The organism is Streptomyces chromofuscus (assembly GCF_015160875.1).
GTDB classification, from domain to species: Bacteria; Actinomycetota; Actinomycetes; order Streptomycetales; family Streptomycetaceae; genus Streptomyces; species Streptomyces chromofuscus.
In genome coordinates this window covers 7,114,961-7,341,434 of the sequence record NZ_CP063374.1, presented here as the reverse complement: position 1 = coordinate 7,341,434, position 226,474 = coordinate 7,114,961, and the positions used below count along the sequence as shown (strand labels likewise).

Sequence of the window (226,474 nt, the reverse complement as noted above, 5' to 3'; positions counted from 1 at the left end):
CGACGAAGCCGAACGACAGCAGCAGCACGACGATCAGCAGGGCGCCGACGACCGTGTCCCAGCGGACGGCGCGCGTCAAGGACTCAGGCATGGCGTGCGTTCCTCTTCTTCAGGGCGGACGCCACGCGCAGGGCGACCACACGGTCCACGGCGATGGCGAGGATGAGCAGGATGCCGTTGATCGCAAGCACCCACACCGAGCTGACGCCCAGGGCGGGCAGCACGCTGTTGATGGAGGTCAGCAGCAGCGCGCCGAGCGCGGCGCCGTAGACGCTGCCGGAGCCGCCGGTGAAGACCACGCCGCCGACGACGACGGCGCTGACGACGGTGAGTTCGTAGCCGTTGCCGGTGCCGGAGTCGACGTTGCCGAACCGGGCCAGGTACATCGCGCCGGCGAGTCCGGCGAGCGCCCCGCAGAAGGTGTACGCCGTCAGGATCCGCTTCCTGACCTGGATGCCGGCGAGCCGGGCGGCCTCGGGGTTGGAGCCGAGGGCGTACAGCTCACGGCCACTGCGGAAGTGCTTGAGGTAGTACGCCGTGGCCACCAGGACCGCGAGGGCGATCAGCGCGAGGTAGGGCACCGCAGAGATGCCGCCGGAGCCGAAGTCGACGAATCCGCCGGGCAGGTCGGCGGCGGTGATCTGGCGGGAGCCGACCCAGATGGAGTCGATGCCCCGGATGATGTACAGCGTGCCCAGGGTGACGACCAGCGCGGGCACCTGGCCGAGGCTGACCAGCAGCCCGTTGAGCAGGCCGAAGCCGACGCCCATCAGCACGGCCAGCAGCACGGCCACCACGGAGTCGCCGCCGCCCTGGAGGTAGGTGCCGGCGGCGAACGCGCTGATGCCGAGGGTGGAGCCGACGGACAGGTCGACGTTGCGGGTGATGACGACGAGGGACTGGCCGGTGGCGACCAGGACCAGGATCGTCGCGTTCAGCAGCAGGTCCTTGACGCCCTGTTCGGACAGGAACTCGCTGTTGCCGGCCCGGGTGACGGCGATCATCACCAGGAACACGACGAGGATGGCGAGTTCGCGCATCTTGAAGACCCGGTCCACCAGGCGGGTGCCGCTGGACTTGGGCACCTCGGCGACGGGGGTCGGCTGCGGGGTGGTCACCGTCATGCGGCGGCCCTCCCGGTGGCTGCGGCCATCACGGTTTCCTCGGTGGCGTCGGAGCGGGGGATCTCGGCGGTGAGCCGGCCCTCGTGCATCACCAGCACGCGGTCGGCCATGCCGAGGATCTCGGGCAGGTCGGAGGAGATCATCAGTACGGCCACGCCGTCGGCGGCGAGCTGGGACAACAGCCGGTGCACCTCCGCCTTGGTGCCGACGTCGATGCCGCGGGTCGGCTCGTCGACGATGAGCACCTTCGGCCGCGTCGCGAGCCACTTGGCGAGGACGACCTTCTGCTGGTTGCCGCCGGACAGGGTGGAGACGGCGTCGGCGATCCGGGCGTACTTGACCTGGAGTCTGACGGCCCAGTCGAGGGAGCGGCTGCGTTCGGCGCCGCGGTCCATCAGCCCGGCCCGGACGGTCGTACGCAGTCCGGTCAGGCCGATGTTGCGCTCGATGGACATGTCCATCACCAGGCCCTGGGCGCGCCGGTCCTCGGGAACCAGGGCGAGCCCGGCGGCCATGGCGGTGGAGGGGGCGCCGTTGATCAGTTTCCGCCCGTCCAGCTCGACCTCGCCGGCGTCCCACCGGTCGACGCCGAAGACGGCCCGCGCCACCTCCGTGCGCCCGGCGCCGACGAGGCCCGCGAGGCCGACGATCTCGCCGCTCCGCACCTCGAAGGAGATGTCGGTGAAGACGCCCTCGCGGGTCAGCCGGCGCACGCTCAGGGCGACCTCGCCGGGACGGACGTCCTGCTTCGGGTACAACGCGTCGAGGTCGCGGCCGACCATCCGGCGGACCAGGTCGTCCTCGGTCATGCCGTCGAGGAGTTCGGAGGCGATCCAGGCGCCGTCGCGCAGGGTCGTGACCCGGCGGCAGATCTGGAAGATCTCCTCCAGGCGGTGCGAGATGAACAGGACGGCGGCGCCCTGCTCCTGGAGCGCGCGCACGACACCGAAGAGGCGGGCCACCTCGCTGCCGGTGAGCGCGGCCGTGGGCTCGTCCATGATCAGGACCCGGGCGTCGAAGGAGAGGGCCTTGGCGATCTCGACGATCTGCTGGTCGGCGATGGACAGGCCGCGGGCCGGGCGGTCGGGGTCGAGCTCGACGCCCAGGCGCCGCATCAGCGCCAGCGTCGCGGCGTGGACCGCCTTGTGGTCGATGCGGCCGAGGGCGCGCCGGGGCTGCCGGCCCATGAAGATGTTCTCGGCGATCGACAGGTCGGGGAAGAGCGTGGGCTCCTGGTAGATCACGGCGATGCCGGCGTCACGGGCGTCGCCGGGACCGTGGAAGACGACGGGCTCACCGTCGAGCAGCACCTGGCCGGTGTCCGGCCGGTGCACTCCGGCGAGCGTCTTGATGAGGGTCGACTTGCCCGCGCCGTTCTCGCCGGCGAGAGCGTGCACCTCTCCCGGGAACAGCTCCAGGGACACGTCCCGCAGGGCGCGTACCGCGCCGAAGGACTTGGAGATGCCCTTGAGCGCCACTACCGGGGCCGGCCCCGTGTCGGACGGGTGGGTCATGAGGGGCTCCTCGACGACGCGGCAAGGGCGGTGAGGCGGCCCGCACTGCGTCGTGAAAGGTTTCAACTGGATTGCCGGGACGTTAGGCGGGTCAGCGTTGTCACGTCAATGGGTCCGCGTCGAAAAGTTATCGGTAGGGGAAGGTCACGGCGGGGTCACACAGAGCGGGCACGGCGAGAGCGCTTGACACCCCTGGCGACGACTCATAGCTTGCCGTTCTGAATCGTTTCACGCAGCAGTTGTTCACGCGGTCGTTGCCGACAGCGTTCTTCCGATCCCTGCCCGAGGAGCCCCCAGTGACCGATCCCGCCGCGGTGAAGGCCGCGCTCAAGACCCAGGCAGTAGAGACGCCGTCGTGGGCGTACGGAAACTCGGGCACCCGGTTCAAGGTCTTCGCCCAGCAGGGCGTGCCCCGCGACCCGCGCGAGAAGCTGGACGACGCGGCGAAGGTGCACGAGTTCACCGGCGCGGCCCCGACGGTCGCCCTGCACATCCCGTGGGACAAGGTCGACGACTACGCCGCGCTGGCCGAGCACGCCGAGGAGCGCGGGCTGAAGCTGGGCGCGATCAACTCCAACACCTTCCAGGACGACGACTACAAGCTCGGCAGCATCTGCCATCCGGACGCGGCGGTGCGGCGCAAGGCGGTCGACCATCTGCTGGAGTGCGTCGACATCATGGACGCGACCGGGTCGCGGGATCTGAAGCTGTGGTTCGCGGACGGGACGAACTATCCCGGGCAGGACGACGTGCGCGCGCGGCAGGACCGGCTGGCGGAGGGGCTGGCCGAGGTGTACGAGCGGCTCGGGGACGGGCAGCGGATGCTGCTGGAGTACAAGTTCTTCGAGCCGGCCTTCTACACGACGGACGTGCCGGACTGGGGGACGGCGTACGCGCACTGCCTGAAGCTCGGGCCGAAGGCGCGGGTCGTCGTCGACACGGGGCACCACGCGCCGGGGACCAACATCGAGTTCATCGTGGCCACGCTGCTGCGGGAGGGCAAGCTCGGCGGCTTCGACTTCAACTCGCGGTTCTACGCCGACGACGACCTCATGGTGGGGGCGGCGGATCCGTTCCAGCTGTTCCGGATCATGTACGAGGTGGTGCGCGGGGGCGGGTTCGGCGTGGAGTCCGACGTCGCGTTCATGCTCGACCAGTGCCACAACATCGAGGCGAAGATCCCGGCGATCATCCGGTCCGTGATGAACGTCCAGGAGGCCACGGCGAAGGCGCTGCTCGTTGATCGGGAGGCGTTGGCCGAGGCTCAGCGGAGCGGGGACGTGCTGGGGGCCAACGCCGTGCTGATGGACGCGTACAACACGGATGTGCGGCCGTTGCTGCGCGAGGTGCGGGAGGACATGGGGCTGGACCCCGAGCCCCTTGCCGCCTACGCGCGGTCGGGGTGGGCCGAGAAGATCGCCGCTGAGCGAGTCGGTGGGCAGCAGGCCGGGTGGGGCGCGTAGGCGTCTGCCGGGTTTCTGTCCTCTGCGGGGCGCGGACCCGTGTGGCTGGTCGCGCAGTTCCCGCGCCCCTGAAGAAGCACCCCTCTTTCGTCTTTTGAAAGGATCGGACATCCATGTCAGCCCATCCCGAAGCCGCCGCTCTCCTCGCTCGTTCTCATCGGCTCGGCTCCGACCCCCGTAACACCAACTACGCCGGCGGCAACGCGTCCGCGAAGGGCAGCGACGTCGATCCCGTCACCGGTGGGGACGTCGAGCTGATGTGGGTCAAGGGGTCCGGAGGGGACCTCGGGACGCTCACCGAAGCGGGACTCGCCGTGCTGCGGCTGGACCGGCTGCGGGCGCTCAAGGACGTGTACCCCGGCGTCGAACGCGAGGACGAGATGGTCGCCGCGTTCGACTACTGCCTGCACGGCAAGGGCGGGGCGGCGCCGTCCATCGACACCGCCATGCACGGGCTCGTCGACGCCGCCCACGTGGACCATCTGCACCCGGACTCGGGCATCGCCCTGGCCTGCGCGGCGGACGGGGAGAAACTGACCGCCGAGTGCTTCGGGGACAACGTCGTGTGGGTGCCGTGGCGGCGGCCCGGTTTCCAGCTCGGCCTGGACATCGCCGCCGTCAAGGCGGCCAACCCGCAGGCCGTCGGCGTGATCCTGGGCGGCCACGGCATCACCGCCTGGGGCGACACCGCCGAGGAGTGCGAGCGCAACTCGCTGCACATCATCCGCACCGCGGAGAGGTTCCTCGCCGAGCGAGGCCGGCCGGAGCCCTTCGGTGCGGTCGTCGAGGGCTACGAGGCGCTGCCCGAGGCGGAGCGGCGGGAGCGGGCGGCGGCGCTGGCGCCGTACGTCCGTGCCGTCGCCTCCCAGGACAGGCCGCAGGTGGGGCACTTCACCGACACCGACGTCGTGCTCGACTTCCTCGCCCGTGCCGAGCACCCCCGGCTCGCCGCGCTCGGCACCTCCTGCCCCGACCACTTCCTGCGCACCAAGGTCCGGCCGCTGGTCCTCGACCTGCCGCCGACGGCCCCGCCGGCCGAGGTGATCGCGAGGCTGAAGGAGCTGCACGCGGCGTACCGCGAGGAGTACGCCGCCTACTACGAGCGGCACGCCCTGCCCGACTCCCCCGCGATGCGCGGCGCCGACCCCGCCATTGTGCTGGTGCCGGGCGTGGGCATGTTCAGCTTCGGCAAGGACAAGCAGACGGCCCGCGTCGCCGGCGAGTTCTACGTCAACGCCATCAACGTGATGCGTGGCGCCGAGGCCGTGTCGACGTACGCGCCGATCGAGGAGTCGGAGAAGTTCCGCATCGAGTACTGGGCGCTGGAGGAGGCCAAGCTGCGGCGGATGCCGAAGCCCAGGGCGCTCGCCACGCGGGTGGCGCTGGTGACCGGCGCGGGCAGCGGGATCGGCAGGGCGATCGCGCAGCGGCTGGTGGCCGAGGGCGCCTGCGTCGTGGTGGCGGACCTGGACGCGGAGAACGCCGGCAAGGTCGCCGAGGAGCTGGGCGGTCCCGACAAGGCCGTCGCCGTCACGGTCGACGTCACCTCCGAGGAGCAGATCGCCGAGGCGTTCAAGGCCGCGGCGCTCGCCTTCGGCGGCGTGGACCTGGTGGTCAACAACGCCGGGATCTCCATCTCCAAGCCGCTGCTGGACACGTCCGCCCGGGACTGGGACCTCCAGCACGACATCATGGCGCGCGGGTCCTTCCTCGTGTCGCGGGAGGCGGCGCGGGTGATGATCGCCCAGGGGCTGGGCGGTGACATCGTCTACATCGCGTCCAAGAACGCCGTCTTCGCCGGGCCGAACAACGTCGCCTACTCCGCCACCAAGGCCGACCAGGCTCACCAGGTGCGGCTGCTGGCGGCCGAGCTGGGCGAGCACGGCATCCGGGTCAACGGGGTCAACCCGGACGGGGTGGTGCGCGGATCGGGGATCTTCGCGGGCGGCTGGGGCGCCCAGCGGGCGGCCGTGTACGGGGTGCCGGAGGAGAAGCTCGGGGAGTTCTACGCCCAGCGGACGATCCTCAAGCGCGAGGTGCTGCCGGAGCACGTGGCCAATGCCGTGTTCGCGCTGACCGGCGGGGAACTGACGCACACCACCGGCCTGCACGTCCCGGTCGACGCCGGCGTGGCCGCCGCGTTCCTGCGATGAGCGGCGCCGTGACGTCGTACGCCGCGGTCGACCTCGGCGCGTCCAGCGGGCGGGTCATGGTCGGCCGCGTCGGGCGGCACGAGCTGGAGCTGACCGAGGCGCACCGCTTCCCCAACCGGCCGGTGCGGGTGCCGGAGGGCCTGCGCTGGGACGTGCTCGGGCTGTACGCCGGAGTCCTCGACGGGCTGCGGGCGGCGGGCCGGGTCGACTCCGTCGGCATCGACAGCTGGGCCGTGGACTACGGGCTGCTGGACGCCGACGGGGCGCTGCTCGCCAACCCGGTGCACTACCGGGACGGCCGCACCGAGGGCGTCGCCGAGGCGGTGTGGGCGAGCGTGCCCGCCGCCGAGCTGTACGCGGCGACCGGATTGCAGTACGCCCCCTTCAACACGCTGTACCAGCTGGTCGCCGCCCGTTCCGCCGGTCAGCTCGCGCACGCCGAGCGTCTGCTGCTGATCCCCGACCTGCTGTCGTACTGGCTCACCGGGGAGCAGGGCACCGAGCTCACCAACGCCTCGACGACCCAGCTGGTCGATCCCCGGACGCGGGACTGGTCCCACGACGTGGCGGCGCGGCTCGGCGTGGACCTGAGCCTGTTCGCGCCGCTGCGCCGGCCGGGCGACCCGGCGGGCACGCTGTGCCCCGAGGTGCTGCGGGAGACGGGGCTGGACGGTCCCGTTCCGGTCACGGCCGTCGCCTCGCACGACACGGCGTCCGCGGTGGCGGCCGTGCCGGCGTCCGGGGAGCGCTTCGCGTACATCTGCACCGGCACCTGGTCGCTGGCCGGGCTGGAACTGGACGCGCCGGTGCTGACGGAGGAGAGCCGGGCCGCCAACTTCACCAACGAGCTGGGGCTGGACGGCACGGTCCGCTACTTGCGCAACATCATGGGGCTGTGGCTGCTCCAGGAGTGCGTACGGGCCTGGCGGGAGCCGGACCTCGGGGAGCTGCTGCGGGCGGCGGCCGAGGTTCCGGCGCTGCGGTCGGTGGTGGACGCGGGCGACCCGTTGTTCCTGGCGCCGGGCCGGATGCCGGAGCGGATCGCCGAGGCGTGCCGTGCCTCGGGGCAGCCGGTGCCCCAGTCGCCGGCCGAGGTCACCCGCTGCATCCTCGACTCCCTCGCCCTCGCCCACCGGCGGGCCGTCGAGGACGCCCAGCGGCTGGCCGGGCACGCCGTGGACGTCGTCCACGTCGTGGGCGGCGGGGTCCGCAACGCGCTGCTGTGCCAGCTGACCGCCGACGCCTGCGGGCTGCCGGTGGTCGCCGGCCCGGCGGAGGCCGCGGCCTTCGGGAACGTGCTGGTGCAGGCCAGGGCCCACGGACTCGTCGGCGACCGGGCGGACATGCGACGGCTGCTCGCCGGCACCCAGCCCCTCACCCGCTACGCACCGCGCGGTGACACGGGCCCCTGGCGGGCGGCCCAGGCCCGCCTCGCCTGAGCGTGAGCGGGGCCTGTCCCGGTCGGCAGCACCGCACTACCCTGCACTCATCGGATGATCAACCCCAAGGAGCCGCGATGCGTGTCGCCCTGTTCCTGACCTGCGTCAACGACACGCTCTATCCGGACACCGGGCGCGCCGTGGTGAAACTGCTGACCAGGCTGGGCGTCGAGGTCGACTTCCCGATGGCCCAGACCTGCTGCGGGCAGGCTCACTACAACACCGGCTACCGGCGTGAGGCGGAGCCGCTGGCCCGGCACTTCTCGGATGTCTTCGGGGAGTACGAGGCCATCGTCACGCCGTCCGGGTCGTGCGGGGCGATGGTGCGGGAGCTGTATCCGCGGATGGCCGCGCGGGCGCGGGCCGAAGGGCGCGGCAGCACGCTGGCCACCGCGCTGGCGCCGGTGGTGCCGAAGACGTACGAACTCACCGAGTTCCTGGTCGACGTGCTGGGGGTGACGGACGTGGGCGCGTACTACCCGCACCGGGTGACCTACCACCCCACCTGCCACGGGCTGCGCGGGCTGGGCCTCGGTGACCGTCCGCGCAGGCTGCTGCAGGCGGTGAAGGGGCTGGAGCTGGTCGAGTTGCCGGGTGCGGACGAGTGCTGCGGGTTCGGGGGCACGTTCGCGCTGAAGAACGCGGACGTCTCCGCGGCGATGGGGGCCGACAAGGTGCGCAACGCCGAGTCGACCGGCGCGGAGGTGCTGTGCGCGGCGGACAACTCCTGTCTGATGCACATCGGCGGCACCATGGCCCGGCTGCGCACGGGAATGCGGCCGGTGCACATCGCGGAGATCCTGGCCGTCACGGAGGAGGAGCCGACGCTGTGAGCGGAACGTTCGTCGGAATGCCGGCCTTCCCGGCCGCCGCGCACGAGGCGGTGCGCGACCAGACCCTGCGGGGCAACCTGCGGCACGCCACGCACACCATCCGCGCCAAGCGGGAGAAGGCGGTCGCCGAGGTCGCGGACTGGGCGCAGCTGCGGGAGGCGGGGCGGCGGATCAAGGACCACACGCTGCGTCATCTCGACCGCTACCTGGAGCAGGTGGAGGAGGCGGTGACGGCCGCTGGCGGCACCGTCCACTGGGCCGTCGACGCCGACGAGGCCAACCGGATCGTCACCGACCTGGTCAAGGCGACCGGCGAGTCGGAGGTCGTCAAGGTCAAGTCGATGGCCACGCAGGAGATCGGGCTCAACGAGGCGTTGGAGGCGGAGGGGATCCGGGCGTACGAGACGGATCTCGCCGAGCTGATCGTGCAGTTGGGCAAGGACCGGCCCTCGCACATCCTGGTCCCCGCGATCCACCGCAACCGCGGTGAGATCCGCGACATCTTCGCCCGCGAGATGCGCGAGTGGGGCCGCCCGGCCCCCGACGGCCTCACGGACACGCCCGCCGAACTGGCCGAGGCCGCCCGGCTGCACCTGCGGGAGAAGTTCCTGCGCGCGAAGGTCGGTGTCTCCGGCGCCAACTTCATGGTCGCCGAGACGGGCACGCTGGTGGTCGTGGAGTCCGAGGGCAACGGGCGCATGTGCCTGACCCTCCCCGAGACGCTGATCTCGGTCGTCGGCATCGAGAAGATCGTGCCGACGTGGCGGGACCTGGAGGTGTTCCTGCAGACCCTCCCCCGCTCCTCGACGGCCGAGCGCATGAACCCGTACACGAGCACGTGGACCGGCACCACGGACGGGGACGGCCCGCGCACCTTCCACCTGGTGCTGCTCGACAACGGCCGCACCGACACGCTCGCCGACGAGGTCGGCCGGCAGGCCCTGCGCTGTATCCGCTGCTCGGCCTGTCTCAACGTGTGCCCGGTGTACGAGCGGGCGGGCGGGCACGCGTACGGCTCGGTGTACCCGGGGCCGATCGGCGCGATCCTCAGCCCTCAGCTGAGGGGCACGGCGAGCGAGATCGACGCCTCGCTGCCGTACGCGTCCTCGCTGTGCGGGGCCTGCTACGAGGTGTGCCCGGTGGCCATCGACATCCCCGAGGTGCTGGTGCATCTGCGGGAGCGGGTCGTCGAGGGCGGCCCGGTGACGCGGGCCGGCAACAAGGTGGTGCTGAAGCCGGCGAAGGGGCACGCGGCCGAGCGGGCGGCGATGCGGGCGGCCCGCTGGGCGTTCGCCCACCCCGGCGCGCTGCGCACCGGGCAGCGGCTCGCCTCGCGCACCCGGCGCTTCCACCCGCGCACACTGCCGGGTCCCGGCAGGGCGTGGAGCGGCAGCCGGGATCTGCCGCCGGTGCCCGCCGAACCCTTCCGGGACTGGTGGCAGCGCACGCACGGAGGAAAGGACGGCGCGAAGTGAGCAGCAGGGAACGGATCCTGGGCCGGGTGCGGCGCGCCCTCGCGGACGTGCCGCGGGACGACACGCCGTACGAAGAGGCGGTCGCCCGGGACTATCTGCGCGAGCACGGGCAGCGGAGCGTCGAGGAGACGGTGGAACTGCTCGCCGAGAATCTGGCGGACTACCGGGCGATCGTGCACCGCTGCACGCCGGACGCGCTGCCGTCGTTGATCGCCGGGCTGCTCGCGGACCGTGGCGCGCGGTCGCTGCTCGTGCCGGCCGGTCTGGACGAGCGGTGGCCGGCGGCGACGGAGGTGCCGCGTGTGCAGGACCGGGCGGACAGCACGGCGCACGAACTCGACCGCGTCGACAGTGTGCTGACGGCCTGCGCGGTGGCGATCGCCGAGACCGGCACCATCGTGCTGGACGGCGGCCCCGACCAGGGCCGCCGCCGGATCACGCTGGTGCCGGACCACCACATCTGTGTCGTGCGGGTTCCCGACCAGGTCGTCTCCTCCGTCCCGCAGGCCCTCGAACGCCTCGACCCGGCCCGTCCGCTGACGTGGATCTCCGGTCCGTCGGCGACCAGCGACATCGAGCTCGACCGGGTCGAGGGGGTGCACGGCCCGCGCACCCTGGAGGTGGTGCTGGTGGACTCTCGGGCGAGCGCCGAGGTCAGCTCGTCACGACCGGAGGGCAGCCGGTAGGAGCGGTGCCGTCCGCGGGGTCCGGGAACGGTCGGAGAGCGGCTGCCGGCCGGCGCCCTTAGCGTGAGGGCATGATCCGGTTCGAGCAGGTCACCAAGCGGTATCCGGACGGTACGACCGCTGTGGACGAGCTGTCCTTCGAGGTGTCCGAGGGCGAGCTCGTCACGCTCGTGGGGCCGTCGGGCTGCGGCAAGACGACGACCATGATGATGGTCAACCGGCTCATCGAACCGACCTCGGGCCGGATCCTGGTGGACGGCGAGGACATCGCGACGGTCGATCCGGTCCGGCTGCGGCGGCGCATCGGGTACGTGATCCAGCAGGTCGGCCTCTTCCCGCACCGCACGATCCTCGACAACACCGCGACCGTGCCGTCGCTGGTCGGCTGGAAACGGGCCAGGGCCCGGGCGCGGGCGGCGGAGTTGCTCGACCTGGTGGGGCTGGACCCGAGGACGTACGGGCCGCGCTACCCGCATCAGCTGTCGGGCGGTCAGCGGCAGCGGGTCGGGGTGGCGCGGGCGCTGGCCGCCGATCCGCCGGTGCTGCTGATGGACGAGCCGTTCGGGGCGGTCGACCCGGTGGTGCGCGAGCAGCTGCAGGACGAGTTCCTGCGCATGCAGGCCGCGGTGCGCAAGACGGTGCTGATGGTCACGCACGACATCGAGGAGGCGGTACGGCTCGGTGACCGGATCGCCGTGTACGGGCAGGGGCGGATCGAGCAGTTCGACACGCCCGGAGCGGTACTGGGCACCCCCGCGTCGCCGTACGTCGCCGAGTTCGTCGGCGCCGACCGGGGGCTGAAGCGGCTGTCGGTGACGGCGATCGAGCCCGGCGACCTGGAGCAGCCGCCGATCGCCCGCCTCGACGAGCCGTCGGTCCGGGCGGCGCGGCGGCTGCGGTCCGAGGGTGCCCGGTGGGCGGTCGTGCTCGACACGCACGGCGACCTGCACGGCTGGGTCGGCATCGACGAACTCGGCACAAGCGGCTCCGTCGGGGACCTCGCCCACCGGATGAACGCCTGGGTCCCGCTGGGCGCCCCTTTGAAGCAGGCCTTCGGCGTGATGCTGCAGCACGACGCGGGCTGGGTCGCGGTCCTGGAGGGTGCCCGCTTCCTGGGCGTCCTGACGCCCGCCAAACTCCACGAGGCCCTGCGCCGCTCGGTGGACGCGGACGCCCAGGGCGTGTCGCGCCGGCAGGTCGTCTTCGACTCGGTGGCGGACGCCTAGCGGGGACGGGATGCGCCGGGCCCTGTTCCGGGATGCGTCGGGCTCGCGGATACGTCGGACCCGGTGGCGGCCGGGTGGTGGCTGCGTCGGCCCGGTGGCGAACGCCCGGGGCCCGGTGGCGGCCCGCCCGTGCCTCACTTCAGCAGGCCCTTGTCCTCCAGGTACGTTCGGGCCACGTCCGTCGCCAGGCGGCGCCAGCTGTCCACCTGCTGGTTCATGGCGGCCAGGTCGGCCGTGGTGAGGACGGTGTTGAGCCGGTCCAGGGCCTTGGTGACGCCGGGGGCGCCGGCGCGGGCGCGGTTGACGACGGGGACGACGTAGTCGGCGTTCTGCAGGTGCCGGTCGTCGGTGAGGAGGACCAGGCCGAACTCGCCGAGGGTGGCGTCGGTCGTGGTGGTGAGGACCATCTGGTCCTGACCGCTCTGCACCGCCCGTTTGGCCTGGGTGGTGCCGACGCCCTTGGGGTCGACGGCGGTGATGTCGATGCCGTAGACCCTGCGCAGGCCGGGGGCGCAGTAAGGGCGTTGCACGCATTCGTCGCCGGCCGCCAGCCGGACCTTCAGCCCGGACCTGCCGAGGTCGCTCAGCGTTCTGAGGCCGTGCCGGCGCGCGTACGACGCGCTCACGGCGAAGGCGTTCTGGTCGACCGCCCGGCCGGGGGGCAGGACGGTCAGGCCGCGGGGCGTGGCCAGCCGGCGCAGCGCCTTCATCGTGGCGTCGAGGTCGGGCGAGCCGACCGGCGGGGCGTCGGGGCCGTTGGTCCTGGCGTTGAGCCAGTCGGCGAAGGTGGCCGCGTACTCGGGAACGACGTCGATCTGGCCGGACTCCAGGGCCGGTTCGTACAGTTCGCGGTTGGCGACGGTGATGAGAGACGTCCGGTGGCCGGCCTGCTCCAGCAGCAGGGCGTACATCTGGGCGAGCAGGTCGCTCTCGGTGAACCCGGCGGAGCCGACGGTCAGCCGGCGGCTGTCGCCGGGCGGCGCGGTGACCTCGCCCCGGCTCTCCAGGGAGGGGCCGGTGGAGCAGGCGGCCACCAGGAGCAGCGACGCACCGGCCGACGGCGCACGGCGTCTCATGGCGTGCCCCTGGCCCACGGCGGCGCCAGGCGTTCGGCCACCTCGAAGAGGCCCTCGACGATCAGTGCGAACACGGCGACGAGCACGGCGCCCGCCACCACCTGGGGCGTACTGGCGAGGTTGAAGCCGGCCGTGATGATCCGCCCCAGGCCTCCCCCGCCCGCGAGGGCGGCGATGGTGGCGGTCGCGACGAGCTGGACGGCGGCGATCCGCATCCCGTTCAGGATCATCGGGGAGGAAAGGGGCAGCTCCACGTGAAACATCACCTGGCGTCCCGTCATCCCCATGCCGCGGGCGGCCTGCACCGTGTCGCGGTCGACCTCGCGCATGCCGACGTAGGCGTTCGTCAGCAGGGGAGGTACGGCGAACAGCACCAGGGCGACGACCGTGGGACCCTTGCCCCACGCGCCGATCGGCGTGAGCAGCAGCAGGACCAGGACCGCGAACGTGGGGACGGCGCGGCCGACGTTGGAGAGGTTGACCGCGAGCGCACCGCCCCTGCCCAGGTGGCCGAGCACCACCGCGACGGGCAGGGCGATCAGGCAGCTGACGGCCAGGCAGACCACGGTGAGCACGAGGTGCTGCAGCAGCCGCCGCCAGACGCCGTCGGGGCCGGACCAGTGCGCCGGGTCGGTGAGCCACTCCCAGGTTCCGGTGAGCGTGGTCATGCACGGGCCCTCGTCCAGGGGGTGATCAGCCGCTGGACGCCCAGCAGGAGCAGGTCGGCCGCCACCGCGACGACCACGCAGAGCACCGACGCCGTGAGCACCTGTGCCTTGAAGTAGGTGTTCATGCCCGCGTAGATCAGGTTGCCGAGCCCGCCGAAGCCGACGATCGCGCCGACCGTCACCAGCGACACCGCGGAGACCGTGGCGAGGCGCAGCCCGGCCATCGCGGCCGGCAGGGCGAGCGGCAGTTCCACGGTGAGCAGGAGACGGACCGGTCCGTAGCCCATGCCGCGGGCGGCCTGCCGGGTCTCCTCGGGGACGGCGCGCAGACCGGCGAGGATGTTGCGCACCAGCAGGGTCAGCGAGTACAGCACGAGCCCGGCGATCACGAGCGTCGCCGACAGCCCGTACAGGGGCAGCAGCAGCGAGAACATCGCCAGGGACGGGATGGTGTAGAGGATCGTCGTCGCGGCGAGGACGGGACCGGCCGCCCAGCCCCAGCGGCGGGCCAGCACCGCCAACGGCACGGCGAGCGCGAGGGCGATGAGCACCGAGACGGACGTCAGGCGCAGGTGCTGGCCCACGGCGTCGAGCAGGATCTCGCGGCGGGTGCTCAGATAGTCGCCGCAGATCCACTCGTTGCGCGCGAGGCAGTCGTCCGGGGGCGCGGTCACGCCTCCATTGCATCGGGCGGGCCGATCGGTCGGCTCGTTGTGGTGGCCCGTCCGGGGTGTCGCCGAGTACAACCCCGCGATACGGGTCCTGCGCCCCGTGTGCTCGGCGCCCACCGTCCGTAGCGTCGTGGGCGAGGCACAGGGCGTGCCCCGGGGAGGGCGACGACGATGCTTCGCACGGGCTCACGACCCACGCACGACCGGGGACCCGCCGCCGAGGCCCTGCGGCTGGTCGAGGTGACCAAGCCCTGTGGCAGTGGCGACAGCGCGGTGACCGCGCTGGACGGTGTGACGCTCACCCTGGGGCCGGCACCTTCACGGCCGTGATGGGCGTAGGCGCGGGCCTGGTCGGCCAGGCGGCGCCGCCCCCGGCCCCCTGCCGAGGGCGGCGCCTGCACCGGGCGGACCTGTCGGGCTCGGGCACGTCCCAGCGCGTGGCGATCGCCCGCGCGCTGGTGACCGAACCCCGGGTGATCTTCGCGGACGAGCCGACCGGCACCCTCGACTCACGCAGCGCCCGGGACGTGCTGCGGCTGCTGCGGGACGCGGTGCGGGTACACGGGCGGACGGTGGTGAGGGTGCCGCACGACCCGGTCGCCGCCTCGTACGCCGACTCGGTGCTGTCCTGGCCGACGGCCGGCTCGCGGGACGGCTGGACGCGCCGACGCCGGACGCGGAGGCCGAACGGCTGGCGCATCCGGGCGACGACGTCGCGGCAAGGATGTGAACGAGACGGTCTTCCTGGCGACGGGGTCGGTCCGGCACCGTCCCGGGCGGCTCCTGGCGACGCTGCCGGCCGCGTTCCTCGGCGCGGCGATCATCATGCGTTCAGCTCGCTGTACGACACGGCCGCGCCGTCCGGCGTGGACTCGGGGAGCGCCGGGACGCGGAAGCACCCCGGACGGCACAGGAGCACGTGAACGCGGGCGGTCGCTTAGGCGGTCGCCCGCTCGCCGTTCCTCCCCGGTTTTGCTACGTCACGCCGCTCGCGTCGAGCAGCGCCCCCGCCGTCGCCGTCGCCAAACCGTCGTCCAGCGCCTCCACCCGCGCCCCGGACCGGGCGCTCGCCCCGTCGAAGACCAGCATCAGCTGCCGGGCGAGCAGTTCCGGATCCCGCGCGCCGCCCAGCTCGGCCTGGGTACGGAAGGCGGTCTTGAGCCGCTCCTTGGCGGCCCGGGCGACCACGCTCGCCGGGTGCTCGGGGTTCTTGAGCTCGACCAGCGCGGCAAGGTAGGGGCAGCCCCAGTAGTCGGCGTCCCCGGAAGCCTTCTCCAGCCGTTCGAAGACGTGCAGGATCCGCTCCCGCGGCGTTCCGGCGTGCGGGGATCCGAGCGCGAGCTGGGCCTCGTACGCCGGGATCCGACGCTCCAGGCTCGCGGCGAGCACCTCGTCCTTGCTGTCGAAGAGCTGGTACATCGACCGCTTCGACACCCCGGCGCTCCGGCACAGCGCCTCCACGCCGATGGAGACGCCGTCGCGGTAGAAGAGCCGGGCCGCGGCGTCGAGCAGCCGGTCGCGGGGGGACGCCTTGCCGGTCGCCCCGTCGGTCGCCCTGTCAGTCGTGGCCATACCGCGAGGTTACCGCGCCGCGACCGCAGCGGAAACCGATCGGTATACGGGCCTGACACAGCGGCCGCGAGAGGGTGGCAGAGTCGCTGAACAAGCGCTTAGATAGGAGCCGCCGTCCCCATTCGCCGCCACCGCCGGAGGCCCGGTTGTTCACTTCCGTCGACGATGTCTCCGCACGCCTGGCCGAGACCGGCTACCTGGCATCACCCGCGGTCGCCACGACCGTCTTCCTCGCCGACCGCCTCGGCAAGCCGCTCCTCGTGGAGGGGCCCGCCGGTGTCGGCAAGACGGAGCTCGCCAAGGCCGTCGCCCGGGTCGCCGGGGCGCGGCTGGTGCGGCTGCAGTGCTACGAGGGCGTCGACGAGTCCCGGGCCCTGTACGAGTGGAACCACGCCAAGCAGCTGCTGCGCATCAGCGCGGGCCGCGACGAGACGTGGGACGAGGCGCGCACCGACATCTTCAGCGAGGAGTTCCTGCTGGCGCGCCCGCTGCTGACCGCCATCCGCGGCGACGACCCCAAGGTGCTGTTGATCGACGAGACGGACAAGGCCGACGTCGAGGTCGAGGGACTGCTGCTGGAGGTGCTCAGCGACTTCCAGGTCACCGTTCCCGAGCTGGGCACGGTCAGCGCGACACGCCGCCCCTTCGTGGTGCTGACCTCCAACGCGACCCGCGAACTGTCCGAGGCGCTGCGCCGCCGCTGCCTGTTCCTGCACATCGGCTTCCCCGAGGAGGAGCTGGAACGGCGGATCGTCCGGCTGAAGGTGCCCGGGATCGACGCGGCGCTGACCGAGTCCGTGGTCCGGGTGGTCGGTGCGCTGCGCGCGATGGACCTGCGGAAGGCGCCGTCCGTCGCCGAGACCGTCGACTGGGCCCGCACCCTGCTCGCGCTCGGCGCCGACACCCTCGACGAGAAGGTCGTCCGCGACACCTTGGGCGTGCTCCTGAAGCACCAGGACGACGTGCTGAAGGCGGCGGCCAAGCTGGACCTGGACGCCGGATGACCGCCGACGTCGCCGCCCGGCTGACGGACTTCGTGGCCGCGCTGCGCGCGCACGGCGTCCGCGTCGGCACCGGCGAGACCGTGGACGCGGCGCGCGCGGTGGAGGTGCTCGGCCTCGCCGACCGCGAGCTGCTGCGCGAGGGCCTCGCCGGCACGCTGCTGCACTCCACGGGCCAGCGGCAGGTGTTCGACCCGGTCTTCGACCTGTACTTCCCGCGCGCGGTGGGCGGGCCGGAGGGCGGGGCGGCGGACCGGGACGACCTGCGCGACCGGCTCGCGGCGGCGCTCACGGACAACGACAGCGCGCTGCTGGGCCGGCTGGCGATCGAGGCCGTCGACGGCTTCGGCGGATACGGCGGCTCCCCGGCGTCCGACGGCTGGTCGGCGTACCAGACGCTGGACCGGATCCGCCCGCAGACGCTGCTCGCCCGGGTCCGCGCCGAACTGCGGGCCCGGCCGGGGGAAACGGGGTTCGCGGACCGGCTGCTGGACGACGAGATCCGGCGGCGCGTCGAGGTCTTCCGCGCGCTGGTGGCGGCGGAGGCGCGGCGCCGGGTGGCCGAGCGGCGCGACCGGGACGAGATCGCGCGGCGGGCGGTGGCGCCCACCGCCGACCGGGTCGACTTCCTGTACGCCGGTAAGGACCGGCTGGCGGAGCTGCGCCGGGCGGTGCGGCCGCTGGCCCGCAAGCTCGCCACCCGGCTGGCCGCCCGGCGGCGCCGTGCCGCCCGGGGCAGCATCGACCTGCGGCGCACGCTGCGCGGCTCGCTGTCGACGGGCGGTGTGCCCATGCGGCCGGTGCTGCGCAGGCGGCGTCCGGCCCGGCCCGAACTCGTGTTGCTGTGCGATGTGTCGGGCTCGGTGTCCGGCTTCTCGGACTTCACGATGCTGCTGGTGCAGGCGCTGCACGACCAGTTCAGCAAGCTGCGCGTGTTCGCGTTCGTCAACCGGATCGACGAGGTGACCGGCCTGCTGACGCACGGCGCCGCCGACCCCGACGGCCTCGGCGCGCGCATCCGCGCCGAGGCGACGCTCACGGGCTGGCACGGCAGCAGCGACTACGGCATGGCGCTGGGCGAGTTCGCCGAGCGGTACGGCGACGCCGTCGGCCCCCGCACCACGGTGTTCGTGCTCGGCGACGCCCGGACGAACATGGGCGACCCGAACCTGGCGGCCGTACGGCAGATCGCCCGGCGGGCCCGCCGCGTCTACTGGCTGAACCCCGAGCCACGCCGCCAGTGGGGCACCGGCGACTCCGCCGCGCCCGCCTACGCCGAGCTGGTCGAGATGCATGAGTGCCGCAACGCCCGGCAGCTCAGCGGGCTGATCGCCCGCCTGCTGCCGGTGTGATCGGACGGGGGCCGAGCCCGGGGCGGGGCTCAGCCGGTGGCGGGCCCGGGGCTGAGCACAGCCGCCGGGACGAGCCGGGGGGGGACGGCCCGGGCGCCGGGGGCACGTCGGGGTGGCGGCTCGGGCGCCGAGGTGGCTCGGGGCCAGAGCGTTCGAACCGGGCGGCGGCTCAGGCGGCGAGCTGCGGGTACAGCGCCGCGAGGTCGGCCGACAGGCCCGCCTTGACCCGCCGTGAGATGTCGTCGGCCAGCACCTCGAACGCGCCGGACTCGATGCCGTCCAGGGCCTGGCCGGCGACGCTCTCGGGCGTGGACTTCGGCGCGTCGACCCCGGCGGCCATGTCCGTGTCGACGTATCCCACGTGCAGACCGGTGACCTCGATGCCGCGCGGCCTGAGGTCCAGGCGCAGGGAGTTGGTCTGCGACCAGAACGCCGCCTTGGAGGCGCTGTACGAGCCCGCGAGGCCGATCCACGACAGCACCGAGTGCACGTTGAGGATGTGACCGCCACCGTTGCGTTCGATGATCGGGACGAAGGCGCGGGTCACGAGGAGCGGGCCGTAGAAGTTCGTCTCGAACTCGCGGCGCACGTCCTCGACGGGCGAGTCGAGGAAGTTCGCCTGGACCGCGGCACCCGCGTTGTTGATCAGGATCGTGACGTCCTGCGCCTCGGCCGCGGCGGCCCGGACGGATGCGGGATCGCCGACCTCCAGGGCGAGGGGCACGGCGTCGGGGTGCGTGACGGTGCGCGGGTCGCGGGCGGTGGCGTACACCTTCTTCGCGCCGCGCTCGTACAGGGCCGTCACCAGCGCCTTGCCGATGCCGCGGCTGCCGCCGGTGACGAGGGCGACGGAGCCTTCGAGGGTGGTCATGGGGTTGTCCTCACTGTCTCGGAGCCACAGAGGCGACCAGGACGGGAAACCGATCGGTTTCCATCCCGACACGAGAACAGTAAACCGATCGGTTTCTCGGGGCAAGGCCGGGTTCCTCCCGGAGGCGACCCGGAGGTGATTCGGGGTTCGCCCTGATGTGCCGCTCGCCGGTCGTTCCCTACGCTCGCTGCAACAGAGGGGGGTCTCATGAAGGCAGTGGTTCAGGACCGGTACGGCGGCTGGGACACGCTGGAGTTCCGCGAGGTCGACCAGCCGGTGCCCGCGGCCGGCGAGGTGCTGGTGCGGGTGCGGGCCGCCTCCGTCAACGCCTACGACTGGCACTACATGCACGGCGATCCGAAGATCGCGCGGGCCGCCTTCGGGCTGCGCAGGCCGAAGGCGGCCATACGGGGCCGGGACTTCGCGGGCGTGGTGGAGGCGGCCGGCGCCTCGGTGCGGGGTCTCGCGCCCGGCGACGAGGTCTACGGCGAGGCCGACGGGGCGTTCGCGGAGTTCGTCCGCGTCGCGGACAGCGCGGTCGACCGGAAACCGGCCCGCCTCACCTTCGAGCAGGCCGCGGCGATGCCGCTCGCCGCGAACACCGCGCTCATCGGCCTGCGCGACGTCGCCCGGGTGCGGCCGGGCCGGACCGTTCTGGTGAACGGCGCGTCGGGCGGGGTGGGCACCTTCGCCGTGCAGATCGCCAAGGCGTACGGCGCCGAGGTCACCGGCGTGTGCAGCACCCGGAACGTGGAACTGGTCCGCTCGCTCGGCGCGGACCACGTCGTCGACTACACGCGGGAGGACTTCACCCGCGCCGGGCGGCGGTACGAGGTCGTGCTGGACCTGGTGGGCAACCGGTCCCTGAGCGACTTCCGGCGCGCTCTCACCCCGGACGGGACGCTCGTCCTGTCCGGCGGGGGGTTCTACGAGGGCGGCAGCCTCCTCGGCCCGATGGGACTCTTCTTCAAACGGCGCCTGGTGGCGCCGTTCGTCGGCCAGCGGCTGGTCGAACTCCCCGCGAAGCAGAGCAAGGAGAACCTCACGGCACTGCGGGACCTCGTCGAGTCCGGGAAGCTCACCCCGGTCGTCGAACGGACGTATCCGCTGAGCGAGGCGGCCGAGGCCATCCGGCACCTGGAGGTCGAGCACGCGCGGGCGAAGATCGTCGTGACCGTGTGACGTGCGGGCACGCCCGCCGGGCGTGCCCGCACTGCCGTCCTCCCCCTCGACTCGGTCAGCCCTCCGAGGACTTGGCGTACTCCTTGGCCATGGTGCCCGCGAAGTCGTAGATCAGGACCTGCTCGTCGCCGACGACCCAGGCGTCGTGTCCGGGGGCGCAGACGAAGACGTCGCCGGGGCCGACCTCCTGCTCGGCGCCGTCGTCCATCCGGATCCGCATCCGGCCCTGGACGACGTAGCCGTTGTGGTGGATCTGGCAGGTGTCGGTGCCCGCGATCGGGGCGACGGACTCCGACCAGCGCCAGCCCGGCTCGAAGGTGGCCACCGCGAAGTCGAGTCCCGAGAGATGGACGGCCTCCAGGTGGCCGCGCGGGAAGTCGCGCCGCTCGTCCGGCTTGTCGAGCGTCTTCACCTCTAGCATGACCGCTCTCCTTTCCGGCCGGGTCGTCGGTCTCCGTCGCCCGCTCCGGGGGTTCCTGAGCGGCGCCGGCGGAGGCCGAGCCCTCCGTCTCATCGTCCGCCCGTCCGGCCCCGGCCCGCCACCCCGCGCTCAGTCGCCGCCCGCGCACAGCCGGGCGAAGCGTTCGGCGTCGACGTTGCCGCCGGAGACGATCACGCCGATCCGACGCGGGAGGCGCTCCACGCGGCCGGCGAGCAGGGCGGCCAACGGCGTCGCGCCGCTGGGCTCGACGACGGTCTTCAGCCGCTCGAACGCGAAGCGCATCGCGGCCCGGATCTCGTCGTCACCGACCAGCGCGACGCCGTCGACGAGCCGCCGGTTGACCGAGAAGGTCAGCTCGCCGGGTGTGGTCAGCGCCTGCCCGTCGGCGATCGTGCGGGGCACCGGGACGCTGACGCGGTGGCCCGCCTCCAGCGACCGCCTGGTGTCGTCACCGGCCTCCGGCTCGACACCGATCACCCGGATGCCGGGGTGCAGCGCCTTGGCCACGGTGGCGCTCCCGGCGATCAGCCCGCCACCGCCGACCGGGACGATCAGCGCGTCCAACTCCCCCGCCTCTTCCAGGAGTTCCAGTGCCGCGGTGCCCTGACCCGCGATCACATGGGGGTGCTCGTAGGGCGGGACGACCGTGAGGCCCCGCTCGGCGGCCAGGGCCTCGGCGATGGCGACCCGGTCGCCGGTGTAGCGGTCGTACGTCACGATCTCGGCGCCGTAGGAGGCGGTGGCGTCCCGCTTGGCGGCGGGGGCGTCCTCGGGCATGACGATCACGGCGGTGGTGCCCAGTTCCCGGGCGGCGAGGGCTACGGCCTGGGCGTGGTTGCCGGAGGAGTACGCGGCGATGCCCCGGGCCAGTTGCTCGGGCGCCAGCCGGGAGGCGGCGTTGTAGGCGCCGCGGAACTTGAAGGCGCCGACGCGCTGGAAGTTCTCGCACTTGAGGTGGACCTCGGCGCCGACCAGGGCGTCCAGGGTCCGTGAGCGCAGGACGGGGGTGCGGTGGGCGACGCCCGTCAGCCGCGCGGCGGCGTCCCGGACGTCGTCGAGGGTGACGGGCGGGGTGGTGGTCGTCACTGGCGGGCTCCTTCGGACGTCGGGGCGGGGGTCGTCACGGACGGACTTGCCGGAGGTGGTCCCTCGGACGTCGGAGCCGTGGTCGTCACGGGCGTGGGCCTTTGCGAGGCCGCCGCGGTGGTGGCGCTCTCGGGTGGGGGTTCGGGTGACGGCCCGGCGGCGGCTCCCCCGGCCGTCGGCCCGGCGCCCGACTCGCCGCCGCTCCTCGCCTGCGCAAGGTAGTTGTAGGCCGAGGCACGGGAGATGCCGAGGCGGGCGGCGACCTGCTCGACGGCGCGGCGCACGGCGAACACGCCGTGCTCGTCGAGGCTGCGGAAGAGGGCGAGGCGCTCCGCGCGGTCGAGCCCGGCCCAGCTCTGGTGCTGCCGCAGTCGGTGGGCGTCCACGATGGCGTCGACCACCGAGTCGATGTCGTTGCCGAAGGTGGTCACCGGCGCCCGCACCGCGTCAACGGGCCCGGCCCCCACACCGGCGAGCGCGCCGAGCAGGGCCTGGGCCTGCTGGACGGCCCCGGCGTCCAGGTTGACGCACAGAGCGCCGAACACCGCCCCCGTGGCGTCGCGCAGCACCATCGTGGACGACTTGACCAGCCGGCCGTTCCCCGTCCGGGTGAGGTAGTTCAGCTCGTCGCCGGCCTCGTCACCGCGGGCGAGGACGCGCATCCCGATCTCGCTCATCGCACCGCCCACGGCCCGCCCGGTCACCGAACCGGCGACGGCGACCACGGACTTCTCCGGCCGCCGGTAGTCGTGCAGGACCACCTCGCACACCGGCCCGAAGGTCGCGGCGATGCCGTCCACGACCGGCGTGAGCGCGGCGATGATCGCGTCCCGCTGCGCCTCCAGGTCCCGCTCCGCCACCCGACACCCTCCTGGACCTTCATTCCTGGACTCTTCATCCAAGCACTGGACGCACAGTCTAAGCCCGCCGCCGGGCGGACACCAGAGGCGCCCGCCGGGCGCACACGCATGGACACCCACCCGCCCCTGAACCTTTCGGGACTGTCGTCCCCCGGTCGGGGGTGCAGGCGAGGACGCACGGTGCCGGCCGGCACCCGGATCGCCCGGGTGGCGGGGGCGATCCACGAGCCAACCAGTCACGCGAGGACGACGACGTGCGACGAGCAGCGAGTCGGCACGCCCGACCCGGCACGGGGCCGCCGCGGGCAGGTCCGGCAGCCGGGCGGGCCGCGGTGTCACTGGGCCGCGGTCTCAACAGGCCGCCGTCTCACCGCTGGTAGAGGGCCACCAGCGTGCCGTCGGCGACTTCCCGTTGCTCGACCGTCTCGTGCACCTGCCGGGCGTTCGGCGCGTCGGGCAGCACGCACGGTTGGGACAGGGCGTAGAGCCGGAAGACATAGTGGTGCGCCTCGTCCCCCGGCGGGGGATGCGGCCCGCCCCAGCCCCGTTCGCCGTAGCCGTTGACGAGTTCGGTGCCGCCGGGCGGGACCTGCCCTGCCTCGACCCCGTGGCTGTGGGGATCGATGCCGACCACGATCCAGTGCGCGAAGGTGCCCGACGGGGCGTCGGGGTCCTCGCACAGCAGCACCAGCTCGGTCGTGTCGTCCGGTACGCCGCTCCACTCCAGCGGGGGCGACACGTTCTCCCCCTCGTACGCATAGTGGCGCGCGATGAAGGAATGGTCGTTGAATGCGCTACTTCTGATGTCGATGCCAGCCATGTGGTCCGAGTAACCGCACCGGGGCCAGAACTCACGTGAACCCCGAGGACCAGCTCACCGTGAGCGTCCCGTCGGGTTCCGGACGCACCCGCACGCCCGCGCTGATCCGGCCGAGCAGGGTGCACAGCCACATTCGGTCCCGCGCGGGGGCGTGCTCCAGCCGCATCCGCCGCGCTCGCAGCGGCACCATGCGCAGGCCGGCCAGCCGCCCGGTGTCCGCGTCCAGCGTCGCGAGGTAGGCGATCCGGAGGTCGTCGCGGTACTCCTCGTAGCCGGGGATGCCCTCGTAGTCGTCGACGAAGTCGCCGCAGCCGTGCAGGATCAGCCGGTTCCGGTGGACCTCCACCGGGCGGGGGTGGTGCGAGGAGTGGCCGTGGACGAGGTCGACGCCGCCGTCCACCAGGGCGTGCGCGAAGCGGACCTGGTCGCGGGGGACGAGGTAGCCCCAGTTCGAGCCCCAGTGCACGGAGACGACGGCGAGGTCACCGGCCCGCTTGACGCGTCGCACGCGCTGGACGACGGCCTCGGCCGTGCCGGTCGTGAGGCCCGCTGCGTAGGCGACTCCGGGCCGGCCGTCCTCGGTGGCCGCCCAGTCGGGCGGGATGCCGCTGGAGCGTGTGCCGAGGGCGAACACCAGCACGCGCCCGCCGTTTGCGAGCGGGGTCATGGCGGGGGCGTACGCCTCGGCGCTGTTCCGTCCCGCGCCCGCCGTCCGCAGGCCCGCGCCGGCGAGCGCGTCCAGGGTCTCGAGCAGTCCGGGACGGCCGAAGTCCAGGACGTGGTTGTTGGCCAGGACGCAGACGTCGGGGCGGGCCACCGACAGCGCGGGCAGGTTGGCCGGGTGCATCCGGTAGTGCACCTGCTTGCCGGGGGCGAACGCGCCGCAGCGGGTGACCGCCGTCTCCAGGTTCACGATCCGCGCGTCCGGCGCGGCCTCGTCCAGCACCCGCAGCGCCTCGCCCCACGGCCACGAGGGGTCGACCGGTGCCGGGACGGGGCCGCTGACCGCCTCTGCCAGCGCCACGTAGTCGCGGGCGTCCGCGATGTACCCCTCCCGCAGTGCCGGGTCGCTGGGGTGCGCGAGGACCTGGTCGACGCCGCGCCCGAGCATCACGTCCCCGCAGAGGAACAGCGTCACGACATCGCCGTCCATGTACCCACCCTAGGCCGCACCGGGCCCGTGCCGGAGCGGCAGGCGGATCGGTCGACCGTCGCCGGGAGGGCGTCGCGGGGGCGGCCGGTCGCCGGGGTCAGCGGGTGGGCACGAGGTCGCCGGTGAGAGGGAAACGCCGTGCGCCGTACATGTCCGTCGGTTTCCTTCCGCCGATTGCGTCCCGGCGGTCTCACCGAAACCACCGGGGCCAACGACGGAGTCGACGATCCGCACGGGCCGTGTGGCGGTGATTCGTCGGCGAATGGGTTGATCGGGTTCTCCGACGGGATGCCCGGTGCAACGGCGTCGACGAGCACAGGCGGGACGTTCGGCTTCGGCCCCGGAAGCCGGTCTTCCTGCGTCGCCCCGGCGCGCCCGGCTAGGTTGTGGCGCATGAGCAACCTTGACCGCGCGCCCGTACCGAGCGTGTGCGGCGGACGCGGATTCGTCGTGGCCGAACCCGTCCGCGAGCTGCTGAGCCCTCGACACGTACGGCTCGGCGAGTCGACCGAGGTGCGCAGGCTGCTGCCGAACCTCGGTCGGCGCATGATCGGCGCGTGGGCCTTCGTCGATCACTACGGTCCCGACGACATCGCCGACGAGCCCGGCATGCAGGTGCCCCCGCATCCGCACATGGGGCTGCAGACGGTCAGTTGGCTGCACGAGGGCGAGGTGCTGCACCGCGACTCGACCGGCAGCCTGCAGAGCATCGGGCCGAGGGAACTCGGCCTGATGACGTCGGGCCGGGGGATCAGCCACTCGGAAGAGAGCCCCCGCTCCCACGCCCGGTTCCTGCACGGCGCCCAACTGTGGGTCGCGCTCCCGGACGCCCACCGCCACACCGAGCCCGCGTTCGAGCACCACGCCCGGCTGCCCACGCTCACGGCGCCGGGTCTCACCGCGACCGTGATGCTCGGCGACCTCGACGGCGCGACGTCGCCCGGCACGGCGTACACGCCGATCGTGGGCGCCGATCTCGCGCTGGCGCGCGGCGCGGCCGTACGGCTGCCGCTCGTACCGGACTTCGAGTACGGGGTGTTGTCGATGTCCGGCGAGGTGCACGTCGACGGCGTGCCCGTGCTGCCGGGATCGTTGCTCTATCTCGGCTGCGGCCGCGACGAACTGCCGATGCGCGCCGAGTCGGACGCCGGCGTCATGCTGCTCGGCGGCGAGCCGTTCGCGGAGGAACTGGTCATGTGGTGGAACTTCGTCGGGCGCACCCAGGCGGAGATCGAGCAGGCCCTCGCCGACTGGGCGTCGGGCGGCCGGTTCGGTGAGGTGAAGGGGTACGAGGGCGCCCCGCTCGCCGCCCCCGAGCTGCCGGCGACGCCCCTGAAGCCACGGGGCCGCGTCCGGTAGCTCACCGGCACGTCGTGTCCATGTTCGTGGAATGTTCAACCACTCGCTTCGGTTGGAGTCCGCGAAGGAGGTCACCAGTGGACACGACGTACTACGACCACGGAACAGCGGCCGAGCGGTGGGACCGGGCGCGGATGTTCTTCGACGCCAAGGAGTACGCCGCCGCGGCGAGCGTCCTGGGCGGGCTGGTCGAGGAGGTGCCGGAGCAGACCGGACCGCGGCTGCTGCTGGCGCGCGCCTACTACCACTCGGCCCAACTGCGGCGCGCCGAGGCCGAGTTGCGGGTCATCGTGGAGCGGGACCCGGTCGAGCACTACGCCCGGCTGATGCTCGGCCGCACGCTCCAGCGCCAGGGTCGGCAGGACGAGGCGGAGCCGCATCTGCGGATCGCCTCCGCGCTCGCGGGTGACTTCGACGAGCGGAGCTGACGAGCGCGTCCCCGCGACGCGCGGTTGCGGCCCGGCCTCCCCCGGAGGCCGGGCCGGTCCTCACCCGGCGGCGGTTCCCGCCCGGGCCGCCGCCCCGTCGGCGGTCTCTCCCCCGTTGCCGGACGCCCGCCGTCCCCGGCGACGGGCGATCTCGCCCAGGATCACGTCCACGACGACGAACGCGGCCAGCGGTATCCCGAGCAGCGGCACGAAGTAGCCGACGACGGCGACCGCAACCATCAGCGGGACCAGGATCTGCGGCGGCACCTGCGCCCAGCCGCCGCGCGGTATCGGCCGGCCGAAGGCGGAGCCGCGCCCGCGCTGCCACCACATGCGGTAGCCGAGCACGATCAGCACGATCAGGGACAGCGCGAGCAGCATCAGGGCGATCTGGTTCACGAGCCCGAACAGGACGCCGCTGTGCAGGTCGATGCCCCAGCGGGTCAGCTTCGCGAGCAGCGGATGGTCGGCGAACCGCAGTACGTCCGTCACCTCGCCGGTCGCCGGGTCGACGGCGACCGAGTCCTGCTTCTCGGGCCAGCTGCGCTGCACCTGCTTCACCACGTAGGCCGATTCCGCGTCGGCCGGCGGGACGATCTCCACCGGGTCGCCCAGTCCCTCGGCCCGGGCCGCGGCCAGCACCTTGTCGAGGCCGACGCCGTGTTCACCGGTGCCGCCGGAACCCTCGGCGGCGCCGTGGCCCCCGTGGTCGCCGCCCGCCGTCGCCGAGACCGAGGGCGTGGAGTGGCCGAGCGAGGTGCGCAGTTCGTCGATGTTCGCGCCGGCATGGGCCGACCAGGTCAGGCCGGTCGCCGACAGGAAGAGGAAGCCGATCGCGGCCCAGACGCCGATCGTGCCGTGCAGGCCGAGGGTGCGGCGCCGCCCGCTGGTGCCGCGCACCCTGCGCAGGGCGCGGCGGCGGGTGAACCACAGCACCAGGCCCCCGAGAGCGATCAACCACAGCCAGCTCGCGGCGAGTTCGCTGTAGAGGCGGCCGGTGTCGCCGAGGTGCAGATCGCGGTGGAACTCGTCGATCCAGGTGCGCAGCGGCAGCGCCCCGGTGGCGCCGTACTGCTCCAGGGCCCCGCGCACCTCCCCGGTGTAGGGATCGACGAACACGGCGAGCGTGTGGCCCTCGTCGACGCCGGGCACGCCGGACAGCATCACGCGCGTGGTCGCGTCGTCGTCCGGCGACGGCCGTACGGCCGAAACCGTGCCCTGGGGGTGGGCCGCGCGGGCGGCGGCCACCTGCTCGGACATCGCGAGCTCGGTGGCGCCGACCTCGGGGACGGTCATCTCGTCCGCGTACACGACCTTCTCCACCTGGAACGAGGCGGCGTACAGCAGGCCGGTGGTCGCGGCGACGAGGAGGAAGGGGGCGACGAGCAGTCCGGCGTAGAAGTGCAGGCGCAGCACGAGCGGACGCAGGGGCGCCCAGCTGCCGACTCCCGGCGGCGGAGCGGTCGGTTGGGGGGCCTCTTCCGTGCTGGTCGAGGAAACGGTGGTCATCGGCGGCTCTCCAAAGAAGCGGGGGGCGGTCTTCGGCCGTAGTGGTGCAGTAGTCGGCGCCCAAGTGCCCCACGTTCCCACCGAGTTCAGTGACCTGCGTCACAAGAATGGGGGTCATGGCATGCTGGCCCCATGTCTGCTGCCCATGACCGTGTACCGCTCGCCGAGCGCGTCGAGCGACTCCTCGCCACCGACGGTCCGTTGAGCGTCGTCGCCGCCGGAGACCCGGTCCTGCGGCAGGCCGCCGAGCCGTTCGACGGCCAGCTGGAGCCCGCTCTGCTGGCCCGGTTCGTGGACGCCCTGCGCGTCACCATGCACGCGGCGCCGGGTGTCGGTCTGGCGGCGCCCCAGGTCGGCGTACCGCTGCGGATCGCGGTGATCGAGGACCCGGCGCCGGTGCCGGAAGAGGTGCGGCTGGCCCGCGGGCGGGAGCCGCTGCCGTTCCGGGTGCTGGTGAATCCCTCCTACGAGCCGGTCGGCGCCGCGCGGGCCGCCTTCTTCGAGGGCTGTCTGAGCGTGCCGGGCTGGCAGGCGGTGGTGGCACGGCCCACACGGGTGCGGCTGACCGGCTGGGACGAGGCCGGCCGCGCCGTGGACGAGGTGTTCTCCGGGTGGCCCGCCCGCATCGTGCAGCACGAGACGGACCACCTGGACGGCGTGCTCTACGTCGACCGCGCCGAACTGCGCTCCCTGTCCGCGAACCGGACGGTGGCGGAGCGCTGGGCGCAGCCGACGCCGGAGGCGGCCGCGCGCGAGCTGGGCTTCGAACTGCCGCGGTGAGCGCTGCCGGTCAGTTGTCCCGGTAGCTCTCCAGCAGCCGCAGCCACACCTCGCTGATCGTCGGATACGACGGCACGGCATGCCACAGCCTGCTCACCGGGACCTCCCCGGCGACGGCGATGCTCGCCGAGTGGATCATCTCGCCCACGCCCGGGCCCACGAGCGTCACCCCGCGCAGGATCTCGCGCTCCACGTCGACGACCATCCGCGCACGCCCTCGGTAGCCGTCGGCGTACAGGCCCGCGCCGGCGACCGAGGACAGGTCGACGTCGACGGCGCGGACGCGGTGGCCGGCCTCCTCGGCCTCCGCCAGGGAGAGCCCGACGGCCGCCGCCTCCGGGTCGGTGAAGACGACCTGCGGCACGGCCGCGTGGTCGGCGGTGGCGGCGTGCGCGCCCCACGGTCCCGACTCGAGGTCGGTCACGCCGGAGGCGCGCGCGGCGATGGCGGCGCCCGCGATCCGGGCCTGGTACTTGCCCTGGTGCGTGAGCAGGGCGCGGTGGTTGACGTCGCCGACCGCGTACAGCCAGTCGGTGCCGTCGACGCGGAGGCTGTCGTCGACGGACAGCCAGGAACCCGGTGCGAGGCCGACGCTGTCGAGCCCGATGTCGTCGGTGCGCGGGGCGCGGCCGGTGGCGAAGAGGATCTCGTCGGCCTCGATGCGGTCGCCCCTGTCGGTGACGGCGACGACCGTGCCGTCCTGCCGGGTCACCGACTCGACCGAGGTGCCCGTGCGGATGTCCGCGCCGGCCTCCGTGAGCGCCTCGGCGACCAGCTCGCCGACGAAGGGCTCCATGCGGTTCAGCAGGCCCTTGCCCCGCACCAGGACGGTGACCCGGGAGCCGAGGGCCTGCCAGACGGTGGCCATCTCGGTGGCGACGACACCACCGCCCACCACGATCAGCCGGCCGGGCGCTTCCTGCGCGCTGGTGGCCTCCCGGCTGGTCCAGGGCCGCACGCCGGCGAGCCCGGGCAGGTCGGGCAGCTGGGCGCGGCTGCCGGTGCACACGGCGACGGCGTGCCGTGCCGTGAGGGTGCGCCGCTCGCCGTCGGGGTCGGTCACGACGACCGTGCGGGGCCCGGCGAGGCGGCCGTGGCCGCGGTGAAGATCGGCGCCGATGCCCTTCAGCCACTGAACCTGGCCGTCGTCCTTCCAGTGGGAGGTGTACTCGTCGCGGTGGGCGAGCACCGCGGGTACGTCGAGGTCGCCCTGCACCGACTGGCGCAGGCCCGGCACCCGGCGCGCGTCCGCGCGGGCGATGACCGGGCGCAGCAGGGCCTTGCTGGGCATGCACGCCCAGTACGAGCATTCGCCGCCGACCAGTTCGCTCTCCACGACCGCGGTGGACAGGCCGGCCGCTCGGGTGCGGTCGGCCACGTTCTCCCCCACGGGTCCGGCGCCGAGCACCACGACGTCGTAGGCGATGGATTCCTTTTCCGTCATGGGGGTCAGTCTGGTGGGTGGGTTGGGCCGTGGCCACATGGGTACGCGCGCCGTTGCATGATCCGCCACGTGCGGAATACCCGACGGTCCGCCCGTGTTGGTGCCGACGGTTTCGCCCCCACACCAGGAAGTAGGGATCACGCCATGAGCCAGACCGTGGAGCTCACCAAGGACAACTTCGACCAGACGGTCACGGACAACGACTTCGTCCTGATCGACTTCTGGGCGTCCTGGTGCGGGCCGTGCCGTCAGTTCGCCCCGGTGTACGAGAAGGCGGCGGAGGAGAACCCGGACCTCGTGTTCGGCAAGGTGGACACCGAGGCGCAGCCGGAGCTGGCCGCCGCGTTCGGCATCCAGTCGATTCCCACGCTGATGATCGTGCGCGACCGGGTCGCCGTGTTCGCTCAGCCGGGCGCCCTGCCCGAGGCCGCGCTGGCCGACGTCATCGGCCAGGCACGCAAGCTCGACATGGACGAGGTCCGCAAATCGGTCGCCGACCAGCAGGCGCAGCAGGGCGACGCCCAGTAGGAGCCCGTGGTCCGCGGGGGCGGACCCGGGCAGTCGGTCAGAAGGGGTACGTCGCCACGTCCGCGCGTACCGTCGTCCAGCGCACTTCGGTGAACGCCTCCAGGTTGGCCTCGCCGCCGAAGCGGACGCCGGTGCCGGACGCGGCGACCCCGCCGAAGGGCGCCACGGCCTCGTCGTTCACGGTCTGGTCGTTGATGTGGACGATGCCGGTCGGGATGCGCTCGGCCAGTTCCAGTCCGCGCGCGGCGTCGCGGGTGACGGTGCCGAGGGACAGGCCGTACGGGGTGTGCGCGGCGGACTCGGCCGCCTCCTCGACGCTTGTGAAGGACCGTACGGGCGCGACCGGGCCGAACACCTCCTCCGCGTAGGCGGGGGTGTGGTCGTCGACGTCGGCGAGGACCCGGCGGCCTCGTAGCACTCCTGGGCGGCGACGTGCAGCTCGAAGTCCGCCTTGCCGGGGACCGAGCCGGACTCACGGACGAGCCATGTGCGCAGTTCGCCGGAGTGCGCGGTGAACAGGTCACCGGCCCGCCGCAGCACCCCGGCCCGCACGACGTGCGCGACCCTCGCCCACGCGCGCTGGGCGACGACGGCGGCCTCGGCCGCGGGGGCGACGTCGGCGGCGGTCGCGAGACGGGCGTGGCCGAGCGTGTCCCCCGTCGCGGGCTCGGTGACGGCGTACCCCCCTCCCGTCACGGGGCGGGACTGCCAGTTCCTGGGGTCGGGCAACGGCATGGTGGCCCTCCGTTCGCTCACCGGCGCGGGCTCCTCGAAGGCGTCGCCCGTCCCCCAGGTTCCAAGCACCGCGTCGAGTATGCGCCGCGCGACCGGGGCTCAGCTGGAGTCGCGGTGCACCACGGCGGCGCCCAGCACCTCGTGCCGCTCGGGCGCGGCGCCCGGGTCGCGCACGGCGCGGTCGACCAGTTCCGCCAGTTCCCGGCCGGACGGCAGCTCGATGTGGACGGTGCTGAGGCGGGGCCGCAGCAGCCGGCCCAGCATCAGGTCGTCGGCTCCGATCAGCGCCGTGTCCTCGGGGACGCGGACGCCCTCGTCCTGGAGGGCGCGCATCAGCAGCATGGCGTACTCGTCGTTGTAGGCGTAGACCGCGTCGAGGCCGAGCGCACGCCAGCGGGCGGCGAGGCGGGCGGCGGACTCCTCCTCGTAGGCGAGGGGCAGCTCGGTGACGGCCGCGTCCGTGCCGCGCAGGGCCTGTCGCACGCCGTCCAGGCGGGGCGCGGAGTAGACCTCCAGGCCGGGCTCGGCGGGGACGACGACGCCGATCCGGCGCCGGCCCCGGTCGTACAGATGACGGCCCGCCACGCGGCCGACGGTCGAATGGTCCATGAGCAGGGCGTGCGCACCCGCGACGACCGCCGGGCCGATGGTGACCACGGCCCGCGCGCCGGAGCGCTTGAGCACCCCCACGCCCTGCGGGCCGAGACCCTGGCCGGGCACCAGCACGGCCACCGGCCGCAGCTCGGCCCAGGCGCGGGCGGCCTCGTCGCCGTGCAGGCCGAGGGTGCCGTACTGCACGACCGTGTAGTCGAGGCGGCTCAGGGCCCACTGGAGTTCGTTGAGGAACCGGCTGTAGAGGGGGCCGACCGGGATGGCCGGGGAGGGCATCAGGACCATTCGGCTGTGCCCGGCGCGCAGACTGCGGGCGGCGGCGTGCGGGACGTAGCCGAGCTCCTTCGCGGCCTCGTGGACCCGGCGGCGCGTGGGCTCGCTGATCCGGACGGCGCTGGTGTTGTTCAGGACGTACGAGACGGTCGCGCGTGAGACGCCTGCCAGCCGGGCCACGTCGGCGCTCGTGGGCACGGAGCGCTGGGCCGGCGGCGCGGACGCGGACTTGTTCGGTATCTGCACCATGACGTACCGCATCTTGGCAGAGGCGGTGCCCCGTGGCTCCGGCGGGGGAAGGTGCTCCTCCGTTCAACGAACGGGGGTGCCCACCTCGACCACTTCGCCGCCACGCCCGACGACCGGGCCGCCCGCCCCTCAGCAGGGCGGATCGATGCGGGGCGGCTCGACGCAGGGCTGCCCGGCGCCCGGCGGTGCGACGGCGTGGGGCGGCTCGACGCAGGGCTGCCCGGCGCTCGGCGGTGCGACGGCGTGGGGCGGCTCGATCAGGACACCGGCGGTGGCGGTGGGAGTTCCGGTCCGTGTCACCCGCGCCACCAGGTCGCTCCACCCGGCCTCCAGCCGCTCCAGCGGCATCCCGCAGTGCTTGGTGAGGTGGTGGACCGTGGCGGGGTCGAGGTAGCCCAGCAGCGTCTGGGCCAGCAGCTCGCAGTCCGCCTCCGAGACGGCCTGCCGCAGCAGCAGCACCACATGCCGGTGCAGCAGCAGCCGGGACGGCGCGGTGTACCGGCGGTCCGGGCTCGGTTCGGCGGCCAGCTGGAGGTCCAGCTGCTCCACCGACCGCCGCAGCGACGCGGAACCGAACGCACGCAGCCGCTCCGCGGGCGGCGCGCCGGGCCCGAGCGGCGGCGGCCCGGCGAGGAACGCGGCCTGGAACTTCTTCTCGGAGTGGTCCAGCAGCGCAGTCAGCAGGCCGACCCGGTCCCCGAAGCGGCGGAAGACCGTGCCCTTGCCCACCGACGCGGCGGCGGCCACCGCCTCCATCGTCAACGCCGCCGCGCCGTGCTCCGCGACCAGCCGTCCCGCGGCCTCCAGCAGCCGGGCGCGGTTGCGCGCGGCGTCCGCGCGCAGGCACTGCTCCTCGACCGACGGGCCGAGTTCGAGCAACTCAGGTGCCCCGGTGGGCTCGCGGGGCTCCGGTAGGGGCGGCAGGGAGGCGGACATGAAGACAGCGTAAAGCACGGGGAACAAACTGGACCGCGGTCCGGTTAGGGTGCTACAACACTAAACGGACCTCGGTCCGGATCCTCATTCGTGTTCGCATCCCACCTGGAGCTCCCATGTCCGTACGCATCCTCGCGCTCGTCGGCAGCCTCCGCGCCGGTTCGCACAACCGTCAGCTCGCCGAGGCCGCCGTCAAGCTCGCCCCCGAGGGCGTCGACGTCCAGATGTACGAGGGCCTGGCCGAGATCCCGTTCTACAACGAGGACGTCGACGTCGAGGGCACCGTCCCGGCCGCCGCCGTCCGGCTGCGCGAGGCCGCCGCCTCCGCCGACGCCGTGCTGCTGTTCACTCCGGAGTACAACGGCACCATCCCGGCCGTGCTGAAGAACGCCATCGACTGGCTGTCCCGTCCGTACGGCGCCGCCGCGCTCGGCGGCAAGCCGGCCGCCGTGGTCGGTACCGCCTTCGGCCAGTACGGCGGCGTCTGGGCGCAGGACGAGGCCCGCAAGGCGCTGGGCATCGCCGGCGCCAAGGTGCTGGAGGACGTCAAGCTCTCCATCCCGAGCTCCGTCACCCGCTTCGCCGAGACCCACCCGTCCGACGACGCCGAGGTCGTCGCGCAGCTCACCGAGGTCGTGGCGAGCGTGCACGGGCAGGCGGGCGGGCAGGCCGCCTGACCGCACCGCCAGGACCCGGCCGGCTCCGACCCGTACTGAGCGGGGGTCGGAGCCGACCGCGTTCGGGGCCCCTGCCCGGGCCCGTGATGCCCCGACCGCGCCTGAGCTCGTCGTGGGACACCCGGCCGCCCTCGTCGACCTCCGCCTCACGAGGCGCCGCGGGAGGAGGCGCCGCCGTAGCAGCAGTGCACGGTGTTGCCGGCCGCGAAGTACAGCTCGCCGGACTCGCTCTTCAGGCCGTGGCACGACAAGTCCAGCAGGGGTGTGTCGCCGGGGCTCCGGTCGGAGAAGAAGTCGTCAATACCCACGGAGACGACGTGCGCACGCTCGTTGCGCACGACCTCGACGTCGAAGCCGCCGATCTCGGCCAGTGCCGCGACAGGCAACGTTCACCCCGTCGCGACGCCCGGCACGCCCTCTCGCCGCACCGGACGCCGCTCCTTGCCGGGCACACGCTGCCTGCCGCGGCACTACCTCCCCACCGTCGAATGGCGGCGCAGGAACGCGTCGAACGCCTCGGCCACCTGCTCGTCCGTCGCCTGGGAGAGCTCCAGCACGTCGTCGTCCAGCGTCAGGCGCAGCGAGGGGCGCCTGCCGTGGCACCGGCCCCACCAGTCGCGGACGACGTTCAGCACCTGGCCCAGCCCCGTGGGGTCCCCGCCCAGGCTCACCAGCAGGGCGCCGATCAGGGCGACCTCGCCCGCCCGTGCGCCGGGCGGCACCGGTGGACCGGGGACCGTCGTCACGTCGTCCACGTCGAGCTGGAGCAGTTCGTCGCGCAGATATCCGGTGAGCTTCGCGACGTGCTCGGCGTCCGCCCCCTCCTCGGACAGGACGATCTGCAACTGCGTGTCCACCGCAAGCCCCTCCGTTCGTGCTCGTCGGGGCGGCACGGAGTCAGTGGCGGTGAGGAACGTCAGCGGCTCCGCGTCATGCATCCGGTACGACCAGTCTCTGCCGTCCGCGATACGGAGGCAAACCAGCGCGCCCGCACAGTAATTGACGGTTCAACCGGGCCGGGTTTGCGCACCCTCCCCGACGGAACGCACGCCGCGGTAGCCCCCGTGGACCGCCGGGGTTCCGACGACGGGCACGTACGGCTGATGCACGTGCCGGAGGGCAGCCCGGCGGCGGACGCGCCGGCCGAGGCGCAGGAGGCCCAGGTTGGCGGTCCTCCCGCCCGACAGCTCGGCGGCCCTGCAGGCGTTCGAGCACCAGATCGCCCCGGGCAGCCGTACCGCGTCCACCCGGTAGCCGCCTCCGGCGGCACCCTTTCCACCCCGACCGCGTCCGCGCGGCCGGTGCGGTCCCCGCTGTCCACGGCTGCGGCGCGGTGCTGTCCGCGGGCGGGGCAGTCCATGGCGGCGGCCGGACGGAATCCGGCCGGCCGCTCCGCGACGCACGCGCCGCACGACGGCACGCCAGGGGCGACTTCGCGCCAACTCGGCGCCCGGCGACGGACCGCAAACGGCAACTCCCTTTCCTCGCCTCTTACTTCACACCTTGACTGAAGTGGTCCGTACCTTTACTTTCACCGGGCGTCCCTCCCCCCGCCCGTGGACTCGTCCGTTCGCAAGGTGAACGTGGCCCCGAGGCCCGCCCCCCACGAAAGGCCACCCTTACGTGCTCACCTTCTTGCGCCCCGCGCTCACGCGCCGCCGCAGAACCACCGCGGCCGCGCTGGTCACCGTGGCCACCGCCGCCCTGCTCACCGCCGCACCCGCTCCCGCGGGCGCCGCCGCGGACGCCGCCGCGGCGCTGCCCACCGGCTTCGCCACCGTCATGAACGCCGCGAGTGGCAGGTGCCTGGACGCCAGGGCGGCCGCCACCGCCAACGGCACCGTCGTGCAGCAGTACGCGTGCAACGGCACGACCGCCCAGCACTGGAGCTTCACCGACACCGGCGACGGCTACGTCCGCGTCAACAACCGCAACAACACCGCCCAGGTCGTGGACGTCAAGGACGTCTCCACCGCCGACGGCGCGGCCGTGCAGCTGTGGACCTACGGCGGCGGGAACAACCAGCAGTGGCTGCCGGTCGACGAGGGCGGCGGCGCCTACCGCTTCGTCAACCGCCACAGCGGCAAGTGCCTCGACATCCCCGGCGCCGCGACCGCGGACAGCGTGCAGTTCGTGCAGTACACCTGCAACGGCACCGCGGCCCAGCGCTTCCAGGTGGTGCCGGTGACCCCGTCGACGGCGAACCCGGACCTCGGCCCGAACGTCGCCGTCTTCGACCCGTCCATGTCGTCCTCGACGATCCAGTCCCGGCTGAACAGCATCTTCCAGCAGCAGGAGACCAACCAGTTCGGCTCCCAGCGCCACGCGGTGCTCTTCAAGCCGGGCTCCTACGACGCGGACGTCAACGTCGGCTTCTACACCCAGGTCGCGGGTCTCGGCCTGACCCCGGACGCGGTCACGATCAACGGGGCCGTGCACGCCGAGGCCGACTGGTTCCAGGGCAACGCGACCCAGAACTTCTGGCGCGGCGCCGAGAACCTCTCGGTCAACCCGACGGGCGGCACGGACCGTTGGGCGGTCTCACAGGCGGCGTCGTACCGCCGGATGCATCTGCGCGGCAACCTCGTCCTGCACGACAACGGCTGGTCCAGCGGCGGCCTCTTCGCCGACACCAAGATCGACGGACAGGTCGACTCAGGCAGCCAGCAGCAGTGGCTGACCCGCAACTCACAGCTCGGCAGCTGGACCGGCTCCAACTGGAACATGGTGTTCGTCGGCAGCCAGGGTGTGCCGGGCACCAGCTTCCCCAACCCGCCGTACACCACGGTCGCGCAGAGCCCGGTCAGCCGGGAGAAGCCCTTCCTGTACGTCGACGGCGACGGCGCCTACCGGGTGTTCGTGCCGTCCCTGCGGACCAACTCCACCGGCACCGCCTGGGCCGACGGATCCCCCTCCGGCACCTCGCTGTCGCTGGACACCTTCCACGTCGTGAAGCCGGGCGCGACCGCCGCCCAGCTCAACGCCGCGCTCGCCGCCGGCAAGAACCTCCTGGTCACCCCGGGCGTCTACCACCTGGACCAGACCCTGCAGGTGAACCGCGCCGAGACCGTCGTCCTCGGCCTGGGCCTGGCCACGTTCGTCCCGGACAACGGCATCACCGCGATGAAGGTCGCCGACGTCGACGGCGTGAAGGTCGCGGGCGTCCTCTTCGACGCGGGCACCGCCAACTCGCCCACGCTGATGGAGGTCGGGCCGCCCAACTCGTCCGCCCCGCACGCCGCCAATCCGACCTCCCTGCACGACGTGTACTTCCGCGTCGGTGGCGCGGCCGTCGGCAAGGCGACGACCAGCCTGGTCATCAACAGCGACAACGTCATCGGCGACCACATGTGGATCTGGCGCGGCGACCACGGCACCGGCATCGGCTGGAACAGCAACACCGGGGACACCGGCCTGATCGTCAACGGCGACAACGTCACCGCCTACGGCCTGTTCGTCGAGCACTACCAGAAGTACCAGACCATCTGGAACGGCAACGGCGGCCGGACGTACTTCTACCAGAACGAGATGCCCTACGACCCGCCCAACCAGGCCGCCTGGATGAACGGCTCCACCCAGGGCTACGCCGCCTACAAGGTCGCCGACCACGTCACCAGCCACCAGGCCTACGGCCTGGGCAGCTACTGCTACTTCAACGTCAACCCGAGCGTGGCCGCCGAACGGGCCATCGAGGCGCCCGTCAACCCCAATGTGCGCTTCACCAGCATGGTGACGGTCTCGCTCGGCGGCACGGGCACCATCCGGCACGTCGTCAACAACACCGGAGGTCCGTCCAACTCCGCCACCAACGTGGCCAACCTGACGAACTACCCGTAACGCGTCCGCACTCCCGAAGACGCGAAACCCTTCCCCGGTCGTCCCCCCTCCCGGCCTCGCCGCGGCTGGCGGGGCGGCCGGCCACTCCCCCACACCCCGAGGAGCGTCCTTCAGCATGCCCATCTCCCATGACAGACGGCCCGGCGCCCGACGGAACGTCACCGGCCGGCTCTCGGTCCTCGCCGTTCTCTGCGCGGTCGTCACCGCGCTGTTCACCGCGACCCCCGCCCAGGCGGCCACCGGCACGATCACCGGGCTCGCCGGGAAGTGCGTCGACGTGGCGGGCGCCAACAGCGCCAACGGCACCGCCGTACAGCTCTACGACTGCAACGGAACCAACGCCCAGATCTGGTCCAACCCCGGTGACGGCACCCTGCGGGCGCTCGGCAAGTGCCTGGACGTCGTCGACCGCAGCACCGCGGACGGCGCGGCGGTCCAGCTGTGGGACTGCTCCGGCGGCGCCAACCAGCAGTGGGTGGTCACGGCGGCGCGGGACATCGTCAACCCGGCCGCGAACAAGTGCCTGGACGTCCGGGACAACAACAGCGCCAACGGCACCCGGCTGCAGATCTGGACCTGCACCGGCGGTGCGAACCAGAAGTGGAACGCACCCGCGAGCGGCGGCACCGCCCCGTCCGGGTTCGTGGTCTCCGAGGCCCAGTTCAACCAGATGTTCCCGAACCGGAACTCCTTCTACACCTACAGCGGCCTCGTGGCGGCGCTGAGCGCCTACCCCGGCTTCGCCACCACCGGCAGCGACACTGTCAAGAAGCAGGAGGCCGCGGCCTTCCTCGCCAACGTCAACCACGAGACCGGCGGTCTCGTCCACGTCGTCGAGCAGAACACCGCCAACTACCCCAACTACTGCGACTGGGGCCAGTGGTACGGCTGCCCGGCCGGACAGGCCGCCTACTACGGGCGCGGGCCCATCCAGCTCAGCTGGAACTTCAACTACAAGGCCGCCGGCGACGCCCTCGGCCTGGACCTGCTGAACAACCCCTGGCTGGTGCAGAACAACGCGTCCGTGGCCTGGCGCACCGGCCTGTGGTACTGGAACACGCAGACCGGCCCCGGCACCATGACCCCGCACAACGCCATGGTGAACCAGGCCGGTTTCGGCCAGACGATCCGCAGCATCAACGGCGCCCTGGAGTGCGACGGCAGGAACCCGGCCCAGGTGCAGAGCCGCGTGGACGCCTACACCCGCTTCACCTCGATCCTCGGTGTCTCGCCGGGCGGCAACCTCTACTGCTGAAGACCGACCGCGACGCGGGCCTCGCCCCGTGCGCCTGACCCGACGGACGACCGGCACCCCCGCCGCGCGGGTGCCGGTCGTCCGTGTCACCGCATCGCGCACGAGGGAACGAGGTCCGCGGGGACAGCTGTGGGCCCATGCGGCCGGGTGGTGACGGGCGAACAGCGACACCGGGGCAACAGGCTTTCCCTCCCAGCCCGTTCCCCGGAAGCCGTCCTGAGGTTACCGTTCGGTAGACCACGTGCTCCGGAGGTGTCCCGCATGACGCTCGCCCCTTTTGCCGGCCTGACGGAGACCGCCCGTGCGCTCGCCGACGGCGAGGTGACCTCACGCGCCCTCGTCGAGGCGTCCCTGGCCCGGATCGACGCGACGCAGGGCACGCTGAACGCCTTCCGGATCGTCCGTGCCGAGGCGGCGCTCGCCGAGGCCGAGGCCGCCGACCGGGAACTGGCCGCGGGATCGCGCCGCCCGCTGCTCGGTGTGCCGGTCGCCGTCAAGGACGACATGGACGTGGCCGGCGAGCCGACCGCGTTCGGCTGCCCGGGGACGTTCGCCCCGGCCACCGAGGACTGTGAGGCGGTACGGCGGCTGCGCGCGTCCGGCGCGGTGATCGTCGGCAAGACCAACACCTGTGAACTCGGGCAGTGGCCGTTCACCGAGGGGCCCGCGTTCGGCGCGACCCGCAACCCGTGGAACACCGCGCACACGCCCGGCGGTTCGTCCGGTGGCTCGGCGGCGGCGGTCGCGGCGGGCCTGGTGCCGGCCGCACTCGGCTCGGACGGCGCCGGTTCGGTGCGCATTCCCGCGTCCTGGACCCACCTGATCGGCATCAAGCCGCAGCGCGGGCGGATCTCGACCTGGCCGCGCGGCGAGTCGTTCCACGGCATCACGGTCAACGGCACGCTGGCCCGTACGGTCGCGGACGCGGCCCTGCTGCTGGACGCCGCCTGCGGCAACCACGACCTGGACCCGCACCGCCCGCCCGCGCTCGACGTGTCCGAGGCGGTGGGCCGCGAGCCCGGGCGGCTGCGCATCGCCGTCGCGCTGAAGCCGCCGTTCACCGCGCTGCCCGCCCGGCCGCACCCGGAGATCCGCGCCCGGGTCCTCGAACTCGCCGAGCGGCTGGCCGCGTCGGGCCACTGGGTGGAGGAGGCCGACCCGCCCTACGGCCGGATCGGGCTGACCTTCGTCCCGCGCGCCACGGCCGGTGTCGCCGAGTGGGTCCGCGAGGCGCCCGACCCAGCCCTGCTCGACCCGCGCACCCGGGACGCCGCGCGGCTGGGCCGGCTGCTCGGCGGGGCGCCACTGCGGGCGGCTCGGCGCGCGGAGGTGGCCCTGCACCGCCGAATCGGCGCCTTCTTCACGTCCTTCGACGTGATCCTCGCGCCCACCACGGCCGCTCCCCCGCCCCGGATCGGCGCCATGCTGCGGCTCGGCGGGCTGGCCACCGACCGCGCGATGATCGCCGCCTGCCCCTACGCCTGGCCGTGGAACGTGCTGGGCTGGCCCGGCGTGAACGTCCCGGCCGGCTTCGTCAGCGGCGGTCTGCCGGTCGGCGCGCAGCTCCTGGGGCCCGCCCACAGCGAACCGCTGCTCGTCTCGCTCGCCGCCCAACTGGAGGCGGACCTGCGCTGGCACGAGCTGCGCCCGCCGGAAATGGTCGTCTCCGAGTCGCCCGCGGCATGAGGGCGATCGCCCGCGCGACTGACGTGTGCCTGCCCCACCCGTTCACGTCGGGCCTCGCAAAGGCCGTTGATGTCGGCGTCCGGGCCGCCCGTGAGCCTTCGTTGCGCGACTTTCGCACCGCCCGTCGACCGTGAGCCTGCGGACCGCCCGCCGACGCGACCTGCGGCCCCTCGCCGAAGTAGGCCTCCGGACCGCCCGTTACCGTGACCCCCGTGACTGCCTTCACGGACGAGAACGTCCCCGGCCGCTTCGGCCCCACCGCGACCACCGAGGCCGACCCGCGCGAGGTCGGCCGGGTGCGCACCGAGTACTCGCCCGCGCACGACGGCGACCCGGACCCCGGCGAGATCGTGTGGACGTGGGTGCCCTTCGAGGAGAATGACGGGCGCGGCAAGGACCGCCCGGTGCTGGTGGTGGCGCGGGAGGCGGCGGGCACCCTCCTCGCCGTGCAGCTGTCCAGCAGGAGGCACGACGGCGACCGGGAGTGGGTACCGATCGGCCACGGGCCGTGGGACCGGTCGGGGCGGGACTCGTGGGTGGACGTCGACCGGGTGCTGCGGTTGCACGAGCAGGGCATGCGGCGGGAGGCGTGCGCCCTGGACCGGATGCGCTTCAACCTGGTGCGGCACCGGCTCCGCGAGCGCTACGGCTGGAACTGACGCTCGGGGAACGCCCGTACGAACGCCTCCCGGGTCACCGCCCCGGGCGTACGGTCCAGCACGCCGAACACCACGTGCTCGAACCTCCCCGCGAACCGTCCGCCCGGCTCCAGCAGCCCCCGGAAGGCGCCCGCGACCTGCGCCGGATCGTTTCGGAACACCCCGCAGCCCCAGGCACCCAGCACCAGCCGGCGGTAGCCGTGCCGGGCCGCGGTCTCCAGGACGCGTTCGGCGCGTACGGCGAGCGCGTGCGGCAGTTCGGCCGCCCGCTCCGGCGCCGAGCGGCGCACCACCCCGGCGTTGGGCGCGGCGGCCGTCAGAAAGCTCGCGGAGTAGGGCTCGTCCAGCAGGCGGCCGCGGTCGTCGCGGAAGACGGGCACGGCGGGTGAGTGGATGACACGGTCCGTGTAGAACGGGTCGCGGTGGGCGCGGTGATGGTCGTAGAACTCCGGGGCCCGCAGCAGGCACGAGTACAGCGCGGAGGCGCGGCACAGGGCCTCCTCCTGGGCCTGGGCGCCGTTGAGGAAGCCGCCGCCGGGATTGCGGGCGGAGGCGAAGTTCAGCACGGCCGCCTCGCCGATCCGGCGGGCTGCCTCCAGACTGCTCTCGCCGGTGACCTCCACAACGGTGTCCACCGGGGCCGCGGGCGCCACCGGCACCGGCACCGGCTCGGGGCCGTGCATGCGGGTCCCGTCCCGCGCTGCCGCCACCGCCGCGGCGATCGACACCGTGCGCCCGTCGGACGCCCGGTACGCGCCCGTCGCCACGATCTGCTCGGTCTCCCGCGCGATGCCGCGCAGACGCGCGCTCATGGCGCCACCCCCGTGGGCGCCACGACCGCGCGTCCCGCGATCTCCCCCGTCGTGCTCATGAACGCATCGTGAGCGATGCTGGTCCTGCGGTGCAACGGAGTTTCCCGGGCCACCGAGCAACGGGCATCCGGTCCGACAATTCCGGATGCGTACCCTTGTGCGACGCCGCGCGAGAGGCTTGGGTGGGACGGGTGTGCCGGTCCGACTTGCCCTTCACCGGACCGGCGGCATGGTGGAATCTCAGGAGGATCCCGACATGTCTGACTCAGTCAGCGGCTGTACGGAGCCCCGTACAGCCGTCACCGAACCCGAAGTGGAGGCCCTGGTGCGGGGCATCTGCTTCAAGACCGGACCACCTCGCACCGTCGGTGTCGAAGTGGAATGGCTCGTACAAGAGCTGCGCGACCCGCAGCTGACCGTGACACCCGAACGACTCGAAGCGGCCTACGCCGCACTGCGCACCGCCCCCGTGAGGTCGGCGCTGACCGTCGAACCCGGCGGCCAGCTGGAGCTGAGCTCCCCGCCCGCCGCCTCGCTGATGGAGTGCGTGGACACCGTCTCCGCCGACCTGGACGCCGTCCGCGCGGTACTGCGCGAGCTCGGTCTCGGCCTCCTCGGCATCGGCCACGACCCGTGGCACGCCCCCCGCCGGTTCCTGCGGGCGCCGCGCTACGAGGCGATGGAGACGTTCCTCGACCGCACCGGCCCGGCCGGCCGGGCCATGATGTGCACCTCGGCGTCGGTCCAGGTGTGCCTGGACGCCGGATACGAGGAGCCCGGCCCCCTCGGCCATGTGCGGCGCTGGTGGCTGGCGCACCAGCTGGGCGCGGTCCTGCTGGCCGCGTTCGCCAACTCGCCGCTGGCCGGCCGCCGGCCCACCGGCTGGCTGTCCACCCGGCAGCTGCGCTGGGTGCAGATCGGCGCCGGCCGGGCGGGCGCGCCCGTCCTGGACGCCGACCCGCGGGGCGCGTGGGCCCGGCACGTGCTGGACGCCCCGGTGATGTGCGTACGGCAGGACGGCGGCCCATGGCACGTGCCGCGCGGGCTGACGTTCCGGGACTGGACCAGATCGGGGGCGCCCAGGCCACCGAGCCGGGACGACCTCGACTACCACATCACCACGCTGTTCCCGCCGGTCCGGCCGCGCGGCCATCTGGAGCTGCGCATGATCGACGCGCAGCCCGGCGAGGACGGGTGGATCGTGCCGCTCGCCGTGACGACCGCCCTGTTCGACGACCCGGAGGCCGCGGAGAGCGCGTACCGCACGGTCAAGCGCCTGGCCGAGCGGGCCGGACCGCTGCCCGCGCCGCACAACCGGCTGTGGCTGGACGCGGCCCGGTACGGACTCGCCGACCCGGAGTTGCACGAGGTGGCCGTCGAGTGTTTCGCGACGGCGCTGCGGGCCCTGCCCCGGCTCGGCGCGTCCACCAGGGTCACGGACGCCGTCGCCGCGTACCGGGACCGCTATGTCGTCCGGGGCCGTTGCCCCGCCGACGACCTGCTCGACAGGCTGCGCGGCACGGGCCGCCGCCCCCATTGGAAGGACCTGCGCACATGACCGACCCCGCCATCGACACGGAGACGCCCGGCGAGACCGTCGGTGAGAGTTCCGGCGAGTTCGACGCCGAGGCGTTCCGCGAGCGGGCTCTGACCTCGCTCGTCACCGCGCGGGACCGCACCACACTGCTGACCAGCTGCGTCGAGGGACCCGACCTGACCGCCCAGCACTCACCGCTGATGTCCCCGCTGGTGTGGGACCTGGCGCACATCGGCAACCAGGAGGAGCTCTGGCTGCTGCGCGCGGTCGCGGGCCAGGAGGCGATACGGCCCGAGATCGACAACCTGTACGACGCCTTCGAGCACCCGCGCGCGGAACGGCCCTCGCTGCCGCTGCTGCCGCCCGACGAGGCCCGCCGCTACGCGGCCGAGGTGCGCGGCCGGGCACTGGACGTGCTGGCCGGCACCGCGTTCCACGGGACACGGCTGACGGAGGCGGGATTCGCCTTCGGGATGATCGCGCAGCACGAGCAGCAGCACGACGAGACCATGCTGATCACCCATCAGCTCCGCAAGGGGCCGCAGGCGCTGCACGCCCCCGACCCGGAGCCGGTGCCGCTGTTCACCGGACCGGCCGAGGTCCTGGTCCCCGGCGGCCCGTTCACCATGGGCACTTCCACCGAGCCGTGGGCGCTGGACAACGAACGGCCCGCGCACCGGCGTGAGGTGGCGCCGTTCTGGATCGACACCACGCCGGTGACGAACGCGGCCTACCAGGCGTTCATCGAGGACGGCGGCTACGACGACCCGCGCTGGTGGACGGCGGACGGCTGGGCGCACATCCGCCGCTCCGCCATCAGGGCGCCGCTGTTCTGGCGCCGCGACGGCGGGCAGTGGCTGCGGCGCCGGTTCGGCGTCACCGAGGTGGTGCCGCCCGACGAGCCGGTGCTGCACGTGTGCTGGTACGAGGCCGACGCGTACGCCCGCTGGGCCGGGCGCCGGCTGCCCACGGAGGCCGAGTGGGAGAAGGCCGCGCGGCACGACCCGGCGACCGGCCGCTCGACCCGCTACCCGTGGGGCGACGCCGACCCGGCGCCCGAGCACGCCAACCTCGGCCAGCGGCACCTGCGCCCGGCACCTGCCGGCAGCTACCCCGAGGGTGAGTCGCCGCTGGGCGTCCGGCAGTTGATCGGTGATGTGTGGGAGTGGACGGCCAGCGACTTCCTGCCGTACCCGGGCTTCCGGGCGTTCCCGTACAAGGAGTATTCGGAGGTGTTCTTCGGGCCCGAGCACAAGGTCCTGCGCGGTGGCTCGTTCGCCGTGGACCAGGTGGCCTGCCGGGGCACCTTCCGCAACTGGGACTATCCGATCCGGCGGCAGATCTTCTCCGGCTTCCGCACCGCCCGGTCGGGGGACGCCTGATGTGTCGTCACCTGGCGTACACCGGGCCGGAGGAGGCCCTCGGCAGGCTGCTGGTGGAGCCTCCGTTCGGTCTGTACCGGCAGTCGTGGGCACCCCGCCGCCAGCGCTACGGAACCGTCAACGCCGACGGCTTCGGGGTGGGCTGGTACGCGCAGGGCGACCCCCGGCCCGCCCGCTACCGGCGGGCCGGGCCCATCTGGGCTGACCTGTCCTTCGCCGACCTGGCCCGGGTCGTGCGCACCCGGACGCTGCTCGCCGCCGTGCGGGACGCGACGCTGGCGGGCGCCGACGCGGAGGCCGCGGCGGCGCCGTTCGCCGCGGGGTCCTGGCTGTTCAGCCACAACGGCGCCGTCACCGGCTGGCCGCACTCGCTCGCGGAGCTCGCCCACGGCCTGCCCCCGGTGGACCTGCTGTCACTGGAGGCCCGCAACGACTCCGCCGTCGTGTGGGCGCTCGTCCTCGCCCGGCTGCGCGCCGGGGACGACCTGGGCCGGGCGCTGGCCGAGACGGTCCCCGAGGTCGCCGCGGCGGCCCCGGGCTCCCGGCTGAACCTGCTGCTCACCGACGGCGAGTCGATCGCCGCGACCGCCTGGGGCGACAGCCTGTGGTACCTCGCCCGGCCGGGCGGCGGCACGGTCGTTGCCTCGGAACCGTACGACGACGACCCACGCTGGCACGAGGTGCCCGACCGCACCCTGCTGGCGGCGAGCGGCACCGACGTGCAGCTCACCCCGCTCAAGGAGCCGAGCGACGCCTCGGCGGCCCCACCCTCCAAGGAGCCCCGCACGTGAGTCCGTTCCTTCCCACCCGCACCCTGACCGAGGACCTCACGACCGACGCGGTGACGGCCGGGGTGCCCGTCGCCGCCGACGCCGCGCCCCCGACCGGCGGAGCACGATCCCGGCACCGCGCCGATGTGGCGTCGACTGAAAAGAGGCACGCATGACCGAGACCCGCGCCTACGCCTACACCGACGTCCTCGAAGCCGAGCACTACGCCAAGGCCCTGCGCGCCGACATCCGCGACGGGCTGACCGGCGTCCCGAAGTCGACGGCGCCCACGTGGTTCTACGACGCCCGGGGCAGCGAGCTCTTCGAGGAGATCACCCAGCTCCCGGAGTACCCCCTGTGGCGGGCGGAGCTGGGGCTGCTCCAGCTGCACGCCCGGGACGTCGCCGGGCGGACCGGGGCCCGCAGCCTCGTCGAGCTCGGGTCCGGGAGTTCGACGAAGTCCAAGCTGATCATCGAGGCGCTGGACCCGGCCGGTCTGCACTACGTCGCCGTCGACGTCAGCGCGGACGCCCTCCACGAGGCCGGCGCCCAACTCGTCCGGGACTATCCGGGGATCCGTCTGCACGCCCTGCGTGCCGACTTCACGGCTCCGCTGGTCCTGCCGGCGCTGCCCGAGGACGGCCCACGGCTCATCGCCTTCCTCGGCAGCACGCTGGGCAACTTCCGGCGGTCGGCCCGTGGCCCCTTCCTGCGGGGGCTGCGAGACATCATGCGCCCCGAGGACTTCCTGCTGATCGGCGCCGACCTGGTCAAGACCGAGCAGGAGATGACCGCTGCCTACGACGACGCCCAGGGCGTGACGGCCGAGTTCAACAAGAACCTGCTGCACGTGTTGAACCGCGAACTGGACGCCGACTTCGACCCCGACGCCTTCGACCACGTGTCGGTGTGGAACAGCTCCGAAAGCCACATCGAGATGAGGCTGCGCAGTCGGTTCGAGCAACTCGTGAAAATCCGGGAACTCGATCTGGCCGTGCGTTTCGGTGACGCGGAGGAATGGATCACCGAACGCAGCGCGAAGTTCACCACGGACGGGCTGCGGGAGGAACTGACCGACGCGGGGCTGCGCACGCAGCAGCTCTGGGCCGACTCCGACGCCGGTTTCGCGCTCGTGCTCGCCACCGCGCGCTGAACGAGCGGGTGCCCGGCTCCCCGGTGAGATCCAGGTCGCTGCTCTGCCGCTCGGGCGGCAGAGCAGCGACTCGGCAAGGGAGCCGGCAGCGGGGTCGTGCGGTGGCCCGGTGTCCGCGGCGGGTGTCGGCGGTCTCCTCGGGCGCCGTCGGCCGTTCAGCCGAGGGGGACCGCCAGCGCCTCGGTGATCCGCCGGGAGGCGCGGCGGGCCTCCGCCGCCGGGTCGGCGCCGGTGAGCACCCTGGTCATGTACTCCTTGATCGGGTTGTCCGCCTCGACGGCCGCCCACTCGGGCGTGCTCGGGGTCGCCCGCCCCTGCGCGGCCCCGGCCGCCATGGCGGCGACCCCCTCCTCGTCCGCGACGGCCCCGGCGAGGGTCGTCTTGTTGGGCACGTAGTCCATGGTCCGGGCCAGTTCGGTGTTCCACTTGGCGCCGGTGAGTTCCTCGACGACGGCGACGGCGCCGTCGCGCTGGTCGGTGTTCTGGGGGATAACGAGGTCGGAGCCGCCGGTGAAGACCGCGCCGGGCTTGTCGGCGGACTTGCCGGGAACGGGGAAGAAGCCGAGTTCGCCCTCGAGGGCGGGGTTCTGCCGGACGATCGCCCGGGCCTGGCCCGGTACGGCCACGATCTGCGCGACCTTGCCCTCGGCGAACACCCCGGCCTGCGGCGGGTGTTCCTCGTCGGCGTCGACCGGGCCCTCGCCGAGCGCCTGGAGCCGGCGGTAGAAGTCCATGCCGCGCAGGGCCGCGAGGGTGTCCAGGGTGCCGGTCCAGACGCCGCCGTCCTCCCGGGCGAGGTCGCCGCCCTCGTCCCAGATGAACCCGGAGAGCGTGTACCAGTCCTGCCCGGCCAGGTAGATGCCCTGGTTGCCATCGGAGTCGAGCGTCTCGGTGGCCGCGAGCCATTCGTCGCGGGTCCTCGGCGGACGGGTGATCCCGGCCCGCTCGAACAGGTCCTTGCGGTAGATGACGACGCGGTTCGCCGCGTACCACGGGATGCCGTACTGCGTGGACCGCTGCCGGCCCGGTTCGGCGAGGCCGGGCAGCCAGTCGCGCAGGCCCCAGTCCCGCAGCGACTCCAGCGTCAGGTCGAGCAGGCCGCCGCCGTCGACGTACTGCGGGACCTGGGTGTTGCCGACCTCGACGACGTCGGGCCCGTCGGGGGTGTCGGCCTCCAGCGCGGCCTGCACCTTCTCGCCGATGCCGGTCCACTGCTGGATGCGGATGTCGAGGTCGAGATCGTCGTGCGTGCGCTCGAACTCCTCGGTGAACCGCTCCAGGAACTCCGCCGAGGCGCTGTCCTTCATCAACCACACGGTGACCGTGCGCCGTTCGGTCCCGTTCGACGGTACGAGCGCGCACCCGACGAGGAGGGAGGCCGACACGCAGGCGAGGGCGGGGAGACGAAGCTTCACGGCGGTCCTGTTCTGTCTGGCGGACAGGGGGAAAGGGCCCGACGTGGGGGGAACGAGCCGCGGCTCGTACGGGTGTCTGGATTTTGGTATGGACCAATGCGGAGGTCAAGCGGTTCCGGAAAGGCGGCCGACGCCTCGCGCTCCCCCGCTGCTTGGGGCACGGTGGAGTGACGCGCGACACACGCGACGCCGCCGTCAGCGCGCGGAGAGGAGTACCCGCATGACGAACCACACCTACCGGGTCACGGACATCGTCGGCAGCTCGCCCGACGGTGCGGACCAGGCCATCCGCAACGGCATCAGCCGCGCCTCGCAGACGCTGCGCAACCTCGACTGGTTCGAGGTGACGGAGGTGCGGGGCCGGCTGGACAACGGGCAGATCGCGCAATGGCAGGTCTGCATGAAGGTCGGCTTCCGTCTCGACGACGCCGAGTGACCCGACCCGTCAGGTCCGCCCCTCGCGCTCCTGCGCCACCTTGAGTTCGGCGGAGGGGGTCGCCCAGCGCGCCCGCACGACGGTGAAACCGGCCCGCTCCGCGTCCTCGCAGACCAGTTCGTCGTCGTCCACGAGCACCCGGATCGCACGGGTCCGCGCGAGCCGGCGCAGGATCTCCAGCTTGGTGTGCCGGGCGGGCCTGCGGTCGGCGTCGCGCCGCATGTGGACCCGCCCCTCGGGCAGTCCCTGGGCGGCGAGCCAGTCGAGCGTGTCCTGCCGGCACCGCTCGGGCCGCCCGGTGAGATACACGATCTCGCACTCCCCGGCGCTCTCCCGCACCAGCGCGATGCCCTCGGCGAGCGGCGGGTCCGCGGGAGCGGCGGCGAAGAAGCCGTCCCAGTCACGTGGCTTGCGTTCCAGGAAGTGCTGCCGGTGGGCCGTGTCGGCGAGGGTGTTGTCGAGGTCGAACACGGCCACCGGGCGTTCGTCACGAACTGTCACACGCCCACCCTAGTGGCGCGGCATGCCCGCCGCCGCCAGCCGTTCCGCGCCGTCGGGGGCGGTCAGCACGGCCCGCCGTTCCTCGGCCGGCAGCGCCGTCAGCGCGCGGTGCGCGGTCAGGACGCGCTGGGAGGCGGGCGGAACGGCACGGTCCGGGTGGTGACGCCGGTCCAGGGCGTACCGGAACAGCTCCCCCTGCCACGGCTTGGCGGGGTCCGGCGCCGCGTGCACCAGGTGGAGCACGTCCCCGAAGCGGAAGCGCTTGGACGCGGTGTCGTACTTCAGCAGCGCCCTGCCGTCGTAGAGCCGCCGTCGGCGTCGGCGACAACCCCGCTTGACCGGCTTCGGAAGGGCGCGGCCGTGGTGCGAGGTCCAGTACGCGAGCAGCTCGCGGGGCTCGTCCGGCCGCTGGAGCACCGCGTCGACGACCTGCCGTGAGTGGCCGGACAGGCCGGCCGCGAGCCGGGCGTGCGCGAACTCGGCTGCGCCGACCAGGGACGCCGTCCGTGTCCGGGCCGCCCCGCGCAGCCAGCCGAGCAGGCCGGCGGTCCACTCGGGGTCCTCGACGGCCGACTGCCGGACCAGGGCGCGGAATCGGGAGTCCCGCAGGCCGGCCGGCTCGTGGAAGGTCTCCTGGCCGACCATGGTGACGACCGCCGGCAGGAACAGCTCGCTGCGCGCGTCCCGCACGAAGGCCGCGCCGCCCTGGTGGGCGGTGGTGCTCTCACCGGTGGTGGTGACGGGCGCGGACGGGGCGGGTACGGAACCAAGCGAGCTGGTAGGGGAGTCGAAGCGGGAGATGAGCACCTCTCAGTGCACGGCGACGGTGAGAAGTCCGGGGTGCCCGAGATCCAGGAGGCGACGCGCTGCCCCCACGGGGCGACAGGCCCTCGCGTGGGCCTGCATGGAGTCGAACCACGAAGAACGCGTGACCGGCGCACCGGGCACACCGGCCCTCGCGCCTCCCGAGGTCTGTTTCGGCGACGGGGTGCTCGTGTCGAGGAAGTACCCGTAGCCGGCGCACCGGGAGGTGCGAGGTCGTGGCCTCACCGTAGATCGGCGCGGCGCGAGCGTGCCAGCGAATTGATAGCGGCCGGCGCGGTCGGTGCGGCGGGAATGCCCGGCGGCCCGAGGCGTTGACTCCTGTGTGACCTCCGTGATCGCCTCGACCCCCTTCTCCGTGCTCGACCGCTCCCGCACCCGCGAGGGGCACACCGCCCCGGAGGCGCTGCGTGACACCGTCGGGCTGGCGCGGGAGCTGGAGGCGCTCGGATACCACCGCTTCTGGGTGTCGGAGCACCACGGCGTCCCCGGCGTCGCCGGTTCCGCGCCGACCGTGCTGGCCGCCGCCGTGGCCGGCGCGACCCGGACGATCCGGGTGGGCACCGGCGGGGTGATGCTGCCCAATCACCAACCGCTGGTGGTCGCGGAGCAGTTCGGCGTGCTGGAGTCCCTCTTCCCGGGCCGGGTCGACATGGGGCTCGGCCGGTCGGTGGGCTTCACCGACGGTGTGCGCAAGGCGCTGGGCCGGGAAAAGGACGACGCCGAGGACTTCGCCGCCCAGCTGGAGGAGCTGCTGGGGTGGTTCCGCGGCACCTCGCCGACACGGGTCCACGCCCGTCCCGCGGAGGGCCTGGCGGTGCCGCCGTTCGTGCTCGCCATGGGCGAGGGCGCCGCGATCGCGGCGCGCGGGGGCCTGCCGATGGTCATCGGCGACCTGCGCGACCGGGACAGGATGCGGCGCGGCATCGACCTCTACCGCACCCGCTTCCGCCCGTCCGCGTGGGCGCGGGAGCCGTACGTCGTCATCTCCGGGACCGTCGCCGTGGCCGCCACCCCCGAGGAGGCCCGGCGGCTGCTGATCCCCGAGGCCTGGTCGATGGCGTACTCCCGCACGCACGGCACCTTCCCGCCGCTGCCGCCCGCCGGGCGCGTGGAGCGGCTGAGCATGACGGACAAGGAACGCGGCTTCTACGAGTCCGGCCTGACCGGCCACATCGCGGGCACCGAGGAGCAGGTCGCGCACGAACTGGAGACGGTACTGAAGGAGACGGGCGCCGACGAGGTGCTCGTCACGACCAGCACGTACGACCGCGAGGCGCTGCTGGACTCCTACCGGCGGCTCGCCGGGATCGTCCACGCGTAGCCCGGCCCCGGGGTTCCGGCCGGACCTCCGCCGCCCCGTCGACGGCGTCCACCCGCGCCCCGCGCCCGTCACCGGGTGCCACCTGGTCCGCTCGCATAGAATCGCGGGGTTTGTCCCCTAGCCAGAGCCGAAGGCCGGAGTCCGTCCCCATGCCGGACGGCGCCCTGTCTGACCCGTGCACTTCCGACCGGCGGGGAACGGGCGCCCGGCCACCGGTGAACCTCCGGCAGGAAGCAGACGCCCGGCCGCCGGTGAACCTCCGGCAGGAAGCAGGCCCCCGGCCACTGGTGAGCGGCCGGCAGGGAGCAGGCCCCCGGCCACTGGTGAGCGGCCGGCAGGGAGCAGGCCCCCGGCCACTGGTGAGCGGCCGGCAGGGAGCAGGCGCCCGGCCGCCGGTGAACATCCGGCGACCGAAAAGGCCTGGAACGACCGGGCCCGGGATGCCTCGCCCGGGCCCTGTCGTCCGGATCGGGTCGGCGCGGCGGGCCGGGGCGCGCGACCTCGGCCCGCGCGCCTGCGGCCCGCGGCGGGCAGGTCGTCGGGCTCCGGGGCCCCGGGGCCGGGCCGCCGGCGCCGGGCGGCGCGGACCCACCGGGGTGTCGTCGGTGGGCGACGCCTACGACGCCGGCACGTGGGTCCAGCCCGGCTGCGCGGTCACGGCCGGCTGGGCGGCGCGGGCCAGGGACCGACGGTCGGGGACCGTACCCGGCATGATCGGCTCCCGCACCTGAACCTCGGCGACCAGACCGCGCGCCGTCGCCACCCGCCACAGGGAGGTGAGCAGGGAGTCCTCGCCGACGAAGGCCGGGGCCGTGCTGGCGTGGCCGTCCGCGAGGCGGTAGTGGATGTGGACCGGCTGGACGGGGACCCCGGCGTCCAGCGCGGCCTGGAACACGGCCCGGCGGAAGGTGCCCTGGGCGCGTCCGCACCAGGTGCTGCCCTCGGGGAAGACGCCGACGGCGGCCCCCGAGCGCAGCAGGTCGGCGATGTGCGCGACCGTGGTCGGCAGGGCGCGCAGACGGTCCCGTTCGATGAACACGACGCCGGCGCTCGCGGCCAGCGGACCGGCGACGGGCCACTGCCGTATCTCCGTCTTGGCGATCATCCGGGCCGGGCGGACCGACGCGAGCAGCGGGATGTCCAGCCAGGAGATGTGGTTGGCGACCAGGAGCAGGCCACCGGTGGGCGCGGCCGAGCCGGTGATACGGACCCGGACGCCCGCGGCCCACGCGATCGTCCGGGCCCACCGGCGCACCCATCGGGCGGGGACGCGCCGGCCGAGCGGCAGCAGCGTGATCCCGCCCAGCAGCAGCACCAGCACCGCGGTGAGCCGCAGCACGGCCGGCAACGTGGCCGCGCCCCGTCCCGCGGGCTCCACGCACGCCCTGGGGGTGCAGGGCGCGCTGGGCAGCCAGACGCTCATCAGGCCGGGACGAGCGAAAGGAAGTGCTTCAGATAGCGCTGGTTGACCCGGCGCATCGACAGCAGCACGTACAGGTCGGCGACGCCGAAGTCGGCGTCGTGCGCGGGCTCGCCGCACACCCAGGCGCCCAGGCGGACGTATCCGCGCAGCAGCGGCGGGAGGTCGGTGCGCCCGGAGGGGCGGGCCACGCCGTCCGCGGACCACGGCAGCAGCGGCCGTACGCGGTACTCCTCGGGGGCGAGGTTCTTGGCCTGCACCCGGTCCCAGGTGGCCGCGGCGACGGCGCCGCCGTCGGCGAGCGGGACGGAGCAGCAGCCGGCCAGCCACTCGTGGCCGCGGTCGACCATGTACCGCGCTATCCCCGCCCAGATCAGGCCGATCACGGTGCCGTCGCGGTGGTCCGGGTGGACGCAGGAGCGGCCGACCTCGACGAGGCCGGGGCGGATCGGGTCGAGGCGGGACAGGTCGAACTCGCCCTCGGAGTACAGCCGGCCTGCCACGGCGGCGCGCTCGGGCGGCAGCAGCCGGTAGGTGCCGACGACCTCGCCGGTGAGCGTGTCACGGACCAGCAGGTGGTCGCAGTACGCGTCGAAGGGGTCGATGTCGAGCCCCGGCTCGGGGGTGGTCAGCATCGCGCCCATCTCGCCGGCGAAGACGTCGTGCCGCAGCTTCTGCGCCGCTCGCACGTCGTCCTCGTCGCGGGCGAGGGTGACGGTGTAGCGGGTGGGTGCCGCTGGCTGCGGAGGACGGTCGAGGGTGGAAACGCCGGTCATGGCACACTCCTGGTCACGGGCCGGTTCGACGACGGCAGCGGGCGGGCCGGGTCGTTCGGCCTGCCGCCACAGTTCTTCCTATGCCGGTTGGCGTGTGCGTGACCTGTGGCCGGAGCGGGGATGTGCGGATGTTGAATGCCCGGGGTGGTCCGGAAAGCGAGACGGGACCGGGGATGAGCACCACTCCCGGTCCCGCCCGTCCGCACCCTTACGGCGAACGTCTCTCCTGCCTGGGCGGCATCACTTCCCGGCCGCCTTGCGGGTGGCGCGCAGCCACTCCTTGTTCATGCCGGTGATGGACATCAGCGGGATGCCCTTGGGGCAGGCGGTGGCGCACTCCCCGGTGAGGGTGCAGCCGCCGAAGCCCTCCTCGTCCATCTGCGCCACCATGTTCAGCACGCGCGTCTCGCGCTCCGGCGCGCCCTGCGGCAGCACGTTCAGGTGGTTGATCTTGGCGGAGGTGAACAGCATCGCCGCGCCGTTCGGGCAGGCGGCCACGCAGGCGCCGCAGCCGATGCACTCGGCGTGCTCGAAGGCGAAGTCGGCGTCCGGCTTCGGCACCGGTGTGGCGTGCGCCTCGGGCGCCGAGCCGGTCGGGGCGGTGATGTAGCCGCCGGCCTGGATGATCCGGTCGAACGCGGACCGGTCGACGACCAGGTCCTTGATCACCGGGAAGGCGGCGGCCCGCCACGGCTCGATGTCGATCGTGTCGCCGTCCTGGAAGGACCGCATGTGCAGCTGGCAGGTGGTGGTGCGCTCGGGGCCGTGCGCGTCGCCGTTGATCACGAGCGAGCAGGCGCCGCAGATGCCCTCGCGGCAGTCGTGGTCGAAGGCGACCGGGTCCTCGCCCTTGAGGATGAGCTCCTCGTTGAGCGTGTCGAGCATCTCCAGGAACGACATGTCGGGTGAGATGCCGTCCACCTCGTACGTGGACATGGTGCCGTCGGCGTCGGCGTTCTTCTGCCGCCAGACGCGCAGGGTGAGCTTCATGCGTAGCTCCGCTGGGTGGGGTGGACGTACTCGAAGACCAGGTCTTCCTTGTGCAGGACGGGCGCCTCGCCGGTGCCGGTGAACTCCCAGGCGGCGGCGTACGAGAACTCGTCGTCCTTGCGGGCGGCCTCGCCGTCCGGGGTCTGCGACTCCTCACGGAAGTGGCCGCCGCAGGACTCGGAGCGGTGCAGCGCGTCGAGGCACATCAGCTCGGCGAGCTCCAGGTAGTCGACGATGCGGTTGGCCTTCTCCAGCGACTGGTTGAACTCCTCGCCGGTGCCCGGGACCTTGATCCGCCGCCAGAACTCCTCACGGATCTGCGGGATCCGCTCCAGGGCCTTGCGCAGCCCGGAGTCGGTGCGGGCCATGCCGCAGAACTCCCACATCAGCTCGCCGACCTCGCGGTGGAAGGAGTCGGGCGTGCGGTCGCCGTCGACGGCGAGGAGCAGGTTGATCCGGTCCTCGGTCTCGGCCAGCACCTCCTGGACGGCCGGGTGCTCGTCGGTGACCGGGCCCTGGTGCGGGTGGCGCGCCAGGTAGTCGTTGATGGTCGCCGGGAGCACGAAGTAGCCGTCCGCGAGGCCCTGCATCAGGGCGGAGGCGCCGAGACGGTTCGCGCCGTGGTCGGAGAAGTTGGCCTCGCCGATCGCGAACAGGCCCGGGATGGTCGTCTGCAGGTCGTAGTCGACCCACAGGCCGCCCATCGTGTAGTGCACGGCGGGGTAGATCCGCATCGGCACCTGGTACGGATCCTCGTCGGTGATCCGCTGGTACATGTCGAACAGGTTGCCGTACTTCGCCTCGACGGCCTTGCGGCCCATCCGCTTGATCGCGTCCGCGAAGTCCAGGTAGACGCCCTGCCCGCCGGGACCGACGCCGCGGCCCTCGTCGCACACGTTCTTCGCGGCGCGGGAGGCGATGTCGCGGGGGACGAGGTTGCCGAAGGACGGGTAGATCCGCTCCAGGTAGTAGTCGCGCTCGTCCTCGGGGATCTGGTGCGCGGGCCGCTGGTCGCCCCGGGCCTTCGGCACCCAGATACGGCCGTCGTTGCGCAGCGACTCACTCATGAGGGTCAGCTTCGACTGGTGGTCGCCGGTGCGCGGGATGCAGGTGGGGTGGATCTGGGTGAAGCAGGGGTTGGCGAAGTACGCGCCGCGCCGGTGCGCCCGCCAGATCGCGGTGGCGTTGGAGTTCATCGCGTTGGTCGACAGGTAGAAGACGTTGCCGTAGCCGCCGGAGGCGAGGACGACCGCGTCCGCGAAGTACGTGTCGATCTTCCCGGTGATCAGGTCCCGGGCCACGATGCCGCGCGCCCGCCCGTCGACCACGATCAGGTCGAGCATCTCGGTGCGGGGGTGCATCTCGACGTTGCCCGCGGCGATCTGCCGGCTGAGGGCCTGGTAGGCGCCGAGCAGCAGCTGCTGGCCCGTCTGGCCACGGGCGTAGAACGTCCGCGACACCTGCACACCGCCGAAGGAGCGGGTGTCGAGCAGACCGCCGTACTCCCGCGCGAACGGCACGCCCTGCGCCACGCACTGGTCGATGATCTCGACGGAGATCTGCGCGAGCCGGTGCACGTTGGACTCGCGGGCCCGGAAGTCGCCGCCCTTGACGGTGTCGTAGAACAGCCGGTGGATCGAGTCTCCGTCGTTGCGGTAGTTCTTCGCCGCGTTGATGCCGCCCTGCGCGGCGATGGAGTGGGCCCGGCGCGGGGAGTCCTGGTAGCAGAACTGGACGACGTGGTAGCCCTGTTCGGCGAGCGTGGCACCCGCGGAGCCGCCCGCGAGGCCGGTGCCGACCACGATCACGGTGTGCTTGCGCCGGTTGGCGGGGTTGACGAGCTTCGCCTCGAAGCGGCGCTTGTCCCAGCGCTCGTTGATCGGCCCGGTGGGGGCCTTGGTGTCGACGACCGGCTCGCCGGTCGCGTACTCGGTGTAGGTCATCTCAGCTCACCACTCCGGTCATGACGCCCACGGGTACGGCGAGGAAACCGGCCGTGAGCAGCAACGCGAGGACATTGGCCGTGATCTTCAGGGCGCGGTCGCGGGTGCGGCTGCCGACGCCGAGGGTCTGGGCGGCGCTCCAGAAGCCGTGCCGGACGTGCAGGCCGACGGCGAGCACCGCGACGATGTAGATCACGTTGCCGTACCAGGTCGAGAAGGTGTCGATGATGTTCTGGTACGGGTGCAGGTGCTCGTAGCCGCCGGGGTGCACGGTGCCGGTGGTCAGGTCGAGGATGTGCCAGACGATGAACAGGCCGAGGATGATCCCGCCCCAGCGCATGGTGCGCGTCGCGTAGGAGGCGCGCGGCTTCTTGTGCACGTACTTGCTGGGGCGCGCCTTGATGTCGCGGCGGCTCAGCTGGTAGGCGGAGACGGCGTGGGCGACGACCGCGACGACGAGGACGATCCGGACCAGCCACAGGGCCCACTCGTAATGCAGGAACGGCTCACCGAGCGTGCGCAGCCAGTGGGCGTAGTGGTTGATTTCGTCGGGGCCGAAGAAGATCTTGAGGTTGCCGATCATGTGGACGACCAGGTACAGCAGCATGATCAAGCCGCTGACCGCCATCACGGTCTTCTTGCCGACGGAGCTGTCCCACATCGTGCGCGCCATGGACGGCCGTCGGTCCGTCCGCGTTGCCAGAGCCATGTCCGGCACCGTATGCGGAGGCGAACTCATCAGTCCAAGACATGGTCCGGCTTGATTCCATAGGGCAGGCCTATGCTGGCTGCATGCAGTTCCAGCAGCTCCAGTACTTCGTGGCGGTGGCCGAGACCCGCCACTTCACCCGGGCCGCCGATCTCGTGCACGTCGCCCAGCCGTCGCTCTCGCAGCAGATCAAGGCGCTGGAGCGGGAGCTGGGGGCCGATCTGTTCCTGCGGGCGCGCGGGAACATCACCCTCACCGACGCGGGCGAGGCGCTGCTGCCGCTGGCCCGCCGCATCCTGGCCGACGCGGACACCGCGCGGTACGAGGTGCAGGAGCTGGTGCAGCTGCGGCGGGGCCGGGTGCGGCTGGGGGCCACGCCGAGCCTGTGCACGGGTCTGCTGCCGGACGTGCTGCGCGCCTTCCACGACCGCTATCCGGGGATCCGGCTGCTGATCGAGGAGGGCGGCTCGCACGACCTCGTACGGCTTCTCGCGCGCGGCGCGCTCGATCTCGCCCTCGTCGTCCTGCCGCTGCCGACGCCGTCGCCGGCGCTGACGACGGTGGAGCTGCTGCGAGAGGACCTGGTGCTGGTGTCGTCCCCGGAGGCGCCGCGGCCGGGCGAGGGGCGGCGGACCGTGCGGATCGCGGACCTGGAGGGCGAGCGGCTGGTGATGTTCCGGCACGGGTACGACCTGCGGGAGCTGACCGTCGCCGCGTGTCGCGCCGAGGGCTTCGAGCCGGACTTCGCGGTGGAGGGGGGCGAGATGGACGCCGTGCTGGGGTTCGCGCGGGCGGGCCTGGGGGTCGCCGTCGTTCCGCGCATGGTGGCGGCGCGGTCCGGGCGGGGCCTGCGGGTCACTCCGCTGGCCCCGCCCGGACTGCATCGCACGATCGCGCTGGCCCACCGCAGCGACGTGGCTCCGCCTCGGGCCGCTCGGGAGTTGCAGCGGATGCTTCTCGAGCGGTGAGGGCCGGTAGCGCCGTTGTGCTGCGGCGCCGCGCGGGAGTGCGGGTCGCCTGTGGCTGGTCGCGCAGTTCCCCGCGCCCCTGAGGGCGTCGCGGCTCAGGGCGTTGCGTCGGCCATTGCCAGGTCGTGGAGGCGCTCCGGGGGGCCCGGGCGGGCGTAGTACCAGCCCTGGGCCGTGTCGCAGCCGAGTATGCGGAGCTGTTCGGCCTGGGCGCGCAGTTCCCCGCGCCCCTGAGGGCGTCGCGGCTCAGGGCGTTGCGTCGGCCATTGCCAGGTCGTGGAGGCGCTCCGGGGGGCCCGGGCGGGCGTAGTACCAGCCCTGGGCCGTGTCGCAGCCGAGTACGCGGAGCTGTTCGGCCTGGGCGCCCGTTTCCACGCCCTCGACCGTGACCGCGAGGTCGAGGCTGTGGGCCAGGGAGACGATGCCTTCGACGATCTTCAGGTCGACGGGGTCGGCCGGGAACTGCTGCATGCTCTGGGTGAAGGAGCGGTCCAGCTTGAGGATGCTCACCGGCAGGCGGCGGAGGTTGGCCAGGTTGGAGTAGCCGGTGCCGAAGTCGTCCAGGGCGATGTCGACGCCCATCTCGGCCAGCCGGCGCAGCGGCTTGAGCAGGTCGTCGTCGGCGCCGATCAGCGCGGACTCGGTGACCTCCAGGCAGAGGGCGTCGGGCGCGACGCCCTCCGCCTCCAGGATGTCGACCGTGTCCTGGACCAGGCCGGGATGGGTGAGCTGGCAGGGGGAGAGGTTGACGTTGATGCGCAGCGGCGCGGAGGCCGCACCGGCGTGGCGCTCCCGCCAGTGGCGGGCCTGGCGCACCGACTGCTCCAGGACCCAGCGGCCCAGCGGAACGATCAGCCCGGTGTGCTCGGCCAGCGGGATGAAGCGGTCGGGCCCGAGGACGCCGTGCTGCGGGTGCAGCCAGCGCACCAGTGCCTCGGCGCCGCGGACGCTGCCGTCGCCGAGGTGGACCAGGGGCTGGTACTCGATGAAGAACTCGCCCCGCTCCAGCGCCGTCGGCAGCGCCGTGGTCAGGCCGTTGCGGGTGATGGCGCGGGCGTCGGCCTCGGCGTCGGCCACTTCGAAGCGGTTCCCGCCGGCCGACTTGGCCCGGTACATCGTGATGTCGGCGCTGCGCAGCACCTCCGCCGCGCTGCGCTCCCCCGCCGCGCCCTCGACGACGCCGATGCTGCCGCGCACGGTCAGCTCCCGGCCGTCCACGCAGATCGGGGCGACCAGCGCGTTCATGATCCGGACGGCGAGTTCGTCGACCTCGCGCTGGGTGTCGGGGCCGGTGGTGAGCGCCACGAACTCGTCGCCGCCGAGGCGGGCGACCATCTCGCCGGGCGCGGTGGCGCAGGCCTGGAGCCGGTCGGCGACCTCGACGAGCAGCCGGTCGCCCGCCGCGTGACCGAGGCTGTCGTTGATCGTCTTGAAGCCGTCGAGGTCGAGGTAGCACAGGCCGAAGCGCTGGCCCTCGCCCGCGCCGAGGGCCTTCTCCAGGCGTTCGAAGAAGAGGGTGCGGTTGGGCAGTCCGGTGAGGGCGTCGTGGGTCGCCTCGTAGCGCAGCCGGAGGTTGAGCAGCCGCCGTTCGGTGGTGTCCTCCATCAGCGCGAGCTGGTACTGCGGTCTGCCGTCGGGGTCGCGCAGCAGGGAGACGGTGAGGTTGGTCCACAGGACCGTTCCGTCGGGCCGGTAGAAGGCCTTCTCCACGTGGTAGTGCTCGCGTTCGCCGCGCACCAGTTCCTCGTAGAGCCGCCAGACCTGGGGGGCGTCCTCGGCGTGCGTCCAGTCGCGGACGTTGCGGCCGCGCACGTTGTTCTCGGAGCCGCCGAACATGCGCATCAGCGCGCCGTTGACCTCCAGGACGTTGCCCTCGAGGTCGGCGATGCCGATGCCTATGGCCGCGCCCTCGAACACCGCGCGGAAGCGGGCCTCGCTGGCATGCAGCGCCTGCGCCACGACGCCCTGGGCCCGCAGCGCGGCCTGTGCGATGGACTCCTGCTCGGCCAGGGTCCGCTCGCGCAGCGCCTGGGCGAACCCGGCGGCCATGGCGTGCTGCAGCCGTGCCGAGCGAGCCCTCAGGTCCTCCTGGGGGCCGTCGTCACCGCAGTAGAGCACCAGGTAGGCCTCGACGCAGTCCAGGGCCCGGCTGAGCGCCTCGGGGTCGGTGCAGTGCGCGTCGATCAGGGCGGCGCCGACCGCACGGCCCTCGACCGCGTCGAAGGTCCGTGCGCGCAGTGCCGCGCTCAGTCTGCGGGCCACCGGCAGCAGCAGCTCCTCGAACTCCGCTCTGGTCAGCGACGTCGAGGTGGCCGGGTAGACCGCCCGGCTCCAGATCGTCGCGAACCGCCGCAGTCTGTCCTCCGGCCCGTCCGGCTCCGCGCTCACGCCGTACGCCCCACGCCCGCGAAACCGGAGAAGGCATACGGATCCTCGTCCTCCGGCGCGGTGTCCGGCCGCCAGACAGGCATCGGCACAAGTCCCGGTTCCACCATGTCGTACCCCTCGAAGAACCGCGCGATCTCCTCGCGCGAGCGCATGATCAGCGGGTTGCGGAGGTCCTTGTATACGTCGACCGCGCCACCCGCCCGCTCGGGTGGCACCGGGATTCCCTCGTACGAGGCATGCGTGAGAACCAGCATGCTGCCGGGCGCGAGTGCGTCGCTCAGTTGCGCCACCGCGCCGTACGGGTCGTCCGCGTCCTCCACGAAGTGCAGTATGGCAACGAGCAGCAGCGCCACCGGCCGCTTCAGGTCGATCAGTTGCTGCACCCGCGGGCTGGACAGGATGTCCTGGGGCTTGCGCAGGTCGGCGGCGACCACACCCGCGTGCTCGTTGCCTTCGAGAACGGCCTCACTGTGCGCGACCGCGACCGGGTCGTGGTCGACGTAGACCACTCGTGCGCCGGGGCTGGCCGTTTGGGCCACCTCGTGGACGTTGCCGTACGTCGGGATGCCCGAGCCGACGTCCAGGAACTGCGTGATGCCCTCACCGGCCGCGTAGCGCACCGCGCGGCGCATGAAGGCCCGGTTCGCCTGCATGATCTTCGGCAGGCCCGGCATGAACTCCATGGCCCTGCGGGCCGCCTCCCGGTCGACCTCGAAGTTGTGCGAACCGCCCAGGTAGTAGTCGTAGATCCGCGCGACACTCGGCACCGAGATGTCGATGCTCCGTGGAGCCCAGGCGGGACGCTCCATCTATCTCTCCAGGCGGCGTAGGCGATCCGGTGTTCGAGCAGAGGCTACTGATCGCCCGCCAACGGAGCGACCCGAAACGGAAATTGACCATCCGTTCCCGGTCACTGCCTGCGGCACGTGCCGCGATGATCTCTCGGTGCATGCTGACGAATCCCATTGCGGCACGGCGAAGGCGGTCCGCTTCCCGCGTGGTTGCGCGGGAAGCGGACCGCCGGGTCGTGCGCCGGGGTGCGAACCAGGGGGGAGGTCCTGTCTTGCGTTACTGCGCGGGCGCGCCGACCGGCTTGCCGTCGGAACGTATGGCGAACCATGTGCCGCCCACGCCCTGACCGTTGGTGTCACCGGGCTCCTTGTCACCGGCGAAGGTGTAGATCGGGATGCAGTCGATGGTCTGCTGCTCGATGCCGTCGGGGCGGTCGAAGACGACGTAACCCCGGTTGGGGGTGGAGCCCTGAAGGTCGATGCCCTTGGTGTCCTTCGCGTCGACCGGTGCGACGACGGGCCACTTGTCCAGGCACGCGCCGGTGCACGCGGTCTTCATCGGCCACTGGGAGTCCTTCGTGAACCGGTAGACGGTGTGGCCGTTCTTGTCGACGACGATCTCGCCGAGTTCCGGGTCGTCACGGGTGGACAGTCCGGGCAGGTCCTTCAGCGCGGCCTTCTTGCCGTCGGGTGCCAGCGCGTACCAAGTCCCGCCCACTCCCTGGCCCTTGGTGTCGCCGGGGTTGACGTCCTTCGCATAGCGGTACGCCGGCCAGCCCCCGATGGTCAGCTGCTTGGTGCCGTCGGGGCGGGTGACCTCGCCGAGCAGCGACTCGTCGATGCCCTCGCCCGCGGCGGCGTCGTCGGCGGGGACCGGGGGCCAGGCGGTCGCGCAGTCGCCCTCGCAGTTCGTCTTGGGCGGTTCGGCGGTGTCCTGGTCGAACCGGTAGAGGGTACGCCCGCCGCCGTCGGTCACCACCTTCCCGAGCTCCGCGTTGGAGGCGACCGACAGCGTGCCCGCGGGGGCGGCCTGCGCCCCGGCGTTCTGCTCGCCGGCCGCGGCACCGGCGCCGGTGCCGGTGCCGGTGCCGGCGTTGGTGCCGAGCCCGGTGCCTCCGTAGCCGCCGGCCGGAGCCGTGGCGCCCACGTTCTGGCTGGCCGACTGGCTGCCGCTTTCCTGACCGCACGCCGTCGTCAGCGCCAGCACGGCCGCGGCGCTCGCCACGAGCGAGGCGCTCCGCCAGGAGGTCTTCATTGTCAACTCCCCATATTCGCAAGGGTATTGCAGCGCCCTGCTGCGCCGCCGCACGACCATGGGTACGCACGCGGACGCCGGTTGTGTTCAACCGGACCGGGGATTTCTTTCCGGGAACCGTGGCGGGGGCCGCGGCGCGCACCTGTGACCCGGGGGTACGTGGTCCGCGCCCGCGACCGGAGCCCGGGACTCCCGCCGGCCGTCGCTCGCATGCACGTCCGGGTGGGCGGGCGCCCGACCCGCCGACGATCAAACCCCGTGGCGCCCCTTTCCCCCGTTCGGGGCAATCCCCCGGCACGCGGGCGTGTGGCCGCCCGGGAAGCCTCATGATCTCCGTCGTGCATGGTTCCGAACCGACCCAATCGCCCGCCCGCGCACCGATGTTGGTCCTGGTCGCACTGACCGCGGCGCTCGTCGGCGCCCCGGCCGGGGTGGCGGTGGCCGACGCCTGCGCCTACGCGTCGACCGGGCCGGGCGGCACGGAGGCGGTGGCGATCGCGGGGAACCGGACGTGGCCCTCCCCCGAGCTCTCGGGGCAGGGGGGAGTCCTTCCCCTGACGTGCCCGAGCCCCACTCCCCCACCCAGTCCGACACCGACACCGCCTCCGAAACCGACCCCGCCCCCACCTCCGCCACCGCCCCCTCCCCCGAAGCCCACGCCCTCACCCCCGCCGAAACCCACGCCCACCCAGCGGCCCGAGCCACCGCCCAGGCCCGAGCCACCGCCCAGGCCCGCACCCCCGCGGCCGGCCCCCGCACCCCCGCGGCCGGCCCCCGCACCCCCGCCGGCACCGGCTCCCCCGCCGGCACCGACGCCGACCCCGTCCCCGTCCCCGTCCCCGTCGGCCGAGCCGACCCCCCGCCCGACCGTGACGCCGGTGAGCTACCCGCGCTACCGCACCCCGCCGCGCAACCGGCAGTCGCGGAGCGGCCAGTCGCCGGTCACCTACGTCCTGCTCATCACCGTGCCCGCGCTGCTCGCCGTCGCCGCGCTGCGTCCGCGCTGATCCCTGGAGGCATCCGTTGCCGGAATGGCTTGTTCTCACCCTCGCGATGCTGGCCGCCTGCGCCCTGGTGGTCCTCATCACCCTGCTACGGCACCGTGCGGCGTCCGAGGACGAGGATCCCTCCGAGACGCCGGACGTCATCGAGTACATGACGATGTGGATCGGCGTGGTGTACGCCATCGTGCTCGGTCTGGCCATCGCCGGCGTCTGGGAGGCGCGCAGCGTCGCCCAGGACCACGTGCGGGCGGAGGCCCAGGCGCTGCACGAGATCACGGAACGCGTCCGCGTCTATCCGCCCGAGGTACGTGACCACATTCGGGAGGATGTCAACACCTATGTCGGACACGTCGTCACCACCGAGTGGAAGGCGATGACCGACCAGGGCAAGGTCACCGAGCGCGGCACCGAGCTGCTGGACCAGGTGCGCGCGACCGTCACCGACTACGAGCCGAGGAGCGACTTCGAGGCCCAGGCCTACCAGCCGCTCGTCGACCAGGTGGCCGAGGCGGACCGGGCGCGCCACGCGCGGGCGGACTCGACCGGGCCGACCATGCCCGGCGTGGTGTGGTTCGGGCTGATCGCCGGAGCCGTGATCACCGTCGGGATGATCCTCGCCCTGCAGATCCGGCGCACCCCGCGCGAGCTGCTCCTCGCCGTGCTGTTCTCCGCGCTGATCGCCTTCCTGCTCTTCTTGATCTGGGACTTCGACTCGCCCTACAGCCGCGGGGTCGCGGCCTCGTACGAGCCGTTCCTGGATCTCTTCCCGAACGCCAGGGGCTGACGCGCCTGCCCGGGAGGCGTCGGGGCCCGCGTCCGCTCACCGCGGGCCGCCGGGGACGTGCGGCACGCCGCCGCCGTCCCCCGGCGACAGCAACGCCGTCCCCCGGGCGGCCCACGCGGTTGCCCCGTTCGCACGACTGCGATCGCGCTTCGGCGCGCCGCTTCCTAGCGTTTCGGTCATCGAGGTGCATTCACGGCACGAGCGGCACGAAGGTCCGCAGTTGCTCCTCGGGAGCGGAGGATCCACATGCGCGCCATATGCGTCGCCGCGGCAGCGCTGCTGAGCTTCGTCGCCGTCGCGCTGACCGCTTCCGCCGCCCGGCCCCGCGAGATCCCCGGCCGCGGCCTACGCGGCCGTGCCGAACCCCTCAGGACGTCGGCGGACGAGCGGGTGCCCCCGCGTCGGCCGCGGCTCGGGCTCGGCGTCCCGATCGACCCCGCCGGTGACGCGACGGGTGCGCCACCGGCGCAGCGTGCGGCGGTCGCGGGCGCTGCGCACGCTCATGACGACGGCAGCCCACCGCACATGACGTCGGCCCCGGAACCTCCTGGGCTCCGGGGCGAACGCCCGTACGTGCGATCGGCTCTCCAGGCGCGGGGCGGCGCGTCAGGCGTGCTTCTCGGAGCGGTGGCGCAGCCAGAACACGCCGCCGCCGATGACGGCCGCGGCCACCAGACCGCCGCCGATGGCCATGTCGGTCGGCGTCGCCCCGGTGGAACTGCTGCCGCCGAGGCCGCCCCGGACACCGCCGATGACGGTGAAGGCGTTCGGACGGGTCAGCCGTCGGCCCGAGCAGTACACGCTGATGTCGTAGGTGCCGGGGCGGGCGTCGCTGTCGATCGTCGCCTGGCCCCGCGCGATCGGGTCGGTGCCGTTGATCGGTGACAGCGTGGCCGTGGAGAAGGCCTCGGAGCTCATGGTGCCGCCCCTCGGGCAGCCGTTCACGGTGACCGTCATCTGGCCCCCGCGGGCGATGACGCCGGGCAGGGCGACGATGTTGCTCGCGGTGTTCCCCGCGACGGCCGCCGGGGCCGCGGCCCCGAGTACGGCGGCTGCCGCGGCGCAGACCGCCAGGGCACGAGAGTTGCGCATGTCATCCTCCGCGGAAGACGCCCCGGGGCCAGTCCCCGGTCGATCGGCGAGAAAGCGTCTCCCGGCAAAACCCTCAGTTGCCATGCACCGACTCGCATGTCGGCGATGGTCCGTACCGGTGAGTCGACACACCGGAAGACCACCGCACCATCGGATATCGCCGCAGGTCACGGACCGTCAGAAAATATCTCCGCGCGGCAACTCGGATGGCGCACCCCGCCGGGGCCGGGACCACCCGTTCGTATCTCTCCCGTCGCCGGTTTCCCGCTGGGGTCTTAGCGTTCTCCCGTGCGCTGAATGACGTGGCGACGGCCGCGTCGAGAGGGGATGACACCATGCCTTTTCCCGAACTGGAGGAAGAGGAGGAGCCGCGGCGGAAGCGTGCCCCATGGGGCGTGATAGCGCTTGTTCTGCTGACCGGACTCGCACTCATCCGCAACGGCTCCGGAGAGTTCGACGTGGGTCCGCCGCAGCCCGCGTCGGCGGCGGCCGCGGACACCCGCGACACCACGGGCACGCCCGCGAACACCCCGCCGGCGCTGCCGTACTCCGTGCCCGGCTGGATTCGGATTCCCGCGATCCAGGTCGACGCGCCCATGACGTCGGTCGGTCTGGACGCCGAGGGCTGGGTGGACGCTCCGCCCCCGGAAGACCCCAATCTGGCGGGCTGGTTCACCGGTGCCGTGTCACCCGGCGAGAAGGGCACCGCCGTGGTCGTCGGTCATGTCGACAACCTTCGGGGTCCCGCCGTGTTCTACGGCCTCGGTGCGCTGAAACGCGGAAACCGGGTGGAGGTCGTTCGGCAGGACAGGAAGACGGCCGTGTTCGAGATCTACGGCGTCGAGGTGTTCGCGAAGAACGATTTCCCCGGAGACCGTGTCTACGGTTCCAAGGGCGTCCCGGAATTGCGGGTCATCACCTGCGGCGGTGGTTTCTCCGCGCAGAACGGCTACGACGGGAACGTCGTCGTCTTCGCCCGCCTGGTCGAGGTGCGCTGAGCGCGCCCCGACCGGGCGGGCGGCCGCCGTTCACACCTGGTACCGGCGCGGCACGGTGATGTGGTAGCCGGCGTCCAGCAGGTGGGGCAGATAGTCGCGCAGCGCCCACACGCTCTGCGAGCGGTCGCCCCCGGCGTCGTGCGCGAGGACCACGACGCCGGGGCCGGCGCCGCCCTCCACCCGGTCGACGATGGTGCGGGTGCCGGGCTCGGTCCAGTCGAGGGTGTCGACGGTCCAGGCGAGGGGTTCCATGCCGAGTTCGGCGCCGAGCTGGAAGGCGGCGCGGTTCCAGGCGCCGTAGGGGGCGCGGAACCACAGCGGGCGTTCGCCGTACGCCTTCTCGACGATCTCGCTGGTGCGTTCCATCTCGGCTCGGATGCGTCCGCGGGTCAGGCCGGTGAGGAGGGGGTGGGACCAGGTGTGGTTGCCGACGACGTGTCCGTCGTCGGCCATCTCGGCGAGCAGGTCCGGATGCTCGGCGGCCATCTCGCCGCACACGAAGAACATCGCGCGCACGTCGTACTGGCGCAGGGTGCTCAGGATGTCGGGGGTGTAGCGCGGGTCGGGGCCGTCGTCGAAGGTGAGCACCATGGTGCGGCCGATGCCGGTCATGCGCAGCAGGGGTTCGCGGCGGACCGGGGTGCCGGCGGAGTCGACCGGCGGGCCGTATCCGGCCAGGGGCTGCAGGCGGTAGGCGGAGGGCTTGAGCGGGCGGCGCGCCGGGGGGCCGGGGGCGGGGGCGGCGGACGGTCCGGCCTCGCCGCCCGTCCCCCGCGTCAGCAGACCGGCGGCGCCGGCCCCACCCAGGACCCCGACTCCGGCGATCAACGCCCGTCGACGGGTGAGCAACTGATCCTTCTTCATGACTCATCAGTCGCCCCACCCACCCCCGACCCACCACAGCGCCACCGGCGCGGCGGCAGGAAAGCACCCGGGCGGCCGACGCCCACGGCGACCTGAGCGGCGGCCCAGCGGGCCCGGTCTCCCACGGACGGGTCCTCACCCCGGCCGTTGCGGGACGATCGCACCGACCCCACAGGCCGCCCGGCCCTGGACGCCCGGGCCCGCGGCCCGGCCGACCCCGGGGAGCCGGCCCGAGGGCTCCCGACCGGCGGGCGGAGGTGTGCCTTCCGATAGCCTCGGGACGTGACGGAACAGCACTCGCACCAGTTCGAGCGCGGCACGGACGGGCCGAAGGTCATCGTGGTGGGCGTGGACGGCTCCGACTCCTCGCTGCGCGCCGCGGCCTACGCCACCGGCCTGGCCCGGCGGCAGCGCGCACTGCTGGCACTCGTGTACGTGCAGCCCGTGCTGGCGGCGGGCGCGGCCTTCGGGGCACCCGTCGCGGCGACCACCGACGAGATCGCCGAGGATCTGGTGGCGCAGATCCGGGACGCGACCGAACGCGTCAAGGGGATGTTCGACGTGCGGTGGGAGTTCCACACCTTCCGCGGCGACCCCTACAGCGGGCTGGTGAAGGCGGCGGACGAGCTCAAGGCCGACGCCGTGGTGGTGGGCGCCTCCGAGCAGGCCGGCCACCGGATCGTCGGCTCGGTGGCGATCCGGCTGGTGAAAGCGGGACGCTGGCCGGTGACAGTCGTGCCGTAGCGGTGCGTGGCGTCTTTGCTCGGGTGCCTGACTGAGTCATCATGATCCGCCGTCAGCCGTTTGGCGATCGCGAAGAGGTGAGGCGCATGGCCCCGCTCCGCATGGGCGAGGGAGTTCTCCGCCGCAAACCCATCGAGCACATCGAAGAGACGGAAGTCGTCGAGGGGCCCCGGCTCGAGCGGTCGCTGGGGCTGTGGCAGCTGACCGCGATCGGTGTCGGCGGCATCATCGGCGCGGGCATCTTCACCCTCGCCGGCGCCGTGGCCAACGGCACGGCCGGGCCTGCGGTCCTCGTGTCCTTCCTCATCGCCGGCGTGGCGAGCGCGGCGGCGGCGCTGTCGTACGCCGAGTTCGCGGGGCTCATCCCGAAGGCGGGTTCCGCCTACACGTACGGCTACGCGGTCCTCGGCGAGCTGGTGGGCTGGTTCATCGGCTGGGACCTGCTGCTGGAGTACACGGCGATCGTGGCGGTGGTCGCGATCGGCATCTCCGGCTACTTCAACTTCCTGATCAATCAGTTGGGCGCCGACCTGCCGAGCTGGATGCTGGGCGCGCCCGGCACCGGTCCGGGGCACCAGGTCGACCTCTTCGCGGCGGTGCTGTGCCTGTTCATCGCCTACCTGCTGAACCTCGGCATCAAGAACGCGGCCCGCTTCGAGATGGTGGTGGTCGTGCTGAAGGTGCTGGTGGTGCTGCTGGTCATCGGCGTCGGCGTGTTCTACATCGACACGGCGAACTACAACCCGTTCTTCCCGTACGGTCTCGGCGGGGCGTTCACCGGTGCGGCCACCGTCTTCTTCGCGGTCTTCGGCTACGACGCCATGTCCACGGCGGCCGAGGAGTCGAAGGACGCGCAGCGGCACATGCCGAAGGCGATCATCTACTCGCTGGCGATCTCGATGGTGCTGTACGTGGCGGCGTGCCTGGTGCTGACGGGCATGCAGAAGTACACGGAGATCGACCCGGAGAGCGGCTTCTCCACGGCGTTCGAGTCGGTGGGACTCGATCGCCTGGCGAACGTGATCGCGGTGGGCGCGATCATCGGCATCCTCACGGTGATGTTCACGTTCCTGCTGGGCGTCACCCGTGTGTGGTTCTCGATGTCCCGGGACGGGTTGCTGCCGAAGTGGTTCGCGAAGACGCACCCGACCCGCCACGTGCCGACGCGGGTGACATGGATCGCGGGGGTGGCGTCGGCCGTCATCGCCGGGTTCCTGCCGATCGGCGAGGCGGCCGAGCTGACCAACATCGGGATTCTGCTGGCGTTCGTGGTGGTGTGCATCGCGGTGATCGTGCTGCGCTACCGGCAGCCCGATCTGCCGCGTAGCTTCCGCACGCCGTGGATGCCGTTCGTGCCGGCGGTGGGTGTCCTCTTCTCGGTCTGGCTGATCACGTTCCTGCAGTGGCAGACCTGGGCCCGCTTCGCCGTGTGGTTCGCGCTGGGCCTGGTGATCTACTTCGCCTACTCGTACCGGCACTCGAAGCTGGCCGGCGCGTAGGGCGTGATCAGAACGGCGGGCCCGGAAGGCCGCGGAGGAAGTCCAGCAGGGTCTTGGTGAAGACTTCCGGCTTCTCCAGGTGGGGGTAGTGGCCGGTGCCGTCGACGGTGACCGAGCGGCCGTCCGTGACGGTGCCGGCCGGCCGCTCGGCCGCGGCGAGCAGGTCGGCGGGTTCCAGGCCGCCGTCCCGCTCTACCGGCGCGTCCAGCGCAAGGTGGAGCAGGGGGAGGCCGTCGAGGGGCTGTCGGTCGGCGTGCGCGCCGTACTGGACCTGCTGCACAAGCACGGGCCGATGACCGTCCCGCAGATGGGCCGCGCGCAGGCCATCAGCCGGCAGTTCGTGCAGCGGATGGTCAACGACGCCGCGGCGCGCGGCCTGGTGGAGAGCATCCCCAATCCGGCGCACCAGCGGTCGTCGCTGATCCGGCTCACGGCCCAGGGCCGCGCGGCGATCACCGCCGTCGTCGCCCGCGAGCACACCGTGCTGCGCGAGGTCGGGGGCGAGTTGACGGACGCCGACGTGCGCGCCTGTGTACGGGTGCTGGGCGAAATGCTGAAGCTGTTCGACCACGTCGACGTCAACTGACCACCGGGCTACTCCCCCATCACCAGCCCGTCCTGTCCCGCGCCCCGGCTGAGGACGACCCGCTGGATGCGGTCGCGCACGCCGACCATGTCGGCGCCGCTGGCCAGGGCCGAGTTGAGGTTGACCACCCGTCCCGCGTCGATGTCGAACACCTGCGGGATGAACTCGGCCTTCGTCACCTCCCAGCGGCCGCCGGGGCGGGTGGGTGGCGCGAAGGTGAAACGGGCGACGGTGGACTGGTTGGCGCGCGGGTCGGGAGCGCGCCGGGACTTGGCCGGCTCGCCGGCGACCTGGTCGCCCATGCCGTAGACCACCCAGGTGCCGTTGACCTTCTCGTACGCCTGCGGGACGTGGGCGTGAGTACCGAGGACGAGGTCGATGTCGGCGCGGCCGCCGGTGGTGGCGGCGGTGAGGGTCCGGGCCAGGGACAGCTGCCGCTCGTCCGGCTCGTCCTGCCACTCCGTGCCCCAGTGCAGGGAGACGACCACCACGTCCGCGCCGGCCTGCCGGGCGGCCCGGGCGTCGGCGACGATCCGGGCCTCGTCGATCAGGTTGACGGCCCAGTACTGCTCGGCGGGAAGCGGGCGCCCCCTGGTGCCGAAGGCGTAGGCGACGTGGGCGACCTTCGCCGTGCCCGCCGGCAGGAAGGTGACCGTGCGCCCCTCCTGCTCGGTGCGCGCGGTCCCGGCGTGCCGGACACCGACCTGGTCGAGAGTGTCCATGGTGCGGCGGATGCCCGCGACGCCGTCGTCGAGGCTGTGGTCGGAGGCGGTGGCGCAGCCGTCGTAACCGGTGTCGGCGAGGCCCTGGGCGATCTCCGGCGGGGACTTGAGGACGGGAGGGCCCGAGTAGTGGCCGTTCTCGCCGAACACCGTCTCCAGGTGACACAGGGCCACATCGGCGCGGGAGACGAGGGGTTGCACGGCGGCCAGCATGGGCCGGAAGTCGTGGCCCACGCCGCCGGCGTCGAAGCGGGCCTGCTCGATGGCGGACGTGTGCGGCAGGACGCCGCCGGAGGCGACGAGGGTGAAGGCGCGGGCTCCGACGCTCGCGGAGGCCGGCGGGCCGGCCGTGCGCGCGACGGGCTCCTCGTCGCGGGCCTGGCAGGCGGCGGCCGCCGCGAGCAGAACGGTCAGGGCCAGGGCCACCTGTCGTCTGCGTGCGATGCGTACGATCATCAGCTCACCCCAGTACGGTCGTATATCCACACAAATAGGTACGAAGTTGAACACGACCGCAAACAGCCTCAGGGGCCCCTTTAACCCGTCCGCGTCGCCCGAGCGGGCGAGGCGGACCGTTCGTCGCACCGTTCGCCGACGCGTTCGACCGTCCGTCGCACCGCCGTGCGCGGTCCCTGTCCCGAAACCGCCCCCTGCGATGCCATACGGCCATGACGGCCGGAACCACCATCACGGGCGGGACGACCGCCGAGCACGAACTCGCCGCGCTCCAGCGGGAGCACGGCCGACCGCTCTTCGCCCTGCTGCTCAGGCTCTGCGACGGCGACCGGCAGCGCGCCGAGGACCTGGTCCAGGAGACCCTCGTACGCGCCTGGCAGCATCCCGAGGCGCTGCGCGCCGACGCCTTCGAGTCCGTACGGCCCTGGCTGCTGACCGTGGCCCGGCGGCTCGCGATCGACGCCCGGCGGGCCCGGCAGGCCCGCCCGCCCGAGGTCGGCGACGCGGTCCTGGAGAACGCCCGGGTGTGCGCCGATCACGCCGAGCGGTCGGCCGCCACCGTCGACGTGCGCGAGGCTGTGAAGACACTCACGCCGGAACATCGTGAAGTCCTGGTGCTGGTGTACTTCCAGGGGGCGAGTGTGGCGGAAGCCGCTCAGGCCCTCGGCATTCCGCCCGGTACCGTGAAGTCCCGGGCGTTCTACGCGCTGCGCGCCCTGCGTCGGGTGCTTCCTGGATACGCGGCCGACCTGCGGTGAAACCGACAGCAGAGTCAAACCTCCGTAAAGCGCCTTGCTGAAGACCCCGGTTGAGTAATCGGCTGTCCTCATCCGTGTTCCGGACGGGGAGCCGGGGTCGGGCGACGCGTACCACCGGAGGAAGGCAGGAAGGGATGCAGCACAGAGGTCAACAGAGTACGGGCGGCACAGGGGGCGGTGAACTCACCGTTCCCATGGCCTGGTTGTACGCCGAGTACATCGCCGACGAACTGCTGCGGACCGGCGACCTGATGCCGCCGACGTCCTTCGAGTTCCGCGCCGGGCGGGACGCCCTGGCACTGACGATCTTCCTGTCCGACACCGACGGCGAGCTCTCGGGCATCCGGGTCGTCTCCCAGCTGGAGACCTGGCTGTCGCTGACGGCCTACGACCAGCCCTGGCAGGACTGGGTGCGCGACCGGATGGCGCAGGTGGCCACCGAGGCGGTGGAGGCCGGCGGGCCCGCGCCGGACCTGGAGCTGGCGGAGGCGGCCTGGCGCTGGCTGGAGGAGACCGAGCTGCTCGCGCCCGACCTGAACGCCGTGCCGGGCGGCGGCGCGCCGGTGGGCGAGGACGACGGACCGAAGGTGTGGACTCCGGCGTGGCAGCTGGGGCTGCCGCTGGGGCACCTGGCCATCCACCTCTTCTGACCGGTCCCGCGGGGTCGCGCCAGGCCTGCTCCGGGCGTCCGGCGGGCCCTTCCGGGATTCGTCGGGAATCCGACCAATCCCCGGGGCCGGCCGCTCCGAACCCCTTGGTTGCGATTCTGCGGCGGGCTTGAGTGATTCCGCTGCCGTGTGCGTACAGGTGGGAGCAACGAGTAACCCCACCCGCACCCAACGGCACGAGGATTCGGCATGAGGTCCCTGGAGAGGCATCGCGACGTCGGCGCGTACGCGCTCGGCGTGCTGGAGGAGGCGGACGCCTTCCGTTTCGAGGACCACCTCATGGAGTGCCCTCAGTGCTCCTTGCAGGTCACCGAGTTCGGCCCCACGGCACGGCAGTTGCTGCTCTACCGACGGGCCACCCCGCGCGCGGTGCATCCCCTGGCGGGGCCCGGGCCGCGACTGCTGGACCGGCTGCTCGGCGAGGTCGCGGCGCGGCGTCGGGCGGGACGCCGGCTGCGGCTGCTCGCCGTGGCCGCCGCGGTGGTGTGCGCCGTGGCGGGGCCCGTGATCGCGATGGTGGCCGAGGGCGGGGAGCGGGCGGTGCGCGTCTCGGCCACGGACGAGCGCTCGGGCGTGTGGGCCCAGGTCACCAGCGAGGACGCGCCCTGGGGCAGCAAGCTGGTGCTGGAGGTGAAGGACGCCGCCGGACCCCGGGCCTGCCGACTGGTCGCGATCGGCGGGGACGGCTCGGAGGAGACGGCAACCAACTGGACCGTCCCCCGGCACGACGCCCGCTCCAACACCATGCGGGGCGCCACCGCCCTGCACCCCGACCAGATCGACCGCTACGAGGTACGGACGACGGCCGGCGAACGCCTGGTGACGCTGGACGCCCACTGACACCTGCCGGGGAAGTGTTGCGGGACACGGGCCCCGCTGACGCCGGCCGGCGAACGGCACGCGACGCCGGCCCGGGAGCGGCTCCCGACGCCGCGCCTCAGCAGCGTCCACCGGCCTCCGCCATCTGCAGCGTCTCGTCGCGGATGCGGGCGCACGTCTGGGTGAGCAGGCGGGAGACGTGCATCTGGGAGATGCCCATGCGCTCGGCGATCCGGCGCTGGGTCCAGTCCTCGAAGAACCGCAGGTAGAGGATGGCGCGCTCGCGCTGCGGCAGCCGCCGTACCGCGTCCTTGACGCTCTCGCGGTCGACGACGAGCTGGAACCCGTCGTCGGGTTCCCCCATGAGGTCGGCCAGGCTCGGCCCGTCGGCGTCGGCATCGCCGCCGGTGTCGCCGTTCGCCGCGTCCAGGGACAAGGCGCTGTAGCTCTCCAGGGCCGCCATGCCTTCGCGCACCTGCTCCTCGTCCAGGCCGGTGCGGTGGGCCAGCTGGGTGACAGTGGGCCGAGGGCTGCCCGGGACGTTGGCCAGGTCGACGTAGGCGGCCCGCACCGTGTTGCGCAGTTCCTGGACCCGGCGGGGCACCCGCACGTCCCACATCCGGTCGCGGAAGTGGCGGCGCAGCTCACCCCTGATCGTGGGTATCGCGAACGGCTCGAAGGGGCCCCTCGCCGGATCGAACCGGCGGATCGCCTTGAGCAGTCCGAGCGCGGCGACCTGCCGCAGGTCGTCGGTGCTCTCCCCCCGGTCCCGGTAGCGCCAGGCGATCCGGTGGGCCATCGGCAGCCATGCCCGAAGCACCTCCTCCTGCACCCGCTCCTTCTCCAGGCCGTCGGGCAGGACGGCCAGCCGGCGGAAGGCGACCGCGGTGTCGGGGGCGTCGCGTGCCGGGCGGGCGACGGTCTCGGCCGGGGCTGTGGTGACGGCAGTCGTCATCGTGTGGTCCTCGAAGCCTTTCGGTCCGGTGTGGCGTTCGTTTCCTACCGACCCTCTCTGCCCGGGACCCCCTTGTCCGTATTCGGGACTTTGGTCCCCTATCGGGCGGGACCTTGGTGAGTCGGACCCTCACGGGCGCGGCGGCGGCCGCCGGGCCAGCCTCGCCGTCGGCCCGCCCCCGTCGGCGGGCAGGCGCCGGGCGCCCTCACCGAGACCGCCCTGCACGCAGCAGTCCTCGACGCCATGGGCCACGACCTGGCGTCGGGACTGACCACGGCCGTGTCGCCGGCCGCCTGCCGCAACGCGCGGCGCACCGGCGCCGATCTGCCGCGCTCACCCAGCTGGACCTGGCCAGCGGGGTGTGCTGCGCCGGAGCGACTGCGGGCACCCGGCACCCCTGCTGATCCGGGACCAGCGGCTGCTCGTCGACGCGATGGGCGGGAGGCCGATCCGCCGATGGGGATACCGTCGATGCCGGCCGGGCGGTCCCGTCAGGTCCACGAGATCGCGCTGAAGCCCGGCGACCGGGTGCTGCTGTACACCGACGGCGACACCGAGGGCGGACCCGGAACGGCGACCTCTTCGGCCCGGAGCAGTTCGCCGACTACGTCATCCGGGCGACCGCCGCCGGTGAACCGGCACCGGAGACGCTGCGCCAGCTGATCCACTCGATGCTCGACGCCCAGCCCGGCCGACTCCGGGACGACGCGACGATCGTGCGGGGCGAGTGGGGCCGCCGGCCCGCTGACCGGTCACTTCAGCAGCCGGGACAGCCTGCGGTCGGCAAGCGGCTTGCCGCCGGTCTGGCAGGTCGGGCAGTACTGCAGCGAGGAGTCGCTGAAGGAGACCTCGCGGATGGTGTCGCCGCACACCGGGCAGGGTTCGCCGGTGCGTCCGTGCACCCGCAGGCCGCTCTTCTTCTCGGCCTTGAGCCGTCCGGCCGCCAGGCCCCGCGAACGCTCGACGGCGTCGGTGAGCGTCGTGCGCAGCGCCTCGTACAGTCTGCGGGTCTCCTCGGGTGTGAGGGACGCGGCCAGCTTGAAGGGCGACATCTTCGCCGCGTGCAGGATCTCGTCGCTGTAGGCGTTGCCGACACCGGCGATCAGGCTCTGGTCGCGCAGCGCGCCCTTGAGCTGACGGCGCTCGTCCCGGAGCAGCGCGGCGAGGCGGGCCTCGTCGAAGTCGTCGGCGAGCGGGTCGGGGCCGAGCCGGGCCACGCCGGGGACCTGCTGCGGATCCGCCACGACGTACACCGCGAGCCGCTTCTGCGTGCCGGCCTCGGTGAGGTCGAAGCCCGCGCCGGTCTCCAGGGCGACGCGCAGTGCCAGGGGGCCCTTGCCGGGGCGGGGCGGGCCGTCGGGGAGGCGGTCCTTCCACTGGAGCCAGCCCGCGCGGGCCAGGTGGGTCACCAGGTGCGCGCCGCCGTCCGTCTCGACGTCGAGGAACTTGCCGTACCGGCGCACGGCCACGACCTGGTGGCCCTCGAGGGCCGTCAGCGGTGGGTCGTACGTCTTCAGCACGCTGATCGCGACCGGCAGCGCGCGCACGATCTCGTGACCGACGAGGTGGTCGGTCAGGAAGTCCTTCAGCGCTTCGACCTCGGGCAGTTCCGGCATACGTCCAGAGTGCCATCCGGGACCGACAGTGCCCGATGTTCCCGGCACGCAAGGCCGGCGTTCAGTCCCGTTCCGGCACCACGAACTCGCACCACACGCACTTGCCGCCGCCCCGCGCCTCCACGCCCCACACGTCGGCGAGGATGTCCACGAGGAGCAGGCCACGGCCCGAGACGCACGACTCGCCGGCCTCGCGCCGGCGGGGCAGGGCGCTGGAGGAGTCCTCGACCTCGACGCGCAGCCGGCGGTCGGTGTCGGACAGGACCCGCAGGGTGACGATCGCCGCGCCCTCGGTGTGCATCAGCGCGTTCGTGATCAGCTCGTCGGCGACGAGTTCGACCTCGTCGGAGCTGTCGGCGGCGCCCCAGGCGCGCACCGCGGCGCGGATCATGTGCCGGGCCTGCCGCAGGGCTTCCGGGTCGCCGGGCGCGACGTGCTGCTGGAGGCGGCCGCCGCTCTGCGGCGCGTCGATGCCGCGGCGGCGCAGCAGGAGCAGCGCCACGTCGTCGTCGCCGCCGCGCTCCTCGGCCACGTCGATGAGCGAGTCGGCGAGTTTCCACACGTCCTGCGGGCCGGAGGCGATGAGCGCGGTGAGGATCTGCATGCCGTCGTCGAGGTCGGCGCCGGGCTGTTCGACCAGGCCGTCGGTGCACAGGATCAGCGTGTGCCCGGGGTCCAGCTCGATGGTGCCGACGGGGTAGGCCAGCGACCCGAACTCGGCGGACAGGCCGAGCGGCAGGCCGCCCTGCACGGGGGCGCGGCGGCAGGTGCCGTCCGGCGCCCGGATCAGGGGATCGATGTGCCCGGCCCGCACGACCTGGACGACTCCGGTGGCGAGGTCGGCCTCGGCGTACAGGCAGGTCGCGAAGCGATCGGTGTCCAACTCGTGCAGGAAGACGGAGGCCCGGGCCATCACCGTGGCCGGCGTGTGGCCCTCGGCGGCGTACGCGCGCAGGACGATGCGCAGCTGACCCATCACGGCGGCGGCGTGCGTGTCGTGGCCCTGGACGTCGCCGATGACCGCGCCGACCCGGCCGCCCGGCAGCGGGATCAGGTCGTACCAGTCGCCGCCGATGTCCCGGCCGAGGGAGGCCGACCGGTAGCGGACGGCGACGTCGGCGCCCCGGACGCTGGGGATGGTGCGCGGCAGCATGGCCTGCTGCAGGCCGCCGGCGAGGTCCTTCTCCTGCTCGTAGAACATCGCGCGTTGCAGGCTCTGCGCGATGCTGCTGCCGAGGGCGACCAGGATGTTGCGTTCCTCGGTCGTGAAGCCGCGCCGGTCGTTGTAGAGCAGGCCCATCGCGCCGATGGGGCGGGCCTGGACGATGAGCGGCAGATAGGCGGCCGAGGTGATGTCGAGGTCGGTGATGTGCGGCCACAGGATCGGGTAGCCCTCGGCGAAGTCCTCGGGGGACTCGATGAAACGGGGGCTGAGCGTGCGCACGACCTCGCTCATCGGGTAGGGCTCGTTGATCCGGGTGAACTCGGTGCCGGGGACGAGGCTGCCCTCGGGACCCTCGGCGACCAGCCGGATGCGTCCGGCCTCGACCAGGCCCATGACCAGGCTGGTCGCGCCCAGGTGGGTGACGCCGTGGGTGTCCTTGAGGACGTCGATGACGTCCTGGACGGTCCGGGCGTTGGCGAGGGCGGCCGTGATGAGCTGCACGACGTTGGTCTGGTCGCGGCGGGCGGCCAGGTTCCACGCGGTCTGGTCGCGGCGGGCCGCGTACTCGTTGAGCTCGGTGGTGGCGTCGCGGACGATGCCGATGATCCGGCGCGGACGGCCGGTGTCGTCGCGGCGGATGTAGCCCTGGGTGTGGGTCCAGCGCAGGGTGCCGTCGCGGCGGCGGATGCGGAAGTAGGCGCCGTAGTTCTCGCTGCCGTCCTTGATGGCCTGGGCCACCAGGCTGTCCAGCCGCCGCCCTTCGGCCGACGGGACCCGCACGGTCAGGGACTCCGGGCGGCCGTCGTACTCGTCAGGGCTCAGGTCGAAGACTTCGTAGGCCTGGGCGTCCATGTGGAACAGACCGTTGTCCAGGTCCCAGTCGAAGCTGCCCATCTGGTTGAGCGCCAGGATCGGGTCCGGGTGGGCGGGCCAGTCGTCCGGGAGTGACAGGGCGCTCGCTCCCCGATCAACCATGGGCCCACCTTGCCAGGGTTTGACCGATTCTTCGACCGGATCAGCTCGGGGCGCTTACCGGATCTCGGGGGCTCCAGGGGTGTCCGGGGCATGGCGGGCGCCCTGGTCGACGGGTATCTCGGCCTCACCGGCGTCACCGAGGTCGCCCGCGTCACCGACGCCGCCCGTGTCGTCGCCGGCGTCCGGGTCGTCCGGGATCAGACCACCGCCGTCGGGCAGGTCGGGGTTCTCCGGGACGACCTCGGGGCCGATCTCCTCCGCCGGGGCGCCGGGCTCGACGGGCCGATCGGGCTCAACCGGCTGCTCGGGCTCAACGGGCTCGACGGGCTCGACGGGCTCGACGGCCTGGGGCTGTACAGGTTCGACCGGCTGGACGGGCCGATCGGGCTCAACCGGCTGCTCGGGCTCAACGGGCTCGACGGGCTGGGGCTGTACAGGTTCGACGGACTGGGGCTCGACGGGCTCCTGGTGCGCGGACTGGCCGGGCAGGGAGGGGGCCGTGCCCGCACCCTGCGACGGGAGGGAATTGGCGTCGCCCGCCGACTGCGCCGGGAGAGGAGTGGCGTCGCCCGCCGTAGGTGTGGGGAGAAGCGAGGCGGACTCGCCCGCCGTCGGCAGCATGACCGCGCCGGTCCCGGGCCTCTCCGGCGCCGGGGTCGTCGCCGCGCCGCCCACCACCGCCGCGGAAGCTCCGTCGGTCGGCAGGCCGCCGGACTCGGTCCCCTGCGGCCGTGAGGTCGACGGGCTCGGCCGGTCCGGCTGCCACTGGGGCCTGGGCAGGACCTTGTCGTGGCGGACGTCGTGCCCGATCCGCCGCTCGATCCAGGTGTGGTCGACGACGTCGAGGAGCGTGATGCCGGTGATCGCCCGGGGCGCCGGCGTCACCGTGACCACCTCGCCGGGTTGGTACCCGGCCCACGCCCGGCCGCGGCCGGCCGGTGTGCCCGGCACGACGGCGGGGACGTCGAGCGGGTTGCCGCAGGCGCAGCGGACCCGGGGCACGCCCCGGTCGTCCACGAGGACGGCGGTGCCCGCCTGGAGGACGGACTGGTGGCGCACGGCGCGGCCGTCGCGGTACCCGTGGTCGGTGACCCGGATGTCGGCGCGCAGTTCGGCCGAGGTGAGGCCGCGCAGGTAACCCGGGATCGACGCCCGGGAGACGCCGGCGGCCCGGGCGAAGGCCTGGGCCCGGTCCCGGTCGGCGTCGAGCAGGCGGATCTGGCGGTCGACGTCGCAACTGCCCGCCCGGACGCGGCCGCCGTAGAGGCCGGGGGTCCAGCCGAAGTAGGAGCGCACACCATTGAGGGGCGCCGCGGCGTTCGCGCCGGGGCGAGAGCCGGCCGCCGGGGCCGACCGCGGCGTTCGGGTGACGGAGGCCGGGGTGGCCGAGGAGGTGGCCGTGGAGTCCGTGAAGGGGTCCGGGCCCTGGTCATCGACCGGCTGGAGGAGAAGTTCCGGTTCCCCGCTCGTTCTCGTGCCCTTGCCACCGTCGGCGCCGCAGCCGGTGGCGAGCAGGGTCACCGAGAGGGCGCAGGCCGTGACGAGGGCTCCGGTGGGTATGCGCACCACGTACTCCGCATCGTCCGGGGCATTTCGCCACTATTGTCTGCTTCACTCGCTCGGGTCACGCAAGCGGAGGGTGCGGCCACCGACAGTGACTCCAGGGCTGGAGCGGAGCCCGCGGGGCGGCGCCAGAATGAAGGAGAGGAGCGCAGACCGTGGAGTGGTTCACCGCACCCGACTACTGGCTGACCCGGCTGGTCTTCCAGCGGGCCCTGGCGGCCGTCTACCTGGTCGCGTTCCTGACGGCGGCCCTGCAGTTCCGGGCGCTGATCGGGACACACGGCATGCTGCCGGTCCCACGCTTCACCCAGTCGGTGCCGTTCAAGCGGGCGCCCAGTCTCTTCCACCTCCACTACTCCGACCGCCTCTTCGCAGGGTGCGCGTGGGCGGGCTGCGCGGTGTCGGCGGCGCTGCTGGCGGGCGTGGACTCGCTGCTGCCGCTGTGGGCCGGGATACTCCTGTGGGCGCTGCCCTGGCTGCTGTACCTGTCGATCGTCAACGTCGGCCAGACGTGGTACTCGTTCGGCTGGGAGTCACTGCTTCTGGAGGTCGGCTTCCTCGCGGTGTTCCTCGGCAACGACGAGGTGGCGCCGCCGGTCGTGGTGCTGTTCCTGCTCCGCTGGATCCTGTTCCGGGTGGAGTTCGGCGCGGGCCTGATCAAGCTGCGCGGCGACGCCTGCTGGCGCAAGCTGACGTGCCTGGACTACCACCACGAGACCCAGCCGATGCCGGGCCCGCTGAGCTGGTTCTTCCACCATCTCCCCCGGCCGCTGCACCGGGTGGAGGTGGCCGCCAACCACATCACCCAACTGGTCGTGCCGGTGCTGCTGTTCACTCCGCAGCCGATCGCCACGGCCGCCGCCGCCCTGATGATCGTCACTCAGCTGTGGCTCGTCCTGTCCGGCAACTTCTCCTGGCTGAACTGGATCACCATCGTGCTCGCCCTCTCGGCGGTCCGGTTCCCCGCCGACGCGCCGTCGGTGCCCGACGCGCCGCTGTGGTACGTCGTCGTGGTCCTGGCCGTCGCCGCGCTGATCGCGTTCCTCAGCTACCGCCCGGTGACCAACATGATCTCCCGGCGCCAGGTCATGAACCGCTCCTTCGACCCGCTGCACCTGGTCAACACCTACGGCGCCTTCGGCAGCGTCAGCCGGGTGCGCTACGAGGTGGTCGTCGAGGGCACCGCCGACGCCGTGCCCCGGGAGGACTCCGACTGGCGGGAGTACGAGTTCAAGGGCAAGCCCGGTGATCCACGGCACTGGCCTCGGCAGTTCGCGCCCTACCATCTGCGGCTGGACTGGCTGATGTGGTTCGCGGCCCTGTCCCCGGCCTACGCGGGTTCGTGGTTCGGCGCGCTGGTGGAGCGGTTGCTGGAGAACGACCGCGACACCCTGAAGCTGCTGCGCCGCTCCCCGTTCCCGCCCGACGAGCCCCCGCGCTTCGTCCGGGCCCGCCTCTTCCGCTACCGCTACACGACGTGGCGGGAGCTGCGGGAGACGGGCGCCTGCTGGGACCGGACGTACGTACGGGAGTACCTGCCGCCGACCCGGCTGGCGGACGCCGCTCAGAAGTCGTAGCCGGGGTGGCGGACGCCGCTCAGAGAGCGTGGACGCGCGTGGCGGACGCCGTCCAAGGTCGTGGGCGCGCGTGGCGGACGCCGTCGGAGGTTCCTTGGTGGTGCGTGTCCACGGTCACGTCGGCCCCTTGTCGACGGGCAGGCGGGCCTCGGCGGGAAGCAGCCCCGTCGCCCGCAGCTCCTGCCAGAACGCCGCAGGCACGGGCGTGCAGAACTGCGCGGCGCAGTCGTCGACCTCGGCGGCCGAGCGAGCGCCGACCAGGACGTGCACGACGGCCGGGTGGGCGGCGCAGAAGGCGAGGGCGGCGGCACGCAGGGTCGTGCCGTGGCGGTCGGCGACCGCCTTCAGCCGCAGCGCACGGTCGAGCAACTCCTCGGGTACCGGGTGTAGTTGTACGTCGCTCCCGGACTCGGGTCCGCGAGCAGGCCGGAGTTGAAGGCGCCGCCGATCACCACGGCCGTGCCGCGTTCCCGGGCGGCGGGAAGGAGCTCGGTGAGGGCGCTCTGGTCGAGGAGGGTGTAGCGCCCGGCGCACAGCACGACGTCGACGTCGGTGTCGCGGACGAAACGGGTGAGCATCGCGGTCTGGTTCATGCCGGCGCCGATCGCGCCGACCACGCCCTCGGAGCGCAGCTTCTCCAGGGCCGGGTAGCCCTCGCGGAAGGCCTGTTCGGCGTGGTCGTCGGGGTCGTGCAGGTAGACGGTGTCGACGCGGTCGAGGCCGAGGCGTTCCAGGGAGGCGTCAAGGGTGCGGCGTATGCCGTCCGCGGTGAAGTCCCAGACGCGGCGCTGGGTGGCCGGGACCGCGAAGCCGTTGGCCCGGTCGTCGCCGGTGCCGTCGGCCGGTTCCAGGCGGCGGCCGACCTTGGTGGAGATCGTGTACGCGGCGCGGGGGTGCTCGCGCAGGGCCGCGCCCAGGCGTCGTTCGGACAGGCCGAGACCGTAGTGCGGGGCGGTGTCGAAGTGCCGGATGCCCTGCCGCCAGGCGGCGGTCACGGCGGCGTGCGCCTGCTCGTCGGAGATCGCGGTGTAGAGGTTGCCGATCCCGGCGGCGCCGAAGGCGAGCGGGGCCGCACCCGCCCGGGCGCCGCTCACCGCGGGTCCGCCGGTCGCGGGCGCGGGCCCCGCATGCCGCCGTCGACCGCCGGTGCCGTGCCGGTGGTCGCCCCGGACATCGGGCTCGCCAAGCAGGCGGTGGTGTGGGCGACTTCCGCTGCCGTGACGTCCAGCAGGCGGCTGGTCCACGGGGTGTCCGCGGTGCCGGGGTTGTCGCAGGTGACGCGGATGCCCCCGCGGACGTGGTCGGCGGCCATGGCGAGCGTGAGGGAGTACATCGCGCCCTTGGTGACGCTGTACCGCGCTCGCCGGGGCGGGCCCGCGGTGGCCGTGACGGAGCACGTGTTCACGATCGCCGCGGGGGACGACGCAGGCCGGTGCGGCAGGCAGGCACGGGCCGTGCGGATGTCGTAGGTGTCGACCGCGGTGACGCGAACGGCGGACGGGGACACGGGAGGCCTTTCGGTCGGTTGCGGGCAGCCGCGGCGGGTCGGTCCTGGGCGCGGCCGGAGGTCACCCGGGCGTCGGCGGCACCCGGGCTCCCGATACCGCCCTGCGCTGTCCGTGACGCTGCCGCAGGCGCCGTCCATTCCGCTGCGTCGCGTCGGCCATCTGCCGGCTCCTCGTGCCGTGCGATCGGAGCAGTCGTCGCCTATTTATCAGACGAGTCGGCGTCACAACAGCCTTGCGGCCGCTGCCTCGGCACCTTGACGGCGTAGCGGCCGGACCACCTGCCTGGCTGAGGCCCGCCCCGGACGGGGCCGGGACGGGTCCTCGCGACCCCGGGCGCGGCTATCCCCGTCGCAGCCGGAGCGTCACCAGCTCGAAGGGACGCAGGCGTACGGCGATCCGCCCGCCGTCGACCACGGGCGCGGCAGCCTGCGGCAGCGGGCGTTCCAGCAGGTCGGTCACCGCGACGCTGGTGACCTCGAAGCCCGCGGTGAGCGTGGCCCGGGCCCGCCCGCCGTGCGCCTCGTGGAAGCGGACGACCACATCGCCGCTGCCGTCGTCGGCCAGCTTGACCGCGGTGACGACGACGGCTTCCTGATCGACCGTCACCAGCGGCGCGACCTCGCCGGCGCCCGTCACCCGACGCTCCGGCAGGTTGATCCGCCAGCCCTCGCGCACCGCGTCGCCGATGTCCGCGCCGGGCACGAGGGCGTGCCGGAAGCGGTGGACGCCCTGGTCGGTCTCGGGGTCCGGGAAGCGCGGGGCGCGCAGCAGGGAGACGCGCACCGTGGTGGTCGTACCGCCGTCGCCGTCGGTGCGGACGCTGCGGGTGACGTCGTGGCCGTAGGTCGAGTCGTTGACGACGGCGACGCCCCAGCCGGGTTCCTCCAGGTGGACGAAGCGGTGGTTGCAGGCCTCGAACTTGGCCGCCTCCCACGAGGTGTTGGTGTGGGTCGGCCGGTGGAAGTGCCCGAACTGCGTCTCGGAGGCGTACCGTTCGGCGTGCACGTCGAGCGGGAAGGCCAGCTTGAGGAACTTCTCCGTCTCGTGCCAGTCCACCTCCGTGTCCAGCACCAGCCGTCGCTCTCCCGGCGGCAGGGACAGCACCTGGGTGACGTGCGAGGTGCCGAAGGACCGTACGATCCGCACCGACTCGCCGTCCTCACCCGCGGTGATCTCGTCGAGCCCGGTCAGGTCGGTGACGGTGTTGCGGTAGAACTCGTCGACGTCCCAGGCGTCCCACATGTTCGGGAAGTCGGGGTGCAGCTGGAGCAGGTTGGCCGCCCGGCCCGGCGCGACGGTCTCCCGGTCGGCCTCGATGTCGTAGGCGGAGACGACCAGGCCCCGGCCGTCGACCTCGACCCGCAGCAGGCCGTTGTCCAGGACGTATCCGCCCTCCTCGCGCCGGCGCACGGACACCTCGCCCTCGGCGGCCGGAGCACCGGCACCACCCGCGGGGACGCCGCGCCTGCTGTGCGGCGCCGCGTTGAAGACGAGTTCACGTCGCCCCTGACCCGCCAGCGCGCGCTGGGCCGCGTCGATGATGCCGTTCAGCTCGCCGGCGAGCCGCTCGTACGTCGCGCGCGCCTCGCGGTGCACCCAGGCGATGGACGAGCCGGGCAGGATGTCGTGGAACTGGTGCAGCAGCACCGTCTTCCAGATGCGGTCCAGTTCCTCGTAGGGGTACGGGAAGCCCGTCCGTACGGCGGCTGTCGCCGCCCACAGTTCGGCCTCGCGCAGCAGGTGTTCGCTGCGGCGGTTGCCCTGCTTGGTCTTCGCCTGGCTGGTGAGGGTGGCCCGGTGGAGTTCGAGGTAGAGCTCGCCGACCCAGACGGGCGGGTTCGGGTACTCGGCCTCGGCCTTGGCGAAGAAGGCCGCGGGGGTCTCCCACGCCACGGTCGCGGAGCCTTCGAGGTCGCGCAGCCGGGCCGCCTTGGCGACCATCTCGCGAGTGGTGCCGCCGCCTCCGTCGCCCCACCCGGTGGGCGCGAGGGAGTGGCGGGCGACGCCCTTGTCCTTGAAGTTGCGGGCCGCGTGGGCGATCTCGCTGCCCTTCATGGAGCAGTTGTAGGTGTCGACGGGCGGGAAGTGGGTGAAGATCCGCGTGCCGTCGATGCCCTCCCAGGTGAAGGTGTGGTGCGGGAACTTGTTGGTCTGCGACCAGGAGATCTTCTGCGTCAGGAGGTACTTGGAGCCGGCCGCCTTGATGATCTGCGGCAGTCCGGCGGCGAAGCCGAAGGTGTCCGGCAGCCAGGCCTCGTCGTTCTCGATGCCGAACTCGTCGAGGAAGAACCGCTTGCCGTGCACGAACTGCCGGGCCATCGCCTCCGAGCCCGGCATGTTGGTGTCCGACTCCACCCACATTCCGCCGGCCGGCACGAACCGGCCGTCCGCGACCGCCTTCTTCACCCTCGCCCACACCTCGGGCCGGTGCTCCTTCACCCACGCCCACTGCTGGGCCTGGGACATGGCGAACACGAAGTCCGGCTCGTCGTCCAGCAGGGCGGTCATGTTGGCGGTGGTGCGGGCCACCTTGCGGACGGTCTCGCGCAGCGGCCACAGCCACGCCGAGTCGATGTGGGCGTGGCCGACGGCGCTGACGCGGTGCGCCGAGGGGGCGGCGGGGGTGGTCAGGACGCCGGTGAGGCGGGCGCGCGCCTCGGCCGCCGTGCCGTTCACGTCCTGCAGGTCGATCGCGTCCAGCGCCCTCTCCACGGCCCGGACGATCTCGTAGCGCCGCGCCGCGTCGGCCGGCAGCTCGGCCATCAGCTCGCCGAGGACCTCCAGGTCGAGCACGAGCTGCCACACCGTCTCGTCGAAGACGGCGAGGTCCATGCGGGTGAGCGTGTACTGGGGCTCGCTGCCCGCGGTCTCCTTGTCGCCGAGCCGCGTGGGCACGAAGGGGTGGTAGTCGAGGATGACGGGGTTGGACGCGGCCTCGATGTGGAGCCGCACCTCCTCGCCGCCCGCGACGGGCGTGCCGACGCGCACCCACTGGTTGCGCGGGTTCAGGCCCTTCACCGGGGTGCCGTCGGGGCGGTAGACGAGGCCCTCGCACTGGAAGCCGGGCATGTTCTCGTCGAAGCCGAGATCGAGCAGCGCCTCGACGGTGCGGCCCGCCCAGGCCTCGGGCACGGTTCCCGTCACCCGGAACCAGCTGGTGCCCCAGGGAGCACCCCACTTGGCGCCGACCTCGATCGGCCCGGGCTCGGCCGCAAGGCCCTCGGCGACCGGGACCGGCTCGTCGGGGGCGTGCCACACCGCCACGTCGAGCGGCACGGACTCGGGGTACACGGCGGGGCGGATGCGTTCGTCGAGGACGCGCTTGAGGCGGGCTTCGACGAGGCTGCGGTCGTCATGCATGCGGGGTGCTCCGTAGCTCGGTGCGGATGATTTACCAGGGGTGGGTCACGGTGACAGGGGCCGACGACGTGTAGAGCTCCCCTACCGAGCGCACTTCGAACCGTGCCGTGCGCTCCCCCTGTTCGGGCGTCAGGCCGGCCGCGAAGTGGGCGAGCTGGCAGGTGCCGCCGAGGAAGCGCCGGGTGCCGTCGGGCAGCAGGCGGTGCAGGGTGTAGTGGCGTACGGCGCCGGGGGCGGCGTTCCAGGCGAAACGCAGGTCGCCGCCGGAGGCCGCGGTGATGCGCAGGCCGGTCGGGGCGGCCGGGGTCTCGGTGGTGGCGTCGCGCACGGCGAGCCCGCCGAGCCGCCAGCGGACCGGGCCGGTGCCGGACGGGGTGAGCCGGACGCCGAGCGCGCGGACGGTACCGGTGAGCCCGGTGAGCCGGGTTGTCAGCGCCTGCCAGCCGTTGACCGCGTTCACAGGCTCTATGTTGACGGGGTTCACAGGCAGAAACGTATACGGCGGTGTCGCACCCGGCGTACCCGGTTCCGCCGTGGCGACCGCCAGCTCGATATTCACGGCGCCGGCGTCGATCCGATGGGTCAGCTCGACGACCGTGTTCACACCGATCGGCAGCCATGTCGCGTACAGGTCGACGATCACCGGGGCGTCCAGGTCACCGTCGACCAGCACACTGCTTCCGCCTCGCCAGGCGTCCGCGAAGTCGAAGGAGACGGCCGGCCGACGACCCGGCGTGCGCACGACCCACTGCCGCGACGGCAGCCGGTCCTGGAGGCCGAGGTGGTTCCACGGCGCGTCCGAGGCGACCTCGCCGTCCTCGTACCAGCGCAGCCCGTGCCCGGTGTTGAACACGCTCGCGAACGGCACGGACGTCACCGTCGACCGGTCGGCGACCACCACGGCGGGCGCCCGCCAGGGGTCGTCGGCGTCCGGCCGTGAGGGGTCCAGCGACCGACCGGTCCAGAACCGGTCGTCGGCCGCGTGGAAGTCCTTCGGCGTGCGCGCGCCCGCGGGCAGGTGGTTGCGGGTCCACTCCGGCCGGTAGAAGCCGAGGGACACGGTGTGCGCGGAGTCGCGGGGCACGATCGCGTCCCAGTTCACGGCGGTGTTCGAGCCGTTCGACTCGACGTCGACGCCCGCCCACAGCTCGTAGCGGCTGCGGCCGAGCCGCTCGGCGCGCTGTCCCGACGAGGCCAGGCTGCTCGCCGACCACCGGAAGTCGACGAACATGTCGTCGGCGGCCCGGAAGAACGCCTCGTTCTGCGAGGTGAGCCCGCCCTGCCAGCTCACCGAGCCGCTCACGGTCATGGAGTCGTACCAGGTGACCCGCTGCCCCTCGGCCGCGGCGAGCGACTTCAGCTCGCGCAGGAAGCCCTGCATCGCGGTCGCCAGCGCCGCGTCCCCGCCGCCGGTCTCGGCGTTGACGAACCAGCCGTCGAAGCCGTACGCCTTCGCCACCGCGACCAGCTGCGCGGCCAGCGGATACCGGCCCGCGGAGTCCGTCTGCACCAGGTCCCGCGTCCACCGCAACTGCCCGCCGTAGGCGACCGGCGGCAGGAAGATGTTGCCGAGGACGCGCACGCCGTGCCGGTGGGCGGCGTCGACGATCGGCGCGTTGGGCGCGAGGATCAGGCCCTCGCCGGAGGAACCGCCCCAGAAGACCAGCTCGTCGACGTAGGCCCAGTGGGTCGGCGCGTAGTAGTCGGCGGTGGCGGAACCCTGCGAGGGGTTCGAGGACGTGGGCCCGAAGGACACCAGTGACTGGATGCGGGCCTGGTCGGTGCGGGCCGTCGGGTTCGCCGGAGTCGGGGTGAACCGGGCGGCGAGCGGCTCGCGCGCCGCGTTGAAGGCGAGGTCGGCGTCCTCGGCGGCGCGCCAGGCCTTCAGGCTGCGCCAGGTGATGCCGGCGCCCGGGGTGCCGGAGGGGAGGGAGTCCGGGTACCAGTAGGAGGCGTACGGCTGGAGCGCCGCCGCCCTGGGCCGGGGCGCGGCGGTCGCGGGCAGGGACGGGAGCAGGGCGGCGGTGGCGCCGGCGAGCAGGACGGTGCGTCGGGTGGGGTTCACGAGCGGGTGCCTCCGTGGGTACCTGGGGGGACGGGGAGTACCTGGTCGGGAGTGACGACTTCGGTGATGCCGCGCGCGGCGAGGTGGTCCTGGTCGTCCGCGCGCGTGTCGAGGACGGTGGTGGGGCGGGCGCCGTCGGCGACCAGCCGGAAGAAGGCGTCGAAGACGGGGCCGCCGGGTGCGCAGCGGGAGCGGACGGACGGGTCGGCGGGCACGACGAGCGCCGTGGTCCGCGCCGCCGGGGTCGCGGCGTGCTCACGGGCGGCGCGGGCCAGCACCAGCGCGGCGTCCTTGGGCCGCCGGTCGTTGGTCAGCAGGCCCAGCCCGTACTCGAGTTCCGGGAAGTCGGCGAGGCCGCGGGAGACGTCGTGCGAGCACCACCAGGTGATGCCCCACAGGTCGGGGCAGTCCAGGGTGTGCGTCACGGTCGCCTCGGTGAAGGCGGCGGCGTGCTCGGGCGGGACGAGCGGTGCGGGCGCGCCGACCTCCTGGAGCCAGACGGGCCGGTGCGGGTCGTTCGCCCAGGCCTTGCTGAGTTCGACGAGGTATTCGGCGTGGTGCTCGCTCGGGACGGAGGCGCGGCCGTGCCGCTGGGCGGTGCCGTTGAACACCCAGGAGTGCACGGCGGTCACCGCACCGTGCCGGGCGGCCTGGGCCGGCGTGAACGGCTGGTCGTCCTGGTACCAGGTGGCGTCGTACTCGGCGTGCAGGTGCAGCTTGCCGGGCGCCCCCTGCGCGCAGGCGGCCAGCATCCGCGTCAGCCACGCGTCGATCTGCTCCTCGGTGGCCCGGTCGGGGTCGGGGTGCGGGCCCGCGGCGAACTGGTTGACCTCGTTGCCCAGCGTGATGCCGAGGAAGTTGGGCCGGTCGGCGAGGGCGGCGGCCAGGGTGCGCAGGTAGGCCGCCTGGCCGTCGAGCACGTCGGGGTCGGTGAACAGGTTCCGCCGGTGCCAGGTGCGCGTCCAGGCCGGCAGGAAGTCGAAGCTGCTCAAGTGCCCTTGCAGACCGTCCACGTTGACGTCGAGGCCGCGTTCGGCGGCGGCGTCCACGAGCGCGACGAGCTGCTCCACGGCCCGGGGCCGGATCAGGGTGCGGTTGGGCTGGAAGTACGGCCACAGCGGGAAGACCCGCACGTGGTCGAGGCCGAGGGCGGCGATCGAGTCGAGGTCGGCGCGCACGGAGTCCAGGTCGAAGTCGAGCCAGTGGTGGAACCACCCTTCACTGGGGGTGTAGTTGACGCCGAAGCGCACGGCAGAAGACATGGAGGTCCCGGTGGTCGTGGTGCGGACGGTCTGTTGCCCGTCGCGTGCGGAGGTCAGCCCTTGACGGCGCCCTCGCCGACCCCGCGGAAGAAGTACCGCTGCAGGCAGGCGAAGAGGGCGATCAGCGGGGCGACGGCGATGATCGTGCCGGCGGCGACGAGCCGTTCGTCGTTGGCGAAGGTGCCGTGCAGATAGTTCAGGCCGATGGTCAGCGTGAACTTGGACGGGTCGCTCAGCACGATGAGCGGCCACAGGAAGTCGTCCCAGGCACCCATGAACGCGAAGATCGCGACGACGGCGAGGGTGCCCTTGACCGACGGCAGCGCGATCCGCCAGAACCGCTGCCAGACGTTGGCGCCGTCGACGAACGCGGCGTCCTCGATCTCGTACGGCAGGTTGAGGAAGGCGTTGCGCATCAGCAGCACGTTCAGCGCGCTGATGCAGCCCGGCAGGACCACGCCGACCAGGGTGTTGTTCAGCCCGAGCTCCCGCATGGTGGTGAACTGGGCGATGATGATGCCCTCCACCGGCACGAGCATCGCCAGCACGAAGGCGAGCGTGGCCGCCCGGCGGCCCCGGTAGCGCAGCCGGGCCAGGGCGTAGCCGGCGAGCGCGGAGCCGACGCAGTTGGTCACGACGTTGGCGGCGGCGACCTTCAGCGAGTTCAGCGCGTAGTCCCACACGGGGATGGTCTCGGCGACCCGTTCGTAGTTGTGCAGGGTCGGATCGCCCGGCAGGAACGTCGGCGGGGAGCTGAAGATGTCCTCGGTCGGCCCCTTGAGCGAGGTCGACAGCTGCCACAGGAACGGCCCCACCGTCAGCGCCAGCACACCCAGCAGGAGCAGGTAGCGCAGGGCCAGCTCCCACGCGCGGACGCGCCGCCCGTGCTCGTCGCTCACCCGGCTTCTCCTGGCCGCGGGCGGGGCGGGGGCGGCCCCGGGCCGTGCCTTCTCCAGGACGCTCACGACTCCTCCCTCCGGTCGGCCCGCAGCACGAGCAGCATCAGGGCCACCGTCACCACGAAGACGACGACGGAGATGGCGGAGGCGTACCCGACCCGGCCGGACAGGCCGGTGCCGGTGCGCTGCACGAGCATGACGAGCGTGGTGTCCTCCCCGGCCGGGCCGCCGCTGGGACCGGCCAGCAGATAGACCTCCGAGAACACCTTGAAAGCGGCGACCGAGGAGAGGGCCGCGACCAGGACCATGGTGGAGCGGACGGCGGGCACGGTGACGGCCAGGAAGCGGCGTACCGGTCCGGCGCCGTCGACCGCGGCCGCCTCGTGGAGTTCCCGTGGCACGTTGGCGAGCGCCGCCAGGTAGATGATCATGTAGTAGCCGAGTCCCTTCCAGACCGTGACGGTCATGGCGCTCAGCAGGAGCAGCCACTGGTCGCTGAGGAACCCGACCCGGCCGACGCCGACCGTCTCCAGCAGGGCGTTGACCAGGCCGCGTTCGTCCAGCAGCCACACCCAGATGAGGCCGACCACGACGATCGAGGCGACGACCGGGGTGTAGAAGGCGGAGCGGAAGAAGGTGATGCCGGGGATGTTCTTCTGCACCAGCAGCGCGAGCAGCAGCGGCAGGACCACCAGCGCGGGGACGACCCCGACGACGTACAGCGTGCTGTTGCGCAGGCCGATCCAGAACATGTCGTCATGGATCAGCTCGCGGAAGTTGTCGAGGCCGACGAACTCGCCGGGGACCAGGGTCCGCCGGTCGGTGAAGGCGTTGACGACGGTGGAGACGAACGGGTGGAGCACGAAGGCGCCGATGACGAGCAGTCCGGGGGCGGCGAACAGCCACGGGCTGGAGGGCAGTTGGCGCCGCACACGAGTGGAGCCGTTCACGGTGGCTCAGCCCTGCTGCTGGAGCAGCCGATCACAGGCCTTGACAGCGTTGTCAAGAGCTTCCTTCGGGCTCTCCTTGCCCTGGAGCGCGCGGGCCACCGCGTTGCGCAGCTCGGTCTTCATCTGCTCGCTGAACAGCACCGGCGTGTAGTTGACCGCCGTCTTCAGCGACTGGGCGGCGGCCACCCGCACCCGGGTCTCGTCGGTGCCGTCCTCCTGGGTGAAGTACGGGTCGTCGAGCGAGCCGGCGGTGCTGGGGAAGATGGCGACCTGCTTCGCGAAGGACATCTGGTGCTCGGCGTCGGTGACGAAGTGCGCGAAGGCGACGGCGGCGGGCTTGCGCTCGGTCTGCGCGTTCACCATCACGCCCATCACGTACATGTTGACGTGGCCGGTGCTGGTGATCTGGTCGGTGATGCCGATGTTCTTGTAGAGATTGGGCGCCTGCTTCTTGAAGTTGCCGAGGTCCAGCGCGCTGCCGGGGTTCATGGCGACGGCGCCGGTGAGGAACTTCTTGCCGGAGGACTCGGGGGTGGCGGTGAGCGCCTGCGGGTCGAGGGCCTTGGCGTCGTACAGCTCCTTGTACTTGGTGAGGAGTTCGACGCCCTTGGCGTCGTTGAAGGTGAAACCGGTGCCCTCCTTGTTCATGAGGGGGACGCCGTAGCGGCCGAAGTCCTCGATGGTGGGCACGTTGGCGAGGGTGGCGACCTCGCCGTCGGTCTTCTCCGCGATCCGCAGGGCGGCCGTGAAGAGTTCGTCGTACGTCTTCGGCGGCTGGTCGGGGTCGAGGCCGGCCTTGTCGAAGAGTGACTTGTTGTAGAACAACGGCCCCGTGTTGAGGTACCAGGGGAAGGCGTACGTGCCGCTCATCCCCGGTATCTGGTGACCGGCCCAGGCGCCCGGCAGGTACTCCTTCTTGTACTGTCGGGCGGCCTTGTCCAGGTCCAGCGCCAGGCCGGCCTTGGCGAGCGGGGCGACGAGGTCGGGCGAGACGTTGACGACGTCGGGCAGGGTGCCGCCGGCCGCGTCGGCGCTGATCTTGTCGGCGTAGCCCTCGGCGGGCTGGTCGATCCACTTCACGTCCGTGCCGGGGTACTGCTTCTCGAACTCGGCGATCAGGCCCTCGAAGTAGGGCTTGAAGTTGGCCCTCAGGTTCCAGGTCTGGAAGGTGATGTCGCCCTCGATCTTGCCGGAGGCGTCGGCCGATCCGCCGTCGTCGCCTCCGGAGCCGCAGGCACTGAGCGGCAGTACGGCGATGACGGCGGCGGCGGCCAGGACTCTGCGGGAGATGCGCACGGTGACCGGGCTCCTTTACGACGAAGTGAGCGGGAAATTATGCCGGGGCAGACCTTGCATGGGAACTCCGCGCGGAGTCAATGGATTCGGCTCAGCTAAATGCATTAGTTGAACATGACTGCAGGTCAGCGGGTTGTGTGCAGGGTCTTGCCGCAGATCGCTAATGCGCTTTAGGCTCGACCACACGGGCAGGCGCTCAAGCGCATTAGTCCCGTGATGATGACGTGCTGACGGAATGGGGGCAGGGGTGTCGGGCAAGCGGTCGCCCGCGCGCAGGCCGACGATGAAGGACATCGCGCGGCGTGCCGGGGTCTCGGAGAGCGCCGTGTCCTTCGCGCTCAACGGCAGGCCCGGGGTCTCGGAAGCCACCCGGGCACGGGTGCGGCGGGTCGCGGAAGAGCTGGGCTGGCGGCCCAGCACGGCGGCGCGCGCGCTGTCCGGCGAGGGGGCGGCGACGGTCGGTCTCGTGCTGGCGCGGCCCGCGCACACGCTGGGCGTGGACTCCTTCTTCCTCCAACTCGTCTCGGGCATCCAGGAGGTGCTGGCGGAGCGCCATCTCGGCCTGCTGTTCCAGGTCGCCGAGGACCTGGCCGACGAGTGCGCGGTGTACCGGCGCTGGTGGGCCGAGCACCGGGTGGACGGCGTCCTGGTCGTCGATCCACGCACGGACGATCCCCGGCCGGACCTCCTCGACGAACTCGGCCTGCCCGCTGTCGTGATCGGCGGCGCACCCGACGAACGCCACCCCGGCCTGTCCACGGTCTGGGCCGACGACGGCGCCGCCATGGCCTCGGTCGTCGGCGAGCTGTACGCCCTCGGTCACCGGCGCGTCGTGCACATCGCCGGCCTGGCGGGGCTGGCGCACACCCAGCGCCGCATCCGGACGCTGCGCGCGGAGGCCGAGCGGCGCGGTCTGACGGAGGTGCGGTCGGTGACCACCGACTACTCCGACGCGGAGGGCGCCGCCGTGACCCGCCGGGTGCTGTCCGGCGCGGCTCCGCCGACCGCGCTGATCTATGACAACGACGTGATGGCCGTCGCCGGGGTCGCCGCCGCGACGGAACTGGGCTTCGGTGTGCCGGGCGACGTCTCGGTCGTGGCGTGGGAGGACTCCGCGCTGTGCCGCATGGTCAAACCGTGGCTGTCCGCGCTCTCCCGCGACACGGTGGGGTTCGGCCGGACGGCCGCACAGGAACTGACGTCGCTGCTGGACGGGGGCCCGGCACGGACCGTGCAGGTGCCGGTTCCGCGACTGATCGGTCGGGACAGCACCGGGCCGCACGGGAGGTGAAGCGGGCCGGGGGTGACCGTGCCGGATGACTGGTGGGGGCCGCGGGCCCAGGAAGGCGGAGACGGCCGCGGGCTGCCGCCGGGGCGCGGCTGCTGTCCATGGGAGCGGCCGCCGCCGCTCACGGCGGCCGCTTGCCCGCGAGGACGGTTTGCGCGAGACACGTGCGGTGCCTTCCCACGTAGGGCGCGGCAGCCGTCCGCAACGACGGCTTCCGCCAGGCGCATGCCCTGCCCCCAACGACGGTCTGCGTGAGGAGCGGCTGCTTGCCCGCGACGACGGCTTGCTCGAGACACGTGCGGTGCCTTCCCACGTGGGGCGCGGCAGCCGTCCGCCACGACGGCTTCCGCCAGGCGCATGCCCTGCCCCCAACGACGGTCTGCGTGAGGAGCGGCTGCTTGCCCGCGACGACGGCTTGCTCGAGACACGTGCGGTGCCTTCCCACGTAGGGCGCGGCAGCCGTCCGCCACGACGGCTTCCGCCAGGCGCATGCCCTGCCCCCAACGACGGTCTGCGCGAGGAGCGGCTGCTTGCCCGCGACGACGGCTTGCTCGAGACACGTGCGGTGCCTTCCCACGTAGGGCGCGGCAGCCGTCCGCAACGACGGCTTCCGCCAGGCGCATGCCCTGCCCCCAACGACGGTCTGCGCGAGGAGCGGCTGCTTGCCCGCGACGACGGCTTGCGCGAGACACGTGCGGTGCCTTCCCACGTGGGGCGCGGCAGCCGTCCGCAACGACGGCTTCCGCCAGGCGCATGCCCTGCCCCCAGCGACGGTTCGCGACAGGCGCGGCTGGTTGTCCGCGAGGACGGATTTGCGTGGGCCAGTTGAGCCGTCCGGAGGAAGTCGGCTCTGCGAGGATGCCGACGGGCCATCCTCAGGCCGTACCCACGACAAAGGAGCGCCCGTGACTGACTGGGTCGGACGGACCGGCGTCGAGATCGCCGCCGCCGTGCGGGAGCAGCGGGTGACGCCGCGGGAGGTGGTGGCCGCGCATCTGGCGCGGATCGAGCGGCTGGACGGACGGATCGGCGCGTTCCGTGCCGTCCGGGCCGAGCGGGCCCTCGCCGAGGCCGACGAGGTGGCGGCCAGGGCGGATCTGGCGGGACTGCCGCTCGCGGGCGTGCCCGTGGCCGTCAAGGACAACCTGGCGGTGCGCGGCGAGTGCATGCGCAACGGGTCGGCCGCGACGCCGGACACCCCCGCAGAGCAGGACCACGTCACCGTCGCCCGGCTGCGCGCCGCCGGTGCCGTCGTGGTGGGGCTGACCAACGTGCCGGAGTTGTGTGTGTTCGGTACGACCGAGGGGGTGCACGGCACCGCCCGCAACCCGTGGGACGCGACGCGCACGGCGGGCGGCTCGTCGGGCGGCAGCGCGGCCGCCGTGGCGGCGGGCATGGTGCCGATCGCCCTCGGCAACGACGGCATGGGCTCCCTGCGCATACCGGCGGCCAACTGCGGTGTCGTCACCATCAAGCCGGGCCAGGGGGTCGTCCCGGCCGGCATCGGCGACGGCGACTGGTTCGGCATGTCGGAGAACGGCCCGCTCGCGACGACCGTCGCGGACGCCCGGCTGACGCTGTCCGTCCTCGCCGCCTCCGACGCCGTGGCGCGGCAGGCGCCCGCCGCCACCCGCAGCATCGCCGTCTCCCTGCGCAGCCCCGTCCTGGGCGTCACCGTCGCGAAGTCGTATACGACCGCCGCCCGTCAGGCCGCCGAGCTGCTCATGAAGGCCGGGCACCACGTGCGGCGCGCCGACCCGCCGTACCCGGCGACGCTCAGCCTCACCTCGCTCGCCCACTGGACGGCGGGCACCTGCGTCGACGCCCAAGGACTCGACGCGCGGCTGCTGGCCCGGCGCACCCGCGTCCACGCCGCCGTCGGACGGCGGTTCGTGCGCACCGTGCGCACCGGCGCCGGGCGGGAGGAGCTGCGGCGGCGCCTCGAACCGTTCTTCGCGGAGTACGACGTACTGCTCACGCCCGCGCTGGCACGCCGCTCGCCCGAGGCCGGGCCCTGGCACGAGCGGGGCTGGCTGCGCAACGTGGCCGCCAACACCCGCTACTCCCCGATGACTCCGCCGTGGAACCTCACCGGCCTGCCCGCCATGGCCGTGCCCTTCGGCACCCTGCCGTCGGGCGCCCCCTGCGCCGTGCAACTCGTGGGGCGGCCGGGGTCGGAGGCGGAACTGCTGGACCTGGCGGGCCGGCTGGAGGCGGCCCGCCCGTGGCGGCGGACGGCGCCTCTCGACTAGAGGGTCTTGTGCATGATGTGCAGGCCCACCCTGCCGTGCCTGGGGTGGTCGTACGCGTCCGGAACCGTGCCCAGGACGGTGAAGCCGAGGGACGTCCACAGCTGTACGGCCGGGTTGGTCTCGACGACCGCGTTGAACACCATGGCCCGGTAGCCGTGGGCCTTGGCCTCGGTCAGGATGTGCTCGGCGAGGGCCCGGCCGATGCCGCGGCCGGCCTGGTCGGGGTCCACCATGAAGCCGGCGTTGGCGATCCGGGCGGCGGGCCCGCCGTAGTTCGGGGTGAGGTAGGCGGAGCCGATGACGGCTCCGTCGTCGTCCTGGGCGACGTACACGCTTTTGGCCGGGCTCATCCACAGGGCGCGGGCCGCGTCCTCGGTGGTGGCCGGGTCCCAGGTGTAGGTCTCGGCGGCGGCGACGATGCGGTGCCAGAACGGCCAGATGTGCGGCCAGTCGTCGGCCGTGGCTTCCCTGATCAGCATGGGCGTGAGTGTCGCACGCCCATGCGGTCGGCGATCGCGAACGGCTCCTGCCGGTCAGTCCACGCTGGGCAGGATGTGCGGCTCGGCGAGGTCGTCCTCGTACCCCGCCAGCCGGATCGGGGCGGACCTCGCCCACACGTCGAGGCTGCCGATCTGGCCTGGCCGGCGGCCCGCACGCTCCGTGCGTTCCTTGGGGCGCTGTTCGCGATTCGTCTTCTCCGGTGTCACCGCGCACTCCTTATGTGTCGGGTCACCCTCGGGGTGCGCCGGCGACCTGCGGTCCGCTGCCCGGCGCCCGTTCGGGTCTGACATGTCGCTGTAGGACGCGGTGGCGTCGGTAACTCGCGTGAGAGCAGGCCGATGTGCACCGGCTTGTCCCGGGACGGACGGTGGGTGTGGGTAGGGACCCGTTGTTGCTGTCCGTCCGTACCAGATTAACCAAATGAGCGGGGGGCCGCTCGATGGGGCTGAAAACTCCGGGTAACGATCGCACGTCATCCGGTGCTCGATCAAGCGAATTCTATGGCCATTTGTAACGAAATGGACCCATACGAACTCACCTGACCGGCCTACCCGGGTGAACACACCGGCGACCGGCGGCCGTCGTGACGTCGCGCAGTTCAAGTCCCGTTGGCCGATTCGCCAGCCGGCCATGGTCTGCTGACGCACGGCAACGGCTCGTCCGGCGGGAGGACTGGCGCATGGACCTGCGCAGTGTCGAGGAGCTGATGGATCTGCTGTACGCCTGCCGCGACGCCTGGGACACCCCGGACCGCAGCGCCGCCCCGGTAGACCTGCACGACCACGCGCTGCAGACGGCCGCGCTGCTGCGTCGCGCCGGCCCGCCGACAAGGAGCTCCAGGTCGCGGGCCTGGTGCACGACATCGGCCATCTGCTGCGGCCCGGCGACGACGCCGGGCACGCGGAGCACGCGGCGGACGCGGTCCGGTCCCTGCTCGGTGAACGGGTCGCCCGTCTCGTACGCCTGCATGTGCCGGCCGAGCGCTACCTGGCCGCCGTCTCCCCCGGGCGCGGCCTGTCCCCGCAGGGCGGGGCGATGAACCCGGCCGAGGCGGCTGCCTTCGCCCGCGACCCGCTCGCCGAGGACGCCGTGACCCTGCGGCAGGCCGACGACGCCGGCAAGGTCGTCGGACTCGACGCCGGGGTGCTGGAGGACCGGCGCATGGTCCTGGAACTCGTCGCGGCCCGGAACTCCCCGCTCGGGGCCGTCGACTGATCACAGCGACGGGCACCGGCGCGCAGCCGCCCGCCGACAACGACCGTCGGTGAGCCTTCGACCCGGCGGCCGGCACCCGCCGTGCTCACCCCGGCCGGCGGCCGACACTCGGCCACCGCTGCCGACGGGCGGCCCGGAGCGTCACGACCGCCTCTGCACACGGCCGCCCCACGGTCGGCGACCGGTGCCGGGTCGCCCCGGTCAGGAGCGGAAACAACCCGCGTCGAACTCGCCCCGTTCACGGCCGCAGACCACCGGCACCGGGCCTCGCCCGATCAAGACCGTCGGCAACCGGCACCGGCCCCTGAGGTTCACCACCTTCGGCAACCCGCCCCGGGCCTCCCCCAGACACGCAGTCGGCAGCCGACGCCGGGCTCGACCCGGTCACGGTCGGCGGCGGCAACCGCGCCGCGCTCGAGCCGGTCGTGGTGTCGGCGGCCGGTTCGGTCGCCGGGGTGTGCGCCGGTGGCGGTGGGCGGGCGCGGGCGGGTGGTGGGTGGGATCATGGGGCCGGTACCTGCCGGCCGGCGCGCCTCGGCAGCCGGGCCGGGACGCTCCGGCAGGCCGCCGTGAAGAAGGTGGCATCCATGAGCGACATCACGCCGCCCCCTCGCCCCCGCCGCACCCCCGACCTCGGGGGCCTGTCCCGCACCGTCCTGTTCTTCGCCCTGGCCGTGAGCGCCCTGCTGGTCGGCGTGGCCGCGCTGCTCATGGGCATCGCCTGGCTGGACCTCGTCGACAACACCCGCAGCGACTGGTGAGCGGGCTCACCACCTGCCGGGCGCGTAGTCCTTGAGGAAGACGCCGTACAGGTCCTCGCCCGCCTCGCCGCGCACGATCGGGTCGTAGACGCGGGCCGCGCCGTCGACCAGGTCGAGCGGGGCGTGGAAGCCCGCCTCGGCGAGGCGCAGCTTGTCGTAGTGCGGGCGTTCGTCGGTGATCCAGCCGGTGTCGACGGAGGTCATGAGGATGCCGTCGGCGTCGAACATCTCCTGGGCGCTGGTGCGCGTGACCATGTTCATCGCGGCCTTGGCGGCGTTGGTGTTCGGGTGGCCCGCGCCCTTGTAGCCGCGACCGAAGACCCCCTCCATCGCCGAGACGTTCACGACGTACGCGCGTGAGCTGGCCGCCTTCCGCGCGGCCTCGGCCATGGCCGGCCGGAGCTTGCTGATCAGGATGAAGGGCGAGGTGTAGTTGCAGAGCTGGGTCTCCAGCAGCTCCACCGGGGAGATCTGGTCGATGGTCTGCACCCACGTGTTGGTCTCGACGACGTCGGGGACCAGACCGCCCGCGTCGATGGCGGTGCCGTCGAGGTGCCGGGCGACGCTGGCGTTGCCCGCGACCAGGGCGAGGTCGGCGACCTTCTGGGCGTCGAGACCGCTGATGCCCACGGGCAGCGCGGCCAGGCCGTCGACCGCGCCGGAGTTGAAGGCGCCGATGACGTGGTGGGCCGGCAGCTCGCCGGCGGGCAGCGGGGCGCTCTCGCCCTCGACCAGGGCGGCGTAGGCGGAGGGCAGGCGGCGCACGGTCTGCGTCGCGTTGTTGATGAGGATGTCGAGGGGGCCGGCCCCGGCGATCTGGTCGGCGAGCGCCACGGCCTGCGCCGGGTCGCGCAGGTCGATGCCGACGACCTCCAGGCGGTGCATCCAGTCCGCCGAGTCGTCCATGGCCTTGAAGCGGCGGATGGCGTCCTTCGGGAAGCGCGTGGTGATCGTCGTGTGCGCGCCGTCGCGGAGCAGCCGCAGGGCGATGTACATGCCGATCTTGGCGCGCCCTCCGGTGAGCAGCGCGCGCTTGCCGGTGAGGTCGGCGCGGGCGTCGCGCTTGACCCGGTTCTCGGCGGCGCACCTCGGGCACAGCTGGTGGTAGAAGTAGTCGACCTCGACGTACCGGGTCTTGCAGGTGTAGCAGGAGCGGGGGCGCCGGAGTATCCCCGCGATCTTGCCCTCGGCGGTCCGGGAGGAGGGCAGGATGCCCTCCGTCTCGTCGTCGATGCGCTCGGCGGAGCCGGTCGCCGTGGCCTCCGTGACCGCCTTGTCGTGGGCGGTCTTGGCGGCCCGGCGCTCCTGGCGGCGGCGCTGCTTGACGGTGCGGTAGATGTGCGACGTGGCCCGGCGCACCAGGATCGCGTCGGGGTGGTCGACGTCCAGCTTGTCGAGCTCCTCCAGCACGCTCAGGCAGACGGCGAGCCGCTCCGGGTCGATGCCGGGCCCGTACACGACCTCTTCCGTGATCGCCGAGCCGTCCTCTGTCACCGTCATCGCCGCTGCCGTTCCCTGGATCTCTGCCGTCGCGGCGCTCCGGTCGCGCCCGCATTCGAACGGCAGATTTTACGGAGCGCCGGGCCGCACCGCCAAACCCGTCATGATCAGGGCACACAGGCCTTGATCAACGTCTCCAGTTCGTCCGCCACCGCCTGGGCGAACCGGTCCAGGTCCGGTACGGCCGCCGCGTCGGCGACGAGCCCGTAGTGGACCCGCCCCCGGTAGGTCGAGACGGCGACGGCGAGGGACTGTCCGGCGGCCAGCGGGGCGAACGGGAACACCTCCGTGAGCGCGTTGCCGCCCAGCTTCAGGCCGAGACCGGGCAGCGGCACGCTGGTGACCAGAATGTCGAACCAGAGCCGCGCGGCCTGGCTGACCAGCGGCCCGCCGAGCCGGTGGCCGAGTGCCGGGACGTGGTCGGCGAGCAGCGCGACCGCGCCCGCGCCCCGGTTGGGGCCGGCGTCCTTGTTGCGGTCCATGGCCGTGCGGACCGTCTCGAGGCGGCCGACCGGGTCCGGGTCGTCGACCGGGAGCCGGGTCAGGTACCCCGACAGCCGGTTGCCCTGCGGGTGCGCGGTGCGCGGGCGACGCTTGGAGACCGGGATCAGGGCGCGCGGCGCGACGCCGTCGCTGCCGTCGCCGCGTTCGTCGAGCCAGCGGCGCAGGGCGCCCGCGACGACGGCGATGAGGACGTCGTTGACGGTGCCGCCGACGGCCTTGCGGATGCGGTGCACGTCGTCGAGGTCGAGGACCACTCCGGCGGTACGCCGGGTGCCGGACGGCTCGGAGGTCAGCGCCGGCGAGGAGCGCACCCCGAGGGTGGACAGGGCGACGGACGCGCCGATGTCGAGGGCGCGGCCGACGTCGGACAGCGCGCCGCGCACCAGGTCGGGCAGTTCGCGCACGTCGGGCAGCACGCGGCGGGGCGGCTCCGGCGGGCGGGGACGGGACGCGGGCAGGTCGGTGGGGTCGAGGACGGCGGCGGCCAGGGTCAGGGCGCGCAGGCCGTCCGCGAGGGCGTGGTGGAACTTGAAGAGCACGGCGAACGACACGCCGTCCTCCCCCGGCAGCACGTGCGCCTCCCACGGCGGCCGGCCTCGCTCCAGCGGACGCTCCATCAGACGGCCCGCCTCCGCCTGGAAGTCGGCGGTCGGGGCGTGCAGCCGGACGTGGTCGAGCGGGTCGAAGTCCGGTGCGGGCTCGCGGGCGGCGCCGCCGAAGGCCAGCGGCTGTCGCAGGTCCGGCGGGCGCCACACGTTCCGGATCCGCATGCGCAAGCCGGGCACCGCGGCGGCCCGCGCGGCGAGCAGGTCCGCGGCGTGGGCGCCCGCGGCGGGCGAGCCGGCCGTGAACACGCCGAGCGCACCCAGGTGCATGGGGTGTCGGTCGGACTCGATGTTCCAGAACGCCAGGTCCAGGGGAGCGAGCAGGTCGTCAGAGTTCAAGGGCTTGCCTCGCGTCGAGGAACGGGTGGGCCAGCAGTCAATCGCCCACGCGCGATTACGGTCAAGTGCGATCAGGCTACGCACAGTTAACAGCAGATTAAGTGCCGCCGCCTGCGAAAGCGGTGGGACTCACGGGACGCATGCGACAGAAGGGGTGCCGCGAGAGGGGCAGGGGACAGCACGCAGATGTAGGGAGCGTCACACGAAGACGGGGCGTGCGCCACACGGAGCGCCCGCGACGCGCCAGGGGTACCTCCGGGCGTGGCACCGGAGACGTCGGGCCGCACGCGCGGGCCGGGCCGCTCCGGACAACGCTCGGACGCCGCGCGGAGCAAGCCTGCCGCCACCCCGGATTTCAGGCCGCTCCGGAAGCGTCCGGCCGCCGCACGGAAACCCCGGCGCGCCACAGGTCGCCTCAAGCCCGCACGCTCGGCGTCCGGGCGTGTCTCCGGGGTCGCCGGACGGCCGATACGCCCGCCGCACGGCGTCCGGCGCGCCTCGGAGCGTCGGCAAGGCGGCGAGACGCCACCTGCGCGTCGTCCGGGCGTGTCTTGGTGGGGGCGGCGGGCCCCGGAGGCCACCGGAACGGGCGTCCGGGCGTTTCGGCCCGCGGGACGGCGGCGGCCGTCGGCGGCGCGTCCGGAGGGAGGGTCGAGTGAGTGATCGGCCCCGCGCCCTCACGGCACCCGCTGCCCCTTCCCCAGTGCGATCACCCCGCCCTTGGACACGGTGTACAGCTCCGCGTCCCGCTCCGGGTTCACGCCGATCGTCGCGCCCGGGGGCACCTCGACGTTCTTGTCGAGCACGGCGCCCCGCACCACCGCGCCCCGCCCTATGTGCACGTTGTCGTGCAGCACCGAGCCCTGGACGACCGCTCCGGGGTCGACCACCACACCCGGCGACAGCACGGACCGGGTGACCTGCCCCCGGATCAGGCAGCCCGCGCTGATGATGGACTCGCCGGCGATGCCGCCCGCGTTGAAGCGGGCCGGGGAGAGTTGGTTGGAGTGGGTGTAGACGGGCCAGCTGCGGTTGTAGAGGTTGAAGGCGGGTCGCTCGGCGATCAGGTCCATGTGGGCGTCGTAGTACGCGTCGAGCGTGCCGACGTCCCGCCAGTACCCCTGGTCGCGCGTCGTCTCGCCGGGCACGTGGTTGCCGCCGAAGTCGTACAGGTGCGCCTCGCCGCGCGCGGTGAGCTGGGGCAGAATCGAACCGCCCATGTCATGCACGGAGTTCTGGTCCTCGGCGTCCCGCTGGAGGGCCTCGACGAGTGCCTTGGTGGTGAAGATGTAGTTGCCCATCGAGGCGAGTACGCAGTCGGGGGCGTCCGGCAGGCCCGGCGGGTCCGCGGGCTTCTCCAGGAACCGCTCGACGGTACTGCCGTCCGAGCCCGGCGTGATCACCCCGAAGGAGGACGACTCGGAGCGCGGGACACGGATGCCGGCCACCGTCACGCCCGCGCCGGACTCGATGTGCTGGGCGAGCATCTGGCGCGGGTCCATGCGGTAGACATGGTCGGCGCCGAACACCGCCACGTATTCCGGCTGTTCGTCGTGGATCAGGTTCAGCGACTGCAGGATCGCGTCCGCGCTGCCCAGGAACCAGCGCGGGCCGAGCCGCTGCTGGGCCGGGACCGGCGTGACGTAGTTGCCGAGCAGGCTGGACATCCGCCAGGTGGTGGTGATGTGCCGGTCCAGCGAGTGCGACTTGTACTGCGTGAGGACGCAGATGCGCAGGATGTCGCCGTTGACGAGGTTGGACAGGACGAAGTCCACCAGGCGGTACGTGCCGCCGAAGGTCACCGCGGGTTTCGCCCGGTCCGCGGTCAGCGGCATCAGGCGCTTGCCCTCCCCGCCCGCCAGTACGATTCCCAGCACCGAAGGTCCACCGCGCCGCATCCCGCCGCCCTTCTACGCCCGTTGTTCCGTCGTGCTCTGCTCTGTCGACTACCCCGGAATCAGGACGTTCCCGTAAAGGCGAGCCGTGCGCCGGGCGACCGTGCCCCAGCCGAACTCGCCCACCGCGCGCTCCCGCCCCTCCTCACCCATCCGCCGGGCACCCTCCGGGTCGCCGAGCACCGCGTCCAGGGCGCGGGCCAGGTCGGCCTCGAAGTCGTCGTTCACGGGCACCAGCAGGCCGGTCTTGCCGTCGGCGACGACCTCCGGGATGCCGCCGACCTCGGAGGCCACGACCGCGGTGCCGCAGGCCATGGCCTCCAGGTTGACGATGCCCAGGGGCTCGTACACCGAAGGGCAGACGAAGACGGCCGCGTGTGTGAGGAGTTGGATCACTTCCGGGCGTGGCAGCATCCGGGGGATCCAGTGCACGCCGTCGCGGACCCGGCTCAGCTCCCGGTACAGCTCGCGGAACTCCTGGTCGATCTCGGGGGTGTCGGGCGCGCCCGCGCACAGCACGACCTGGGCCGACGGGTCGATGTCGCGCACCGCGCGCAGCAGATGGGGGACGCCCTTCTGCCGGGTGATGCGGCCGACGAACAGCACGTACGGGCGGGCCGGGTCGACGCCCAGGCGGTGCAGGACGTCGGTGGCGGGGTCCGGCCGGTACAGCTCGGTGTCGATGCCGTTGTGCACGACGTGGACGCGGTCCGGGTCCAGTGCCGGATAGCAGGCGAGGATGTCCTCGCGCATCGCGCCCGACACGGCGATCACCGCGTCGGCGGCCTCGATCGCGGTGCGCTCGGCCCAGCTCGACAGGGCGTATCCGCCGCCGAGTTGCTCGGCCTTCCAGGGGCGCAGCGGCTCCAGGGAGTGGGCGGTCATCACGTGCGGGATGCCGTACAGGAGTTTGGCGAGGTGGCCGGCGAGATGGGCGTACCAGGTGTGGGAGTGGACCAGTTCGCGGCCCTGGAGGGCGGCGGCGACGGAGAGGTCGACGGAGAAGGTGCGCAGGGCGTCGTTGGCGCCGTCGAGGGTGGGCCAGGGGCGGTGGCGGACCACGCCCTCGTTGCGGCCCTCGCCCCAGCAGTGCACGTCGAGGTCGACCAGGGAGCGCAACTCCCGGGCGAGGAACTCCACATGGACGCCCGCGCCGCCGTACACGTCCGGCGGGTACTCCCGGGTCAGCAGTCCCACTCGCACCCGGAACCCCCTGTCTCAGCGGCTGGTCCCCTCATGGTCACCCAGATGCGGCGCGGGCGGAAGACCACGGGACGGCCGCGGGATCAAGCCATGGGCGTCCGGGGCGTCCGGGGCCGAGCCGTGGGCGTTCTGGTGAAGCAGCAGTCGCCGCAGACGCCTGCCCCGGGCACCCGGTAGTACAGGCAGCAGCTGCGGCGCCGGAAGGCGGTGCCGGTCCGGGTGCCGGTGTCGCGCAGCAGAGGGTGGGCGAAGAGTTCGGCGGTCAGCGCGCGGGCCCGGGCGGCGATGTCCGTACGGCCGTCGGCCCGCGCCCGGCGGTCCAGTTCGCGGACGGCACCGGCCAGGGCGGAGGCCGCGTTCCCCCACAGCAGTCCCCGCGCGAGCCGGTGACGGGCGCGCAGGGTGGCCGCCAGCGGCTGGAGGTGGCCGTGCAGCACGACGTCCACGAGGGTGGCGGCGTCTCCCGGCAGCGGGCGCACCTCGGTCAGCCACAGGTCGTCGGGGGCGCCGGCGTCGGCGTCCCAGCGCAGCAGCCGCGGGTCGAGGTCGGGGATCCGGCCGTACAGGGCGGCGCAGCCGAGGGCCGGTGACCAGAGCCGCGCCGCGAGGCCCAGGTGCGCCACCGAAGCGGCGACCCGCGCCTCCGGAGCCCGCAGGGCCGTCGCCACTGTCCGCACACGCGACGCCAGGGGATCGGGCTGAACACCCGATGCCGTACCGTCGTATGTCTGTGCGAGGGTCGGCAGCGGCCTCGCCGGGTTACGGGCCGCGTCCACGACCGTGCGCAGCACGAAGAAGCCGCCGAGCTGGTTCAGGCCGGTGAGCTGGGGGTCGAGGTCCACGAGGAGCAGTAGTACCAAGTCCCCTAGGGGCTGAGCCCTGCGGGTCTGCCTCCCCGGTAGCCCACCCTGGGGATGACGGGCGGCTGGTCGTACTCCATCGGCAGTAGGTCTTATTGCGGCCTCAGGGACGACGACGGGAACAGCTCGACAAGGCATCGTGTTGTTCATGGACGTCGATCGTTCGCCGCGCCGGGCCTGGGGCCCCCGCCGCCCGCAGAGGAGCAGGCCATGAGCGCCCTCGCGCTGTCCGTGCTGCTGTCGCTCGTCTCCGCCGTGGCGTACGCGGGCGGGGCGATCGTGCAGGAGCACGTGGCGGTGTCGGACGGGCAGTACGCCCCCTTGCGCCGGCCGGGCTGGTGGGCCGCGGTCGCGCTGAACGGCCTCGGTGGCCTGCTGCACGTGGCGGCCCTGGCCTACGGCCCGCTGAGCGTGGTGCAGCCGTTGGGGGCACTGACCATCGTCTTCGCGCTGCCCATGGCGGCGCTGTGCGTGGGCCGCAAGGCCGGTTCGACGGCCTGGCGGGGGGCCGTCATGGCGACCGTCGGCCTCGCGGGTCTGCTGTCCCTGGTCGGCAGCTCGGACGCGCGGTCGCTGGACGGCAGCCAGCAGCTCGGCGTGTTCCTGGCGACCGCCGGTGTGGTCGGGGCGCTGATGGCCGTGGGCCGGGCGGCGCACCGGCGTCCGGCGGTGCGGGCCATGGTGCTCGCCACCGCGTCCGGCACAGCGTTCGGCATCTCCTCGGTCTTCACCAAGACGGTCGCGGTCGACTGGACGGGCGGGGTGACGTCGGCGCTGCTGCCGGCCCTGGCCGCGATCGGCGTGTTCGCCGTCGCCGGTCTGCTGCTGTCCCAGGCCGCCTACCGGGGAGCGGGCCTGGCGGCCCCGCTGGCCACGCTGACGGTGGTGAACCCCGTCGTGGCCGCCGCGGTGGGCATCACGATGTTCGGCGAGACCTTCCGGTACGGCACCACGGGCACCGCGCTCGCGCTGGGCTGCGGTGCGGTGGCGGCCGCCGGGCTGGTCCTGCTGACGGCGGAGCGCGTCGAGCGGGCCCGGGCCGAGGACGTGACGCCGCTGCCCGAGCCGGAGCTCCTCCCCGCCCGCAAGCCGACGGCCATGGCCCTGCCCGACGGCGTCTTCCTGCCGAGCCCGCTGACGGAGGGCGTGTACGGCCGGGCCGTGCGCGGCGACGGCGGGTACGACCAGGACGACGCCGCGCCCGCCGCTCCCGCGGAGACTTCACCGCCGTACTACGCCCTGTACGGCGCGCCGTACGTCCCCTTCCCGGCCGTGGAGCGCGGCCGGGTCCGGGTCAGATCCTGACGCCGCCGGCCCGCAGATAGGCCAGCGGGTCGACGTCCGTGCCGAAACCGGGCCCTGTCCGCACCTCGAAGTGCAGATGAGGGCCCGAGCTGTTGCCGGTGGAGCCCACGCGTCCGATGCGCTGGCCGGCGCTCACCGACTGCCCGGCCTTCACGGAGATCGCCGACAGGTGCGCGTACTGGCTGTAGCGTCCGTCGGTGTGCCGGATGACGACCTGGTAGCCGAAGGAGCCGCCCCATCCGGCGTCGACGACCCGGCCCGGGCCCACCGCCTTCACCGAGCTGCCGGTGGGCGCCGGGAAGTCCACGCCGGTGTGGTAGCCCTTGGACCAGCTGGAGCCCGTCGCGCGGTAGGCGGTGCCCAGAGGGCCGCTGACCGGGGCGACGAGAGCGCCGTGGCGCTGTTCGGTGGCGCTGCTCTTGTCCGAAGCGGGCTTCTTGGGCGACGACTTGGGGGCCTGCCGGGTCGTGGCCGGCTTGCCGGAGGTGGGCGGAGCGCTCGGGGCGGACGTGGCCTTGGCGCGCAGGTTCAGCCGCTGGCCGGGCAGGATCAGGTCGGGGTCGGCCCCGATGGTCCTGCGGTTGGCGGCGTACAGGCGCTGCCAGCCGCCCCGGACGTCGCGTTCCTCGGCGATGGTCGAGAGCGTGTCGCCGCGGACGACGGTGTACATCTCGGCGGTCCCGGCCCGCGACTGGGGTGTGGTCTGCGGCTGGACGTCGGCCGCCGTGGACTTCGGGGTCCGCGTCGAGGTGCCGGCGGGTCTGACGTCCGGGCTCTCGCCGCCCCGCGTCAGCCCGGCGCGCTGCGAGCACACCGGCCAGGCGCCCGGGCCCTGCCCGTCGAGGACCTTCTCCGCGACGGCGATCTGCTGGTCCTTGGTGGCCAGGTCGGCGCGGGCCGCGTACGCGGTGCCGCCGTAGGCCTCCCAGGTGGACTGGCTGAACTGCAGGCCGCCGTAGTAGCCGTTGCCGGTGTTGATGTTCCAGTCGTTGCTCGACTCGCACGCGGCGACCTTGTCCCAGGTGTCCACGTCGGCCGCGTGCGCGGCGCCGGTGCCGACGAACGGGAGGGCCATGCCGGCGCCGCCCGCCGTGACGGTGAGCGAGGCGCGGTTGATCCTGTTCGGCTGATACCGGCGGTGCCGGCCGCGTACGGCCATGGGAAGTCCCCCTCGACAAGCGTCAGGAGGGGCAAAAGTATGCACCGCGAACAGGCCATGACAAGACGGCAATCGGCCGACTGGACGGCCCAATTGGCGCGGATCGCACTCCCGTTGCCGGGGCACCCGGCGCGTGGTGAGGCGCCGGACCCCTTCCGTACGTACTGACCCCCGTCGGCCCCGGACATGCGGTCGGCGTATCGGCACGTCAGGATGGCCGGGAGGCGATACTGGCGACACAGCGGACCGACAGGTCGGCGGTGCCGGACCACACAAACACATACATACCCACATACTCAGATACGCGCATTTCGGATCACCATCACCGATACACGAGCTACTACGGGATCCCCGGGTCCCAATGAGGAGCAGGCGGTATGAGCACTTCAGCCCAGATCGGCGTCACGGGTCTCGCGGTCATGGGAAGCAATCTCGCCCGCAACTTCGCGCGCAACGGCTACACGGTCGCGGTGCACAACCGGACGTCGTCCCGGACGCACGCGCTGGTGGAGGAGTTCGGCGGCGAGGGCGAGTTCGTCGCGGCGGAGACCGCCAAGGACTTCGTGGCGGCCCTGGAACGGCCGCGCCGCCTGGTCATCATGGTCAAGGCCGGTGAGCCGACCGACGCGGTGATCCAGGAGTTCGCCCCGCTGCTGGAGCCCGGCGACATGATCATCGACGGCGGCAACGCGCACTTCGCCGACACCCGGCGCCGCGAGCGCGAGCTGCGCGAGCAGGGCATCCACTTCGTCGGCACCGGCATCTCCGGCGGCGAGGAGGGCGCGCTGCACGGGCCGAGCATCATGCCGGGCGGCTCGAAGGAGTCGTACGGATCGCTGGGGCCGATGCTGGAGAAGATCTCCGCGAAGGCGGCCGACGGCGCGCCCTGTGTGACCCACGTGGGTCCGGACGGCGCGGGGCACTTCGTGAAGATGGTGCACAACGGCATCGAGTACGCCGACATGCAGCTGATCGGCGAGGCGTACCAGCTGCTGCGCGACGTCGCCGGGTACGCCCCCGCGGAGATCGCGGAGATCTTCCGCACCTGGAACACGGGCCGGCTGGACTCCTACCTGATCGAGATCACGGCCGAGGTGCTGTCCCACGTGGACGCGGCGACCGGCAAGCCGTTCGTGGACGTGGTGGTGGACCAGGCGGAGCAGAAGGGCACCGGCCGCTGGACGGTCCAGATCGCGCTGGACATGGGCGTGCCGGTCTCCGGGATCGCCGAGGCGGTCTTCGCGCGCTCGCTGTCCGGCCACGCGGCGCTGCGGGAGGCCTCGCGGGGGCTGGCGGGTCCGAAGGCCGCGCCGCTGAGCAAGGACGAGGCCGGGGCGTTCGCGGACCGGGTGGAGCAGGCGCTGTACGCGTCGAAGATCGTGTCGTACACGCAGGGCTTCCACGAGATCGCGGCGGGCAGCGAGGAGTACGACTGGGACGTCGACCTCGGGCAGGTCGCGTCGATCTGGCGCGGCGGGTGCATCATCCGCGCGGCCTTCCTGGACCGCATCCGCGCCGCGTACGACGCCCGGCCGGACCTGCCGAGCCTGCTGTCCGACGAGACGTTCGCGCGGGAGATCGCCGAAGCCCAGGACGACTGGCGTGAGGTGCTGATCGCCGCGACGCGGCAGGGTGTGCCGACGCCGGGGTTCGCCGCGGCACTCGCCTATTACGACGCGCTGCGTGCCGAGCGGTTGCCTGCGGCGCTCACGCAGGGGCAGCGGGACTTCTTCGGTGCGCACACGTATCGGCGGACCGATCGGGACGGGACGTTCCACACGCTGTGGGGTGGGGACCGGTCGGAGGTGTCCGCGTAGGGGCGCGGCCGGTTCGGTCGCCTCGGGGGTGCGGGGCTGTGAGGGCTGGTCGCGCAGTGCCCCAGCTCCCCGTGCCTCTATAGCGGCGTTGCCGTGAGCGGGGTTCACAGTCGGCCACGGCTGACGCGGGGGCGTTGCGGTGAGCGGCGTTTTGTTGTCGCTCACCGCTGATGGTCAGGTGAGGGGTGGTCCCGGTTCCGGGTTGGGGACCGGTTCCGGGCCCGGGGGGATCGGGGACGGGTTGGGGTCCGGGGCCGGGTGGGGGCCCGGCGGCTGCGGGGCCGGGGGCGGCGGCGGGGTCGGCGCCGGGGGTGGTTCGGGGGGCGGCACCGGGTGCGGCTGAGGGCCCGGGGGCGGTGGCACCGGTGCGGGGGGCGGCTCGGTCATGGTGTCCTCCGGCCAGTCGGTGAGCGTCGGCTCTGGACTACTCCCCGCGTACCCGGCGCCCCGCGCCGCCAGTCACCCGCCGGAGTCACTCCGTGGCCCAGGTGGGCTCTCGCCGGTCTCCGCGCCGACCGCCCGCGCCCCCGCCGCCAGCCCCGGCCGGGGGCTGGACAGGATCGGAACGGTGGTCGACGTCAGCTGCTGGGCGGGCGTCATCGAGGCCTGGGCGAGGACGATCACGTCGGCGTCGGTGACCTCGTCGGCCACCGCGGCCACCCGGCGGGCGTACTCCCGGGCGTCCCCCGCCTCGAAGTGCGGCCAGGCGTCCTCGACGAGACGCGCGCGCACCTCGACGGGGCGGCCGGTGCGCGCGGCCTCCTCCTCCACGAGGGCGACCGTGGGGGCGAGGGTGCTCGCCACCGTGGCGAGGACGGCGACCCGTGGTCCGGCGGCCACCGCGGCGGCCGCCATCGGACGGTCGACGCGCAGCACCGGCACCCCGGCCCCGGCGGCGGCCGCCTCCGCGACGCCGCCGATGCTCGAACAGGTGCACAGCACGGCCCGGGCGCCGTCGGCGGCGGCGCGGTCCAGTACCTCCCGTACGTCCTCGGCGACCGCCTGCGGCCCCTCGTGACCGGCCCGGGTCAGCAGGTCCTCGTGGACGAGGTGCCGCAGTTCCAGCCCTGGATGGTGCGCCTCGCGCAGGGCGTCGAAGACCGGGACGTGCAGGGGTGAGGTGTGCAGCAGGGCGAGCACGCTCAGAACCGGCCGGGGTGTGCCGCCAGCCACTCCTGCGCCGCGTCCAGCAGCGCGGGGTCGGCGGCGGGCGCCTCGTCGGGGTGGCGTTCGGCCCACTTGGAGACGTACGGGCAGAGCGGGGCGACGGAAACACCCTCGTGTTCCGCGATGGCGTACAGCTCGCGCGCCAGGGAGCCCGCGATGCCCTTGCCCTCGTGGGCCGGCTCCACGATGGTGTGCACCGGCACCAGGGCGCGCTGCGGGCCGTCGAGCACGAAGTACTCGATGCGGCCGACGACTTCGCCACCGCCGACGGCCTCCAGGCGGCCCGCCGCCCGGTCGTCGCGGATCTCGGTCTCGCTCATGGGAACTCCTCGTCGGCGGTTCAGGCCCGCACGGCCTGCGGGCTGCGCATCTGGTCCGAGCCCGGCACGGGTGCACCCGGGTCGGTGCCCAGGTCCACGACCCGGTTGTCGCGGTCCACGTGCACGACGCGCGGCTTCAGCGCCCGCGCCTCGGCGTCGGTGACCTGAGCGTAACTGATGATGATCACAAGGTCCCCGGGGTGGACCAGATGGGCCGCGGCCCCGTTGATGCCGACGACGCCCGAGCCGCGCTCGCCCTCGATGACGTACGTCTCCAGCCGGGCGCCGTTGGTGATGTCCACGATGTGCACGAGCTCGCCGGGCAGCAGGTCGGCGGCGTCCAGCAGATCGGCGTCGATGGTCACCGATCCCACGTAGTGCAGGTCGGCCTGGGTGACGGTGGCGCGATGGATCTTGGACTTGATCAAAGTTCGCAGCACTTTGGACTCCTGAAAGACGGCTCCCTGCCTGCTTTGTGCAGGTCAAGGGCGGTATCACTCTACAACTGGCACGCGCCTGACTCGGAGATTGTGAGGAACATCGCTTGTCATTGGGGATAGGGCTCCCGGGCTGTGCTTCCGCGCCAACCAGTCTGTTGTGACGCCCCCGATCAGGTGCCTGTTCAGACAGCGTTTCAGGATGTTCGGGAACTGATGCCGACCAAACGCTGACTTACCTGACGTCGCGTCAGGTGCATGCGGGTCACAGGATGACTCGCCGCCCCGGCACGCCCTGCAGCCCGAAAGATTCGCGAGGAGCTCACACAGCCGACGTCAGGCGCACGGCGTTCACGTCATACCAGTAAATTTCCGGCATTTTCAGTTTCCGGGGAGGCACGTGGGGCCGTCGTCTGCCTGGAGGCCCTCCAGGTGTTCGACCGGACGGGACGCGCCTGCGCGTGGAGCCGGTCCTCCATACAGCGCTCAGTGGGAGCGGGATGCAGTGCTTGACCGTTACCGCAGCACGGTTTCGCCGTGAGTCCGCTGCGGGGAATCGCTCGGCTTCCCTGCACATCCGCCGTGCAGGGCAGCCACCCACCGTTGACGGCTCCGGGTTGGAACCTGCCGGCTACACCACATCCTCTCGTTGCAACGGCGGTAGAGGGGATGGACGCGATGACGACCTCTCAGGCGTTCTCGTCATGGATCCGCGCACTCAGATCCTCCGCCCACTCCAGCGCCCACGCCTTGAGTCCTTCGATCTGCCGGGAGGTGAGCCCGTACGCGGTGTAGTCCTCGTCCTCGTACCAGTCCGCGCCGATGAGCCGGTCCCGGAGGTCTTCGAGGCTGAACTCGTCGTGGGCGCGACGGCGGCCCAGGGATTCGAGGTCGGCGGTGGAGCGGTGGCGGGAAGCAGCCTGGACGTCGATGAGGTCGCGGACGGTGCCGCGGTCGGCGAGGGCACGGACCTTGGTGCCGATCACGTCGTCGAGGGAAAGCACGGGGCCGTAGGGGGTCTGGGCGGGCGGAGCCCAGAACGCCTCCTTGTGGACGTCGACCTCGCACTCCTCGCCGGTGTCCGGATCGGTGACGAGGAACCGGCCGCTGAGCGGATCGGTCTGGACGTGCGTGGTCCGCCATCCGCGCGCGCCGAGGCCTGCTGTGAGTGAGGCGACGATCTCCTGCATCGGAGCGGGGTTCTCGGTGGCGACGTCGAGGTCACGGCTGAAGCGTTCGACCAGGCCGTGGGCCTGCACGGCGTATCCGCCGGTGAGGACCAGAGGGTAAGGGGAGCCGAGGTCCAGGATGTCGGCGAGGAGATGCTCGTGGAGCGGAGTGAGCTTCACGCGGCGCTCGTGTCGGCCGGAGCGGTGCGGAGCAGCTCGGGGAAGGCGTCCTCCCAGACCTCGCGGATGTAGGGACTGATCAAGCGCCGCAGCACGGGCCACTGCTCGGTGAGCAGCCGGTGATGCAGGAGGGCCACCAGGTCCTCACTCAGTCCTTCGGCGAGGACGGTCCGGTAGAGCGTCATACGGGGCTTCGGACGGTCCAGGCTGTAGCTCGTCCGCCCTGACCAGACGATGTGGAGCGGCAGGTCCACGTTGCCCTCGACGGGGCCGGCCAGCTCCTGCAAGCGCTCGGGCAGACGGCTGCGGTAGCGGTCCCGCAGCACCTCGGCGCGGGGGGCGGTGATCGTCGAGTCCATGCATCCAGTATCGCTGCTGGGAAGCAGCGGCATGGCGGATACGGGGCTCCCCGGTCGTACGTACGGGTCGGGCGCCGCCCGCCCTTCCCTCGAACATCTCACCCAGTGGGCGCTTAGCGCATCACGGCCTATCCGTGCAGCCCCAGATGGCAGGGTCTGTTGCGTGATTACCTTCTGTCCGGATCTATCCGGTGAGGCCGAGGGCGGTCAGGGGCCTGCGGTAGTCGCGGGCTGTGTGGCGTAGTGCGGCGGCGATGTTGGTGTGGCCGTTCTGGCGGTGGACGCCGATGGCGAGGTTGCGCAGGCCGGCCATGACGCGTGGGAGCCGGAAGGCGGGTCAGTAGAGGACCGGAGGTCTCCACGGTGGCCACGGCGTAGTCGCCGATCAGGCGGGCGCAGGCCACGGGATGCAGCGGGTAGTTCGCCCAGGGCACCCGAAGCGGGTCGCGGGCCGTACTGTCGAGACTGATCACGTGGATGTTGTGGTCCTCGCGGCCGGCCGCGATCCCTGCCCGTTGCAAGGCGGTGTCGACGCTCTGCCGAAGGCGCTCGTTGAACTCCTTCGAGGACAGTCCTTCCTGGGTGCATCCGTACTGGTCGATGACGAACAGGGCCCGGCTGCCAGGAATGTCGGTGGCGTATACCCCCTCGTTTGCGGCCCGCTCGAGGGCCTCGCGCAGCACGTTCAGGTGCGTGCGTAGCGGCAGGTTCAGGTCGTAGAGGAGCTCGGAGGCGTTGTCCCCCGGTAGCGGGCCGCCGTCCAGCACCGCCGCGCGGGCCTGGTTGATCCGCCGTAGCTGAGCGCTCTTGGTGTTGTTCGGGTTGGTCTTGATCTCTTCCGTGCGGGGCGGGTGTACGCCGTCCCAGACCGTGATGTCGCCGATGCGCAGGCAGTTGGTCAGGTCGTGCAGGAGCGCGAAAGCACCGTCCTCCTTGAAGGCCCTCTCGACACGTTCGCGTTCCGCCTGCAGCCCTGCCTTGCCGTGCATCAGGCCGGGCGAATGGTTGCGGCACAGAGCGAGGATGAACGGGCGGTGGAAGCCGAAGACGCGCCAGGCCAGGGCATCACCCACCGAGCGCAGCTGGCGGGCCAGCCGGTCGCACACGTCCTGCTCGAACTGCCAGGTCGCCGCGTCGGCGAGATCACGGCCCGACTGGGGCTCCGGTGCCTCCGGGTGCGGCCCCTTTCCGCTGCGTATCCGTTTGGCGGCACGTTTGAACCCGGCGCGGTCCTTCTCCACCTCCAGCAGGCGGTCGAGCAGGTCCCGCTGGAACTCGACCCCGGCCTCCACCGTGTCGCATTCGCGGAGCTGCTGAATGAGCTGAGCCAAGACCGGCTGCATCGCCTGATGGCGAGGGTGCACCATCATGTCGTCGGGATCGTAGGCGTCGGCGTCGAACAGGCTCATCCCGCCAGTGTGACGATCACGACGGATCCCTACTGCCGTTTTCCGCACCGCCGAAGCCATGTTCGAACCCCTTGAGCACGGGATCGAGTTCGGCCGCCGCACCACATAGAGAACACAGCCGGGTCCCGGGATGCTCTGCCGCGTCCAGCGCCTTGTCCAGGGCCAGCACCCGCGCCCCGGCGGGTGCTTCCTTGCAGTCGACGGCATGGATGATGCCGCGGCCGCGCTCCAGCTTCTGCAGCACCCAGCCCGACGGCCGGCGCGGCCCGAGGATCTCGCGCTCCGTCGGCGGCGGGGGCAGCCGGGTGGTCGGGACGTCGTCGTAGGAGACGCCGGGCACGGGCTTCACGTGGTCGGGGGCCTTGACCCACACCACGTACCAGGACGGCTCCACCCGGCCGTCAGGCGTGTTCTGCCAGGCCGGGACGGCAACCTTGTACAGCCAGGCGCCCGGGACTTGCTGGCGTTCCTGGAGGCGGCCGGTGACCTCCTGGCCGTCGGGGAGGACAACCGTAATCGGCGGCGGGTCAGGCTCGGGTGGCGTGTCCGCCACAGCTACGCCGCCTCCTGGCCCTCGCCGTCCTCACGTTCGAGGGCGTGCTTGAGCTGGGACCGGGCATCGAGCCGTTCGGGCCCGGGGACCTCGCTCCAGAAGGCGTGCGTGAGGATCGCCCCGGTGAGGTCGCGTTCCCTCTCCCGCAGCACGGCGACCTCCTGCTGCTCCTGCTCCGACCAGCCCGGCGACTCCGGGTAGGCGCGGGAGGTGGCGAGCCAGTAGCCCTCGGGACGCTGCCAGGCCTCCATCGGTTCGACGGAGTACGGCAGCTGCTTGTACAGGGCGGTGAGGTCGGCCCGCACCTGGTTGAGTTCCTGCTGTGCTGCGATGAGGTCGCCGGGTTCTCTGGGGTTTTGGCGACAGTGGTGTGACATGGCACCTCTTGTCGTCGTGTGTGGTATTGCGACGGTTCTCGGGGGGTGTAGCTCTGCAGTGGATCGTTGTGATCGACACGCAGAGTGACGGGAACGAATGTACGGAACATTTCTTGTCTTGATGCCGTCGGGGGCCCGGTACTGGACCGTGGTGGACGACGGGCTGGAGGTCGTCGAGGAGGCGGACCGCTTCCTGAGGGAGGTGCGTCTGGCCCGGGGCCGGGCAGAGACGACGACGAAGGCGTACGCCGAGGCGGTGACCTTGTTCCTGCGCTGGTGCGCGGCTACAGGGCGGGACTGGTCGACAGCGGCCCGGGATATGGGGCTGTTCACCCCCTGGGCGACCCAACCCTACGAATGGCTCGATCAACCCCGATCAAGAACGTAGAGCACGACTGACCAAGTTCTGCGCACGCACGACCAAGTCCGCGCCCGTACCGGCGTCTAATCTCCTGCCGTGCGGCGCACCGCCACCGGCGAACAGGCGGCGCGCTTCACGGCACGCGTGACCTGCGCCTGTCCGCTCACCCACGCATCGAAGAGAGAAACGCATGAAGAAGCGTTCCGCGAGCATCCTGTCGGTCGGTGCCTTGCTTGCCGGCCTGCTGGGCGGCGCGATTGCTACCGCATCGTCTGCCGCAGCTGTTGCAAACTACGAATGCAACACCTCCAAGCAGAACCCCAGGGGGAGCTACTACATCCTGATGCCGCACCAGAACTATGCTCCTGCCGACCCCTACTGGTGCTACCTCAAGTACGGTAGTCAAAACAGCGGGGTGAGTGCACTTCAGTTCTCGCTGAACAAGTGCTACGGGGCGGGACTGGCCGTAGACGGTATATATGGCAACGCAACCAGGGCTGCAGTAGTTTCCCTTCAGCAGCGTCTTGGCATCGGCGTGGACGGCGAATACGGACCGCAAACCCGCGACGCGATGAATTGGTCGTACCGGACCAGCAGCGGTGCACACGCCTTCTGTGCCAAGAGCTGACGCGCATCGAGGCAGCTCAAGCGGCAGTTCCGCTCAGCCCTTCAGTTGTAGTTCGGTGATCAGCTTCGCCGGGTAGTTCCCGGTCATGGCCAGATTGGTTCGGCGACGTCACACAAGTCGTCCGGCGAGACGCCCAGTTGGAGGACACCTCCTCGCGCACTTCACACCGCAAGGCTGACCTGCGACTACCCCACCACAACGGAGGACCCCGGTGATGCCGCCGAGGTCCTCCCTCTATTCAAGATCAAGCTTATCGATACTGGCCGTTCCGTTTGTGCCACCGAGGCCCAAGAGTCAACGACGCCATCGGTTCTCACCGGTGGGTCGACCGGACGTCTTGCGACAACTTCGCGGTGTGATCACGGCCGTGTCCGACCCGCCCGCGTACGCCCGGGGGCCGGATATGGCTCGGCGGGTGAGCGCCACCGTCAGGACACGTCCGCCGTCCGGGCGCCCCGGCCGGACCCGCGCGTCGACGACCCGGGATGGTGGTGGTCCCGCCAGTCCCGCGGCGAGATGCCGTACGCCCGTTTGAACGCCTTGCTGAAGTAGGCCGGGTCCGGGAAACCCCAGCTCCGCGCTATTCCCGCGATGGTCCGCAGGCGCCCGCCCGGTCCGGCCAGCTCCCGTCTGCACTCCGCCAGCCGGTGGGAGCGGATCCAGTCGCCGAGACTGATCCCCGACTGGGCGAGCACCGTGTAGAGATGCCGCACCGAGATGCCGTGCGCGGCGGCGATCCGCGCGGCTGACAGGGTCGGGTCTGCGAGGTGCTTCCGGACGTACTGGGTGATCCGCAGCCCGAGAGACGCCTCCAGCGCCGCACGATTGACCCGGGACGTGCCCAGCTGGGACGTCACGGCGGCCCGCAGCAGCTCGATGCTGGGCTGGACGATCGCCTCGGCGTACACCCCGCCGCGCGTGTCCTCGCTGACGGCCAGTTCGGCGAAGTACCGGAAGGCCAGGCGCGCGACGGGGTTGTCAGAGCCGAGCGGGATCGCGGCGATGTCGCGCAGCGCCCGGTCGGGGAGCGCGAGCACCGCCCGGGGGATGCGCAGGAAGTGGTGATCGAGGGCCCGGCCAAAATGCAAGGTGTAGGGCGCAATCGACTCGTACACCGTGAGGTTTTCCGGCCGCAGCAGGGACTGGCGGCCGTGCTGTTCCACCAGGCTGGTCCCCGACATCTGCAGACCGACGAAGACCGCCGGCTCCTCGTCCTCCCTGGCCAGCCGACTCGTCCGGCGCACGGTGACCGCCGTCGACTTCGCCGAGCAGATCCGGATCGGCCCGACAGCGTCCAGCCCCATCCGCACGGAGATGTCGCTGGCCGGACGGTGGTGGTCGACATCGACCCGTACGAAGGATTCCCACAGTGCCGAGCGGATGGTCTCCTCCCGGTCCTGCTGCGGTATGAGGGACGTGTCCAGGACCGAGTTCATGAGACGGTCCCTCGTCTGCACAGGCCTGATCGCACGATGATCCGTCCCCCCACACCTCACTCCATGACACGGGGGGGTTCCAGACAACCTGGCCGACAGGGCTGTCCCACCGCGCACGGCGAAAGTACCCCGGCCCCCGCAGCCGAGCGGTGACATTATGCCATGTCTGTGTCAGCCAGCCCGCGTCCTCGTTTCGTACCGCTGCACGTTGAGCACTGCCGACGGGAGGTCCCGCCCGAATCCGACTGACACCAGGACCGGCAGCAGCCAGCAGCGCCATCTCAACTCCTGCTGGTGGTACTGCTGTTGCTGCTGCAGCACCCCAACGACCCCGCTGCGGTAGGCAGCACAACCCCAATAACGAAACGGCCCGCGGCCGGTGAGGACACACCGGCGGGGGCCTAATACTCCAGCCGGACTTCTGTATTTCTCCTGGTCAACGGTCTGGCGGTGGGGAGTGTAGCGGGGGTGTGGCATCCGCGGGGCGGTCATGGACGGGCTGTCCCACCATCGTGTGCCCGCGCCGCATGTAATGACAGCGTGACGAGCAGTCCGTTGTCGTGATCCACGACGTACCGACGAACGCCTGGGACCTGGAACTCGAAGAACTCTTCCTGCAGACCGGAGCCCGCTTCTCCCGCGTGGAGGCCCGGCGGCGGATGCGGGACTACGTCCGCGGACTGCTCGGTCCGGTCGGCCGAAAGAGCAGCTGGCAGCTCGCTGAGTACGCCGGCCATGCCACCCCACACGGCCTGCAGCACCTGCTCTCCCACAGCCGGTGGGACGCCGACGGCTTGCGAGACGACCTGCAGGCCTACGTGGCCGGACAACTCGGCCACGCAGAAGGCGTGTTGATTATCGACGACACCGGCTTCATCAAGAAGGGCACCACCTCCGCCGGGGTGCAACGCCAATACTCCGGCACCGCCGGCCGAACAGTGAACTGCCAGATCGGTGTCTTTGCCGCCTACGCCACCACCCGCGGACACTCCCTGGTCGACCGCGAGCTCTACCTGCCCAAGTCCTGGACAGACGACCCAGAACGCTGCCAAGCCGCCCGCATCCCCGACGAGCGCACCTTCGCCACCAAAGGCGACCTCGCCCGCGACATCATCCGTCGCGCCCTCGCCTCCCCACTCCCCATCGCCTGGGTCACCGCGGATTCCGCCTACGGACAGGACTCGCACTTCCGGCGCTTCCTGGAAGACTGCGGTCTCTCCTACGTCGTCGCCGTGCCAAAGTCCCAGCCAGTCCACGGCCCGCGCATCGACCATCTCCTGGCCCAGGCCCCGCCCGAGGCATGGCAGCGTCTGTCGGCGGGGCCGGGAGCCAAGGGCGAACGGTTCTACGACTGGGCCGCCGCCCGCCTGCCCGCAGTGGGGGAGTTCGACGGCGACGAGCCGACCCGGCAGCGGTGGATGCTGGCCCGCCGCAGCATCAGCAAGCCCGACGAGATCGCCTACTACCTCGCCTGCGCTCCGCTGGAGGCCACCGTCGCCGACCTGGTCCGCGTCGCCGGCTGCCGCTGGAAGATCGAGGAGTGCTTCCAGAGCGCGAAGAACGAGTGCGGCCTGGACCAGTACGAGGTCCGTCGCTACGTGGGCTGGTACCGGCACATCACGCTCGCCATGCTCGCCCACGCGTTCCTCGCGGTGATGGCCGTGCAGCAGCGCGAAAAAGGGGTGACAAGGCCGACACACCCGACCTCGTGGACCTCACACCAGCCGAAATCCGTCGTCTGCTGGCAACTGAACCCCGCCGCCGTCCTGCACGCCGCGACCATGCGGTGAACTGGTCCCAATGGCGACGCCGCCACCAAGCGCGGGCCCGGCGCTGTCATTACATGCGGCGCGGGCACACGATGGTGGGACAGCCCGTCCATGACCGCCCCGCGGATGCCACACCCCCGCTACACTCCCCACCGCCAGACCGTTGACCAGGAGAAATACAGAAGTCCGGCTGGAGTACTAGGGCGGCCCGAATACGCGCATGAGGCGGACCGGATCGGCGGTCGGGTCTGTACGGTCTTCGGTGTAACTCCCGATCATGGAAGTAGCACCTGATGAGCGACGTGACTGTCTCTGTTGAGGCGGTTGAAGAGGTCCGGCCGGCCGAGTCGCCGGCGGACCTGCTGGATGACCAGTTGATCGGGCAGCTGGTCGACCGGGCCCGCGCGAGCGGCCTGCAGCTGACCGGCGACGGCGGGCTGCTGCAGCAATTGACCAAGCGCGTGCTGGAGTCCGCCCTGGAAGGCGAGATCACCGACCACCTCGGCTACGAGAAGCACGACCCGGCCGGTGCCGGCAGCGGCAACAGCCGCAACGGGGCCCGGTCCAAGACCGTTCTGACCGACGTGGGACCGGTGGAGATCACGGTGCCGCGTGACCGCGACGGCAGCTTCGAGCCGCAGATCGTCAAGAAACGGCAGAGGCGGCTGACCGGCGTCGACGAGATGGTCCTGTCGCTGTCCGCGCGTGGTCTGACGCACGGAGACATCTCCGCCCACCTGGCCGAGGTCTATGGCGCGAGCGTGTCCAAGCAGACCATCTCGACCATCACCGACAAGGTCATGGACGGGATGGCCGAATGGCAGAACCGGCCGCTGGACCCGGTCTATCCAGTGATCTTCATCGACTGCGTGCACGTCAAGGTGCGCGATGGGCAGGTGGCGAACCGGCCCATCTACGTCGCACTCGCCGTCACGGTGGACGGCACGCGCGACATTCTCGGCCTGTGGGCCGGCGACGGCGGCGAAGGCGCCAAATACTGGCTCCAGGTCCTGACCGAGATCAAGAACCGCGGTGTCGAGGACGTGTGCATGGTCGTCTGTGACGGGCTCAAGGGCCTGCCCGACTCGATCTCGGCGGTCTGGCCCCAGGCGGTGACCCAGACCTGTGTCGTCCACTTGATCCGGGCGTCGTTCCGCTACGCGGGCCGCCAGGACTGGGACAAGATCTCCCGCGCGCTCAAGCCGGTCTACACGGCTCCCACTGCGAGCGCGGCGGAAGACCGGTTCCTGGAGTTCCAGGAGGAGTGGGGCGCCAAGTACCCGGCGATCGTGCGCCTTTGGGAGAACGCCTGGGCAGAGTTCGTGCCCTTCCTCCAGTTCGACACCGAGATCCGCCGCGTCGTCTGCACCACCAACGCCATCGAGTCGGTCAACGCTCGCATACGAAAAGCCGTCCGGGCCCGCGGGCACTTCCCGAACGAGGCTGCAGCCCTCAAATGCGTCTACATGGCCATCATGAGCCTCGACCCCACCGGCCAGGGACGCAAACGCTGGACCATGCGTTGGAAGCCCGCCCTGCAGGCATTCGACATCGCCTTCGACGGCCGACTCTCCGTCGGCCGCCGATAACTCACATCACCCGAGTTACACCGTTGGCTGGACAGACCCGCCACTGAGCTGCAAAAACACCCAAACGCTAGATCTTGGACTTGAACATGGTTCGCAACATCGGGGCACTCCCACAAGTAGGCTCCCTGCCTGCGTTTTTGCAGGTCAAGGGCTGTTTCCACGCCCTACTACGAGTCGTATGTCCGGGCAGTTCTCCCTAAGCTTTCAGGACTCATGCTGACCGAATGCCAACTTTTTCTGACGATGCATCAGGCATCGGGAGGGGCACTCGGGGTCGCCCTCACGCCACCGGGGTGCCCCTCACGACGGGACTCACGGAGACGGTTGTAGCGCGTGTTCGCACCAGATGCTCTTGCCGTGGGGGGTATGACGGGTGCCCCAGCCCTGCATGAGCTGGGCGACCGGCAACAGACCTCGTCCGCCCTCGTCGAAGAGCCGGGCGCGGCGCAGGTGCGGTGCGGTGCTGGAGCAGTCGGAAACCTCGCAGATCAGGGTGCGGTCTCGGATGAGGCGGAGCTGTATCGGCGGGGCACCGTACCGGATGGCGTTGGTGACCAGCTCACTCACGACGAGTTCCAGAACGAATTCCAGCGGCGTGAGATCCCACTCCGCGAGCCGCTGGGCAGTCCATTTGCGGGCCTGCTCGACCATGGCGAAGTCAGGGGGGACATCCAGCGTGGCGACCTGGTCGGGAGAGAAGGCGCGGGTGCGGGCGATCAGCAGCGCGACGTCATCGGTGGCGCCCTTGTCGAGGAGGGCTCGCAGGACGGCGTCACATGTGGCTTCCAGCGAGTCCGCAGGCTGCTCGAGAGCGCGGCACAGCGTCGTCATGCCATCGTCGCTGTCATGGCCGCGGGATTCGACCAGACCGTCACTGAACAGAGCCAGGACACTGCCGGGGGGCAGTTCCAGTTCCTCGGCCACGAAAGGGAGTCCGCCGAGGCCGAGCAGCGGTCCGACGGGCCCGGACACGGGAGTCGCGGCACTCCCGGGGGTGACCAGGACAGGCAGGGGGTGGCCGGCGGTCGCCAGCCCGCAGTGGCGCGTCACGGGGTCGTAGACGGCGTACAGACAGGTTGCTCCCAGATCACCGACGGACGTCTGGTCGTCCGGGAAGGCACCCTCCTCGCTGTCGTACAGGTGGATGACAAGATCGTCGAGGTGGGTGAGCAGCTCATCGGGGGGCAGATCGACGGCGGCGAGGGTGCGCACCGCGGTGCGCAGCCGGCCCATGGCCGCGGCTGCCCGGACGCCATGGCCGACCACGTCTCCGACGACCAGGGCGACCCGGCCGCCGGACAGCGGGATCACGTCGAACCAGTCACCTCCCACTCCGGTGCGGGAATCGGCGGGCAGATAGCGGGTGGCCACTTGGACCGCCGCCTGTCCGGCCAGATGCCGTGGCAGCAGACTGCGCTGCAATGTCAGCGCGGTGGTCCGTTCCCGCAGATAGAGGCGAGCGTTGTCGAGGGCGACGGCGGCCTTGGCGGCCAGGTCCTCGGCGAGGATGAGGTCGTCGGCGGTGAACGGCTCCGGATGGGACCGGCGGGAGAACTGGGCAACGCCGAGCAGGGTGCCCCGGGCCCGCAGCGGGACCGTGATGCGGGAGTGCAGCCCCTCCTGCCGGATCGAGTCGTCGATGACGGGCAGGCCGGGCGGCCAGTGCGCCGGATCAGCCGCAAGTCCGGGGCCGGAGGCGTACCGGTGCACGGGGCGAGGCTCGGAGAGAAGCTGCACCTGCGGCTTGCCGGTGGCCAGGCAGAGGGCCACCGGCGATTCCGGGGCATAAGCGTGAAACGGCGGCGGCTGAGTGCCGGAACCGCGCGGAACCGGCGTGGCGACCTCCTCTGTGCTCCGCTGCGCGGCACGGCCCAGCGTCACCTTTCCGGAGAACGGGCCCGGAGAGCGTTCCTCGCCCAGGAGGACCTCGGAGAACAGGTCCACGGCAGCCATGTCGGCGAATCCGGGTACCAGCGCCCTCACCAGCTCCCGGGCCGTGCCCTCCACATCCAGGGTGCCCCCGATGGCGTTGCCGGCCTCATTGAGGAGCATCAGTCGCCTGCGGGCCTCGTACTCGGCGCTGATGTCGACGCCCCAGTGGGCGATCGCGCACATCCGGCCGTTGTCGTCCCTGACCGGCCAGAACGAAATGGACCACGGGCGTACGTGATCTTCGTCGCGGACCTGACCGAAGGTGACGAGTCTCGACGGTTCGCCGGTCCGCCGCACCTCACGCAGCCGGGCAGTCATGCTCTCGATCATGGATCGTGGCAGAGGGGCGTCATCCAGCGGATGACCACGCAGTTCATCCTGTTGTTCGAGATGGCCCGACTCGGCTGTGACGATGTTGGTCCACCGGCTCAGCAGGTCGAGGTCCCAGATCACGCAAGTGAACGGGGCCTGGTCGACCGTGCGCCTGATGATCTCCTCGTCAGAACTGCTCTGACACGACACGGGAGGCGCGACCAGGAGGAAGCCCAGGCAACGGCTGTCACCGTCCACGCAGGGATGAGGAATCAGTTCGGCGTCCAGAGCCGCACCGAGCCGTGTCCGCGCCGTCACGATGTGACCGGGACGGCCGAAACCGTCGCAGGAGGGAACCTCCACGGCCAGAAGCTCGGTGGCCGACTGCCCGACTGCCTCGGCCGGTGTCCACCCGAACAATGCCTGAGCGCCCTCGCTCCAACCGTTCACCATCCCTTTGGGATCGATGACGACTGTGGCGGATCTCACGTTTGCCACGGCGTCATACTACCCTCACCTATGCCACAGAGTCCGGCGACGCCTCCTGAGGGCTCACCGCACGAACACCCCCGAGGGTGGCCCGCGAAGCGCTCGGCCGTCCTTCACGATCCGCGACGGGACCGCCGCGGGCGCCCTATCACCTGCCCATTGGGGACCGCAGCCTCGACCACTACGAGGTGAGCCCCGGGCGGTTCCGGCCGCCCGCATCCGCTCCGCTCGATCATGTGACTCGTCCCACCGCGCGGTGGGGTGGTCACGCGCTTTCACCCCACCGTGCCGGCGAGGTGAACGGCGGGTGCGCCGAAGGCGGAGCGGCTGCGCCGAGCGGCGGCGATGCGCTCGTGCACACCGAGATCGGCACCATGGGGCAGCCGAGGGCCGTCCCCAGCAACGCGCGGAGAACGCCGCACCAGCCCCTGTTCAGCCGGTCGAACACAGCCACTTGCACCAGCCCTCCGATGTATGCGCACCGTGTGCACTCGACCGGGAAACCAGAAGAAGGGGCACCAAGCGAGCGACCTCTTCGCTGGTGCACATTCGCTGAATCGTCTTCTGACGACGTTCGGCAATCCCGTCCCGCGATCGGCAACGCCAACCCTCGCAGGTGGAGACCAATGCCCGGGAGCTCCAGACGGCACATAACGGTTCTTGTTTGATTCCGTTATTTAGAGATGGATCCTGTTGACTTAACACGCAGTTAACAGTCAGGGTATGCGCACCCCGCTGCTCCGGGACACATGGCGGAGCGGCACGCACAGAGGAGACGCCATGTCACTGCGGACCCATCGCCCCGCGTTTCGCCGGGCCTTGGTGGCCCTTGTCGCACTCCCCCTGCTCGCCACCGCGGCGTGCGGCGGCTCCGGCACCGAGGACGGCGCCTCGGGCGAGCAGGCCACGTGCGAGAAGAGCGACGGCAAGGTCAAGCTCACGTACTGGTCCTGGATCCCCGGCGTCGACAAGGCCGTGGCCGAGTGGAACCGCCAGAACCCCGACATCCAGGTGACCGTCAAGTCCACCCCCACGGGCAACACGGGCACCTACCAGAACATGTCGAACGCCCTGAAGGCGGGCAATGCCCCCGATCTCGGACAGATCGAGTACGACTCGCTGGCGAGCTTCCGCCTCCAGGAGGGCCTGACCGACATCGCCTCGTGCGCGGGCGTCAAGGAGGCCCAGGGCGACTTCGTCGACTGGACCTGGTCGCAGGTGACCTTCGGCGCCGACGGCAAGGACGGCGTCTGGGCGGTGCCGCAGGACACCGGCCCGATGGCCCTCTTCTACCGCAAGGACCTCTTCGAGAAGCACGGCATAGCCGTGCCGAAGACCTGGGACGAGTACTACGAGGCGGCCAAGAAGCTGAAGAAGGCCGACCCCAAGGCGTACATGACGCACTTCTCGCAGACGGACCCGAACTGGTTCAGCGGTCTGCTGTGGCAGAAGGGCGCGAACATGTTCGCCCAGGAGGGCGACGCGTGGAAGGTCGACGTCGACAGCCCGGCCGCCGGCGAGGTGGCGGACTACTGGCAGAAGATGATCGACGAGAAGCTGGTCGCGACCGACCTGCAGGGCTTCTCCCCGGCGCTCCACAAGGCGTGGAACAACGGCGAGGTGGCGACCTGGGTCAGCGCCGCCTGGGGCTACAGCACCATCCGTGACAACGCCAAGGCGACCGCCGGCAAGTGGGCCGTGGCGCCGATGCCACAGTGGTCCGCGGGCGAGAACAAGGCCGGCAACTGGGGCGGCTCGACCACGGCGGTCATGGGCAAGAGCAAGCATCCCTACGAGGCGGCGCAGTTCGCGCTGTGGCTGAACACCGACCCGAAGGCGCTCGAGATCCTCAACCGTGAGGGCGGCCTCTACCCCGCGGCCACCGCCGGGCTCGAACTGGCGGCGCTGAAGAAGCCGGTCGACTTCTACGACGGCCAGACGGTCTTCGACGTCTTCGCGGACGCCTCGAAGAACGTCACCACGGACTGGACGTTCGGCCCGACCATGACCGACACCTACCGCTTCATGGGCGACGGCATCGCCGGAGCACTGGGCGGCCAGGGCACGCTCGAGGACGCGCTGAGGACGGCCGACGCCAAGACGGTCGACTCCCTGGAGAAGCAGTCCCTCGAGGTCGCCAAGTAGGTGGCAGCGGGCCGGGGCCGCGGGCGATCCGCGGCCCCGGCCTCGCCAGCCGGGTCCCGCTCGCGGCCCGTTCCCCCTCGCCAGCACAGCCCAGCCCAGGAAGAGACCACGACATGACCGCCGACCCCATAGCGGCCACAGCATCGCCGCCGGCGCAGACCGCCCCCGCCCCCGTCCCTGCCCGCCGCAGACGGAACTGGGCGCCCGTCTTCTTTCTCCTGCCGTTCTTCGTGCCGTTCGTCCTGTTCACCCTGGTGCCCGTCGGCTACGCCTTCTACCAGAGCCTGCTCAAGACCGAGCGGACCGGCGGCACCTTCGGCCGCAAGACCACCGTGTTCGCCGGCCTCGACCAGTACAAGGAGGTGCTCGGCGACGCCGAGTTCCTCGGCAGCGTCGGACGGGTGCTGGTCTTCGGGCTGGTGCAGATCCCGGTGATGCTGCTGCTGGCACTGGTGCTCGCACTGCTGCTGGACTCGACGGTGGCCCGGCTCAAGCGCTTCTTCCGGATCGCCTACTTCGTGCCGTACGGCATCCCCGGTGTGATCGCCGCGCTCATGTGGGCCTTCCTGTACGACCCGCGGCTGTCGCCCATCGTGGACCTGCTCGACAAGGCCGGCTCCGCGCCGGACTTCCTCGGCTCGTCGATGATGCTGTGGTCCATCGGCAACGTCGTGACCTGGACGTACACCGGGTACAACATGCTGATCATCTACGCCGCCCTGCAGGCCGTCCCGTCCGACATCTACGAGGCGGCCCGGATGGACGGCGCGAGCGAGGCGACGATCGCCTGGCGGATCAAGGTGCCGATCCTGCGTCCCGCCCTCATCCTGACGGGCGTCTTCTCCATCATCGGGACGCTGCAGCTGTTCACCGAACCGCAGGTGCTGCGCTCCATCTCCACCAGCGTGACCAGCACCTACACACCCAACCTGGCCGCCTACTCGCTCGCTTCGGCGAACAACTACAGCGAGGCCGCGGCCATGTCGGTGACGCTGGCGCTGGCCACGTTCGTCCTGTCGTTCGGATTCCTCAAGCTCACGGGGCGAAAGGCCGAGTCATGAGCCTCCTCACCGACACCGCGGGCGCCCACGCGCCCCGTCAGACCTCCAAGACCGCACCCCGCGGCCCCCGGGACAGCCGCCTCTCGGTGATCGCGGCCACCGGCTTCCTGGTCGTCATCGCCGTCTACATGCTGCTGCCGGTGTTCTGGCTGATCGTCGCGGCGACCAAGAGCCAGGGCGACCTCGTCGACTCGTTCGGGCTGTGGTTCTCCGACTTCCAGCTGTTCGACAACCTGCGGGCGCTGTTCGCCAAGCAGGACGGGGTGTACCTTCCCTGGCTCCTCAACAGCCTCCTCTACGCGGGGGCCGGCGCGGCCGTCGGCACCTTGCTGTCCGCCATGGCCGGCTACGCCCTGGCCAAGTACCGCTTCCGGGGACGGGAGTTCCTGTTCTCCGTGGTGCTCGGCGGTGTCCTGGTGCCCGCCACGGCGCTGGCGCTGCCGTTGTTCCTGCTGTTCGCCGAGGTGGACGCCACCAACACGTTCTGGTCGGTCTTCCTGCCCAGCATCGTCAGCCCGTTCGGCGTCTACCTCTCGCGCATCTTCGCGGCGGCGTCGGTGCCCGACGAGCTGCTGGAGGCGGCCCGGATCGACGGGGCGGGCGAGCTGCGGACGTTCTTCACGATGTCGCTGCGGCTGATGTCGCCCGCGATGGTCACGATCTTCCTGTTCCAGTTCGTGGTCATCTGGAACAACTTCCTGCTGCCGCTGGTGATGCTCCAGGACGACCGCCTCTACCCGGTCACCCTCGGGCTGTTCACCTGGCAGTCCCAGGTCAGCCGCGATCCCTCGCTGCAGATCCTGAGCCTCACGGGCTCGCTGGTGTCGGTGGTGCCGATCGTCATCACCTTCCTGGTGCTCCAGCGGTACTGGAAGGCGGGCCTCGCGGCGGGAGCGGTGAAGTCGTGACCGACGCGCTCAAGCAGCTGTCCGACCGGCTCGGCGGCATCGCCTACGGCGGTGACTACAACCCGGAGCAGTGGCCGCGCGAGGTGTGGGACGAGGACGTCCGCCTCATGCGGGAGGCCGGCGTCAACCTCGTCACCGTGGGTGTCTTCTCCTGGGCGTTCCTCGAACCGCGCCCCGGGCAGTACGAGTTCGAGCTGCTCGACGAGGTCCTGGACCTGCTGCACGCGAACGGCATCGCCGCCGACCTGGCGACGGCCACGGCGTCCCCGCCGCCGTGGTTCTCGCTGCGGCACCCCGAGGCGCTGCCGGTGACCGCCGACGGCGTCCGGCTCACCCACGGCTCGCGGCAGACGTTCTGTCCGAGCAGTCCCGCCTACGCCGAGGCGGCCGGCCGGCTCGCCGAACGGCTCGTGGAGCGGTACCGCGACCACCCCGCGCTCGCGCTGTGGCACCTGCACAACGAGTGGGGCAACCACAACGCGCACTGCTACTGCGACAGCAGCGCCAAGGCGTTCCGGGACTGGCTGCGGGAGCGGTACGGGGACCTCGACGGCCTCAACCAGGCCTGGGGGACGGCCTTCTGGAGCCAGCGCTACGGCGACTGGGCGGAGGTCATGCCGCCGCGCGCCACCGCGGCCGTACCCAATCCGACGCAGCAGCTGGACTTCTGGCGGTTCTCCTCGGACGCGCTGCTGAGGCTGCACCGGCGCGAGGCGGAGATCGTGCGCCGCCTCTCCCCCGGCATCCCGCTGACCACCAATCTCCTGGTCACGCTGGAGAAGAAGGTGGACGGATTCTCCTTCGCCGGGGAGTGCGACTTCGTCTCCGTGGACCAGTACCTCACGGCCGCGGACCCCGAAGCGCACGTCGGGCTGTCACTCGACGCCGACCTCGCGCGCGGCATGGGCGGCGGCGCCCCGTGGCTGCTGATGGAGCACTCCACCTCGGCGGTGAACTGGCAGCCGCGCAACGTGGCGAAGACGCCGGGACAGATGCGGCGCAACAGTCTCGCGCACGTGGCGCGCGGCGCGGACGGCGTCCTGTACTTCCAGTGGCGCCAGTCACGGGCCGGCGCCGAGAAGTGGCATTCGGCGATGCTCCCGCACGGCGGCACCGGCACCAAGACCTGGCGCGAGGTCACCGCTCTCGGGCACGACCTGAAAGCGCTCGCCGAGGTGCGCGGCAGCCGGGTCGAGTCGGACGTTGCGCTGCTGTTCGACTGGAACGCCTGGTGGGCGCTGGAGATGGACGCCACTCCCTCGCGTGACGTGCGCTACCTCGACCTGGTGCGCGCCTGGTACGAGGCACTGTGGTCACTGGGCATCACGTGTGACCTCGTGCATCCGTCGAGCGACCTGAGCGGCCACCGGCTGGTGCTGGTGCCCAGCCTCAGCCTGACGTCGGACGCGGACGCGTCGTCGCTCGACGCCTTCGTCCGGGAGGGCGGGCACGCGGCCGTCGGCTTCTTCAGCGGTGTGGTCGACGAGAACGACCACGTGCGGCTCGGCGGCCACCCCGGGGCGTACCGGGACATGCTCGGCGTCCACGTCGACGAGTTCTTCCCCCTGCGCGAGGCGGAGACCGTGCGGCTCTCGGACGGCTCGGAGGCCACCGTCTGGACCGAGCTCGTCGAGCCGCGCGGTGCCGAGACGATCGTGTCCTTCGACTCGGACCCCTCGTACGGCGGCCCGGTGGCGGGACACCCCGCGGTCACCCGCAACGCCCACGGCGCCGGCGTGTCCTGGTACGTGGCGACGCGACCGGACGCGGACGCCCTGCGCGGGCTGCTGGCCCGGGTCTGCCGGGATGCCGGTGTCACGGCTCCGGCCGAGGTCCCGGCCGGGGTGGAGGCGGTTCGCAGGCGCGGGCCGGACGGCACCTACCTCTTCCTGATCAACCACACCTCTGGTGACGTGCCCGTCGCGGCGAGGGGCGTCGACCTCCTGACCGGCACCGTCGCGGACGGCAGGACCGTCGTCCGCGCGGGCGACGTCGTGGTGGTCCGGGAAGACGGCACGCCGTCGTCGGACCGGTGACGGGATGCTGGCAAGGCAACGGCAGGAGCGGATCGCGGAACTCGTCCGGCGGCACGGCTCGATCCGGGTCGGCGCGCTGACCGAGCGGTTCGGCGTGTCCCACATGACGATCCGGCGCGATCTGGAGTCCCTCGCACGTCAGGGCCACCTCGACAAGGTCCACGGAGGAGCGGTCACCGCGGAGCACGGCAGCACCAAGGAGCCGGCGTTCGGGGAGAAGCGGTCCCGGGAGGTCACAGCCAAGGAGGCGATCGCGGCCGCGGCCGCCCGGCTCGTCGCTCCGGGCTCCGCGGTGGCGCTCACCGCGGGGACCACGACGTGGACCCTGGCCCGGCACCTCCTCGACATCCCGGACATCACGGTGGTGACCAACAGCCTCCGCGCGGCGCAGACCCTGGAGGCGAACCGGCGGCAGACGCAGACGGTCGTCCTGACCGGCGGCGTCCGCACTCCCTCCGACGCCCTGGTGGGGCCGGTCGCGGTAGCCGCACTGGCCTCGCTGCGGGTCGACGTACTGTTCATGGGGGTCCACGGCATGGACGTCCGGACCGGCTTCAGTACGCCCAACCTGGAGGAGGCGGAGACGAATCGGGCCATGTGCCGCTCCACACGACGGGTCGTGGTGCTCGCCGACCACACCAAGTGGGACACGCCCGGTCTGGCCACCATCGCCGCGTTGGAGGCGGCCGACCTGCTCATCACCGACTCGGGCATCGAGGCGCACGCCCGAGACGCACTGGAGGCCGGCGTCGGCGAGCTGACCGTCGTCGAGCCGGCCGCCCCCACCCGACCGACCGAAAGCGTACGCACGTGACCACCGACCACCTCCTCCATTTCCGAGCCGGGGGCACGAGCCTCGTGCTCGACTGTTCGGGCCCCCGGCTGCCCCGGATCCTGCACTGGGGGGCCGACCTGGGTGACGTGGACGACGGGGCGCCCGGGGGCTCGGGCTTCCTCGCCCAGCTCGCCACGGCGAGCCACGCCGAGCTGGGCACGAGCGTCCCCGACGTCCCGGTCCCCGTCAGCGTGCTGCCCGAGCAGTCGGCCGGCTGGCTGGGCACTCCGGGGCTGTCCGGCCACCGCGAGGGCGCCGACTTCTCCAGCTCCTTCACCGTCCGGGACGTGCGCGTCCCGGCCCCCCGCTCCCTGACCGTCGACGCCGTGGACGACCAGGCACGGCTCGCCCTGCGGTGGGAGTTGGAGCTGACCTCGTCCGGTCTCGTGCGCCAGCGCGCGGCGCTCACCAACGAGGGCACCGGTTTCTACACGGTGGACGCACTGCACCTCACGCTCCCCGTACCGGCGCACGCCACCGAGATCCTCGACCTGACCGGCCGCCACCTGCGCGAACGCTCACCGCAGCGGCACGAGTTCACACTCGGCACGCACCTGCGGGAGAACCGCCGCGGGCGCACCGGCCTCGACGCCACGCTGCTGCACGCGGCGGGCGAGCGGGGCTTCGGCTTCCGCGGTGGTGAGGTGTGGGCCCTGCACGTCGCGTGGAGCGGGAACCACCGCACCTTCGCCGAGCGGACCAGCTCCGGGGTCTCGCTCCTCGGCGGCGGTGAGCTGCTGCTGCCGGGCGAGATGCGCCTCCAGCCCGGTGCCTCCTACGCGACGCCCTGGCTGCTGGGTTCGTACGGCCGGGGCCTGGACGACATGGCGGGACGCTTCCACGCCCACCTGCGGCAGCGCCCGCACCATCCGGCCACGCCGCGGCCCGTCACTCTCAACACCTGGGAAGCCGTCTACTTCCGGCAGGACCTGGACACCCTCACCGCCCTGGCGGACGCGGCGGCGGAGGTCGGAGCCGAGCGGTTCGTCCTGGACGACGGCTGGTTCCGCGGGCGCCGCGACGACCGGGCCGGGCTCGGCGACTGGTACGTGGACCCCGAGGTCTGGCCGCGGGGGCTGCACCCGCTCGTCGAGCACGTCCGCTCCCTCGGGCTCCAGTTCGGCCTCTGGGTCGAGCCGGAGATGATCAACCCCGACTCTGACCTGGCCAGGGCCCACCCGGAGTGGATCCTGTCGGCGGCGGGGCGCATGCCGCCCGAGGCCCGGCACCAGCAGGTTTTGGACCTGGGCCGTACGGAGGCGTACGCGTACGTGCTCGAACGTCTGGACGCCCTGGTCGGCGAGTACGCCGTCGACTATCTCAAATGGGACCACAACCGCGACCTCGTCGACGCGGGCAGCGGCCCGTACGGCGTCGGCGGCGTGCACGCCCAGACCACCGCCGTGTACGCGCTGATGGACGAGCTGCGCCGGCGCCACCCCGGGCTGGAGATCGAGTCCTGCTCGTCGGGCGGCGCCCGAGTGGACCTCGGCATCCTCGAACGCAGCGACCGGGTGTGGACGAGCGACTGCATCGACGCCCTGGAGCGGCAGCAGATCCAGCTCTGGACGGGGATGCTGCTGCCTCCGGAACTGATGGGCGCGCACGTCGGCGCCCCCGGCTCGCACACCACGGGCCGTACGCACGGCCTCGACTTCCGTGCCGGTACCGCGCTCTTCGGCCACATGGGCATCGAGTGGGACCTCACCCGGGCGACGCCCGAGGAACGCCGCCGGCTCGCCGAGTGGATCGAGACCCACAAGCGTCTCCGGCCGCTGCTGCACCGCGGAACAGTCGTCCACGGCGACCACCACGACCCCGCGGTGCACGTGCACGGCGTTGTCGCCCCCGACCGGTCCCACGCCGTGTACGCGGTGGTGCAGAAGGCAACGAGCGTGCAGGTGCCGACGGGCCGCGTGCGCCTGCCCGGCCTGGCGGAGGACGCGCTCTACGCCGTCACGCCGCTCCCGCCGGGGGACGTGGTCCGGGGGCCGGTCACCAGCGCGCTGCCCTGGTGGACACCGGAGGGTGTCGAGCTGCCGGGCCGGGTCCTGTCCCTGCTCGGCGTCCAGGCGCCCACCCTGCATCCGGAAAGCCTCGCGCTGATCGAGGTCCGGCGGGCCGAACGCGGAGCATGACACACACCGGCGGAGGTGGCGAGGCTCGACGCCTGTCGCCACCCCCGCACGGGGCCTGCGCAGCCGAGGCGGTCACCGCAGAGGCGGGTACGCGTTCTGCATCAACTGCCGGAACTGGGCGGAGCACCAGTGCCCGGAGATCGGGGCGTCGGGGAGGGCGCCCACCATGTTGTTGCCGTTGCGCGAGTTGCCCTGGCAGGTCGGGGCGCAGGTGCGGTCGGCGGCCGCCCGCACCTGGGGCTGCCCGACCTCGACGGCGGCGAGTCGTGTGCCCGGGCAGCCGTCCCCGGGTTCCGGACGGCGCGCCGGCCGGGTCCGGGCACCGGTGTGCCTGCTCCGGGCGACATTCCCGGGACATGTCTTCTGCTCGTCGCGAGGAGTTCCTCAAGCCGTGGGCGGCGGCGCGCGAGGCGCTCCCCGCGGAGATCCGGCGGTTCACCGCCAGCGCCACCTCCCGCGAGCAGCGGCGCACCGCGGAGCAGATCACGCGCGGCGTGGAGTCCTTCCTCGACGACTACTCGATCCCGCTGGTCGAGATGGTCCGGCGCGGCGACCCCGCCGCGCCGGCCTGGGGGAGACGACCGAGGGCAAGCAGCGCGTCGACGCCCTGCGGGCCCAGTTCGACACGTACGTGTCGGACGAACGCGCCCAGCTCGCCGAGCTCACGGACGCCGCGGGGGCCAACAGCCATCAGGTGGTGCTCGCCGCCGCCACGGGCCTGGCCGCGTCGCTCGCGATCGTCGCCGGGTTCACGGTGCTCCAGCACCGGGCGGTGGTCCGGCCGGTGCGCGGGGCGGCGGCAGCGGCAGCGGCAGCGGCAGCGGCAGCGGCAGCGGCAGCGGCGCAGGAACTGGCCGGCGGCGACCTCGGTGTGCGGGTGCCGCCCAGCAAGGTGGCCGAGATCGGGGCGCTGGGCACCTCGTTCAACATCATGCCCGCCTCCCTCCAGGACAGTCGTCGGCGCATCATGGAGAGCACCGAGGCCGTGCACCGGCGTACGGCCCGGGACCTGCACGACGGGGCGCAGCAACGCCTGGTGAGCCGTACGTCGCGCACGTGCCGTGGGCGTCCTTCGAACGGGTGGGAGGCCGCGGTCCGCACCGACCGGCGCGCGGAGGCGGCCGCACGCCTGCGCGCCCTTCGGGTCCCGGGCGGCGCTGCGGGACGCGGTGCGGCGCCACGAGCAGCAGCGACGTTGCCGTGGGCCGTCCACGCGCGCCGAACGCCGTGACCGGCGAGCCGGACACCCGACCGGTCATACGGACGCGGACTCGCTGACCTCGCGCCACTGGGCGTCCTGGGCGGCGAGCCGGTCGGCCATGTCCCGCGCGACGGCGACGGCGTCCTTGCCCAGCAGCAGGCGCAGCGGGGGCCGCTCGGCCTCCACGACGTCCAGGAGGATGCGGGAGATGCGCTCCGGGTCGCCGGGCTGCTTGCCGTGGGCCCCGCGGATCGCGGCCACGGCACCGCCGACGACGTCCCGGTAGGGCTCGCTGACCGGTGGGGTCTCCATGGAGGAGCCGGCCCAGTCGGTGCGCATGCCGCCGGGTTCGGCGACGGTGACCTTGATGCCGAGGGGGGCGACCTCCTGGGCCAGGACCTCGGAGAAGCCGCCGACCGCCCACTTGGCGGCCTGGTAGGCACTCAGGCCGGGGACGCCCACGCGTCCGCCGACGGAGGAGATCTGGATGATGTGACCGGAGCCCTGCTCACGCAGAACGGGCAGGGCGGCCCGGGTGACGTTGACGACGCCGAAGAGGTTGGCGTCGATCTGGTCGCGGAAGGCCCGCTCGGACATGTCCTCGACGGCGGCCATGTCGGCGTATCCGGCATTGTTCACCACGACGTCCAGACGCCCGAAGGACTCGACGGCCGCCCGCACCGCCCGCCGCGCGGCGGCGGCATCGGTGACGTCCAGGGTGACCGCCCTGACCCGGTCGCCGTACGTTTCGACGAGGTCGTTCAGCGATTCGGTCCGACGCGCGGTGGCGATCAGACGGTGACCGTCCTCGAGGACGGTCTCGGCGAGGGTCCGGCCCAGTCCGCGGGAACTGCCCGTGATCAGCCAGGTCTTGCTCATGAGTGCCTCGGATTCTTGTGGGCTCGGTGGATTCGGTGGGTTCGGACGCGGTGGTCTCAGCCCCGCACGCCGTCTCCCGGCGACCGCGACAGGCGCGCACGAGGTGGTCCCACGGGCCTTGCGTGCGCCTCTCGCGCGTCTCCTCTCGCGCGTCTCCTCTAGTACGCCTCTCGTACGCCTCCAGTGCGCCCCGAGCCGGGTCAGAGGGTGATCGTCTTGTACTCGGTGTAGCCGCCGAGGCCGACCGCGCCGTACTCGCGGCCGATTCCGCTGGCCTTGAACCCGCCGAACGGGCCGTCGAAGGCGACCGAGGCGCCGTTGACCGTGACGGTGCCGGTGCGGACACGGCGGGCGACGGCGAGGGCGTGCTCCTCGTGGGCGGACCAGACGCCGCCGGAGAGGCCGTACTCGGAGTCGTTGGCGATGCGGACGGCGTCGTCCTCGTCGTCGTAGGGGATGACGACCAGGACCGGGCCGAAGATCTCCTCCTGTGCGATCCGCATGGAGTTGTCGACGTCGGCGAAGAGAGTGGGCGTGACGTAGTTGCCCTTCTCCAGGCCCTCGGGGATCTGCGGGCCGCCGGTGACGAGGCGGGCGCCCTCCTCGATGCCCAGCTGGATGTAGTGTCGCACCCGCTGCTGCTGGTTGGGGCGGATCATCGGGCCGATGAAGGTGTCGGGGTCGTTCGGGTCGCCGACCTTCAGCGACTCCACCAGTTCCTTCAGTCCGGCCACGACTTCCTCGTACCGGCTGCGCGGGGCGAGGATGCGGGTCTGGGCGATGCACGCCTCGCCGTTGTTGAGCAGCGAGCCGAACCTCACCCCCGCGACGGCCTTCTCGATGTCGGCGTCGGGCAGGATGATCATGGCGGACTTGCCGCCCAGTTCCAGGCTGACCCGCTTGAGCTGCTCGCCCGCGATGGAGGCGATGCGGCGGCCGGCCCGGGTGGAGCCGGTGAAGGCGATCTTGTCGACGTCCCGGTGCGAGACCAGGTACTCGCTGGTCTCCCGGTCCGCGGGCAGGACGCTGATGACGCCCTCGGGCAGACCGACCCGCTCCAGCAGCTCGGCCAGGAAGCCCATGCTCGGCGAGTTCTCCGGAGAGACCTTCAGGATCACGGAGTTGCCGGCCAGGAGGGCCGGGAGGATCTTGGCGCTCGCCGAGGAGAACGGCGAGTTCCACGGGATCACCGCGGCCACCACGCCGATCGCCTCACGGCGCACCACGCTGCGTACCGGGGACGCCGGGTCGGAGGGCACCAGGGTCTCCTCCCAGCGGAACTCCTCCGCCGCCTTCAGGTAGGCGTTGGCCTGGCGGGTCAGGCCCGACTGCCCGGCGCGGGTGAACCAGCCGGCCGAGCCGTTCTCCAGCGAGATCAGGTGGGCGACCTTCTCGGCGTTCTCCTCGCGCAGCGCGTTGAACCGCCGTATGACCGCGATGCGCTCCGCGGGCGGGGCCGGCCGCCACCCGCCCTCCTCGAAGGACTTGCGCGCCGCGGCGACCGCTCGGTCGATGTCCGCCGGCTGCGCCTGGGCGGCGCGGGCGATCACCGACTGGTCGTGCGGCGACGTGATGTCGAGCAGCTCGGGGTCGCTCGGCTCGACCCAGGAGCCACCGATGAAAAGCCGGTCGTAGGTGATCATGCGCTTTCTCACTTCCGCACTCACGAATTCGTTCGGACCTCTCGCCCGTTGAACTGTCTCATGAACGTAGCACTTGTAACTGTTAGATGCACATAAGCGATGCAAAAATCCCTCCACTCACCTCATCGGCGTCGCTCCTGGACGAGCGGGCCGTCATATGACTGATGTGTCCGATTTCGCCAGGGGTCAGAGTGGATATCCACAAGGACATCGGCCACGCCCGGCCCGTCGCTTCACACGCTTGTGCGTCACCTGTTTGACTGGTGACGAATGCTGTGCGAGGGTCATCGCGCCACAGCGCCCCCGGTGATTCCCGCTCAGCGGACACCACACGACGGAGGTTTCACATGATCAACAGGCGCACCTTCAGCAAGGCCGTCGGTCTGGGCACCGGCGCGGCCGCGGTCTCCCTGTCAGGCCTGCAGAGTGACGCGTTCGCCTCGGCCGCTTCGCACGAGCCGGGCGGCGCGCAGACTCCCACCGTGCCGACCGTCACCCCGGGTACCCACACCGGTTTCCGCAAGCTCAAGCAGGTGAAGGCGGGCGTCCTCGACGTCGGCTACGCCGAGGCCGGTCCCGCCCACGGCCCGGTCGTCGTCCTCCTGCACGGCTGGCCCTACGACATCCACAGCTTCGTCGACGTCGCGCCGCTCCTCGCCGACCTGGGCTACCGCGTCATAGTTCCCTACCTGCGCGGCCACGGCACGACTCGCTTCCTGTCCGAGCGCACCCCGCGCACCGCCGAGCAGTCGGCCGTCGCGCTGGACGTCATCGCGCTGATGGACGCCCTGAAGATCGACAAGGCCGTGCTGGCGGGCTTCGACTGGGGCTCGCGCACCGCCGACATCATCGCCGCCCTGTGGCCCGAGCGCGTCAAGGCCCTGGTCTCCGCCAGCGGTTACCTCATCACCGACCGCAAGGCGCAGCTGGCGCCGGCCGCCCCTGCGGTGGAGCACACCTGGTGGTACCAGTGGTACTTCGCCACCCCGCGCGGCAAGCAGGCCATGGAGGTGGAGGAGGACCGCCTAGCTCTGTGCCGTTACGTGTGGACCCTCGTCTCCCCCAACTGGGACTTCGACGACGCCACCTACGAGCGCACCGCCGAGGCCTTCAAGAACCCCGACTACGCCGCCATCGTCCTGTTCAACTACCGCTGGCGCATCGGCCTGGTCGACGGGCAGGCCCGCTACGACCGGTACGAGAAGCTGCTCGCCGCCCGGCCCTCCATTCACGTCCCCACGGTCACCCTCGACGCCGCCCTCGACCCCTTCACCCCGCCCGGCGACGGCTCGTCCTACCGCAACTACTTCACCGGCCCCTACTCGCACCGCACCGTCGCGAACATCGGGCACAACCTGCCGCAGGAGGCGCCCAGCACCTTCGCCCAGGCAGTGGTCGACGCCGATCACCTCTGAGCACGCTCGCCCTCGGCCCGGCCACGCCTCACGCGCCGCTGAGGGCCATCTGCCGCCCGTGATCCGGGCGGGCCGCTCGCGCGGAGACAGCCGCATTCCCCGGGCTGATCCGCGCCGAGCCCCTGCCCGGGTGCTCCCCCGCCGGCTTCGCCTCGGTCACCACCCCGCGTGCTCAGGAGCACCCGCCCGCCGACAGGGACCCTCCTCTGCATGCGTCGCAACCGCTCACGCATCACCTGTTCGAGAGGTGATGATCGACTCTGACGGATTCGCCCCACGTCAGAGCAGGGGGGACGAGGGTGGCTGTCAGTCAGTCACCCTCGTCACGCCCTCACGGCCGGCCTCGCGGTCGGCGCTCTCACCCTCAGCGGCACGGCCCGCGGCGTCCCCCGAGCACCGCCAAGGCCGACCGGCACGCCAAGCCGACGACCGTCCTGGAACACGGCGCCTTCGCCGACGGCCCCAGCCGGCACGGCGGCAACGTCATCCGTCGTCACCGCCCGCGACCTGAACGTCCCCCCTCCGGAAGGAAAAGGGCGGCGCCGACCCAGGCGATGTCGTCGAACCCGTCGAGGTCATGCGCTATTCGGGGCAGCGCGGTGGAGACGATCGTCTGGTCCAGGGCTGCGAGCAGGACCGCGAGGATCAGCGCGCTCATCGCGGCGACACCCCGGTCCCGGGTGACGCGGACTGCGTCTTCGACATCGTTTTGCCTTTCCCCATGGGCCGCAGGGGCGGTGCGAATGCCGTGGCACGGCATGTGCGCCTCAGTCGACTGTCAGTATCCGATCCGAATTATCTGTCACTTCGACGTAGCACTTGATACCTGTCCATTCACTTCAGAGAGGCGATAGCTGTCTCAGACGTCACATGATCCGGCTAGACTCGGTGGGGTGAGAGCCGACGCAGCACGCAACCTGGAAGCCGTCCTGACCACCGGAGCCCGCATGCTCGCCGCCGACCCCGGCGCGAGCATCGCGAGCATCGCCGCAGAGGCGGGCGTGGACCGGCGCACCGTCTACCGGCGCTTCGCCTCGCGCGAGGACCTCCTCGCCGCCGTCTACGCGTCCCGCCTGGAGGCCATCGAGAAGGCCATCGAGGACGCGCGCCTGCGCGAGGCCCCGGTCGCGGTCGCCCTGCACCGCTACGTCGAGAACATCATTGCCGTCAACCGCACCTGGCCCGTCGACCTCGCCCGCATGCTCGCCGACGACGACGTGCGCGCCCGCCGTGACGCGTCCGCCCGCGAGGTCGACGCCTTCCTCGACCGCGCCACGGCCGAGGGGTTGCTGCGCTCCGGCCTTCCCGACGGCTGGGCGAGTGCCGTGCTTCCCCAGCTGACGCACCTGGTGTCCCGGCAACTGCCCGAACTCAGCCCCGCCCGGGCCGCGGACGTGGTCGTCGACACCTTGCTGCACGGCATCGGGGCGCCCTGACACGCGATGGGCCGGGCCGAACTTCGGGACTCGGCGACCGCTCCCGGCGGGAACACGTGTCGATCCTGTAGGTATGTTCTCGGTGTCGACCGGTTCACCTCTGTCTTCGCGCCAGACGGACCTCCCGGTCACGGTGCGGACCGATCAGCAAGAACTTTTCCAGCCATACCGGCTGACGAGGGACACGGGACACATCTAGTCTGCCGGCAGGCCGCTGTGGGTTGCGGGGGTGGCTACGGCCGCACCGGCTGGACGGTACGCCCACGTATCCTCGCCCGGACGCCAGGACACCAGGACACCAGGACACCAGAAACATCTGACGATCGCCGCACACGTGTGAGAACGTCCGCACCGGGTGCGAGGCCGGCGTGAAGGGAGTGGGGGACGATGCAGTCGGTTGTCGGGACATGGTCGGCCGAGAACACGAGCAGGAGGTGCTGACCGACTTCGTCACGGCGTCGGAGGGCCGGGCGCTCGTGCTGCGCGGCGACACAGGTGTGGGCAAGAGCGCTCTGCTGGACCACGTCACCGAGCTCGCGGCCGGTGAGGGACACAGGGTGATCCGGGCGGACGGCGGCGAGGCCGAGTCGGAGCTGCCTTTCGCGGGCCTGCACCAGTCTCGGGTGTCCGCTGCTCACCTCCATCGACCAGCTCGAGACGTGCGCCGAAAGGTCTTCGACGTCGTCTTCGGCAGGAGCGACACGACGCCGCCCTCGGTGATGACCCCGGGCATCGCCGTTCGCGACCTGCTCTCGCTCGCCGCGTCGCCCGAGCCCCTGCTGCTGGTCCTCGACGACGGCCAGTTGGCTGGACTCCGCCGGCACCGAGGTGTGCGGCTTCGTGGGGCGCCGGCTCACCGGCAGCTCGGTGAAGCTCGTCGTCGGGCTGCGCTCCGACGCGCGCTCGGGTTTCGACACCGCCGCGCTGTCCGAACTGCCGGTGCCGACACTGTCGCGGCAGGCGTCCGAGAGGCTGCTGGACATGCGCCATCCCGGCCTCGACCCGCGGATCCGCCGCCTGGTGCTGGACGAGGCCCAGGGCAACCCGCCGGCCCTGCTGGAACTTCCGCCCTACGTACGCGGCAACCGGGAGGGACGCACCCCCGAGGAACTGCTCGGGTACACCGGTGTGCTCCCCCAGCGCCTGCAGCAGGTGTACGGCGCCGGTATCGCCTCCCTCGGTGACACCGCGCGTGCGGAGCTGCTGCGCGGCGCCCTGGACGGCGTCGGCGCGGGATCGGCGTCCGGTCACCCCCGGGGGACGCGCTACCGCATGCGCGACGCCGACGAGGCCGCGGTCTGCGGTCTGCTGGACATCGACCCGCTCACCGGCGACCGGTTCAAGCGGTGACGATGGGAGTCGAGGTGTGCCGCCGTCCCGTTTCGGCGGCGGTTCCACCTAGGCTCCCTCGTCGGCTCCCGGGAACAGTCACTTGACGGTCCGTGTCCAGGTGTTTGGGGCCTGCCGCGTGAAAGACGTGTTAAGTCGTTCGACGGGTCCGCGGACCGTCGTGGCTGCCGTCGCCTTCCTGACGCAGCCACCGGGAGTGGTACCGCTCCGCCCAGGACCGGCTGACGTACCCGGTACGCATCCCGAGCCGGGCCTCCGGATCCTCGAACGCCTTGCGCATGTGGCCGAGGAGCACGAAGGTGATCGCCCAGGCCAGCAGGTCGTGGACGAAGATCGCGCTGGTGCGGGAGATGAAGGGCAGCAGCCCCATGAACCACATCAGCAGGCCGGTGAACATCATCACCAGGACGGCGCCGGCCATCCACCCGGCGAAGAGCTTCTGGCCCGCGTTGAACTTGCCTGCCGGGCGCGCCCCGGGCGAGGTCCGCCGTCTGCGGACGGCCCGCAGCCACTGCCGGTCGTACACCGCGAACCGGTTCAGCCGCCGGAGGTCCGCGCGGAACGCGGACGAGAAGAGCCCCAGCAAGAAGGGCACGGGCAGGCAGATGCCCGACCACTCGTGCAGGGTGACCATCAGGTGCCGCCGTCCGACGAGCTGCGCGAGCGGGCCGAGGTACAGGCAGGCGGCGGTGACCAGGCAGACCAGCATCAGATAGCCGGTGGCCCGGTGGACCATGCGTTCGGCGGTGGTGAAGCGGCGGACGCGGCCGGGGGGATCAGGCCGCGTCGCCGTGCCGGTCGGCGCCGTCGAGCCAGCCGTCGATCGCATAACCGCGTTCCTCCCAGAAACCGGGGACGACCTTGTCGGTGACCGAGATGCCGGACAGCCACTTGGCCGACTTGTAGAAGTACATGGGGGCCACGTAGAGGCGGACCGGTCCGCCGTGCTCGTGGATGAGGGGCTTGTCCTGCATGTTCAGGGCCACCAGGACGTCGGAGCGGCGGGCCTGCTCCAGGGTGAGGCTCTCGGTGTAGGCGCCGTCGAAGCAGGTGAAGCGGAGCGCCGTGCCCGGGGAGCGCACCCCGACGTCGTCCAGGATGTCCGCCAGCTTCACCCCTTCGAAAGGCGTGTCGTCCACGCGCCAGCCGTCCGTGCACAGCACGTCCGCGACGACCCTGGTCTGCGGCATGGCGCGCAGGTCGGCGAGTGTGTAGGTCTTCGGCTCGTCGACCAGTCCGCCGACCGTGAGCGCGTAGTTGGTCTCGTCCTTGCGCGGCACCGAGCCGACGATGCTGTAGTACCGGAAGCCGCCCGGGTTGGGCAGCAGACCGGTCAGTCCGGTCGCGTCCACCTGGGAGGCCGCGCCGAGGAAGTTCTCCCAGCCACGCTGGAGGTAGGGCGCGGCGGCGAGCCCCGCGGCGCCCGCGCCCAGCATGCCGAGCACCGCCCGCCGTCCCACCGGCGGGCCGCCTTCGGCCCCCGGCTTCGGCTGTCCTGCCATGGTCAGTGTGCTCCTTACCGTTCATGAGGTCACTGTCGAGCGTGTGGCCGCGCGACGGAGTCGACACATGTGAGCGTCGTCGACCACCACATCATCGTCACCAGTTCAACTGGTGACGAGCGTGGCATGTGGCTCTTGACCTGTCAACGACGGGGCCTCGACCGACGGGCCCGGCACGGCCCGGGCGGGCAGGGAGAGACGAGCTGCTACGCTCGTGGATTGCGTAGACCGTCTATCGAGGAGTCACAGACGTGGTGGGTGAAGACGACATCTCCGGGTGAGATCCGGTTCTGACGGCCACCGGCCGGCGCTCAGGTGCGCTGCCGAGGTGGTCCGTTTCGTCGTCCCCTTTTTCCCCACGTCTGCCCAGGGCAGAGGTCCAAGCTCTGCCCTCGTATCTCCGAGGTCGCATTCATGTCCGACGCCGCTGTCGTCTGCTCGAACGTCTCCTTCGCCTGGCCGGACGACACCCCCGTCTTCCACGACCTGTCCTTCTCCGTGCCTTCCGGCCGCACGGGCCTGGTCGCCCCCAACGGCTCAGGCAAGTCCACCCTGCTCAAGCTGATCGCCGGTGAACTCAAGCCCCTCTCCGGCTCGGTGACCGTCGGCGGCACGCTCGGTCACCTCCCGCAGACCCTGCCCCTGACCGGCGACCTCACCGTCGCCGAAGTGCTGGGCGTGGCCGAGGTGATCCAGGCTCTGGACGCCGTCGAATCGGGAGACGTCGACGAGAAGCACTTCGCGACCATCGGCGACGACTGGGACATCGAGGAGCGCACCCGCGCCCAGCTCGACCGCCTCGGCCTCGCCGGCCTCGCCCTGGACCGCAGGCTGAGCACGCTCAGCGGCGGCCAGGTCGTCTCCCTCGGCCTCGCCGCCCAGCTGCTCAAGCGCCCCGACGTCCTCCTCCTCGACGAGCCCACCAACAACCTCGACCTGGACGCCCGGCACAAGCTGTACGACGCCCTGTCGGACTTCACCGGCTGCCTGCTCCTGGTCAGCCACGACCGCGCGCTGCTCGACCGCATGGAAGGCATCGCCGAGTTGGGCAGCGACCAACTGCGCCTGTACGGCGGCAACTTCACCGCGTACGAGGAGGCCGTCCGCGCCGAGCAGGAGGTCGCCGAGAAGAACGTCCGCAACGCCGAGCAGGAACTCAAGCGGGAGAAGCGGGAGATGCAGCAGGCCCGCGAACGCGCCGAACGCCGTGCGAGCAACGCCGCCAAGAACCTCAAGAACGCCGGTCTGCCGCGGATCTTCGCCGGCAACATGAAGCGCGGCGCGCAGGAGTCCGCGGGCCGCGCCGGGCAGATGCACGCCTCCCGGGTCAGCGAGGCCAAGGCCCGCCTGGACGAGGCCGGGCGCGCCCTGCGCGAGGAACAGCGCCTCACCCTGGAGCTGCCCGACACACAGGTGCCCGCCGGCCGCAACCTGTTCCTCGGCGAAGGCATGCAGGTGCGACTCGGCGACGCGGACGTGTTCGCCGCGGCCGGCGTCGACCTGACGATCCGCGGCCCGGAGCGCATCGCGCTGACCGGTCCCAACGGCGCCGGCAAGACCACCCTGATGCGGCTGGTCACGGGCGATCTCACGCCGGACGCGGGGGAGATCAGGCGCAACGACGGCCGGATCGCCTACCTCTCGCAGCGCCTGGACCTGCTCGATCCGGACCGCACGGTGGCGGAGAACTTCGCCGCGTTCGCCCCGAAGCGCCCGGAGGCGGAGCGGATGAACCTGCTCGCCCGCTTCCTCTTCCGGGGTCCGCGCGCCCACCTGCCGGTCGGGGTGCTCTCCGGCGGCGAGCGGCTGCGCGCCACCCTGGCATGCGTGCTGTGCGCGGAGCCGGCCCCACACCTGCTGCTGCTGGACGAACCGACCAACAACCTGGACCTGGTCGGCGTGGGCCAGCTGGAGAGCGCGCTCACCTCCTACCGGGGCGCCTTCATGGTGGTCAGCCACGACGAACGGTTCCTCACCGAGATCGGGGTCGGCCGCCGGCTGCGGCTGGCCGACGGGACGCTCCAGGAGACGGGGGCTCCCAAGGTGTGAGTCGCCGGCGTGTGAAGCGGCCCGCGTCCGAGGCAGTGCGCCCCACGGGCCGACCACCGATCACGCAGGACGGATTCCCATGCCCCAGCCCTCTCTCCTCGCCCACGACCTCGTCCGCGATCTGGGCGGACGACGCGTCCTCGACGGCGTCCGCCTCACCGCCTCCCCCGGCCACCGCATCGGCCTGATCGGGGAGAACGGCGTCGGCAAGTCCACCCTGCTGCGGGTGCTCGCCGGCGCGGACGAACCCGACGCCGGAAGCGTCACCCGCCCCGGGGACCTCGGCTTCCTCCACCAGGAGATGCCGTTCGACGCCGACGCGACCGTCGCCGCCGTCCTGGACGAGGCGCTCCGCGAGGCCCGCGAGGACCTCGCCGAACTGGACCGGCTCGGCGAGGAACTCGCCCGCGTCCCCGAGGACGACCCCGGCCACCGGGAACTCCTCGACACGTACGGACGCCGCCTGGAGCAGGCCCAGGACCGTCGGTCCTGGGACGCCGACCGGCGCGCCGCGCTGGTGCTGGACGGTCTGGGTCTCGCCGCGGTCGGGCACGACCGCCCGCTCGGCTCGCTCTCCGGCGGGCAGCGCGGCCGGCTGGCCCTGGCCGCGCTGCTCGTACGACGGCCCTCCGCGCTGCTCCTGGACGAGCCGACCAACCACCTCGACGACGGCGCCGCCGCCTTCCTGGAGGAGCAGATCCGCTCGCTGCCCGGGGCCGTGGTCGTCGCCAGCCACGACCGGGCCTTCCTCGACGCCGTCTGCACCGATCTGATCGACCTCGACCCGGCGGTGGACGGCCCGGTCCGCTACGGCGGCAACTACAGCGCCTACCTGGCCCACAAGCACGCCGAGCGGCAGCGCTGGGAGCGGCAGTACGCCGACGAGCAGCAGGAGCTGGAGGAACTGCGGCGGTCGGCGGGCGTGACCGCGCACCGGGTCGCACCGGACCGTGGCCGTACCGACAACGAGAAGATGGGCTACGGCCATAGGGCCGGCCGGGTGCAGAACTCGGCCTCCCGCCGGGTGCGCAACGCCACCCGGCGGCTGGAGGAACTGGAGCGCGCCCAGGTCGCCGCGCCGCCGCGCCCCCTGCGGTTCGCCGCCGGGAACCTGGCCGCACGCGCGGAGGACGGAGAGCAGCCGCTGGTCGCCCTGCGGGACGTGCGGGTACCGGGCCGGCTCGCGCTGGACGCCCTGGAGGTGTCGGCGACCGACCGGCTGCTGGTCACGGGCGGCAACGGGGCGGGCAAGTCGACGCTGCTGGCCGTGCTCGCCGGACGCCTGGCCGCCGAGGGCCGGGTGGTCCGGCGGCGCCGGCTGACGGTCGGGCTGCTCACCCAGGACACCGTGTTCGACCGGCCCGAGCGCACGGTCCGCGACACCTACGAGCTGTCGCTGGGCCCCGCCCGCGCGGAGCAGGTGCCGCTCCGCTCGCTCGGCCTGCTGCACGAGGCCGACCTGGACACACCGGTGGGCCGACTGTCCGTGGGACAGGGCCGCCGCCTGGCGCTGGCACTCCTGGTGGCCCGGCCGCCCCAACTGCTCCTGCTGGACGAGCCGACGAATCACCTCTCCCCCCGCCTGTGCGACGAACTGGAGGAAGCGCTGGGGACCGGACCGGGCGCGGTCGTGGCCGCCGGCCACGACCGCTGGCTGCGGCGGCGGTGGCGGGGCCGCGAGCTCCGGCTGGAGCCGGGGCAGGACCGACGGCGGGGCGCCGGGCACGATCGCGGGCCGGGGGTGGGGCACGACGCGCGGCCGGAGGTGGAGCCGGCCAGGCCCTGACGCGCGTCCCGCGCGCCGGGTACGGTAGGGGCCTCGCTCCTGAGAAGGCGCTTTCGCCACACGCACCGTCCAAAACGGTTACGCTCCTTGCGCTCCACGGACGTCACCCGCCAAGATGGTTACGTGAACCTTAACCACGTCTTCGTCTGTGGACACCCGGCGCTCGACTTCGCGGCCACGCTCCGGGCCCGGCGCTCGACCAGGTTCGAGATGTTCGTGACGCCGGAGCGGCTCAACGCCTGGTACGTGGAGTCCGGACTCGTGGACACGATCACTCCCGGCACGGAGGACGACGTCCGTGCGGCGATCACGGTGCGCGAGGCCCTCTACCAGCTGATCACCAACCGTCGTCTCGGCGAGGACTTCGACCGCGAGGCGCTCGCCGTGCTCAACGGCGCCGCGCGCAAGGTCCCGGTGACGCCGCAGCTCACCCTGGCCGGCCGGCACACCGAGGCGACCCCCTCCCAGGCTCTTGCCACCGTCGCCCGGCAGGCCGTCGAGCTGCTCAGCGGCCCCGACATGCCCTTGCTGAAGGAATGCGACAACCCGGAATGCACCCGCGTCTACATCGACCGGTCCCGGGGCATGCGGCGCCATTGGTGCGGCATGGAGTCCTGCGGCAACAAGTACAAGGCCGCCGCCTACCGGGCCCGGAAGAAGGCCGTGCCCGCGGGCGCCACGGACTGACCCGAAAGCGTCAGCCCCGGTGCCTCGAGAGCTGCCGCACGTGTGTCGCCCCGAGTTCCGAGCCACCTACCGACGCAAACGTGTGCGAACGCTGATCGCCGTCAACGGAAACGTCGCCGCCGCCACTCACTACGGGCACACGCACGTCGGCGCGTATCGTGAGGGGTGAACACGCGCGGTGCACCGTCCGGCGTCGACACTTGTCTGCCGGGGGACCGGGCGTGGGACCACGCGCAGCAGACATGCACACCGAAGGAGTCGAACGGTTGTGACCGACCAGTCAACCGCCCCCCTGCGATCGCGGTTGGCGGAGCAGGCCGCGTCGGACCTGGCGGAGAACCGCCGTCGACAGCAGGAGCTGGCGGATCGGCTCGCGGTGCTGCAGCAGGAAGAGGCCCTTCTCACGGACATTCTGAGCCTCGCCCAGCGGTACGAGGGCTTCGCGGACCCGTCTCGGCTGCTCGAGCAGTTGCAGGACGAGCCCGTCGTCACGAGGGCGAGGCGAGCGGGCACCGCCACGCGGCGCTCCGGCGCGACGAGGACCGCCGCGGCGGGTGCCCCGGCGAAGGCCGGCGCGAAGCGGACGTCGCCTCGGCCCCTGCTCGGTGAGCTCCTGCTGGAGCTGCTCCGCACACACGACGGACCGCGCCTGGCGAAGGAACTGCGGGACGAGTTGCTGGAGAGGCACCCGGACCGCAATCCGACACCGCAGGTGGTGCGGAACACCCTGGAGTCCCTGGTCGCCAAGGGGCGCATCCAGCGTCACAAGCAGCAGCGTTCCGTCAGGTACACCGTCGTCGAGCCGGACGCGGCCGGCTGACACGTCCGGCAGTCGCCGACCGAGCAGAGCACGACCTCCGCGGGGTCCCGGTGTGCCTGCCCGGCCGCTCGCCACCATCCGGCGGAGGAATCTGTCAGGACACAGCACTCACATGTGTCCCGCACCGCACCGTCCGGCCCGGCCCTCCCGTCGGCCGGCGGGTGTCGATCGAGATGCCTAGCCGCGCCACATGTTGTCGAACGCGGCGTCCTCGACACCCCGGCGCAGCCGGACGGCCTCCAGCTCCGTCACCGCGTCGCCGACCGCGGCCAGCACCGTGGCCACCGCGTCGTCCCCGGCGGGGCTGCCGCCGGGGACCGAGGGGCCGTCGCCGGTTCCCAGGACGGCCGTCAGGGCGGTGAGCACCGGGTCGCCGGAGTCGAGACGCTCCTGGGCACGGCGGCGCTCCGGGGAATCGGCCGGCACGGTCCGCACGGACCGCAGCCGCAGTCCGCGGCGTCGCGGCTGGACGAGGAGTCCGGCCCGTTCCAGGTCCTCGGCGTAGGTGTCGGCGAGTTCGCTGCCGTGGCGCCACAGCCAGTCCCGGACGACGGGGTGGGGCTCGTGCCGGGCGAGCGAGGCGAGCGCGTGGTCCAGCAGCCGGTCGCCCGTCGCCGCCCGGCCGTCGGGGACCAGGCGGTCGCCGTCCAGCGTGAGCGCCCCCACCGCCAGCAGGTCGACCGCCTCGGCACCGGCCAGCGCGAGGGACAGGTCACCCTGCTCCACGGTGTGGCCGGGCGGCAGGCCCAGGACCACGAGCGCGAGATCGCGTGCGGTGGTCAAGAGTCCCTCCTGGTCTCCAGCAGTCGCAGCCACACCTCGCTGATCGTCGGGAAAGCGGGGACGGCGTGCCAAAGGCGCTCGACGGGCACCTCCGCGGTGATGGCGACGGTGGCCGAGTACAGCAGTTCGGCGACGCCCGGCCCGGCGAAGGTGGCGCCGACGACGACCTGACGCTCCCGGTCGACAAGGATCCGGGCCCTGCCCCGGTAGTCGGGGCGGTACTGGTGGGCGCCCGCGAGCCGGCCGAGCTCGTAGTCGACGACCTCGACGTCGCGGCCGGTGCGTTCGGCCTCGCGGACGGTCAGGCCCACGGTGGCGATCTCGGGGTCGGTGAAGACGACGCCGGGGACGGCCTCGGTGTCGGCCGTGCCGCTGTGCGGGGCCCAGCGACCGGTGTCCAACTGCTCCCCGCGGGCCCGTGCTCCGATCACGGCACCGGCGATGCGGGCCTGGTATTTGCCCTGGTGGGTGAAGAGGGCCCGCCGGTTGACGTCTCCGACGGCGTACAGCCAGTTCCCCGGGACGGCGGTGACGGTCAGGCTGTCGTCCGTGGTCAGCCACTCCCCCGGGACCAGTCCGACGGTGTCGAGCCCGATGTCCTGCGAGCGCGGGGCGCGGCCGGTGGCGAAGAGGATCTCGTCGGCGACGACCTCACCGCCGTCCGACAGGGTGATGCGGACCTGCGAGTCGCGTATCCGCTCGGCGGCGACGACCGAGACGCCGCACCGCACGTCCGCACCGGCTTCCCGCAGCCGCTCGGTGACGAGTTCCCCGGCGAAGGGCTCCATGCGGGGCAGCAGCCCCGCTTCCCGGGCGAGCAGGGTGACCCGGCTGCCCAGCGCCTGCCAGGCGGTCGCCATCTCGACGCCGACCACGCCGCCCCCGACGATCGCCAGGCTCCCGGGTGGCTTCCGGGCGCTGGTCGCCTCGCGGCTGGTCCAGGGCCTCAGGTCGTCGATGCCGGGCAACGGGGGCAGGGCGGCGCGGCTTCCGGTGGCGACGGCGACGGCGTGCCGGGCGCGCAGCCGGACGGTGTCGCCGTCCGGCGTCTCGACCGACACCTCGCGCTCTCCCGCCAGGCGCCCGTGGCCGCGCAGGAGTTCGATGCCGGCCGACTTGAGCCAGTCGACCTGGCCGTCGTCGTTCCAGTCCGCGGACATGCGGTCGCGGTGCGCCAGGACGGCCTCGGCGTCCAGCGGGTTGCCGACGGCCGGGTCGAGGCCCGGGACGTGGACGGCGTCGCTGCGGAGCAGGGCGGGGCGCAGCAGGGCCTTGCTGGGTTCGCAGGCCCAGTACGAGCACTCGCCGCCGACCAGTTCGCTCTCCACGATCACGGTGCTCAGGCCCGCCGCGCTGGTGCGGTCGGCGACGTTCTCGCCGACCGGTCCGGCACCGATCACGATGACGTCGTAGGTGCGGATGTTCTCGGTCGTCATGTGTGTCGATGTCCTTGTGCTGGTGGGGCAGGTGGGTCGGCGGGAGGTGTGAGCACGGGGGTGACGGTCGGGGCGCGGCGGGGGTACCCGTACCGGCGCGGCGGAGGGGCCGGCGGTGCCCGTCACAGGAAGCTGGACGCGGGCGGGCCGTATCCCGAGAGTGTGACGCTCTCCGCCCAGTTCCAGACCTGGTCGGCGGTGGACGCGGCCGGTTCCTCGGCGGCCGTCCCGGTCGGGCACGGCCGCTCGTCGTCGTCGGCGGCGACGTCGGAGGGGCGGTCAGGGACAGGGCGACTGCGCCCACCCGTGTGTGTGCGCGTCACTGAGGTCATCTCTCGCCCTCGGTAGGTCTCGGGTGGGCGGGGCGGCGGGTCCCGTGCCGGGGGGATGGAAGGGCACGGGACCCGCGTACCGGGGTGAACGGTCAGGCCGCGGAGGCGTTGATCGTGACGGGCACGTTGTCGCGGGTGGCCTTGGAGTACGGGCAGATCTGGTGCGCGGCCTCGGCGAGCTGCTGGGCGGTGGCCTGGTCGACGCCGCCGAGGACGGGGTTGAGGACCGCGGAGAGGGAGAACTCGCCGTCGTCGCCGTGGGTGAGGGTGACTTCGGCCGTGATGGCCGTGCTGGTCAGCCGGATCTTGCGCTGGGTCGCGGCGCGGCGTATGGCGCCGAGGAAGCAGGCGGCCCAGCCGGCGGCGAGGAGCTGCTCCGGGTTGGTCGCGGTGCCGGCGCCGCCCAGCTCCTTGGGGAGCGAGAGGCCGGTCTCCAGCAGACCGTCGGAGGAACGGACGTGGCCGCCGTTGCGGCCCTCTCCGTCGACGTCGACAACGGCCGTGTACGTGACTGCCATGGCTGGTGTGCTCCCCATCTGGGTCGAAAGTCCTGGGACACCTCCCACCAGCGCGCTCTTTTGCGTCACCGGTTGAGAAGGTGACGTAAGAATGGCAGTTCCTTGCGTCACCCGTCAAGGTGGTGACTGTGGCATGGGGCTGTGACGAAACGCCGTCCGGGCCCGCTCCCGACAATGCGTCGGCGCGTGCCGGGCCGTGTGCAGGGTTTCCACGGTCTGGGTGCGGCGGAGCGGGAGGCGTGGCCGGCGCGCAGGGCGTCGAAGAGGACGAAACCGTGGACGGTCCCGTGGTACCGCATCGACACCACCGGAACGCCGGCCGCGCGCAGTCGGGCCGCGTACGCCTCCCCCTCGCCCCGCGGCACATCGGCTTCCGCCGTCACGACGAGCGCCGGGGGCAGCCCTCCCAGGCTCTCCGGCCGCGCCCGCAGCGGCGACGCGGTGATCCGGATCCGGGGGAAGTAGCCGTCGGAGAGCCGCTCGTAGGCGGTGTGCGCAGGCCGGCGTCCGTCACCGGGCAGACCAGGACCTGGTGCACCAGTCGCGCGCCCGCCGCTTCGCCGGCGGGATGACCGCCGCCGCGAGGTTGGCTCCCGCGGAGGCGCCCGTGACGGCGCCCCGGCTGCCGTTCAGCCCGCGTTCCGCGCCGTGCTCGGTGATCACCTGGCCACGGTGCAGCACTGCTCCACGGCGACCGGGCAGCGCGCTGCGGGCGGCCCGTCGTACTCGGGAATGACCACCGCCGCGCCCGCTCCCAGGACCCGGTCCCAGACCGGCCCGGTGGGGCCGCTGGGAAGGCGGGGTCTCGACGAACCGCCGTGCCAGGGCCTCCAAGACGAGCGGCGGTGGCGAGGCCTCGCCGGCGACGTGCACGGGAGTGGGAAGGCGGACGCGACCGTGCGTACACCACGGCATGCCGCCGCGCGCACACCCACGCACCGTGCAGCACGTGGTGCCGGGGGTCCGCGCCTGCGGTGGCCGGGTGCCCACGAGCCACCGAGGGCAGAGGAGTTGGCGTGCGTCCTGTCGCGAGTACGACGCCGTGGCCCGACGCGAGCCGGGTGACGGCATGGCAGTGTGCGGCGCGCCGCCGGCCGGCGCCCGTGGCGGCAACGGCCGGACGGGCGGGGCGGCCTCACCACAGGCGCCGCGAAGCGGGTGAAGTGTGCAGCGACGGCGCGATCCGTAGCCCGGCCGGGCACGCGTGTGATTGCCTACACCGCCGTCTGCGCCATCTCCCCCGCCCGCTCCTCGAACTGCGTCCGGTACAGCTCCGCGTACCGCCCGCCAGCCGTCAACAACTGCTCGTGCGTGCCCCGTTCCACGACCCGGCCGTCCTCCAGGACGAGGATCAGGTCGGCGGCCCGCACCGTGGACAGCCGGTGGGCGATGACGAGGGCGGTGCGACCTTGCAGCGCCTCGGCGAGCGCCTCCTGCACGGCCGCCTCCGAGGTGTTGTCCAGGTGGGCGGTGGCCTCGTCCAGGATCACCACCCGCTGGCGGGCCAGGAGGAGCCGCGCGATGGTCATGCGCTGGCGTTCGCCGCCGGACAGGCGGTAGCCGCGTTCGCCGACCACGGTGTCGAGGCCGTCGGGCAGGGCGCGGACCAGGGCGTCCAGGCGGGCCCGGCGCAGGGCGTCCCACAGCTCCTCGTCGGTGGCGGTGGGCCGGGCGAGCAGCAGGTTGGCGCGGACCGTGTCGTGAAAGAGGTGGCCGTCCTGGGTGACCATGCCGACGGTGGCCCGCAGGGAGCGGGCGGTCAGGTCGCGGACGTCGGCGCCGCCGACGCGGACGGCGCCCCCGTCGACGTCGTACAGGCGCGGCAGCAGCTGGGCGATCGTCGACTTGCCCGCGCCGGAGGAGCCGACGAGGGCGACGGTCTGCCCGGGTTCGGCGCGGAAGGAGATGCCGTGCAGGACCCCGGCGCCGCCCCGGTCGTCGAGGGCGGCCACCTCCTCCAGCGAGGCGAGGGAGACCTTGTCGGCGGCGGGGTAGCCGAAGCGGACGTCGTCGAACTCGACCGCCACCGGCCCGTCGGGCACCTCGACGGCGTCCGGTTTCTCCTCGATGAGCGGCCTGAGGTCGAGCACCTCGAAGACGCGCTCGAAGCTGACGAGGGCGCTCATCACCTCCACGCGCGCCCCGGCGAGCGCCGTGAGCGGCGCGTACAGGCGGGTCAGCAGCAGCGCGAGGGCCACCACGGCTCCGGGCTCCAGGGTGCCGCGCAGGGCGAACCAGCCGCCGAGCCCGTAGACCAGGGCCAGGGCGAGGGCCGACACCAGGGTCAGGGCGGTGATGAACGCCGACTGCGCGGTCGCAGTGCGAATGCCGATGTCCGCGACCCGGCGGGCCCGGACGGCGAACTGGTCCGACTCCTCCTCGGGGCGGCCGAAGAGTTTGACCAGCGTCGCGCCGGGCGCCGAGAAGCGCTCCGTCATCCGGGTGCCCATCGCCGCGTTGAGCGTCGCCGCCTCCCGCTGCATCCGGGCCATCCGGGCGCCCATCCGCCGGGCCGGGACCACGAACACCGGCAGCAGCACCAGCGCGAGCAGGGTGACCTGCCAGGAGAGGGTGAGCATCACGGCGAGGGTGAGCACCAGCGTGACGACGTTGCTGACCACCCCGGACAGCGTGTTGCTGAACGCCCGCTGGGCGCCGATCACGTCGTTGTTGAGCCGGCTGACGAGGGCGCCGGTACGGGTGCGGGTGAAGAAGGCGACCGGCATGCGCTGCACGTGGTCGAACACGGCCGTGCGCAGATCGAGGATCAGTCCCTCCCCGAGCGCCGCCGAGAGCCTGCGGCCGAGGATGCCGAGCGCCGCCTCCACCACCGCGATGAGCGCGATCAGCAGTGCGAGCCGGACGACGGTCCGCTCGTCGCCGTGGCTCACGATCACGTCGACGACGCGTCCGGCGAGGACCGGCGTCGCGACGGCGAGCAGCGCGGTCGCGACCCCGAGCAGCACGAACAGCGCGATGCGGGCCCGGTGCGGGCGGGCGAACGCGGCGATGCGGCGCAGCGTGGCGCGGTCGAAGGGGCGGCGTTCCTCGGTGGCGTTCATGACGCTGTGCAGCTGCGTCCACGCCGTGGTCTCCATACTCATACCGTCGAACGTAGAACCTCGACCAACCTTGAGGTCAAGCGCCTCGTAGGGGCCTCCGGGCAGATCGTTGTCGGCTCGCTCCCCGTACGTAATGCGCCGTCCCCGCTTCCGCAACCCGCAGTTGAGGCGGTTCGGAGAACCTCTGGAAGTGTGACAGCGGCAGAACGACGACCCGCGGGACGGCGCCCCGGACGCATGCCCCTCCAGCTGGTGCTGGGCCTGCTCCCGGTCGCCTTCGTGGCGTATCCGGCGGTGCGGCACCACGACGTGCTCGCCGAGGGCTTCCACCATCTGGCGACGGCCAAGTGGCCGTGGCTGCTGGCCGCGGGCGGCGCCACCTGTCTGACCTGGGTCGCCATGGCGGTGACCCGGCAGGGCGCGGTCGTCGAGCGGCTGCCGGGCCTGCGGCTGCTCGCCACGCAGGTCGCGGCGACGGCGGCCAACCACATGCTGCCGACCGGACTGGGCTCCAGCGCGGTCAACCTGCGGTTCATGACGGTGTGCGGGCTGCCGCCGGCCCGCTCCTCGGCCGCGCTGGCGCTGTACGTGCTCGCCGAGAGCATCGCCCGGGTCGGCATGCTGGCCGTGCTGCTGATCGCCTTCCCCGGCGCGCTGCGGCTCGGCACCCTGCTGCCGGACGCCGCGGCCGGCCCGCTGCTGCTCGGGCTGGGCGCGGTCACGGTCCTGGCGGCGGCCGTGCTGCTGCTCTTCGGACGGCTGCGCAGGGCCGTCGTGTCCTTCCTGCGCACGGCACTGGGCGAGGCACGGTCGGTGCACACCCGTCCGTCGCGGGCGCTGGCCCTGTGGGGCGGTTCGCTGGCGTTCCCCGCGTTGCAGGCGGCCGGGCTGGTCGCGGTGGGGCTGGCGCTGGGGCTGGACATACCGCTGTGGCACATCGTGGTGGCGTATCTGGCCGCGACCGTCGCCGTCGCCGTGGTGCCCACGCCGGGCGGGCTCGGCTCCGTGGAGGCGGCGCTGATCGTGGCGCTGATCGCGGCGGGCAGCCCGGCCGCCGTGGCCACCGCGGTGGTCCTGGCGTACCGCGTCATCACCGTCTGGCTGCCGCTGCTTCCGGGGGCGCTGACGCTGGGCACTCTGGTCCGGCTGAAGGTGATCTGAGCCAGTAACGTGCTGCCCCCGACGAAACGAAGGGGGCCCGCCATGCCGGTCCGTGTCGAGCGCCAGCAGCACGTCACCACCGTCGTCCTCGCCCGCCCGGAGGCCCGCAACGCGGTGGACGGCCCGACGGCGGCCGAGCTCGCCGCCGCCTTCCGCGCGTTCGAGGCCGACGACGAGGCGCGGGTGGCGGTGCTGTGGGGTGAGGGCGGCACGTTCTGCGCCGGGGCGGACCTCAAGGCGATCGGCACCGGGCGCGGCAACCGGGTCGCCGAGGACGGCGACGGGCCGATGGGGCCGACCCGCATGCGGCTGACCAAGCCGGTCATCGCCGCCGTGGCGGGGCACGCCGTCGCGGGCGGCCTCGAGCTGGCCCTGTGGTGCGATCTGCGGGTCGCCGAGGAGGACGCCGTCTTCGGGGTCTTCTGCCGCCGCTGGGGCGTGCCGCTCATCGACGGCGGCACGGTAAGGCTCCCCCGGCTGATCGGGACCGGCCGCGCCCTGGACATGATTCTCACGGGCCGTCCGGTGCCCGCCCGAGAGGCCTACGACATCGGCCTCGCCAACCGCCTCGTCCCCACCGGCCGGGCGCGCGCCGAGGCGGAGGAACTCGCCGCCACGATCGCCCGTTTCCCCCAGGCCTGCCTGCGCGCCGACCGCGCCTCGGTGCTGGAGCAGGACGGTCTGGACGAGAGGGCGGCGCTGCGTGGTGAACTCCGCCACGGCACGGGCGTGCTGGCGGAGAGCCTGGAGGGTGCCGCCCGCTTCGCCGCGGGGGCCGGCCGGCACGGCTCGTTCACGGACGGGTGAGGCCGAGTCCGGCGAGGACCGCCTGGCCGCGCGCACGCCCTCGCGCGCCACGGCCGGCGCCCGGTCCACCGCGTGCACGACGTCGCCGACGGCGAACACGCCGGAGCCACGCGTCGGTCGCCCTGTTCGTCGTAGGCGTCCTCGCCACCGCGTGGTGGTACGTCGCCCGCCGTTCGTACCGGAAACCCCGGCCGCGGCCGCGTGCCAACCGACGCGCGAACAGGTCGGACTCACCGAGGAGTTCGTCCCAGCCGCGCGACCGGGCCCACGGGCCGGGTACGAACAGGCCTGCCAGATACGGCAGGATGAGCGAGCGCGCCGACCCGTCAGTGGTGGCCGGCGCGCTCGCACATTCCGTCTTCGAGCAGGTGACTACGTGACGCGACTTCACATCCGGTACGACGCGGACTGTTTCCCCGGAGGTGACCGATGACCCGCACGCTGACCCTGGACGACCTCATGCTCGCCGGCATCGCCCTGGCGGCGGGGCTGCTGTCGGCGTTCCTGCTGCGCATGCTGCTGCGCTGGCTGGGCAAGCACGCCCTGCGGACGCGCTGGGGCGGCGACGACGTCATCGTGGACGCCCTGCGCACCGTGGTGCCGTGGGGGGCGATCGTGGGCGGCGCGGCGGCCGCCGGAGCGGTGCTGCCGCTGACCCGGACCGTCCAGCACCACGTCAACCAGTCGCTGACGGTGCTGTTCATCCTCGTCGTGTCGGTGTCGGCGGCACGGGCGGTCGCCGCGCTGGTGCGGACGGTCGCCCAGTCCCGCTCCGGGGTCGCCGCCTCGGCGTCGATCTTCGTCAACATCACCCGGGTCGTGGTGCTGGCCATCGGCTTCCTGGTGATGCTGCAGACGCTGGGCATCTCCATAGCCCCGCTGCTGACCGCCCTCGGCGTCGGCGGTCTGGCCGTCGCCCTCGCCCTGCAGGACACCCTCGCCAACCTGTTCGCGGGCATCCACATCCTCGCCTCGCGGACCGTCCAGCCCGGCGACTACATCCGGCTGAGCAGCGGCGAGGAGGGCTATGTCACCGACATCAACTGGCGGCAGACCACCATCCGCAACCTCTCCAACAACCTGGTCATCATCCCCAACGGCCAGCTCGCGGGGACGAACATGACCAACTACAACCGGCCCGAGGAGCAGTTGACGATCCTCGTCCAGGCGGGCGTGGCCTACGACAGCGACCTGGACCACGTCGAGCGGGTGACCATGGAGGTCATCGCCGAGGTGATGAACGAGATCGACGGAGCCGTACCGGAGCACGAACCGGCCGTCCGCTTCCACACCTTCGGCGACTCGCGGATCGGCTTCACGATCATCCTGGGCGTGGGCGAGTTCAGCGACCAGTACCGGATCAAGCACGAGTTCATCAAGCGGCTGCACAAGCGGTACCGCGACGAGGGCATCCGCATCCCGGCGCCCACGCGGACGGTGTCGCTGCAGCAGGGCGCGGTGGTGATCCCGCAGCAGCGGGGCGCCGGGGAGACGGAGGACGCGGCGTCCCTGCACGTCGACTGAGGTGCGCAGCGGCCGAGCGCGCGAGGGTGGTCGGCCGCCCGCGACACGCCCGGTGACCTGCGCCTTGTGCGGTCGCGCCGACGGCCACCGGGCGCCGGGTGCGGGGGCGGCGGCCCGCCGGGGCGGCGAGCGGGGAGCCTGCGGTGCGAAATCCGCGCGGACCCCTGTCGAGTGGGCCGCCGGCACGAGATATCTTGATGTCGAGCAATGTTGCAGACGTGGAGCGGAGCACCCGGTGACTGACTCGACCATCATCTATACGCACACTGACGAGGCCCCGGCCCTGGCGACGTATTCCTTCCTGCCGGTGGTCCAGGCGTACGCCTCGCAGGCGGGTGTCGCCGTGGAGACGCGGGACATCTCGCTGGCCGGCCGCATCATCGCGGTGTTCCCGGAGTACCTCACCGAGGACCAGCGCATCCCGGACGCCCTGTCCGAGCTGGGCGCGCTCGCCAAGACGCCCGCGGCCAACATCATCAAGCTGCCGAACATCTCGGCGTCCATTCCGCAGCTGAAGGCCGCGGTCGCCGAGCTCCAGGGCCAGGGCTACGCGCTGCCGGACTACCCGGACGACCCGAAGACCGACGAGGAGCGCGAGATCCGCGCCCGCTACGACAAGGTCAAGGGCTCGGCGGTGAACCCGGTCCTGCGTGAGGGCAACTCCGACCGCCGCGCCCCCGCCTCGGTGAAGAACTACGCCAAGTCCCACCCGCACCGCATGGGCGCCTGGTCCCCCGAGTCCAAGACCGACGTGGCCACCATGGGCGTGGACGACTTCCGCTCCACCGAGAAGTCCGTGGTGATCTCCGAGGCCGGCACCCTGCGGATCGAGCTCAAGGGCGACGACGGCTCCACCACCGTCCTGCGCGAGTCCGTGCCCGTGCAGGCGGGCGAGGTCGTCGACGCCTCCGTGATGCGCGTCGCCGCGCTGCGCGAGTTCCTCACCGCGCAGGTCGCCAGGGCGAAGGCCGAGGGCGTGCTGTTCTCCGTGCACCTCAAGGCGACGATGATGAAGGTCTCCGACCCGATCATCTTCGGTCACGTGGTGCGCGCCTTCTTCCCGAAGACGTTCGCGCGGTACGGCGACAAGCTCGCCGCGGCCGGCCTCACCCCGAACGACGGTCTCGGCGGCATCTTCAAGGGCCTCGAGTCCCTGCCCGAGGGCGCCGAGATCAAGGCCTCCTTCGACGCCGAGCTCGCCGAGGGCCCGGAGCTGGCCATGGTCGACTCCGACAAGGGGATCACCAACCTGCACGTGCCGTCCGACGTGATCGTCGACGCGTCCATGCCGGCCATGATCCGCACCTCCGGCCACATGTGGGGCCCGGACGGCCAGGAGCACGACACCCTCGCGGTGCTGCCGGACTCCTCGTACTCCGGCGTCTACCAGGCCGTGATCGACGACTGCCGCGCCAACGGCGCCTACGACCCGGCGACCATGGGCTCCGTGCCCAACGTCGGTCTCATGGCGCAGAAGGCCGAGGAGTACGGCAGCCACGACAAGACCTTCGAGATCCCGACCACGGGCACCGTCCGCCTGGTCGACCGGAACGGCGACGCCGTCATCGAGCAGACCGTCTCCGCCGGTGACATCTTCCGCGCCTGCCAGACCAAGGACGCGCCGATCCGGGACTGGGTCAAGCTGGCCGTCACCCGCGCCCGCGCCACCGGTGACCCGGCGGTGTTCTGGCTGGACGCCACCCGCGCCCACGACGCCAACCTGATCGAGAAGGTCAACGCCTACCTGCCGGAGCACGACACCGAGGGCCTGGACATCCGCGTCCTGGCCCCCGTCGAGGCCACCAAGCTGTCGGTGGAGCGCATCCGCCGCGGCGAGAACACCATCTCGGTCACCGGCAACGTGCTGCGCGACTATCTCACCGACCTGTTCCCGATCCTGGAGCTGGGCACCAGCGCCAAGATGCTGTCGGTCGTCCCGCTGATGGCGGGCGGCGGCCTGTTCGAGACCGGCGCCGGCGGCTCCGCGCCGAAGCACGTCCAGCAGCTGGTCAAGGAGAACTACCTGCGCTGGGACTCGCTGGGCGAGTTCTTCGCACTGGTGCCGTCCCTGGAGCAGTACGCCACCGCCACCGGCAACACCCGCGCGAAGGTCCTCGCGGACACGCTCGACCGCGCAACGGCGACCTTCCTCAACGAGGACAAGTCCCCGACCCGTCGCGTCGGCGGCATCGACAACCGCGGCAGCCACTTCTACCTGTCCCTGTACTGGGCGCAGGAGCTGGCCCGGCAGACCGACGACGCCGAGCTGGCGAAGGCCTTCGCGACGCTCGCCGAGACGCTCACCGCGAACGAGCAGAAGATCGTGGACGAGCTGGTCGCCGTGCAGGGCAAGCCGGCCGAGATCGGCGGCTACTACCAGCCCGACCCGGCCAAGGCGGCGTCGGTCATGCGTCCGTCGGCCACCTGGAACGAGGCCCTCGCGTCCCTGAGCTGACGCCCCGGCCCGACCAGGGCCGCCCGTGTCCGTCTCCGCCCCGACCGGTGCACCGTCCGGCCGGGGCGGAGCCGTGTACGAGCCTTCAGACCGTCACCGCGGTCTTGCCGTGCAGCGTCCCCGCGTCGCTGCGCGCGTGCACCGACGGCAGGTCCGCGAGCGCGACCCGCTCGGCGACGTCGAGGGACAGCGTCCCGGCGTCGACCCGGCCGACGAGTTCGGCGAGCTGCTCCGCGTCGCCGCGGACGAAGACGGAGACCGCGCGCACGCCGACGGTGTCGGGGATCGGGGTCGTCGTGCTCAGCAGCACCCCGTCCGGCCGCACGAGGCCCGCGAGGGCCACTGTCTCCTCCGGCGAGGTGGGCACCAGGTTGAGGACGACGTCGAAGCGCTCGTCGGTGAGCGTGGTGACCGGGTGACGGTGTGGTCTTCGAAGTCGAAGCAATTCCCTGTTTGTCGTGACGCCGGTCACGCCATCGCCGGTCACGTCGTCGCCGGTCACTGCTTCGAACTCGACATACCTATGCTGCGGAGATGGCCGAGAGCGACGGGCTGGCACCCGCACAACTGGAGACCTACTTCGCGCTCATGGAGGCGGTCAGCCTGCTCCAGCACGCGGTCGAGCGGCAGCTGCGGGCGGAGGGCGACATCAGCTACGTGCAGTTCCAGCTCCTGGCCCGCCTCGCCCACGGCGAGGGCAGCCTGACCATGACCGAGCTGGCCGACGGGGTCGTCTACAGCCGCAGCGGTCTGACCCATCAGGCCGGGCTGCTGGAGAGGGCCGGCCTGATCACCCGCGGCCCCAGCCCCGACGACCAGCGCGCCACGCTGGTCACCGTCACGGACGCCGGGCGCGCCCTGGTCGACAGGGTGCTCCCGGGCCACGTCCAGGTCGCCCGCCGTCTGCTGTTCGAACCGCTGACCGACCAGGACGTGCGGACCCTGGGCGACCTCATGGCCCGCGTCCGCACCCATGTGCGCAGTCTGCCGCCCCGCTCCGCGACCCCCCGCAGGCGCCGCGACGACGACCACCGGAGCCGACGATGACCCGCCCCACGCCCTCCCCCTTCGAGCTGCTGCCCGGCGCCGGCGACTCGCCCGTGATCCTGCACGTGCCGCACTCCGCCCGGCGCATACCGGACGACGTGCGCGCGGGCCTCCTGCTGGACGACGAGGCGCTGGAGCGGGAGCTGGACCACATCACCGACGCCCACACCGAGCGGATCGCCGCCGAGGCGGCCGAGGCGGCCGGAGTGACGCCCTGGCGGTTCGTCAACCGGCTGTCACGGCTGGTCGTCGACCCCGAGCGGTTCCCGGACGAGCGCGAGGAGATGCTCGCCGCCGGCATGGGCGCGGTGTACACGCGGACCACGCATCGGGATGCGCTGCGCGCCGAGGGTTTCGATCCGGCGCCCCTGGTCGAGCGGTACTTCCGGCCCTACGCGCGGGCGATGACCGACGCCGTCGCCGAAAGGCTGGCCGCCGCCGGCCGCGTCGTGATCCTCGACGTGCACTCCTATCCGACCGCTCGACTGCCGTACGAGCTGCACGGGGACGGGCCGCGGCCGGCCGTCTGCCTCGGGACCGACTCCTTCCACACCCCGCCCACGCTGCTCGCGGCGGCCCGGGCGGCCTTCGCGCCGGTCGGGGAGGTGGGACTCGACAGTCCGTTCAGCGGGACGTACGTGCCCCTGAGGCACTACGGCGGCGAGCCGCGCGTGTCGGCGCTGATGGTGGAGATCCGCCGGGACACCTACATGACCGAGCCGGGCGGACCGGCCGGAACGGGGCTGTCCCGGCTCGCCACGGCACTGGCCCGGCTGGTGGACGACGTCACCCGGTGACCACCGGTTGGGGCATCCCCGCGTGACAGGCGGCCCCGCGACGGTGAGGGTGGGGGCATGGCCGAGGAGACCACCGGGCTGACGGAGCGGGCACGGCCGCCGGTACGGCCATGGCCGACGCCCGACCTGGAGGGGACCCGGTTCGACCCGGTCCTGACGGACCTCATGCGCGAGGGGCCCCTCACGCGCATCCAGCTGCCGTTCGGCGAGGGCTGGGCGTGGCTGGCCACCCGCTACGACGACCTGCGGGCGATCACCAACGATCCGCGCTTCGGCCGCGCCGAGGTGACGCGCCGCCCGCACCTGTCCTTCGGCAACGGTCCGCACCACTGCACGGGCGCCGTCCTCGCCCGGACGCTGACCGAACTGCTCGTCGACACCCTGCCGGCGCGGCTGCCGGGGCTGCGGCTCGCCGTCCCGGCGGAGCAGGTCGCCTGGCGCCGGAAGACCATGATCCGGGGCCCGGTCGACCTGCCCTGCACCTGGTGAGTCCCGCCTGCGGGGTCAGGCCCGCAGCCACTCCGTGACGACGACCTCCCCGCCGGTGCGCAGCCGCAGCGCGAAGGGACCGGAGGGCGCCACGACACTGGCGAAGCGGCCCATGGCGTCGGCCGTGAGCGTGTCCGGCGCGGCCGGCTGGGGGCCGCCCAGGACCTCGATGCGGGCCGGCTGGGGCGGCAGCACCTGCCCCATCAGGCCCTCGGCGGTCACCTCGACGTCGACGGTCAGCTCACCGCTGCGGAAGGTCAGCATCCGCGGCACGTCCGTCACACCCCGGACGGGGATGGCGTCGACCAGCGAGTCGAAGGTCAGCTCGGCGAGCCGGGCGTCCAGGTCGTGCAGCGCGAAGGCGTCGACGGCGATGCGGCGCAGCTCGGCCGGCACCGGGTCCAGGACGGCGGCGGCGCCACGGAGCTCCTCCTCCAGCGGGCCGACGTCGAACTCCGCGTCCTCCAGGGCGCCTTCACGGCCGTCGAAGTCGTCCTCGCGGTGGGCGTTCACGATGCTCCCCGTGCGTCGAGTCGGGCCCGCAGGCGGCGCAGGCAGCGCTGGCGCAGCGGCCCGATGCTGCCGACGGCGATGCCCAGGGCGGCGGACACCTCCTGGTAACTGGGCGGCGGCGAGGCCATCAGGACCCGCAGCAACTGCCGGCAGCGCTCCCCCAGTTCCTCGAACTCCTGCCACAGCCGGCGGATGCGCTCGCTCTCGGCGGCCGCCTCCTCCGAATCGATCACCGTCTGCTCGGGCGTACGGTCCTCGCTGACCCGGTCCAGCAGTTGGGGATCGTCGGTCGGTGTCGTCCGGCGCAGGCTCTTGAGCACCTTCAGGCTCTCGTGCCGCGCCGTGCTCGCCAGCCAGGCCCCCGCCTTCTGCGGTTCCCGGATCCGCCCCAGGTGCTGGGCGAAGCGGAACCAGACGGTCTGGTAGACCTCGTGCGCGTCGGCGTCGGAGAGCCGGTGGGCGCGCACGACCGACCACACCAGCGGGCTGAGCCCTTCCACCAGCGCCTTCCATGCCGCCGCGTCGCCGTCGACGGCGGATTGGACGAGCGCGCCGACATCTGCACGGTCCACGGTGCCACCCCTCGTGTACGGCACGTCATCGTACGCGGTGGCGGGGACCGTCAGCGCCGTCACGTCCCGGCTCCGGCGGGGTCGGCCGGCTCCGGACGCCAGGTCGGCGGGCGCAGGGCGGGCACGGACTCGCCGTGCACGTCCGCGAACCCGGTGTTGGCGGCGAGCAGTTGCTGTCCGGCGGCGCGCGGGTCGGTCTCCTTGTGGGCGACCATGTGGTCGGCGATCATCCCGGCGACCACGGGGGTGGCGAAGGAGGTGCCGCTCCAGCGCGCGAACCCCTCGAACACCACCTGGTCCGGCTCGCTCCCGGTCGACTGCTGCTGCTCGCTCAGCACGCCGGTGTGCCGGGGTGACTGGCAGGTGCAGGCGTACGCGAAGCCGTACCGGCAGGCGTCGTAGGTGGAGTGCTGGTAGACGTACGGGACGGGCTGCTCGAAGCCGGTGAGGGCGCCGACGAGGCGCTCGCCCGGGGCGTACGCGCGCACCCAGGTGCCGTGGTTGGAGAAGCAGGCGCCGAACGCGCCGTCGCTGCGCAGCGCTCCGACCGACAGCACGCAGTTGGCGTACTCGGGCAGGGAGGCGTAGGCGGCCGGCCAGAACGGGGTGGCGCTGCCGTTGTTGCCGGCGGCGGCGACGAGCAGGGTGCGCCGGTCGCGCAGTTCCTCCATGAAGGCGTCCAGGCCGAGCAGCCCGTCGGTGCGGCCGTTGGGGGTGCCGGCGGAGAGGCTGATGATGTCGGGCCAGCCGTGCCGGTCGACGGCCTCGAAGAGCTTCTCGCCGAACTCCGACTCCAGGACGGCACCGACGTCGTTGAGGGTGCCCAGCACCGTGACGTTCGTGTTGGGCGCCACGGACGCGACGATCCCGGCGATGAACGTGCCGTGGCCGACGTACTGCTTCAGCATGCCCTCGGCGTCCGTCTCCTCGAGTGCGAGGTCGCCGTCGACGTGAGCCAGTTGGTGCCAGGAGCGGTAGTCGTGCATGAGTCCGGTGTCGACGACCAGGACGCCGACCGCGGTCTCCGGGTCGTGGACCGCCTCGGCCGGCGACGGATTGGGGGCCGAGGCCGCCGGGGCGGGCACCGGCTCGTCACCGGGGCACGCGTTGACGGGGGCGATGTGCACCACGTGGTTCCGGCTGACCAGCCGGCGCCCCGCCCGGTCCTCCCGCTCCTGCACGGCCCGCAGCGCGTGCGCGACGGTGCGGTCGCCCTGCCGGCCGCCCTCGCCGGGGTCACCGACCCTGATGCGGGTGACGCCGGTGCGGTTGGTCCGCGGGCTCACCCGGCGCACGTGGTCCTGGTTGAGGTCGGGGGCCTCGGTGAAGTAGGCGCGCACGGTGTCCTCCACCGTCCGGGCGTCCTCGCCGTCACGGACGAGGACGACGCCCTTCTCGTACAGGAACTCCGCGGAGTCGTCCGGCCCCATCACCAACGGCACGTCGGGCATCGAACGCTGGATGTGGTCGAACTGCTCGCGGAATCGCTGTGGTGCCATGGCGGTCCCCCTCCTCGGGCTTGGTCGACAACTAGAGCGGCCGGGCCGCTGCTTGATACAGAGACAAACCCGTGTGGCATGGTTCCGGGGCCACTACGATCCGTGGGGTGACAGCGGGAAGCGACTCGGTTCTCGAACTGCTGCCGATGGTGTTCGCCGCTCCGAACGACGCGCTGGCAGGGGCTCGGCGGGTGCTCGGCGCGGACCCGCCGCCGTTGCACGCGTCCGTCGCCCACCAGGTGATCGGCATCTGGCAGCGGGACTTCGGCGATCTGCGGATCGCCCTGGACCACCTGCGCCGCGCCCGCGATCTGGCGGCGCGCGCGGAGTCGGCCGAGCGGGAGGCCGACGTCCTCGGCACGCTCGGCGTCGCACTGGTGCACGCGGGCCGCACCCGGCAGGGCCTGGCCGCGTTCGAGCGGGGCGTGCTGCGCGGCACGGGGCACACGCGCGCGCGGGTGCTGTACCGCCGCGCCTACGTGTGGTGGGTGCTGGGGCATCACCGCGAGGCGCTGGAGGACGTACGCCGCGCGATTCCCGTGCTGCGGCAGGCGGAGGACGTCATCTGGACGGCACGGGCGCTGACCCTGCGGGCGACCGTGCACCTGGCGCTGGGTTCGGTGGAGCGGGCCGACGCCGACTTCACGGCGGCCGAGCGGCTGTGGGACACCACCGGGCAGGAACACGACAAGGCGGACGCGGTGGAGAGCCGGGGCCTCGCCGCGTTCCGCTCCGGCGACATCCCGGCGGCGCTGCGGCTGCTGGACGAGGCGCAGGAGCGGTACGCCAAGCTCGGCACGCCGTCGTTCATGCTCGACATCCGCCGTTGCGAGGTGCTGATGGCGGCCGGGCTGGCCCCGGAGGCACTGGCCGAGGCCGACGCGGCGATCGGCGTGCTGGACGGCATCGGCGGGCAGTCCACCCGCAAGGCGGAGCTGCTGCTCGTCGCCGCGCGCGCGGCGCGGCTGGCGGGCGATCCGCACACCGCGATCGCCCGGGCGGCGCTGGCCGTACGGCTGTTCGCCGCGCAGCGGCGCACCTGGTGGGAGACGCACGCCCGGCTGGTGCTGATCGAGGCCCGGGTGGCCGCCGGGCGCCGTTCGGGCCGGCTGGTCGCGGACGCCGCCGCGGTGGCCGAGAAGCTGGCCGCGTTCGGGGCCCCGGCCGCGCCCGAGGCGTCGCTGCTCGCGGGCCGGATCGCGCTGAGCCTGGGCTGGCGCACGGACGCCGAGCGGCACCTCGCGGTCGCCGCCCGCAGCCGGCACACAGGGCCGCCGCCGGCCCGGATGACCGGCTGGGCGGCGCAGGCCCTGCGCGCGCGTGCCGCCGGTTCGAGCCGCGGGGTGCTGGAGGCGTGCCGGCGCGGGCTCGACGTGCTGGACGACCATCGGATGACGCTCGGCGCCTCGGAGTTGCGGGCGCGCGCCACGGAGCAGGGTGCGGAGCTGGCCGCGCTGGCGCAGCGGGCCAGCCTCGCCGGCGGGGGGCCGCGGCGGCTGCTGGTGTGGAGCGAGCGGTGGCGGGCCACGGTGCTGTCGGCGCCGCCCACCCGGCCGCCGGCGGATGCGGCGCTGGTGCGCTCCCTGACCGCGTTCCGGGAGATCGCCTCCCGCGCGGAGGCGGCCCGCATGGAGGGCCGTCCGGTGCCGGCGCTGGAACGCGAACAGCGGCGCCTGGAGCGGGAGGTGCGCTCGCGGACCCTGCACATGCGGGGGCACTCGCCCGGCGACGGGGACCGGTTCGACGTGGGCCGGCTGCTGGCGCGGCTGGGTGAGACGCGGCTGGTGGAACTCGCCGTGCTCGACGGGCGCGTGCACGTCCTGCTGTGCGGTCAGGGGCGGGTGCGGCGGTTCGAGGCGGGGCTGCTCGCGGAGGCGGAGACCGAGGCGGAGTACGTGCAGGCGGGCCTGCGGCGGCTCGCCCACCCCGGCGCCGAGGGGCGGCTGCCGGTGGTGGAGGCGGCGGGGCGGCGGCTGGAGGAGCTGCTGCTCGGGCCGGCCGCCGCGCACCTGGGGTCCGGGCCGGTCGTGGTGGTGCCGCCGGCCCGGCTGCACCGGGTGCCGTGGGCGCTGCTGCCGTCGCTGCGGGAGCGGGTGCACAGCGTGTCGCCGTCGGCCGGCAGCTGGCTGCGGGCCCGGGAGACGGAGCCGCCGCCGGGCGGGCGGCACGTGCTGGTCCGCGGGCCCGGGCTGGCGACGGGCGGCGCGGAGGTGCCCGAGGTCGCCGACGGGTACGGCAGGCCGACCGTGCTCGAGCACGACGAGGCCCGCGTCCCGCGCGTCCTGGAGGAACTCGACGGGGCCGCCCTCGCCCATATCGCCGCGCACGGGACCTTCCGTGCGGACAGCCCGCTGTTCTCCGCGCTGCGGATGGCCGACGGGCCGCTCATCGTGCACGACTTCGAACGCCTGGACCGCAGCCCGTACCGCATCATCTTCTCCAGCTGTGACACCGCCCGGCTCGCCTCGGTCGGCGCCGACGAACTGCTCGGCCTCGTCACCGCGTTGCTGCCGCTGGGCACGGCGGGCGTCGTCGCGAGCAGCGCGCCCGTCAACGACGCCGCCGTGGTCCCCCTGATGCTCGCCCTCCACCAGGGCCTCACCACCGGCCTGTCCCTGGCCGAAGCCCTGCGCGACGCCCGCGCGGCCGTCCCCGGCGACGCCGTCCACCGGGCGACGGGGTGGGCGTTCACGGCGTTCGGGGCGGCGTGACCTGTCCTGACGGCTACGCAGGCCGCGCGTCCGGCAGTTCCACCAGCCACGGCAGGGCGGACCGGTCGCCGGCGCCGAGGCGGGCGTACGCGCTGTAGAGGTGATTGCCGACCGTGCGGACGGAGAGGGTGAGCTGTTCGGCGATCTGGCGGTTGCTGAGGCCGGCCGCGGCGAGGGTGACGATCTGGCGCTGGCGGGCGGTGAGTTCGCCGAGGGCCAGGCCGGACAGGGCGGGGGTGCGGGCGCCCTGGCAGCGCCGGGCGAGGGCGACGGCGCGGGTGCGTGAGGTGCGGGCGGCGCGCGGGTCGCGGTGTGCCCGTACCGCCTGGGCGTGCGCCTCGGCGGCGAACAGCAGCAGCCCGCGCTCCTGCAGCCGTTCGGCCGCCCGGTCCAGCGCGGGCCCGTCGTCGCGGGCGAGCGCGTCGGCGTGCTCGGCGAAGACGCCGCGCAGGCGGCCGGTGGCGTGCTCCGGCGCGCCGAGGCGTACGGCGTCGTAGGGGCTGTCCGCGTCGACCGCGGCCAGCGCCCGGTCGAGGTCGCCGCGCGCGGCGGCCGCCCAGACGGCCACGGCACGGCTCTCCGCGGCTTCCCCACCGGTGGTCACATCGCCCGACTGGGCCGCGGCGAGGGCGAGTTCGGCACGGCAGGACGCGTCGTCGGCCGCGCCGCGCAGGCCCTCCCTGGCCCACGCCCCGGCCTCCCGCAGCTCGCCGCGCAGCCGCGCGAACCGCGCCCGGACGGCGGCGTACCCGGCAGGCACCGTGGCACCCTCGGCCGCGAGCCACTCCCCCACGGGCGTGGGCAGCGGCCGTACGTCGGCCTGCTCGACGCGCCGGGACAGCGCCGTCTGTTCCGCGGCCAGCGCGGCGTCGTACCGGTCCGGCGTGCCCGCCAGGCGTCGCGCGCGCAGTTTTCCGGCCGTGGCCCGCAGGGCGGGGCCGAGCAGCGGGTGGGCGAGGTGGACGGCGCCGTCGTCGCCGATCCGGACCAGGGCGTCGTGCTCCAGCTGTTCGAGGATCCCGAGGTCGAGGGCGTCCATCGGCAGCGGGAGGGGTTCGGCGAAGGCGAGGCGGTCGAGGGTCTCGCGCTCGTCGGGGGCGGTGCGGTGCAGGGCGGGCGCGATGCGGTCGCGGACGGTCGCGGTGAGCGGCACCGGCCCGCGCCAGGCGCGTTCGTCCGTGCCGTCGACGCGGGTGAGCAGTCCGCTGTCGCGCAGCGCGCCGAGCAGGTCGCGCAGCAGCCGCAGGTCGCCCTGGCACAGCCGGTGCAGCCGGTGCGCGGTGAGCGGCTCCAGGGGGCCGCCCGCGCCCGCGGTGAGGAGCTGCTCGGTGTCTTCGGCGGGCAGGGGTTCCAGGGCGAGCCGAGGCAGCAGTTCGCCGGTCCACAGCCGGGACACCGCGCCGGGCACGTGCGCGCCGTCGGTGGCGGCGACCAGCAGACGGGTGCGGCCGTGCACGGCGAGCTGGTGGACCAGGGCGGCGGAGGCGTCGTCGAGCAGGTGTGCGTCGTCCACCGACAGCAGCCTTGCGCCGGACAGCAGTTGCACCGCCCGGTGCAGGGTGACCCGCTCGGGCAGGAGGTGGGCGAACGCGGCGAAGGGGATGTCCCGGGTGTCGGGCGTCCCGGCGGCCCTGGCGCAGTCGGTACCGCGGACGGCCTCGGCGACCAGGCGGGTCTTGCCGCTCCCGGCGGGCCCCGTCACCACGATGCCGGGCCGACCGGCGGTCAGGGAGCGGCGGACGAGCGCGAGTTCGTTCTCCCGTCCGGTGAACGGCCAGGGCAGTTCCAGGGTCTTCGCATCCTGTTCGTAAGTCATCACGTGAACCAGAGCCGCACTACTCAGGTTTGATACAGGGCGACTTGAGTAGCCCCCGACTCAGGCGTCCCGGGCGCGGCCGACGGCAGTCTGTGCGCATGCCCGGACGCTACTGCTCTCTCCCGCAGGCGTCGGCCCCCGACTTCGCACCGGGGCTGACCGCCGAGCGGCTCAGTGCGCTCCGCGGCGGCAACCGGATGTGGGTCAACGGCACAGTCCTGCACTACTACTTCTTCACCGGCGAGACCGACGGCTCCGTCATCCCCGTCCCGGGGACCGCGGAGCGGCGGCGGGTGCCCTGGGGCGGCGCCAAGGAGCAGCAGGACGTCGTCCGCGAGTGCTTCGAGGAGTGGCGGGGCCTGGGCATCGGCCTGACCTTCGCCGAGGTCGACGACCGGACGGAGGCCGAGCTGCGGATCGGGTTCCAGCCGGGCGACGGCTCGTGGTCGACCGTCGGCAGGGACGCGCTGCGGGTCGGCCTGAACGAACGCACGATGAACTTCGGCTGGGACCTGACCGAGCCCGGGGAGCGCGGGACGGCCCTGCACGAGATCGGGCACGCGCTCGGGATGCTGCACGAGCACCAGAGCCCGTTCGCCGGCATCCACTGGGACGACGAGGCCGTGTACGACGAGCTGGCGGGCCCGCCGAACTTCTGGAACCGCGACCGGACCTTCTCGAACATTTTGCGCAAGCTCGACCCGGACGAGGTGAACGGCTCCGCCTGGGACCCGCAGTCGATCATGGAGTACCCGTTCCCGCCGGGGCTGATCCTGGAGCCCGAGCAGTTCCGCGGGGGACTGAACCCGCCCGGCTCGCTGTCCGCCCTCGACAAGGACTTCGTCCTGCGCTGGTACCCGCCGGCCGACCCGCCGCTGCCGCCCGCGCTCGTGCCGTTCCGTTCGGCGCCGCTCGGTCTGGGGCCGGGCGAGCAGGCCGACTTCACCGTGGAGCCGCCGGAGACCCGCACGTACCGGGTGGGCACCTTCGGCGACAGCGACGCCGTCGTCGTCGTCTTCGAGGAGCGGGACGGCGAACCGCGTTACCTGGCCGGACAGGACGACGGGGGCACCCCCGGCAACGCCACTGTCCGGGCCCGGCTCGTCAAGGGCCGCCGCTACTTCGTCCGTGTGCGCCTGTACTCCTCGTGGGGTCCTGGCGAAACGGCGGTCATGTGCTGGTGACCGCACAACCCGCACACGGGCACCTGGGCCACAGTCCGGCACCGGGGGAGCGGTCGGGGCCCGTCACCTTCGGGGGAGGGTGACGGTCCCCGACCACGCCATGGGACGACCGGAGCGTCCGGCGCCCCGGCGAGCGGGCTCCCGCCCCGGTCGTGCCGGTGACGTCACTGGCCCGAGGGTCCCTTCGCGGGGATGGACTCCAGGCGGCTGCCGGGACGGTGGCCGAGGCGGCGGGAGGCCTCCTCGCCCGCCTCCACGACGACCGGGGCGAGCCTGCCCACGTCGGCGGGCGTGAGCCGCTGCGTCGGGGCGCCGATGCCGACCGCCGCGACCAGTTCGCCACTGCTGCCGAACACCGGCGCGCTGATCGACGCCGCTCCCAGGTCGCGTTCCTCGAAGCTCGCCGAGAAGCCGCTCCTGCGGATCTCCTCCAGCTGCCGGTCGAGTACGTCGATGTCGACGACCGTCCGCGCGGTGTGCCGGGTCAGGCCGTGGCTGACGGCGGCCCGCCGCGCGGAGGGGTCGAACGCCATGAAGACCTTGCCCGCCGATCCGGCGTGCAGGGACATCACCATGCCGACCATGAACAGCCGCATCACCACGTGCCGGGTGTCGGCCAGTGACACCACCGTGCGGAACGCCCCGTCCCGCACGTAGAGGCAGGCCGTCTCCCCGGTGCGGTCGCGCAGGTCCTTCAGCACGGGGCGGGTCAGCTGCACCATGTCCAGGCCGAAGGTGCCGGGGGCCGCCCAGCGAACCAGGCCCAGACCGATGCGGTAGGTGTCGTCGGTGCGGTCCAGGAAACCCTCGCGCATGAGGTTGTGCACGAGGCGCTGGCAGGTGCTGGCCGGCAGCCCGGTGGCCTTGGTGATCTGCTGGAGGTTCAGCTCCGGCTGCTCGATGGTGAAGCATTCCAGGATCTGCCGGATCTTCTGCAGGACCAGCAGAAGACGTGCACGGTGGGCGTGTCCCTGGCCTCCGTCGTGGCCATCGTGCTGCTCCAGCCGATCAGCCTGCTGTTCTGATCAGCCTGCTGTTCTGACGGACGGACCGCTCCGCACACGTCGGCGGTTCCGCCCGCAGCGGGCGCGCCCGGGCCCAAAGGACAGGGCGCCCACGCGGCCCTGAACGCGACCGGCGGGTCCGCCGTCATCGGCGGACCCGCCGGTCCACATCGTCGGGACGACAGGATTTGAACCTGCGACCCCTTGACCCCCAGTCAAGTGCGCTACCAAGCTGCGCCACGTCCCGTCGCACGTACTCGCGGCGAACCGCGTGAACGTGCAGGTAAACCCTACCCCATGGGCGCCACGGCCCCGACGGGGCGAGGACCGGGCGACGTGGCGCGTCGCCGGTGTCAGCCCCGCGCGGCGGGGACGACGGGCTCCGCGACGGTGTCCGGGGACTCGCCGGCGGAGCGGACCGGGCGGCCGGGACGTCCGGCGGGGACGAGGAGCGCGGCCAGGGCCGCGGCCAGGCACAGCACGGCCAGCAGCGCGAAGCCCTGGGTGTAGCCGGACTCGTGGGGCAGGCCCGAGGGCTGGAGGCGGCCGGTGACCAGGACGCTCGTGACCGCGGCGCCGATGGATCCGCCGATGGTGCGGATGTTGGCGTTCATGCCGGTCGCGGCGCCGGTCTGGGCGGCGGGCACGCTGCCGACGATCAGGTTGGCCATTGACGCGAAGGCGAGTCCGATGCCCAGGCCGAACACACCGGCGACGAGGGCCACTTGCCACGGCCGGTCGTGCCACAGGGCGAGGAAGCCACAGGCCAGCGCGCCGAGCGCGGCGCCGCTGGTCAGCAGCGTCTTCGCGCCCACCACGGGTTCCAGGCGGCCGCTCAGCACGCCCGAGACGAACATCGCCACCAGCATCGGCAGCATGAGCAGCCCGGCGGCGGTGACGCTCGCGCCGAAGCCGTACCCGGCCGAGGCGGGCGTCTGCACGAACCCCGGGAGGAAGGACCAGATCGCGTAGATGCCGGCGCCGAACAGCAGCGCGGCGGTGTTGGTCGTCCACACCGCGGGCAGGCGCATGACGCCCAGGTCGATGAGCGGGGTGCGGGAGCGGGCCTCCGCGAACAGCCACAGCGCGAACAGGGCCACGGCGGCGGCGAACAGCCCGACGACGCGGGCGGAGGTCCAGCCCCAGACGCCCGCCTGACTGAGCGGCAGCAGCAGGGCCACCAGCCAGGCCGACAGCAGGACGGCACCGAGCCAGTTGACCCTGCCCTCGCTCCGGTCGGGCGACTCGGGCACGTGGCGCACCGCGAGCAGCACGGTGACCGCGACGACGGCGACGGGAATCCAGAACAGCCAGCGGTAGTCGAGCGCGGACACGATCGGCCCGGCGGCGACGATGCCGACGCCGCCGCCCGCGGCGATCACGGCGGACAGGTTGCTGATGCTGCGGCTCACCTCGGCCGGGGCGAACTCGTCGCGGATGATGCCGAACGACAGCGGGAACAGCGCTCCGCCGACGCCCTGGATCACCCGGGCGACGATCAGCACGCCGATACTGGGCGCGAGGGCGGCGAGCAGGCACCCGGCCAGCACGGTGAGCAGTACGGCGACGAGGGTGCGCTTCTTGCCGATCAGGTCGCCGACGCGGCCGAGGATCGGCGTGAAGACCGAGGCGGACAGCAGGTAGGCCGTCATGACCCAGGTCACGGTGGACTGGGAGGTGTGCAGGGCGTGCTGGACGGTCGGCAGGGCCGGCGCGATCAGCGACTGCAGCATCGAGAAGACGCCCGCACCGGTCGCGAGGACCGCGAAGGTGAGGCGAGTGGACGAACGGGGCATCGAATGCCTTCCGGGCTTCCGGGCAAGGGGGTGCCGGGGCGGTCGGGGAACGTTGCGGCGGCAGGGGCGCGGCGGCGACGCCGGGGCCCGTGCCGAGGGCGATGAGGGGGTGCCGTGGCGTCGTGGCGCGTGCGGCCGCACGTGCCCACGACGAACGCACCCCGCACTGCTAAAGTGGAGGTACTCCTCCAGTCTAACGGAGGCCACCCTCCGTTTCAATCCGTACGTTTTCGCCCGGGAGGCAGCAGGTGACCGCGGAGACTTTCCCCGTCAGCGAGATCGTCGCGTCCCGGCGGCCCCACCGGAAGGACGCGGCCCGCAACTACGACGCTCTGCTGGCCGCCGCCCGCGAGGCGTTCGCCGAGCACGGCGCCGACGCCTCGCTGGAGGACATCGCCCGCCGCGCGGGTGTCGGCATCGGCACGCTCTACCGGAACTTCCCGACCCGTCGGCACCTGTTCGAGAGCGTGTACGCGGGCGAGGTCGACGACCTGTGCCAGGTCGCCCAGGAGGTCGCCGACCACGAGCCGTGGGAGGCGCTGACGGCCTGGCTGCACCGGTTCACCGGCTACATCGTGACCAAGCGGGCGGTCCGCGAGGCGCTCAACGACGAGTCGGAGATCTTCCAGGCCTGCCGGGACTCGATGTACGCGGCCGGCGCCCCGCTGTTCGAGCGGGCCCAGCGGGCCGGAGCGGCGCGGGCGGACATGGAGTTCGGCGACCTGCTGCGCATGGTCGCCGGCATCACCTCGACGAACTTCACCGACGACGCCCAGCGCGACCGCGTCCTGTCCATCGCCCTGGACGGCGTGCGCGCCGGGCGCTGAGGCCTGTCGGTCCTCGCGCCGCCCGCCGCGGCCTTCCTCTCGGCGGCCGTAAGGAATTCGTCATCCGCTCCGGGGTCGCCGACCGGCCGGGCGGGCGGCTTGAATGGCCTCGCCGGAACGGAAGGGGACGGGGATGGGGAAGCCGCGCGGGCTTTGGGTGGCGATGGGGACGGTCGTGGTGACGGCGGCCGTGGCGGTCGGGCTCTACTGGTTCCAGCCGTGGAAGCTGTGGGTGGACGAGACCGTGCGCGAGGCGGCGCCCGCGGCGCCGGCGGCCCCGGCGGGCTCCCCCGAGGCGCCCGCGCCCGCGCCGAGCCGTTCCGCGGGTCCCGTGACGGTCGCCCGGGGGGAGCTGATCAGCCATGAGCACGCCACGACCGGCACGGTCAGCCTGCTGCGGCTGGCCGACGGCTCCCATGTGCTGCGGCTGACGGACCTGAACACCAGCAACGGACCCGACCTGCGGGTGTGGCTGACGGACGCGCCCGTGAAGGAGGGCGCGGCCGGGTGGCGGGTGTTCGACGACGGCGCGTACGAGAGCCTGGGCCGGCTCAAGGGGAACAGGGGCGACCAGAACTACGCGGTCCCGGCCGGTGTCGATCCGGCGGCCTTCACCAGCGTGAGCATCTGGTGCGACCGGTTCGACGTGTCGTTCGGGGCGGCGGAGCTGACGCGCGTCTGAGCCGCGGTACATCCAGGCACACAAGATGGTCAACCATTTCGTTTGCGGTTTCGGCCGTCGTGGATCACCGGCCGAGCTGCGCCTCGCCCAGGACCTCGCCGCCGATCAGCGCGGCGAGCTTGCGGGCCCGGGGCAGGTCACCCCGGTTGCTCACGTGCACGAAGACCGTGTGCTGCTCGGTCCAGTCACCGATCTGGGCCTCGTCGCCGTGGAAGACGAGCGGGCGGGCCCACGCTGGACGTCGGCCCCGGTGACATGGCGGTGCTGCGCGAGGGCGACCGGACGACGTGGACGCTGCACCGGACGCTGCGCAAGGCGTACGAGATCAACCCGTGGGGCGGCCCACCTGTAGGGCGGCCATCGTCGGGAGTCGGGGGATGAACCCGCGACGGGGGTGCAGCCCCGCAAGGGCGGCGACCGGCGCGGCGCATCGGGGCGATCAGGCGACGGCCGGCGCGGTGGTGCCACGGATCTCCAGCGTCGGCACCGTGAGGTGGAGCCGCCCCTCTCCCCCGGGCGTCTCCATCCGGTCGAGCAGGCAGCGGGCGGCACGGCGGCCGACCTCGTGGCCGGCGTTGTCGACGGTGGTCAGCCACAGGTGGCGCAGCCGGGAGATGCTGGTGTTGTCGTAGCCGGTCACGGAGAGGTCGCCCGGCACGCTCAGGCCCAGGTCCTCGGCCGCCGACAGGGCGCCGACGGCGGCGATGTCGTTGGCGGCGAGGACGGCGGTGGGCCGCCCCGGGCGGGCGAGCAGCCGTACGGCGGCGCGGTGACCGCCCTCCTCGGTCAGGTCGCAGGGCTCGACCACGGCGTACTCGGCGAGGCCGTGCGCCCGCATCGTCGTCTCGAAGCTCCTCCGGCGCAGCTCGCCGACCGCGCCGTACCCGGCGAGGTGCGCGATCCGCCGGTGCCCGAGCCCGATGAGGTGCTCGGTGACCAGACGCGTGCCCCTGCCGTCGTCACCGGCGACGACGTCGACGCCGGGCGGCACCGGGTCGCGGGCGCCCGCGACGACGACCGGGATGCCGGCGGCGACCGTGCCGAGCGCGGCCGGATCGGGCAGTGTGCCGACGACGACCAGGCCGTCGACCCCGAGGTCCAGGAAGGGGCCGGTCAGGTCGTCGTCGGTACGGCGGTTGAGGCGGGCGTCGGCGAGCAGCATGCGCAGCCCCGCCGCGTGCAGCGGGGAGTTCAGGCCGTCGAGCAGATCGACGAACCAGGGGTTGCGCAGGTCGTTCAGGAGGACGCCGACGGTACGGCTGCGGCGTTCGCTGAGGCTGCGGGCGGCGGCGTTGGGCCGGTAGCCCAGCTCGCGCACGGACCGCAGCACGGCCTCCCGCTTCTCCGGGCGGACCTGGTCGGAGCCGCGCAGTACCAGGGAGACCAGCGACTTGGAGACACCGGCGTGCTCGGCCACGTCTCGGATGGTCGGCGGTCGTCGCATGACATGGACCGTTCCATGCGGCACGCCGAGTTGTCAAAGGGGTTGACACCTCGCGGAATGCGCACCCAAGGTGGCGTGGACGTGATGTGGACCGGTCCAAAGAGGGGCGCTGCCATGGTGAGGACGCTCGGTGTAGCCGTCGTCGGATTCGGCTGGATGGGCCGGGTGCACACCCAGGCGTACGCCCGCCTGCCGCACCACTATCCGCACCTCGCCCTGCGTCCGGAACTGGTGACCGTCGCCGAGGAGGTGCCCGGCCGGGCCGAGCAGGCCGCCGAGCAGTTCGGGTTCGCCTCGGCGACCCGCGACTGGCGCGAGGTGGCCGCCGATCCGCGCGTGCGGGCGGTCAGCGTCACCGCGCCGAACTTCCTGCACCGCGAGATCGGTGTGGCGATGGCCCGGGCCGGCAAGCACCTCTGGATCGAGAAGCCGGTCGGCCTCACGGCCGACGACGCCCGCGCGGTCGCCGACGCGGTGGCCGAGGCCGGTGTGCAGGGCGCGGTCGGCTTCAACTACCGCAACGCACCCGCCGTGGAGAGCGCCCGTGAGCTGATCGCCTCCGGTGAGATCGGCACGGTCACGCATGCCCGGATCCGGCTGTTCAGCGACTACGCGGCGCATCCCGAGGGCGCTTTGACCTGGCGGTACGAGCGGGAGCGCGGCGGCAGCGGGGTGCTGGGCGACCTGGCCTCGCACGGCGCCGACCTGGCCCGCTTCCTGCTCGGCGACATCGCGTCGCTCACCGCCGACACGGCGGTCTTCGTCCCGGAGCGGGCCCGCCCCACCGGCGCCACCGCCGGCCACTCCCGGGCCACCGGCGGCGTCCTCGGCCCGGTGGAGAACGAGGACTACGTGAGCTGCCTGCTGCGCTTCGCCTCCGGCGCCCGGGGTGTCCTGGAGGCCTGCCGCGTCTCGGTCGGCGAGCAGAACAACTACGGTTTCGCGGTGCACGGCACCAAGGGCGCGGTGTTCTGGGACTTCCGGCGGATGAACGAGCTGGGGATCAGCCGGGGAACCGGTTACCAGGACCAGCCCGTGAGCACGGTGTACGTCGGCCCGGGGCACGGCGAGTTCGCCGCCTTCCAGCCGGGCGCCGCCAACGCCATGGGCTTCGACGACCTGAAGGTGATCGAGGCGTACCGCTTCCTGCGCTCCGTCGCCGAGGGCACCCCCTACGGGGCCACGCCGGCGGACGCCGTGCACAGCGCCGTCGTACTGGACGCGATGGCGCGCTCCGCGGAGAGCGGCGGCTGGGTCGCCGTGGACGCGCGGCGGTGACCGAGCGCGTCAGCGGACGCGTCGGCCGATCAAGACCTTGACGGGGATCAGGGCCAGCCACCAGTACATGGCCGCGGACCCCACCAGGGCGGCCAGCGGGACGGTGAGCAGGAAGATTACGACGGTCGCGGCGGGGTCGAGCAGCTGAAGCCCGGTGCCCGTCTCGGGGGCGCCCTCGGCGCGCAGCCAGGGACGCCTGGCCAGCAGGACGCCCAGCAGCAGATGGCAGGCGCCGAGGGCGGCGACCGCCGTCGCGTAGAGGGCGGGCGAGACGGGTTCGCTGCCGTAGTCGGAGAGCAGCCGGGTGGGGAAGGGCAGCAGGGCCGCGACGCCCAGGCCCAGCAGGGAGACGAAGACGAGCTGGCCGTCCACCTGCTGGACGGCGCCAAAGATCCTGCGGTGGTCGCGCCAGAACCCGCCCAGCACCGCCACGCTGAGCGCGTACGCCCCGAGGTCGGGGAGCAGCTCCAGCAACGCCTCGTGGTACTGCTCGGAGTTCAGGTCCCGCGGCACGGACAGATCCAGAACGAGCAGGGTGATGGCGATGGCGAAGACGCCGTCGGCGAGCGCCACCAGCCGCTCGGGTCCGCCGTCCGGGATCGATTTCCACATGCCCAGGACGGTAGGGAGCCGCGGACCGGCGAGCGGGGATACACGCCCGGGTCACGCCCCGGGAGAGCTCCGACGTCACACGGCCGCCGCCTGCGGTGGCATGTTGTACGGCGTCACCACCTGGATCGCCGACGGCAGGATGGGCCCGGCGGGCGGCAGCGCGCCGTGCGCGCGCATCACCAGGTGGCAGGCCTCGCGCATGTCCTGCCGCAGGTCGTGGTGGAGCACGGCGGACAGGCGGTGCTCACGCAGCAGGCGGGTGTTGTCGTGGTCGAGGTCGTGCGCGACGAACACCGCGCACTCGCGGCCCAGGTCCGCGAAGGCGCGCAGGGTGGCGATGTTGCCGCCGCCGATCGAGTAGACCGCGCGGATGTCCGGGTCGCCTTCGAGGGCGGCGCGGACGAGGTCGTACTGCGTGGTGTCCAGGCCCTGTCCCTCGGCGATCTCGACGAGGGTGCGCTGCGGGTGCCGGGCGCGCATCGCGCCGCGGAAGCCCATCTCGCGCTCCTCCTCGTTGCGGAAGAACCCGCTGCTGAGGCTGGTGAGCACATGGCCGGGACGGTCGCCGAGCCACTGGCCCACCAGGTACGCGGCGGTCGCGCCGGCCGCCCGGTTGTCGATGCCGACGTAGCCGATGCGGGCGCTGGCGGGTAGGTCGGTGACCAGGGTGACGACCGGGATGCCCGCCGCGACCAGCCGGGCCACGGCGGCGGTGATCTCCGGGACGTCGGGGGCCTTGAGGACCACGCCCTGGGAGCCGCGCCGGGCGATCCGGTCCAGGACGTCCACCTGTTCCTCGGCCGGGCCGGTCTCCCGGAAGTGGAACCGCGAGCGCACCACGGCCGGGTGCAGGGCCGGCAACTCCGCCTCCAGGGCGGCGCGTACGGCGGTGGAGAACCGCTCGGGCGCCTGCATCACGATGTCGATCATGAAGGTGCGGCCGACCAGCCGGACCTGGGTGCGCTGCCGGTCCAGGTCGGCGATGGCGCGGCGGACCTCCTGGGCGGTGCTGTCGCGCACGCCGCCCCGCCCGTTGAGGACCCGGTCGACGGTGGCCTCGCTCAGTCCTGCCTGGCGTGCGATCTCCCGGATCGGGAAGGGGTGGCCCACGGACGGCTCCTTGAAGGGTTTTTGATGGGTTCCTGCTGATTGTTCGAGGGGTTTGTAATGACAAGAATGACATCGCCGCTCCACCCCGTCACCGCCCCTCCACCCCGTCACCGCCCCTCCACCCCGTCACCGCCCCTCCACCCCGTCACCGCCCCTCCACCCCGTCATTGCTGCGCCACCCCGCCACCGAGAGGACACCGATGTCCTTCGCCTCCGTACACCGCGGTGCCTGGCCGTCCGGTCGGGACTGCGACCTCGACGCCTTCCGGGCGCACGTCGAACGGACGACCGACGCGGACGACCATCCGAATGCCTTCGCTCGCGCGGGCGGTACCCCCACCACCGCGCACGCCCACCGCTGGGACCGCATCCGGATCAACGGCCTCACCATCGGGTGGACCGCGACCGAGGGTGAGGACGCCACGCAGCGCGCGTTCCACGGCGCCGGGGACGACTGGCGCGAACAGGCCGCCGCCAGGCTCCCGATGGGCCGGCTCGGCCAACCGGACGAGATCGCCGACTTCGTGGTCCTGCTGCTCTCCGACCGGTCGGGAGTGGTCACCGGATCGGTGATCGACTGGGACCAGAACGTCCTCGGCGGACTCGGCTGACGCCGCCCTCCACCCTCGTACGAGCCCCCATACGAGCCCCAAGGAGCAACACCCTCATGCGCATCGGAATCCTCGGCCTCGGCCGCATCGGCGCCTTCCACGCCGAGACCCTCTCCGGACTCGACGCGGTCGAGTCGCTCGTCCTCGCCGACCCGTTCGCGGACGCGGCCAAGACCGCCGCCGAGCGGTTCGGGGCCGAGGTCGCCGACTCGCCCGAGGCGGTGCTGGCCGCCGGCGTCGACGGCGTGGTGATCGCCGCCGCGACCGACGCCCACCCCGCGCTGATCCTCGCGGCGGTCGACGCGGGCGTGCCCGTGTTCTGCGAGAAGCCCGTCGCCCGCACCATGCCCGAGGGTGTGGCGGTGCTCAAGGCCGTCCAGGGCCGGGACGTGCCGGTGCAGATCGGGTACAACCGGCGCTTCGACGCCGGGTTCGTCGCCGCGCGGGACGCCGTGCTCTCCGGTGAACTGGGCGAGCTGCACACCGTCCGGTCGACCACGCTGGACCCGGCGCCGCCGTCGGCCGCGTACATCGCCGCCTCCGGCGGCATCTTCCGCGACTGCTCCGTGCACGACTTCGACATCGTCCGCTGGGTGACGGGCCGCGAGGTGACCGAGGTGTACGCCGTCGGCGGCAACCGGGGCGCGCAGTACATCGCACAGGCGGGCGACGCCGACACCACGGGCGCGCTGCTCACGCTGGACGACGGCACGATCGCCGTGATCTCCAACAGCCGCCACAACGGCCGGGGTTACGACGTGCGGATGGAGCTGCACGGCTTCCGGGACTCGATCGCCGTCGGCCTGGAGGACAAGCTGCCGCTGCGATCGGTGGAGCCCGGGGTGACCTTCCCGGCGGGCACCCCGCACGACTTCTTCATGGACCGCTTCACCGCCGCCTACCGCGCCGAGCTCACCGCGTTCACCGAGGTCGTCGCGGGGACCCGGCCCTCGCCGTGCACGGTCGCGGACGCGCTCGAGGCGGGCTGGATCGCGGAGGCGTGCACGCTGTCGCTCCAGGAGCACCGGCCCGTGCGCGTCGAGGAGGTCCGCGTCGTCCGGCTCAGTGGTGGAACGCCGGCCGCCGCGCGACATGGGACGTCGGTCCCTCGCTGAGGTGTCCGACGGCGGCGCGCAGGTCGTCCGCGAGCAGCGCGATCTTGTCGTAGCTGGTGCCGTGCCGTACCAGGACGCGCTGCACGACGGTGTCCTGCCGCCCGGGGGCGAGCGGGTACGCCGGGACCTGCCAGCCCCGGCGGCGCAGCTGGTCGGTGATGTCGTACAGCGTGAAGGGGCTCGCGTCGGGCCCGGTCAGCGTCCACGTGACGGCCGGCAGGGCGTCCTGGCCGTCGTAGAGGACGGTGAAGGGGCCCATCGCGGCGACCCGTTCGGCGAGCATCCGGGCGGTGCGCGCGCAGGCGCCGTGCACCTTGGCGTAGCCCTCGCGGCCGAGGCGCAGCAGGTTGTAGTACTGGGCGACGACCTCGCCGCCGGGGCGGGAGAAGTTCAGGGCGAAGGTGGGCATGTCGCCGCCGAGGTAGGAGACGCGGAACACCAGGTCCTCGGGGAGCAGGTCGGGTGAGCGCCAGACGACCCAGCCGACGCCGAGGGGAGCCATGCCGTACTTGTGGCCGGAGACGTTGATGGAGGCGACGCGGGGCAGCCGGAAGTCCCACACCAGGTCGGGCTGGAGGAACGGGGCGACGAAGCCGCCGCTGGCCGCGTCGACGTGCAGCGGGATGTCGAGGCCGGTGTCCTGCTGGATGCGGTCGAGTTCCGCGGCGATCTCGGCGACCGGCTCGTAGACGCAGGTGTAGGTGACGCCGAGGATCGCCACCACGCCGATGGTGTTCTCGTCGACGTGGTCGCGCAGTTGGTGCGCGCGCAGGCCCAAGGCGTCCTTCTCCAGCGGGACCTGGCGCAGTTCGACGTCGAAGTAGCGGGCGAACTTCTTCCAGCACACCTGGACCGGCCCGACGACCAGGTTGGGGCGGTCGGCGGGCCTGCCCGCGGCGCGGCGGCGTTCCCGCCAGCGCCACTTCAGGGCGAGTCCGCCGAGCATGCCGGCCTCGCTGGAGCCGGTGGTGGAGCAGCCGAGGGTGGTGGCGCCGTCCGGGGAGTTCCACAGGTCGGCGAGCATGTGGACGCAGCGGCTCTCGATCGCGGCGGTCTGCGGGTACTCGTCCTTGTCGACCATGTTCTTGCCGAGGCACTCGTCCATCAGCTGGTGCACCTCGGGCTCCGCCCAGGTGGTGCAGAAGGTCGCCAGGTTCTGCGAGGCGTCGCCGTCCAGGCTGAGCTCGTCGTGGATGAGGGCCCGCACGGCGCGGGCGTCGGACACGCCGTCGGGCATCCGGTGCTTGGGCAGCTCCTGCTCGCTGATGGGCAGGGTGTACACGTCGTCGGCGGGGTCCGGCGCCGGGCGGCTGGTCTGGTGCAGGGCCATCGGGTCGAACCCCCGGGTCGTGGGACGTCACGGCGGGAGGAGGCCGGGGCGAGTACCCGAGCGGCACGTGTGAGGGACAGCGACTCGCTCCCGACCTCCCTCAGTCGGCAATCTCGCACACGGCGGGCGCCCGCGCCCGTCGGACGCAGCCGTACGACGGCACCGGCCCACCCACCCGGCCCGCCGCACACCCGCAGGACGCCTTCCGCCACGCCGACACGCACGAACCCCGCCCCGGCCCCGCGGCCTCATCGCCTCACGCCGCCGACAGGACCAGCCGCCTGGCGACGTTCCGGTACCCGAGGCGGTCGAAGGCGGCGGCCATCGGGTGGTTCGTCAGGTCGGTGTCCGCCCGGACGACGTCCGCGCCGGCCTCCTGCGCGAGCACGCGGGTGATCTCGGCGAGCAGGTCGTCGACGTAGCCGTGGCCGCGCTGCTCGGGCAGGACGCCCAGATAGCCGACGACGTGCGAGCCGGTGTTGCGGGAGGGCAGCGCGAAGCCGACCGTACGGCCGCCCGCGTCCTCGGCCACCCGCCACCAGGAGCGCTCACCCGGCATCGAGTCGCGGTAGAAGGCGACGTCGGCCCGGGCCTGCGCCTCGGCGCCCACGGCCAGCGCCTGCGCCCGGGACGCGGCGTCGAGCGTGCCGTCGAGCACCCGGCGGAACAGGCCGGCGAAGACCTCGTCGTCGGCCTCGGGGCGAAAGCGCAGCCGGCGGGACGGCGCGGGGACGCCGCTGTCGCGGGTCCACTCGTAGCGCAGTCGTTCGACCGCCGTGGTGAGACCGGCGCGCCGGGCCGCCTCCCGCCGCCAGCCGAGGTCGGCGACGACGTCCGGGCGCTCCCGCCAGTCGGCGGGCAGCAGCAGATGGAACTCCGGCCGGGCTTGCCCGAAGGCCGTGTGGGCCGCGGCAAGGAGCTCGGCGGCGACATCCGTACGAGCCGGCGACGCGACGGCGTTGAGGGTGTCGAGCGCGCCGGGCCGCTCGTCACCGGGGTTGCCCCACCACACCGCCACGGCGTGCGGCTCACCGGTCTCCTCCGCGACCCACGTCCACTCGGGCCGGTACTCACCCGTGGCGAGCCGCTTCCGGAAGAGGTCCGCGTCGGCCCAGACGCCGACCTGGCCGGCGGGCAGCAGGGCGAGGACGCGGTCGAGACCGGACTCGGTGAGGGTGCGGAAGATCACGGGGCCTCCGGGGTCGGCTGGCGGTGGGCGCCATTTTGGTGTGTCCATGAGGGGTGCCCGCAACTGGTTTGTCACTCCGGTGCGTAGACGCCGCGCGGCGCCGGGGCCTACGGTCCCGGGGCAGCCAACACCCTGGAGTGCCGGATGCGCCGTAGCGCCTCACCCCTCTCCCTGGTCCTGCTGGGCCTGGGTGTCTTCCTGCTCGTCCTCGCGCCGATGCTCGTGTGGTACGTCACGCCGCGCGCGGCCGTGAACCCGGTGGACATCGACGTCACCGCCGTCTACCGGGGCCAGGGCAGCTATTTCGACGTCGAGGCGACCGAGACGGTCCACGACCGGCCCGTCACCGTCACGCAGCGGGTGCGCGGCGACGTCGGTGACAGCGACGGCGACCGGGCGGTGTGGGACGTGGTCACCACGGTCGACACGCAGAAGTCGCTGCCCGCCGCCGACCCGCACGACGCGCTGGACTTCTCGACCGCCCGCTGGGTCACCGACCGCAGGACCAACCGGCCCGCGCACTGCTGCCGGGAGCAGCCGTACCACGAGGGCGAGGCCTACCTGAAGTTCCCGTTCGACGTGCAGAAACGCCCGTACCGCTGGTGGGACAGCCAGCTCGGCTCGACGGTCACGCTCGCCTACCGGGGCACCGAGAGGATCCGCGGCTACCGGGGGTACGTCTTCACGGGCACGGTCCCGCCCACCAGGATCGGCACCCGTCAGGTGCCGGGCGCCCTGGTCGGACGGCCCGGCGCCGCGCAGGTGTTCGCCGAGGAGTGGTACTCCAACCACGGCATCAAGCTGGTCGTCGACCAGGCCACGGGCCGCGTCCTGTACGCCCGGCTGGGCCCGCGCCAGACCCTGCGCGCCCCGGGTGCGACGAAGGACGCCGTGGTCCTGCTGGACGTCAGGAGGCTCAGCCACACCCCGGACACGCAGAGGTTCGCCGTCGACAAGGCGAAGGCGGACGGCGCCCGGCTGCGCGCGGTCGGCCGGACGGTGCCGATCGCGGCGACCGCCGCCGGCTTCGTGCTCGCCGTGGTGGGCGGAGTGCTGGTGGTACGAGGGCGGGGGCGGCCCGCGGACGAGCGGTGACCGCCGCCCACCGGCCGCCCCTGGCCGCTCGTCAGGCGCCGCAGGAGCGCAGGAACTTCCGGGTGCGGACCGCGATCGGCAGCGGCTTGTCCGGCTCGCAGGGGTACATGTCCTGCTCGACGATCGCGAACAGCTCCACGCCCAGGTTCTGGGCGGCCGTGAGGACCGGCCCCAGCTCGGGGACGCCGGAGGGCGGTTCGCACATCACCCCGCGCTGCACGGCGGGCCCGAACGGCACCTGGTGGGCGACGACGTCCGCGAGGATCTCCGGGTCGACCTGCTTGAGGTGCAGGTAGCCGATGCGCTCGCCGTACGTCTCGATCAGTTTGACGCTGTCACCGCCGCAGTAGGCGTAGTGCCCGGTGTCCAGGCAGAGGTTGACCAGCTCGGAGTCCGTGGAGTCGAGGAAGCGCTCGACGTGCTCCTCGGTGTCGATGTGGGTGTCGGCGTGCGGGTGGACGACGATGTCGAGGCCGTACGTCTCCTTGACCTCGTGCCCGAGGCGTTCCATGCCCTTGGTCAGGTACGCCCACTGCTCGGCCGTCAGCTCCGGCGGCTCCAGGATCTCGGCGGTCTTGTCGTCGCGCCAGAACGAGGGGATCACCACGAGGTGCCCGGCGCCCATGGCCCGGGTGAGGTCGGCGACCTGGCTGACGTGCTCCCAGGTGGACTCCCAGACGGACGGTCCGCGGTGCAGGCCGGTGAAGACGGTGCCGGCCGACACCTTCAGGCCGCGCCTGTCCGTCTCGTCGGTGAGCCGCGCCGGGTCGGTCGGCAGATAGCCGTACGGTCCCAGCTCGATCCAGGAGTAGCCGGCCTCGGCGACCTCGTCGAGGAAGCGTTCCCAGGGCACCTGCCGGGGGTCGTCGGGGAACCAGACGCCCCAGGAGTCCGGCGCCGAGCCGACCCGGATGCGGTCGAGGACGGGGGTGTCGGCCATGTCAGGGGGTCCCTTCGGGAGAGGCCGGTGCGGCGGTGGGCGGGGTGGGGGACGCCGCGGGGGCGTCGGGTGCCGTCGCGGGCGCCGTGAGGTCCTCCGCCTCGGGGAGTTCCTCGACGTCGACGCCCCGCACCTGCGCCAGCTCGTGCTTGAGCGCGGCGAGTTCGGTGCCGCCCGCCATGTGGTTGGTCAGCTCCTCCGGGCTCACCTCGCTGCGGTCGGCGCTCAGTTCGAGCGTGCCGAGGCGCAGCACGCTGAAGTGGTCGCCGACCATGTACGCGTGGTGCGGATTGTGGGTGATGAAGATGACGCCGAGGCCACGGTCGCGCGCGGCGGCGATGTACTTCAGCACCACGCCCGACTGCTTGACGCCGAGGGCCGCCGTCGGCTCGTCCAGGATCAGCACGCGGGCGCCGAAGTGGACGGCGCGGGCGATCGCCACGCACTGGCGCTGGCCGCCGGAGAGCGTGCCGATGGGCTGCTCCAGGTCGTCCAGGACGATGCCCATGGCGCGCAGTTCCTCGTCGGCGGTCCGCTTCATGCGGGCGATGTCGAGACGGCGGACCGGCCAGGGGCCCTTGGTGAGCTCGGAGCCGAGGAAGAAGTTGCGCCAGACGGGCATCAGCGGGACGGTCGCGAGGTCCTGGTACACGGCGGCGATGCCCTTGTCGAGGGCCTCGCGCGGGGTCGAGAAGCGCACCGGCTCGCCGTCGACGAGGAACTCGCCCTCGGTGTGCTGGTGCAGCCCGGAGACGATCTTGATGAGGGTGGACTTGCCGGCGCCGTTGTCGCCGAGCACGCAGGTCACCCGGCCCGGGTGGACGGCGAGGTCGACGCCGTACAGGGCGCGGACGTTGCCGTAGGACTTGCCGGCGCGGCGCAGTTCGACGAGGGCGCCCTGCTGCCGGGGGGCGGTGTCCGGGAGCAGGGCTCCGTGGGCGGTGGTCATGGCGGTCACCTCCGGGTCGCGGTGCGCTGCACCCACAGATTGATGAGGACGGCACCGAGCAGCATCACACCGAGGAAGGCCTTGAACCAGTCGGGGTTCCAGCCCGCGTAGACGATGCCCTGCTGGACCATGCCGAACATGAAGGCTCCGAAGACCGGGCCGATCGCGGAGCCGTGTCCGCCGGTGAGCAGACAGCCGCCGATCACCGCCGCGGCGATGTAGATCAGCTCCTGGCCGACGCCCTCGCCGGACTGCACGGTGTTGAAGGAGAACAGCTGGTGCATGCCGACGAACCAGGCGCCGAAGCCGACCACCACGAAGAGGCTGATCTTGGTGAAGGTCACCGGGACGCCGACCGCCCGGGCGCTCTCCTTGTTGCCGCCGACGGCGAAGATCCAGTTGCCGTACTTGGTGCGCAGCAGCACCCAGGTGGCCAGGGCCGCGAAGACCAGCCACCACACCACAGTGATCTTCACCTGGACGCCGCCGACGTCGAAGGACGAGGCGAACAGCGCCCTGGCCTGGTCGAAGCCGTCCATGGTGCTGATGTCGTCGGTGGCGACGTTGCCGGTGACCAGCTTGGTGACGGCGAGGTTGACGCCCTGGAGGATCAGGAAGGTGCCAAGGGTGACCAGGAAGCTCGGCAACCCCGTCTTCACCAGCATCCAGCCGTTGAACGCGCCGACGGCGAGCGACACCACGAGCGCGACGATCACGCCCGTCCAGACGTTCAGGGTCAGCTGGTAGCTGAGCATGGCCGCGGTGAGAGCCGAGGTGATCACGGCCACGCCGGCCGACAGGTCGAACTCGCCGCCGATCATCAGCAGCGCCACGGGCAGCGCCATGATCCCGATGGTCGACGCCTGGTAGAGGACCGTGGCCATCGACCCGCCCTGGCGCAGGGAGGGCGCGGCGATCAGGAAGAAGACGAACACGGCGACCGCGCCGAGGAAGACGCCGACCTCGGGCCGGGCGAGCAGCCTCAGCACCAGGGGCCGCTCCCGGGTGCGTCCGTCGGTGTGCCGGGGGCCGGGGGCCGGCGGTGTGGTCACCGCCGGCGCGGCCTGCTGGGTCGTGCCCATCACCGGGTCCCCTTCGCGGCGTACCCGGCGACCCGCTCGACGTTGGACCGGTCGACGAACGCGGGGCCGGTCAGCACCGGCTGCTCACCGCCGCCGCTGTAGTTGCCGTTGTTCTTGTACAGCCACAGCCCGTCGACGGCGAGGTACCCCTGGAGGTAGGGCTGCTGGTCGACGGCGAACTCGATGTCGCCGCGCTGGATGGCGCCGGTGAGGTCCTTGTTGAGGTCGAAGGTCGCGACCTTCGCCTTGCTGCCCGCCTCGGAGACGGACTGCACCGCGGTCAGCGCGAAGGGGGCGCCGAGGGTGACGACGTGGTCGATGGCGCCGTCCTGCTTCAGCTTGGCGGTGATCGTCGACTTCACGGAGGGCATGTCGGTGCCGTTGACGTTCAGGATCTCCGTGGTTCCCTCGAACGTCTTCTTCACCCCGTCGCAGCGCTGGGTGAGGCCGATGTTGCCCTGCTCCTGGATCACGCAGACGGCCTTCTTCGCGCCCTCCTCGTTGAGCCGCTTGCCAAGCGCCTCGCCGGCCACGTTCTCGTCCTGCCCGAAGAACTGCAGCAGGCCGAGCCGCTTCCAGTCGCTCAGGCCGGAGTTGAGGCCGACGACGGGTATGCCGGCCTGCTCGGCCTTGCCGAGGACGTCCTTCAGGGCGTCGGGCTTGGCGAGGGTGACGGCGATGCCGTCGACCTTCTGGTCGATGGCGTTCTGCACCAGGTTGGCCTGGTTGCCGGCGTTGGGGTCGGCCGAGTACACCAGCTTGATGTTGTCCTTTGCGGCGGCGGCCTCGGCGCCCTTGCGCACGATGTCCCAGAAGGTGTCGCCCGGCGCCTGGTGGGTGACCAGGGCGACCGTCATCCGGGGGGTGGTGGCCTTGCCCGCCGAGGCGCCGTCCGCTCCCTCCTCGGCCTTCTTGCCGCCGGAGCCGCTGGAGCAGCCGGCGAGGACGAGGGCCGCCGCCGCTGCCACGGCCAGAGCGGAGGGGATTCTGCGAGAGCGGTCCATCTTTCCTGCACCTCACTGTGCGATGGGGGAAAGGCATTGTTGGGACGGGATCAAATCCCCTGGCGCGCCCAGTGTCAATACTTTGTCAAGACATCATTGCACGCAGGTCCTAATGTACATACAAAGTCCTACGGTGCGGGCCGGGAGGGACAGGACACCATGACTTCTGGCTGCCTCCGGGCTCGCCGCCGTACGGTTCGCACGCGACCGCACCAGCCCCGGGCCGCTCCACCACCAGCTCGTCCAGCAGTGGGAGGCGGCCGTCGCAGGCGGGGTGCTCTCGCCGGGCGATCGGCTGGGCGACGAGGTCGATCCATCCGTCCGCCTCGGCCTGTCGCGCCCCACGGTCCGCCAGGCCATCCAGTCCCTGGTGGACGAGGGCCTGTCGGTCCGCCGCAGGGGCGTCGGCACCCAGGTCGCGCGCCACCGGCCGAGCAGATCCTCGCCGTGGCCGCCCTGGCCGCCGTCGACCCAGAAGGCGTAGTCGTCCGAGGTGTCGACGAAGGTCCCGCCGGCCTCGACATGGCGGTCGAGGACGGCGGAAGGAGTCCGCTCGTCCGTGAGCGAGCCGAAGAGCACGGCGCCGAGGGCGAGCACGCTGACCGCGCGGCGGTTGTCCGGATCGGCGCCCATGGTGCGGTACTTCACGGTGGTCCATCCCGTTCGCACCCGGTTGTCCGGGCACGAACGGGAGACTTCGGTGTGCAGTGCGCTCCAAGTCAAGGCCGTGGCCGCTACCGCTTGGCGAACGGACCTTCGAGGGCGGCCCATTGCAGCAGCATGATGGTCTTGGCGTCGGCGATCTCGCCGGTGCGGATCATCTCCAGGGCCCGGGGGAAGGGCAGTTCGACGATCTCGATGTCCTCGCCCTCCTCGCCGAGCCCGCCGCCCTCGTGGGTGCGGGTCGACGGTCCGTAGGCGGCGGCGTAGAAGCTGACGCGTTCGGTGACCGAGCCGGGGCTCATGTAGACGTCGAAGACGTGCTGGACGGCGCCGATGGTGTGCCCGGTCTCCTCGATCACCTCACGCCGTACGGCCTCCTCCGGGTGCTCGTCGTCGTCGTCGAGCAGTCCGCCGGGCGTCTCGACCAGCATGCCGTCGGGGTGTCCGTTGACGTACACCGGGAAGCGGAACTGGCGGGTGAGCAGCACGGTCTCGCGCGAGGCGTCGTACAGCAGCATCGTGGCGCCGTTGCCACGGTCGTGCGTCTCGCGCTCCTGGGTGCTCCAGGTGCCGTCGGCGTGCTGGAAGTCGAAGGTGGTGGTGCGCTCCACGTACCAGTGGCTGGAGAGCAGCGTCACGTCCCGCACCCGCACCCGCGGATTGCCGGTCAGGTCGCGGCCGGCCCGGTCGAGCCCGGTGCGGCCGCGGCGGTCCGGGGTGTCGACACCGGCGGTCATCGGACACCGTCCGGGCGGAAGGGGATGAACTCATTGGTCATGCCCCGCTTGTACCATCCGGCCCCGTGAACCGACGGAAAAGGGGCCATCGAACAGATGGCCCCTCGCCGAACCGTCGGGACGACAGGATTTGAACCTGCGACCCCTTGACCCCCAGTCAAGTGCGCTACCAAGCTGCGCCACGTCCCGGTGCGCCTCATCGCGGAGAACCGCGTGATCGCGCGGACAGTACTTTACCCCACACCGCCGGGCGCGCCGAAGCGGGACCGGAGGCGGGACAATCGCGGTATGGGCAGCACACCGGAAGGACGGCGGACCGGCGCACGGGACCGCGACAGCGAGGGCCGCGCCCGCAACGCACGGCCGCGCGACGGGCTGGGACGGCCCCTGCCGTACGACGCGCAGGGCGTGCCCCGGCAGCCCGAGGGGGTCGTACGGACACCGGAGGAGACGGTCGCCGAGGCACAGGCGCTGCTGCAGGCGGGCAGGCCGTTCCACGCGCACGAGGTCTTCGAGGACGCCTGGAAGTCGGGCCCGGACGAGGAGCGCACCCTGTGGCGCGGCCTCGCCCAGCTGGCCGTGGGGCTGACGCACGCGGCACGCGGCAACGTCACCGGCGGGGCCCGTCTGCTGCGCCGCGGGGCGGGCGCGATCGAGGAGTGGACGGCACGGACGGGACGCAAGCGCCCGTACGACCTGGACCTGCCGGGGCTCGCGCAGTGGGCGCGGGAGTTGGCGGGCGACGTGGAGGGCGGGGCGACGGTGGACGCGGGGGCACGGGCGCCCGGGCTGCGGGGGGTGTGACGTCGTTCGGGGCGCTCGGCGTGAGGGGGCATGAGGCGGTGGGCTCGCTGTCGGTGGTGTGCGGCAGACTCGGGGGGTGCGAAAGATTCATGTCATCGGCATCGGCGCGGGCGACCCCGAGCAGCTCACCCTCCAGGCGGTCCGGGCGTTGCGGAGCACGGACGTGTTCTTCCTGCTCGACAAGGGTGAGGTGAAGTCCGACCTCACCCGGCTGCGCAAGGACATGCTCGACGCGCACATACCGGGGGACTCGTACCGCGTGGTCGAGGCGCGCGACCCGGAGCGGGACCGCGGCGCGGGCGGCGCGGCGTACTCACCGGCCGTCGGGGACTGGCGCAGCGCCCGCGCCGACATCTACGAGCGGCTGATCGCCCAGGAACTGGGCGAGGACGACACCGGCGCGTTCCTGGTCTGGGGCGACCCGGCGCTGTACGACAGCACACTGGGCATCCTGGAGGAGGTCCAGGGCCGTGGCAGGGTGGCCTTCACGTACCACGTCATACCGGGCATCAGCAGTGTCTCGGCGCTGGTCGCCCGGCATCGCACGGGGCTGAACCGGGTCGCCCGGCCGGTGCAGATCACCACGGGCCGGCGGCTCGCCGAGGGCTTCCCCGAGGGCGTGGACGACGTGGTCGTGATGCTCGACGCCCACCAGACCTTCCGGCAGTACGCCGACCATGACATCGACATCTACTGGGGCGCCTACATCGGCACGCCGGACGAGATCCTCGCCTCCGGCCCCATCGCCGAGGCGGCCCCGCGCATCGAACGGCTGCGTGCCGAGGCCCGGGAGCGCAAGGGCTGGATCATGGACACGTACCTGCTGCGCCGGAACCCCGGGGAACGGTAGCCCCGGGGAGCGGTTGGCCCGGGAAGCGGTAGCCCCGGCGGCACCCGAGCGACCTGTGGCGCAGGAGGGGCGTATGAGGCCAGGGCGCACGCCTTCGTCGCTCCCCCGCCGCGCGAGAACGCCGGCCGCGCACCGTCACGGCCGCTTTCTTGTGCTGCGCGCCGGCGTGGCGTCGGCTGCCGGACACCACAGCGTCACACCGAGCGGGCACGTTTCGGCCGTCCCCACCTGTCTCGCCTTGCATCCGTCCGCCCCGCTCCTACCGGGCGCGATGCGGAAGGACGACGTACGCCGTGTCCCTGCTTCGGCCCGCCGCCGCTCTCCCCAGCGCGCTCCCCGCCGCCGCCCCCGTCCGCTCCCCCTCCGCCGAACGTCTCTCCCGCCTCGCCCGGCACGGCCTCACCGCGCTGCCGCTGCTGCTCATCGGCGGGTGGGCCGTCGTCGACTGGCGCTCCGTACACGGCGGCGCCGCCCGGCTGGCCGCCGCCGACGCCGGCTGGCTGCTCGCCGCGCTGTTCTTCACCTGCCTCGGCTGGCCGGCCGCCGCGCTGGTGCGGCAGGGCGCCATCCCCGAACGGCTGCCGCCCGGACTGCTGGTCGCCTCGCAGTTCGCCGCCGGCGCCGCCAACCACGTGCTCCCCGCGAGCATCGGCGCCCACGCGGTGACCCTGCGCTTCCTGCAGGGCCAGGGCATATCCCTGGCCCGGGGCACCGCGTCGCTCGCCCTGTACTCGCTGGTCAAGCCGGTGGCGAAGACGGCCGTGCTGATCGTTTTCCTCGTGGCCTTCCCCGGCATGCTCCAGCTCGGCGAACTCGTCCCCGACGACCGGACCCTCCTGCTGGTCGCCGCCGGCGTGGGCGTCGCCCTCGTCGTCGCCGGCTGCCTGCCGGCCGTCGTCCCCGCGCTGCGCCGCCCGGCCGTCTGCTTCCTGCGCACCGCCCTGACCGACGCCCGGGTGCTGCACACCCGGCCGAGCCGCGTCCTCGCCCTCTGGGGCGGCGCGGCCGCCACCCCGCTGCTCCAGGGCAGCGTGATCGCCACCGTCGGCTTCTCGCTCGGGCTGGAGCTGTCCTGGGCGCAGGTCGTCTTCGCGTTGCTCATCGCCACTACGGCGGTCGGCGCGGTGCCCGCGCCCGGCGGGATCGGGCCGGTGGACGCGGCGCTGGTGTTCACGATGGCCGCGTTCGGCGCACCGGTGGGCCTGGCCACGGCGACCGTCATCGCCTACCGGGTGATCACGGTGTGGGTGCCGCTGCTGCCCGGCGCGCTGGTGCTGTCGGCCCTGGTGCACCGCAAGATCCTTTGAGTCGCCGCTGGGGCCTGTCGCGCGTGCCGGACCCCGCGTCCGCGGCGTGATCCGAACGACAGGCCCTAGCCCAGCCCCAGCCACGCCAGAGCGCCCGGCACGTCCGGCACGGCCGTCGTGCCCTGCGGCAGCGGCGGGCGGCGTACGACGACGACGGGCACGCCGAGGTCACGGGCCGCCGTGAGCTTGGCGGCCGTCGCCTCTCCGCCGCTGTCCTTGGTGACGATCACGTCGATGCGGTGCTCACGCAGCAGCGCCGACTCACCGGCGACGGTGAACGGGCCACGTGACAGGACGAGTTGCACGTGCGGGGGCATCGGCGGCTCGGGCGGTTCCACGGACCGTACGACGAAGTGGGTTCGCGTCAGGTGGGCGAAGGCGGCGAGGCCCAGTCGGCCGGTGGTGAGGAGCACCCGGCGGCCGAGGCGCGGCAGCAGTTCCGCGGCCGCGTCCAGTGAGGCGACCGGGTGCCAGTCGTCCCCGCGGCCCGGCCGCCAGCCCGGCCTGCGCAGCACCAGGGCCGGCGTCCCGGCCCACGCGGCGGCGTGGGCCGCGTTCGCGGTGATCGCCTCGGCGAAGGGGTGGGTGGCGTCCACGACGGCGGCCACCTCGTGGACGCGGAGCCACTCGGCCAGCCCCTCCGCGCCGCCGAACCCGCCGATCCGCACCTCACCGTCGACCGCCCCCGGCCGCGACACCCGCCCCGCCAGCGACGTCGTGACCCGCACCGCCGCGTGGGCCGCCAGCACGGCGGCGAGTTCGCGGGCCTCGGTGGTGCCGCCGAGGATCAGGACGTGACGGGACATGGCGCGAGCGTACGCCAGGGAAGCACGGCCGCCTGCCCTCGCCCGTGTCCCGTCGCAGAGGCGTCGAAGGGGGTGCCGGGGACGTCCGAGAGGGCATCCCTGGACGCGGCCGATCGGCCCGCCTCGCGCCTCCGCCGTCCGCCACGACCCGGCACACCGCACACCGCACACCGCACACAAGTGGCTATCGTCCGGGCATGGACTCAGTGCACGCCGTGCTCATCGACATCGACGGCGTCCTCACCGTCTCGTGGCGGCCACTGCCCGGCGCGGTCGAGGCGTTGCGCGAGATCCGGGACGCGGGACTGCCGGTCGCCCTGGTCACCAACACCACCTCCCGCACGCGCGCGTCCATCGCCGGGACGCTCGCGGACGCGGGCTTCGAGGTGACGGCGCGGGACATCCTGACCGCGCCGGCCGTCACCGCCGCGTATCTCGCCGAGCGGTTCCCGGGGGCGCGGTGCGCGCTGCTGAACAGCGGGGACATCCGGGAGGACCTGGAGGGCGTGAGCCTGGTGGACGACGACACGTTCGCCGAGGGCGCGGGCGCGCCGGTGGACGTCGTGGTCGTCGGGGGCGCCGGGCCCGAGTTCACCTACACCGCACTCAACCGTGCCTTCGGCCGGCTGCAGCGCGGAGCACGGCTCGTCGCCATGCACCGCAACCTGTACTGGCGCACGCAGGACGGCCTGCAACTCGACACCGGGGCGTTCCTGGCCGGGCTGGAGCGGGCCGCTCGCACCGAGGCCGAGGTGACCGGCAAGCCGTCGGCCGCGTTCTTCGAGGCCGCGCTGGGCCGGCTCGGCGTGCCGGCGGACCAGGCCGTGATGGTGGGTGACGACATCGAGTCCGACGTCCTCGGAGCACAGCGGGCCGGGGTGACCGGGGTGCTGGTGAAGACCGGCAAGTACCTGCCGGAGACGCACCGGGCGGCCGGCGGCACGCCGGACCACGTGGTCGACTCCTTCGCCGACGTACCGGCGTTGCTGGGGCTCGGCCGACGGCGCTGAGGGCGGCTAGCGCAGCAGCAGTTGCAGGCCGCCCAGCACCGTCGCCGCGATCACCAGCTGCTCGAACAGCCGCTGGTTGATGCGGCTCACAGCCCATTTGCCGATCAACGCTCCGGGCACGACGAACGCCACGAGGGCGGCGTCGAGCAGCAGCGACCGCCCGTCGATCAGTCCGAGCCCCGCGCTGAAGGGCACCTTGGACACGTTGACGATCAGGAAGAAGAACGCCGACGTGCCGAGGAAGCCCAGCTTCCGGAAGCCCGCCGACAGCAGGTACATGGACATCACCGGGCCACCCGCGTTGGCGACCATCGTGGTGAAGCCGCCGAGGACGCCGTACGAACGGGCCTTGATCCGGCCCGCCCCGCCGGTCACCGAGTCCGGCTCCTCCGCCGGCGCGCCCGCCGCGCGCCGGCGCCACACCGTCACGCCCGCCATCAGCAGCAGGATCACCCCGATCGAGGTCCGCACGACCTGGTCGTCGGCCCACACCAGGAACAGCGTGCCGACCACCACGCCCGCCGCGACCGCCGGGAACAGCCGCCACAGCGTGGGCCAGTGGGCGTGCCGCCGGTAGGTGAGGACCGCGAGCACGTCCCCGGCGATGAGGACCGGCAGCAGGACCCCGGTGGAGGCGCGGGCCGGCAGCACGGCCGCGAAGATCGCGAGGCTGACCGTGTTGGCCCCGCTCACGGCGGTCTTGGAGAAGCCGACCAGGAGCGCGGCGAAGGCCAGGGCGGCGAACTCCCAGCCGGTGATGTGCCAGAGCGTCATCGTGTCCATGCGGACACCGATGCTATGCCCATGCAACTGGCCGCCGTAAGCAGCGTCTCACCAGACGGCTCCCCGCACCGCGAGTGGCGCATCGCCACACCACACTGGTCCCGCCCGAGTCCGACGCCCGCGCCCACGTCCGACGCGTCCGCGCCCCCCGCCCGACACCACACGCCGTCTCCCCAGACCCCGACACCCGGCGCTCCCACCACCGAGCCCGACGCCCCGAGCCCGACTCCCCGGACCCCGCACCGCGCACCCCGCACCCCGCACCCCCGCACCCCGGACCCCGGACCCCGGACCCCGCAGTCGGCGTATCGGGTCCGCAGCTCCCGCTTCGGCGCTCCGGCGCTCCGTTTCCTGGCCGCGGCTCCGGCTGCTGCGGCGTGCGTCGAGCGACAGCCCCTAGCCCTGGTGCCGCTCCACCAGCAGCGCGCTTCCCTGCCCCACGCCCACGCACATCGTCGCCAGCCCGCGCGCCGCGCCCGTGCGGCGCATCCGGTGCAGCAGGGTGGTCAGGATGCGGGCGCCGGAGCAGCCCAGCGGGTGGCCGAGGGCGATGGCCCCGCCGGTCGGGTTGACCAGGCCCGGGTCGATGCCGAGGCGGTCCACGCAGGCGAGCGCCTGAGCGGCGAACGCCTCGTTGAACTCGGCCTCCTCGATGTCGCCGATGCTCCACCGGGCGCGCGCCAGCGCCTTCTGGGTGGCGGGGACGGGGCCGATGCCCATGACGTCCGGGTGGACGCCGGCCGAGGCGCCGGCGACGTACCGGCCCAGCGACTCGAGCCCCAACTCGTTCAGGGCCTCCTCGCTGACCAGCAGGAGTCCGGCGGCACCGTCGTTCATCGGGGAGGCGTTGCCCGCGGTCACCGTGCCGCCCTCGCGGAAGACGGGCTTCAGCCGGGCCAGCTTCTCGTACGACGTGTCCTCGCGGACGCCTTCGTCGCTGTCGACCACCACACCGTCGGGGCGGCGCACCGGCAGGAGTTCGTCGTCGAAGTGGCCGTTCTTGCGGGCGTCGGCGGCCAGCCGGTGACTGCGCAGCGCGAACTCGTCCTGGCGTTCGCGCGGGACGCCGTACCGCTCGGCGACCTCCTCCGCGGTCTCCCCCATGGACAGCAGGCCGTGCAGTTCCTTCATCGCCGGGTTGACCAGGCGCCAGCCGAGGCGGGTGTCGGCGGTCTCGATGCGGTGCGGCAGGGCCTCGTCTGGGCGGGGCAGGACGAAGGGAGCGCGGCTCATCGACTCGGAGCCGCCCGCGAGGACGACGTCGGCCTCGCCCGCGGCGATGGTGCGGGCCGCCAGGGTGACCGCTTCGAGGCCGGAGGCGCACAGGCGGTTGACGGTGGCGCCCGGGACGGACTCGGGCAGGCCGGCGAGCAGGGCGGCCATGCGGGCGACGTTGCGGTTGTCCTCGCCGGCCTGGTTGGCGGCGCCCCAGTAGACGTCGTCGATGCGGGCCGGGTCGAGCGCGGGGACGTCGGCGACGAGGCCGCGGACGACCGTCGCGGCGAGATCGTCCGGGCGGACGGAGGACAGGGCTCCGCGCAGTTTGCCGATGGGGGTGCGGCGGGCTGCCGCGAAGTGGACGGGACGCACGACAGGTCTCCTGACCGGGGGCCGGATCAGCAGCCCCGCAGGTTAATTAGCGCTGCTAGTTTCGGAGGATATACCAGGCGTCTCTTGTCCGGCTGGTGCGACGCGATCAGCTGGTGCGGGGCAACAGACGGATACGGCATTGACGCGGCTCTCGAGGCCATCGTGGAACGCATACGCACACGTGCACCACCCTTCGCCGCAGGATCAGGGCGTCACCCCAAGAAAAGGGAGGCGATGGTGCTGTCGGATTGATGGAGGTGCCCGCGCCTGCGGCGTTCTCCGCTTCGAGTTCGGCGTTGCGCGGGCTCAGTGCCTGGATGTGGTTGGCGTAGGTGGTGATGGTGGCGATCAGTGGGAGCGGTTCATCGCGGTGCGGGTGCTGCGCCGGCCACGGTCGGCGCCAGGCATGGCCGGCCGTCCACGCGGCTCTCGTCACCACGGTCGCCCACGGCCGGGAGGGCACCGGCTAGCGATTGACGGCCCGCAGCCGGTGGTCCAGGCGGGGTGTGGGTTGCCGGTCCGGCTGGGCGGGATCGATGGTCGCCTGCAGGAAGCGACCCTGGCGGACGACGGTGGCGAACTTGCGGAACACACCGGCGGTACGGGTCGCCTCGCCTTCGAACTGGGCGGCAGGCAGGCCGGTCTCCAGGGCGGTGCGGGCGGCGAGTTCCTCCTTGACCGCCTCCAGCTTGTCCGCGATGAGATCGAGGAGCGCGGCCCGCTCGGCGAGCCCGGTGTGGCTGTAGCTGTCGAAGGCTTCGTCGGCGAGACGGACCGCGCGGTCGACCTCGGCCGCACCGCCGAAGGCGAACTCGGGTTGGCCGGGGCTTGGCACACGGCCGCCATACGCAGCTGTCCCGGTCGGGGTCGGCACAGCCGACCTCGCCGGGACAGAACACTGCTATGTCTCAACATGGGGACCGGTCGTGTTACCAGGCGCTCGCACCGCCGTCCACAGCGTAGTTGGCGCCCGTGATGTATGCCGCGCGGTCCGAAGCGAGGAACGCGGCCAGCTCGACGACTTCCTCGGGGCGAGCGAAGCGCTTGAGGAGCGTCTTGCTGATGATCGCGTCCCGGGCGGCCTGGTTGTCCCCCAGGTCACGGTCGCTGGCCGGGGTCAGGACCGGGCCAGGACTGATCGCCACCGCACGGATCCCATGAGGGGCGCCCTCCAGCGCGAGCTGTCGCGTCATGCCGATGACACCGGCGTTGGCTGCCGTGTGCGCGACCATGGGGGGAGTCGAACCCGCGATCAGGCCGGCCTCCGACGCGACGTTGATGATGACGCCGCCACCACGGCGGACCAGATACGGCCAGGTGAACTTCGACACGAAGAAGGGAATGTCGAGTTCACCGGCTTCGGTCGCACGCCAGTCCTCCACCGAGAAGTCCGGCATGGGGCCGAAGCGCTGCATGGCCGCGTTGTTGTAGACCACGTCGAGCCCGCCGTAAGCGGCGGCGGCGTCATCGGCCAACTGCTGCACCGCGTCCGGGTCGGTGAGATCGACCGGCGCGATGCCCGTCATCTCGCCGCCGGCGCTGCGTACGAGCTCGATGGTCTCCTTGTTGGCCTCGACCTGGATGTCGGCGCCGACGACCTGTGCACCCTCTCTCGCGAAGATGAGTGCCGCGACGCGGCCCATGCCTCCGGCGGTGCCGGTGATGAGCGCTACCTTGCCGTCGAGTGTTCCCATGGAACTGCTCCTGGTTCTGATGTGCGCGGCGCCGGTGTGCACCGCGCGGGTGTGCTGGGGTGGCGCCGAGCCGCCCGGCCCTGAACTGCGCCAGGGCCGGGGGCCGACGCTGGTTTAGTTGGCGCTGGGGGTGACGGACTCCGGCGGCGTCTCACCGCGGAGCTCGTCCAGGAACCTGCCGAAGTTCCCCTCCGACCAGTGCTCGACCGACTGGCCCTGGACCACGCGGTCGATGGAGATTCCGCTCAGCGTGACCTGGCGACCGGAGGCGGGGATACCGAAGACCGTGCCGGTGTGGACGCCCGTGAAACTCCAGCGCGTGACGACCTTGTTGCCCTCCACGATCTGGTCAAGGATGGTCATCTTGAAGCCGGTGAGCCCCGCCTTGATGTTGAGGTCGCCCGCGAGCCAGGACTCGCGGTCCTCGGGCCCGTTGAACCCGTGCAGCAACAGGTCCTTCGAGATGTAGCGGTCGAAGCCGGCGGCGAGGTCTCCGTTGTAGCTGCCGTAGAACGCCGAGGAGACCTCCAGCGGCGAGAGGTAGTGCCGGTCGGACGAGTCCGCCGAGGACGAGGCCGCGGGAAGCGGTGCCTCGCTCTGCGCCGACGCCGGGACTGCTGCCGCGGTCAGGGCGGCGGCGACGGCCAGGCCGGCCATGGCACCGATCACCCTCCGGCGGCGCCGACGCGTGGAGGCGGAGCTGCGGGCTGATGCGGACTCAAGATCCTGCTGGGAAGTCACAGATCACTCCTGAGGAACGGTCGGCCTCTGCCGACCTCGCCAATTTTTGCTTGACTCATCAAGCATGTGCCTGAGTCTGACAGGCGTCAAGCTGTTCCGGGACGCGGGCACCTGCCTTCGCGCCACACCCCTCGGATGACAACCACCATGCAAGACTTGAGCCGCACACCCGGACGGACGACCACCCGCCGCGGCCGCCGCGAAGTGGCGGCATTCGACGAGGGGCAGGTCGGCACGGGTAACTCGCTGGTCGAACGAGGGCCATACGCCGACCCCCGGGGGCGACCGGCGCGACGGTCGACAGCGCGTGCGAACGACCCAGAGCGGACCGAAAGGCGGCGAACGGAAAGATGCCGGAGTGACCGACACAACACACGAGGTTGCGAAAATCAGGACGCGCGGCAAGTACACCCCGGTGGAACTGGACGAGAGCGAGATCCTTCGCCGCGGCCTCGACACCTTCGCCGAACTCGGGTATGCCGCGACCACAGTCCGAGAGCTGGCCCGGCGGCTCGGCGTCAGCCACAACTTCATCAACGACCGCTACAGGTCGAAGGAGAACTTCTGGCGCGCTGTCGTCGACTTCGCACTGCTGGACGTCCAGGCCGGGCTCGACGAGCGACTGGCGGAGTGCCACGACGACGAGGAACGACTGAGGAACGTCATCATCCAGCTGTACCGGCTGTCCGCGAACGCCTCGGCGATGAACCGGCTGATGGCGGATGAGTCGACTCGCGACTCCAGCCGCTTGGACCATCTCCACCGCCGGTTCGTCAAGCCGTTCTGGGACAGCATCGAGCCGACGATCAGCAACCTGGTGGCAGCCGGACGCATCCCACGTGTGCCGACGCACCTTCTGTACTTCGCCGTCACCGGGCCCGCGCTGGCTCTCGCGCAGGACCCGATCGCCGACCGGCTGAACCCCGCCGTCGCGCCGGTGGCGGAACAGGACAGGAACAGCATGGCGGACGCGCTCTCCACCCTCGTCCTCCACGGTCTGCTGCCGCCTTCGCGAAGCGACACCACCGCCTGACAAGGCATCCCTCCCGCAAGCACGGCGCGATCAGCGCCGTGCTTGCGGGAGCACGGCGCGATCAGCGCGCCGACGGCGCCCACCGCAGTCCTGCGGCCATGCAGCAGCACTACCGCCCTGCAGCCCCGCGGTCCTCCACCGCATACGCCCCTGCTGCCGTACGCCGCCGTACCGCGTCGGACACCGGTTTCGGACCTCAGGCCGACCTGCCGCGACTGGATGATTGCGAGCATCCACTTGCATGCGGAAGCCGCATTTGCACAGCAAGTATCCGGCTTGCTGGATGATGTGCGTAATCTTGCCATGGACCGCCGGGTCCCGCCCTGAAAAGATCCCTGAAAAGATCCCGGGAAGCCTTCACCGACGCAGTTGGGGTAACCATGGCCGACGCCCGCGAGCACCTCCTCACCGGCACCCGGGGAGCGATCAGCGCCCGCGAGTGGCCGCACCCGGACCCGGCCTGCCTCGTTCTCGTCTCGCACGGCTACGGGGAGCACATGGGCCGGTACGAGGGGCCGGCCGAGGTCTTCGGGGAGTACGGGGCCGCCGTCTTCGGCCCGGATCACCTGGGGCACGGCGGGTCCGCGGGCGAGCGGGTGCTGGTCGAGGACTTCGAGGACGTCGTCACCGATCTGCATACGGTCGCCGAACGGGTCGGGGCTGCGTACCCGGGCGTGCCGCTGGTGCTGGTCGGGCACTCCATGGGCGGCCTGATCGCAGCCCGCTACGCCCAGCGCCACGGTGCCGGACTGGCCGCGCTCGTGCTCTCAGGGCCGGTGATCGGCGCTTGGGAGACGCCTGGCCTGCTGCTCGCGCACGACGAGATCCCCGACGTCCCGGTCAACCCGGCCGCGCTGTCCCGCGACCCCGCCGTGGGGGCCGCCTACGCCGCCGATCCGCTGGTCTGGCACGGCCCGATGAAGCGGCCGACGCTGGAGGCGTTCGCCCGGACCCTGCGGGACGTGGCCGAGAGCGGGGACGTGGGCGCCCTGCCGGTGCTGTGGCTGCACGGGGACGACGACCGGCTGGTCCCACTCGCCGGGAGCCGGATCGGCGTGGAACGGCTGAGCGGGGGCGCCCTGACCGAACGGATCTATCCGGGCGCGCGGCACGAGGTCTTCCACGAGACGAACAAGGCGGAGGTCTTCGCGGACGTGACCCGCTTCCTGGACGAGGTGCTCGCCGGCTGAGACGCCGCCCCCGCCACAGGCGCCCGCCCGCTGACACGCCACCCCCGCCACGGGTGCCCGTCGACTGAGACCGCGCTCCCGCCACAGGCGCCCAACCGCTGACACGCCACCCCCCGCCACAGGCACCCAACCGCTGACACCGCGCCCCGTCTCAGGCGCCCGCCGGCTGAGACGGCGCCCCCGTCACGGGTGCCCACCCGCTGACACGCCACGGGTGCCCGCCGACTGAGACCGCGCTCCCGTCACAGGCGCCCGCCGACTCAGACCGCGCTCCCGCCACAGGCACCCGCCGACTCAGACCGCGCTCCCGCCACAGGCACCCGCCGGCTGAGACGGCGCCCCCGGGCCAGGTGCTCGCAGGTTGAGACATGCCGTTTGCACCGGTTCGCCCGGGGCACCCGCGCCCGCATGGAGTGGTTGCGGCGAGCCGCCTGCGTGGGTGAGGACCCTGAGATGTTCTTCCCCGTGGGCACGACGGGACCGGCGCTCCGGGACATCGCGGCCGCCAAGCGCGTCTGCGCCCGGTGCACGGTGATGGCCCAATGTCTGCGCTACGCGCTGAGCAGCGGGCAGACGTCGGGCGTGTGGGGCGGGACCGGCGAGCACGAACGCGCCGAACTGCTCCGTACGACAAGGACCAGGGACGACATGAAAGGGAGAAACGCACCATGACCGTCGTGAGGAGCACACTGCCCGACGAGGCGCGGCAGGTCACCGGCGACGCGCTCCAGGAGACCCTGGTGGATCTGCTCGGACTGTCGCTCACCGGGAAGCAGGCGCACTGGAACATCGTGGGCCCCCGCTTCCGCTCGATCCACCTCCAACTGGACGAGGTGGTCTCGGCCGCCCGCGGCTTCGCCGACACGGTGGCGGAGCGCGCCGCCGCACTCGGCACCCCGCCGGACGGCCGCCCCGAGACCGTCGCCGCCCGCTTCTCGCTGCCCGCCCCCAAGGACGGCTGGCTGCGCGACGACGAGGTCGTCCAGCTGATGGTGGAGGCGCTGGATGCGGCCATCGGCCGGCTGCGGTCGCGGATCGAGGCGACCGAGAAGCCGGACCCGGTCACCCAGGACCTGCTCATCTCCATCACCGCGGAGCTGGAGAAGCAGCGGTGGATGTTCGAGGCGGAGAACGCCCCGCGCGACTGACCGCCGCACGGCACGACCGTACGAAGGAGGGAGGGGCGGATGACCGATGCCCTCGAACTCGACGCGCTGTGGGAGAACTTCCACCGCGCGGTGAACATGACCTCGCAGGAGCTGGCCGCCTGGCTGCGGGTCCGCGACGCCGCCGAGGACACGGAACCGCTGCCGGAGCAGGCCGGCACGCCCACCGGACAGCACGTGCTCGCGATCCTGCAGAAGCGGCGCACCGACCTCACCGACGACGACATCCAGGTGATGTACGACGTGGTGGACACGGTCGGCGCCCTCGTGGACGTGGAGAACGAGCCCGAGCCGGAGCAGACCCGCCACCGGCACCAGCTGATGACGCTGGGCCACGACCCGCTGAAGCCATGACCGGCAGACAGCAGCGGGTCGTGCGCGAGCTGCTGAACGCGCACGGACGCACGTACGCCGAGGAGGCCGGCATCCGGCTGCGGGACACGCCGCAGCCGCTGTACCGGCTCCAGGTGCTGTCGCTGCTGCTCAGCGCCCGGATCCGGGCATCGCTGGCCGTCGCGGCGGCGCGCGCCCTGCACGAGGCGGGGCTGCGCGACGCGCGGCGGATGGCCGGGGCCGACTGGCAGGACCGGGTGGACGCACTGGGCCGGGGCGGCTACCGGCGCTACGACGAGCGCACGGCCACCCAGCTCGGCGACGGCGCGCAGCTGCTGATCGACCGCTGGGGCGGCGATCTGCGACGACTGCGCGAGGAGGCCGGCGGCGACGTCGACGCGCTGCGCCGGCTGCTGCAGGAGATCCCCGGTGTCGGACCCACGGGCGCCGACATCTTCCTGCGCGAGGCCCAGCGCGTCTGGCCCGAGGCCGCTCCGTACCTGGACGCCAAGGCGCTGTCCGGCGCGGAGCGGCTCGGCCTGCCGAAGGATCCCGACCGCCTGGTGGAACTCGCCGGTGACGCCGAGCCGACGGTGCTCGCCGCGGCGCTGGTGCGGGCGGCGCTGGACAAGGAGGTGGCCAAGGACAGCCTGCGCCGCGCGGCCTGACCCCACGCCACCCGACACCCGAGCACCCGCCACCGGCAGCGGCAGCGGCAGCGGCACGGAGGAACCCTCACCACCGGCAGCCGACGCCCAGTACCCCTCACCACCGGCAACCGGCGCCCCGGACGCCACCACCCGCAGCCGGCGCTCAGGCGGTCACCAGGCCGCCCACCGCCCGCAGCCGGCGCCTCACCCCACGCCATTCACCGAAGCGTGCCGGTCACACGGTCCGGGCCAGTCGGTCGGCGAGCAGCTTGGCGAAGCGTGCCGGGTCGGACAGGTCGCCGCCTTCCGCGAGGAGGGCCGTGCCGTACAGCAGCTCCGCCGTTTCGGTCAGCTCCGCGTCCTGCGCACCGCGCTGCTCGAACGCCGTGTTCAACCCGCTGACCAGCGGATGCTCCGGGTTCAGCTCCAGGACGCGCTTCACCGGCGGCAGCTCCTGGCCCATCGCCCGGTACATCTTCTCCAGCGTCGGCGTGAGGCCCTCGGCGTCGTTGACCAGGCACGCCGGTGAGCTGGTCAGCCGCGTCGTCAGCCGGACGTCCTTCACGTCGTCGAGCGTCTCGTTGAGCCAGGTCAGCAGTGCCGCGTATGCGCCTGACCGCTCCTGCGACACTTCCTCACCGGAGGGCAGGTCGACCGCGCCGCGGGCGACGGACTGGAACTCCTTGCCCTCGAAGTCCCGCACCGCCTCCACCCAGATCTCGTCGACCGGGTCGGTGAGCAGCAGGACCTCGTACTCCTTGGCCCGGAACGCCTCCATGTGCGGAGAGTTCTCGATCTGCGCGCGGCTTTCGCCGGTCATGAAGTAGATTTTGTCCTGGCCGTCCTTCATCCGGGCGACGTACTCGGACAGGGTGGTCGGCTCCTCGCCCGCGGTGGAGGCGAACGACGCGATGTCGAGGATCGCCTTGTGGTCCTCGGGCGCGCCGAGCAGTCCCTCCTTGACCACCCGGCCGAACTCCCGCCAGAACGTGCGGTACTTCTCGGGGTCGTTGCGCATGAGGTCCTTGACGGTCGACAGGACCTTCTTCGCGAGGCGACGGCGGATCATCTGGATGTGCCGGTCCTGCTGGAGGATCTCGCGGGAGATGTTCAGCGACAGGTCGGCGGCGTCGACGACTCCCTTGACGAAGCGGAGGTGGTCGGGCAGCAGCTCACGGCTGTCGTCCATGATGAACACGCGCTTGACGTAGAGCTGGACGCCGTGGCGGGCGTCGCGCTGGAACAGGTCGTGCGGGGCGCGCGCCGGGAGGAACAGCAGGGCCTCGTACTCGAAGGTGCCCTCCGCCCTCATCCGGATGATGTCGAGAGGCTCCGACCAGTCGTGGCTGATGTGCCGGTAGAACTCCCGGTACTCCTCGTCCTTCACCTCCGAACGCGGCCGTGCCCACAGCGCCTTCATCGAGTTCAGGGTCTCGTCCCCCATGCGGATGGGGTACGAGATGAAGTCCGAGTACCGCTTGACGATCTCCCGGATCTTCCATTCGTCGGCGTAGTCGTGGAGGGCGTCCTCCTCGTCGGCGGGACGCAGGTGAACGGTCACCGACGTGCCCTCCGGCACGTCCTCGACGGTCTCGATCGTGTACGTGCCGTCGCCGTCCGACTCCCAGCGCACGCCGGTCTCCTCGCCGGCCTTGCGCGTGAGCAGGCTGACCTTGTCGGCGACCATGAAGACGGAGTAGAAGCCGACGCCGAACTGGCCGATCAGCTCCGCCGGCTCCTTGTTCTCCCGGAGGCGGCGCAGCGTCTCGGCCGTACCGGACCTGGCGATGGTGCCGATCAGGCCCACCACGTCGTCGCGGGACATGCCGATGCCGTTGTCCCGCACGGTGAGCGTGCGGGCGTCCTTGTCCGCCGCGATGTCGACGTGCAGGTCGTCGGTCCGCAGACGGTCGTCCTTGAGACCGGCGAGACGCCGCTTGTCCAGGGCGTCGGAGGCGTTGGAGATCAGTTCCCGCAGGAAGATGTCCTTGTTCGAGTAGATCGAGTGGACCATCAACTGCAGGAGCTGCCGCGCTTCGGCCTGGAACTCCAGCGTCTCGGTGCTCATTGCATCCCTCCTGGTCGAACGATGTGCGCGAGCGGGTGCCATCGAAATCTGACATACCGGCGACAGCCTGCACAAGCGGCCTCGGCGCAACGCGCCGGGGCCTGCCGCCGCGTACCGGGCCGCGGCAGGCAGCGTGTGCCTGGTGAGCCGCCGGAGGCAGCCCTAGGAGCCGCCGCGGCCCAGTCGGCTCATGGCCGCCGACACCAGCGTCTGCACCCCGGGCACGAGCACCGACAGGTCGGGCGCGAACAGCGGGCTGTGGTTGCCGGGGACGCTGCCCAGCCGCTCCAGCAGGCCCTCGCCGGACGCCGCCTCCCACACTTCGGCCGGGGTGGTCGTGACGTACCAGTAGTCGTACGGCACTCCCGCCGGCGCCGGCAGGGAGAAGTCCTCGCTGCCCATCGCCGGGCCGAAGTCGCAGGGCGTCCATGTCGCCGCGCAGCCGGACGACCGGCCCGTCCCCGTTCGCGAGCACGCCGACGACGCCGGTACGGCCGACCCCTTCCGTCACCTCGTATCCCGCCGCGCGCAGCCGGGCGGCCAGCCGGGCGGCGGTCCGGTGTTCCTGGAAGGCGAGTTCGGGGTGGCGGTGCAGGTCGCGGTAGAGGTCCTTCAGGCCGTCGGGTTCGAGCCCGCGGTGAGTTCGAGGGTGAGGCGTGCGGCGGCCGGTTCGCTCATGCTGCTTCCTTCTCCTCCGACGTGGGCCCGCCCGGCAACGGTGGCGGCGTGCACGGTTGTTCGGCCTTGCGACGGTCATCCTGCCGTGTGCCCGCGCGGACCGGTCGGTCCTCCCCCGGGGCGGCCTCGCAGGCGGCACCGCCGCCGCACGGCCATGACGTCGACGAGCAGAGGGCGCTGCCCGACCGTCCGTTGCCGCCGTCGCACCTGTCGCGCTGCCGAAGCAAAAGGTCGCTCACCGGGCTGACGTCGGGTCCCGGCCCGGCCCGGACCCGGCGGTCGTCCGTACGGGTGATCAAGAGCACCGTTCCGCGGCCGGTACGCTGTGGCAGCTGCGGCAATCCCCACCTCACCCGCACCGACGGTGAGTTGTGGCCTGCGGCGCCGAGACGTCACACAGCATGAGGATGAATCACAGGTGCTCATAGCGGGCCGGTACCAGCTGCAGGATCCGATCGGGCGGGGCGCGATGGGAGAGGTCTGGCGGGCGTACGACGAGACGCTCGGCCGGCCGGTCGCGGTCAAGCTGCTGCTGCCCCAGGACTCCGACCCGACGGCCGCGTCACGCTTCCGTCTGGAGGCGCAGACAGCCGGGCGGCTGCATCATCCGTACGTGGTGGGCGTGCTGGACTTCGGCTCGTACGAGGACCGGCTGTTCCTGGTCATGGAGCTGGTCGACGGCGACAGCCTGGCCCGTGTGCTCGCCGAGACGGGCCCGCAGCCCGCGGAGCGCGTGGCGCGGATCGCCTCGCAGGCGGCCGCCGGGCTTGCCGCCGCGCACCAGCAGGGCATCGTGCACCGCGACATCAAACCGGCCAACCTGCTGCTGGACGCCGACGGCACGCTGAAGATCGGTGACTTCGGCATCGCCCGCTTCCTCGACGACCCGGCCGCCGCGCTCACCGCCACCGGCCAGATCGTCGGCACCAGCCTCTACCTGGCCCCGGAACGCGCGCTCGGCCGTCCCGCGGGGCCGGCCAGCGACGTGTACTCGCTGGGCTGCGTGCTGTACCAACTCCTCACCGGGCGGCCGCCGTTCCAGGCCGACACCCCCATCGCCATCCTCCACCAGCACCTCGACGCCGCCCCGGTCCCGCCCCGGCAGCTCGGCGCCCAACTCCCGCCCGCCTTCGAGAGCTACCTGCTGGGCCTGCTGGCCAAGCAGCCCGAGCACCGGCCCGGCGCCGCCCAGGTCGCCGACTGGTTCGCGGGGGGCGCCTGGCAGGGACGCCCCGAGCCGCTGCCCGCCACCGCGCCGGCGCCCGTCGCGGCACGTCGGGCGCCGGCGCCGGCGCCCGCGGCGGCGATGGGCGGGACGGGGCAGGCGACGACGTACAAGCTGCCGTCCTCCGGCAGGTCCGCGACGCGGCGCCGCAGCCGGCCGGGGGCGCGCGAGGTGCTCGCACGGCCGCGCGTAGCGGGCGCCGCCGCGGCGGTGGGACTGTTCCTGGCGGCGCTGATCGTCGGCATGGTGTGGTTCTCGCCCGACGACACCGCGGCGGAGGGTTCCGAGAAGGACGCCCCCGGCACCACGCCCACGGTCACCACCACCCCCAGCGGGTCGACGTCTCCGACCGCCCTGTCCGCCGAGACGTCACCCAGCCCCAAGGCGGCGCCGGTCAGCGAGACGGCCAAGGACGAGAAACGGGAACGGCGACGCCAGGCGGACGAGGAAGGCGACGACGAGGGCGAGGACTGACTCTCCGCCCGGCTCCATCCCTCGCGACGCTGCCCCCCAGCCGGGCCTGCCGCTCGCGAGGGTGCCGTCCCCAGCCAGGTCGGCCGCAGTCCGGCGCGGGCGGCGTGGTGCACTCGTACGAGGAGGCCCTCAGCACCCTGCAACTGGCGCGGCGGCCGGCGCTGGACGAGCCGGTGGTGCGGGCCGCCGAGCTGCTGGTGTACCCGGTGCTCACCCGTGACCGGCAGGCGATGGCCGACCTCGTGCTGAGCGCGCTGGGGCCGCTGCGCCGGGCCCGGGGCGGCGCCGAGCCGCTGCTGCAGACGCTGGAGGTGTCCTTCGAGGCGGGCTGCGTCGCCGCCGAGGCGGCCCGGCGGCTCGCGCTGAGCGTGCGCGCCCTGACCTGCCGTCTGGAGCGCATCCGCGAACCGACCGGCGCGAATCCGGCGGAGCCGATGCACCGATGCACCTTGCGGACGGCCGTGATCGGCGCCCGCCTGCTGGACTGGCCCACCCAGGACCTCTGACGCCCCGAACGGACCCGTCCCGGCCGGCCCAGCCATGCCCGGACGGGACACCGCCCGTCGTCCCGCGCGCCCCCGGAAGGGACCGCGCCCCTCGAAAACCCGACACCCCCGGACGGGCCCCTCCCCCGAAGTCCGCCTCCCCGGACGCGAACCGGCCCCGCGGTGTCCCGCCGGGCCGCCCCGCGGGCCCCGTACGGACCACCCCGCGCAATCCCGCACGCTCCCCGGGGGACTGCCCGGCGACCGGGACCGGCTGCTCGCACCTGCGACGATACGCCGGGGTGGGGCGGGCGCCGGGCCCGGCGCGGGACGGGCACGCCGAGAAGGAGCCGACCGAGCACCGGGGTCCGCGTTGACGAGCGGACACGCGTCGACGGGATCGGCCGGGCGCCGACGCGCCGCAAGGGGAGCCGGGAGGGTCAGCCGCCCGTGGCCGGCAGTCCGAGCACGCGCGTGATCGTGCGGAGCACACCGTCGTCCGTGTTGGCCGGGGCCAGGTGGCGGGCGCGGCGGACGACCTCCGGGTGGGCGTTCGCCATGGCGAAGGACCACTCGGCCGTGTCGAGCATCTCCAGGTCGTTGAGGTAGTCGCCGAACACCATCGTCTGCGCCGGCGTGATCCCGAGCTCGCGCTGGAGGCGGCGGATCGCGGCGCCCTTGTTCGCGGTCCGGTTCATGACGTCGACCCAGTGCTCGCCGGAGACGACGACCTGGTGGGTGGCGCGGAAACGGGCGAGGGCCGGGGCGGTGGTGCGCTCCGCGGGGCCGAAGTCGTACAGGGCGACCTTGAGGATGTCGTCGTCGACCGCGGTGACGTCGTCGACCGCACGGTGCTCGACGTAGTACTTGCGCACCTCGGCGAGGAACGGCTCGTCGGCGCGTTCGACGTACGCGGAGCGCTTGCCGCAGACGACGGCGCCCACGTCGACGCCGTCGGCCGCGAGCCCCCGCACCGCCTCCACGACGTCCGCGACGTCGGCCGGGTCCAGCGGGTCGGAGCTCAGTTCCACGCCGTCGCGGACCACGTAGGTGCCGTTCTCCGCGATGAACACCATGCCCTCGGCCGCCCGGGCGAACTCCCGGGCGAGCGTGGCGTACTGGCGGCCGCTCGCCGGGCTGAACAGCACGCCGCGCTCCCGCAGCCGCTCCAGTACCTCCCACAGTCCGGCCGGGACGCGCTTGTCGTCGTCGAGGAGCGTGCCGTCCATGTCGGTGACGACGAGCCGGATGTCGGTGGTGCCGGCCGCCGGGAGGTCGTACGGGGTCGGCAGGGTCTCGTGCGAGTAGGGCATGTCCGCTTTCCTGGGGCGCTCGGCCGCGCCGCTCGTCGTTCCGGGCGCAGCCGTCAACCCTACCGGGGCACTCCCCCGAACGAGTGAGGCCCGGTCCCCCGGTTACCGCCACGCGCCGATCTTGCACCCGGCACAATGGCGGCGACCGCGGTACGGGCGAGGAGAGGAAGAGACGTGAGCGAGGCCCCCACCCCGGCGGAGGGACCGGCACGCCTGAACACCGGTGTGGCCCACAACGCGCGGGTCTGGAACTACTGGATCGGCGGCAAGGACAACTACGAGGTCGACCACCAGGTCGGCGACCACGTCGCCTCGATGTTCCCGCTGATCCGGGACATCGCCCGCGCGGACCGCGACTTCCTGGGGCGGGCCGTGTCGTTCCTGGCCAAGGAGCGCGGGGCGCGGCAGTTCCTGGACATCGGCACCGGGCTGCCGACGGCGGACAACACGCACGAGATAGCGCAGCGCATCGCGCCCGACTCGCGGATCGTGTACGTCGACAACGACCCGATCGTGCTGATGCACGCCCGGACCCTGCTGACCGGCAGCCCCGAGGGCGTCACCGACTACATCGACGCCGACGTGCGCGACCCGGACGGCATCCTCGAACGCGCCGCGCGCACCCTGGACTTCACCCGCCCCGTCGCGGTGATGATGCTGGGCATCCTCAACTTCGTGCTGGACACCGACGAGGCCCGGGACATCGTCCGCCGGGTGATGGCCGCCGTCCCCTCGGGCAGCTTCCTGGTCATGACGCACCCCACGCACGACGCCGAGGTGGGCGGCGAGGGGCAGATCCCGGCCATGGAGTTCTGGAACGAGAACGCCACCCCGCCGGTCACCGCCCGCGGCGGCGCGGAGATCGCATCCTTCTTCGCAGGGCTCCAGATGCTGGAACCGGGCCTCGTGTCGTGTTCCGCGTGGCGCGCCGAGCTGCACGCTCCCGTCGTGGTACCGCAGTACGGCGCGGTGGCCGTGAAACCCTGACCCCGGGCCCGGCCCGGCCGCCGAGCCCGTCGAGGAGGACGTATGACGACCCTTGCCGACCCCGTGCCCGGCGGCCGTCCCGGTGACGTCGAGCGGGCCTGTGCGCTGAGCGGCGAACTGGCCGCGCGGGGGGTGCACGGGGTCGTCCTCGCGTACGTCGACACGGCGGGCATCGGCCGGGTGAAGACGATCCCGACGGCGAAACTCCCCTCGGCCGCGGCCTGGGGCGTCGGCATGTCACCGGTGTTCGACACCTTCCTGGCGGACGACTCCGCCGTCAGCACCGACGTGCTCGGCTCCCCGGACGGTGACCTGCGGCTCTACCCGGACCTCGACCAGCTGACCGTGCTCGGCGCACAGCCCGGCTGGGCCTGGGCCCCCGTGGACCGGATCACGCAGGACGGCGAGCCGCACCCCGGGTGTACCCGCACCTTCCTGCGCCGGGTCGTCGAGCTGGCGGCCCGGCGGCACCGGGTCGCCTTCCGGGCCGCCGTCGAGATCGAGTGGGCGGTCGGGCTGGGGTCGGCGCCCGCCGGGGAGTTCGTGCCGGCGGTGTCCGGACCGGCGTACGGCGCCGTCCGGCAGGTGGAGCTGAGCGACTGCACGGCCGACCTGCTGGCGGCGTGCGCGGCGCAGGGCGTGGACGTCGAGCAGGTCCATCCCGAGTACGCGGCCGGGCAGTTCGAGATCTCGGTGGGCGCGCTCGACCCGGTGGCGGCGGCCGACCGGAGCGTGCTGCTGCGGCAGACCGTCCGCGCGGTGGCCCAGCGGCACGGCCTGCGGGTCTCGTTCGCCCCGGCCGTGACCGGCGAGGGTGTCGGCAACGGCGGCCACCTGCACCTTTCCGCCTGGCGCGACGGCGTCAACCTGCACTCCGGCGGCACCCGCCGCCACGGCATGACGGCCGACGCCGAGTCCTTCGCGGCCGGGATCCTCGGCCATCTGCCGGGCCTCATGGCGGTGACCGCGCCCAGCCCTGCCAGCTATCTGCGGCTCAGGCCGGCGCAGTGGGCCGGCGTGTTCACCGCGTGGGGCCTCGAGACCCGGGAGACCGCCGTACGGGTGGTCAAGGGCACCGCCGGACTGCGCGAGCACGCCGCCAACCTGGAGGTCAAGCCCGTGGACCTGGCCGCCAACCCGTACCTCGCCCTCGGCTGCGTCCTCTCCGCCGGACTGGACGGCCTGGCGGCGGGCACCGCGCTGCCCGAGGAGACCACCGGCGACCCGGCGCGGCTGGGCGCCGAGGAGGCGGCGGCCCGCGGGGTGCGCCGGCTGCCGGTGTCGCTGGAGGAGGCCGTCGCCGCGTTCCGGGCGGACGAACGGGTGCGGGCGGCGCTGGGACCGGTGCTGGCGGACGCGGTGATCGCGGTACGGCTCGGGGAGATCGACGCCGTGGCCGGACTGGACGACGCGCGGGTGGCGGCGGCCTACCGCTGGGTGTACTGACATGGGCGCCGACGGACCGCTCGCACGGACGCTCGCCGCGCTGCCCCTCGTGGACCACCACTGCCACGGCGTCGTCACCGCCGGCCTCGACCGGGCGGGCTTCGAGTCGCTGCTCACCGAGGGTGCGGCCTGGCCCGGTGTCTCGCCGTTCGACACCCCCGTCGGTGTCGCCGTCCGCCGCCACTGCGCACCGCTGCTGGACCTGCCCCGGCACGCCCCGGCCGAGGAGTACGTGGACCGCCGGGCCGGGCTCGGCGCGGCCGAGGTGAACCGGCGGCTGCTGTCCGCCGCCGGGACCGAGGTGTTCTGCGTCGACACCGGGTTCGGCCCGGACGGCCTCACCACTGCGGGGCAGCTGGCCGAGGCGGCGGGTGCCGGCGCCGTCGCGTACGAGGTCGTACGCCTGGAAGGCGTCGCCGAGGCGGTGGCGACGGCCGGCGTCGAACCGGACGAGTACGCGGGGGTGTTCGAGTCGGCCGCGTGGGCGGCGGTGCGCCGGCCGGGGGTGGTGGCGGTGAAGTCGGTGGCCGCCTATCGCACCGGATTCGACCTGGACCCGGCCCGCCCGACGGACGCCGAGGTCACCGGGGCCGCCGGGCGCTGGCTGGCGCGCGGCGGCGGCCGGCTGGCCGACCCGGTGCTGATGCGGCACCTGCTGTGGACGGCGGTCGGCCTCGGGCTGCCCCTGCAACTGCACACCGGCTTCGGCGACAACGACATCCGGCTGCACCGCTCGGACCCCACCCACCTGACCGACTGGCTGCACCTGACGTCCGGGACGGTCCCGGTCATGCTGCTGCACTGCTGGCCGTACCAGCGCCAGGCCGCCTATCTGGCGGCCGTGTTCGAGCAGGTGTACCTCGACGTCGGCCTCGCCCTGCACCACGTCGGTCCGGGCCGGGCACGGGCGGTACTGGCCGAGGCGACGGAGATCACGCCGTTCCGCAAACTGCTGTACAGCTCCGACGCCTACGGTGTGGCCGAGTTCCACCTGCTGGGCGCCCTGGCCTTCCGGCGAGGGCTGGCCGCGCTGCTCCAGGAACGGGTGGACTCGGACGAGCTGAGCCTGCCCGACGCGCTGCGGATCGCGCGGTGGGCGGGGCGGGACAACGCCCGCCGGGTCTACCGGTTCACCGACGACACCTGAAAGTATGATCCAGCAATGTCTGACATGACCGAGACCACGCCCGGTTGGCTGACGCCCGACGAGCTCGAGAGCGCGCGCGCCCGCATGCCGATCCTGTACGTCGAGGCAGTACCGGTACGCGTCGACGACAGCGGTGAAGTCACCAGTATTGGCCTGCTGTTGCGCATCGGACCGGACGGGACGGTCAGTCGCACCCTGGTCTCCGGCCGGGTCCTGCACCACGAGCGGGTCCGCGACGCCCTGCTGCGGCACCTGGAGAAGGACCTCGGTCCCGTGGCACTGCCCCGGATCCCGGCCTCGCTGCAGCCCTTCACGGTCGCCGAGTACTTCCCGACCCAGGGCATCACGCCGTACCACGACCCGCGTCAGCACGCGGTGTCCCTCGCCTACGTCGTGCCGGTGACCGGCGACTGCCGGCCCCGGCAGGACGCGCTGGACCTGGAGTGGTTCAGCCCGCAGGAGGCGGCCTCACCGGCGCTCCAGAGCGAGATGCCGGGCGGGCACGGGGTGCTGCTGATGCAGGCGCTGGCGCACGTGGGGCTGGCGTTCTGACCGGCCGGCGCCCCGATGACACGGTAGGCGCGGGCAGGCACCGGCAGGAGCAGTGCCGACAGGCGCCGGCAGGAGCGGCGGCGGGCGGAGGGTGCCGGTGGAAGCCGGCACCCTCCTGTCGGTCAGGCGACCAGCGCGGCCGGCTCGTCCGCCGCCGCGAGCAGGTCGACGAGGGTGGCCCGGGCCCGGTTCACCCGGGAGCGGACCGTGCCGACCGGGCAGCCGCTCAGTGCGGCGGCCTCCGCGTACGGCAGCCCGAGCACCTGGGTGAGCACGAAGGCCTCCCGGCGTTCCGCGGGCAGCGCGCCCAGCAGGTCGAGCAGCGCGATGCCGTCGTCGAAGCCGGGTACGTCGCGCGGCTGGGCCAGTTCCACGGCCAGCCGCCAGTCGGGGACGTCGCACAGCCGCGGCCGGGCGGCGGCGTACCGGTAGCTGTCGATCACCGCGCGCCGCGCGATCGCCAGCAGCCAGGCCCGCGCGGAGGAACGGCCCTCGAACCGGTGCAGGCTGCCGAGCGCCCGCAGGAACGTGTCCTGCGCCAGGTCGTCCACGGCCTGCGGGTCGGCGCACAGATGGGCGACGTACCGCAGGACGTCCCGGTGCAGGGCCCGGACGAAGCGGTCGACCGCGACCGGGTCGCCGGCGCGGGCGGCCAGCGCCCAGGCCGTGGTCGAGTCGTCGGCGACCCGGGTGCCCCCGGCGTCGGTCCGGTCGTGCTCCTCGGTCTGCTCCGGGGTCTCGGTTCTCTCGCCTACGGCGGGCAGGGCAGGAGTGATCAACTGGTGTCCTTCTCGGTCGTCCAGGATCCCGACCGGTGGCGCGTGCGCGCGTGCCGTGGCGGGATCCGGTGCGTGGGGAGACGGCCGTACGGCATCCGCGCGGCGTCCAGCGGCCGCGCGGGCGTACGACCGTGGCCCGAGGCGCGTACGGGCGCCTCGGGTCACCGGCTGTCGTCAGACAGCGGTCCCCAGGGGCGGACCCCGAGAGGTGATCGCGTGGGCGAGGAGGAGCCGTCGCGGTGACCGCGCCGGCCTACGGCGTCGCGGGCGGGGGCGCGGGGGGTGCGGCGGGGCAGGCACGGCGAGCGGCAGCCGCAGCGGTGCCGCCAGCCATCCGGCCACGGCCCGCAGGATGCGGAACGCGGCCCGCTCGCCGTGCGCGAGCCACAGGCCGCACAGCAGCGCGGCCAGCAGGTGGGCGGCGAGCATTCCGGAGGAGGACGAGCCGCCCATGACGTGGCTCAGGTCGCCGGTGTGGCCCGCATCGACAGCGTCCCTGGAGTGCGTGTGGGTCGAGCCCATGGGCGTCGCCGACATGTGCGCGGCATCCATGGGCATCGCGGACATGGCGTGGCCCGTGGCACCCGGGTGTGTGGCCGTGGCGTCCTGTCCCCTGGCCGCCGCCTGGGCGGCCGAGAAGGCGGAGTGGAGGGCCGTCTGGGCGGTCACCACGACGGTGACGATCAGCGGCAGGCCGCGTTCCCGTGCGGCCAGCCCCCAGCCCACGGCGCCGGTCACTACGGCGCCGACGGCCAGCGCCCACCGGGGCACATGGCTGCCGGACATCAGCACGTGGCCCAGGGCGGCGAGCAGCACGCAGACGGCCGCGAACACCGCGGCCCGTACCGTGCGAGAACACCACCCGACAGTCATGACGGCTTTCATCCTTGCACCCGGTGCCCGGTCGTCAACGCCGAGTACGGAAACGGGTGGTGTCGCCGACCCAATCCGAGACGCGTGACACAGGCCACACGCATATGCCGGAACCGGCGGGGCGTTCTCGCGCCCGCGTCCTGCGCGGGGTGACGTGCGTGGGTCTCGTGGCGTTCCGACTGCCCTGCGTCCCGTCGAGGGGGACCGTGTCCCGCGCGGTCACCGTCCTCACCAGTCCCCCGGGTGTCGCCGTACGACGGGAAGACCCGGCCCGGTCCGACCTCGGCGAGGGGCGGTGAGCAGCGCGGCGGCGCGCGGTAGCCGGGTCATCGCGCCGGCCTCGGTCCCCGCGCCGGCTGCCAGGTGCGCAGCCGGAGGCTGTTCCCGACGACCAGCAGCGAGCTGACGGACATCGCCGCGGCGGCGAGCATCGGGGTGAGGAGCCCGGCCATGGCCAGCGGCAGCGTCACGGCGTTGTAGCCGAAGGCCCACACGAGGTTGGCGCGGATGGTGCCCAGCGTCCGGCGGGCCAGCCGCACCGCGTCGGCCAGCGCCTCGATGTCCCCGCGCACCAGCGTCACGTCCGCCGCCCCGACGGCCACGTCGGTGCCGCCGCCCATGGCGATGCCCAGGTCGGCGCCGGCCAGTGCGGCGGCGTCGTTCACGCCGTCGCCGACCACCGCCACCCGGCGTCCGTCCGCCTTCAGCCGCCGTACGAGACCGGCTTTGCCCTCGGGGGTGCAGCGGGCGTGCACCTCGGTGATGCCCAGGTGCGTCGCGACGGCCCCCGCGGGTGCCTCGCTGTCGCCGGTGGCCAGGACGGGCTCGACACCGAGGCGGCGCAGTCGGTCGACCGCGCGGTAACTGCCCGGCCGGACGGCGTCCCCGGCCTCGATGACCGCCTCGGCCGTGCCGTCCACCCGGACCAGCACCGGCGTACGCGCGGCGGCCTCGGCCGCCTGCCGCGCCCGGGCCAGCACGTCGGGCAACTCGCCCTCGCAGGCGACGACTTCGACCAGCCGGCCTTCGACCCGGCCGCGCACTCCCCGCCCGGCCTCGGCGACGAAGTCGCGCACCTCGGGCAGCGGTCGTCCCGCGCGGGCGACGACCGCCCGGCCCAGTGGATGCTCGGAGCCCTGTTCCACGGCGCCGGCCAGCCGCAGGACGGCCTCCTGGCCCAGCCCGCCCGGCAGCGTGGTGACCTGGGCGACGGTCATGCGCCCGGAGGTGAGCGTGCCGGTCTTGTCCAGGACGACGGTGTCGATGTGCCGCAGTCCCTCCAGTGCCTGCGGCCCGGTCACCAGTACGCCGAGCTGGGCGCCGCGCCCGGTGGCGGCCATCAGCGCGGTGGGGGTCGCGAGACCCAGCGCGCACGGGCAGGCCACGACCAGCACGGCCACGGACGCGGTGATCGCGGCCTGCGGATCGGCCCCCGCGCCCAGCCAGAACCCCAGCACCGTCACCGCGAGTGTCAGCACCACCGGCACGAAGACCCCGGCCACGGCGTCCGCGAGCCGCTGCGCCTTCGCCTTGCCCGTCTGCGCCTCGGTCACCAGCTCGGTGATGCGGGCGAGCCGGGTGTCGGCCCCGACGGCCGTGGCCCGGACGAACAGCAGCCCGCCGGCGTTCACCGCCCCTCCGACCACCGTCGAGCCCGGCCCGACCTCGACGGGTTCGCTCTCCCCGGTGACAAGGGCGAGGTCGACGGCGGAACTGCCCTCCACCACCTCGCCGTCGGTGGCGACCCGCTCGCCGGGACGGACGACGAAGACCTGACCGACGGTCAACCGCTCGATCGGGGTGAGCGTCTCGCCGCCGTCGTCGTCCCGCACGGACACGTCCTTGGCGGCCAGCCCCGCCAGTGCGCGCAGCGCCGCGCCGGTGCCGCGCCGGGCCCGCGCCTCCAGGAAGCGGCCCCCCAGCACGAACAGCGGTACGGCGACGGCCGCTTCGAGGTAGACGTACGCGACACCGTCCGAGGCGGACGGCAGCAGGCTGAACGGCATCCGCATGCCGGGCACCCCCGCGCCGCCGAGGAAGAGCGCGTACGCCGACCAGGCGAACGACGCCAGGACGCCCAGCGAGACCAGGGTGTCCATGGTCGACGCCGAGTGCCGCAGCCCGCGCAGGGCGCGTGCGTGGAACGGCCACGCGCCCCACACGACGACCGGTGCGGCAAGGACGAAGCAGAGCCACTGCCAGTTGCGGAACTGCAGCGCGGGCGTCATCGACAGCACCAGCACGGGCACCGCGAGCAGCGCCGTCACCACGAGCCGGTCGCGCTCGGGGCCGTCCCCGGCGCCGGGTTCGCCGTCTCCGGGCGGGGCGGCCGGGGCGGCCGTGTAGCCGGCCTTCTCCACCGTGGCGGCCAGTTCCTCGGGGCGGATGTGCGGCGGGTGGGTCACCCGGGCACGGCCGGTGGCCAGGTTGACGGTGGCGGTGACCCCGTCCAGCCCGGCCAGGCGCTTCTCCACCCGCTGCACGCAGGCCGCGCAGGTCATTCCGCCGACGGTGAGGTCGGTCGTCATGACGACGGCGGGTCGGGTGCTCATGGGGCGTGGCCTTCGGGGTGGTCGCCGTGCGTGCCGGAGCCGGTGTGCGGGTCGGTGTCGCCGGTGCCGGCGTCGGTGCCGGCATCGGTGCGGTGCATGCCGGGGCCGATCGGGCCGACGGTGGATCCGACGCCGTACGACACCACGAAGACGGCGGCGAGCAGCAGAAGGAAGGCACCGAGGGCGGGCGGGGGCAGCGGGTTCCACGGCGCCGCGGGGGCGGGTGGTCGGGGATCGTCCATCACCGGTCTCCAGATCGCGTGGCACGGAGTCCATCGGTTCGCGCCGTGCCGGTACAGGAGTCGGGGACGGGACGGCCGGAGTTCCGCGCCGCCGGTGTGGGATGGATCACACTACGTTGCGATCCCACTACGGTGAGACATCAGCAAGCACCCGTCTTCCGTCTCCGAGGTGTTCCCCCATGCCCTTGAGCATCCGCAACCAACTGTCCGGCACCGTCACCGCCGTCACCCCCGGCGAGGTCATGGCGACCGTGGCGGTCCGTCTCGCCGGCGGGCAGGACATCACCGCGGCGATCACCATGGACGCGGTGCGGGACCTGGCACTGGCCGAGGGCAGCGCCGTACGCGCCCTGGTCAAGTCCACGGAGGTCGCCCTCGCCACCGGCACGGTGGACGGGCTGTCCGTCCGCAACAGGCTGCACGGCACGGTGCTGGGCGTGGGCACGGGCGGCGCGATGGCCTCCGTCAAGGTCGCGGTGGAGGGCGGGGAGCTGACGTCGGCGATCACCCGGGACGCGGTCGAGGAGCTCGGCCTGGCCCCCGGCGCCCCCGTCGTCGCCCTGGTCAAGGCGACGGAGGTGTCCCTGGCGGCGGGGTGACACCCTTTCGACTCCTCCCACGCCTCCTGCCCGTACGGCTCGTCGACGCGGACCACCGGCAGCCACCACCGGCAGCCACCGTCGGCAGCCGCCGCGGCGGGCGCTGCCCGGGTCGCGCGCCCGGGTGAGCGCCTTCTCTCGGCCGGCAGCTCCCTGCGGGCGGCCGGCCGCCCTTGCGGGAGACCCCCTCGGGCAGACCCACCATGACCGCCGTTTCCCCGCGGCTCGGGCGCCCCCGCCGGCCCCCGCCGTCGCCCCCTGCGGTCGTGCCCTCCACCGCGCCGACCGGGGAGAACGGACGTCGTCCGACCCGGCACTCGATGTAACCATTCGTTTTCTTGAACCGTTCGTGTTTAGCGCGATAGGTTCTCCGCCATGACCGCGTCCCGGCACCCGACCACCGCCGACGAGCTGCGCGGTGCCGGCCTGCGGGTGACGGCCGCCCGCGTCGCACTGCTCGAGACCGTCCGGCAGGGCGACCACCTGGGCGTCGAGGCGATCGCTTCCGGAGTGCGCGATCGCGTGGGCCACATATCCCTGCAAGCGGTGTACGAAGCGCTGCACGCGCTGACCGCGGCGGGACTCGTCCGCCGGATCGAGCCGGCCGGCAGTCCGGCCCGCTACGAGGGGCGCGTCGGCGACAACCACCACCACCTCGTGTGCCGGTCCTGCGGCACCGTCACCGACGTCGACTGCGCCGCGGGGAGCGCCCCCTGCCTCACCGCCTCCGACGACCACGGCTTCTCGATCGACGAGGCCGAGGTCATCTACTGGGGCCTGTGCCCCGACTGTTCCACCCGCAGTACCTGAGCACCGTGATTCAAGCCCAGAAGAAGGATGTCCATGGCTGAGAACCCTGATGCAATCGTCACCGACCCCAAGGCGGAGGGCGAAGGCGGCTGCCCCGTCGCGCACGGGCGCGCCCTCCACCCCACGCAGGGTGGTGGCAACCGCCAGTGGTGGCCGGAGCGCCTCAACCTGAAGATCCTCGCCAAGAACCCCACCGTGGCCAACCCGCTCGGTGAGGAGTTCGACTACGCCGAGGCGTTCAAGGCCCTCGACCTGGCGGCCGTCAAACAGGACATCGCGGAGGTGCTGACGACCTCGCAGGACTGGTGGCCCGCCGACTTCGGCCACTACGGTCCGCTGATCATCCGGATGGCCTGGCACAGCGCGGGCACCTACCGCATCAGCGACGGCCGTGGTGGCGCCGGCGCCGGCCAGCAGCGCTTCGCGCCGCTGAACAGCTGGCCGGACAACGCCAACCTGGACAAGGCCCGCCGTCTGCTGTGGCCGGTGAAGAAGAAGTACGGCCAGAGCATCTCGTGGGCCGACCTGATGATCCTCGCCGGCAACGTCGCCCTGGAGACGATGGGCTTCGAGACCTTCGGCTTCGCCGGTGGCCGCGAGGACGTCTGGGAGCCGGAGGAGGACGTCTACTGGGGTCCCGAGACCACGTGGCTCGACGACCGGCGCTACAGCGGCGACCGCGAGCTGGAGAGCCCGCTCGGCGCCGTCCAGATGGGCCTGATCTACGTCAACCCGGAGGGCCCCAACGGCAACCCGGACCCGCTGGCCGCGGCCCGCGACATCCGTGAGACGTTCCGCCGGATGGCGATGAACGACGAGGAGACCGTCGCCCTCATCGCCGGTGGTCACACCTTCGGCAAGACGCACGGCGCCGGCCCGGCGGACCACGTCGGCAACGACCCCGAGGCCGCCTCCATGGAGGAGCAGGGCCTGGGCTGGAAGAACACCTTCGGCACCGGCAAGGGCGGGGACACGATCACCTCCGGCCTGGAGGTCACCTGGACCAGCACGCCCACCCGGTGGAGCAACGGCTTCTTCAAGAACCTGTTCGAGTTCGAGTACGAGCTGACGGAGTCCCCGGCCGGCGCCAAGCAGTGGGTCGCCAAGGACGCCGAGGAGATCATCCCGGACGCGCACGACCCGTCGAAGAAGCACCGCCCGACGATGCTGACCACCGACCTGTCGCTGCGCTTCGACCCGATCTACGAGCCGATCTCGCGCCGGTTCTACGAGAACCCGCAGGAGTTCGCGGACGCCTTCGCCCGCGCCTGGTACAAGCTGACCCACCGTGACATGGGCCCGAAGTCGCAGTACCTCGGCCCGGAGGTCCCGGAGGAGACCCTGCTGTGGCAGGACCCGCTGCCGCAGGCCGAGGGCGAGGTCATCGGCGCCGAGGAGATCGCGGCGCTGAAGGCCAGGCTCCTGGAGTCGGGCCTGACCGTCGCGCAGCTGGTCGGCACCGCGTGGGCGTCCGCTTCGACGTTCCGCAGCAGCGACAAGCGCGGCGGCGCCAACGGCGCCCGCGTCCGCCTGGAGCCGCAGCGCGGCTGGGAGGTCAACGACCCCGACCAGCTCGCCTCGGTCCTGCGCACGCTGGAGAACGTCCAGCAGGAGTTCAACGCGGGCTCCGCCAAGAAGGTCTCCCTGGCCGACCTGATCGTGCTCGGCGGCTGCGCCGGCGTGGAGAAGGCCGCCAAGGACGCCGGGTACGACATCGAGGTGCCCTTCACGCCGGGCCGCGTCGACGCGACGGAGGAGCACACCGACGCCGAGTCGTTCGCCGCGCTGGAGCCGACCGCGGACGGCTTCCGCAACTACCTCGGCAAGGGCAACCGCCTGCCGGCCGAGTACCTGCTGCTCGACCGGGCGAACCTGCTGACGCTGAGCGCCCCCGAGATGACGGTGCTCGTCGGTGGTCTGCGCGTCCTGGGCGCCAACGCCCAGCAGTCGAAGCACGGCGTCCTCACCGAGAACCCGGGCACGCTGACGAACGACTTCTTCGTCAACCTGCTGGACCTGGGCACGACGTGGAAGTCGACGTCCGAGGACCAGACCACGTTCGAGGGCAGCGACGCGGCCACGGGCGAGGTCAAGTGGACCGGCACCCGCGCCGACCTGGTCTTCGGCTCGAACTCCGAGCTGCGCGCGCTGGCGGAGGTCTACGCGAGCGACGACGCGAAGGAGAAGTTCGTGCGGGACTTCGTCGCCGCGTGGGACAAGGTCATGAACCTCGACCGGTTCGATCTGGTCTGAGCCTGACGTCAGTCAGAGAAGAGGCCGTCCGGGCCGGGCACCGACAGGTGCCGGCCCGGACGGCCTCGTCCGTTTCCGGACCTGCTCACGGGCGGCGCCGCGGTCGCCTCTCCTGCGGGTCGTGGTGCTGCGGAAGGGCGGGCCCCCGTTCCGGCTCGGGGTTCGGAACGAGAGCCCTTTCCCTTGCGACGACCACTTCGCCCCGGGACGGGCGAGCGGATGCACCCGGGACGACTTCACACCTTCGGCCGCCCGGTCGCCCCGGACGCATCCGAGGGCAGCTCTCGCACCGAACAGATGATTGCGTCATGTCCCGATATGCGGCCGTTCGAGGAGGGTTCATGATCGTCAAGCAGCTGCACGAGGCCGGCGTCAGAAGCGAGCACGCCTACCTGGCCGCGACGGCCTCGATCGGCCTGTCCCTCGTGTCCTGGCTCACCTCCAGCAGGAACGGGAGTCTGCAGCGCGCCGACCGTTGGGGCATCCTCGTCGGCGAGTGGGCACCCACGTTCTTCGGTGTGGGTCTGGCCCTGGCGAACTACGAGCAACGGGCGCCGGCCCGCGGCGGCGTGACCCCTACCTGTGCCGTCCGGGGGGTGTGACCATGAGCGAGCCGTTGCCTCCTCCCGGCGAGACGCCTCCCGTCGAGGGGTCGACCGCCGAGGCCCACCATGAACGCCCGGACGGCGGCATCTGGGAGCACCCGTACCTCTGGCTGGTCCTGATCACGATCGGCTGTCTGCTCGTCGCCGCCTTCTTCCTGGTGCGCGTCATCACCCTGTGAGTCGGCCAGGTCGCCCCGGCGGCCCGACCGCGCCACCGGGCGGGCCGTCGGCGCTGACGAGCGCCGTGCGCCGGTCCCCAGGCCGGTCAGCTCGGGGGGCCCGGCGGCGGCAGGAGCGCGGGGCGGCCGAACCGCACCGGGACGCCGGGCGCGAACAGGACGCTGTCGGGTTCCGCCCGCACCGGAGTGAGGCCCACCGAGGCCAGCGGGGACGCGTCCCAGCCGAGGAGGTCGCAGCGCCGGAAGGTCCATGCCGGATGGACGTTGGGCATGTAGTACGACCGTGACAGCCCGCGCTCGTGCAGACCCCAGCGGTAGGTGAGGAACGCGTCCAGCGGCCGGGGCGTCACGACGTCGTCCGAGACCTGGACCCAGACCCGGCCGCCGGGGTTCTTGTGCACCCGGCCCCGCGTGCCGTACAGCAGACGCCGTCCGTGCCACTGGCGGGAGATCTGCGCCCAGCGGTAGGGCAGTCCGAAGCCCGCGCGGGCGACGAGCACCGGCAGCAGTCGGTCGCAGTCCAGCGACCGGAAGACGACGCCCCGCCGGCCGAGCGCGTCGCGGCTGTACAGGCGCACGTTGACTTCGTTGAAGGTGCCCAGGTACGGCAGGGGCGGGCCGTGCCCGAGAGCGAGGTCCTCCATGTGGAAGAAGACCAGGCCCGCGTAGGCGCGGCCGCGGTAGAGGTCCGGGACCGTTCCGGACGGCAGGAGGCCGGCGACCTCGAAGGGGTCCACCTCCCAGTGGAGGAACACCAGGTCGCGCCAGAACTGGCGGAACAGCACCCGGCGCACGTGTCGGGGAGCGAGTGGCGTGAGCGACTCGACGCCACGGGTGTGCCGTTCGACGCGACGGCTCATCGCGCACCCCTCCCGACAGGTGGCGGACCCACGCCGGCACAAGGACGCCGCGCGGCGTCACGCCGGGGACGTGGATCATTCGGCCGGAGGCCGCCGGACGGTTGCACCGGGAGCCGGAGCACCATGGGCCCGAGGAACGTCGCGTTCGGCCCGCACATGATCGAGGGGCCGTTCCAGATTGCTCTGAAACGGCCCCTGATCTGCGACTCTCACAAGTCGGGACGACAGGATTTGAACCTGCGACCCCTTGACCCCCAGTCAAGTGCGCTACCAAGCTGCGCCACGTCCCGGTGCGGTCTGACCTGGGGTTTCCCCCAGATGAACGCGCAGGGAAACCATACCGCACTCGGGTCGGTGGTCGCGCACCCGTTTCCGGCCGCCGCACCCGACGGCGATCACGCCGGAGGGACGGAGGGAGGGACGGACGGAGGTGCGGCCGGAGGCGCTGACGACGGCGCGCGGGTGACGGGAGTGTCGACGCGGACCAGACCACGTATCGCGGGCACCGAGAGCAGGGCGATCACGACGACGAAGCTCATCGCCCCGGAGACCAGCAGGACCCGGTCCGCCCCGAGGGCCACGGCGGCGGGACCCGCGAGGGCCTGGCCGACCGGCAGCATCGCAAGGGAGCCGGCCACGTCGTAGGCGTGGATGCGGTTGAGGACGCCCGGCTGGACCTGGGTCTGGACGCTGGTCGCCCACATGACACCCCAGAAGGACATCCCAGCCCCGGCGACGGCCGCGCCGGCCGCCATCGCCGGCACGTCGAGGCCGAGCCCGACGGTCGCCGGGAATCCGGCGAAGCCGAACAGGGCGATCGCCCCGGCCCGCAGCATCCGGCGCGGGCGCAGCCGCAGGGCGAGGAGCCCACCCACGACGGTGCCGGCGCCGAGGGCGGAGTTGACCAGGCCGTAGGCGCGCGGACCGTGCTCCTGGACCACTTCCGTCGCGACCAGCGGGACGGTCGGGCCGAAGACAGCGATCATGTACAGGCACCAGACGGCGATCACGCCCCACAGCCAGGTGCGAGCTCTGAACTCCCGCCACCCCTCGACCAGATCGGCCTTGAAGGCGCTCGCCCCGCGCCCCGGGGAGCGACTGCCCGCAGCCGGCGGCGGCAGCCGGAGCAGCAGCAGGCACAGGGCGCTGATCGCGTACGTCGCCGCGTGCGCCGCGAAGACGCCGCCGGCCGACGCGAGGCCGACCAGCACGCCCGCGACCGCGGGGCCGGCCAGCTGGGCCGCGGACTCGGCGATGCGTATGGCGCCGTTGGCGCCCTGGATGTCGGAGGAGAGCCGGGGCACCATGCCGGCGACGCCGGGCTGGAACACGGCGCTCGCGACGCCGTTGACGACGCCGATCGCGCAGATCTCCCAGAGCACCACGCGGTCGGCGAAGAACAGCGCGGCGGTGAACGCCTGGG

200 protein-coding genes, 3 tRNA genes and 16 pseudogenes (2 of these 219 cut by a window edge) are annotated in these 226,474 nt (G+C 72.5%); 103 read left to right on the top strand and 116 right to left on the bottom strand.

Features of this window, described 5'->3' with window-relative positions; all coding sequences use genetic code 11:
- The 3 genes in view from IPT68_RS32920 to IPT68_RS32910 are tightly spaced (each overlapping or abutting the next) and all read right to left on the bottom strand, a layout consistent with a single transcriptional unit that may run on beyond the window.
- Positions 1–91: the 5' end (the start) of an ABC transporter permease gene (locus tag IPT68_RS32920; protein ID WP_189700070.1), read on the bottom strand. 884 nt of this gene lie to the left of the window's left edge; 91 of the gene's 975 nt are visible here — the first part of the coding sequence; the start codon lies at positions 89–91; the stop codon falls past the left edge of the window.
- A complete protein-coding gene (locus IPT68_RS32915; RefSeq protein WP_189700071.1) occupies positions 84–1,124 on the bottom strand; it encodes an ABC transporter permease in 1,041 nt (346 codons plus the stop codon). The genes IPT68_RS32920 and IPT68_RS32915 overlap by 8 nt, the downstream gene beginning before the upstream one ends.
- On the bottom strand, positions 1,121–2,638 hold the full coding sequence (locus IPT68_RS32910) for a sugar ABC transporter ATP-binding protein (RefSeq protein WP_189700072.1): 1,518 nt from the start codon (positions 2,636–2,638) through the stop codon (positions 1,121–1,123). Before IPT68_RS32910 ends, IPT68_RS32915 begins: the two co-directional genes overlap by 4 nt.
- Before the next feature lie 296 nt (positions 2,639–2,934).
- Here IPT68_RS32910 and rhaI point away from each other — a divergent pair, with 296 nt between their 5' ends.
- The 7 genes from rhaI to IPT68_RS32875 all read left to right on the top strand — a co-directional run bounded on the left by rhaI (position 2,935) and on the right by IPT68_RS32875 (position 11,913).
- Entirely contained in the window at positions 2,935–4,101 is a 1,167-nt protein-coding gene (rhaI, locus tag IPT68_RS32905; protein WP_189700073.1) for an L-rhamnose isomerase, read from the top strand.
- Positions 4,102–4,214: 113 nt separating this feature from the next.
- Positions 4,215–6,254 (top strand): bifunctional aldolase/short-chain dehydrogenase, encoded by a 2,040-nt coding sequence (locus IPT68_RS32900; RefSeq protein ID WP_189700074.1) that lies wholly within the window; start codon positions 4,215–4,217, stop codon positions 6,252–6,254.
- The gene (locus tag IPT68_RS32895; RefSeq protein WP_189700075.1) at positions 6,251–7,693 is read left to right on the top strand and encodes a rhamnulokinase; all 1,443 of its coding nucleotides are present in this window, start codon (positions 6,251–6,253) and stop codon (positions 7,691–7,693) included. The genes IPT68_RS32900 and IPT68_RS32895 overlap by 4 nt, the downstream gene beginning before the upstream one ends.
- Before the next feature lie 77 nt (positions 7,694–7,770).
- Positions 7,771–8,526, top strand: a complete 756-nt coding sequence (locus IPT68_RS32890) for a (Fe-S)-binding protein (RefSeq protein ID WP_189700076.1) — start codon at positions 7,771–7,773, stop codon at positions 8,524–8,526.
- Positions 8,523–10,001 carry a LutB/LldF family L-lactate oxidation iron-sulfur protein gene (locus IPT68_RS32885; protein ID WP_189700077.1) on the top strand — a complete coding sequence of 493 codons (1,479 nt, stop codon included), beginning with the start codon at positions 8,523–8,525 and terminating at the stop codon, positions 9,999–10,001. Before IPT68_RS32890 ends, IPT68_RS32885 begins: the two co-directional genes overlap by 4 nt.
- Positions 9,998–10,687, top strand: a complete 690-nt coding sequence (locus tag IPT68_RS32880) for a LutC/YkgG family protein (protein ID WP_189700078.1) — start codon at positions 9,998–10,000, stop codon at positions 10,685–10,687. Before IPT68_RS32885 ends, IPT68_RS32880 begins: the two co-directional genes overlap by 4 nt.
- Positions 10,688–10,758: 71 nt before the next feature.
- Positions 10,759–11,913, top strand: coding sequence for an ABC transporter ATP-binding protein (locus IPT68_RS32875; protein WP_189700079.1), 1,155 nt, complete (start codon positions 10,759–10,761; stop codon positions 11,911–11,913).
- Between the two features lie 134 nt (positions 11,914–12,047).
- On the opposite strand, the gene IPT68_RS32870 is transcribed toward IPT68_RS32875, so the two are convergent.
- Genes IPT68_RS32870 through IPT68_RS32860 form a run of 3 tightly spaced genes read right to left on the bottom strand, consistent with a single transcriptional unit; the run spans position 12,048 to position 14,331 of the window.
- On the bottom strand, positions 12,048–12,989 hold the full coding sequence (locus IPT68_RS32870) for an ABC transporter substrate-binding protein (protein WP_189700080.1): 942 nt from the start codon (positions 12,987–12,989) through the stop codon (positions 12,048–12,050).
- Entirely contained in the window at positions 12,986–13,657 is a 672-nt protein-coding gene (locus tag IPT68_RS32865; RefSeq protein ID WP_189700081.1) for an ABC transporter permease, read from the bottom strand. The genes IPT68_RS32870 and IPT68_RS32865 overlap by 4 nt, the downstream gene beginning before the upstream one ends.
- Positions 13,654–14,331 carry an ABC transporter permease gene (locus IPT68_RS32860; RefSeq protein ID WP_189700082.1) on the bottom strand — a complete coding sequence of 226 codons (678 nt, stop codon included), beginning with the start codon at positions 14,329–14,331 and terminating at the stop codon, positions 13,654–13,656. Before IPT68_RS32860 ends, IPT68_RS32865 begins: the two co-directional genes overlap by 4 nt.
- A gap of 168 nt (positions 14,332–14,499) precedes the next feature.
- On the opposite strand from IPT68_RS32860, the pseudogene IPT68_RS34880 reads away from it, so the two are divergent.
- A pseudogene (locus tag IPT68_RS34880) lies at positions 14,500–15,058 on the top strand (ATP-binding cassette domain-containing protein).
- A gap of 245 nt (positions 15,059–15,303) precedes the next feature.
- Here IPT68_RS34880 and IPT68_RS32850 read toward each other — a convergent pair.
- Positions 15,304–15,900: a TetR/AcrR family transcriptional regulator gene (locus tag IPT68_RS32850; RefSeq protein ID WP_189700083.1), complete on the bottom strand. Its 597-nt coding sequence runs from the start codon at positions 15,898–15,900 to the stop codon at positions 15,304–15,306.
- 146 nt (positions 15,901–16,046) lie between these two features.
- On the opposite strand from IPT68_RS32850, the gene IPT68_RS32845 reads away from it, so the two are divergent.
- Together IPT68_RS32845 and IPT68_RS32840 are read left to right on the top strand one after the other, a co-directional pair.
- Positions 16,047–16,904 (top strand): AAA family ATPase, encoded by an 858-nt coding sequence (locus IPT68_RS32845; protein ID WP_189700084.1) that lies wholly within the window; start codon positions 16,047–16,049, stop codon positions 16,902–16,904.
- Positions 16,901–18,253 carry a vWA domain-containing protein gene (locus IPT68_RS32840; protein WP_189700085.1) on the top strand — a complete coding sequence of 451 codons (1,353 nt, stop codon included), beginning with the start codon at positions 16,901–16,903 and terminating at the stop codon, positions 18,251–18,253. Before IPT68_RS32845 ends, IPT68_RS32840 begins: the two co-directional genes overlap by 4 nt.
- Positions 18,254–18,422: 169 nt before the next feature.
- Here the strand turns inward: IPT68_RS32840 and IPT68_RS32835 are convergent, their stop codons facing one another.
- Complete coding sequence (locus tag IPT68_RS32835; protein ID WP_189700086.1) at positions 18,423–19,124, bottom strand: SDR family oxidoreductase; 702 nt, start codon at positions 19,122–19,124, stop codon at positions 18,423–18,425.
- A gap of 207 nt (positions 19,125–19,331) precedes the next feature.
- On the opposite strand from IPT68_RS32835, the gene IPT68_RS32830 reads away from it, so the two are divergent.
- Positions 19,332–20,306, top strand: coding sequence for an NAD(P)-dependent alcohol dehydrogenase (locus IPT68_RS32830; RefSeq protein WP_189700087.1), 975 nt, complete (start codon positions 19,332–19,334; stop codon positions 20,304–20,306).
- Positions 20,307–20,361: 55 nt separating this feature from the next.
- Here the strand turns inward: IPT68_RS32830 and IPT68_RS32825 are convergent, their stop codons facing one another.
- From IPT68_RS32825 to IPT68_RS32805, 5 genes are all read right to left on the bottom strand, one after another.
- Positions 20,362–20,727, bottom strand: a complete 366-nt coding sequence (locus IPT68_RS32825) for a cupin domain-containing protein (RefSeq protein WP_189700088.1) — start codon at positions 20,725–20,727, stop codon at positions 20,362–20,364.
- 129 nt (positions 20,728–20,856) lie between these two features.
- The gene (locus IPT68_RS32820; RefSeq protein ID WP_189700089.1) at positions 20,857–21,834 is read right to left on the bottom strand and encodes a pyridoxal-phosphate dependent enzyme; all 978 of its coding nucleotides are present in this window, start codon (positions 21,832–21,834) and stop codon (positions 20,857–20,859) included.
- On the bottom strand, positions 21,831–22,679 hold the full coding sequence (locus IPT68_RS32815) for a helix-turn-helix transcriptional regulator (RefSeq protein ID WP_228040662.1): 849 nt from the start codon (positions 22,677–22,679) through the stop codon (positions 21,831–21,833). The genes IPT68_RS32820 and IPT68_RS32815 overlap by 4 nt, the downstream gene beginning before the upstream one ends.
- Positions 22,680–23,061: 382 nt before the next feature.
- Positions 23,062–23,514, bottom strand: coding sequence for a YbhB/YbcL family Raf kinase inhibitor-like protein (locus IPT68_RS32810; protein WP_189700090.1), 453 nt, complete (start codon positions 23,512–23,514; stop codon positions 23,062–23,064).
- 31 nt (positions 23,515–23,545) lie between these two features.
- Positions 23,546–24,667, bottom strand: coding sequence for a CapA family protein (locus IPT68_RS32805; RefSeq protein ID WP_189700091.1), 1,122 nt, complete (start codon positions 24,665–24,667; stop codon positions 23,546–23,548).
- A 393-nt stretch (positions 24,668–25,060) separates the two neighbouring features.
- On the opposite strand from IPT68_RS32805, the gene IPT68_RS32800 reads away from it, so the two are divergent.
- Together IPT68_RS32800 and IPT68_RS32795 are read left to right on the top strand one after the other, a co-directional pair.
- Complete coding sequence (locus tag IPT68_RS32800; RefSeq protein ID WP_189700092.1) at positions 25,061–26,026, top strand: pirin family protein; 966 nt, start codon at positions 25,061–25,063, stop codon at positions 26,024–26,026.
- Positions 26,027–26,103: 77 nt separating this feature from the next.
- Positions 26,104–26,454: a tetratricopeptide repeat protein gene (locus IPT68_RS32795; RefSeq protein WP_189700093.1), complete on the top strand. Its 351-nt coding sequence runs from the start codon at positions 26,104–26,106 to the stop codon at positions 26,452–26,454.
- 60 nt (positions 26,455–26,514) lie between these two features.
- On the opposite strand, the gene IPT68_RS32790 is transcribed toward IPT68_RS32795, so the two are convergent.
- Positions 26,515–27,963 carry a PepSY-associated TM helix domain-containing protein gene (locus tag IPT68_RS32790; RefSeq protein WP_189700094.1) on the bottom strand — a complete coding sequence of 483 codons (1,449 nt, stop codon included), beginning with the start codon at positions 27,961–27,963 and terminating at the stop codon, positions 26,515–26,517.
- 132 nt (positions 27,964–28,095) lie between these two features.
- Here IPT68_RS32790 and IPT68_RS32785 point away from each other — a divergent pair, with 132 nt between their 5' ends.
- Positions 28,096–28,743 carry a peptide deformylase gene (locus IPT68_RS32785; RefSeq protein ID WP_189700095.1) on the top strand — a complete coding sequence of 216 codons (648 nt, stop codon included), beginning with the start codon at positions 28,096–28,098 and terminating at the stop codon, positions 28,741–28,743.
- A 10-nt stretch (positions 28,744–28,753) separates the two neighbouring features.
- Here the strand turns inward: IPT68_RS32785 and IPT68_RS32780 are convergent, their stop codons facing one another.
- Positions 28,754–30,187 (bottom strand): dihydrolipoyl dehydrogenase family protein, encoded by a 1,434-nt coding sequence (locus tag IPT68_RS32780; RefSeq protein WP_189700096.1) that lies wholly within the window; start codon positions 30,185–30,187, stop codon positions 28,754–28,756.
- Between the two features lie 144 nt (positions 30,188–30,331).
- On the opposite strand from IPT68_RS32780, the gene trxA reads away from it, so the two are divergent.
- The gene (trxA, locus tag IPT68_RS32775; protein ID WP_189700097.1) at positions 30,332–30,715 is read left to right on the top strand and encodes a thioredoxin; all 384 of its coding nucleotides are present in this window, start codon (positions 30,332–30,334) and stop codon (positions 30,713–30,715) included.
- Positions 30,716–30,752: 37 nt separating this feature from the next.
- Here trxA and IPT68_RS34710 read toward each other — a convergent pair.
- From IPT68_RS34710 to IPT68_RS32760, 3 genes and pseudogenes are all read right to left on the bottom strand, one after another.
- Positions 30,753–31,450: pseudogene (locus tag IPT68_RS34710) on the bottom strand (aldehyde dehydrogenase family protein).
- Positions 31,451–31,549: 99 nt separating this feature from the next.
- Entirely contained in the window at positions 31,550–32,584 is a 1,035-nt protein-coding gene (locus IPT68_RS32765; RefSeq protein WP_228040076.1) for a LacI family DNA-binding transcriptional regulator, read from the bottom strand.
- Between the two features lie 279 nt (positions 32,585–32,863).
- A pseudogene (locus IPT68_RS32760) lies at positions 32,864–33,520 on the bottom strand (TetR/AcrR family transcriptional regulator); the annotation flags it as partial.
- Between the two features lie 116 nt (positions 33,521–33,636).
- Between IPT68_RS32760 and IPT68_RS32755 the strand changes: the two are divergent.
- Entirely contained in the window at positions 33,637–34,197 is a 561-nt protein-coding gene (locus tag IPT68_RS32755; protein ID WP_189700100.1) for an NADPH-dependent FMN reductase, read from the top strand.
- A 146-nt stretch (positions 34,198–34,343) separates the two neighbouring features.
- On the opposite strand, the gene IPT68_RS32750 is transcribed toward IPT68_RS32755, so the two are convergent.
- Together IPT68_RS32750 and IPT68_RS32745 are read right to left on the bottom strand one after the other, a co-directional pair.
- A complete protein-coding gene (locus IPT68_RS32750; protein ID WP_189700101.1) occupies positions 34,344–34,583 on the bottom strand; it encodes a hypothetical protein in 240 nt (79 codons plus the stop codon).
- An 84-nt stretch (positions 34,584–34,667) separates the two neighbouring features.
- The gene (locus IPT68_RS32745; RefSeq protein ID WP_189700102.1) at positions 34,668–35,054 is read right to left on the bottom strand and encodes a hypothetical protein; all 387 of its coding nucleotides are present in this window, start codon (positions 35,052–35,054) and stop codon (positions 34,668–34,670) included.
- Positions 35,055–35,129: 75 nt separating this feature from the next.
- Between IPT68_RS32745 and IPT68_RS35145 the strand changes: the two are divergent.
- The 5 genes and pseudogenes from IPT68_RS35145 (at position 35,130) to IPT68_RS32720 (ending at position 41,634) form a co-directional block, all read left to right on the top strand.
- Positions 35,130–35,451 (top strand): annotated as a pseudogene (locus IPT68_RS35145) (DUF6424 family protein).
- Between the two features lie 369 nt (positions 35,452–35,820).
- Complete coding sequence (locus IPT68_RS32735; protein ID WP_373300673.1) at positions 35,821–38,034, top strand: RICIN domain-containing protein; 2,214 nt, start codon at positions 35,821–35,823, stop codon at positions 38,032–38,034.
- 115 nt (positions 38,035–38,149) lie between these two features.
- Complete coding sequence (locus tag IPT68_RS32730) at positions 38,150–39,289, top strand: chitinase (RefSeq protein WP_189700103.1); 1,140 nt, start codon at positions 38,150–38,152, stop codon at positions 39,287–39,289.
- A 261-nt stretch (positions 39,290–39,550) separates the two neighbouring features.
- Complete coding sequence (locus IPT68_RS32725; RefSeq protein ID WP_189700104.1) at positions 39,551–40,975, top strand: amidase; 1,425 nt, start codon at positions 39,551–39,553, stop codon at positions 40,973–40,975.
- A 212-nt stretch (positions 40,976–41,187) separates the two neighbouring features.
- Entirely contained in the window at positions 41,188–41,634 is a 447-nt protein-coding gene (locus tag IPT68_RS32720; protein WP_189700105.1) for a type II toxin-antitoxin system PemK/MazF family toxin, read from the top strand.
- On the opposite strand, the gene IPT68_RS32715 is transcribed toward IPT68_RS32720, so the two are convergent.
- Complete coding sequence (locus IPT68_RS32715; RefSeq protein ID WP_189700106.1) at positions 41,619–42,446, bottom strand: TIGR02452 family protein; 828 nt, start codon at positions 42,444–42,446, stop codon at positions 41,619–41,621. The genes IPT68_RS32720 and IPT68_RS32715 overlap by 16 nt on opposite strands.
- A 256-nt stretch (positions 42,447–42,702) precedes the next feature.
- Here IPT68_RS32715 and egtA point away from each other — a divergent pair, with 256 nt between their 5' ends.
- From egtA to egtD, 5 genes are read left to right on the top strand one after another with little or no spacing between them, the layout of a single operon-like run.
- Positions 42,703–44,004: an ergothioneine biosynthesis glutamate--cysteine ligase EgtA gene (gene egtA / locus IPT68_RS32710; protein WP_189700107.1), complete on the top strand. Its 1,302-nt coding sequence runs from the start codon at positions 42,703–42,705 to the stop codon at positions 44,002–44,004.
- A complete protein-coding gene (egtB, locus tag IPT68_RS32705; RefSeq protein WP_189700108.1) occupies positions 44,001–45,365 on the top strand; it encodes an ergothioneine biosynthesis protein EgtB in 1,365 nt (454 codons plus the stop codon). Before egtA ends, egtB begins: the two co-directional genes overlap by 4 nt.
- On the top strand, positions 45,365–46,156 hold the full coding sequence (egtC, locus tag IPT68_RS32700) for an ergothioneine biosynthesis protein EgtC (RefSeq protein ID WP_189700109.1): 792 nt from the start codon (positions 45,365–45,367) through the stop codon (positions 46,154–46,156). The genes egtB and egtC overlap by 1 nt, the downstream gene beginning before the upstream one ends.
- A complete protein-coding gene (locus IPT68_RS32695; protein ID WP_189700110.1) occupies positions 46,153–46,311 on the top strand; it encodes a hypothetical protein in 159 nt (52 codons plus the stop codon). Before egtC ends, IPT68_RS32695 begins: the two co-directional genes overlap by 4 nt.
- Positions 46,308–47,288, top strand: coding sequence for an L-histidine N(alpha)-methyltransferase (gene egtD / locus IPT68_RS32690; RefSeq protein ID WP_189700111.1), 981 nt, complete (start codon positions 46,308–46,310; stop codon positions 47,286–47,288). The genes IPT68_RS32695 and egtD overlap by 4 nt, the downstream gene beginning before the upstream one ends.
- A gap of 155 nt (positions 47,289–47,443) precedes the next feature.
- Here the strand turns inward: egtD and IPT68_RS32685 are convergent, their stop codons facing one another.
- Positions 47,444–48,703 (bottom strand): extracellular solute-binding protein, encoded by a 1,260-nt coding sequence (locus IPT68_RS32685; protein ID WP_189700112.1) that lies wholly within the window; start codon positions 48,701–48,703, stop codon positions 47,444–47,446.
- Between the two features lie 220 nt (positions 48,704–48,923).
- Between IPT68_RS32685 and IPT68_RS32680 the strand changes: the two genes are divergently transcribed.
- The gene (locus tag IPT68_RS32680) at positions 48,924–49,139 is read left to right on the top strand and encodes a dodecin (protein ID WP_189700113.1); all 216 of its coding nucleotides are present in this window, start codon (positions 48,924–48,926) and stop codon (positions 49,137–49,139) included.
- Between the two features lie 9 nt (positions 49,140–49,148).
- Here the strand turns inward: IPT68_RS32680 and IPT68_RS32675 are convergent, their stop codons facing one another.
- Positions 49,149–49,640 carry a phosphatase domain-containing protein gene (locus tag IPT68_RS32675; RefSeq protein ID WP_189700114.1) on the bottom strand — a complete coding sequence of 164 codons (492 nt, stop codon included), beginning with the start codon at positions 49,638–49,640 and terminating at the stop codon, positions 49,149–49,151.
- A 21-nt stretch (positions 49,641–49,661) separates the two neighbouring features.
- Positions 49,662–50,441, bottom strand: a pseudogene (locus IPT68_RS32670) (TROVE domain-containing protein); the annotation flags it as partial.
- A gap of 346 nt (positions 50,442–50,787) precedes the next feature.
- Between IPT68_RS32670 and IPT68_RS32665 the strand changes: the two are divergent.
- Entirely contained in the window at positions 50,788–51,786 is a 999-nt protein-coding gene (locus IPT68_RS32665) for an LLM class flavin-dependent oxidoreductase (RefSeq protein WP_189700116.1), read from the top strand.
- Positions 51,787–52,402: 616 nt separating this feature from the next.
- Here the strand turns inward: IPT68_RS32665 and IPT68_RS32660 are convergent.
- From IPT68_RS32660 to IPT68_RS32640, 5 genes are all read right to left on the bottom strand, one after another.
- On the bottom strand, positions 52,403–53,209 hold the full coding sequence (locus tag IPT68_RS32660) for a lysophospholipid acyltransferase family protein (protein WP_189700117.1): 807 nt from the start codon (positions 53,207–53,209) through the stop codon (positions 52,403–52,405).
- A complete protein-coding gene (locus tag IPT68_RS32655) occupies positions 53,209–53,982 on the bottom strand; it encodes a GNAT family N-acetyltransferase (RefSeq protein WP_189700118.1) in 774 nt (257 codons plus the stop codon). Before IPT68_RS32655 ends, IPT68_RS32660 begins: the two co-directional genes overlap by 1 nt.
- Positions 53,983–54,222: 240 nt before the next feature.
- Complete coding sequence (locus IPT68_RS32650; protein ID WP_189700119.1) at positions 54,223–54,972, bottom strand: succinate dehydrogenase/fumarate reductase iron-sulfur subunit; 750 nt, start codon at positions 54,970–54,972, stop codon at positions 54,223–54,225.
- The gene (locus tag IPT68_RS32645) at positions 54,969–56,915 is read right to left on the bottom strand and encodes a fumarate reductase/succinate dehydrogenase flavoprotein subunit (protein WP_189700120.1); all 1,947 of its coding nucleotides are present in this window, start codon (positions 56,913–56,915) and stop codon (positions 54,969–54,971) included. The genes IPT68_RS32650 and IPT68_RS32645 overlap by 4 nt, the downstream gene beginning before the upstream one ends.
- A gap of 1 nt (position 56,916) precedes the next feature.
- The gene (locus tag IPT68_RS32640) at positions 56,917–57,588 is read right to left on the bottom strand and encodes a succinate dehydrogenase (RefSeq protein ID WP_189700180.1); all 672 of its coding nucleotides are present in this window, start codon (positions 57,586–57,588) and stop codon (positions 56,917–56,919) included.
- A gap of 119 nt (positions 57,589–57,707) precedes the next feature.
- Here IPT68_RS32640 and IPT68_RS32635 point away from each other — a divergent pair, with 119 nt between their 5' ends.
- The gene (locus tag IPT68_RS32635; RefSeq protein ID WP_189700121.1) at positions 57,708–58,592 is read left to right on the top strand and encodes a LysR family transcriptional regulator; all 885 of its coding nucleotides are present in this window, start codon (positions 57,708–57,710) and stop codon (positions 58,590–58,592) included.
- A 246-nt stretch (positions 58,593–58,838) separates the two neighbouring features.
- On the opposite strand, the gene IPT68_RS32630 is transcribed toward IPT68_RS32635, so the two are convergent.
- From IPT68_RS32630 to IPT68_RS32620, 3 genes are all read right to left on the bottom strand, one after another.
- Complete coding sequence (locus IPT68_RS32630; RefSeq protein ID WP_189700122.1) at positions 58,839–60,980, bottom strand: putative bifunctional diguanylate cyclase/phosphodiesterase; 2,142 nt, start codon at positions 60,978–60,980, stop codon at positions 58,839–58,841.
- On the bottom strand, positions 60,977–61,789 hold the full coding sequence (locus IPT68_RS32625; RefSeq protein WP_189700123.1) for an SAM-dependent methyltransferase: 813 nt from the start codon (positions 61,787–61,789) through the stop codon (positions 60,977–60,979). The genes IPT68_RS32630 and IPT68_RS32625 overlap by 4 nt, the downstream gene beginning before the upstream one ends.
- 259 nt (positions 61,790–62,048) lie before the next feature.
- A complete protein-coding gene (locus IPT68_RS32620; RefSeq protein ID WP_189700124.1) occupies positions 62,049–63,026 on the bottom strand; it encodes an SCO0930 family lipoprotein in 978 nt (325 codons plus the stop codon).
- Positions 63,027–63,904: 878 nt separating this feature from the next.
- Here IPT68_RS32620 and IPT68_RS34695 point away from each other — a divergent pair.
- Together IPT68_RS34695 and IPT68_RS32610 are read left to right on the top strand one after the other, a co-directional pair.
- Positions 63,905–64,033: a hypothetical protein gene (locus IPT68_RS34695; RefSeq protein WP_265583864.1), complete on the top strand. Its 129-nt coding sequence runs from the start codon at positions 63,905–63,907 to the stop codon at positions 64,031–64,033.
- A gap of 16 nt (positions 64,034–64,049) precedes the next feature.
- Positions 64,050–64,814, top strand: a complete 765-nt coding sequence (locus IPT68_RS32610) for a bestrophin-like domain (protein ID WP_189700126.1) — start codon at positions 64,050–64,052, stop codon at positions 64,812–64,814.
- Between the two features lie 606 nt (positions 64,815–65,420).
- Here the strand turns inward: IPT68_RS32610 and IPT68_RS32605 are convergent.
- Positions 65,421–65,906, bottom strand: coding sequence for a hypothetical protein (locus IPT68_RS32605; protein WP_189700127.1), 486 nt, complete (start codon positions 65,904–65,906; stop codon positions 65,421–65,423).
- A 335-nt stretch (positions 65,907–66,241) separates the two neighbouring features.
- On the opposite strand from IPT68_RS32605, the gene IPT68_RS32600 reads away from it, so the two are divergent.
- A complete protein-coding gene (locus tag IPT68_RS32600) occupies positions 66,242–66,904 on the top strand; it encodes a class F sortase (protein ID WP_189700128.1) in 663 nt (220 codons plus the stop codon).
- A 30-nt stretch (positions 66,905–66,934) separates the two neighbouring features.
- On the opposite strand, the gene IPT68_RS32595 is transcribed toward IPT68_RS32600, so the two are convergent.
- Positions 66,935–67,768 (bottom strand): polysaccharide deacetylase family protein, encoded by an 834-nt coding sequence (locus IPT68_RS32595; protein WP_194074035.1) that lies wholly within the window; start codon positions 67,766–67,768, stop codon positions 66,935–66,937.
- A gap of 282 nt (positions 67,769–68,050) precedes the next feature.
- On the opposite strand from IPT68_RS32595, the gene IPT68_RS32590 reads away from it, so the two are divergent.
- Both IPT68_RS32590 and IPT68_RS32585 read left to right on the top strand, forming a co-directional pair.
- Positions 68,051–68,512 (top strand): universal stress protein, encoded by a 462-nt coding sequence (locus IPT68_RS32590; RefSeq protein ID WP_189700129.1) that lies wholly within the window; start codon positions 68,051–68,053, stop codon positions 68,510–68,512.
- An 86-nt stretch (positions 68,513–68,598) separates the two neighbouring features.
- The gene (locus IPT68_RS32585) at positions 68,599–70,011 is read left to right on the top strand and encodes an amino acid permease (protein ID WP_189700130.1); all 1,413 of its coding nucleotides are present in this window, start codon (positions 68,599–68,601) and stop codon (positions 70,009–70,011) included.
- Positions 70,012–70,018: 7 nt separating this feature from the next.
- Here IPT68_RS32585 and IPT68_RS34470 read toward each other — a convergent pair whose 3' ends face one another.
- Positions 70,019–70,297, bottom strand: coding sequence for an alpha/beta fold hydrolase (locus IPT68_RS34470; RefSeq protein ID WP_228040749.1), 279 nt, complete (start codon positions 70,295–70,297; stop codon positions 70,019–70,021).
- Between IPT68_RS34470 and IPT68_RS32580 the strand changes: the two genes are divergently transcribed.
- Positions 70,226–70,597 (top strand): MarR family winged helix-turn-helix transcriptional regulator, encoded by a 372-nt coding sequence (locus IPT68_RS32580; protein WP_228040653.1) that lies wholly within the window; start codon positions 70,226–70,228, stop codon positions 70,595–70,597. The genes IPT68_RS34470 and IPT68_RS32580 overlap by 72 nt on opposite strands.
- An 8-nt stretch (positions 70,598–70,605) precedes the next feature.
- Here IPT68_RS32580 and IPT68_RS32575 read toward each other — a convergent pair whose 3' ends face one another.
- Positions 70,606–71,775 (bottom strand): CapA family protein, encoded by a 1,170-nt coding sequence (locus IPT68_RS32575; protein ID WP_189700132.1) that lies wholly within the window; start codon positions 71,773–71,775, stop codon positions 70,606–70,608.
- A 212-nt stretch (positions 71,776–71,987) separates the two neighbouring features.
- Here IPT68_RS32575 and IPT68_RS32570 point away from each other — a divergent pair, with 212 nt between their 5' ends.
- The 3 genes from IPT68_RS32570 (at position 71,988) to IPT68_RS32560 (ending at position 74,041) form a co-directional block, all read left to right on the top strand.
- Positions 71,988–72,533, top strand: a complete 546-nt coding sequence (locus IPT68_RS32570) for a sigma-70 family RNA polymerase sigma factor (RefSeq protein WP_189700133.1) — start codon at positions 71,988–71,990, stop codon at positions 72,531–72,533.
- 134 nt (positions 72,534–72,667) lie between these two features.
- Positions 72,668–73,183, top strand: a complete 516-nt coding sequence (locus tag IPT68_RS32565) for a hypothetical protein (RefSeq protein WP_189700134.1) — start codon at positions 72,668–72,670, stop codon at positions 73,181–73,183.
- A gap of 207 nt (positions 73,184–73,390) precedes the next feature.
- Positions 73,391–74,041, top strand: a complete 651-nt coding sequence (locus IPT68_RS32560) for a zf-HC2 domain-containing protein (RefSeq protein WP_189700135.1) — start codon at positions 73,391–73,393, stop codon at positions 74,039–74,041.
- Positions 74,042–74,138: 97 nt separating this feature from the next.
- Here IPT68_RS32560 and IPT68_RS32555 read toward each other — a convergent pair whose 3' ends face one another.
- The 4 genes from IPT68_RS32555 to IPT68_RS32535 all read right to left on the bottom strand — a co-directional run bounded on the left by IPT68_RS32555 (position 74,139) and on the right by IPT68_RS32535 (position 80,297).
- Positions 74,139–74,975, bottom strand: coding sequence for a SigB/SigF/SigG family RNA polymerase sigma factor (locus tag IPT68_RS32555; protein ID WP_189700136.1), 837 nt, complete (start codon positions 74,973–74,975; stop codon positions 74,139–74,141).
- A 752-nt stretch (positions 74,976–75,727) separates the two neighbouring features.
- On the bottom strand, positions 75,728–76,591 hold the full coding sequence (locus IPT68_RS32545) for an Fpg/Nei family DNA glycosylase (RefSeq protein WP_189700137.1): 864 nt from the start codon (positions 76,589–76,591) through the stop codon (positions 75,728–75,730).
- 61 nt (positions 76,592–76,652) lie between these two features.
- The gene (locus IPT68_RS32540) at positions 76,653–78,731 is read right to left on the bottom strand and encodes a SpoIIE family protein phosphatase (protein ID WP_194074034.1); all 2,079 of its coding nucleotides are present in this window, start codon (positions 78,729–78,731) and stop codon (positions 76,653–76,655) included.
- Between the two features lie 54 nt (positions 78,732–78,785).
- A complete protein-coding gene (locus tag IPT68_RS32535; protein ID WP_189700138.1) occupies positions 78,786–80,297 on the bottom strand; it encodes a DUF6777 domain-containing protein in 1,512 nt (503 codons plus the stop codon).
- Positions 80,298–80,449: 152 nt separating this feature from the next.
- On the opposite strand from IPT68_RS32535, the gene IPT68_RS32530 reads away from it, so the two are divergent.
- A complete protein-coding gene (locus IPT68_RS32530; RefSeq protein ID WP_189700139.1) occupies positions 80,450–81,871 on the top strand; it encodes a lipase maturation factor family protein in 1,422 nt (473 codons plus the stop codon).
- A gap of 114 nt (positions 81,872–81,985) precedes the next feature.
- Here IPT68_RS32530 and IPT68_RS32525 read toward each other — a convergent pair.
- The 8 genes and pseudogenes from IPT68_RS32525 to IPT68_RS32490 form a co-directional block, all read right to left on the bottom strand.
- Positions 81,986–82,965: pseudogene (locus IPT68_RS32525) on the bottom strand (aldo/keto reductase).
- A pseudogene (locus IPT68_RS32520) lies at positions 82,962–83,333 on the bottom strand (SDR family oxidoreductase); the annotation flags it as partial. The pseudogenes IPT68_RS32525 and IPT68_RS32520, both read right to left, overlap by 4 nt.
- Before the next feature lie 385 nt (positions 83,334–83,718).
- Entirely contained in the window at positions 83,719–86,739 is a 3,021-nt protein-coding gene (locus IPT68_RS32515; RefSeq protein ID WP_189700141.1) for an alpha-mannosidase, read from the bottom strand.
- 31 nt (positions 86,740–86,770) lie between these two features.
- On the bottom strand, positions 86,771–88,804 hold the full coding sequence (locus tag IPT68_RS32510; RefSeq protein WP_189700142.1) for an endo-beta-N-acetylglucosaminidase: 2,034 nt from the start codon (positions 88,802–88,804) through the stop codon (positions 86,771–86,773).
- Positions 88,801–90,066 carry a glycoside hydrolase 5 family protein gene (locus IPT68_RS32505; protein WP_189700143.1) on the bottom strand — a complete coding sequence of 422 codons (1,266 nt, stop codon included), beginning with the start codon at positions 90,064–90,066 and terminating at the stop codon, positions 88,801–88,803. The genes IPT68_RS32510 and IPT68_RS32505 overlap by 4 nt, the downstream gene beginning before the upstream one ends.
- Before the next feature lie 53 nt (positions 90,067–90,119).
- Entirely contained in the window at positions 90,120–91,031 is a 912-nt protein-coding gene (locus tag IPT68_RS32500; RefSeq protein ID WP_373300676.1) for a carbohydrate ABC transporter permease, read from the bottom strand.
- Positions 91,028–91,915 carry a carbohydrate ABC transporter permease gene (locus tag IPT68_RS32495; protein WP_189700144.1) on the bottom strand — a complete coding sequence of 296 codons (888 nt, stop codon included), beginning with the start codon at positions 91,913–91,915 and terminating at the stop codon, positions 91,028–91,030. Before IPT68_RS32495 ends, IPT68_RS32500 begins: the two co-directional genes overlap by 4 nt.
- 6 nt (positions 91,916–91,921) lie before the next feature.
- Positions 91,922–93,211 (bottom strand): ABC transporter substrate-binding protein, encoded by a 1,290-nt coding sequence (locus tag IPT68_RS32490; protein WP_189700145.1) that lies wholly within the window; start codon positions 93,209–93,211, stop codon positions 91,922–91,924.
- A gap of 235 nt (positions 93,212–93,446) precedes the next feature.
- On the opposite strand from IPT68_RS32490, the gene IPT68_RS32485 reads away from it, so the two are divergent.
- Together IPT68_RS32485 and IPT68_RS32480 are read left to right on the top strand one after the other, a co-directional pair.
- Positions 93,447–94,502 (top strand): LacI family DNA-binding transcriptional regulator, encoded by a 1,056-nt coding sequence (locus tag IPT68_RS32485; protein ID WP_228040072.1) that lies wholly within the window; start codon positions 93,447–93,449, stop codon positions 94,500–94,502.
- A gap of 902 nt (positions 94,503–95,404) precedes the next feature.
- Positions 95,405–96,751: an amidase gene (locus tag IPT68_RS32480; RefSeq protein WP_189700146.1), complete on the top strand. Its 1,347-nt coding sequence runs from the start codon at positions 95,405–95,407 to the stop codon at positions 96,749–96,751.
- On the opposite strand, the gene IPT68_RS32475 is transcribed toward IPT68_RS32480, so the two are convergent.
- Complete coding sequence (locus IPT68_RS32475) at positions 96,748–97,230, bottom strand: GNAT family N-acetyltransferase (RefSeq protein ID WP_189700147.1); 483 nt, start codon at positions 97,228–97,230, stop codon at positions 96,748–96,750. The genes IPT68_RS32480 and IPT68_RS32475 overlap by 4 nt on opposite strands.
- 54 nt (positions 97,231–97,284) lie before the next feature.
- Positions 97,285–97,458 carry a hypothetical protein gene (locus IPT68_RS32470; RefSeq protein WP_189700148.1) on the bottom strand — a complete coding sequence of 58 codons (174 nt, stop codon included), beginning with the start codon at positions 97,456–97,458 and terminating at the stop codon, positions 97,285–97,287.
- A gap of 473 nt (positions 97,459–97,931) precedes the next feature.
- Between IPT68_RS32470 and IPT68_RS32465 the strand changes: the two are divergent.
- Positions 97,932–98,467, top strand: a pseudogene (locus IPT68_RS32465) (HD domain-containing protein).
- Between the two features lie 587 nt (positions 98,468–99,054).
- Positions 99,055–99,228: a lytic transglycosylase domain-containing protein gene (locus tag IPT68_RS32460; RefSeq protein ID WP_189700149.1), complete on the top strand. Its 174-nt coding sequence runs from the start codon at positions 99,055–99,057 to the stop codon at positions 99,226–99,228.
- A gap of 6 nt (positions 99,229–99,234) precedes the next feature.
- Here IPT68_RS32460 and IPT68_RS32455 read toward each other — a convergent pair whose 3' ends face one another.
- The 5 genes from IPT68_RS32455 to IPT68_RS32435 form a co-directional block, all read right to left on the bottom strand.
- Entirely contained in the window at positions 99,235–100,728 is a 1,494-nt protein-coding gene (locus IPT68_RS32455; protein WP_189700150.1) for an SDR family NAD(P)-dependent oxidoreductase, read from the bottom strand.
- A 107-nt stretch (positions 100,729–100,835) separates the two neighbouring features.
- Entirely contained in the window at positions 100,836–102,176 is a 1,341-nt protein-coding gene (locus tag IPT68_RS32450) for a wax ester/triacylglycerol synthase family O-acyltransferase (protein ID WP_189700151.1), read from the bottom strand.
- Between the two features lie 677 nt (positions 102,177–102,853).
- A complete protein-coding gene (gene glgC / locus IPT68_RS32445; RefSeq protein ID WP_189700152.1) occupies positions 102,854–104,074 on the bottom strand; it encodes a glucose-1-phosphate adenylyltransferase in 1,221 nt (406 codons plus the stop codon).
- A gap of 48 nt (positions 104,075–104,122) precedes the next feature.
- Positions 104,123–105,274, bottom strand: a complete 1,152-nt coding sequence (gene glgA / locus IPT68_RS32440; protein WP_189700153.1) for a glycogen synthase — start codon at positions 105,272–105,274, stop codon at positions 104,123–104,125.
- An 83-nt stretch (positions 105,275–105,357) separates the two neighbouring features.
- Complete coding sequence (locus IPT68_RS32435) at positions 105,358–106,116, bottom strand: (2Fe-2S)-binding protein (RefSeq protein ID WP_189700183.1); 759 nt, start codon at positions 106,114–106,116, stop codon at positions 105,358–105,360.
- 228 nt (positions 106,117–106,344) lie between these two features.
- Between IPT68_RS32435 and IPT68_RS32430 the strand changes: the two genes are divergently transcribed.
- Positions 106,345–107,439 carry a DMT family transporter gene (locus IPT68_RS32430; protein WP_189700154.1) on the top strand — a complete coding sequence of 365 codons (1,095 nt, stop codon included), beginning with the start codon at positions 106,345–106,347 and terminating at the stop codon, positions 107,437–107,439.
- On the opposite strand, the gene IPT68_RS32425 is transcribed toward IPT68_RS32430, so the two are convergent.
- On the bottom strand, positions 107,429–108,598 hold the full coding sequence (locus tag IPT68_RS32425; RefSeq protein WP_189700155.1) for a transglycosylase family protein: 1,170 nt from the start codon (positions 108,596–108,598) through the stop codon (positions 107,429–107,431). The genes IPT68_RS32430 and IPT68_RS32425 overlap by 11 nt on opposite strands.
- Before the next feature lie 377 nt (positions 108,599–108,975).
- Between IPT68_RS32425 and gndA the strand changes: the two genes are divergently transcribed.
- Positions 108,976–110,415 carry an NADP-dependent phosphogluconate dehydrogenase gene (gene gndA / locus IPT68_RS32420; protein ID WP_189700156.1) on the top strand — a complete coding sequence of 480 codons (1,440 nt, stop codon included), beginning with the start codon at positions 108,976–108,978 and terminating at the stop codon, positions 110,413–110,415.
- A gap of 459 nt (positions 110,416–110,874) precedes the next feature.
- On the opposite strand, the gene IPT68_RS32415 is transcribed toward gndA, so the two are convergent.
- The 8 genes from IPT68_RS32415 to IPT68_RS32380 form a co-directional block, all read right to left on the bottom strand.
- The gene (locus IPT68_RS32415; protein ID WP_189700157.1) at positions 110,875–111,555 is read right to left on the bottom strand and encodes an aspartate/glutamate racemase family protein; all 681 of its coding nucleotides are present in this window, start codon (positions 111,553–111,555) and stop codon (positions 110,875–110,877) included.
- Between the two features lie 2 nt (positions 111,556–111,557).
- Complete coding sequence (locus IPT68_RS32410) at positions 111,558–111,902, bottom strand: GNAT family N-acetyltransferase (protein WP_189700158.1); 345 nt, start codon at positions 111,900–111,902, stop codon at positions 111,558–111,560.
- Positions 111,903–111,922: 20 nt separating this feature from the next.
- The gene (panD, locus tag IPT68_RS32405) at positions 111,923–112,342 is read right to left on the bottom strand and encodes an aspartate 1-decarboxylase (protein WP_189700159.1); all 420 of its coding nucleotides are present in this window, start codon (positions 112,340–112,342) and stop codon (positions 111,923–111,925) included.
- A gap of 686 nt (positions 112,343–113,028) precedes the next feature.
- Positions 113,029–113,688 (bottom strand): nucleotidyl transferase AbiEii/AbiGii toxin family protein, encoded by a 660-nt coding sequence (locus IPT68_RS32400; RefSeq protein ID WP_189700160.1) that lies wholly within the window; start codon positions 113,686–113,688, stop codon positions 113,029–113,031.
- Positions 113,685–114,047, bottom strand: coding sequence for a hypothetical protein (locus IPT68_RS32395; protein WP_189700161.1), 363 nt, complete (start codon positions 114,045–114,047; stop codon positions 113,685–113,687). The genes IPT68_RS32400 and IPT68_RS32395 overlap by 4 nt, the downstream gene beginning before the upstream one ends.
- A 167-nt stretch (positions 114,048–114,214) precedes the next feature.
- On the bottom strand, positions 114,215–115,456 hold the full coding sequence (locus IPT68_RS35140; protein WP_189700162.1) for a hypothetical protein: 1,242 nt from the start codon (positions 115,454–115,456) through the stop codon (positions 114,215–114,217).
- Between the two features lie 16 nt (positions 115,457–115,472).
- Entirely contained in the window at positions 115,473–116,009 is a 537-nt protein-coding gene (locus tag IPT68_RS32385; protein WP_189700163.1) for a DUF6233 domain-containing protein, read from the bottom strand.
- 2 nt (positions 116,010–116,011) lie between these two features.
- Positions 116,012–116,386 carry a nucleic acid-binding protein gene (locus IPT68_RS32380; protein WP_189700164.1) on the bottom strand — a complete coding sequence of 125 codons (375 nt, stop codon included), beginning with the start codon at positions 116,384–116,386 and terminating at the stop codon, positions 116,012–116,014.
- Positions 116,387–116,507: 121 nt separating this feature from the next.
- On the opposite strand from IPT68_RS32380, the gene IPT68_RS32375 reads away from it, so the two are divergent.
- Both IPT68_RS32375 and IPT68_RS32370 read left to right on the top strand, forming a co-directional pair.
- Positions 116,508–116,774, top strand: coding sequence for a site-specific integrase (locus IPT68_RS32375; RefSeq protein WP_189700165.1), 267 nt, complete (start codon positions 116,508–116,510; stop codon positions 116,772–116,774).
- Positions 116,775–116,937: 163 nt separating this feature from the next.
- Positions 116,938–117,375 (top strand): peptidoglycan-binding domain-containing protein, encoded by a 438-nt coding sequence (locus tag IPT68_RS32370; protein ID WP_189700166.1) that lies wholly within the window; start codon positions 116,938–116,940, stop codon positions 117,373–117,375.
- A 428-nt stretch (positions 117,376–117,803) separates the two neighbouring features.
- On the opposite strand, the gene IPT68_RS32365 is transcribed toward IPT68_RS32370, so the two are convergent.
- Complete coding sequence (locus tag IPT68_RS32365) at positions 117,804–118,811, bottom strand: helix-turn-helix domain-containing protein (protein ID WP_189700167.1); 1,008 nt, start codon at positions 118,809–118,811, stop codon at positions 117,804–117,806.
- A gap of 560 nt (positions 118,812–119,371) precedes the next feature.
- Between IPT68_RS32365 and IPT68_RS32360 the strand changes: the two genes are divergently transcribed.
- A complete protein-coding gene (locus IPT68_RS32360) occupies positions 119,372–120,601 on the top strand; it encodes an IS701 family transposase (RefSeq protein WP_407699456.1) in 1,230 nt (409 codons plus the stop codon).
- Positions 120,602–120,882: 281 nt separating this feature from the next.
- Positions 120,883–122,169 (top strand): IS256 family transposase, encoded by a 1,287-nt coding sequence (locus tag IPT68_RS32355; RefSeq protein ID WP_373300785.1) that lies wholly within the window; start codon positions 120,883–120,885, stop codon positions 122,167–122,169.
- A gap of 312 nt (positions 122,170–122,481) precedes the next feature.
- Here the strand turns inward: IPT68_RS32355 and IPT68_RS32350 are convergent, their stop codons facing one another.
- Positions 122,482–124,866 (bottom strand): ATP-binding SpoIIE family protein phosphatase, encoded by a 2,385-nt coding sequence (locus tag IPT68_RS32350; protein ID WP_229818480.1) that lies wholly within the window; start codon positions 124,864–124,866, stop codon positions 122,482–122,484.
- Between the two features lie 816 nt (positions 124,867–125,682).
- On the opposite strand from IPT68_RS32350, the gene IPT68_RS32345 reads away from it, so the two are divergent.
- The 6 genes from IPT68_RS32345 to IPT68_RS32320 all read left to right on the top strand — a co-directional run bounded on the left by IPT68_RS32345 (position 125,683) and on the right by IPT68_RS32320 (position 134,025).
- Positions 125,683–127,047, top strand: coding sequence for an ABC transporter substrate-binding protein (locus tag IPT68_RS32345; RefSeq protein WP_189700996.1), 1,365 nt, complete (start codon positions 125,683–125,685; stop codon positions 127,045–127,047).
- A 113-nt stretch (positions 127,048–127,160) separates the two neighbouring features.
- Positions 127,161–128,108 carry a carbohydrate ABC transporter permease gene (locus tag IPT68_RS32340; protein WP_189700997.1) on the top strand — a complete coding sequence of 316 codons (948 nt, stop codon included), beginning with the start codon at positions 127,161–127,163 and terminating at the stop codon, positions 128,106–128,108.
- The gene (locus IPT68_RS32335) at positions 128,105–129,016 is read left to right on the top strand and encodes a carbohydrate ABC transporter permease (RefSeq protein WP_189700998.1); all 912 of its coding nucleotides are present in this window, start codon (positions 128,105–128,107) and stop codon (positions 129,014–129,016) included. The genes IPT68_RS32340 and IPT68_RS32335 overlap by 4 nt, the downstream gene beginning before the upstream one ends.
- Complete coding sequence (locus IPT68_RS32330) at positions 129,013–131,052, top strand: beta-galactosidase (protein WP_189700999.1); 2,040 nt, start codon at positions 129,013–129,015, stop codon at positions 131,050–131,052. The genes IPT68_RS32335 and IPT68_RS32330 overlap by 4 nt, the downstream gene beginning before the upstream one ends.
- 4 nt (positions 131,053–131,056) lie before the next feature.
- A complete protein-coding gene (locus IPT68_RS32325) occupies positions 131,057–131,866 on the top strand; it encodes a DeoR/GlpR family DNA-binding transcription regulator (RefSeq protein ID WP_189701000.1) in 810 nt (269 codons plus the stop codon).
- A complete protein-coding gene (locus IPT68_RS32320) occupies positions 131,863–134,025 on the top strand; it encodes an alpha-galactosidase (protein WP_189701001.1) in 2,163 nt (720 codons plus the stop codon). Before IPT68_RS32325 ends, IPT68_RS32320 begins: the two co-directional genes overlap by 4 nt.
- Before the next feature lie 72 nt (positions 134,026–134,097).
- On the opposite strand, the gene IPT68_RS32315 is transcribed toward IPT68_RS32320, so the two are convergent.
- Positions 134,098–134,259 (bottom strand): hypothetical protein, encoded by a 162-nt coding sequence (locus tag IPT68_RS32315; protein WP_189701101.1) that lies wholly within the window; start codon positions 134,257–134,259, stop codon positions 134,098–134,100.
- Positions 134,260–134,656: 397 nt separating this feature from the next.
- On the opposite strand from IPT68_RS32315, the gene IPT68_RS34460 reads away from it, so the two are divergent.
- The gene (locus IPT68_RS34460; RefSeq protein ID WP_228040070.1) at positions 134,657–135,256 is read left to right on the top strand and encodes a HAMP domain-containing protein; all 600 of its coding nucleotides are present in this window, start codon (positions 134,657–134,659) and stop codon (positions 135,254–135,256) included.
- Positions 135,257–135,280: 24 nt separating this feature from the next.
- Here IPT68_RS34460 and IPT68_RS32305 read toward each other — a convergent pair whose 3' ends face one another.
- Together IPT68_RS32305 and IPT68_RS32300 are read right to left on the bottom strand one after the other, a co-directional pair.
- Positions 135,281–136,105, bottom strand: a complete 825-nt coding sequence (locus IPT68_RS32305) for an oxidoreductase (RefSeq protein ID WP_189701002.1) — start codon at positions 136,103–136,105, stop codon at positions 135,281–135,283.
- Positions 136,106–136,305: 200 nt separating this feature from the next.
- Positions 136,306–137,748, bottom strand: coding sequence for an aldehyde dehydrogenase (locus IPT68_RS32300; protein WP_189701003.1), 1,443 nt, complete (start codon positions 137,746–137,748; stop codon positions 136,306–136,308).
- 347 nt (positions 137,749–138,095) lie between these two features.
- On the opposite strand from IPT68_RS32300, the gene IPT68_RS32295 reads away from it, so the two are divergent.
- Positions 138,096–139,163, top strand: a complete 1,068-nt coding sequence (locus IPT68_RS32295; protein WP_189701004.1) for an alpha/beta fold hydrolase — start codon at positions 138,096–138,098, stop codon at positions 139,161–139,163.
- Between the two features lie 493 nt (positions 139,164–139,656).
- Here the strand turns inward: IPT68_RS32295 and IPT68_RS32290 are convergent, their stop codons facing one another.
- Complete coding sequence (locus IPT68_RS32290) at positions 139,657–139,821, bottom strand: hypothetical protein (protein ID WP_373300723.1); 165 nt, start codon at positions 139,819–139,821, stop codon at positions 139,657–139,659.
- A gap of 289 nt (positions 139,822–140,110) precedes the next feature.
- Here IPT68_RS32290 and IPT68_RS32285 point away from each other — a divergent pair, with 289 nt between their 5' ends.
- From IPT68_RS32285 to IPT68_RS35130, 3 genes and pseudogenes are all read left to right on the top strand, one after another.
- A complete protein-coding gene (locus IPT68_RS32285; RefSeq protein WP_189701094.1) occupies positions 140,111–140,599 on the top strand; it encodes a TetR/AcrR family transcriptional regulator in 489 nt (162 codons plus the stop codon).
- 407 nt (positions 140,600–141,006) lie between these two features.
- Positions 141,007–141,348, top strand: a pseudogene (locus IPT68_RS35135) (AAA family ATPase); the annotation flags it as partial.
- 91 nt (positions 141,349–141,439) lie between these two features.
- Positions 141,440–141,949, top strand: coding sequence for a hypothetical protein (locus tag IPT68_RS35130; protein ID WP_373300725.1), 510 nt, complete (start codon positions 141,440–141,442; stop codon positions 141,947–141,949).
- Between the two features lie 130 nt (positions 141,950–142,079).
- Here IPT68_RS35130 and IPT68_RS32275 read toward each other — a convergent pair whose 3' ends face one another.
- Together IPT68_RS32275 and IPT68_RS32270 are read right to left on the bottom strand one after the other, a co-directional pair.
- Positions 142,080–142,778, bottom strand: coding sequence for a cytochrome b/b6 domain-containing protein (locus tag IPT68_RS32275; protein ID WP_189701005.1), 699 nt, complete (start codon positions 142,776–142,778; stop codon positions 142,080–142,082).
- Positions 142,726–143,451, bottom strand: coding sequence for a molybdopterin-dependent oxidoreductase (locus IPT68_RS32270; protein ID WP_189701006.1), 726 nt, complete (start codon positions 143,449–143,451; stop codon positions 142,726–142,728). Before IPT68_RS32270 ends, IPT68_RS32275 begins: the two co-directional genes overlap by 53 nt.
- Before the next feature lie 414 nt (positions 143,452–143,865).
- Between IPT68_RS32270 and abc-f the strand changes: the two genes are divergently transcribed.
- From abc-f to IPT68_RS32250, 4 genes are all read left to right on the top strand, one after another.
- On the top strand, positions 143,866–145,500 hold the full coding sequence (abc-f, locus tag IPT68_RS32265; RefSeq protein ID WP_189701007.1) for a ribosomal protection-like ABC-F family protein: 1,635 nt from the start codon (positions 143,866–143,868) through the stop codon (positions 145,498–145,500).
- Positions 145,501–145,579: 79 nt separating this feature from the next.
- Positions 145,580–147,286, top strand: a complete 1,707-nt coding sequence (locus IPT68_RS32260; protein WP_228040068.1) for an ABC-F family ATP-binding cassette domain-containing protein — start codon at positions 145,580–145,582, stop codon at positions 147,284–147,286.
- 123 nt (positions 147,287–147,409) lie between these two features.
- Entirely contained in the window at positions 147,410–147,973 is a 564-nt protein-coding gene (locus tag IPT68_RS32255; RefSeq protein WP_189701008.1) for a CGNR zinc finger domain-containing protein, read from the top strand.
- Positions 147,974–148,241: 268 nt separating this feature from the next.
- The gene (locus IPT68_RS32250) at positions 148,242–148,793 is read left to right on the top strand and encodes a hypothetical protein (protein ID WP_189701009.1); all 552 of its coding nucleotides are present in this window, start codon (positions 148,242–148,244) and stop codon (positions 148,791–148,793) included.
- Between the two features lie 177 nt (positions 148,794–148,970).
- On the opposite strand, the gene IPT68_RS32245 is transcribed toward IPT68_RS32250, so the two are convergent.
- The 7 genes from IPT68_RS32245 to IPT68_RS32220 form a co-directional block, all read right to left on the bottom strand.
- Positions 148,971–149,576, bottom strand: coding sequence for a GOLPH3/VPS74 family protein (locus IPT68_RS32245; protein WP_189701010.1), 606 nt, complete (start codon positions 149,574–149,576; stop codon positions 148,971–148,973).
- The gene (locus IPT68_RS32240) at positions 149,573–151,012 is read right to left on the bottom strand and encodes a dihydrolipoyl dehydrogenase family protein (RefSeq protein WP_189701011.1); all 1,440 of its coding nucleotides are present in this window, start codon (positions 151,010–151,012) and stop codon (positions 149,573–149,575) included. Before IPT68_RS32240 ends, IPT68_RS32245 begins: the two co-directional genes overlap by 4 nt.
- A gap of 122 nt (positions 151,013–151,134) precedes the next feature.
- On the bottom strand, positions 151,135–151,335 hold the full coding sequence (locus IPT68_RS32235; RefSeq protein ID WP_189701012.1) for a hypothetical protein: 201 nt from the start codon (positions 151,333–151,335) through the stop codon (positions 151,135–151,137).
- 101 nt (positions 151,336–151,436) lie between these two features.
- On the bottom strand, positions 151,437–151,862 hold the full coding sequence (locus IPT68_RS32230; protein WP_189701013.1) for an organic hydroperoxide resistance protein: 426 nt from the start codon (positions 151,860–151,862) through the stop codon (positions 151,437–151,439).
- A 107-nt stretch (positions 151,863–151,969) separates the two neighbouring features.
- The gene (locus tag IPT68_RS34455; RefSeq protein WP_229818481.1) at positions 151,970–152,263 is read right to left on the bottom strand and encodes an alpha/beta hydrolase; all 294 of its coding nucleotides are present in this window, start codon (positions 152,261–152,263) and stop codon (positions 151,970–151,972) included.
- A gap of 109 nt (positions 152,264–152,372) precedes the next feature.
- Positions 152,373–152,525: a hypothetical protein gene (locus IPT68_RS34450; protein ID WP_228040066.1), complete on the bottom strand. Its 153-nt coding sequence runs from the start codon at positions 152,523–152,525 to the stop codon at positions 152,373–152,375.
- Between the two features lie 551 nt (positions 152,526–153,076).
- A complete protein-coding gene (locus IPT68_RS32220) occupies positions 153,077–154,966 on the bottom strand; it encodes an ABC transporter ATP-binding protein (RefSeq protein WP_189701014.1) in 1,890 nt (629 codons plus the stop codon).
- 195 nt (positions 154,967–155,161) lie between these two features.
- Between IPT68_RS32220 and IPT68_RS32215 the strand changes: the two genes are divergently transcribed.
- From IPT68_RS32215 to IPT68_RS32200, 4 genes are all read left to right on the top strand, one after another.
- Positions 155,162–156,085, top strand: a complete 924-nt coding sequence (locus tag IPT68_RS32215) for a lysylphosphatidylglycerol synthase transmembrane domain-containing protein (RefSeq protein ID WP_189701015.1) — start codon at positions 155,162–155,164, stop codon at positions 156,083–156,085.
- Between the two features lie 42 nt (positions 156,086–156,127).
- Complete coding sequence (locus IPT68_RS32210) at positions 156,128–156,892, top strand: crotonase/enoyl-CoA hydratase family protein (RefSeq protein ID WP_189701016.1); 765 nt, start codon at positions 156,128–156,130, stop codon at positions 156,890–156,892.
- 429 nt (positions 156,893–157,321) lie between these two features.
- Complete coding sequence (locus tag IPT68_RS32205) at positions 157,322–158,416, top strand: mechanosensitive ion channel family protein (protein WP_189701017.1); 1,095 nt, start codon at positions 157,322–157,324, stop codon at positions 158,414–158,416.
- 235 nt (positions 158,417–158,651) lie between these two features.
- Positions 158,652–160,871 (top strand): NADP-dependent isocitrate dehydrogenase, encoded by a 2,220-nt coding sequence (locus tag IPT68_RS32200; protein WP_189701018.1) that lies wholly within the window; start codon positions 158,652–158,654, stop codon positions 160,869–160,871.
- Between the two features lie 85 nt (positions 160,872–160,956).
- On the opposite strand, the gene IPT68_RS32195 is transcribed toward IPT68_RS32200, so the two are convergent.
- Positions 160,957–161,316 (bottom strand): zinc-binding dehydrogenase, encoded by a 360-nt coding sequence (locus IPT68_RS32195; protein WP_228040064.1) that lies wholly within the window; start codon positions 161,314–161,316, stop codon positions 160,957–160,959.
- Between the two features lie 89 nt (positions 161,317–161,405).
- Between IPT68_RS32195 and IPT68_RS32190 the strand changes: the two genes are divergently transcribed.
- The 3 genes and pseudogenes from IPT68_RS32190 to IPT68_RS35125 all read left to right on the top strand — a co-directional run.
- Positions 161,406–161,918 carry a MarR family winged helix-turn-helix transcriptional regulator gene (locus IPT68_RS32190; protein WP_189701020.1) on the top strand — a complete coding sequence of 171 codons (513 nt, stop codon included), beginning with the start codon at positions 161,406–161,408 and terminating at the stop codon, positions 161,916–161,918.
- Positions 161,915–162,715, top strand: coding sequence for an N-formylglutamate amidohydrolase (locus tag IPT68_RS32185; protein ID WP_189701021.1), 801 nt, complete (start codon positions 161,915–161,917; stop codon positions 162,713–162,715). Before IPT68_RS32190 ends, IPT68_RS32185 begins: the two co-directional genes overlap by 4 nt.
- A 57-nt stretch (positions 162,716–162,772) precedes the next feature.
- Positions 162,773–163,045, top strand: a pseudogene (locus IPT68_RS35125) (cytochrome P450); the annotation flags it as partial.
- A 174-nt stretch (positions 163,046–163,219) separates the two neighbouring features.
- Here the strand turns inward: IPT68_RS35125 and IPT68_RS32175 are convergent.
- From IPT68_RS32175 to IPT68_RS32165, 3 genes are read right to left on the bottom strand one after another with little or no spacing between them, the layout of a single operon-like run.
- A complete protein-coding gene (locus IPT68_RS32175; protein ID WP_189701023.1) occupies positions 163,220–163,717 on the bottom strand; it encodes a hypothetical protein in 498 nt (165 codons plus the stop codon).
- Positions 163,714–164,289, bottom strand: coding sequence for an RNA polymerase sigma factor (locus IPT68_RS32170; RefSeq protein WP_189701024.1), 576 nt, complete (start codon positions 164,287–164,289; stop codon positions 163,714–163,716). The genes IPT68_RS32175 and IPT68_RS32170 overlap by 4 nt, the downstream gene beginning before the upstream one ends.
- A 59-nt stretch (positions 164,290–164,348) precedes the next feature.
- The gene (locus tag IPT68_RS32165) at positions 164,349–165,788 is read right to left on the bottom strand and encodes a S8/S53 family peptidase (protein ID WP_189701025.1); all 1,440 of its coding nucleotides are present in this window, start codon (positions 165,786–165,788) and stop codon (positions 164,349–164,351) included.
- A 107-nt stretch (positions 165,789–165,895) separates the two neighbouring features.
- On the opposite strand from IPT68_RS32165, the gene IPT68_RS32160 reads away from it, so the two are divergent.
- Positions 165,896–168,499, top strand: coding sequence for a CHAT domain-containing protein (locus IPT68_RS32160; RefSeq protein WP_189701026.1), 2,604 nt, complete (start codon positions 165,896–165,898; stop codon positions 168,497–168,499).
- Positions 168,500–168,512: 13 nt separating this feature from the next.
- Here the strand turns inward: IPT68_RS32160 and IPT68_RS32155 are convergent, their stop codons facing one another.
- Entirely contained in the window at positions 168,513–170,315 is a 1,803-nt protein-coding gene (locus tag IPT68_RS32155) for a LuxR family transcriptional regulator AbsR2 (protein ID WP_189701027.1), read from the bottom strand.
- A gap of 98 nt (positions 170,316–170,413) precedes the next feature.
- Here IPT68_RS32155 and absR1 point away from each other — a divergent pair, with 98 nt between their 5' ends.
- Entirely contained in the window at positions 170,414–171,499 is a 1,086-nt protein-coding gene (gene absR1, locus IPT68_RS32150) for a beta-glucuronidase AbsR1 (protein WP_189701028.1), read from the top strand.
- A gap of 164 nt (positions 171,500–171,663) precedes the next feature.
- Here absR1 and IPT68_RS32145 read toward each other — a convergent pair whose 3' ends face one another.
- Positions 171,664–172,419, bottom strand: a complete 756-nt coding sequence (locus tag IPT68_RS32145; protein ID WP_228040649.1) for an IclR family transcriptional regulator — start codon at positions 172,417–172,419, stop codon at positions 171,664–171,666.
- Between IPT68_RS32145 and IPT68_RS34445 the strand changes: the two genes are divergently transcribed.
- Positions 172,321–172,524 carry a hypothetical protein gene (locus IPT68_RS34445; protein ID WP_228040062.1) on the top strand — a complete coding sequence of 68 codons (204 nt, stop codon included), beginning with the start codon at positions 172,321–172,323 and terminating at the stop codon, positions 172,522–172,524. The two genes, IPT68_RS32145 and IPT68_RS34445, sit on opposite strands and share 99 nt — an antisense overlap.
- Before the next feature lie 152 nt (positions 172,525–172,676).
- Here IPT68_RS34445 and IPT68_RS32140 read toward each other — a convergent pair.
- Together IPT68_RS32140 and IPT68_RS32135 are read right to left on the bottom strand one after the other, a co-directional pair.
- Positions 172,677–172,750: transfer RNA gene (locus tag IPT68_RS32140), tRNA-Pro, on the bottom strand.
- 106 nt (positions 172,751–172,856) lie between these two features.
- Positions 172,857–174,299 carry an MFS transporter gene (locus tag IPT68_RS32135; protein WP_189701029.1) on the bottom strand — a complete coding sequence of 481 codons (1,443 nt, stop codon included), beginning with the start codon at positions 174,297–174,299 and terminating at the stop codon, positions 172,857–172,859.
- A 248-nt stretch (positions 174,300–174,547) separates the two neighbouring features.
- Here IPT68_RS32135 and IPT68_RS32130 point away from each other — a divergent pair, with 248 nt between their 5' ends.
- The 3 genes and pseudogenes from IPT68_RS32130 to IPT68_RS32120 form a co-directional block, all read left to right on the top strand.
- Positions 174,548–175,126, top strand: coding sequence for a TetR/AcrR family transcriptional regulator (locus tag IPT68_RS32130; RefSeq protein WP_189701030.1), 579 nt, complete (start codon positions 174,548–174,550; stop codon positions 175,124–175,126).
- Between the two features lie 133 nt (positions 175,127–175,259).
- Positions 175,260–175,808, top strand: a complete 549-nt coding sequence (locus IPT68_RS32125) for a DM13 domain-containing protein (protein ID WP_189701031.1) — start codon at positions 175,260–175,262, stop codon at positions 175,806–175,808.
- Positions 175,809–176,030: 222 nt separating this feature from the next.
- A pseudogene (locus IPT68_RS32120) lies at positions 176,031–176,189 on the top strand (cupin domain-containing protein); the annotation flags it as partial.
- 58 nt (positions 176,190–176,247) lie between these two features.
- Here IPT68_RS32120 and IPT68_RS32115 read toward each other — a convergent pair.
- Positions 176,248–177,252, bottom strand: coding sequence for a LacI family DNA-binding transcriptional regulator (locus IPT68_RS32115; RefSeq protein WP_194074033.1), 1,005 nt, complete (start codon positions 177,250–177,252; stop codon positions 176,248–176,250).
- Positions 177,253–177,366: 114 nt separating this feature from the next.
- Between IPT68_RS32115 and IPT68_RS32110 the strand changes: the two genes are divergently transcribed.
- Positions 177,367–178,530, top strand: a complete 1,164-nt coding sequence (locus IPT68_RS32110; protein ID WP_189701032.1) for a Gfo/Idh/MocA family protein — start codon at positions 177,367–177,369, stop codon at positions 178,528–178,530.
- A 9-nt stretch (positions 178,531–178,539) separates the two neighbouring features.
- Here IPT68_RS32110 and IPT68_RS32105 read toward each other — a convergent pair whose 3' ends face one another.
- Together IPT68_RS32105 and IPT68_RS32100 are read right to left on the bottom strand one after the other, a co-directional pair.
- Positions 178,540–179,142, bottom strand: a complete 603-nt coding sequence (locus IPT68_RS32105) for a TMEM175 family protein (RefSeq protein WP_189701033.1) — start codon at positions 179,140–179,142, stop codon at positions 178,540–178,542.
- A 75-nt stretch (positions 179,143–179,217) separates the two neighbouring features.
- Positions 179,218–180,252 (bottom strand): LacI family DNA-binding transcriptional regulator, encoded by a 1,035-nt coding sequence (locus tag IPT68_RS32100; protein WP_189701034.1) that lies wholly within the window; start codon positions 180,250–180,252, stop codon positions 179,218–179,220.
- Positions 180,253–180,578: 326 nt separating this feature from the next.
- On the opposite strand from IPT68_RS32100, the pseudogene IPT68_RS32095 reads away from it, so the two are divergent.
- Positions 180,579–180,863, top strand: a pseudogene (locus tag IPT68_RS32095) (SDR family oxidoreductase); the annotation flags it as partial.
- Between the two features lie 56 nt (positions 180,864–180,919).
- Positions 180,920–181,978, top strand: a complete 1,059-nt coding sequence (locus IPT68_RS32090; RefSeq protein WP_189701035.1) for a Gfo/Idh/MocA family protein — start codon at positions 180,920–180,922, stop codon at positions 181,976–181,978.
- On the opposite strand, the gene IPT68_RS32085 is transcribed toward IPT68_RS32090, so the two are convergent.
- Both IPT68_RS32085 and IPT68_RS32080 read right to left on the bottom strand, forming a co-directional pair.
- Positions 181,926–183,308 (bottom strand): glutamate decarboxylase, encoded by a 1,383-nt coding sequence (locus tag IPT68_RS32085; RefSeq protein WP_189701036.1) that lies wholly within the window; start codon positions 183,306–183,308, stop codon positions 181,926–181,928. The genes IPT68_RS32090 and IPT68_RS32085 overlap by 53 nt on opposite strands.
- A 256-nt stretch (positions 183,309–183,564) precedes the next feature.
- Positions 183,565–184,497, bottom strand: coding sequence for a GNAT family N-acetyltransferase (locus IPT68_RS32080; protein ID WP_189701037.1), 933 nt, complete (start codon positions 184,495–184,497; stop codon positions 183,565–183,567).
- Between the two features lie 144 nt (positions 184,498–184,641).
- Here IPT68_RS32080 and IPT68_RS32075 point away from each other — a divergent pair, with 144 nt between their 5' ends.
- A complete protein-coding gene (locus IPT68_RS32075) occupies positions 184,642–185,592 on the top strand; it encodes a DUF3068 domain-containing protein (RefSeq protein WP_189701038.1) in 951 nt (316 codons plus the stop codon).
- 31 nt (positions 185,593–185,623) lie between these two features.
- On the opposite strand, the gene IPT68_RS32070 is transcribed toward IPT68_RS32075, so the two are convergent.
- From IPT68_RS32070 to IPT68_RS32055, 4 genes are read right to left on the bottom strand one after another with little or no spacing between them, the layout of a single operon-like run.
- On the bottom strand, positions 185,624–186,532 hold the full coding sequence (locus tag IPT68_RS32070) for a sugar phosphate isomerase/epimerase family protein (protein WP_189701039.1): 909 nt from the start codon (positions 186,530–186,532) through the stop codon (positions 185,624–185,626).
- A gap of 1 nt (position 186,533) precedes the next feature.
- Positions 186,534–187,481: an ATP-binding cassette domain-containing protein gene (locus tag IPT68_RS32065; RefSeq protein WP_189701040.1), complete on the bottom strand. Its 948-nt coding sequence runs from the start codon at positions 187,479–187,481 to the stop codon at positions 186,534–186,536.
- 5 nt (positions 187,482–187,486) lie between these two features.
- Positions 187,487–188,563 (bottom strand): ABC transporter permease, encoded by a 1,077-nt coding sequence (locus tag IPT68_RS32060; RefSeq protein WP_189701041.1) that lies wholly within the window; start codon positions 188,561–188,563, stop codon positions 187,487–187,489.
- Complete coding sequence (locus IPT68_RS32055; RefSeq protein WP_189701042.1) at positions 188,563–189,567, bottom strand: sugar ABC transporter substrate-binding protein; 1,005 nt, start codon at positions 189,565–189,567, stop codon at positions 188,563–188,565. The genes IPT68_RS32060 and IPT68_RS32055 overlap by 1 nt, the downstream gene beginning before the upstream one ends.
- Before the next feature lie 166 nt (positions 189,568–189,733).
- On the opposite strand from IPT68_RS32055, the pseudogene IPT68_RS32050 reads away from it, so the two are divergent.
- Positions 189,734–190,006, top strand: a pseudogene (locus IPT68_RS32050) (GntR family transcriptional regulator); the annotation flags it as partial.
- Here the strand turns inward: IPT68_RS32050 and IPT68_RS32045 are convergent.
- From IPT68_RS32045 to IPT68_RS32035, 3 genes and pseudogenes are all read right to left on the bottom strand, one after another.
- Positions 189,988–190,215: pseudogene (locus tag IPT68_RS32045) on the bottom strand (aldo/keto reductase); the annotation flags it as partial. The pseudogenes IPT68_RS32050 and IPT68_RS32045 overlap by 19 nt on opposite strands.
- 86 nt (positions 190,216–190,301) lie before the next feature.
- Positions 190,302–190,967 (bottom strand): NUDIX domain-containing protein, encoded by a 666-nt coding sequence (locus IPT68_RS32040; protein ID WP_189701043.1) that lies wholly within the window; start codon positions 190,965–190,967, stop codon positions 190,302–190,304.
- Between the two features lie 115 nt (positions 190,968–191,082).
- Positions 191,083–191,156, bottom strand: a tRNA-Pro gene (locus IPT68_RS32035).
- Positions 191,157–191,255: 99 nt separating this feature from the next.
- On the opposite strand from IPT68_RS32035, the gene IPT68_RS32030 reads away from it, so the two are divergent.
- From IPT68_RS32030 to IPT68_RS32020, 3 genes are all read left to right on the top strand, one after another.
- Entirely contained in the window at positions 191,256–191,771 is a 516-nt protein-coding gene (locus tag IPT68_RS32030) for a DUF309 domain-containing protein (RefSeq protein ID WP_189701044.1), read from the top strand.
- 76 nt (positions 191,772–191,847) lie between these two features.
- Complete coding sequence (cobF, locus tag IPT68_RS32025; RefSeq protein WP_189701045.1) at positions 191,848–192,621, top strand: precorrin-6A synthase (deacetylating); 774 nt, start codon at positions 191,848–191,850, stop codon at positions 192,619–192,621.
- Positions 192,622–192,914: 293 nt separating this feature from the next.
- Positions 192,915–193,928, top strand: a complete 1,014-nt coding sequence (locus IPT68_RS32020) for a lysylphosphatidylglycerol synthase transmembrane domain-containing protein (protein ID WP_189701046.1) — start codon at positions 192,915–192,917, stop codon at positions 193,926–193,928.
- A 65-nt stretch (positions 193,929–193,993) separates the two neighbouring features.
- Here the strand turns inward: IPT68_RS32020 and IPT68_RS32015 are convergent, their stop codons facing one another.
- Positions 193,994–194,734: a cobalt-precorrin-6A reductase gene (locus tag IPT68_RS32015; RefSeq protein ID WP_194074032.1), complete on the bottom strand. Its 741-nt coding sequence runs from the start codon at positions 194,732–194,734 to the stop codon at positions 193,994–193,996.
- 197 nt (positions 194,735–194,931) lie between these two features.
- On the opposite strand from IPT68_RS32015, the gene IPT68_RS32010 reads away from it, so the two are divergent.
- Positions 194,932–195,744, top strand: coding sequence for a TIGR01458 family HAD-type hydrolase (locus IPT68_RS32010; protein WP_189701047.1), 813 nt, complete (start codon positions 194,932–194,934; stop codon positions 195,742–195,744).
- A gap of 6 nt (positions 195,745–195,750) precedes the next feature.
- On the opposite strand, the gene IPT68_RS32005 is transcribed toward IPT68_RS32010, so the two are convergent.
- The 5 genes from IPT68_RS32005 to IPT68_RS31985 form a co-directional block, all read right to left on the bottom strand.
- Complete coding sequence (locus tag IPT68_RS32005; protein ID WP_189701048.1) at positions 195,751–196,527, bottom strand: sulfite exporter TauE/SafE family protein; 777 nt, start codon at positions 196,525–196,527, stop codon at positions 195,751–195,753.
- A 396-nt stretch (positions 196,528–196,923) separates the two neighbouring features.
- On the bottom strand, positions 196,924–198,117 hold the full coding sequence (locus IPT68_RS32000) for a thiolase family protein (protein ID WP_189701049.1): 1,194 nt from the start codon (positions 198,115–198,117) through the stop codon (positions 196,924–196,926).
- A gap of 466 nt (positions 198,118–198,583) precedes the next feature.
- Positions 198,584–198,952 carry an aldehyde dehydrogenase family protein gene (locus tag IPT68_RS31995; RefSeq protein WP_228040060.1) on the bottom strand — a complete coding sequence of 123 codons (369 nt, stop codon included), beginning with the start codon at positions 198,950–198,952 and terminating at the stop codon, positions 198,584–198,586.
- Positions 198,953–199,046: 94 nt separating this feature from the next.
- Positions 199,047–199,811: an SDR family NAD(P)-dependent oxidoreductase gene (locus tag IPT68_RS31990; protein WP_189701051.1), complete on the bottom strand. Its 765-nt coding sequence runs from the start codon at positions 199,809–199,811 to the stop codon at positions 199,047–199,049.
- A gap of 114 nt (positions 199,812–199,925) precedes the next feature.
- Positions 199,926–200,468, bottom strand: a complete 543-nt coding sequence (locus IPT68_RS31985; protein WP_189701052.1) for an ester cyclase — start codon at positions 200,466–200,468, stop codon at positions 199,926–199,928.
- Between the two features lie 442 nt (positions 200,469–200,910).
- Between IPT68_RS31985 and IPT68_RS31980 the strand changes: the two genes are divergently transcribed.
- The 6 genes from IPT68_RS31980 to IPT68_RS31955 all read left to right on the top strand — a co-directional run bounded on the left by IPT68_RS31980 (position 200,911) and on the right by IPT68_RS31955 (position 204,942).
- Positions 200,911–201,585: a TetR/AcrR family transcriptional regulator gene (locus IPT68_RS31980; protein WP_189701053.1), complete on the top strand. Its 675-nt coding sequence runs from the start codon at positions 200,911–200,913 to the stop codon at positions 201,583–201,585.
- A gap of 380 nt (positions 201,586–201,965) precedes the next feature.
- Entirely contained in the window at positions 201,966–202,775 is an 810-nt protein-coding gene (locus IPT68_RS31975; protein ID WP_189701054.1) for an alpha/beta hydrolase, read from the top strand.
- A gap of 408 nt (positions 202,776–203,183) precedes the next feature.
- Positions 203,184–203,447 carry a WhiB family transcriptional regulator gene (locus IPT68_RS31970; RefSeq protein WP_189701097.1) on the top strand — a complete coding sequence of 88 codons (264 nt, stop codon included), beginning with the start codon at positions 203,184–203,186 and terminating at the stop codon, positions 203,445–203,447.
- Positions 203,444–203,923, top strand: a complete 480-nt coding sequence (locus IPT68_RS31965) for a Dps family protein (RefSeq protein ID WP_189701055.1) — start codon at positions 203,444–203,446, stop codon at positions 203,921–203,923. Before IPT68_RS31970 ends, IPT68_RS31965 begins: the two co-directional genes overlap by 4 nt.
- Before the next feature lie 39 nt (positions 203,924–203,962).
- Complete coding sequence (locus IPT68_RS31960) at positions 203,963–204,295, top strand: DUF3140 domain-containing protein (RefSeq protein ID WP_189701056.1); 333 nt, start codon at positions 203,963–203,965, stop codon at positions 204,293–204,295.
- A complete protein-coding gene (locus IPT68_RS31955; protein ID WP_189701057.1) occupies positions 204,292–204,942 on the top strand; it encodes an endonuclease in 651 nt (216 codons plus the stop codon). The genes IPT68_RS31960 and IPT68_RS31955 overlap by 4 nt, the downstream gene beginning before the upstream one ends.
- A 217-nt stretch (positions 204,943–205,159) precedes the next feature.
- Here IPT68_RS31955 and htpG read toward each other — a convergent pair whose 3' ends face one another.
- From htpG to IPT68_RS34440, 3 genes and pseudogenes are all read right to left on the bottom strand, one after another.
- The gene (htpG, locus tag IPT68_RS31950) at positions 205,160–206,992 is read right to left on the bottom strand and encodes a molecular chaperone HtpG (protein ID WP_189701058.1); all 1,833 of its coding nucleotides are present in this window, start codon (positions 206,990–206,992) and stop codon (positions 205,160–205,162) included.
- A 162-nt stretch (positions 206,993–207,154) separates the two neighbouring features.
- A complete protein-coding gene (locus IPT68_RS31945; RefSeq protein ID WP_189701059.1) occupies positions 207,155–207,394 on the bottom strand; it encodes a hypothetical protein in 240 nt (79 codons plus the stop codon).
- Positions 207,390–207,608 (bottom strand): annotated as a pseudogene (locus IPT68_RS34440) (amidohydrolase); the annotation flags it as partial. The gene IPT68_RS31945 and the pseudogene IPT68_RS34440, both read right to left, overlap by 5 nt.
- Before the next feature lie 480 nt (positions 207,609–208,088).
- On the opposite strand from IPT68_RS34440, the gene IPT68_RS31940 reads away from it, so the two are divergent.
- Together IPT68_RS31940 and IPT68_RS31935 are read left to right on the top strand one after the other, a co-directional pair.
- Entirely contained in the window at positions 208,089–209,369 is a 1,281-nt protein-coding gene (locus IPT68_RS31940) for a serine/threonine-protein kinase (RefSeq protein ID WP_189701060.1), read from the top strand.
- A 59-nt stretch (positions 209,370–209,428) separates the two neighbouring features.
- Positions 209,429–209,875: pseudogene (locus IPT68_RS31935) on the top strand (PucR family transcriptional regulator); the annotation flags it as partial.
- Positions 209,876–210,294: 419 nt separating this feature from the next.
- Here IPT68_RS31935 and IPT68_RS31930 read toward each other — a convergent pair.
- Entirely contained in the window at positions 210,295–211,167 is an 873-nt protein-coding gene (locus IPT68_RS31930) for a Cof-type HAD-IIB family hydrolase (RefSeq protein WP_189701061.1), read from the bottom strand.
- 174 nt (positions 211,168–211,341) lie between these two features.
- Here IPT68_RS31930 and IPT68_RS31925 point away from each other — a divergent pair, with 174 nt between their 5' ends.
- From IPT68_RS31925 to IPT68_RS31910, 4 genes are read left to right on the top strand one after another with little or no spacing between them, the layout of a single operon-like run.
- Entirely contained in the window at positions 211,342–212,154 is an 813-nt protein-coding gene (locus IPT68_RS31925; protein ID WP_189701062.1) for an SAM-dependent methyltransferase, read from the top strand.
- A gap of 42 nt (positions 212,155–212,196) precedes the next feature.
- Complete coding sequence (locus IPT68_RS31920; RefSeq protein ID WP_194074031.1) at positions 212,197–213,600, top strand: glutamine synthetase family protein; 1,404 nt, start codon at positions 212,197–212,199, stop codon at positions 213,598–213,600.
- Position 213,601: 1 nt separating this feature from the next.
- A complete protein-coding gene (locus IPT68_RS31915) occupies positions 213,602–214,747 on the top strand; it encodes an amidohydrolase family protein (protein ID WP_189701063.1) in 1,146 nt (381 codons plus the stop codon).
- A gap of 15 nt (positions 214,748–214,762) precedes the next feature.
- Positions 214,763–215,299 carry an NUDIX hydrolase family protein gene (locus IPT68_RS31910; protein ID WP_189701064.1) on the top strand — a complete coding sequence of 179 codons (537 nt, stop codon included), beginning with the start codon at positions 214,763–214,765 and terminating at the stop codon, positions 215,297–215,299.
- A gap of 122 nt (positions 215,300–215,421) precedes the next feature.
- Here the strand turns inward: IPT68_RS31910 and IPT68_RS31905 are convergent, their stop codons facing one another.
- The 4 genes from IPT68_RS31905 to IPT68_RS31890 all read right to left on the bottom strand — a co-directional run bounded on the left by IPT68_RS31905 (position 215,422) and on the right by IPT68_RS31890 (position 219,745).
- Complete coding sequence (locus tag IPT68_RS31905) at positions 215,422–216,078, bottom strand: sigma-70 family RNA polymerase sigma factor (protein WP_189701065.1); 657 nt, start codon at positions 216,076–216,078, stop codon at positions 215,422–215,424.
- Positions 216,079–216,252: 174 nt separating this feature from the next.
- Positions 216,253–216,951 (bottom strand): hypothetical protein, encoded by a 699-nt coding sequence (locus IPT68_RS31900; protein WP_189701066.1) that lies wholly within the window; start codon positions 216,949–216,951, stop codon positions 216,253–216,255.
- 326 nt (positions 216,952–217,277) lie between these two features.
- Entirely contained in the window at positions 217,278–219,503 is a 2,226-nt protein-coding gene (locus tag IPT68_RS31895) for a heavy metal translocating P-type ATPase (protein ID WP_189701067.1), read from the bottom strand.
- The gene (locus IPT68_RS31890; RefSeq protein ID WP_189701068.1) at positions 219,500–219,745 is read right to left on the bottom strand and encodes a hypothetical protein; all 246 of its coding nucleotides are present in this window, start codon (positions 219,743–219,745) and stop codon (positions 219,500–219,502) included. The genes IPT68_RS31895 and IPT68_RS31890 overlap by 4 nt, the downstream gene beginning before the upstream one ends.
- A gap of 179 nt (positions 219,746–219,924) precedes the next feature.
- Between IPT68_RS31890 and IPT68_RS31885 the strand changes: the two genes are divergently transcribed.
- The 5 genes from IPT68_RS31885 to IPT68_RS31865 all read left to right on the top strand — a co-directional run bounded on the left by IPT68_RS31885 (position 219,925) and on the right by IPT68_RS31865 (position 224,191).
- On the top strand, positions 219,925–220,344 hold the full coding sequence (locus tag IPT68_RS31885; RefSeq protein WP_189701069.1) for a TOBE domain-containing protein: 420 nt from the start codon (positions 219,925–219,927) through the stop codon (positions 220,342–220,344).
- Positions 220,345–220,719: 375 nt separating this feature from the next.
- Positions 220,720–221,154: a Fur family transcriptional regulator gene (locus IPT68_RS31880; RefSeq protein WP_189701070.1), complete on the top strand. Its 435-nt coding sequence runs from the start codon at positions 220,720–220,722 to the stop codon at positions 221,152–221,154.
- A 33-nt stretch (positions 221,155–221,187) separates the two neighbouring features.
- Positions 221,188–223,407, top strand: coding sequence for a catalase/peroxidase HPI (gene katG / locus IPT68_RS31875; RefSeq protein WP_189701071.1), 2,220 nt, complete (start codon positions 221,188–221,190; stop codon positions 223,405–223,407).
- Positions 223,408–223,748: 341 nt separating this feature from the next.
- On the top strand, positions 223,749–224,009 hold the full coding sequence (locus IPT68_RS31870) for a hypothetical protein (protein WP_189701072.1): 261 nt from the start codon (positions 223,749–223,751) through the stop codon (positions 224,007–224,009).
- Between the two features lie 2 nt (positions 224,010–224,011).
- Positions 224,012–224,191, top strand: coding sequence for a DUF6480 family protein (locus IPT68_RS31865; protein WP_189701073.1), 180 nt, complete (start codon positions 224,012–224,014; stop codon positions 224,189–224,191).
- Positions 224,192–224,277: 86 nt separating this feature from the next.
- Here the strand turns inward: IPT68_RS31865 and IPT68_RS31860 are convergent, their stop codons facing one another.
- From IPT68_RS31860 to IPT68_RS31850, 3 genes are all read right to left on the bottom strand, one after another.
- Positions 224,278–225,051 carry a YqjF family protein gene (locus IPT68_RS31860; RefSeq protein ID WP_189701074.1) on the bottom strand — a complete coding sequence of 258 codons (774 nt, stop codon included), beginning with the start codon at positions 225,049–225,051 and terminating at the stop codon, positions 224,278–224,280.
- A gap of 216 nt (positions 225,052–225,267) precedes the next feature.
- A tRNA-Pro gene (locus tag IPT68_RS31855) sits at positions 225,268–225,341 on the bottom strand.
- Positions 225,342–225,446: 105 nt separating this feature from the next.
- Positions 225,447–226,474 carry the 3' portion of an MFS transporter gene (locus tag IPT68_RS31850; protein WP_189701075.1) on the bottom strand. Its footprint extends 337 nt past the window's final position, so 1,028 of the gene's 1,365 nt are visible here — the last part of the coding sequence; its start codon lies off the right edge, out of view; its stop codon occupies positions 225,447–225,449.

Coding starts and splice junctions, on each gene's coding strand:
- egtC (WP_189700109.1), top strand. CDS start 45,365: ATGTGTCGTCACCTGGCGTACACCGGGCCGGAGGAGGCCCTCGGCAGG.
- IPT68_RS32515 (WP_189700141.1), bottom strand. CDS start 86,739: ATGCATGACGACCGCAGCCTCGTCGAAGCCCGCCTCAAGCGCGTCCTC.
- IPT68_RS32085 (WP_189701036.1), bottom strand. CDS start 183,308: ATGGCCCTGCACCAGACCAGCCGCCCGGCGCCGGACCCCGCCGACGAC.
- IPT68_RS32875 (WP_189700079.1), top strand. CDS start 10,759: ATGATCCGGTTCGAGCAGGTCACCAAGCGGTATCCGGACGGTACGACC.
- IPT68_RS32220 (WP_189701014.1), bottom strand. CDS start 154,966: ATGAGTATGGAGACCACGGCGTGGACGCAGCTGCACAGCGTCATGAAC.
- IPT68_RS32350 (WP_229818480.1), bottom strand. CDS start 124,866: ATGGTGAACGGTTGGAGCGAGGGCGCTCAGGCATTGTTCGGGTGGACA.
- IPT68_RS32635 (WP_189700121.1), top strand. CDS start 57,708: ATGCAGTTCCAGCAGCTCCAGTACTTCGTGGCGGTGGCCGAGACCCGC.
- IPT68_RS32375 (WP_189700165.1), top strand. CDS start 116,508: ATGCCGTCGGGGGCCCGGTACTGGACCGTGGTGGACGACGGGCTGGAG.
- IPT68_RS32540 (WP_194074034.1), bottom strand. CDS start 78,731: ATGGTTGATCGGGGAGCGAGCGCCCTGTCACTCCCGGACGACTGGCCC.
- gndA (WP_189700156.1), top strand. CDS start 108,976: ATGAGCACTTCAGCCCAGATCGGCGTCACGGGTCTCGCGGTCATGGGA.
- egtD (WP_189700111.1), top strand. CDS start 46,308: ATGACCGAGACCCGCGCCTACGCCTACACCGACGTCCTCGAAGCCGAG.
- IPT68_RS31955 (WP_189701057.1), top strand. CDS start 204,292: ATGACCGGCAGACAGCAGCGGGTCGTGCGCGAGCTGCTGAACGCGCAC.
- IPT68_RS32825 (WP_189700088.1), bottom strand. CDS start 20,727: ATGCTAGAGGTGAAGACGCTCGACAAGCCGGACGAGCGGCGCGACTTC.
- IPT68_RS32210 (WP_189701016.1), top strand. CDS start 156,128: ATGCCGGTCCGTGTCGAGCGCCAGCAGCACGTCACCACCGTCGTCCTC.
- htpG (WP_189701058.1), bottom strand. CDS start 206,992: ATGAGCACCGAGACGCTGGAGTTCCAGGCCGAAGCGCGGCAGCTCCTG.
- IPT68_RS32105 (WP_189701033.1), bottom strand. CDS start 179,142: ATGTGGAAATCGATCCCGGACGGCGGACCCGAGCGGCTGGTGGCGCTC.
- IPT68_RS32275 (WP_189701005.1), bottom strand. CDS start 142,778: ATGCGATCGACGGCTGGCTCGACGGCGCCGACCGGCACGGCGACGCGG.
- IPT68_RS32230 (WP_189701013.1), bottom strand. CDS start 151,862: ATGGCAGTCACGTACACGGCCGTTGTCGACGTCGACGGAGAGGGCCGC.
- IPT68_RS32715 (WP_189700106.1), bottom strand. CDS start 42,446: ATGAGCGCGCGTCTGCGCGGCATCGCGCGGGAGACCGAGCAGATCGTG.
- IPT68_RS32410 (WP_189700158.1), bottom strand. CDS start 111,902: ATGAGCGAGACCGAGATCCGCGACGACCGGGCGGCGGGCCGCCTGGAG.
- IPT68_RS32910 (WP_189700072.1), bottom strand. CDS start 2,638: ATGACCCACCCGTCCGACACGGGGCCGGCCCCGGTAGTGGCGCTCAAG.
- IPT68_RS35140 (WP_189700162.1), bottom strand. CDS start 115,456: ATGAGCCTGTTCGACGCCGACGCCTACGATCCCGACGACATGATGGTG.
- IPT68_RS32325 (WP_189701000.1), top strand. CDS start 131,057: ATGCTGGCAAGGCAACGGCAGGAGCGGATCGCGGAACTCGTCCGGCGG.
- IPT68_RS32090 (WP_189701035.1), top strand. CDS start 180,920: ATGCGCATCGGAATCCTCGGCCTCGGCCGCATCGGCGCCTTCCACGCC.
- IPT68_RS32810 (WP_189700090.1), bottom strand. CDS start 23,514: ATGGCTGGCATCGACATCAGAAGTAGCGCATTCAACGACCATTCCTTC.
- IPT68_RS31900 (WP_189701066.1), bottom strand. CDS start 216,951: ATGACTGTCGGGTGGTGTTCTCGCACGGTACGGGCCGCGGTGTTCGCG.
- IPT68_RS32650 (WP_189700119.1), bottom strand. CDS start 54,972: ATGAAGCTCACCCTGCGCGTCTGGCGGCAGAAGAACGCCGACGCCGAC.
- IPT68_RS32830 (WP_189700087.1), top strand. CDS start 19,332: ATGAAGGCAGTGGTTCAGGACCGGTACGGCGGCTGGGACACGCTGGAG.
- IPT68_RS32395 (WP_189700161.1), bottom strand. CDS start 114,047: ATGGACTCGACGATCACCGCCCCCCGCGCCGAGGTGCTGCGGGACCGC.
- IPT68_RS31945 (WP_189701059.1), bottom strand. CDS start 207,394: ATGGGCAGCGAGGACTTCTCCCTGCCGGCGCCGGCGGGAGTGCCGTAC.
- abc-f (WP_189701007.1), top strand. CDS start 143,866: ATGTCCGACGCCGCTGTCGTCTGCTCGAACGTCTCCTTCGCCTGGCCG.
- IPT68_RS31910 (WP_189701064.1), top strand. CDS start 214,763: ATGTCTGACATGACCGAGACCACGCCCGGTTGGCTGACGCCCGACGAG.
- egtA (WP_189700107.1), top strand. CDS start 42,703: ATGTCTGACTCAGTCAGCGGCTGTACGGAGCCCCGTACAGCCGTCACC.
- IPT68_RS32790 (WP_189700094.1), bottom strand. CDS start 27,963: ATGACCACCGTTTCCTCGACCAGCACGGAAGAGGCCCCCCAACCGACC.
- IPT68_RS32805 (WP_189700091.1), bottom strand. CDS start 24,667: ATGGACGGCGATGTCGTGACGCTGTTCCTCTGCGGGGACGTGATGCTC.
- IPT68_RS32545 (WP_189700137.1), bottom strand. CDS start 76,591: ATGCCGGAACTGCCCGAGGTCGAAGCGCTGAAGGACTTCCTGACCGAC.
- glgC (WP_189700152.1), bottom strand. CDS start 104,074: ATGCGGCGCGGTGGACCTTCGGTGCTGGGAATCGTACTGGCGGGCGGG.
- IPT68_RS32380 (WP_189700164.1), bottom strand. CDS start 116,386: ATGTCACACCACTGTCGCCAAAACCCCAGAGAACCCGGCGACCTCATC.
- IPT68_RS32475 (WP_189700147.1), bottom strand. CDS start 97,230: ATGCTGATCAGGGAAGCCACGGCCGACGACTGGCCGCACATCTGGCCG.
- IPT68_RS32165 (WP_189701025.1), bottom strand. CDS start 165,788: ATGGCACCACAGCGATTCCGCGAGCAGTTCGACCACATCCAGCGTTCG.
- IPT68_RS32295 (WP_189701004.1), top strand. CDS start 138,096: ATGATCAACAGGCGCACCTTCAGCAAGGCCGTCGGTCTGGGCACCGGC.
- IPT68_RS32625 (WP_189700123.1), bottom strand. CDS start 61,789: ATGGAGCGTCCCGCCTGGGCTCCACGGAGCATCGACATCTCGGTGCCG.
- IPT68_RS31930 (WP_189701061.1), bottom strand. CDS start 211,167: ATGCCCTACTCGCACGAGACCCTGCCGACCCCGTACGACCTCCCGGCG.
- IPT68_RS32030 (WP_189701044.1), top strand. CDS start 191,256: ATGGGCAGCACACCGGAAGGACGGCGGACCGGCGCACGGGACCGCGAC.
- IPT68_RS32915 (WP_189700071.1), bottom strand. CDS start 1,124: ATGACGGTGACCACCCCGCAGCCGACCCCCGTCGCCGAGGTGCCCAAG.
- katG (WP_189701071.1), top strand. CDS start 221,188: ATGGCTGAGAACCCTGATGCAATCGTCACCGACCCCAAGGCGGAGGGC.
- IPT68_RS32575 (WP_189700132.1), bottom strand. CDS start 71,775: ATGATCGTACGCATCGCACGCAGACGACAGGTGGCCCTGGCCCTGACC.
- IPT68_RS32890 (WP_189700076.1), top strand. CDS start 7,771: ATGCGTGTCGCCCTGTTCCTGACCTGCGTCAACGACACGCTCTATCCG.
- IPT68_RS32135 (WP_189701029.1), bottom strand. CDS start 174,299: ATGCCCCGTTCGTCCACTCGCCTCACCTTCGCGGTCCTCGCGACCGGT.
- IPT68_RS31890 (WP_189701068.1), bottom strand. CDS start 219,745: ATGGACGATCCCCGACCACCCGCCCCCGCGGCGCCGTGGAACCCGCTG.
- IPT68_RS31965 (WP_189701055.1), top strand. CDS start 203,444: ATGACCGTCGTGAGGAGCACACTGCCCGACGAGGCGCGGCAGGTCACC.
- absR1 (WP_189701028.1), top strand. CDS start 170,414: ATGCCCGGACGCTACTGCTCTCTCCCGCAGGCGTCGGCCCCCGACTTC.
- IPT68_RS32115 (WP_194074033.1), bottom strand. CDS start 177,252: ATGCGACGACCGCCGACCATCCGAGACGTGGCCGAGCACGCCGGTGTC.
- IPT68_RS32060 (WP_189701041.1), bottom strand. CDS start 188,563: ATGGGCACGACCCAGCAGGCCGCGCCGGCGGTGACCACACCGCCGGCC.
- IPT68_RS32430 (WP_189700154.1), top strand. CDS start 106,345: ATGAGCGCCCTCGCGCTGTCCGTGCTGCTGTCGCTCGTCTCCGCCGTG.
- IPT68_RS32895 (WP_189700075.1), top strand. CDS start 6,251: ATGAGCGGCGCCGTGACGTCGTACGCCGCGGTCGACCTCGGCGCGTCC.
- IPT68_RS32240 (WP_189701011.1), bottom strand. CDS start 151,012: ATGACGACCGAGAACATCCGCACCTACGACGTCATCGTGATCGGTGCC.
- IPT68_RS32370 (WP_189700166.1), top strand. CDS start 116,938: ATGAAGAAGCGTTCCGCGAGCATCCTGTCGGTCGGTGCCTTGCTTGCC.
- IPT68_RS32460 (WP_189700149.1), top strand. CDS start 99,055: ATGAGCGACATCACGCCGCCCCCTCGCCCCCGCCGCACCCCCGACCTC.
- IPT68_RS32660 (WP_189700117.1), bottom strand. CDS start 53,209: ATGAGCGTCTGGCTGCCCAGCGCGCCCTGCACCCCCAGGGCGTGCGTG.
- IPT68_RS31880 (WP_189701070.1), top strand. CDS start 220,720: ATGACCGCGTCCCGGCACCCGACCACCGCCGACGAGCTGCGCGGTGCC.
- IPT68_RS32595 (WP_194074035.1), bottom strand. CDS start 67,768: ATGAAGAAGGATCAGTTGCTCACCCGTCGACGGGCGTTGATCGCCGGA.
- IPT68_RS32005 (WP_189701048.1), bottom strand. CDS start 196,527: ATGGACACGATGACGCTCTGGCACATCACCGGCTGGGAGTTCGCCGCC.
- IPT68_RS32680 (WP_189700113.1), top strand. CDS start 48,924: ATGACGAACCACACCTACCGGGTCACGGACATCGTCGGCAGCTCGCCC.
- IPT68_RS32585 (WP_189700130.1), top strand. CDS start 68,599: ATGGCCCCGCTCCGCATGGGCGAGGGAGTTCTCCGCCGCAAACCCATC.
- IPT68_RS32070 (WP_189701039.1), bottom strand. CDS start 186,532: ATGGCCGACACCCCCGTCCTCGACCGCATCCGGGTCGGCTCGGCGCCG.
- IPT68_RS32800 (WP_189700092.1), top strand. CDS start 25,061: ATGAGCAACCTTGACCGCGCGCCCGTACCGAGCGTGTGCGGCGGACGC.
- IPT68_RS32270 (WP_189701006.1), bottom strand. CDS start 143,451: ATGGCAGGACAGCCGAAGCCGGGGGCCGAAGGCGGCCCGCCGGTGGGA.
- IPT68_RS31895 (WP_189701067.1), bottom strand. CDS start 219,503: ATGAGCACCCGACCCGCCGTCGTCATGACGACCGACCTCACCGTCGGC.
- IPT68_RS32260 (WP_228040068.1), top strand. CDS start 145,580: ATGCCCCAGCCCTCTCTCCTCGCCCACGACCTCGTCCGCGATCTGGGC.
- IPT68_RS32285 (WP_189701094.1), top strand. CDS start 140,111: ATGCTCGCCGCCGACCCCGGCGCGAGCATCGCGAGCATCGCCGCAGAG.
- IPT68_RS32485 (WP_228040072.1), top strand. CDS start 93,447: ATGGGGGCAGGGGTGTCGGGCAAGCGGTCGCCCGCGCGCAGGCCGACG.
- IPT68_RS31975 (WP_189701054.1), top strand. CDS start 201,966: ATGGCCGACGCCCGCGAGCACCTCCTCACCGGCACCCGGGGAGCGATC.
- IPT68_RS31985 (WP_189701052.1), bottom strand. CDS start 200,468: ATGGCCGGCCTGGCCGTCGCCGCCGCCCTGACCGCGGCAGCAGTCCCG.
- IPT68_RS32340 (WP_189700997.1), top strand. CDS start 127,161: ATGACCGCCGACCCCATAGCGGCCACAGCATCGCCGCCGGCGCAGACC.
- IPT68_RS32900 (WP_189700074.1), top strand. CDS start 4,215: ATGTCAGCCCATCCCGAAGCCGCCGCTCTCCTCGCTCGTTCTCATCGG.
- IPT68_RS32505 (WP_189700143.1), bottom strand. CDS start 90,066: ATGTCTTCTGCCGTGCGCTTCGGCGTCAACTACACCCCCAGTGAAGGG.
- IPT68_RS32205 (WP_189701017.1), top strand. CDS start 157,322: ATGACCCGCACGCTGACCCTGGACGACCTCATGCTCGCCGGCATCGCC.
- IPT68_RS32300 (WP_189701003.1), bottom strand. CDS start 137,748: ATGATCACCTACGACCGGCTTTTCATCGGTGGCTCCTGGGTCGAGCCG.
- IPT68_RS32620 (WP_189700124.1), bottom strand. CDS start 63,026: ATGAAGACCTCCTGGCGGAGCGCCTCGCTCGTGGCGAGCGCCGCGGCC.
- IPT68_RS32840 (WP_189700085.1), top strand. CDS start 16,901: ATGACCGCCGACGTCGCCGCCCGGCTGACGGACTTCGTGGCCGCGCTG.
- IPT68_RS32640 (WP_189700180.1), bottom strand. CDS start 57,588: ATGGCGCGCACGATGTGGGACAGCTCCGTCGGCAAGAAGACCGTGATG.
- IPT68_RS32730 (WP_189700103.1), top strand. CDS start 38,150: ATGCCCATCTCCCATGACAGACGGCCCGGCGCCCGACGGAACGTCACC.
- IPT68_RS32190 (WP_189701020.1), top strand. CDS start 161,406: ATGGCCGAGAGCGACGGGCTGGCACCCGCACAACTGGAGACCTACTTC.
- IPT68_RS32010 (WP_189701047.1), top strand. CDS start 194,932: ATGGACTCAGTGCACGCCGTGCTCATCGACATCGACGGCGTCCTCACC.
- IPT68_RS32075 (WP_189701038.1), top strand. CDS start 184,642: ATGCGCCGTAGCGCCTCACCCCTCTCCCTGGTCCTGCTGGGCCTGGGT.
- IPT68_RS32335 (WP_189700998.1), top strand. CDS start 128,105: ATGAGCCTCCTCACCGACACCGCGGGCGCCCACGCGCCCCGTCAGACC.
- IPT68_RS32780 (WP_189700096.1), bottom strand. CDS start 30,187: ATGACGGAAAAGGAATCCATCGCCTACGACGTCGTGGTGCTCGGCGCC.
- IPT68_RS32655 (WP_189700118.1), bottom strand. CDS start 53,982: ATGACCGGCGTTTCCACCCTCGACCGTCCTCCGCAGCCAGCGGCACCC.
- IPT68_RS32865 (WP_189700081.1), bottom strand. CDS start 13,657: ATGACCACGCTCACCGGAACCTGGGAGTGGCTCACCGACCCGGCGCAC.
- IPT68_RS32040 (WP_189701043.1), bottom strand. CDS start 190,967: ATGACCGCCGGTGTCGACACCCCGGACCGCCGCGGCCGCACCGGGCTC.
- IPT68_RS31970 (WP_189701097.1), top strand. CDS start 203,184: ATGGAGTGGTTGCGGCGAGCCGCCTGCGTGGGTGAGGACCCTGAGATG.
- IPT68_RS32305 (WP_189701002.1), bottom strand. CDS start 136,105: ATGAGCAAGACCTGGCTGATCACGGGCAGTTCCCGCGGACTGGGCCGG.
- IPT68_RS32755 (WP_189700100.1), top strand. CDS start 33,637: ATGTCCGTACGCATCCTCGCGCTCGTCGGCAGCCTCCGCGCCGGTTCG.
- IPT68_RS31960 (WP_189701056.1), top strand. CDS start 203,963: ATGACCGATGCCCTCGAACTCGACGCGCTGTGGGAGAACTTCCACCGC.
- IPT68_RS32455 (WP_189700150.1), bottom strand. CDS start 100,728: ATGACGGTGACAGAGGACGGCTCGGCGATCACGGAAGAGGTCGTGTAC.
- IPT68_RS32125 (WP_189701031.1), top strand. CDS start 175,260: ATGGGGAAGCCGCGCGGGCTTTGGGTGGCGATGGGGACGGTCGTGGTG.
- IPT68_RS32605 (WP_189700127.1), bottom strand. CDS start 65,906: ATGCGCAACTCTCGTGCCCTGGCGGTCTGCGCCGCGGCAGCCGCCGTA.
- trxA (WP_189700097.1), top strand. CDS start 30,332: ATGAGCCAGACCGTGGAGCTCACCAAGGACAACTTCGACCAGACGGTC.
- IPT68_RS32725 (WP_189700104.1), top strand. CDS start 39,551: ATGACGCTCGCCCCTTTTGCCGGCCTGACGGAGACCGCCCGTGCGCTC.
- IPT68_RS32555 (WP_189700136.1), bottom strand. CDS start 74,975: ATGACGACTGCCGTCACCACAGCCCCGGCCGAGACCGTCGCCCGCCCG.
- IPT68_RS31870 (WP_189701072.1), top strand. CDS start 223,749: ATGATCGTCAAGCAGCTGCACGAGGCCGGCGTCAGAAGCGAGCACGCC.
- IPT68_RS32215 (WP_189701015.1), top strand. CDS start 155,162: ATGCCCCTCCAGCTGGTGCTGGGCCTGCTCCCGGTCGCCTTCGTGGCG.
- IPT68_RS32065 (WP_189701040.1), bottom strand. CDS start 187,481: ATGACCACCGCCCACGGAGCCCTGCTCCCGGACACCGCCCCCCGGCAG.
- IPT68_RS32565 (WP_189700134.1), top strand. CDS start 72,668: ATGCAGCACAGAGGTCAACAGAGTACGGGCGGCACAGGGGGCGGTGAA.
- IPT68_RS32765 (WP_228040076.1), bottom strand. CDS start 32,584: ATGGTGCAGATACCGAACAAGTCCGCGTCCGCGCCGCCGGCCCAGCGC.
- IPT68_RS32645 (WP_189700120.1), bottom strand. CDS start 56,915: ATGACCTACACCGAGTACGCGACCGGCGAGCCGGTCGTCGACACCAAG.
- IPT68_RS32110 (WP_189701032.1), top strand. CDS start 177,367: ATGGTGAGGACGCTCGGTGTAGCCGTCGTCGGATTCGGCTGGATGGGC.
- IPT68_RS32015 (WP_194074032.1), bottom strand. CDS start 194,734: ATGTCCCGTCACGTCCTGATCCTCGGCGGCACCACCGAGGCCCGCGAA.
- IPT68_RS31860 (WP_189701074.1), bottom strand. CDS start 225,051: ATGAGCCGTCGCGTCGAACGGCACACCCGTGGCGTCGAGTCGCTCACG.
- IPT68_RS32365 (WP_189700167.1), bottom strand. CDS start 118,811: ATGAACTCGGTCCTGGACACGTCCCTCATACCGCAGCAGGACCGGGAG.
- IPT68_RS32185 (WP_189701021.1), top strand. CDS start 161,915: ATGACCCGCCCCACGCCCTCCCCCTTCGAGCTGCTGCCCGGCGCCGGC.
- egtB (WP_189700108.1), top strand. CDS start 44,001: ATGACCGACCCCGCCATCGACACGGAGACGCCCGGCGAGACCGTCGGT.
- IPT68_RS31865 (WP_189701073.1), top strand. CDS start 224,012: ATGAGCGAGCCGTTGCCTCCTCCCGGCGAGACGCCTCCCGTCGAGGGG.
- IPT68_RS32835 (WP_189700086.1), bottom strand. CDS start 19,124: ATGACCACCCTCGAAGGCTCCGTCGCCCTCGTCACCGGCGGCAGCCGC.
- IPT68_RS31915 (WP_189701063.1), top strand. CDS start 213,602: ATGGGCGCCGACGGACCGCTCGCACGGACGCTCGCCGCGCTGCCCCTC.
- IPT68_RS32600 (WP_189700128.1), top strand. CDS start 66,242: ATGCCTTTTCCCGAACTGGAGGAAGAGGAGGAGCCGCGGCGGAAGCGT.
- IPT68_RS32785 (WP_189700095.1), top strand. CDS start 28,096: ATGTCTGCTGCCCATGACCGTGTACCGCTCGCCGAGCGCGTCGAGCGA.
- IPT68_RS31885 (WP_189701069.1), top strand. CDS start 219,925: ATGCCCTTGAGCATCCGCAACCAACTGTCCGGCACCGTCACCGCCGTC.
- IPT68_RS32870 (WP_189700080.1), bottom strand. CDS start 12,989: ATGAGACGCCGTGCGCCGTCGGCCGGTGCGTCGCTGCTCCTGGTGGCC.
- IPT68_RS32055 (WP_189701042.1), bottom strand. CDS start 189,567: ATGGACCGCTCTCGCAGAATCCCCTCCGCTCTGGCCGTGGCAGCGGCG.
- IPT68_RS32345 (WP_189700996.1), top strand. CDS start 125,683: ATGTCACTGCGGACCCATCGCCCCGCGTTTCGCCGGGCCTTGGTGGCC.
- IPT68_RS32155 (WP_189701027.1), bottom strand. CDS start 170,315: ATGACTTACGAACAGGATGCGAAGACCCTGGAACTGCCCTGGCCGTTC.
- IPT68_RS32850 (WP_189700083.1), bottom strand. CDS start 15,900: ATGGCCACGACTGACAGGGCGACCGACGGGGCGACCGGCAAGGCGTCC.
- IPT68_RS32570 (WP_189700133.1), top strand. CDS start 71,988: ATGACGGCCGGAACCACCATCACGGGCGGGACGACCGCCGAGCACGAA.
- IPT68_RS31920 (WP_194074031.1), top strand. CDS start 212,197: ATGACGACCCTTGCCGACCCCGTGCCCGGCGGCCGTCCCGGTGACGTC.
- IPT68_RS32560 (WP_189700135.1), top strand. CDS start 73,391: ATGAGGTCCCTGGAGAGGCATCGCGACGTCGGCGCGTACGCGCTCGGC.
- IPT68_RS31990 (WP_189701051.1), bottom strand. CDS start 199,811: ATGGGAACACTCGACGGCAAGGTAGCGCTCATCACCGGCACCGCCGGA.
- IPT68_RS32290 (WP_373300723.1), bottom strand. CDS start 139,821: ATGAGCGCGCTGATCCTCGCGGTCCTGCTCGCAGCCCTGGACCAGACG.
- IPT68_RS32425 (WP_189700155.1), bottom strand. CDS start 108,598: ATGGCCGTACGCGGCCGGCACCGCCGGTATCAGCCGAACAGGATCAAC.